208 protein-coding genes, 1 tRNA gene and 1 pseudogene (2 of these 210 running past the window's edge) are annotated in these 228,132 nt (G+C 66.4%); 108 read left to right on the top strand and 102 right to left on the bottom strand.

The genetic code is table 11. From position 1 onward, the window contains the following. The 3 genes from ETR14_RS01240 to ETR14_RS01230 all read left to right on the top strand — a co-directional run. Positions 1-3,319 carry the 3' portion of an alpha-2-macroglobulin gene (locus tag ETR14_RS01240; protein ID WP_129382991.1) on the top strand. The gene continues 2,477 nt to the left of window position 1, outside the view, so the window shows 3,319 of its 5,796 coding nt (coding positions 2,478-5,796); its start codon lies beyond the left edge, outside the window; the stop codon is at positions 3,317-3,319. A 134-nt stretch (positions 3,320-3,453) separates the two neighbouring features. Further along, positions 3,454-5,586 (top strand): penicillin-binding protein 1C, encoded by a 2,133-nt coding sequence (gene pbpC, locus ETR14_RS01235; RefSeq protein ID WP_243455710.1) that lies wholly within the window; start codon positions 3,454-3,456, stop codon positions 5,584-5,586. A 47-nt stretch (positions 5,587-5,633) separates the two neighbouring features. Further along, entirely contained in the window at positions 5,634-5,837 is a 204-nt protein-coding gene (locus ETR14_RS01230) for a hypothetical protein (RefSeq protein WP_129382990.1), read from the top strand. Positions 5,838-5,932: 95 nt separating this feature from the next. On the opposite strand, the gene ahpF is transcribed toward ETR14_RS01230, so the two are convergent. The 5 genes from ahpF to ETR14_RS01205 all read right to left on the bottom strand — a co-directional run bounded on the left by ahpF (position 5,933) and on the right by ETR14_RS01205 (position 10,349). Next, positions 5,933-7,513 carry an alkyl hydroperoxide reductase subunit F gene (gene ahpF, locus ETR14_RS01225; protein ID WP_129391136.1) on the bottom strand — a complete coding sequence of 527 codons (1,581 nt, stop codon included), beginning with the start codon at positions 7,511-7,513 and terminating at the stop codon, positions 5,933-5,935. An 82-nt stretch (positions 7,514-7,595) separates the two neighbouring features. Continuing rightward, a complete protein-coding gene (gene ahpC, locus ETR14_RS01220; RefSeq protein WP_129382989.1) occupies positions 7,596-8,159 on the bottom strand; it encodes an alkyl hydroperoxide reductase subunit C in 564 nt (187 codons plus the stop codon). A gap of 257 nt (positions 8,160-8,416) precedes the next feature. Then, entirely contained in the window at positions 8,417-8,899 is a 483-nt protein-coding gene (locus tag ETR14_RS01215) for a GFA family protein (RefSeq protein ID WP_129382988.1), read from the bottom strand. 64 nt (positions 8,900-8,963) lie between these two features. Further along, positions 8,964-9,950, bottom strand: coding sequence for an NAD(P)-dependent oxidoreductase (locus tag ETR14_RS01210; protein WP_129382987.1), 987 nt, complete (start codon positions 9,948-9,950; stop codon positions 8,964-8,966). An 81-nt stretch (positions 9,951-10,031) separates the two neighbouring features. Beyond that, complete coding sequence (locus ETR14_RS01205; RefSeq protein WP_129382986.1) at positions 10,032-10,349, bottom strand: putative quinol monooxygenase; 318 nt, start codon at positions 10,347-10,349, stop codon at positions 10,032-10,034. A 182-nt stretch (positions 10,350-10,531) separates the two neighbouring features. On the opposite strand from ETR14_RS01205, the gene ETR14_RS29705 reads away from it, so the two are divergent. Beyond that, complete coding sequence (locus tag ETR14_RS29705; protein ID WP_371416734.1) at positions 10,532-11,104, top strand: GFA family protein; 573 nt, start codon at positions 10,532-10,534, stop codon at positions 11,102-11,104. On the opposite strand, the gene ETR14_RS01195 is transcribed toward ETR14_RS29705, so the two are convergent. After that, a complete protein-coding gene (locus ETR14_RS01195; RefSeq protein WP_129382984.1) occupies positions 11,092-11,880 on the bottom strand; it encodes an isocitrate lyase/phosphoenolpyruvate mutase family protein in 789 nt (262 codons plus the stop codon). The genes ETR14_RS29705 and ETR14_RS01195 overlap by 13 nt on opposite strands. Positions 11,881-12,011: 131 nt before the next feature. Between ETR14_RS01195 and ETR14_RS01190 the strand changes: the two genes are divergently transcribed. Next, on the top strand, positions 12,012-12,818 hold the full coding sequence (locus tag ETR14_RS01190) for a helix-turn-helix domain-containing protein (protein WP_129382983.1): 807 nt from the start codon (positions 12,012-12,014) through the stop codon (positions 12,816-12,818). 9 nt (positions 12,819-12,827) lie between these two features. Here the strand turns inward: ETR14_RS01190 and ETR14_RS01185 are convergent, their stop codons facing one another. The 5 genes from ETR14_RS01185 to ETR14_RS01165 form a co-directional block, all read right to left on the bottom strand. Next, positions 12,828-14,327: an amidohydrolase family protein gene (locus ETR14_RS01185; protein WP_243455708.1), complete on the bottom strand. Its 1,500-nt coding sequence runs from the start codon at positions 14,325-14,327 to the stop codon at positions 12,828-12,830. Positions 14,328-14,386: 59 nt separating this feature from the next. Beyond that, the gene (locus ETR14_RS01180; RefSeq protein WP_129382981.1) at positions 14,387-15,019 is read right to left on the bottom strand and encodes a TIGR02281 family clan AA aspartic protease; all 633 of its coding nucleotides are present in this window, start codon (positions 15,017-15,019) and stop codon (positions 14,387-14,389) included. A gap of 59 nt (positions 15,020-15,078) precedes the next feature. Then, positions 15,079-15,966 carry a PhzF family phenazine biosynthesis protein gene (locus tag ETR14_RS01175; RefSeq protein ID WP_129382980.1) on the bottom strand — a complete coding sequence of 296 codons (888 nt, stop codon included), beginning with the start codon at positions 15,964-15,966 and terminating at the stop codon, positions 15,079-15,081. Positions 15,967-16,028: 62 nt separating this feature from the next. Beyond that, on the bottom strand, positions 16,029-17,270 hold the full coding sequence (locus ETR14_RS01170; protein ID WP_129382979.1) for an RNA polymerase sigma factor: 1,242 nt from the start codon (positions 17,268-17,270) through the stop codon (positions 16,029-16,031). Between the two features lie 59 nt (positions 17,271-17,329). After that, positions 17,330-17,761 carry a YciI family protein gene (locus ETR14_RS01165; protein WP_129382978.1) on the bottom strand — a complete coding sequence of 144 codons (432 nt, stop codon included), beginning with the start codon at positions 17,759-17,761 and terminating at the stop codon, positions 17,330-17,332. Positions 17,762-17,951: 190 nt separating this feature from the next. On the opposite strand from ETR14_RS01165, the gene ETR14_RS01160 reads away from it, so the two are divergent. Beyond that, positions 17,952-19,805 carry a DUF885 family protein gene (locus ETR14_RS01160; RefSeq protein ID WP_129382977.1) on the top strand — a complete coding sequence of 618 codons (1,854 nt, stop codon included), beginning with the start codon at positions 17,952-17,954 and terminating at the stop codon, positions 19,803-19,805. A 6-nt stretch (positions 19,806-19,811) separates the two neighbouring features. On the opposite strand, the gene ETR14_RS01155 is transcribed toward ETR14_RS01160, so the two are convergent. The 8 genes from ETR14_RS01155 to ETR14_RS01120 are packed head-to-tail and all read right to left on the bottom strand — an operon-like array spanning position 19,812 to position 29,814. Then, positions 19,812-20,921, bottom strand: a complete 1,110-nt coding sequence (locus ETR14_RS01155) for a CapA family protein (protein ID WP_206185936.1) — start codon at positions 20,919-20,921, stop codon at positions 19,812-19,814. Between the two features lie 2 nt (positions 20,922-20,923). After that, positions 20,924-22,108, bottom strand: coding sequence for a CaiB/BaiF CoA-transferase family protein (locus tag ETR14_RS01150; RefSeq protein ID WP_129382975.1), 1,185 nt, complete (start codon positions 22,106-22,108; stop codon positions 20,924-20,926). Continuing rightward, complete coding sequence (locus ETR14_RS01145) at positions 22,105-23,301, bottom strand: CaiB/BaiF CoA-transferase family protein (RefSeq protein WP_165356258.1); 1,197 nt, start codon at positions 23,299-23,301, stop codon at positions 22,105-22,107. The genes ETR14_RS01150 and ETR14_RS01145 overlap by 4 nt, the downstream gene beginning before the upstream one ends. Beyond that, entirely contained in the window at positions 23,288-25,708 is a 2,421-nt protein-coding gene (locus tag ETR14_RS01140) for a 2-hydroxyacyl-CoA dehydratase family protein (protein ID WP_129382973.1), read from the bottom strand. The genes ETR14_RS01145 and ETR14_RS01140 overlap by 14 nt, the downstream gene beginning before the upstream one ends. Continuing rightward, on the bottom strand, positions 25,708-26,952 hold the full coding sequence (locus ETR14_RS01135; protein WP_129382972.1) for a CaiB/BaiF CoA-transferase family protein: 1,245 nt from the start codon (positions 26,950-26,952) through the stop codon (positions 25,708-25,710). Before ETR14_RS01135 ends, ETR14_RS01140 begins: the two co-directional genes overlap by 1 nt. Next, entirely contained in the window at positions 26,949-28,022 is a 1,074-nt protein-coding gene (locus ETR14_RS01130; protein WP_129382971.1) for a TRAP transporter substrate-binding protein, read from the bottom strand. The genes ETR14_RS01135 and ETR14_RS01130 overlap by 4 nt, the downstream gene beginning before the upstream one ends. Next, positions 28,019-29,323, bottom strand: a complete 1,305-nt coding sequence (locus ETR14_RS01125) for a TRAP transporter large permease (RefSeq protein WP_129382970.1) — start codon at positions 29,321-29,323, stop codon at positions 28,019-28,021. Before ETR14_RS01125 ends, ETR14_RS01130 begins: the two co-directional genes overlap by 4 nt. Next, on the bottom strand, positions 29,320-29,814 hold the full coding sequence (locus tag ETR14_RS01120; protein WP_165356257.1) for a TRAP transporter small permease subunit: 495 nt from the start codon (positions 29,812-29,814) through the stop codon (positions 29,320-29,322). Before ETR14_RS01120 ends, ETR14_RS01125 begins: the two co-directional genes overlap by 4 nt. 174 nt (positions 29,815-29,988) lie before the next feature. On the opposite strand from ETR14_RS01120, the gene ETR14_RS01115 reads away from it, so the two are divergent. From ETR14_RS01115 to ETR14_RS01095, 5 genes are all read left to right on the top strand, one after another. Further along, positions 29,989-30,471, top strand: coding sequence for a MarR family winged helix-turn-helix transcriptional regulator (locus ETR14_RS01115; protein ID WP_165356256.1), 483 nt, complete (start codon positions 29,989-29,991; stop codon positions 30,469-30,471). Positions 30,472-30,695: 224 nt separating this feature from the next. After that, positions 30,696-33,425, top strand: coding sequence for a TonB-dependent receptor (locus ETR14_RS01110; RefSeq protein WP_165356255.1), 2,730 nt, complete (start codon positions 30,696-30,698; stop codon positions 33,423-33,425). Then, the gene (locus ETR14_RS01105) at positions 33,425-35,179 is read left to right on the top strand and encodes a CocE/NonD family hydrolase (protein WP_243455707.1); all 1,755 of its coding nucleotides are present in this window, start codon (positions 33,425-33,427) and stop codon (positions 35,177-35,179) included. The genes ETR14_RS01110 and ETR14_RS01105 overlap by 1 nt, the downstream gene beginning before the upstream one ends. Continuing rightward, positions 35,176-36,705 (top strand): tannase/feruloyl esterase family alpha/beta hydrolase, encoded by a 1,530-nt coding sequence (locus ETR14_RS01100; protein WP_129382966.1) that lies wholly within the window; start codon positions 35,176-35,178, stop codon positions 36,703-36,705. Before ETR14_RS01105 ends, ETR14_RS01100 begins: the two co-directional genes overlap by 4 nt. A 1-nt stretch (position 36,706) precedes the next feature. Beyond that, positions 36,707-37,675, top strand: coding sequence for a hypothetical protein (locus ETR14_RS01095; protein WP_206185935.1), 969 nt, complete (start codon positions 36,707-36,709; stop codon positions 37,673-37,675). Positions 37,676-37,681: 6 nt separating this feature from the next. On the opposite strand, the gene ETR14_RS01090 is transcribed toward ETR14_RS01095, so the two are convergent. Together ETR14_RS01090 and ETR14_RS01085 are read right to left on the bottom strand one after the other, a co-directional pair. Then, positions 37,682-38,116, bottom strand: coding sequence for a Rap1a/Tai family immunity protein (locus ETR14_RS01090; RefSeq protein WP_129382965.1), 435 nt, complete (start codon positions 38,114-38,116; stop codon positions 37,682-37,684). 55 nt (positions 38,117-38,171) lie between these two features. Continuing rightward, positions 38,172-39,065, bottom strand: coding sequence for a LysR substrate-binding domain-containing protein (locus ETR14_RS01085; protein ID WP_129382964.1), 894 nt, complete (start codon positions 39,063-39,065; stop codon positions 38,172-38,174). Positions 39,066-39,132: 67 nt separating this feature from the next. Between ETR14_RS01085 and ETR14_RS01080 the strand changes: the two genes are divergently transcribed. Then, the gene (locus tag ETR14_RS01080) at positions 39,133-41,052 is read left to right on the top strand and encodes a TonB-dependent receptor domain-containing protein (RefSeq protein WP_129382963.1); all 1,920 of its coding nucleotides are present in this window, start codon (positions 39,133-39,135) and stop codon (positions 41,050-41,052) included. After that, on the top strand, positions 41,049-41,915 hold the full coding sequence (locus ETR14_RS01075; RefSeq protein WP_129382962.1) for a DMT family transporter: 867 nt from the start codon (positions 41,049-41,051) through the stop codon (positions 41,913-41,915). The genes ETR14_RS01080 and ETR14_RS01075 overlap by 4 nt, the downstream gene beginning before the upstream one ends. Before the next feature lie 37 nt (positions 41,916-41,952). Here the strand turns inward: ETR14_RS01075 and ETR14_RS01070 are convergent, their stop codons facing one another. The 8 genes from ETR14_RS01070 to ETR14_RS01035 all read right to left on the bottom strand — a co-directional run bounded on the left by ETR14_RS01070 (position 41,953) and on the right by ETR14_RS01035 (position 53,439). Next, the gene (locus tag ETR14_RS01070; RefSeq protein ID WP_129382961.1) at positions 41,953-42,183 is read right to left on the bottom strand and encodes a hypothetical protein; all 231 of its coding nucleotides are present in this window, start codon (positions 42,181-42,183) and stop codon (positions 41,953-41,955) included. Between the two features lie 66 nt (positions 42,184-42,249). Then, positions 42,250-43,323, bottom strand: a complete 1,074-nt coding sequence (locus ETR14_RS01065) for a LacI family DNA-binding transcriptional regulator (protein WP_129391127.1) — start codon at positions 43,321-43,323, stop codon at positions 42,250-42,252. A 62-nt stretch (positions 43,324-43,385) separates the two neighbouring features. Further along, positions 43,386-44,900 (bottom strand): tryptophan halogenase family protein, encoded by a 1,515-nt coding sequence (locus tag ETR14_RS01060; protein WP_129382960.1) that lies wholly within the window; start codon positions 44,898-44,900, stop codon positions 43,386-43,388. Beyond that, positions 44,897-45,928: a cupin-like domain-containing protein gene (locus ETR14_RS01055; RefSeq protein ID WP_129382959.1), complete on the bottom strand. Its 1,032-nt coding sequence runs from the start codon at positions 45,926-45,928 to the stop codon at positions 44,897-44,899. Before ETR14_RS01055 ends, ETR14_RS01060 begins: the two co-directional genes overlap by 4 nt. Beyond that, positions 45,921-46,637, bottom strand: a complete 717-nt coding sequence (locus ETR14_RS01050; protein WP_129382958.1) for a SapC family protein — start codon at positions 46,635-46,637, stop codon at positions 45,921-45,923. The genes ETR14_RS01055 and ETR14_RS01050 overlap by 8 nt, the downstream gene beginning before the upstream one ends. Next, a complete protein-coding gene (locus ETR14_RS01045) occupies positions 46,638-48,209 on the bottom strand; it encodes a tryptophan halogenase family protein (protein ID WP_243455706.1) in 1,572 nt (523 codons plus the stop codon). Between the two features lie 139 nt (positions 48,210-48,348). Then, the gene (locus tag ETR14_RS01040; protein WP_129382957.1) at positions 48,349-51,387 is read right to left on the bottom strand and encodes a TonB-dependent receptor; all 3,039 of its coding nucleotides are present in this window, start codon (positions 51,385-51,387) and stop codon (positions 48,349-48,351) included. A gap of 453 nt (positions 51,388-51,840) precedes the next feature. Further along, a complete protein-coding gene (locus tag ETR14_RS01035; RefSeq protein ID WP_206185934.1) occupies positions 51,841-53,439 on the bottom strand; it encodes a sulfatase in 1,599 nt (532 codons plus the stop codon). A gap of 219 nt (positions 53,440-53,658) precedes the next feature. Here ETR14_RS01035 and ETR14_RS29610 point away from each other — a divergent pair, with 219 nt between their 5' ends. The 9 genes from ETR14_RS29610 (at position 53,659) to ETR14_RS00995 (ending at position 61,364) form a co-directional block, all read left to right on the top strand. Continuing rightward, positions 53,659-55,272: a calcium-binding protein gene (locus tag ETR14_RS29610; protein ID WP_129382956.1), complete on the top strand. Its 1,614-nt coding sequence runs from the start codon at positions 53,659-53,661 to the stop codon at positions 55,270-55,272. A gap of 153 nt (positions 55,273-55,425) precedes the next feature. Next, entirely contained in the window at positions 55,426-56,454 is a 1,029-nt protein-coding gene (locus ETR14_RS01025; protein ID WP_206185933.1) for a PAS domain-containing protein, read from the top strand. Between the two features lie 189 nt (positions 56,455-56,643). After that, a complete protein-coding gene (locus ETR14_RS01020; RefSeq protein ID WP_129382955.1) occupies positions 56,644-57,066 on the top strand; it encodes a hypothetical protein in 423 nt (140 codons plus the stop codon). Positions 57,067-57,280: 214 nt separating this feature from the next. Beyond that, complete coding sequence (locus tag ETR14_RS01015; RefSeq protein ID WP_129382954.1) at positions 57,281-58,576, top strand: hypothetical protein; 1,296 nt, start codon at positions 57,281-57,283, stop codon at positions 58,574-58,576. Beyond that, positions 58,573-59,322 (top strand): peptidoglycan-binding protein, encoded by a 750-nt coding sequence (locus ETR14_RS01010; protein ID WP_206185932.1) that lies wholly within the window; start codon positions 58,573-58,575, stop codon positions 59,320-59,322. Before ETR14_RS01015 ends, ETR14_RS01010 begins: the two co-directional genes overlap by 4 nt. A gap of 197 nt (positions 59,323-59,519) precedes the next feature. Further along, complete coding sequence (locus ETR14_RS28070) at positions 59,520-59,693, top strand: hypothetical protein (RefSeq protein ID WP_165356254.1); 174 nt, start codon at positions 59,520-59,522, stop codon at positions 59,691-59,693. After that, positions 59,690-59,929, top strand: a complete 240-nt coding sequence (locus ETR14_RS01005; RefSeq protein WP_129382953.1) for an acyl carrier protein — start codon at positions 59,690-59,692, stop codon at positions 59,927-59,929. The genes ETR14_RS28070 and ETR14_RS01005 overlap by 4 nt, the downstream gene beginning before the upstream one ends. A gap of 75 nt (positions 59,930-60,004) precedes the next feature. Next, complete coding sequence (locus ETR14_RS01000) at positions 60,005-60,199, top strand: hypothetical protein (RefSeq protein WP_129382952.1); 195 nt, start codon at positions 60,005-60,007, stop codon at positions 60,197-60,199. 436 nt (positions 60,200-60,635) lie between these two features. Next, positions 60,636-61,364: a YafY family protein gene (locus ETR14_RS00995; RefSeq protein ID WP_129382951.1), complete on the top strand. Its 729-nt coding sequence runs from the start codon at positions 60,636-60,638 to the stop codon at positions 61,362-61,364. Here the strand turns inward: ETR14_RS00995 and ETR14_RS00990 are convergent. Beyond that, positions 61,333-62,088: a DUF1080 domain-containing protein gene (locus ETR14_RS00990; protein WP_206185931.1), complete on the bottom strand. Its 756-nt coding sequence runs from the start codon at positions 62,086-62,088 to the stop codon at positions 61,333-61,335. The two genes, ETR14_RS00995 and ETR14_RS00990, sit on opposite strands and share 32 nt — an antisense overlap. Before the next feature lie 20 nt (positions 62,089-62,108). Continuing rightward, positions 62,109-62,882 (bottom strand): DUF1080 domain-containing protein, encoded by a 774-nt coding sequence (locus tag ETR14_RS00985; protein WP_129382950.1) that lies wholly within the window; start codon positions 62,880-62,882, stop codon positions 62,109-62,111. A gap of 97 nt (positions 62,883-62,979) precedes the next feature. Between ETR14_RS00985 and ETR14_RS00980 the strand changes: the two genes are divergently transcribed. The 3 genes from ETR14_RS00980 (at position 62,980) to ETR14_RS00970 (ending at position 69,420) form a co-directional block, all read left to right on the top strand. Next, a complete protein-coding gene (locus ETR14_RS00980; protein ID WP_129382949.1) occupies positions 62,980-64,416 on the top strand; it encodes a Gfo/Idh/MocA family protein in 1,437 nt (478 codons plus the stop codon). A 79-nt stretch (positions 64,417-64,495) separates the two neighbouring features. Then, positions 64,496-66,163, top strand: coding sequence for a hypothetical protein (locus ETR14_RS00975; protein ID WP_129382948.1), 1,668 nt, complete (start codon positions 64,496-64,498; stop codon positions 66,161-66,163). Between the two features lie 68 nt (positions 66,164-66,231). Continuing rightward, positions 66,232-69,420 carry a DEAD/DEAH box helicase gene (locus tag ETR14_RS00970; RefSeq protein ID WP_129382947.1) on the top strand — a complete coding sequence of 1,063 codons (3,189 nt, stop codon included), beginning with the start codon at positions 66,232-66,234 and terminating at the stop codon, positions 69,418-69,420. Between the two features lie 4 nt (positions 69,421-69,424). On the opposite strand, the gene ETR14_RS00965 is transcribed toward ETR14_RS00970, so the two are convergent. Both ETR14_RS00965 and ETR14_RS00960 read right to left on the bottom strand, forming a co-directional pair. Beyond that, positions 69,425-70,963: a DEAD/DEAH box helicase gene (locus ETR14_RS00965; RefSeq protein WP_129382946.1), complete on the bottom strand. Its 1,539-nt coding sequence runs from the start codon at positions 70,961-70,963 to the stop codon at positions 69,425-69,427. A gap of 87 nt (positions 70,964-71,050) precedes the next feature. After that, the gene (locus ETR14_RS00960) at positions 71,051-71,500 is read right to left on the bottom strand and encodes a hypothetical protein (RefSeq protein WP_129382945.1); all 450 of its coding nucleotides are present in this window, start codon (positions 71,498-71,500) and stop codon (positions 71,051-71,053) included. 217 nt (positions 71,501-71,717) lie between these two features. Here ETR14_RS00960 and ETR14_RS00955 point away from each other — a divergent pair, with 217 nt between their 5' ends. Both ETR14_RS00955 and ETR14_RS00950 read left to right on the top strand, forming a co-directional pair. Further along, on the top strand, positions 71,718-72,509 hold the full coding sequence (locus tag ETR14_RS00955) for a SapC family protein (RefSeq protein WP_129382944.1): 792 nt from the start codon (positions 71,718-71,720) through the stop codon (positions 72,507-72,509). Further along, entirely contained in the window at positions 72,509-73,078 is a 570-nt protein-coding gene (locus ETR14_RS00950) for a cytochrome b (RefSeq protein WP_243455705.1), read from the top strand. Before ETR14_RS00955 ends, ETR14_RS00950 begins: the two co-directional genes overlap by 1 nt. A gap of 211 nt (positions 73,079-73,289) precedes the next feature. Here ETR14_RS00950 and ETR14_RS00945 read toward each other — a convergent pair whose 3' ends face one another. Then, a complete protein-coding gene (locus ETR14_RS00945) occupies positions 73,290-74,153 on the bottom strand; it encodes an N-formylglutamate amidohydrolase (RefSeq protein ID WP_129382943.1) in 864 nt (287 codons plus the stop codon). Between the two features lie 155 nt (positions 74,154-74,308). Here ETR14_RS00945 and cpdR point away from each other — a divergent pair, with 155 nt between their 5' ends. Together cpdR and ETR14_RS00935 are read left to right on the top strand one after the other, a co-directional pair. Further along, complete coding sequence (cpdR, locus tag ETR14_RS00940; protein ID WP_129382942.1) at positions 74,309-74,686, top strand: cell cycle two-component system response regulator CpdR; 378 nt, start codon at positions 74,309-74,311, stop codon at positions 74,684-74,686. 84 nt (positions 74,687-74,770) lie between these two features. Then, a tRNA-Val gene (locus ETR14_RS00935) sits at positions 74,771-74,845 on the top strand. 125 nt (positions 74,846-74,970) lie between these two features. On the opposite strand, the gene ETR14_RS00930 is transcribed toward ETR14_RS00935, so the two are convergent. From ETR14_RS00930 to ETR14_RS00920, 3 genes are all read right to left on the bottom strand, one after another. Then, entirely contained in the window at positions 74,971-75,177 is a 207-nt protein-coding gene (locus ETR14_RS00930) for a hypothetical protein (RefSeq protein WP_129382941.1), read from the bottom strand. Between the two features lie 44 nt (positions 75,178-75,221). Continuing rightward, the gene (locus tag ETR14_RS00925; protein WP_165356253.1) at positions 75,222-76,256 is read right to left on the bottom strand and encodes a helix-turn-helix domain-containing protein; all 1,035 of its coding nucleotides are present in this window, start codon (positions 76,254-76,256) and stop codon (positions 75,222-75,224) included. A 278-nt stretch (positions 76,257-76,534) separates the two neighbouring features. Further along, positions 76,535-77,866, bottom strand: a complete 1,332-nt coding sequence (locus tag ETR14_RS00920; protein WP_129382939.1) for an MFS transporter — start codon at positions 77,864-77,866, stop codon at positions 76,535-76,537. A gap of 112 nt (positions 77,867-77,978) precedes the next feature. On the opposite strand from ETR14_RS00920, the gene cyoA reads away from it, so the two are divergent. The 8 genes from cyoA to ETR14_RS00880 all read left to right on the top strand — a co-directional run bounded on the left by cyoA (position 77,979) and on the right by ETR14_RS00880 (position 85,047). Continuing rightward, the gene (gene cyoA, locus ETR14_RS00915) at positions 77,979-79,049 is read left to right on the top strand and encodes a ubiquinol oxidase subunit II (RefSeq protein ID WP_129382938.1); all 1,071 of its coding nucleotides are present in this window, start codon (positions 77,979-77,981) and stop codon (positions 79,047-79,049) included. An 8-nt stretch (positions 79,050-79,057) separates the two neighbouring features. Beyond that, entirely contained in the window at positions 79,058-81,130 is a 2,073-nt protein-coding gene (gene cyoB / locus ETR14_RS00910) for a cytochrome o ubiquinol oxidase subunit I (protein WP_129382937.1), read from the top strand. Between the two features lie 2 nt (positions 81,131-81,132). Beyond that, the gene (cyoC, locus tag ETR14_RS00905) at positions 81,133-81,759 is read left to right on the top strand and encodes a cytochrome o ubiquinol oxidase subunit III (RefSeq protein ID WP_129382936.1); all 627 of its coding nucleotides are present in this window, start codon (positions 81,133-81,135) and stop codon (positions 81,757-81,759) included. Beyond that, on the top strand, positions 81,759-82,130 hold the full coding sequence (cyoD, locus tag ETR14_RS00900; RefSeq protein WP_129382935.1) for a cytochrome o ubiquinol oxidase subunit IV: 372 nt from the start codon (positions 81,759-81,761) through the stop codon (positions 82,128-82,130). Before cyoC ends, cyoD begins: the two co-directional genes overlap by 1 nt. Further along, entirely contained in the window at positions 82,127-82,861 is a 735-nt protein-coding gene (locus tag ETR14_RS00895) for an SURF1 family protein (protein WP_165356252.1), read from the top strand. The genes cyoD and ETR14_RS00895 overlap by 4 nt, the downstream gene beginning before the upstream one ends. Then, entirely contained in the window at positions 82,858-84,183 is a 1,326-nt protein-coding gene (locus ETR14_RS00890; RefSeq protein ID WP_243455704.1) for an ATP-binding protein, read from the top strand. Before ETR14_RS00895 ends, ETR14_RS00890 begins: the two co-directional genes overlap by 4 nt. Beyond that, positions 84,153-84,686, top strand: coding sequence for a response regulator transcription factor (locus ETR14_RS00885; protein ID WP_129382934.1), 534 nt, complete (start codon positions 84,153-84,155; stop codon positions 84,684-84,686). The genes ETR14_RS00890 and ETR14_RS00885 overlap by 31 nt, the downstream gene beginning before the upstream one ends. 82 nt (positions 84,687-84,768) lie before the next feature. Then, positions 84,769-85,047, top strand: coding sequence for a hypothetical protein (locus tag ETR14_RS00880; protein ID WP_129382933.1), 279 nt, complete (start codon positions 84,769-84,771; stop codon positions 85,045-85,047). 3 nt (positions 85,048-85,050) lie between these two features. Here the strand turns inward: ETR14_RS00880 and ETR14_RS00875 are convergent, their stop codons facing one another. From ETR14_RS00875 to ETR14_RS00865, 3 genes and pseudogenes are all read right to left on the bottom strand, one after another. Further along, the gene (locus ETR14_RS00875; RefSeq protein ID WP_243455964.1) at positions 85,051-85,551 is read right to left on the bottom strand and encodes a GGDEF domain-containing protein; all 501 of its coding nucleotides are present in this window, start codon (positions 85,549-85,551) and stop codon (positions 85,051-85,053) included. Between the two features lie 57 nt (positions 85,552-85,608). Continuing rightward, positions 85,609-86,793 (bottom strand): annotated as a pseudogene (locus ETR14_RS00870) (MASE1 domain-containing protein); the annotation flags it as partial. Positions 86,794-86,898: 105 nt separating this feature from the next. Then, the gene (locus tag ETR14_RS00865; protein WP_129382931.1) at positions 86,899-89,010 is read right to left on the bottom strand and encodes a M13 family metallopeptidase; all 2,112 of its coding nucleotides are present in this window, start codon (positions 89,008-89,010) and stop codon (positions 86,899-86,901) included. Between the two features lie 157 nt (positions 89,011-89,167). Here ETR14_RS00865 and ETR14_RS00860 point away from each other — a divergent pair, with 157 nt between their 5' ends. Together ETR14_RS00860 and ETR14_RS00855 are read left to right on the top strand one after the other, a co-directional pair. Further along, positions 89,168-89,587 carry a hypothetical protein gene (locus ETR14_RS00860; protein WP_129382930.1) on the top strand — a complete coding sequence of 140 codons (420 nt, stop codon included), beginning with the start codon at positions 89,168-89,170 and terminating at the stop codon, positions 89,585-89,587. A gap of 55 nt (positions 89,588-89,642) precedes the next feature. Next, positions 89,643-90,485: a hypothetical protein gene (locus ETR14_RS00855; protein ID WP_129382929.1), complete on the top strand. Its 843-nt coding sequence runs from the start codon at positions 89,643-89,645 to the stop codon at positions 90,483-90,485. Positions 90,486-90,490: 5 nt separating this feature from the next. Here ETR14_RS00855 and purT read toward each other — a convergent pair whose 3' ends face one another. Both purT and ETR14_RS00845 read right to left on the bottom strand, forming a co-directional pair. Then, entirely contained in the window at positions 90,491-91,666 is a 1,176-nt protein-coding gene (purT, locus tag ETR14_RS00850; RefSeq protein ID WP_129382928.1) for a formate-dependent phosphoribosylglycinamide formyltransferase, read from the bottom strand. After that, entirely contained in the window at positions 91,663-93,357 is a 1,695-nt protein-coding gene (locus ETR14_RS00845; protein WP_165356250.1) for a hypothetical protein, read from the bottom strand. Before ETR14_RS00845 ends, purT begins: the two co-directional genes overlap by 4 nt. A 158-nt stretch (positions 93,358-93,515) precedes the next feature. Between ETR14_RS00845 and ETR14_RS00840 the strand changes: the two genes are divergently transcribed. Beyond that, complete coding sequence (locus tag ETR14_RS00840; protein ID WP_129382926.1) at positions 93,516-94,571, top strand: SDR family oxidoreductase; 1,056 nt, start codon at positions 93,516-93,518, stop codon at positions 94,569-94,571. Positions 94,572-94,573: 2 nt separating this feature from the next. Here ETR14_RS00840 and ETR14_RS00835 read toward each other — a convergent pair whose 3' ends face one another. Beyond that, positions 94,574-95,062: a hypothetical protein gene (locus ETR14_RS00835; protein WP_129382925.1), complete on the bottom strand. Its 489-nt coding sequence runs from the start codon at positions 95,060-95,062 to the stop codon at positions 94,574-94,576. Further along, complete coding sequence (locus ETR14_RS00830; protein ID WP_129382924.1) at positions 95,059-95,475, bottom strand: hypothetical protein; 417 nt, start codon at positions 95,473-95,475, stop codon at positions 95,059-95,061. Before ETR14_RS00830 ends, ETR14_RS00835 begins: the two co-directional genes overlap by 4 nt. 70 nt (positions 95,476-95,545) lie before the next feature. On the opposite strand from ETR14_RS00830, the gene ETR14_RS29480 reads away from it, so the two are divergent. After that, positions 95,546-95,671, top strand: coding sequence for a hypothetical protein (locus ETR14_RS29480; protein WP_256370192.1), 126 nt, complete (start codon positions 95,546-95,548; stop codon positions 95,669-95,671). A 3-nt stretch (positions 95,672-95,674) separates the two neighbouring features. Here the strand turns inward: ETR14_RS29480 and glpD are convergent, their stop codons facing one another. Beyond that, complete coding sequence (glpD, locus tag ETR14_RS00825) at positions 95,675-97,120, bottom strand: glycerol-3-phosphate dehydrogenase (protein WP_129382923.1); 1,446 nt, start codon at positions 97,118-97,120, stop codon at positions 95,675-95,677. 55 nt (positions 97,121-97,175) lie between these two features. Here glpD and ETR14_RS00820 point away from each other — a divergent pair, with 55 nt between their 5' ends. Both ETR14_RS00820 and wecB read left to right on the top strand, forming a co-directional pair. Next, positions 97,176-98,636, top strand: coding sequence for a glycerol kinase GlpK (locus ETR14_RS00820; protein WP_129382922.1), 1,461 nt, complete (start codon positions 97,176-97,178; stop codon positions 98,634-98,636). 47 nt (positions 98,637-98,683) lie between these two features. Further along, a complete protein-coding gene (wecB, locus tag ETR14_RS00815) occupies positions 98,684-99,895 on the top strand; it encodes a non-hydrolyzing UDP-N-acetylglucosamine 2-epimerase (RefSeq protein ID WP_129382921.1) in 1,212 nt (403 codons plus the stop codon). Here the strand turns inward: wecB and mmsB are convergent. The 6 genes from mmsB to ETR14_RS00785 form a co-directional block, all read right to left on the bottom strand. Beyond that, a complete protein-coding gene (mmsB, locus tag ETR14_RS00810) occupies positions 99,861-100,757 on the bottom strand; it encodes a 3-hydroxyisobutyrate dehydrogenase (protein WP_129382920.1) in 897 nt (298 codons plus the stop codon). The genes wecB and mmsB overlap by 35 nt on opposite strands. Positions 100,758-100,900: 143 nt before the next feature. Continuing rightward, positions 100,901-101,674, bottom strand: coding sequence for an enoyl-CoA hydratase (locus ETR14_RS00805; RefSeq protein WP_129382919.1), 774 nt, complete (start codon positions 101,672-101,674; stop codon positions 100,901-100,903). A 211-nt stretch (positions 101,675-101,885) separates the two neighbouring features. Next, positions 101,886-102,935 (bottom strand): enoyl-CoA hydratase/isomerase family protein, encoded by a 1,050-nt coding sequence (locus ETR14_RS00800; RefSeq protein ID WP_129382918.1) that lies wholly within the window; start codon positions 102,933-102,935, stop codon positions 101,886-101,888. A 205-nt stretch (positions 102,936-103,140) separates the two neighbouring features. Continuing rightward, positions 103,141-104,286, bottom strand: a complete 1,146-nt coding sequence (locus tag ETR14_RS00795; protein WP_129382917.1) for an acyl-CoA dehydrogenase family protein — start codon at positions 104,284-104,286, stop codon at positions 103,141-103,143. Beyond that, positions 104,283-105,215, bottom strand: coding sequence for a polysaccharide deacetylase family protein (locus ETR14_RS00790; protein ID WP_129382916.1), 933 nt, complete (start codon positions 105,213-105,215; stop codon positions 104,283-104,285). The genes ETR14_RS00795 and ETR14_RS00790 overlap by 4 nt, the downstream gene beginning before the upstream one ends. Before the next feature lie 221 nt (positions 105,216-105,436). Beyond that, on the bottom strand, positions 105,437-106,933 hold the full coding sequence (locus ETR14_RS00785) for a CoA-acylating methylmalonate-semialdehyde dehydrogenase (RefSeq protein ID WP_129382915.1): 1,497 nt from the start codon (positions 106,931-106,933) through the stop codon (positions 105,437-105,439). Between the two features lie 492 nt (positions 106,934-107,425). Here ETR14_RS00785 and ETR14_RS00780 point away from each other — a divergent pair, with 492 nt between their 5' ends. After that, complete coding sequence (locus tag ETR14_RS00780; protein ID WP_129382914.1) at positions 107,426-108,433, top strand: fumarylacetoacetate hydrolase family protein; 1,008 nt, start codon at positions 107,426-107,428, stop codon at positions 108,431-108,433. A gap of 127 nt (positions 108,434-108,560) precedes the next feature. Here ETR14_RS00780 and ETR14_RS00775 read toward each other — a convergent pair whose 3' ends face one another. Next, positions 108,561-109,541 carry a DUF5681 domain-containing protein gene (locus ETR14_RS00775; RefSeq protein ID WP_129382913.1) on the bottom strand — a complete coding sequence of 327 codons (981 nt, stop codon included), beginning with the start codon at positions 109,539-109,541 and terminating at the stop codon, positions 108,561-108,563. 301 nt (positions 109,542-109,842) lie between these two features. Then, positions 109,843-110,175, bottom strand: coding sequence for a hypothetical protein (locus ETR14_RS00770; protein ID WP_129382912.1), 333 nt, complete (start codon positions 110,173-110,175; stop codon positions 109,843-109,845). Between the two features lie 339 nt (positions 110,176-110,514). On the opposite strand from ETR14_RS00770, the gene ETR14_RS28065 reads away from it, so the two are divergent. Together ETR14_RS28065 and ETR14_RS00765 are read left to right on the top strand one after the other, a co-directional pair. Further along, complete coding sequence (locus ETR14_RS28065; RefSeq protein WP_165356249.1) at positions 110,515-110,673, top strand: hypothetical protein; 159 nt, start codon at positions 110,515-110,517, stop codon at positions 110,671-110,673. 305 nt (positions 110,674-110,978) lie between these two features. Next, positions 110,979-111,434 (top strand): hypothetical protein, encoded by a 456-nt coding sequence (locus ETR14_RS00765; RefSeq protein ID WP_129382911.1) that lies wholly within the window; start codon positions 110,979-110,981, stop codon positions 111,432-111,434. 288 nt (positions 111,435-111,722) lie between these two features. Here ETR14_RS00765 and ETR14_RS00760 read toward each other — a convergent pair whose 3' ends face one another. Continuing rightward, positions 111,723-113,597 carry a M48 family metalloprotease gene (locus ETR14_RS00760; protein WP_129382910.1) on the bottom strand — a complete coding sequence of 625 codons (1,875 nt, stop codon included), beginning with the start codon at positions 113,595-113,597 and terminating at the stop codon, positions 111,723-111,725. Positions 113,598-113,986: 389 nt separating this feature from the next. Between ETR14_RS00760 and ETR14_RS00755 the strand changes: the two genes are divergently transcribed. Further along, positions 113,987-114,499 carry a M10 family metallopeptidase C-terminal domain-containing protein gene (locus ETR14_RS00755; RefSeq protein ID WP_129382909.1) on the top strand — a complete coding sequence of 171 codons (513 nt, stop codon included), beginning with the start codon at positions 113,987-113,989 and terminating at the stop codon, positions 114,497-114,499. A 94-nt stretch (positions 114,500-114,593) separates the two neighbouring features. Here the strand turns inward: ETR14_RS00755 and ETR14_RS00750 are convergent, their stop codons facing one another. After that, positions 114,594-115,118, bottom strand: coding sequence for a hypothetical protein (locus ETR14_RS00750; RefSeq protein ID WP_129382908.1), 525 nt, complete (start codon positions 115,116-115,118; stop codon positions 114,594-114,596). Positions 115,119-115,428: 310 nt separating this feature from the next. After that, entirely contained in the window at positions 115,429-116,169 is a 741-nt protein-coding gene (locus tag ETR14_RS00745) for a winged helix-turn-helix transcriptional regulator (RefSeq protein ID WP_371416733.1), read from the bottom strand. A gap of 125 nt (positions 116,170-116,294) precedes the next feature. Between ETR14_RS00745 and ETR14_RS00740 the strand changes: the two genes are divergently transcribed. The 7 genes from ETR14_RS00740 (at position 116,295) to ETR14_RS00705 (ending at position 126,966) form a co-directional block, all read left to right on the top strand. Next, positions 116,295-117,089: a VOC family protein gene (locus tag ETR14_RS00740; protein ID WP_129382907.1), complete on the top strand. Its 795-nt coding sequence runs from the start codon at positions 116,295-116,297 to the stop codon at positions 117,087-117,089. Further along, a complete protein-coding gene (locus ETR14_RS00735; RefSeq protein WP_129382906.1) occupies positions 117,086-117,565 on the top strand; it encodes a VOC family protein in 480 nt (159 codons plus the stop codon). The genes ETR14_RS00740 and ETR14_RS00735 overlap by 4 nt, the downstream gene beginning before the upstream one ends. A 151-nt stretch (positions 117,566-117,716) precedes the next feature. Continuing rightward, on the top strand, positions 117,717-118,160 hold the full coding sequence (locus ETR14_RS00730; RefSeq protein WP_129382905.1) for a hypothetical protein: 444 nt from the start codon (positions 117,717-117,719) through the stop codon (positions 118,158-118,160). 931 nt (positions 118,161-119,091) lie between these two features. After that, positions 119,092-121,458 (top strand): SIR2 family protein, encoded by a 2,367-nt coding sequence (locus ETR14_RS00725; protein ID WP_129382904.1) that lies wholly within the window; start codon positions 119,092-119,094, stop codon positions 121,456-121,458. Between the two features lie 788 nt (positions 121,459-122,246). Continuing rightward, positions 122,247-123,662, top strand: coding sequence for a M28 family peptidase (locus ETR14_RS00720; protein WP_129382903.1), 1,416 nt, complete (start codon positions 122,247-122,249; stop codon positions 123,660-123,662). Positions 123,663-123,686: 24 nt separating this feature from the next. Continuing rightward, complete coding sequence (locus ETR14_RS29000) at positions 123,687-126,302, top strand: ribonuclease R family protein (RefSeq protein WP_243455703.1); 2,616 nt, start codon at positions 123,687-123,689, stop codon at positions 126,300-126,302. 418 nt (positions 126,303-126,720) lie between these two features. Further along, entirely contained in the window at positions 126,721-126,966 is a 246-nt protein-coding gene (locus tag ETR14_RS00705) for a hypothetical protein (RefSeq protein ID WP_129382902.1), read from the top strand. 264 nt (positions 126,967-127,230) lie between these two features. Here ETR14_RS00705 and dcd read toward each other — a convergent pair whose 3' ends face one another. Genes dcd through ETR14_RS00685 form a run of 4 tightly spaced genes read right to left on the bottom strand, consistent with a single transcriptional unit; the run spans position 127,231 to position 129,387 of the window. Continuing rightward, positions 127,231-127,785 carry a dCTP deaminase gene (gene dcd / locus ETR14_RS00700; RefSeq protein ID WP_129382901.1) on the bottom strand — a complete coding sequence of 185 codons (555 nt, stop codon included), beginning with the start codon at positions 127,783-127,785 and terminating at the stop codon, positions 127,231-127,233. Beyond that, complete coding sequence (locus tag ETR14_RS00695; RefSeq protein ID WP_129382900.1) at positions 127,785-128,189, bottom strand: hypothetical protein; 405 nt, start codon at positions 128,187-128,189, stop codon at positions 127,785-127,787. The genes dcd and ETR14_RS00695 overlap by 1 nt, the downstream gene beginning before the upstream one ends. Beyond that, complete coding sequence (locus tag ETR14_RS00690; RefSeq protein WP_243455702.1) at positions 128,186-128,926, bottom strand: GH25 family lysozyme; 741 nt, start codon at positions 128,924-128,926, stop codon at positions 128,186-128,188. Before ETR14_RS00690 ends, ETR14_RS00695 begins: the two co-directional genes overlap by 4 nt. Further along, a complete protein-coding gene (locus ETR14_RS00685; protein WP_129382899.1) occupies positions 128,923-129,387 on the bottom strand; it encodes a UPF0262 family protein in 465 nt (154 codons plus the stop codon). Before ETR14_RS00685 ends, ETR14_RS00690 begins: the two co-directional genes overlap by 4 nt. A gap of 92 nt (positions 129,388-129,479) precedes the next feature. On the opposite strand from ETR14_RS00685, the gene ETR14_RS00680 reads away from it, so the two are divergent. Next, entirely contained in the window at positions 129,480-131,006 is a 1,527-nt protein-coding gene (locus ETR14_RS00680) for a replicative DNA helicase (protein WP_129382898.1), read from the top strand. 233 nt (positions 131,007-131,239) lie between these two features. On the opposite strand, the gene astD is transcribed toward ETR14_RS00680, so the two are convergent. Together astD and ETR14_RS00670 are read right to left on the bottom strand one after the other, a co-directional pair. Further along, positions 131,240-132,673: a succinylglutamate-semialdehyde dehydrogenase gene (gene astD / locus ETR14_RS00675; RefSeq protein ID WP_129382897.1), complete on the bottom strand. Its 1,434-nt coding sequence runs from the start codon at positions 132,671-132,673 to the stop codon at positions 131,240-131,242. Between the two features lie 32 nt (positions 132,674-132,705). After that, a complete protein-coding gene (locus ETR14_RS00670; RefSeq protein WP_129382896.1) occupies positions 132,706-134,115 on the bottom strand; it encodes a protein adenylyltransferase SelO family protein in 1,410 nt (469 codons plus the stop codon). Between the two features lie 36 nt (positions 134,116-134,151). On the opposite strand from ETR14_RS00670, the gene ETR14_RS00665 reads away from it, so the two are divergent. After that, positions 134,152-135,012: an alpha/beta fold hydrolase gene (locus ETR14_RS00665; RefSeq protein ID WP_129382895.1), complete on the top strand. Its 861-nt coding sequence runs from the start codon at positions 134,152-134,154 to the stop codon at positions 135,010-135,012. A 43-nt stretch (positions 135,013-135,055) separates the two neighbouring features. Here the strand turns inward: ETR14_RS00665 and ETR14_RS00660 are convergent, their stop codons facing one another. After that, positions 135,056-138,298: an EAL domain-containing protein gene (locus tag ETR14_RS00660; protein WP_165356248.1), complete on the bottom strand. Its 3,243-nt coding sequence runs from the start codon at positions 138,296-138,298 to the stop codon at positions 135,056-135,058. 199 nt (positions 138,299-138,497) lie between these two features. Between ETR14_RS00660 and ETR14_RS00655 the strand changes: the two genes are divergently transcribed. Both ETR14_RS00655 and ETR14_RS00650 read left to right on the top strand, forming a co-directional pair. Further along, entirely contained in the window at positions 138,498-139,637 is a 1,140-nt protein-coding gene (locus ETR14_RS00655; RefSeq protein ID WP_129382893.1) for a glycosyltransferase, read from the top strand. A gap of 81 nt (positions 139,638-139,718) precedes the next feature. Beyond that, positions 139,719-141,125 (top strand): nitronate monooxygenase family protein, encoded by a 1,407-nt coding sequence (locus ETR14_RS00650; protein ID WP_129382892.1) that lies wholly within the window; start codon positions 139,719-139,721, stop codon positions 141,123-141,125. A 196-nt stretch (positions 141,126-141,321) separates the two neighbouring features. Here the strand turns inward: ETR14_RS00650 and ETR14_RS00645 are convergent, their stop codons facing one another. Next, on the bottom strand, positions 141,322-142,284 hold the full coding sequence (locus ETR14_RS00645; protein WP_129382891.1) for a D-glycerate dehydrogenase: 963 nt from the start codon (positions 142,282-142,284) through the stop codon (positions 141,322-141,324). Between the two features lie 161 nt (positions 142,285-142,445). Between ETR14_RS00645 and ETR14_RS00640 the strand changes: the two genes are divergently transcribed. Both ETR14_RS00640 and ETR14_RS00635 read left to right on the top strand, forming a co-directional pair. Then, positions 142,446-142,931, top strand: a complete 486-nt coding sequence (locus ETR14_RS00640) for an SH3 domain-containing protein (protein WP_243455701.1) — start codon at positions 142,446-142,448, stop codon at positions 142,929-142,931. Between the two features lie 48 nt (positions 142,932-142,979). Beyond that, on the top strand, positions 142,980-143,255 hold the full coding sequence (locus ETR14_RS00635) for a hypothetical protein (protein WP_129382889.1): 276 nt from the start codon (positions 142,980-142,982) through the stop codon (positions 143,253-143,255). Here ETR14_RS00635 and ETR14_RS00630 read toward each other — a convergent pair. Further along, positions 143,248-143,778: a GNAT family N-acetyltransferase gene (locus tag ETR14_RS00630; RefSeq protein WP_129382888.1), complete on the bottom strand. Its 531-nt coding sequence runs from the start codon at positions 143,776-143,778 to the stop codon at positions 143,248-143,250. The genes ETR14_RS00635 and ETR14_RS00630 overlap by 8 nt on opposite strands. Positions 143,779-143,927: 149 nt before the next feature. Between ETR14_RS00630 and otsB the strand changes: the two genes are divergently transcribed. From otsB to otsA, 3 genes are read left to right on the top strand one after another with little or no spacing between them, the layout of a single operon-like run. Beyond that, positions 143,928-144,677 carry a trehalose-phosphatase gene (gene otsB, locus ETR14_RS00625; RefSeq protein ID WP_129382887.1) on the top strand — a complete coding sequence of 250 codons (750 nt, stop codon included), beginning with the start codon at positions 143,928-143,930 and terminating at the stop codon, positions 144,675-144,677. Further along, the gene (locus ETR14_RS00620; RefSeq protein WP_129382886.1) at positions 144,670-146,460 is read left to right on the top strand and encodes a glycoside hydrolase family 15 protein; all 1,791 of its coding nucleotides are present in this window, start codon (positions 144,670-144,672) and stop codon (positions 146,458-146,460) included. Before otsB ends, ETR14_RS00620 begins: the two co-directional genes overlap by 8 nt. Then, entirely contained in the window at positions 146,457-147,869 is a 1,413-nt protein-coding gene (otsA, locus tag ETR14_RS00615; protein WP_129382885.1) for an alpha,alpha-trehalose-phosphate synthase (UDP-forming), read from the top strand. The genes ETR14_RS00620 and otsA overlap by 4 nt, the downstream gene beginning before the upstream one ends. A gap of 447 nt (positions 147,870-148,316) precedes the next feature. Here the strand turns inward: otsA and ETR14_RS28060 are convergent, their stop codons facing one another. After that, a complete protein-coding gene (locus tag ETR14_RS28060; protein WP_165356247.1) occupies positions 148,317-148,472 on the bottom strand; it encodes a hypothetical protein in 156 nt (51 codons plus the stop codon). 260 nt (positions 148,473-148,732) lie between these two features. Here ETR14_RS28060 and ETR14_RS00610 point away from each other — a divergent pair, with 260 nt between their 5' ends. Beyond that, a complete protein-coding gene (locus tag ETR14_RS00610; RefSeq protein ID WP_129382884.1) occupies positions 148,733-149,131 on the top strand; it encodes a hypothetical protein in 399 nt (132 codons plus the stop codon). 198 nt (positions 149,132-149,329) lie between these two features. Here ETR14_RS00610 and ETR14_RS00605 read toward each other — a convergent pair whose 3' ends face one another. After that, on the bottom strand, positions 149,330-150,766 hold the full coding sequence (locus ETR14_RS00605) for an IS1182 family transposase (protein ID WP_129382883.1): 1,437 nt from the start codon (positions 150,764-150,766) through the stop codon (positions 149,330-149,332). A 107-nt stretch (positions 150,767-150,873) separates the two neighbouring features. On the opposite strand from ETR14_RS00605, the gene ETR14_RS00600 reads away from it, so the two are divergent. After that, entirely contained in the window at positions 150,874-151,296 is a 423-nt protein-coding gene (locus ETR14_RS00600) for a hypothetical protein (protein ID WP_129382882.1), read from the top strand. Positions 151,297-151,447: 151 nt separating this feature from the next. Here ETR14_RS00600 and ETR14_RS00595 read toward each other — a convergent pair whose 3' ends face one another. After that, complete coding sequence (locus ETR14_RS00595) at positions 151,448-151,933, bottom strand: hypothetical protein (protein ID WP_129382881.1); 486 nt, start codon at positions 151,931-151,933, stop codon at positions 151,448-151,450. Positions 151,934-152,149: 216 nt separating this feature from the next. Between ETR14_RS00595 and ETR14_RS00590 the strand changes: the two genes are divergently transcribed. The 4 genes from ETR14_RS00590 (at position 152,150) to ETR14_RS28055 (ending at position 153,773) form a co-directional block, all read left to right on the top strand. After that, positions 152,150-152,473, top strand: coding sequence for a helix-turn-helix transcriptional regulator (locus ETR14_RS00590; RefSeq protein WP_129382880.1), 324 nt, complete (start codon positions 152,150-152,152; stop codon positions 152,471-152,473). Beyond that, positions 152,470-152,877: a VOC family protein gene (locus ETR14_RS00585; protein WP_129382879.1), complete on the top strand. Its 408-nt coding sequence runs from the start codon at positions 152,470-152,472 to the stop codon at positions 152,875-152,877. Before ETR14_RS00590 ends, ETR14_RS00585 begins: the two co-directional genes overlap by 4 nt. After that, positions 152,870-153,391, top strand: a complete 522-nt coding sequence (locus ETR14_RS00580) for an SRPBCC family protein (RefSeq protein WP_129382878.1) — start codon at positions 152,870-152,872, stop codon at positions 153,389-153,391. Before ETR14_RS00585 ends, ETR14_RS00580 begins: the two co-directional genes overlap by 8 nt. Positions 153,392-153,602: 211 nt before the next feature. Further along, the gene (locus tag ETR14_RS28055) at positions 153,603-153,773 is read left to right on the top strand and encodes a hypothetical protein (protein WP_165356246.1); all 171 of its coding nucleotides are present in this window, start codon (positions 153,603-153,605) and stop codon (positions 153,771-153,773) included. Between the two features lie 20 nt (positions 153,774-153,793). Here ETR14_RS28055 and ETR14_RS00575 read toward each other — a convergent pair whose 3' ends face one another. Together ETR14_RS00575 and ETR14_RS00570 are read right to left on the bottom strand one after the other, a co-directional pair. Continuing rightward, entirely contained in the window at positions 153,794-154,105 is a 312-nt protein-coding gene (locus ETR14_RS00575; protein WP_129382877.1) for a hypothetical protein, read from the bottom strand. 296 nt (positions 154,106-154,401) lie between these two features. Further along, positions 154,402-154,965, bottom strand: a complete 564-nt coding sequence (locus tag ETR14_RS00570; protein WP_243455700.1) for a DUF4269 domain-containing protein — start codon at positions 154,963-154,965, stop codon at positions 154,402-154,404. Positions 154,966-155,328: 363 nt separating this feature from the next. On the opposite strand from ETR14_RS00570, the gene ETR14_RS00565 reads away from it, so the two are divergent. The 7 genes from ETR14_RS00565 (at position 155,329) to ETR14_RS00540 (ending at position 159,672) form a co-directional block, all read left to right on the top strand. Continuing rightward, entirely contained in the window at positions 155,329-155,913 is a 585-nt protein-coding gene (locus ETR14_RS00565) for a hypothetical protein (protein ID WP_129382876.1), read from the top strand. 175 nt (positions 155,914-156,088) lie between these two features. Next, positions 156,089-156,409 carry a hypothetical protein gene (locus tag ETR14_RS00560; protein WP_129382875.1) on the top strand — a complete coding sequence of 107 codons (321 nt, stop codon included), beginning with the start codon at positions 156,089-156,091 and terminating at the stop codon, positions 156,407-156,409. A 212-nt stretch (positions 156,410-156,621) separates the two neighbouring features. Further along, entirely contained in the window at positions 156,622-156,996 is a 375-nt protein-coding gene (locus ETR14_RS28050; RefSeq protein ID WP_165356245.1) for a hypothetical protein, read from the top strand. 245 nt (positions 156,997-157,241) lie between these two features. Beyond that, the gene (locus ETR14_RS00555; RefSeq protein ID WP_165356244.1) at positions 157,242-157,553 is read left to right on the top strand and encodes a hypothetical protein; all 312 of its coding nucleotides are present in this window, start codon (positions 157,242-157,244) and stop codon (positions 157,551-157,553) included. A 197-nt stretch (positions 157,554-157,750) separates the two neighbouring features. Continuing rightward, on the top strand, positions 157,751-158,131 hold the full coding sequence (locus ETR14_RS00550; RefSeq protein ID WP_129382873.1) for a hypothetical protein: 381 nt from the start codon (positions 157,751-157,753) through the stop codon (positions 158,129-158,131). A 119-nt stretch (positions 158,132-158,250) separates the two neighbouring features. Then, on the top strand, positions 158,251-158,562 hold the full coding sequence (locus tag ETR14_RS00545; protein ID WP_129382872.1) for a hypothetical protein: 312 nt from the start codon (positions 158,251-158,253) through the stop codon (positions 158,560-158,562). 54 nt (positions 158,563-158,616) lie between these two features. Beyond that, a complete protein-coding gene (locus ETR14_RS00540; RefSeq protein WP_129382871.1) occupies positions 158,617-159,672 on the top strand; it encodes a class I SAM-dependent methyltransferase in 1,056 nt (351 codons plus the stop codon). A 152-nt stretch (positions 159,673-159,824) separates the two neighbouring features. On the opposite strand, the gene ETR14_RS00535 is transcribed toward ETR14_RS00540, so the two are convergent. Then, entirely contained in the window at positions 159,825-160,439 is a 615-nt protein-coding gene (locus ETR14_RS00535) for a helix-turn-helix domain-containing protein (protein ID WP_129382870.1), read from the bottom strand. Between the two features lie 22 nt (positions 160,440-160,461). On the opposite strand from ETR14_RS00535, the gene ETR14_RS00530 reads away from it, so the two are divergent. The 4 genes from ETR14_RS00530 (at position 160,462) to ETR14_RS00515 (ending at position 164,109) form a co-directional block, all read left to right on the top strand. After that, the gene (locus tag ETR14_RS00530; RefSeq protein WP_129382869.1) at positions 160,462-161,862 is read left to right on the top strand and encodes a S41 family peptidase; all 1,401 of its coding nucleotides are present in this window, start codon (positions 160,462-160,464) and stop codon (positions 161,860-161,862) included. Between the two features lie 43 nt (positions 161,863-161,905). Continuing rightward, positions 161,906-162,334 (top strand): hypothetical protein, encoded by a 429-nt coding sequence (locus ETR14_RS00525; protein WP_129382868.1) that lies wholly within the window; start codon positions 161,906-161,908, stop codon positions 162,332-162,334. A 629-nt stretch (positions 162,335-162,963) separates the two neighbouring features. After that, positions 162,964-163,317, top strand: coding sequence for a hypothetical protein (locus ETR14_RS00520; protein ID WP_129382867.1), 354 nt, complete (start codon positions 162,964-162,966; stop codon positions 163,315-163,317). A gap of 225 nt (positions 163,318-163,542) precedes the next feature. Next, positions 163,543-164,109 carry an outer membrane beta-barrel protein gene (locus tag ETR14_RS00515; protein ID WP_165356243.1) on the top strand — a complete coding sequence of 189 codons (567 nt, stop codon included), beginning with the start codon at positions 163,543-163,545 and terminating at the stop codon, positions 164,107-164,109. 264 nt (positions 164,110-164,373) lie between these two features. Here ETR14_RS00515 and ETR14_RS00510 read toward each other — a convergent pair whose 3' ends face one another. Then, positions 164,374-165,579 (bottom strand): LPXTG cell wall anchor domain-containing protein, encoded by a 1,206-nt coding sequence (locus ETR14_RS00510; protein ID WP_129382865.1) that lies wholly within the window; start codon positions 165,577-165,579, stop codon positions 164,374-164,376. Between the two features lie 191 nt (positions 165,580-165,770). Here ETR14_RS00510 and ETR14_RS28995 point away from each other — a divergent pair, with 191 nt between their 5' ends. Beyond that, positions 165,771-166,796 carry a M28 family peptidase gene (locus ETR14_RS28995; RefSeq protein WP_206185929.1) on the top strand — a complete coding sequence of 342 codons (1,026 nt, stop codon included), beginning with the start codon at positions 165,771-165,773 and terminating at the stop codon, positions 166,794-166,796. 28 nt (positions 166,797-166,824) lie between these two features. After that, positions 166,825-167,286 carry an NUDIX domain-containing protein gene (locus ETR14_RS00500; protein WP_129382864.1) on the top strand — a complete coding sequence of 154 codons (462 nt, stop codon included), beginning with the start codon at positions 166,825-166,827 and terminating at the stop codon, positions 167,284-167,286. Between the two features lie 64 nt (positions 167,287-167,350). Here the strand turns inward: ETR14_RS00500 and ETR14_RS00495 are convergent, their stop codons facing one another. Continuing rightward, on the bottom strand, positions 167,351-168,538 hold the full coding sequence (locus ETR14_RS00495; protein ID WP_129382863.1) for an acetyl-CoA C-acyltransferase: 1,188 nt from the start codon (positions 168,536-168,538) through the stop codon (positions 167,351-167,353). Between the two features lie 213 nt (positions 168,539-168,751). Between ETR14_RS00495 and ETR14_RS00490 the strand changes: the two genes are divergently transcribed. The 6 genes from ETR14_RS00490 to ETR14_RS00465 all read left to right on the top strand — a co-directional run bounded on the left by ETR14_RS00490 (position 168,752) and on the right by ETR14_RS00465 (position 175,418). Then, positions 168,752-169,906: an isovaleryl-CoA dehydrogenase gene (locus ETR14_RS00490; RefSeq protein WP_129382862.1), complete on the top strand. Its 1,155-nt coding sequence runs from the start codon at positions 168,752-168,754 to the stop codon at positions 169,904-169,906. Further along, complete coding sequence (locus ETR14_RS00485) at positions 169,903-171,498, top strand: carboxyl transferase domain-containing protein (protein ID WP_129382861.1); 1,596 nt, start codon at positions 169,903-169,905, stop codon at positions 171,496-171,498. Before ETR14_RS00490 ends, ETR14_RS00485 begins: the two co-directional genes overlap by 4 nt. A 79-nt stretch (positions 171,499-171,577) precedes the next feature. Next, the gene (locus ETR14_RS00480; RefSeq protein WP_243455699.1) at positions 171,578-171,988 is read left to right on the top strand and encodes an endonuclease domain-containing protein; all 411 of its coding nucleotides are present in this window, start codon (positions 171,578-171,580) and stop codon (positions 171,986-171,988) included. Next, on the top strand, positions 171,988-173,877 hold the full coding sequence (locus ETR14_RS00475; protein ID WP_129382860.1) for an acetyl/propionyl/methylcrotonyl-CoA carboxylase subunit alpha: 1,890 nt from the start codon (positions 171,988-171,990) through the stop codon (positions 173,875-173,877). Before ETR14_RS00480 ends, ETR14_RS00475 begins: the two co-directional genes overlap by 1 nt. A 103-nt stretch (positions 173,878-173,980) precedes the next feature. Beyond that, a complete protein-coding gene (locus ETR14_RS00470) occupies positions 173,981-174,430 on the top strand; it encodes a MaoC family dehydratase (protein WP_129382859.1) in 450 nt (149 codons plus the stop codon). A gap of 145 nt (positions 174,431-174,575) precedes the next feature. Beyond that, positions 174,576-175,418 (top strand): CoA ester lyase, encoded by an 843-nt coding sequence (locus ETR14_RS00465; RefSeq protein ID WP_129382858.1) that lies wholly within the window; start codon positions 174,576-174,578, stop codon positions 175,416-175,418. A 3-nt stretch (positions 175,419-175,421) separates the two neighbouring features. On the opposite strand, the gene ETR14_RS00460 is transcribed toward ETR14_RS00465, so the two are convergent. From ETR14_RS00460 to ETR14_RS00420, 9 genes are all read right to left on the bottom strand, one after another. Continuing rightward, positions 175,422-176,372, bottom strand: a complete 951-nt coding sequence (locus tag ETR14_RS00460) for a bile acid:sodium symporter family protein (protein ID WP_243455698.1) — start codon at positions 176,370-176,372, stop codon at positions 175,422-175,424. A 4-nt stretch (positions 176,373-176,376) separates the two neighbouring features. Beyond that, positions 176,377-177,078 carry a hypothetical protein gene (locus tag ETR14_RS00455; protein ID WP_129382857.1) on the bottom strand — a complete coding sequence of 234 codons (702 nt, stop codon included), beginning with the start codon at positions 177,076-177,078 and terminating at the stop codon, positions 176,377-176,379. Then, positions 177,075-177,812: a hypothetical protein gene (locus ETR14_RS00450; RefSeq protein ID WP_129382856.1), complete on the bottom strand. Its 738-nt coding sequence runs from the start codon at positions 177,810-177,812 to the stop codon at positions 177,075-177,077. The genes ETR14_RS00455 and ETR14_RS00450 overlap by 4 nt, the downstream gene beginning before the upstream one ends. Then, positions 177,813-179,006, bottom strand: a complete 1,194-nt coding sequence (locus tag ETR14_RS00445; RefSeq protein ID WP_129382855.1) for a toxic anion resistance protein — start codon at positions 179,004-179,006, stop codon at positions 177,813-177,815. It lies immediately after the preceding gene. Between the two features lie 103 nt (positions 179,007-179,109). Then, a complete protein-coding gene (locus tag ETR14_RS00440) occupies positions 179,110-180,822 on the bottom strand; it encodes a response regulator (protein WP_129382854.1) in 1,713 nt (570 codons plus the stop codon). Further along, positions 180,806-182,314, bottom strand: a complete 1,509-nt coding sequence (locus ETR14_RS00435) for an ATPase domain-containing protein (protein WP_129382853.1) — start codon at positions 182,312-182,314, stop codon at positions 180,806-180,808. Before ETR14_RS00435 ends, ETR14_RS00440 begins: the two co-directional genes overlap by 17 nt. A gap of 87 nt (positions 182,315-182,401) precedes the next feature. After that, the gene (locus ETR14_RS00430) at positions 182,402-182,590 is read right to left on the bottom strand and encodes a helix-hairpin-helix domain-containing protein (protein WP_129382852.1); all 189 of its coding nucleotides are present in this window, start codon (positions 182,588-182,590) and stop codon (positions 182,402-182,404) included. A gap of 3 nt (positions 182,591-182,593) precedes the next feature. Beyond that, positions 182,594-185,293: a DNA ligase D gene (gene ligD, locus ETR14_RS00425; RefSeq protein ID WP_129382851.1), complete on the bottom strand. Its 2,700-nt coding sequence runs from the start codon at positions 185,291-185,293 to the stop codon at positions 182,594-182,596. Positions 185,294-185,505: 212 nt separating this feature from the next. Further along, complete coding sequence (locus tag ETR14_RS00420; protein ID WP_129382850.1) at positions 185,506-186,429, bottom strand: Ku protein; 924 nt, start codon at positions 186,427-186,429, stop codon at positions 185,506-185,508. Between the two features lie 142 nt (positions 186,430-186,571). Between ETR14_RS00420 and ETR14_RS00415 the strand changes: the two genes are divergently transcribed. After that, entirely contained in the window at positions 186,572-186,769 is a 198-nt protein-coding gene (locus tag ETR14_RS00415; RefSeq protein WP_129382849.1) for a hypothetical protein, read from the top strand. 64 nt (positions 186,770-186,833) lie between these two features. Here ETR14_RS00415 and ETR14_RS28045 read toward each other — a convergent pair whose 3' ends face one another. Next, positions 186,834-187,286, bottom strand: a complete 453-nt coding sequence (locus tag ETR14_RS28045; protein WP_165356227.1) for a hypothetical protein — start codon at positions 187,284-187,286, stop codon at positions 186,834-186,836. Here ETR14_RS28045 and ETR14_RS00410 point away from each other — a divergent pair. After that, complete coding sequence (locus tag ETR14_RS00410; protein ID WP_206185928.1) at positions 187,285-187,605, top strand: response regulator; 321 nt, start codon at positions 187,285-187,287, stop codon at positions 187,603-187,605. The genes ETR14_RS28045 and ETR14_RS00410 overlap by 2 nt on opposite strands. A gap of 553 nt (positions 187,606-188,158) precedes the next feature. On the opposite strand, the gene ETR14_RS00405 is transcribed toward ETR14_RS00410, so the two are convergent. The 7 genes from ETR14_RS00405 to ETR14_RS00375 all read right to left on the bottom strand — a co-directional run bounded on the left by ETR14_RS00405 (position 188,159) and on the right by ETR14_RS00375 (position 194,976). Next, complete coding sequence (locus tag ETR14_RS00405; RefSeq protein ID WP_165356242.1) at positions 188,159-189,301, bottom strand: VWA domain-containing protein; 1,143 nt, start codon at positions 189,299-189,301, stop codon at positions 188,159-188,161. Positions 189,302-189,503: 202 nt separating this feature from the next. Further along, the gene (locus ETR14_RS00400; RefSeq protein WP_129382847.1) at positions 189,504-190,019 is read right to left on the bottom strand and encodes a hypothetical protein; all 516 of its coding nucleotides are present in this window, start codon (positions 190,017-190,019) and stop codon (positions 189,504-189,506) included. A gap of 247 nt (positions 190,020-190,266) precedes the next feature. Continuing rightward, on the bottom strand, positions 190,267-191,259 hold the full coding sequence (locus ETR14_RS00395; protein WP_129382846.1) for a zinc-dependent alcohol dehydrogenase family protein: 993 nt from the start codon (positions 191,257-191,259) through the stop codon (positions 190,267-190,269). A gap of 120 nt (positions 191,260-191,379) precedes the next feature. Continuing rightward, complete coding sequence (locus ETR14_RS00390; protein ID WP_129382845.1) at positions 191,380-192,120, bottom strand: SDR family NAD(P)-dependent oxidoreductase; 741 nt, start codon at positions 192,118-192,120, stop codon at positions 191,380-191,382. A 136-nt stretch (positions 192,121-192,256) separates the two neighbouring features. Beyond that, a complete protein-coding gene (locus ETR14_RS00385) occupies positions 192,257-193,150 on the bottom strand; it encodes a pirin family protein (protein WP_129382844.1) in 894 nt (297 codons plus the stop codon). Then, positions 193,147-194,199, bottom strand: a complete 1,053-nt coding sequence (locus ETR14_RS00380) for an Atu2307/SP_0267 family LLM class monooxygenase (RefSeq protein ID WP_129382843.1) — start codon at positions 194,197-194,199, stop codon at positions 193,147-193,149. Before ETR14_RS00380 ends, ETR14_RS00385 begins: the two co-directional genes overlap by 4 nt. A 114-nt stretch (positions 194,200-194,313) precedes the next feature. Next, a complete protein-coding gene (locus tag ETR14_RS00375) occupies positions 194,314-194,976 on the bottom strand; it encodes a hydrolase (RefSeq protein WP_129382842.1) in 663 nt (220 codons plus the stop codon). A 140-nt stretch (positions 194,977-195,116) separates the two neighbouring features. Between ETR14_RS00375 and ETR14_RS00370 the strand changes: the two genes are divergently transcribed. Continuing rightward, positions 195,117-195,986, top strand: a complete 870-nt coding sequence (locus tag ETR14_RS00370; RefSeq protein WP_129382841.1) for a LysR family transcriptional regulator — start codon at positions 195,117-195,119, stop codon at positions 195,984-195,986. A gap of 893 nt (positions 195,987-196,879) precedes the next feature. Further along, positions 196,880-198,154, top strand: a complete 1,275-nt coding sequence (locus ETR14_RS00365; protein ID WP_129382840.1) for a lytic transglycosylase domain-containing protein — start codon at positions 196,880-196,882, stop codon at positions 198,152-198,154. 115 nt (positions 198,155-198,269) lie between these two features. Here ETR14_RS00365 and ETR14_RS00360 read toward each other — a convergent pair whose 3' ends face one another. After that, positions 198,270-198,596: a nuclear transport factor 2 family protein gene (locus ETR14_RS00360; protein WP_165356241.1), complete on the bottom strand. Its 327-nt coding sequence runs from the start codon at positions 198,594-198,596 to the stop codon at positions 198,270-198,272. Between the two features lie 231 nt (positions 198,597-198,827). Further along, on the bottom strand, positions 198,828-199,670 hold the full coding sequence (locus ETR14_RS00355) for a hypothetical protein (RefSeq protein ID WP_129382838.1): 843 nt from the start codon (positions 199,668-199,670) through the stop codon (positions 198,828-198,830). Between the two features lie 495 nt (positions 199,671-200,165). On the opposite strand from ETR14_RS00355, the gene ETR14_RS00350 reads away from it, so the two are divergent. Further along, positions 200,166-201,197, top strand: a complete 1,032-nt coding sequence (locus ETR14_RS00350) for an SDR family oxidoreductase (RefSeq protein WP_129382837.1) — start codon at positions 200,166-200,168, stop codon at positions 201,195-201,197. A gap of 189 nt (positions 201,198-201,386) precedes the next feature. On the opposite strand, the gene ETR14_RS00345 is transcribed toward ETR14_RS00350, so the two are convergent. The 3 genes from ETR14_RS00345 to ETR14_RS00335 form a co-directional block, all read right to left on the bottom strand. Further along, positions 201,387-201,584 carry a hypothetical protein gene (locus tag ETR14_RS00345; RefSeq protein ID WP_129382836.1) on the bottom strand — a complete coding sequence of 66 codons (198 nt, stop codon included), beginning with the start codon at positions 201,582-201,584 and terminating at the stop codon, positions 201,387-201,389. Beyond that, positions 201,584-202,891, bottom strand: a complete 1,308-nt coding sequence (locus ETR14_RS00340; protein ID WP_243455697.1) for an Nramp family divalent metal transporter — start codon at positions 202,889-202,891, stop codon at positions 201,584-201,586. The genes ETR14_RS00345 and ETR14_RS00340 overlap by 1 nt, the downstream gene beginning before the upstream one ends. Before the next feature lie 365 nt (positions 202,892-203,256). Beyond that, complete coding sequence (locus ETR14_RS00335; protein ID WP_129382835.1) at positions 203,257-203,865, bottom strand: hypothetical protein; 609 nt, start codon at positions 203,863-203,865, stop codon at positions 203,257-203,259. A 100-nt stretch (positions 203,866-203,965) separates the two neighbouring features. On the opposite strand from ETR14_RS00335, the gene ETR14_RS00330 reads away from it, so the two are divergent. The 3 genes from ETR14_RS00330 to ETR14_RS00320 all read left to right on the top strand — a co-directional run bounded on the left by ETR14_RS00330 (position 203,966) and on the right by ETR14_RS00320 (position 206,052). Beyond that, entirely contained in the window at positions 203,966-204,847 is an 882-nt protein-coding gene (locus tag ETR14_RS00330) for a hypothetical protein (RefSeq protein WP_129382834.1), read from the top strand. Positions 204,848-205,300: 453 nt separating this feature from the next. Beyond that, positions 205,301-205,576, top strand: coding sequence for a hypothetical protein (locus ETR14_RS00325; RefSeq protein ID WP_129382833.1), 276 nt, complete (start codon positions 205,301-205,303; stop codon positions 205,574-205,576). Next, on the top strand, positions 205,576-206,052 hold the full coding sequence (locus ETR14_RS00320; protein WP_129382832.1) for a hypothetical protein: 477 nt from the start codon (positions 205,576-205,578) through the stop codon (positions 206,050-206,052). The genes ETR14_RS00325 and ETR14_RS00320 overlap by 1 nt, the downstream gene beginning before the upstream one ends. 326 nt (positions 206,053-206,378) lie before the next feature. On the opposite strand, the gene ETR14_RS00315 is transcribed toward ETR14_RS00320, so the two are convergent. Then, the gene (locus tag ETR14_RS00315) at positions 206,379-207,125 is read right to left on the bottom strand and encodes a hypothetical protein (protein ID WP_129382831.1); all 747 of its coding nucleotides are present in this window, start codon (positions 207,123-207,125) and stop codon (positions 206,379-206,381) included. Between the two features lie 132 nt (positions 207,126-207,257). Then, entirely contained in the window at positions 207,258-207,728 is a 471-nt protein-coding gene (locus ETR14_RS00310; protein WP_129382830.1) for an Lrp/AsnC family transcriptional regulator, read from the bottom strand. Between the two features lie 136 nt (positions 207,729-207,864). Between ETR14_RS00310 and ETR14_RS00305 the strand changes: the two genes are divergently transcribed. The 6 genes from ETR14_RS00305 (at position 207,865) to ETR14_RS00280 (ending at position 216,331) form a co-directional block, all read left to right on the top strand. Next, positions 207,865-209,070 carry an amino acid aminotransferase gene (locus tag ETR14_RS00305; protein ID WP_305851959.1) on the top strand — a complete coding sequence of 402 codons (1,206 nt, stop codon included), beginning with the start codon at positions 207,865-207,867 and terminating at the stop codon, positions 209,068-209,070. Next, positions 209,063-211,147: a transketolase C-terminal domain-containing protein gene (locus tag ETR14_RS00300; RefSeq protein ID WP_129382829.1), complete on the top strand. Its 2,085-nt coding sequence runs from the start codon at positions 209,063-209,065 to the stop codon at positions 211,145-211,147. The genes ETR14_RS00305 and ETR14_RS00300 overlap by 8 nt, the downstream gene beginning before the upstream one ends. 364 nt (positions 211,148-211,511) lie before the next feature. Next, positions 211,512-212,747 (top strand): dihydrolipoamide acetyltransferase family protein, encoded by a 1,236-nt coding sequence (locus ETR14_RS00295; RefSeq protein ID WP_165356240.1) that lies wholly within the window; start codon positions 211,512-211,514, stop codon positions 212,745-212,747. A gap of 209 nt (positions 212,748-212,956) precedes the next feature. Beyond that, a complete protein-coding gene (locus ETR14_RS00290; RefSeq protein ID WP_243455696.1) occupies positions 212,957-214,114 on the top strand; it encodes a 2OG-Fe(II) oxygenase in 1,158 nt (385 codons plus the stop codon). A gap of 237 nt (positions 214,115-214,351) precedes the next feature. Next, positions 214,352-215,320 (top strand): glucokinase, encoded by a 969-nt coding sequence (locus tag ETR14_RS00285; protein WP_165356239.1) that lies wholly within the window; start codon positions 214,352-214,354, stop codon positions 215,318-215,320. 588 nt (positions 215,321-215,908) lie between these two features. Next, entirely contained in the window at positions 215,909-216,331 is a 423-nt protein-coding gene (locus tag ETR14_RS00280) for a GxxExxY protein (RefSeq protein ID WP_129382826.1), read from the top strand. 50 nt (positions 216,332-216,381) lie between these two features. On the opposite strand, the gene ETR14_RS00275 is transcribed toward ETR14_RS00280, so the two are convergent. From ETR14_RS00275 to paaG, 3 genes are read right to left on the bottom strand one after another with little or no spacing between them, the layout of a single operon-like run. Next, positions 216,382-217,146, bottom strand: coding sequence for a glutaminyl-peptide cyclotransferase (locus ETR14_RS00275; protein WP_129382825.1), 765 nt, complete (start codon positions 217,144-217,146; stop codon positions 216,382-216,384). Beyond that, positions 217,146-219,164, bottom strand: a complete 2,019-nt coding sequence (paaZ, locus tag ETR14_RS00270; protein WP_129382824.1) for a phenylacetic acid degradation bifunctional protein PaaZ — start codon at positions 219,162-219,164, stop codon at positions 217,146-217,148. The genes ETR14_RS00275 and paaZ overlap by 1 nt, the downstream gene beginning before the upstream one ends. Positions 219,165-219,195: 31 nt before the next feature. Next, positions 219,196-219,978, bottom strand: a complete 783-nt coding sequence (gene paaG, locus ETR14_RS00265; RefSeq protein WP_129382823.1) for a 2-(1,2-epoxy-1,2-dihydrophenyl)acetyl-CoA isomerase PaaG — start codon at positions 219,976-219,978, stop codon at positions 219,196-219,198. Between the two features lie 92 nt (positions 219,979-220,070). Here paaG and pcaF point away from each other — a divergent pair, with 92 nt between their 5' ends. The 6 genes from pcaF to paaE all read left to right on the top strand — a co-directional run bounded on the left by pcaF (position 220,071) and on the right by paaE (position 225,535). Next, positions 220,071-221,273 (top strand): 3-oxoadipyl-CoA thiolase, encoded by a 1,203-nt coding sequence (pcaF, locus tag ETR14_RS00260; protein WP_129382822.1) that lies wholly within the window; start codon positions 220,071-220,073, stop codon positions 221,271-221,273. A gap of 400 nt (positions 221,274-221,673) precedes the next feature. Continuing rightward, on the top strand, positions 221,674-222,657 hold the full coding sequence (gene paaA, locus ETR14_RS00255; RefSeq protein ID WP_129382821.1) for a 1,2-phenylacetyl-CoA epoxidase subunit PaaA: 984 nt from the start codon (positions 221,674-221,676) through the stop codon (positions 222,655-222,657). Continuing rightward, positions 222,657-222,941, top strand: a complete 285-nt coding sequence (gene paaB / locus ETR14_RS00250) for a 1,2-phenylacetyl-CoA epoxidase subunit PaaB (protein WP_129382820.1) — start codon at positions 222,657-222,659, stop codon at positions 222,939-222,941. The genes paaA and paaB overlap by 1 nt, the downstream gene beginning before the upstream one ends. Continuing rightward, positions 222,941-223,771 (top strand): 1,2-phenylacetyl-CoA epoxidase subunit PaaC, encoded by an 831-nt coding sequence (gene paaC, locus ETR14_RS00245; protein ID WP_129382819.1) that lies wholly within the window; start codon positions 222,941-222,943, stop codon positions 223,769-223,771. The genes paaB and paaC overlap by 1 nt, the downstream gene beginning before the upstream one ends. A 221-nt stretch (positions 223,772-223,992) precedes the next feature. After that, a complete protein-coding gene (gene paaD / locus ETR14_RS00240; protein WP_243455695.1) occupies positions 223,993-224,451 on the top strand; it encodes a 1,2-phenylacetyl-CoA epoxidase subunit PaaD in 459 nt (152 codons plus the stop codon). Between the two features lie 7 nt (positions 224,452-224,458). Beyond that, the gene (gene paaE, locus ETR14_RS00235; RefSeq protein ID WP_129382817.1) at positions 224,459-225,535 is read left to right on the top strand and encodes a 1,2-phenylacetyl-CoA epoxidase subunit PaaE; all 1,077 of its coding nucleotides are present in this window, start codon (positions 224,459-224,461) and stop codon (positions 225,533-225,535) included. A gap of 278 nt (positions 225,536-225,813) precedes the next feature. Here paaE and bla read toward each other — a convergent pair whose 3' ends face one another. Next, positions 225,814-226,944 (bottom strand): class A beta-lactamase, encoded by a 1,131-nt coding sequence (bla, locus tag ETR14_RS00230; RefSeq protein WP_129382816.1) that lies wholly within the window; start codon positions 226,942-226,944, stop codon positions 225,814-225,816. Positions 226,945-227,075: 131 nt separating this feature from the next. Beyond that, positions 227,076-228,132: the final stretch of a TonB-dependent receptor gene (locus tag ETR14_RS00225; RefSeq protein WP_243455963.1), read on the bottom strand. Its footprint extends 1,079 nt past the window's final position; the window shows 1,057 of its 2,136 coding nt (coding positions 1,080-2,136); its start codon lies off the right edge, out of view — the gene reads right to left on this strand; the stop codon is at positions 227,076-227,078.

Here is a 228,132-nt window from a genome sequence, read left to right as displayed (position 1 = left end):
GCTCGACGAGGATGGCAGCGACGGCGGCGAGTCCCGCCTGCCGGACGCGGCAACCTTGCCGCTCGCCCTCGACAATGCCGGCGCGCTGCGCACGCCGCTCGAGATGCCGGTTCTCGACGACGATGCGCAGCTTACCGTCGAGATGGACTATCAGGACGCCAATGGCGAAACCCTGACCGCCTCCACGCGAGTGCCGGTCTACGCCTCGGCCGTACGGCTCGGCATTGAATCCGACGGCTGGGTGCAGCGCGCCGGCGACATGCGGCTGAAGGTTGCCGCCCTCACCATCGACGGGCGGCCGATCCGCGGCCAGAAGGTTGCGATCGCGCTGTACACGCGCGAGATCCTGTCGGCACGGCGGCGGTTGATCGGCGGCTTCTACGCCTATGACAATGTCGTCGAGACCAAGCGGATCGCGGCGGATTGCTCCGGCGTCAGCGACGATCACGGGCTGATCCGCTGTCGCCTCGATCCCGGAGTCTCGGGCGAGGTGATTGCGGTTGCCACGACCACGGACACTCTCGGCAACGAAGCCCGGGCGGTCACCTCCCTGTATCTCGCCGGCGAGGACGATTGGTGGTTCGGCGGCGACAATGGCGATCGCATGGACATCATCGCCGACGCCAAGAGCTATCGCAGCAACGACACCGCTCGGATCCAGGTGCGGATGCCGTTCCGCAAGGCCACGGCATTGGTCACGGTCGAGCGGGAAGGGGTGCTGTCCTCGTTCGTGACCGAGATTTCGGGCAAGGATCCGACCATCTCGGTACCGCTCGCGGGATCCTATGCGCCCGACGTCTACGTCTCGGTCATGGCGGTGCGCGGCCGTGTGTCGAGCTGGAAGGTCTGGCTCGCCGAGCTCGCCCAAGAGTGGAACATCCCGTTCCTGAAGCAGGTCGCCAACCCGACCGCCCTGGTCGACCTTGCCAAGCCGAGTTACCGGATCGGCATGACCAGGCTCAAGGTCGGCTGGGAGGGGCATCGGCTCGATGTCGCGGTGCGTGCCGACAAGGAGCGCTACCATGTGCGCGACACCGCCCATGCGATGGTGCAGGTGCGGGGCCCCGGCGGCAAGCCGCCGGCCGACGCCGAGATCGCGTTCGCCGCAGTCGACGAAGCTCTGATGGTGCTCTCTCCCAACGACAGCTGGAAGCTGCTCGATGCGATGATGGGAGAACGGCCGTTGTCGGTGCTGACCTCGACCGCGCAGATGCAGGTGGTCGGCAAGCGGCATTACGGTCGCAAGGCGGTGGCCGCCGGCGGCGGCGGCGGCGGCGGCGGCGATCTGACGGATTTCACCCGCACCGAGTTCAAGCCGGTTCTGCTCTGGAAGGGACGGGTCAGGCTGGACGAGAAAGGCCGGGCCGCGGTCGATGTACCGCTCGCGGATTCGCTGTCCGCTTACCGGCTGGTCGCGATCGCCACCTCGGGCGGCGATCTGTTCGGCACCGGATCGACCCAGATCCGTACCGTCCAGGATCTTACCCTCTACTCCGGATTGCCGCCGCTGGTCCGCTCGGGCGACGAATATGGCGCCACGTTCACCCTGCGCAACGGCAGCGACAGGGCAATGGAGGTCACCGCCAGTGCCGCAGTCGACGGCAAGATCTCGGTCGGCGGGCCCCAGACGGTGATCATTCCGGCCGGCGGCGCCGCGCCGGTCACCTGGCGGCTGACCGCGCCCGACAATGTCGAGACCCTGCGCTGGACGGTGTCGGCGCGCTCGGCCGATGGACGGTCCGCGGACCGGATTCAGGTCGATGAGCAGGTCATCCCCGCCGTTCCGGTGGAAACCTGGGCCGCCACCTATATGCGGGTCGGCGGCGCTCCGTTCAGCCTGATGCCGCCGGCGGGCGCCTTGCCCGGGCGGGGCGGCGTCGAGGTTGCGCTGAGCGATTCTCCGACCCCATCTCTCTCCGGAGTGCGCGCCTATATGAGCGCCTATCCGTTCACCTGCTTCGAGCAGCGCCTGTCGAAGGCGGTTGCGCTCGACGACAAGGCGGCGTGGGCGCGGCAGATGGATGAGCTTCCAGGCTACATGACCCAGGACGGCTTGCTCCGCTACTGGCCGAGCCAGCAGCTGTCCGGCTCGATCGCGCTCACCGCTTATGCCCTGTCGATCACCGCCGACGCCGGCTATCCATGGCCGGACGAGCGGCGCGAGCGGCTGCTCGAGGCGATGAAGGCGGTGGTCAACGGCCGCCTGACCGACGACAATGAGGGGCCCTCCGACATGCGGCTGCTGCGAATGCAGGCGCTCGCCGCGCTCGCCCGCAACGGTCAGGCGACGGCGGAGATGATCGGCCAGGTGGCGATACCGGTGGCGGACATGCCGACGGCCATGCTCGCCGACTGGCTGATCACGCTCGATCATGTGAAGGGCGCGCCGCCGCAGCGCCGTGCCGCCGCCGAGGCGGCGCTCCGCGGCCGCATCGTCTACGAGGGCACCCGGCTCGACATCGTCGACAAGGCGCGGTCGCCCTGGTGGATGATGGTCAGCGACGACGAAATGGCGATGAAGGCGTTGCTCGCGGCGATCGGTCGCCGGGGCTGGGAGGCCGATGCGCCGCGGATGATGATCGGCGTCGCACTTCGCCAGCAGCGCGGACATTGGGATACGACGCCCGCCAACGCCTGGGGGAGCGTGGCGGCACGGCGCTTCGACGCGGCCTATCCGCGCGCCGCCGCCGGCACTACGACCGGCCGCCTGTTGACGCAGACCTTCACCCGTGCCTGGCTGCCGAGCCTGCCGGGGAAAGCGCCCGCACGGCCCGAGCCGATGCTGTTCGCTCTGCCCGCTCGGCCCTCGCCGCTGCTGCTGTCGCACAGCGCCGCGCCCAATCCCTGGGCGACGATCACGATCAAGGCGGCGGTGCCGCTGACCGCGCCGGCTTTCGAGGGCTATCGGATCGCGCGCACGGTGAGCTTCCTCGAGCGCAAGCAGATGGACAGGCTGAGTGCCGGCGACGTGCTCAAGGTCCGCATCGAAGTCGACGCCCCGGTCGATCGCACCTGGGTGGTGGTAGAGGACCCGATCCCGTCGGGCGCTTCGGTGATCAGCGGCAGCGGCGGCCAATCCTCGCTGCTCGCCGCGCAGGGCCGCGGCGGCGAAGGCTGGTGGCCGAGCTACATCGAGCGCAGCAACGAGGCCTGGCGCGCATATTACGGCTGGCTGCCGAAGGGCCGGACCAGCGTCGAATATGTCCTGCGTGTCAACAATAGCGGCCGCTTCCAGCTGCCGCCGACCCGGGTCGAAGCGATGTACTCGCCGGAGATCCATGCCGCCCTGCCGAACCGCACCCTGGTGGTGGCGCCGTGAGGCACGAACAACCTCCCTCCATCCTCCCTGTCGCCGAAGGCGATGGGGAGGGGGACCGCCCGAAGGGTGGTGGAGGGGCCTCGCAGCGCCGCTGGCCCCTCCACCGCCTGCGGCGGTCCCCCTCCCCATGGGCGTTGCCCACAGGGAGGATCGGAAGCTGGCTCCGCCGCCGTCCGTTCGCCTGCGCGGCTGTCGCCCTGCTCGCGGCCGGCGGCCTCGAGGCGTGGACACGGCCGCCGGAGCTGCCGGCTTATGCCAAGGTGAAGGGAGATTGGCGGGCGAGCGAGGCGTGGCTGCGTGGGCGCGACGGGCGGCTGCTGCAGACGGTGCGGATCGATTTCGCGGTGCGGCGGCTGGCGTGGGTGCCGATCGATCGGATCGCGACGCCGCTGCGGGAGGCCGTGATCGCCTCCGAGGATCATGATTTTCCTCGCCATGGCGGGGTCGACTGGAGCGCGTTCGGCGGCTCGGCCTGGGCAGCGCTGCACGGCCGCTCGGCACGCGGCGCCAGCACCATCTCCATGCAGGTCGCCGGCTTCCTTGCGCCCGAGCTCGGCGGCCCGGGCGCGCGCTCGCTGCGAGGCAAGCTGCGCCAGGCGCGCGCCGCGCGGGCGCTCGAGACGGCCTGGAGCAAGGACCAGATCCTCGAGGCCTATCTCAACCTCGCCAGCTTCCGTGGCGAGACCCAGGGCATCGGCGCCGCGGCCCGAGCCCTGCTCGGCCGCGCTCCGGACTCGCTGGGGCGCGAGGATGCTTTGCTGCTCGCCGCACTGCTGCCGGCGCCGCAGGCGAGCTCGGCGACGGTCGGCCGCCGCGCCTGCCGGGCCGGCGGCTTCGCCGACTGCAGCGCGATGATCGCGCGCGCCGAAGCGATGACCGGGCCTAGCCGGCGTCTCGCCGACGATCCCGGCCTCGCGCCGCATCTTGCCTATCGTTTGCTCAAGACGCCGGGGCAGACGATCGCCACGACGATCGATCCGCAGGTCCAGGCTCTGGCGGCAGGCGCGCTGCGGCGCCAGCTGATCGGCCTCGGCAGCGAACGCGCACGCGACGGCGCCGTGATCGTCGTCGACAATGCCACCGCCGAGGTGCTGGCCTATGTCGGCGGGATCGGAGCGGGCTCGACCGCGCCTGCGGTCGACAATGCCGATGCGCTCCGCCAGGCCGGTTCGACCTTGAAGCCGTTCCTCTACGGTCAGGCGATCGAGCGCGGCTTCCTTACCGCCGCCTCGATCCTCGACGATAGCCCTGTCCAGCTCGACACTGCCTCCGGCCTCTACGTTCCGCGCGATTACGACCGCAACTTCAAGGGGGCCGTCAGCGTTCGCACTGCCCTTGCCGCCTCCCTCAACGTTCCCGCGGTCCGCACCTTGCTGCTCACCGGGGTGGAGGAGTTCCGCGATCGTTTGTGGGACATCGGCTATCGCGGCCTTACCCAGGACGGCGAATATTATGGCTACAGCCTGGCGCTCGGTTCCGCGGAAGTGACCCTGCTCCAGCAGGCAGCCGCCTATCGCGCGCTCGCCGATGGCGGCCGCTACCAGCCTCTGCGGCTGAGGGGCGATGAGCCCGGAGGCGCCGCCAGATCGATCGCCGACCCGCTCGCCGCCTGGATCGTCGCCGACATGCTCGCCGACGCCGATGCCCGAGCGGTCACTTTCGGCCTCGATTCCGCCCTGCGTCTCCCATTCTGGGCCGCGGCGAAGACCGGGACGTCGAAGGCGATGCGCGACAATTGGTGCGTCGGCTTCTCCGACCGCTTCACCGTGGCCGTGTGGATCGGCAATTCGGAGGGAGATTCGATGACTCGCGTGTCGGGTACGAGCGGCGCAGCTCCGGTCTGGCGCGACGTCATGCTGGCGCTGCATCGCGGCCAACCGGGTCGTCCGCTGCCTCGCCCCGCCGGCATCGAGCGCCGGGACATCACCTATGCCGAGGCGACCGAGGCGGCACGACCGGAATATTTCCTGCCCGGCACCGCTCAGGCGCGCTTCGGTGCAGCGCCCACCGCCGCGCGGCGGCCGCGGATCACCAATCCGGCCGCCGGCGCCGTCTACGCGCTCGATCCCGACATCCCGCTGCCACGCCAACGCATCCGCTTCCTCGCGTCAGGAACGACCGGCGGCGAGCGGCTGACCCTCGACAATCGCGATATCGGCGCTGCGACCGATGCGCCGATGATCTTGCCCGCTCCCGGCTATCACCGGCTGGCACTGGTCGATGCCGCCGGCAAGGTGCTCGATCGCAGCGTGTTCACGGTGCGTTGAGCGGAACCTCGGCCAGCGGCCGGCGCTTTCCGAGTCAGGAGGAATCGATGATGAACGAGACGGATCGCGGCCCCTTCGAGACCGGCAGCAGCGCGGCGCATGCCGACGATGCCGCAGCCGCGGCGCCCGGTGAGCGCAAACCCGGCGAGGACATCGAACGCCGGCAAGACAAACTGCTCGACGAGGCGGTGGAGGAGACCTTTCCTGCGTCCGATCCGATCTCGCCGGCATCGGCGCGCCCCGCCGACTGAGATCGCGCGGGGCAAGGCGCTCCAAAACAAAGCCGCCGGCGTGGGGGGGCATCCACGCCGGCGGCCGGTTCGCGGCTCGTCAGGACATGCTGCCGTCAGGCGGCGAGGCTGTCCTGGGCCGCGGGCAGGCGAATGAGGTAATCGAAGGCGGAGAGAGCGGCCTTCGAACCTTCGCCCATCGCGATGACGATCTGCTTGTAGGGCACGGTGGTGCAGTCGCCCGCCGCGAAGATGCCGCGCTGCGAAGTCTCGCCGCGATGATCGACTTCGATTTCGCCGCGATTGCTCAGCGCGATCGTATCGCGCAGCCACTCGGTGTTCGGAACAAGCCCGATCTGGACGAAAATGCCCTCCAGGGCGATTTCGTGGATGCTGCCGTGATTGCGATCCTTGTAGACCAGCCCCGTCAATTTCTCGCCGTCGCCGACCACTTCGGTGGTCAGGGCCGATGTGAGCACCTTGACGTTGGGCAGGCTGGCTAGCTTGCGCTGCAGCACCGCGTCGGCACGAAGATCGGAGTCGAACTCGATCAGGGTGACGTGCGCGACGATTCCGGCAAGGTCGATCGCCGCCTCGACCCCGCTGTTGCCGCCGCCGATCACCGCCACGCGCTTGCCCTTGAACAGTGGGCCGTCGCAATGCGGGCAATAGGTCACGCCCTTGTTGCGATACGCGTCCTCGCCCGGGACGTTCATCTGCCGCCAGCGGGCGCCGGTGGAGAGAATCACGGTCCGCGCCTTGAGCGATGCGCCGCCGGCGAGCTTGACCTCGTGCAGGCCGCCTTCGCTGCGCGCGGGGATCAGCTTCTCGGCCTTCTGCAGGTTCATGATGTCGACGTCGTAATCCTTGACGTGCTGCTCGAGCTGGGCGGCGAGCCGCGGACCCTCGGTGTGCGACACCGAGATGAAATTCTCGATCGCCATCGTGTCGAGCACCTGGCCGCCAAAGCGTTCGGCGGCGATGCCGGTGCGGATGCCCTTACGCGCGGCGTAGATGGCCGAGGCCGCGCCGGCCGGGCCGCCGCCGATGACGAGCACGTCGAACGGATCCTTGGCCGCGATCTTCTCGGCCGTCCGCGCTTCCGCGGCGGTGTCGATCTTGGCGACGATCTGCTCGAGCTCCATCCGGCCCTGGCCGAACGTCTCGCCGTTCAGGAACACCGTCGGGACCGCCATCACCTTACGGGCATTGACTTCGTCCTGGAACAAGGCGCCGTCGATCGCGATGTGGCTGATCCGCGGATTGAGCACCGCCATCAGGTTCAATGCCTGCACGACGTCGGGGCAGTTCTGGCAGGAAAGAGAGAAATAGGTCTCGAACGCGTAATCGCCGTCGAGATCGCGGATTTGCTCGATCAGCTCCTGCGCGGCCTTGGACGGGTGACCGCCGACCTGCAGCAGGGCGAGAACGAGCGATGTGAATTCATGCCCCATCGGGATGCCGGCGAAGCGAACCCCGATGTCGGTGCCCTGGCGCCGGATCAGGAAGCTGGGCTTGCGCTCGTCGTCATCGGCCCGGACCAGGCTGACCTTGTCCGAGAGCGACGCGATCTCTTCGAGCAAGCCGTTGAGCTCGACCGATTTCGGGCTGCCGTCGATCGACATGACCAGCTCGATCGGCTGCCGGATATTGGCCATGTAGCCCTGAAGCTGCTGCCTGAGATTGGCGTCCAGCATGGTGATGTGCTCCGATATTAGGTTACTGACGCTGTGTTCGGGGGCGGCAACAGGCCGCCCCCGAAGCTCAAGCCGCGAAGGCTTAGATCTTGCCGACGAGGTCGAGAGAAGGCGCGAGGGTCTCTTCGCCTTCTTCCCACTTGGCCGGGCAGACTTCGCCCGGGTGCGAGCGCACATATTGTGCGGCCTTGACCTTGCGGAGCAGCTCGGACGCATTGCGGCCGATGCCTTCGGCGGTGATTTCCATGAACTGGATCACGCCATCCGGATCGATCAGGAAGGTGCCGCGATCGGCGAGGCCCTGGCCTTCGCGCATCACGCCGAAATTGTTGGTGATCACGCCGCTCGGGTCGCCGAGCATGGTGTAGGTGATCTTCCCGATCGCCGGCGAGGTGTCGTGCCACGCCTTGTGCGAGAAGTGCGTGTCGGTCGAAACGCTGTAGACTTCAACGCCAAGGCGCTGGAATTCGGCATAATTGTCGGCGAGATCCTCGAGCTCCGTCGGGCAGACGAAGGTGAAGTCGGCCGGGTAGAAGACGAACACGGCCCACTTGCCGAGAACGTCCTGGTCGCTGACCTCGACGAACTTGCCTTCCTTGTAAGCCTGCGTCGTGAACGGCTTCAACGTGCTGCCGATAATGCCCATGCGTGTTCCTCCTTGGGGTTGTGGTGCACACGCCATGTGGCGATTTTTCCGCAAAGCACAAATGGGGAGTCCCGATGTCGCTGATCGGAAAACTCGATCGTAGCTAAACGGAGTGACCGATTTCAGCACTCACAGCAGAGAGGCGGAGTGTGGCGCCGAGCGTGGCGCCACGGGCGTGCCAATGAGACCGACCGCGCTGAAGGCGCGGCGGGATGCTGCGGGGCAGCAGGATATTGCTGCTGAGCAGCGGAGCCGGTTCAGGCCGGCAGCAAGGCCTTGAGCCGCGCCAGCCGCAACGGCGGCAGCAATTCGGCCGGATTGTAGCCGGTCTGGAAGGTTGGAACACCCTCTGGAAGCGGCGCCCAGGCCGGCCTCTCGTCGACGAAGATCGCAGCGTCCGGACGCACGGCCGAGGGATCGTCGAGCGTGCCGACGCGAACCGCGGCGCCGATCGGCCCAAGCCGCGGATAATGGCTCCACATCGGGGTGCCGCACTCGGCGCAGCGGAGGATGATCTGAACCCCGTCGCTCCCGGTGCGCAGAGCATGCTCGGTCAGGTTGCCCGAGAGCAGGTCGATCCGATCGCTTTCGATGAATGCGTTCACCGCCGAGCCGGTGCCGGTCTGTCTTTGGCAAAGCCGGCAGTGACAATTGTTGACGAAGATCGGGCAGTCGATCAGCCGGTAACGAACCGCGCCGCAGCCGCAGCCGCCTTCCAGGGCAGGTTTCGTTTCGTCCATGAAACGGGCTCATAGCAGCCGCTGCGCCAATATCCAGCCATCGCCACCGGCAGTCCGCCGCGGCTCACGCCCAGCCGCCGCGAAGCGCGGGCGACGACGGTGGCGGAGGAGACGGTGCCGCATAAGCCGGATCATGGGTGAAAGGCAGATCCTCCCCCGACTTCAGCGCCGCGAGAATGGAGGCAAAATCAGTGGCGCAGCGCAGACCCAGAATGCGTTCCAGCTTGCCGGCATCGTAGACTCGGCCGATCATCTCGGGGAGCTGCCAGCCGCGTTCGGCATAGAGCGCCGGCGCCTCCGGAAAAAGGCGCGCGATCACGCCGGCGGCGTCGCGCTTCAGGACCGCGGCGTCGCAGCGCGAGAAGGGCGTCGGCGCCGAAACTAGAAACGTATCAAAGCCGATTTCCGGTGCCCGCTCCAGCGCCACCAGATGGGCCTGCGCGGCATCCTGCGGCGTAAGGCGGCGATGGAGGAACTCGTTGGCCTTGAGGTTGTCGCCGGAGATTCCGCGTTCGCTGTCATCGTCTTCGGGGAAGAAGCGGCTGGTGCGCAGGATGACGCAGTTCAGACCATGTTCGAGATGATGAAGCCGGCAGAGATTCTCGGCGGCCAATTTGGTGGCGCCGTAGATGTTGCGCGGCTCGAGCGGGCCGGACGTCTCGTCGAGCCAGGCGGCTTCTGCGCCTTCCTCGTCGCGGATCGCCCGATTGATCATCAGCGACGTGGTCGACGTCAGCACGAAGCGGTCGGCGCCCGCAGCGACGGCGGCTTCGAGCAGGTTCAGGGTTCCAGTGACGTTGACATCGACGAAGGCCTGGGCCGGGCGGCGGCCGACGTCGGGCTTGTGCAGCGCAGCCGTGTGGATCACGGCATCGATGCCGTTTTCCGCGAAGATGCGATGGACGAGCCATTCGTCGCACACGCTGCCGACGAGCGCCGTGTCCGGTCCGGGCGCAACGTCCAGCCCGAGCACATCATGCCCCGCGTCCCGCAGCACCGGGGCCAGATGGCGACCGAGCCATCCGGACGCGCCGGTGAGAAGGATCCGCATGGGAACGGAAGTAGCCTGAACGTCGAACATAGCCGGTCTATACATAGAGCCTGTTGCCACTGCGTGTCAGCATCGAAACGCTCACGGGTTCATGATTTGTCCGTCCGCCCGAATCGGAACCCACATCGAAATGTCGCGCGGCTGCTCGAGCAGTTCGGGGAGAGCGGCGTGCCACTCCGCACGATAGGGCCGCTTCAACTGCACTTCGAGAACCTCTTCGTGATCGGCCCAGCTTTCGTGAAGCAGATAGGAAAACGGATCGTCCGGGTGCCGGTGCAGGGTCGCGTTCCGGAAGCTCTCTTCCTCGCGCATCGCATCGAGAACCGCGTCCAGCAGGCGGCGGAAGCGGTCATGCTGTTCCGCCTTCACCTTGAAGCCGACGAGGTAGGTGACGCTCATGATCATTCTCCTGATTGCGGCCTGAACGGCGCCGGGCGCCGCGTCGACAGCGATGAGCGTTCGATAGCGCCCGGTCCGAGCGGCCGCGATTACGCCCGAGGTAATCGTTTCGCCGTCCCGATTCCGGCAGCCTCCCGCTCTCGAACAAGGAGAAGTCATCCCGAATGACGAGGTGATCGTCTATGAGGGGTCGCGCACGGTGTGATGGTGCGCAAGGGCGGCGCGCATCGGAAGGTTCGCCGGTGCGGATCGCGTTCGTAAGAGAGATGGAGGATTGCATGGCTGAGCGGTCTCAGGGCGAGGGGCGAGAAGGGGGCTGCCGCTGCGGCGGCGTGCGCTTTCGGGCGGATTCGGATCCACTGGTTACGATGGCTTGTCATTGCACCGGCTGCCAACGCATGACCGCAAGTGCCTTTTCGCTCAGCACATTGTATCCCAGTGCGACGTTCGAGGTCACGTTCGGGACGCCGGTTCTCGGTGGCTTGCGCGAGGGCACGCGCCACTTCTTTTGCCCGGAGTGTATGAGCTGGATGTTCACGCGTCCCGAGGGCATGGATGCATTCGTCAACGTTCGCTCCACCCTGTTCGACGATGCGCAGGATTACCGGCCGTTCATCGAGACCTGGACTCGGGAGAAGCTTGCCTGGGCAACGACGCCGGCGGCACACAGCTTCGAGGGATTTCCGCCGGAAGATGCCTTTCCGGCTCTTCTCGCAGAATTCGCCGCGACCCGGAGCAGCCCTCAAATGCCGTGAGCGCGATGTCCTTGGCGGCCGATCACCGCTCCCGCCGCCTCACGCAACGCCTGCATGGCCGCGAGGAACGGTGCCGGGCCGAAGCTGATCCGGGCGACTCCCAGAGCGGCGAGCGGCGCAAGATCGGCAGCGAGGTCGAGCACCATGATGTTGACCGGCAGCGGACTGGCGCGGCAGATCCTTTCGATCAGGGCTGGATTGGTGAGGCCTGGCACGAACAGCCCCGCAGCGCCTGCTTCGGCATAGGCTTCGGCTCGCGCCAGCGCTTCATCGACATGGCCGCCATGCTGCTCGGGAGCGCTCGAGAGGAACACGTCCGTGCGGGCGTTCACGAATACCGGCCGGTCGAGCGCCGCCGCTGCATCCACGACCGCCCGGATCCGGGCCGCCTGGTGGTGGATCGCGTAGAGGCCGTCGCCAGTGACGATACGATCCTCGAAGTTGCAGCCCACCGCTCCGGTCTCGAGCAGCGCGCGGGCGTTGGCAGCGACATCGTCCGCGGCCTCGGCATAGCCCGCTTCAAAGTCGACGCTGACCGGCAGGTCGACTGCGGCCACGATCGCGCGAGCGACTTCGAGCGAGGCCGGGAGCGGGAGGATCTCTCCGTCGTCGATGCCGGCGGCCGCCGCGACCGCCCAGCTGCTCGTCGCCAACGCCGGAGCGCCCGCCTGGGCCACGGCCCGGGCACTGGCCGCGTCCCAGACGTTGACCAGCGTCATAGGCGTGCCTGGCTGGTGGGCGGCCGCGAAGCTCGATACCTTTTCCGCGATGGTCATTCCCGAACTCCCCGAAGGTGAATGAGGGCCGTGTCATGGCCGGCGCGGAGGGCTTACGACCCGCTGCAACATCGAAGCTACTACCTGCGAGGTCATGGCGGCTGCGCAGGCCTGCTGCTAACTCGAGGGGCATGAACGGTCTTCCGTCCCTGCTTCCGTCGACTCCGCTCGGAGATCTGCTTCGCGACCTGCGTGCCGCCCATGGCGTCAGTCAGCTCGATCTTGCGCTGCGTTGCGAGATATCGCCGCGCCATCTCAGCTATGTCGAGACCGGCAAGGCACAGCCGAGCCGCGATGTCGTCGAGCGGATCGGCGAGGAACTGGATCTGCCGCTGCGCGACCGCAACGCGCTCTATCTCGCGGCCGGTTATGCACCGCGCTACCGGCAAACCCCGCTCGAGGCACCGGAACTCGCCGTCGTCCGTGAGGCGATCGAGGCGACTCTCGGCCAGCAGGAGCCTTACCCCGCCTTCGTCTTCGATCGCCATTGGACCGTCATGATGGCCAATCGCGGCATGACCGCGCTGATGGAAGGCCTTATTGCGGGTGGCCCGCGCCACGCCAACATCCTCCATCAGATCTTCGATCCGGACGACCTGCGTTCGTTCATAGTCAATTGGGACGAGGTCGCCGGCGATCTCCTCCGCCACCTCCGCCACGAGGTCCAGCGCTCCCCTTATGATCTGGAGGGGCGCGCGTTGCTCGACGCGCTGCTCGCCTATCCGGACATCCCTGCCGCCTGGCACCGCACCAACTTCGCCAACGCGCCGCTGCCGATGGTGCGCACCGTCTTCAAAGGTCCGGAAGGGCCGTTATCATTCCTCTCCACGATGACCCAGTTCGGCACCGCCTGGGATCTCACCATCGAGGAGATTCGGGTGGAAGCGATGCACCCGACCGACGAGGCGACCCGCGCCTGGTGCCGTGCCCAGGCCTGATCGCCAGCGTCAATATTGGCCGTAGCGGCCCTTCACCGACGCGCGCAGCTTCTCGCTGTCATAGCCGATCCCGTCCTTGAAGACGATCTCGACCGCTTCGATGTCGCCGATACGCTGCGACGGATCGCCGCGCACCACGACGAGATCGGCGATCTTGCCCGGCTCGATCGATCCGATCCGGTCTGCGAGGCCCAGATAGGTGGCGCCGTTGAGCGTGCCGATCCTGATCGCCTCGAGCGGGGTGAAGCCGGCCTCGACCAGCAGCATGATCGCGCGCTGATCTCCATATCCGGGAAGGACGTTACCGGCGCCCGTCGGATCGGGGCCGGCGACCAGCAATCCGCCCGCGGCGACAAAGGCCCGTTCGAGCTTTAATTCATTCGCCCAGAGCTTCGCCCGCGCCGCAGCACGGTCCGCCGGTGCCTTGGCGGCAAGCGACCGCAGAGTGAGGTAATCGGAGCGCGCCTGCGGGCTCAGTGCGGCGAGCGCATCCGTGCCGAGCGGCCGGTAGGCGGGCGAACTCGGCTCGAACACCGGCAGGGTGGAAGTGATCGCCACCTTCGCGTCGACGAGCGTCCTGATCAGCGCCTTCGCCTCCGGGCCGTCGGCATCCATGCCCGTCAGGGTGGGAGCGCCGACCGTCGGCGGGCAGAGATCGGGCACCTTGCCTGGATCGTTCTGGGTATTGACCCAGAAGCCGTGCTCGAGATCGTCGATGCCCATCGTCGCGGCTTCGGGATAGGTGACCGAGCAGAGGTGCCCGGTGAGCTTCAGCCCGCGCCGGTGCGCCTCGTCGATCGCGGCCTTCAGCTGCGCGCGGGTGATGTTCATATAGGCCTTGAAGGAGGTCACCCCCTGGTCGGCCCAGAACGCAACCGTCCGTCGTGCATCCTCGGCATCCTTGAGCTGGTGCATCTGGATGAACGGGCTGTTCGGACCTTCGAGATAGGGGCCGGTGACATCCATGTGCGGCCCGGCCAGCGCCCCTGCATCGATTTGCGCCTTGACGTTGAGATCGGTGTACGGCTCGACACTGCCGGTGGTGCGCATCGTCGTGACACCGGCGGCGAGATAGAGACGCGGCGCGCTGAACGTCATCTGCGGGACGAGCGGGCTCGGCACGTCGGCATGGCCGTCGTCGTGAAGATCCGGCCGCGCGATATAGTACATGTGGTCGTGCATGCCGACGATGCCCGGCAGCACCGTGCGTCCAGTCATGTCGATCACGGTGGCGCCGGCGGGAAGGCGCGCGTCGCTCGCCTGGATGCGGGCGATGCGCCCGTCCGCGATTATCAGGGTGCGGTTCTCCAGCGGTTTGGCGCCCGTGCCATCGATGATGCGGACGTGGGTAAGCGCGATCGTGGTGCCGGACACTTTGATGAACGGCGTGACCGCTTTGCCGGGCGCGACCGGCGGCGGCAGGATGCGCGCGCCGACATCGACCCGCTCGGACGGCGCAGCCGCGATCAGGGCGGTAGCCCCAGCGAGCAGGGCGACAAGCTTACGCATCCGCATTCCTCTTATATGCGCTTCTAACGACGGCACCTTAGAAAGCCGGCGTGCGCAAGTCACTTGTCGGCGGGGGATTGCGCCTGCGGATGGTGTGGGACGAGGATCAGAGTGCGGCCCTCGACCCGCCAGGAGACCAGTTTCGATAGAAAGTTCATGCCGATCACGTCGAGATTGCCAAGGCCGGGGGACACGACCACCTTCAGGTCGCGGGCGACGACGTTGCCGAGGCGCAGCTCGTCGATCGTGCCGGTGCGCGCCGGGACAACGCCGTTGGCGGTGCGCATCATCACCGGCACCAGGCCGGCATCCTCATCGATCCCCGCGGCATCGGCGGTGGCTTCCGAGATCGCGGTGACCGTCGCACCGCTGTCCACCAGCATCCGACGCTTGACCCCGTTCAGGGTGACGTTGGCCCAGAAATGCCCGTCCGACGACATGCGCAGCCGAACTTCGCGGCCGACTACCTCCTGACGATCGAGCCCGATCTTGTCGGCAATGCCGGACAGGAAGGGCTGGTAGGGCGCCTGCTGGATCAGCAGGAACAGGCAGAAAGCAAGCAGGGCGAAGGACAAGGCGAAGCGGATCAACCGGCCGATCACCGGAATCCTCTGGATCAGGATGAGCGCGACGGCGGCGATGACCGCGTAGAGCGCAATCTGCTGCCATTCGGCGGTGATCGTGGTCGGCATGATGTCCTTGCAATCGTCCGTTCGCTCAACCGAGAGGCGACGTTTTCGATCCTGCGCTGTTAGAGCTGCGCCTCGCCGCTCAGCACCGGCACGCAGCTGCCGCCGACACTGGCGCGAATGCCGGTGTCCGTGCGGCGGGCGGTGACGTGCAACAGGCTGGGGCGGCCCATCTCGAGACCCTGGCTGATTTCGAACTGCGCCTGATCGTCATCGCTGAGCGAGAGGAGGAGTGCGCCGAGGGTCGCGTTGGCGCTGCCGGTCGCCGGATCCTCCCAGGTGCCGGAGAGGGGTGCGAACATCCGCGCACGGATGCGGTTGCCGTCACGGTGGTAAAGCAGGATCGACAGCCGCTCGGCGGCAGTCAGATCGGTCCCGGCGAGGCGCCGAAAGGCGGTGAGATCCGGGGCAGCCCGCGCCAGCGCGTCTTCGACGATCTCGACGAGCACGAAATCGACGCCGACGCTCGCCCGGACCGGCGCGTGATGGTCGGTCACGATCTGTGCCGGCGAAAGGCCGAGACACGCGGCGATGCCGGCGACCGGAAGGCTCTCCTCGATCTGCAGTGGCTGTGGCGCGTCGATCTCGGCGCCGATCGGCTTGCCGGCGGCATCGCGCGCGATCCGGACCTGGACGAGCCCGGCCAGTTCCTCGAAGCGGAGCACGTCGCTCACATCGGCCGCGAGCGTCGCCAGCACGTATCCGGTGCCGACATTGGGATGACCTGCAAAGGGCATCTCCGCTGTGCGGTGAAAGATGCGCACCCGGGCATTGTTGCCCGGGTCGCTCGGCGGCAGCACGAAGGTGGTTTCGCTATAATTCATCTCTGCGGCCAGCGACTGCATCTCCGTATCGCTGAGGCCCCGCGCGTCGGGAAAGACCGCAAGCTGATTGCCGCCGAAGCGGGTGGCGGTGAACACGTCGACGGTGACGAAAGGAAAGCGGCGCATGAGCAACTCCGGAGACGACGGAGTGGAGATAGGAGATCGTCACGCCTGTGCAACGGACGAGATCAACAGGGCTTGCTCAGTGCATCCAGATAGAGACGGATCTGCGCCGCCTCGGCGGCGGTGTTGGCGAGGCCGATCGCACGGTCGAAGGCTTGCCGAGCCTCCGCGTCGCGGCCGAGGCGCTGGAGGAGGTGGCCCCTCAGTCCATGAAAGTAGAAATAGCCGGTGAGTGCAGGTTCGAGGGGCTCGACCAGCGCCAGCGCGGGTGCCGGTCCCTCCGCCATAGACAGGGCCGCTGCGCGATTGAGCTGCACGACAGGCGACGGGGCGAAAAGCTCCAGCTTCTCGTACAGGGCGGCGATCTGCGGCCAATCAGTATCCTCGAAACGCCGCGCCCGGCTGTGCAGCGCGGCGATGGCGGCTTCGATCTGGTAGCGGCCTGGCCGCGCCGTTCGGAAGGCCTGGGCGAGCAGGACGAGACCTTCGTCGATCATCGGCCGGTCCCATCGGCTGCGGTCCTGATGCTCGAGCAGAATGGGCGCGCCGTCGGCGTCGAAGCGTGCGGCCCGACGGCCATGCTGGAGCAGCATCAAGGCGGTGAGGGCGCCAAGCTCCGGTTCGTTGGGAAACATCGCCGTCAGCAGGCGGCTTAGCCGGATCGCCTCGTCGCAGAGGGGTTCGCGTGCCGAGACATTCTCGCTCGCGGTATAGCCCTCGTTGAACAGCAGATAGAGCATCGCCGCGACGCTGCCGATCCGTTCGGCACGGGCGATCGGCGAGGGCGGCTCGAACGCGACGCCGGCGCGGCTGACCACGCGTTTGGCGCGGGTGATGCGCTGTTCCATTGCGGCATCGCCGATCAGGAACGCGCGGGCGATGCGGGGCAGGCTGATGCCGGAGACGACGCGTAGCGCCAGCGCGATTTGCTGCGCCGGCGCGAGATCGGGATGGCAGCAGATGAACAGCAGCCGCAGCAGGTCGTCGGGATAATGTCCGCGATCGAGTTGCTCCGCAATCTCCGTCTCGGCATCCTCATCGGATGGTGCGATCTCGTCGGGCAGTGCCTGGTAACGGGATGCGGCTCGGATCGCATCGATGCCGCTATTGCGCCCGACGAGGATCAGCCAGGCGAGCGGATTGCGGGGCAGCCCCTTGTCCGGCCAGGCCCGAAGCGCGCGCAAGCAGGCATTCTGAAACGCCTCCTCGGCCTGCTCGAGATCCCGGAAGGTGCGCAGCAAGGCGGCGATCGCCTGCGGACGTGCGCCCGAGAGGATCGTGTCGAGCGAACGTGGGTCGAGCGTCATGGCAGGGTCTCGAAGGGAGGCGGTCCGGCGCGGGCCGGACCGCTGGGCGGCAATTCGGATCAGGCGCCGCCGGCACCCTCCGCCTGCTGACGCAGCGCGGCTTCCCGCTGCTGCAGCTCGGGTGTGAACTCGGCGCCGAAATCCTCGGCTTCGAAGATCGGCCGGATCTCGAGATCGGACGGGCCGGGCATCGGGTTAGGGCATTTCTTCGCCCATTCGATCGCCTCGTCGAGCGACGCAACGTTCCAGATCCAGAAGCCGGCGACCAGTTCCTTGGTTTCGGCGAACGGGCCGTCGATCACCGTGCGCGAAGTGCCGTCGAAATGAATGCGTGCCGCGCGCGAGGAGGGGTGCAGACCTTCCCCGGCGACCATCACGCCTGCCTTCACCAGTTCCTCATTGTAGCTCATCATCGCCGACAGCAATTCCTCCGACGGCATTTCGCCGGCTTCGCTCCATTGAGTCGCCTTGACCAGAACCATCACGCGCATCTGCTTTCTCCTTCATGTTGGCGCCCTAAGGACGTTGCCCGATGCGGCGCCCCGACATTGCCGCCGAAATTTTTTGAGAATTCCACCTTTCCCGGCGCGCGCGCGGCTGTCCAGACGAGATCGGGCGATTGCGGGCCTGGGGCAAACCCGCCTAGGCTTCGCCCAATTTTCATGACTGGATAGGATGTCCATGCTCCGCCCGCTTCTGCTTGCCTCCACGATTCTGCTCTGCGCCTGCGCCACCTCCACTCCGGTCGAAACGATGGCCACGCCGCCGGCCGCCGCGGCACCGGCAACGGAAGCCGTGGCTGCAGCGCAGCCGAGCGCCGAACTGGCCGCCTTCTTCGAAGCTTATGACAAGGCGCAGCTCGCACAATCGCCGCTCGCCAAGGCGTACCGTGGCATCCGCGACGCGGATTACGGGAAATGGGACGAGGTCAGCGATGCTGCGGCTGAAGCGGACCGTGCGCTCGAGCTCAGGACGCTGGCCGAACTGCGAAGCCGCTTCGACCGCGCGGCGCTCTCGCCCGAGGACCAGCTGAGCTACGACATTTTCGTCAATCGGGTGGAGCGTGGCGAGCTCCTCTATCCCTACCGCAAGCAATCCTATGTGTTCGACCAGATGAACGGCGCGCAAAGCGAGGGGCCGGCCTTCCTGATCAACATCCACCGGGTCGACAGCCTTGCCGATGCCGAGGCCTATCTTTCACGGCTGCAGACGCTCGGCACTTATCTCGACCAGTCGATCACGGAAGCCAAAGCGCGCCAGGCGCTCGGCATCTTGCCGCCCAAATGGGTCTTCCCATACGTGATCGACGATGCCCGCAACATCATCTCCGGTGCCCCTTACGATCCCGGCGCCGATAACGCCTTGTTCGCCGACTACAAGGCGAAGGTGGGCAAGCTCGACATTGCTCCGGCGGAGAAGAGCCGGCTGATCGAAGCGGGCCGCAGGGCGCTGGTCGAGGAGGTGAAGCCTGCCTATCAACGCGTGATCGCGCTGATGGAGGCGCAGCAGAAGGTCGCCGGAAGCGACGACGGCATCTGGCGCTTCCCCAACGGCGCTGCCCAATATGCGGCTTTGCTGCGTTTCTACACGACGACCGACATGAACCCGGAGCAGATTCACGCTTTGGGGCTGCAGCAGGTGGAGCGCATCCACGGCGAGATGCGGGCGATCATGGCCCGGGTCGGCTTCACGGGCAGCCTGCAGCAGTTCTTCGAGAAGATGCGCAACGACAAGCAGTTCACGCTGTCGAACGACGAAGCCGGGCGGCAGACTTATCTCGCCGAGACCCAGAAGGCCAATGCGGAGATGGAGCAGCTGCTGCCCCGATATTTCGGGACGACGCCGAAATCGCCTTTGGTCGTGAAGCCGGTCGAGCCATTCCGCGAAAAATCCGCGGGCAAAGCCTTCTACCAGAGCCCGGCGCCGGACGGGTCCCGCCCGGGCACCTATTACGTCAATCTCTACGACATGAAGGACATGCCGACGACGGAGATCGAGGCGCTCTTCTATCATGAGGGGATTCCGGGCCATCACCTCCAGCGCTCGGTTCAGACCGAGCTCGGCTCGAAGGTGCCGCCCTTCCGTCAGTTCGGCGGCTTCACCGCTTATAGCGAGGGTTGGGGGCTGTATTCGGAGCGGCTCGCCAAGGACATGGGCCAGTATAAGGATCCCTATCGCGATTTCGGCCGCCTGCAGCTGGAGCTGCACCGCGCGATCCGGCTGGTCGTCGACAGCGGCCTTCACCACAAGAGGTGGACCCGCGCGCAAGCGATCAAATATGTCGAGGACAATTCCGCCGACGCGAAGGGCGGCATCGTCAAGGCGATCGAACGCTACATCGTCTACCCCGGGCAGGCGACCGCATACATGGTCGGCAAGCTCAAGATCGAGGAACTGCGCGAACGCGCCCGTGCTGCGCTCGGCGACAGGTTCGACATCAAGGGCTTCCACGACGCGGTCCTGCTGTCCGGACCGGTGCCGCTCGACATCCTCGAGCGCAATGTCGACGATTGGATCCGGCGCCAGCAGGGCTGACCGCAGTCAGCGTGCCGTCAAGCCGAACCAGCCGCCGCGATCTTCCCGGGCAAGCGGCGGCAGGCCGGCGGCCCGGCCGATCGCCTCGACATAGTCGGCGATGCCGCTGGCGCGGTCCCCGGCAGGCACGGGCCGGCCCGGGGGCTCGCTCCAGATCGGGATGAACCCGGCCTCGATCCTCCCGTCCTCGTGCCACCGGACGCGGCCGATCATCCCGTTTACCGCCTCCGGGTGGAATGGCGCGAGACTGTAGGCAGGGTCGGGCTCGAACCCGAACAGGCGCTTGCGCCGTTCGGCCCACTCGGCGCGCGCCGGATGGTCCTGGGCGGGGCTCAGCGCGTGCGTGACGACGACACCGTTGCCAAGGCCATGAAAGATCGGCTTGCCGAAGTGGAATTCGATCCCGCGGGCGATGTGGGCATGGTGGCCGACGACGATGTCGGCGCCGGCGTCGATCGCGGCGAAGGCGAGCGGCCGCTCATAGGGTGCAAGGGCGGCGGGACGGTGCGTGATGCCCTTGTGCAGGGCGACGACGAGCAGGTCGGCCTCGGCACGGGCGCGCGTAATCTCGTCCGCCATCTGCGCGAGCGATTGCGGATCGGCTTCGACGAGATCGGCCTGGGGGCGGCTCGGCCCTCCGTCGGCGGCCCGAACCTTCACGTAGGCGCTGCCTGCTCTGTCCGGGGCCGCCCAGCTGAGCTCCGGCCCGACCGCATTGTAGCTGAGCAGCGCGATCCGGCGGCCGCCGCGCTCGACGAAGGCAGGTGCACGTGCCGCCGCAAGATCCGCGCCGGCGCCGGCATGAGCAATGCCGAGCCGATCGAGTTCGGCGATCGTGTCGGCGATCCCGATTGCGCCGCAATCGGCGATATGGTTGCCGGCCATGCTCACCGCGGCGATGCCGGCGCGCGTAAGGGCAGCGAGATGATCCGGATCGGCGCCGGGCGCGGGCACGTCGCCGGCACGTTCCTCGCCGCGCCGCGTGTGCGGCACTTCGAGGTGGCCGATGACGAGATCGGCCGGGTGCAGCAACGGCGCGATCCCGGACAGCCAGTGATCGGGATCGGGAACGTCGAGGATGATGTCGCCAAGGAAGCGGAGGTCCAGCGCGGCCACCTTCAGACGATCCCGGCTCCGCGGAGACGTGCGATCGCCGCTTCGTCGTAGCCGAGCCCCGCGAGGACTGCGTCGGTATCGTCGCCGAGACGAGGCACGGTCGGCATCTCGGCGGGAGGCTCCACCTTGAACCCCGGACCGACCACCGCCAGGGACTGCTGCGTGCCGGACAGCGCCGCCTGGTGCAGCAAGCCGCGCTGGGCGAGGTGGGGATCGGCGGCGATCTGCCCGACGTCACGGATCCGCGCCGCCGGCACGCCTGCGGCGGTGAGGTCGCGCTCCAGATCGGCGGCGCTGCGGGCGGACAGGTAGTCGGTCAGCCACGCCTTCAATGCTGCATAATTTTCGACCCGCGCCTGGTGGTCGCGAAAGCGCGGATCGTCGATCATTTCGCCATGGCCGAACACGCGGAACATGGCGGCGATCTGGTGCTGATGATTGGCGCCGAGCGCGATCCAGTCATCCGCGGTGGGATAGAATTCCGCGGTGGCGACGAGGCGATAGCCGCGGTTGCCGGTGCCTTTCGGCGCCTCGCCGGTATAGGACCAGACCGAGACTCCGGTCGCGATCAGCTTCAATGCCGCGTCGAGCATGGCGACGTCGCAATATTCGCCGACGCCGGTGGCGTCGCGCTTCCGCAGCGCGGCGAGCAGGGCGATCACGCCCAGGTAGCCGGAGAAGGAGTCGACGATCGGCATGCCGACCTTCTGCGGCCCGTCCGCATTGGCGTTCATGACAGCCATGCCCGACACCGCCTGGGCGATGTGATCATAGGCGCCCCAATCCTTCATTGGCCCGGTCTGGCCGAAGCCGCTCAGCGAGAGCAGGATCACGCCGGGATTGTCGGCGCGGAGGGTCTCGTAGCCCAGCCCCAGGCGCGCGAGCACGCCGGGACGGAAGTTCTCGACGACGATGTCGGCTTCCGAGGCCAGCCGGCGCGCGATCGCGAGACCTTCCGGGCTCTTGAGGTTGAGCGTCACCGATTTCTTGCCGGCATTCACCGCGGCGAACGGAATGCTCATCTTCGGCAAACCCGCATGTTCGGTGTAATGGCGAAAGGCGTCACCGACCTCCGGCGGCTCGATCTTGATCACCTCGGCGCCGAGCTGGCGCAGCATCTGGGTGCAGGTCGGGCCGGAGATTGCGTGGGTAAGATCGACCACCTTGATGCCGTCGAGCGCATTCATCGGCCTGCTCCCTGTTCGGAGGCGAACGCCCCGCTGTCTTCCAGCGCAAACCGCGCCGCTTCGTCGAAGCCGAGTGCTTCCAGGATCGCCGCGGACTCGGCGCCCGGCATTCCGGCCGCGATCGGCGCGCGCGGCGGGCTGGCGGACAGGTGGAAGGGAAGGCCGAGCTGGACCACCGGCCGGTCGTCGCCTGCGACCGGAACGTCACGAACCATCTCGCGTGCCCGATTGTGCGGATCGGCGAGCGCCTCGGCGATCGACAGCACCGGCATGGCCTGCGTTCCGGCCGCGGAGAGCAAGGCGAACCAGTCGTCGCGGCTGCGGGTGCGGAACAGCGCCTTGAGCTCCGCTTCGACCGCGGGATGCTGCGCAACATCGTGCTGGAGCGCCACGAGGTCGGGTCGGCCGATCGCAGCGCAGAATCGTGCCCAATAAGCGGGCTCCATGTCGGTGGTGCAAAGCCAGCCGCCGTCGGCGCATTCCCAGACGCCGCCCTTCGGGTGCCAGGCGCCGCCGGGTGGCGGAAGGGCGTCGAGATCGTCGTGCCGGCCCATCGTCACCATCAGCAGCGGCATGCTCGCATCCGACATCGCGATGTCGGCATGCTGGCCGCGCCCACTCTTCTCCCGCGCCTGCAGTGCGGCGAGCATGGCGATGGTCGCGTGACAGCCGGCGAGCACGTCGGCGACCTGAAGGCCGGGAAGGGTGGGGGTCGGCAGCCCGTTCAGCCGCGACAGCGCGCCGGCGAGCGCAAGCGCGGCAGGATCGTGGCCGGGCCTGCTCGCGTAGGGGCCGGTCTGCCCCGCGAACGAAACCGAGCAATAGATCAGCCGCGGGTTGAGTTCCGCCATCTCGGCATAACCATAGCCCATCTTCGCGAGCACGCCCGGACGGTAATCCTCGATCAGGATGTCGGCTTCGGCGATCAGCCTGTGCAGCACCGCTCGCGCCTGGTCGTGCCCGGGATTGATCAGCAGGCTGCGCTTGTTGCGGGTATAGGTCGGGCGCGCCCGCCGCCTTGTCGCCGCGTTCGGATCCTCGTCGGAGCCGAACATCGCCTTGTGCTTGGCAAGCTCGCGCGGATGCTCGATGCGGATCACGTCGGCGCCGAGATCGGCCGCAATCCAACTGGCATAGGCGCCGGGAAGGAAGCGCGAGAAGTCTACGATGCGAAGGTCTTCAAGCGCGGACATCGGCGCCTCCGATCCGGCTGCGGGCGCGGCGTCCTGCCTCGCCCTCGATGAAGGCGGTGACATCGGCTTCGATGCCTTCCATGTCCGCACCCTCACGGCTGAAATTGTCGACGCTGAGCTGCAGCACCGGGAAACCGGCGTCGCGCAGCGCGCGGATCACGAACGGATCGGCATCGCGCAGCGCGACGACGCCGTCGACCTGGTGGCTCTGCGCCTCGCGAACGTTCCACGGCCCCGCCCAGGTGGGCATCCGCAATTCGTCGCCCATGGTCATGAACCGCGCCGCAAGCGCGCGCATCGGATCGCGGCCGCCTTCAAGCGTGCGGATATAGCCGTCCGCCGCGAGGGCGAGATACATCGACCAGACGAAGACGGCGCCGTGGCTTTCTTCCCATTTCTGGTAGAAGCCCATCTCGCTCCAGAGGCCACGGCCGACCCACATCAGCCGCACCCGCTCGTGCGGCACGGCGGCGAGGCCGTTTTCCACCCGCGCGGCCACCTCCTCGTAGAAGGCCTTGGCCGCGTCGCGCGCCCAGATCGTGCCGCGATGCCATTGCGGCACCATCGTCGCCGGCATCGAGTCCACGATCGAGATCGGTGCGGGAATGGTGGTCGCGATCAGGTCACGCGTCCGGCGGTAATATTCCTCCTGCTCGTTGACGAGGGTCATCACTTCGGCGAATCGCGCGCCCGAGAAACGGCGCCCGGTGCCGCTCTCGACAGCCGCGATCACGGTTTCGAGCTCGGCGACCATGAGATCGATCCGCTCGGGCTCGAGCACGTCGGCCCACCGCTCCGGCAGGTCCTCCCACCAGCGGATCGTGATGTCGGATCGGGGATCGATCGTGCGCTCGTACAGGAACGGCGTCGCGCCCGTCGCGTCCGCCCATTCACGGAAGATTTTGCCGGCAGGGTCGCTTGACAGAATGGCGTGAACGAAGTCGGGCTTGGGAAGACCGCCCCATGGCGCGGCGTCCGGATCCTCGTCGAAGGCCGCAGCCAGGCCCTGGGCGCTGTAGGCCTCGACATCGGTCGGAAAGTCACGCGCGGCGAGCAGCGCGCTGTAGCGGCTCGACTGCTGCTTGGCAGCGACGATCGAGGCCCACCATTGATTGATTACGAACGGCATGTCGAACGCGCGCAAGATCTCCTGCGGCGCATTGGCATTGACGATCGCGAACGGCGCGCCCTCGGCAACCTGGGCGCGAACCGACGCGAACCAGTCGCGCTGGTAGCGGCCGAACGTCGCGACCGATTCCAGCGACTTGCGACTGCGCGCTCCTGCGGCAGCCTTGGGCGCTGGTTCGGCGGCCGTCGGCGCCGCCCCGTGCAGCGGCGCGCCGGCGAGCACCCGTCCGATCTGCCGGGCGAAATCGGGGCTTCCATCCGATGGGGTGCGTAGGGCGACGAACGGGGCGTCGGGCATCGCGCGGCGGATCGCGGCAATATCCCACGGCGCGGCTTCGTCTTCGTCGATGGTGATATGGAGAAGCAATTCCGCGCCGCTTTCCGCCAGCCGCTCGGCGAGCGCGCGGGCGCGACTTGCCGGTGGTGTCGCGCGCGCGACGACGCGCAGGCGCGGATCCGTCAGGCCGTCGAGCGTGGGCGCAGGGGCGATCGGATCCAGCAGCGGCGCGCCCCAGCCATGATCTTCCCCGACGATGATCGCGCCGGAAGCCTCGATCAGCGCATAGAGGGCGGCATGTTCGTGCGGGCTGCCGGTGACGAATACCGGCTTTCCCACGAGAGGCGGCAGAGCGTCCGTGGCGCCGAGCAGATCCGACAGCGCAGCCTCATATTGCGCAGGCGGCAGGATCGAGGCTGCGCCCGCGATCCGCAGCATGTCGGTTCCGGCGATGCGACGTTCGCGGCGCAGTCCGGCGAGCCTCGCGAACAGGCTCCGCTGCCGCGCGGCGTCTTCGAGCGCCCTTTCGATCGATTCGGGAGAGACGGAGCCTCCGCCGATCATCTCGAGCCACGCGACGCATTGATCGAGGCGCCGGCGGTTGTAGCGGCGCGACGAGTCCCGATCGAGGTGGAGCAGATCGAGGAAGTGGATGTGGCGGGGCACGCTCTCGCCGAGCCTTGCGAGTTCGCGCAGGGCCGCGAAGATCTGCGGCTGTTCGGAATCCGCGTGGGTGATCAGCAGCGGAACATCGCGATGCGCAGGATCGAGAATCTGCTCGAGCAGCCGCTTGCCGCGCGGGCCCATGGCGGTGTCGCCCATCCAGGCATCGGCGCGCGGCGTCGCCAGCCCGGCCGGCGCAACCAGCCGCACCGGCAACACCCCCGCGGCGAGCAGCAGCTCACGCGGTGCATCGACTCCGAGCGTGCGCACCACCGGCCGATCCGCTGCGGCGATGACCGTGGCGGGATCGTCATAGGCGCAGGTGAAGCGCTCGAACATCAGACCACGCCTGCCGCCGCCAATGCCGCGCGCCGTTCGGCCGTGTAGCCGAGCAGGGTGCCGTACACCGCGTCGTTATGCTCTCCGATCCGTACCGGCAGCGCGTCGTCGAAGCCGGTTCTCGCGGCCGAGAACTGGATCGGGACACCGGCGGTGCGCAAGTCGATCTCCGGATGGTAATCGGGATGGGCGATCGGCATCGTCTCGTTGCGCGCGACGACGCGCGGATCGACCAGAGCATCCTCGGGATGGCGAACCGGCGCCACCGGCACCCCTTCGGCTTCCAGGCGGGCGACGACATCCGCCAGGGGCAAAAGGCGCGCCCAGGCGTTGATCCGGTCTTCCAGATCATGCGCGTTGGCAACCCGCGCGTCCCGGGTCGCGAAGCGCGGATCGTCGCCGAGTTCCGGCTGCTCCATCGCCCGGAACAGGCCGCCGGCCAGTTTCTCGTGAACCGCCACCAGGGCGACATAGCCGTCGGCGCACTCGAACACCCCGAAGGGCGAAAGGCGGCGGACGGTGAGGCCGGTGCGCGACGCCATGCCGGCGGCAGCCATTGCCGACCAATTCTCGATCGCGACGAACGAGGTGAGCGCGCCGAGCATCGACACGTCGACATGCTGACCGATGCCGGTACGGTGCCGCTGCTCGATCGCGGCGAGGATCCCGATCACGGAGAAGACCGGCGCCAGCATGTCCGCGATTGGAATGCCGAAGCGCACCGGCGGCTCGCCCGGCTCGCCGCTGCTGAACATCGCGCCGCTCAGCGCCTGGATGATCACGTCCATCGCCTTGCCGCCGTCCAGATCGTCGGCGCCGAAGCCGCTCAGCGAGCAATAGACGATGCGCGGGTTGGCGGCGCGGGCGGCTTCGTAGCCGACGCCGAGACGATCGGCGGTGCCGGCGGTGAAATTCTCGACGACGATGTCGGCCGTGCGCACCAGATCGGCGAAGATCTCCTTCGCCTCGGGCTTCTTGAGATCGAGCGCGACGCCATATTTGCCGCGGGCGCGGGTAAGGTGGGAGATCGAGATGTCGTCGTCGTGCCGCCGCTCGACGACGATGCCGTCGCGGCCGACATAAGGGCTGTTCTCGCGTGCGAGGTCGCCGCCTTGCGGCTGCTCAACCTTGATCACCTCGGCGCCGAGCCCGGCGAGCAGCAGGGTGGCATAAGGGCCGGCGAGCGCACGGGTGAGGTCGATCACCCGCAGCCCCTCGAGCGGGCGCGGTGGCGTTTGGGTCATCCTCTGGTCTCCGAAATTTTGGGTGCGGCCGCGCCGCAGCTGGTGTCGTTGCGCGTCTTGCGCGCAGATATCAGGGCTTGCGCCGCGTCGAGCACCGGCCCGCCATCGATGCCGAAGGCAGAGAGCTGATCGGCCTGCAGACGCGCATAGTCGCCATAGAGCTGGTCGAAACGCGACTGCTCGGCTGCCGGCAGCGGCTGGAATCGGATGCCGTGCGCGCGGCCGAATGCGATGCCGGCCTGCTCCGCCTTCAGGATCTCGCGGCCGAGCGCGGCTTCCCAGACCGGCTTCGAGGCTGCGAGGAGCGCCTGCAGGTCGGGCGGCAGCCGCCGCCACGCGCGATCCGACATGGCCCGCGCCGGATAGGCGCCGCGGCTGAAGTGGACGCTGGTGAAATAGCGCGCCACTTCGGAGAAATGGAGGCTGCGGATCGTGTCCGCAGGCGCGACGACCCCGTCGATCACGCCCTTGGCGAGCGCCGAATAGACTTCGCCCATCGGCATGTTGACCGGATCCGCGCCGAGCCGCTTCAAAACGTCGATCGCGTCGCTCTGCGCCCGCAGACGCAGGCTCTTGAGATCGGCGAGGGAGCGAACGGGCCGGTTGCGGGTGAGCACGCCTGGAAAATTGCCGCCCTGGACCGCAAGAACGTGCAGGCCCTGGAGCTCGTCTCCGAAGGCCGGGAAACGCGCCGCCAGGCAATCATAGACCCGCACCTGATCGGCGAGATCCTGGACGCCGCCGTAAAATCCCGATTGCGCCCGCAGCATGTGGGCGCCGCCGCGCGCGTAGATCGGCGTGATCAGGCCGATATCGGCAATGCCGTGGCGGATCTCGACCATGCTCATGTCGGACGAGATCAGCGAACCCGACCAGAAGGGCTTGAAGGCAATGCGGCCGCCGCTCGCCTTCTCGACCTGCCGCATCCACTCGATGTCGGCACGGCTGAAGGGATGGGTCGGTGGATAGGGGCTGGCATAGGTCAGCACATGCTCCGCGGTCGGCGGCGGCGCCGAGCAGGCGGATGCCCAGGCGGCAAGGATCAGCAGCAGCACGTTGCGCAAGGTCATGCTCCCGCCACCTCGGGCAGCCAGAGGGTAAGAGCCGGAACGGCGATGATCAGGCCGAGATGAAGGAAGTCGGCGATCAGGAAGGGAATGATGCCGCGGAAGATGGTGCCGAGCGGGATGTCCTTGGCCATCGCCTGGATGACGTAGACGTTGAGCCCCAATGGCGGATGGACGAAGCCGATCTCCATCGTCCGAACCAGGAAGATTCCGAACCAGATCGGGCTGAAGCCGAGATCGACGGCGATCGGCAGGAAGATCGGGGTCGTCAGCAGCATCAGCGCCAGACCGTCGAGGAAGGATCCGAGCAGCAGCAGCACGAGCGCCATGACGATGATCGCGATCACGGGGCTGGCATGGAAATCGGTCACGGCGCCGGAGAGGACGTCGGTGATCCCGGTCACGCTGATGAAGGTCGCGAACAGGATCGCGCCGATGATCACCACGTAGATCATGCCGGTGGTGCGCAGGGTCGCGCGCAGCGCCTCGGCGAAGGCCGCCCGGCTGAAGCCGCCGCGCAAGGTCCAGAGCAATAGGGCGGAAACGACTCCGACCGACGCCGCCTCGGTCGGCGTGAACCAGCCGACCATCAGGCCGCCGATGACGAAGACGATCAGCAGCAGGATGTCGATAATCTTGCGCAACGCCGGCAGCCGCTCGCGCCACGGCACGCGCGCTGCGCTCGGCCCCAGCGCCGGCTTCAGCGTGCACAAGATGGCGATCGCGATCATGTAGAACACCGCCTGGCTGAGCCCGGGGATGATCGCGGCCGCGAACAATCTGCCGATCGACTGCTCGGCGATGATCCCGAACACGATCAGCGCGCCCGATGGCGGGATCAGCGACCCGAGCGTGCCTCCGGCCGCGAGCGCGCCGGCCGCGAAGCCGGGATGGTAGCCGGCCTTGCGCATCTCCGGGAGGGCGACGGAGCTGATCGTCGCCACCGTGGCGAGGCTGGATCCGCTGATCGCGCCGAAGCCGGCGCAGCCGCCGATCGATGCCAGGGCGAGGCCCCCGCGGCGATGGCCGACGAATTTGGCGGCGACATCGAAGAAGTCACGGCTGGCCCCTGCGGCGAAGCAGATGTGCGCCATCAGCAGGAACAGGGGCAGCACCCCCAATTCGTATTTCGATATGGTTTCGAACGAGACGACGCCGCTCTTGATCAAGGCCGCCTCGGGCGAAATCAGCAACGCCAGGCCGCCGATGCCGACGAGAGCGAGACTCACACCGATCGGCACGCCGAAGGTGAGCAGGATCAGGAGCAGCGCGATCCCGGCGAGACCGACCAGTTCGGGAATCATGCGGCGCGCCTCGTTGCGGTGCGGAGAAACAGCATGGCGATCAGCAGCGCCGCGGCGATCCACAGCAGTCGCAGCCACCGCAACGGAATGCCGAGCAATTCGGTCTGCTCGAAGCCGGACCAGAGATCCGACGCCACCCAGGCCGAGCCGGCAGCGATCAGGAGAAAGAGCAGGGTGCCGAGCAAGGCGGCACCCCTGGCGAGGCGACGGGCGGTTCCGGGCCGCAGCCGCTCGGTAAGGATGTGGACCGAAGCGTGCGCGCCGACGATGGTTGCCGCAACCATCGCGGAGGACGCGATCAGGACCACGGAGGCCTGGACGACCTCGATCGAGCCGAGCAGGTGAAAGCCGGTGTGGCGGCCGGCGACGGCGATCGCATCGGCTGCGGTCGCGATCAGCAGGCCGGCGGAGCCGATCCAGTAGGCGGTTCGGCCGAGCGGGCCGGCCGCAGCCTCCGAATGCGCGCCGGGCGGATCCGATTCGGCGGTCACGCGAGACCCTCGCAGGATCTGGGGATGCTCATCTTTTCCCTCTCCGGGCGCCTTTTGCCGGCGCCGTCGGTTGCAGTCTCTTGAGCGGACCGTATGATTTGCAGAATAGCCAATTCGTATTATAGTTCAACCGTCTGTTTGGACAACTATTTGCGCAGCGGCGCCAATGAGAGGATGAACGTGAGGAACGCAGCGCGGGCAGCCGCGCCCCGACCGGGGGCGCTCAATCTCGGCCGACTGGGCGAATTCGTCGGCTTCCGATTGCGCCGGGTGCAGAATCAATTGTCCAAGGATTTTGCGGCCGCGACCGCCGATCGCGGCCTGCGCGCCGGCCTGTTTTCCTCCTTGTCCCTGATCGCGGCCAATCCGGGCATCTCGCAAAACGAACTCTCTCGTGAAATCGGCCTCGACAAGTCGGTAACGGTGGCGATCGTGGATGAAATGGAGCGGTCCGGATGGGCGGTCCGGGAGCGCTCCAAGACGGATCGTAGACGTCATGCGCTGCGCGCGACGCCGGCGGGCGAGGCCTATCTCGACGAGTTGTTCGAAATCCTCGAGCAGACGGAGAATGCCGTTCTCCACCAGCTGTCGCCGGCGGAGCTGCTGTTGCTCAGCGAGCTGCTCGATCGCATGTATGCAGCGGCCCTGCACGATTGAACGGCCGGCTGGTGGCAAAACGTTACCGAAAATAACAGTTGACCTAATCCACCATATTGGACGAGACTTCGTTCACCTGATGGGGCTGACAGCTCCGACGGGACGGCGAATACGCCGCCCGGCAGGCGAAGGGTGAGAGGATGCCCAGGTCGGTCCGCGATGCGCGGGCGCGCTCCCCTTCGGCAATGCGAAGCGCGCCGGCTCGACCGGCCGGGAGGATTTCAATGGCCGTTTCCGCACTTCTTCGTACGGGTGGATCGCTTCTCGCTCTGGTGGTCTCACTTGGGTCGACCCAGGCGCTTGCGCAGGAGGTCGCCGGTCCGGCCGATCCGGCAACGGCCGAACAGACCGAGCCGCAGGACGATGCTGGCCCCGCACCGGCAGGTGCCGAGGTCGTTACCGATCAGCCCGGGATCGTCATCACGGGCAGCCGCGTCCGCGGCGCCGCTCCGGTCGGCTCCACCGTTACTTTGCTGGGCCGTGAAGACATCGTCCAATCCGGACAGGTGACGATCGACCGCGCGATCAAGGAACTGCCCCAGGTCTTCGATCTCGGCGTCAGCGAGAATTCGCGCGGGCAATCCGGCGGCTCCGGCAACATCGTCTACGGCAACTCGATCAACCTCAGAGGCATCGGGCCAAACGCCACTCTGATCATTGTCGACGGCCACCGCGTGGTGAACAACGGCCGCTCGACCGACCCCTCGATCCTGCCGACGCTCGGCGTCGAGCGGGTCGAGATCGTCGCCGACGGCGCATCGGCCATCTACGGCTCGGACGCGGTTGCAGGCGTCGTCAATCTGATCCCGCGGCGCAATTTGGACGGAGTAGAAGCCTTCGCCCGTGCCGGCGTGTCCGACGACGGCGTCTATCACGAATATTCGTTCGGCGCGGCGGCGGGCATCAAATTCGCCCGGGGTCAGGCGATGATCGCCTACGAGCATGTCGAGCGTACCAACCTCAACGGCGACGATCGCAGCTTCTTCCGCTCGAACCAGACTGCGTCAGGCGGGCGCGATTACAGCGTCACGCGCTGCGCACCGGGCACGATCCGCGCCGGCGGGACGAGCTATGCGGTCCCCGCAGGCGGGGTGACCCAGGCAAGCGCCTCCAGCCTCGTCGCCGGCACCAGCAATCGCTGCGACGATCTGCAGGGCCAGGATCTGGTCCCTGCGCAAAGCTATGATAGCGTCAACGGCACCTTCACCTTCGAAGTCACCGACTGGCTGACCCTGTTTGCCGACGGTTTCTACAGCCGCCGCGAATTCGAACGCAATCCGGCCTATGCGAACGCGACGCTCAACGTGCCACAGACCAACGCCTTCTTCGTGCGGCCGCCGGGCTTCACCGGAACGAGCTATTCGCTCGACTACAATTTCCGCAACGATGCGGCGCGCAATTTCAACTATGGCCATGGCGAGAGCTGGCAGATTACGCCCGGCGTGCGGATCAAGCTTCCCCACGAATGGCAGTTCGAAGCGCTGATCGGACATGGCAAGACCGACGACGATGCGGTCCAGCTGACCGGCGTCGGCAACGCTGCCCTGAACGCGGCCCTGGCGAGCAGCGACCCCGCCACCGCGTTCGACCCTTACGGCCTCGGGCGAACCCGACCGGAGACGCTGGCGCGCATCTTCAATCAGGTCTCGTACAGCCCGACCGTTGGGCATTTCATCGGCTACGAGGCGCGGTTCAACGGCAGCCTGTTCCACCTGCCCGGCGGAGACGTGAAGGCGGCGCTCGGTTATGAAGGCCAGGAATTCACCATCGACCTCGGCCGTGCCGTCGGCAATCCGGGCACGCCCGTCGTGTTCCGGACCTTCGATCGCCGGGTCGATTCCGGCTATGCGGAACTTCTGATCCCCATCTTCGGCGCGGAGAACCAGACCGCCGGGTTCCGGCGCCTCGAGATCGACGCTGCCATCCGCTACGACCGTTATTCCGACGTCGGCGACACCACCAACCCCAAGATCGGGGTGAGCTGGTCGCCGTTCGAGGGGCTGACCGTGCGCGGCAGCTACGGCACCTCGTTCCGTGCGCCGACGCTTCCCCAGATCTACGGGAACAGCAATCAGCTGTTCGTGCAGAATTATCAGAACCCTGCCGGCGGCACCCCGATCGTCGGTGTCGCGCAATCGGGCGGCAATCTCGATCTGCGCCCCGAAACGGCGGAGACCTGGTCGATCGGCGCCGACTTCGAGCCGGTCGATCGGCTGCGGCTGTCGATCACGTATTTCAACGTCGACTATCGTAATCAGGTGATCGCGTTGCTGTCGGATCTCGCCGTGCTGACCCGTTTGAGCCAGTTCGACGGTACCGGCCTGATCCTCCAGGGCAGCGCCGCCGGACAGAGGGTGGCCGAGCTGATCGCGGAGGGGCTTCCCGTGGCCGGTGCGCTGCCCGGCGGCAGTGCCTCCAATGTCGGGGTCTTCGTCGATGGCCGAAGCCAGAATCTGGGCAGCTCGGTCACCCGCGGCATCGACTTCCAGGCCAATTATTCGCTGCCGACCGCCTCGGCCGGCACCTTCCGGGTGAATGTCAGCGGCACCTATCTGACCGAATTCGAGACGGCACAGACGCCGACCGCACCGATCGTCGATCAGCTCAACCAGATCTTCCAGCCGTTGCGCTTCAAGGCACGTGCGTCGCTTGGATGGGAAAAGGGCCCTTTCACCGCAATGGTCCGGGCGACTCATCTCAACGGCTACAAGAACACTGCGATCACGCCGAACGAGCATGTCAAGAGCTACACGCCCGTCGATCTCAATCTCTCGTGGCAGGTCGGCGACGATTCCAGGCCGATGACCTTCGGCATCGAGGTCCGCAACCTGTTCGATACCAGGCCGCCCTACGTCAATCTGGCGCCGAGCGTGAACGGCAGCGGCGGCTATGATGCGACGACCACGGACCCGATCGGCCGGTTGTTCGCGGCAAGCGTTCGGAAGACCTTCTGATGCCGATGCTGCTGCGGGTCGCGGGCGCCGCCCTGTTGGCGACTCTGTGCCCGCTGCCCTTCCTTTCAGGTGCGATTGCCCAGAATGCGGTCGCACCCGGCGCAGCCTTTGGCGCCTATCAGCCGTCTCGGACCTACACCGAGCAGGTCTCCTCCACTTTCTATCTGCCGATGCGCGACGGGGTGCGGCTGGCGATGACCGTGTCGCGGCCGGCGCGTGGCGGCAAGGCGGTGGACGGCCGCTTCCCGGTCATCTGGCATCACAGCCTCAGCGCGACACAGGAGCCCAATGACGGCACCGGGCCGTTCGCCGGCGGCTTTCGATCGATGCCGCAGCTCACCGACTACGGCTATGTGGTCGTTCAGGTCGCCCGCCGCGGCAACGGCCAGTCGTTCGGCGAACGCCGCGGCTATCACGATCGCAACGAGGCGCAGGACGCCTATGACGTGACCCAGTGGCTTGCCGCGCAGCCCTGGTCGGACGGCAAGGTCGGCATCTACGGCTGCTCCAACACGGGCGATGCGGCCCTTCATGCGGTGTCGATGCGCCCGCCTGCGCTCAAAGCCGCTTTTGCCGGATGCTTCTCCTGGCACAAATATGATGCCTTCCGCCGCGGCGGCATCTTCGCGCAATGGGGTACCGGGCCCGCGCGCAGCGTCGAGGAGGACATGAAGCAGCAGCCGGTCGATGCCGATCCGGACAAGACGCTGCTGCGCCAGGCCGCCGAAGAGCATCAGCGCTCGACGCCGTTGTTCGAGATGTGGAAGGGCATGCCCTTCCGCGACAGCTTCTCGCCGATCGTCGCGAGCCGCTTCTGGGCCGAAGGGAGTTCGGCCAATTATGCCGATCAGATCCGCCGCTCCGGCGTGGCGCTCTACGTCGTCGGGGGTTGGCTCGACGAGCTGCGCGATCAGGGCCTCATCGCGTTCATGAACGTGCCCGGGTCACGGATCATCATCGGCCCGTGGAAACATTGTTCCAATGACGATTTCCCGCTGGTGGAGGAAGCGCATCGTTTCTTCGACGAGCATCTGAAGGGTATCGATACTGGGCTCCGCCGGGAGCCGCCGATCCACTATTTCACGCAGAATGCCGGCGGCGAGGGGGTGTGGCGAAGCGCGGCGAACTGGCCTTCTGCGGCCGGCAGTCTGCAGGCGCTCGCTCTGGGGAAGGATGGCCGCCTGGGCGGCAAGGCGCACGGCGAACGCCGCTTTGAGGTCCGCTACGATGTCGCCTGCAAGGATGCCGGCAGCGGACCGTTCGCGCAGCCCTGCCATGTCCCTGGCGCCGGGCTCAGCTATGCCGGCGATCCGCTTGCCGCCGATAGCGAGGTCACCGGCAGCGGCGTCGTCGATCTGTGGATCTCCGCCGACGCGGCCGACGCGAACCTGTTCGCCTATCTGGAAGACGTCGCGCCTGACGGCAGCATCCGGATGGTCACCGAAGGGCGGCTCAAGGCCTCGCTTCGCGCCCTCGGGAAGGCGCCCTGGACCTTGCCGGCGGGCGTGCCCTGGCATCGCGCCGATGCGGAGGATTCCGAGCCGCTGGTGCCGGGCAAGCCGGCGCGTCTGGTCTTCGAACTGATGCCCGCTTCCTATGTGTTCAAGGCGGGGCACCGGCTTCAGATCACCATCACCGGCGCGGATTACCGCGAGCGTGCCCGTGAGCCCTCGGGCCTCGCCCGAACGGTCCGCATCCTCAGCGATCCTGGCCATGCCTCGGTGGTGAAGCTTCCGGTCGTCACCCGCCGATGAAGCTCACTGCTGCCGCGCTGACTGCGACCTTCGCCGCAATCGCGGCGCCGGCGGTGGCGGCGCCATGCGACGGAGTGGAGGCCCTCAGGGTCCCGGACGTCCGCATCGAACGGACCACCGAGGTCGGCCCTGGGCGGCCGCTGACGCCGCCCTTCGCGGGCGCGTCGCCGATCGCCATCGCCTTCTGCCGGATAGAGGGCGTGATCGAGAAGGAGATCGGCTTCGAGCTGTGGCTGCCGGCGGCGGATGCCTGGAACCGGCGGCTGCTCGTCGGCGGGGTCGGCGGGCAGGCGGGCGCATTCAATTACCGGGAACTCGCCCGCGGAGTCCGGCGCGGATATGCATCGGCGAGCACCGACACCGGTCACAAGGCGGACGACCGCCACTGGCTGCTGGGCCGCCCCGATCGTGCCGCCAATTACGCGCACCGGGCCAATCATCTGCTCGCGGTCAAGACCAAGGCGATCATCGCCGCTGTTTACGGCGCGGCGGTTCGAAACGCCTTCTTCGTCGGCTGCTCGGGCGGCGGCCGGCAAGCGCTGACCGAGGTCCAGCGCTACCCTGAGGATTTCGACGGCGTCATTGCCGGCGCGCCCGGTGTCGACACGCCGGGGATGAGCGCGCGCCGGATGTGGGAGATGCAGCAGCACAGCCGCTGGGGACCGTTGATGGACGCCGCCGACTGGAAATCGGTCGCGGACGCGGCGGTGATCGAATGCGACGGTCTCGACGGCGTCCGGGATTCGGTGATCGACGATCCGACTCTGTGTCGCTTCGATCCGGAACGGCTCGCCTGTGCGAAGAGCGGCTGGGAGACATGCCTCAGCCCGGAACAGATCGCCGCCGTACGCCGGCTTTATGCCCCGTTGCACGACGAGAATGGACGCCGCATCGACGACGGCCTGCTGCCGGGCATCCTCGTCTCGCCGACGCCGCTGCCGGAGCCGTTCACGCCCGGCCCGTCTTACCTCGCGGTCGCCCTGTTCGGCGACGGAGTCCATGGCGATCCGCACTGGGATCCTCGCGGCTTCAGCATCGCCCGCGATCTGCCGGCCATCGACGAGGTGATGAACCTCCATGCCGATGATCCGGACCTTCGGCCGTTCCTGCGTCGGGGTGGCAGGCTGATCCTCTATCATGGCTGGTCGGATCCTCTGGTGGCGCCGCAATCGACGATTGGCTACTACCGCGCCGTGCGCGCCCGTTCCGGCAAGGCGGCGGCCGATCGCGTGCGGCTGTTCATGGCGCCGGGCGTCGATCATTGCATCGGCGGCGCCGGGCCGGATCGCTTCGGTGGGGCAGGCGGCGATGCACCGATCGCCGATGCCGATCATGATCTGCTCTCGGCGCTGGAGCGTTGGGTGGATAAGGGGCAAGCGCCCGAACGAATCGTCGCCACCCGGCAGGAGAGTGATCGGATGGTGCGCACCCGTCCGCTCTGCGCCTGGCCCCTGCGTGCCCGCTATCGCGGCCAGGGCAGCACTGACGATGCGGCCAATTTCCTCTGCGAGACGGGAGAAACCTGACGTGAAACGCTTTGCCTGGGTCCTGGGCGCCGCAGCGCTGGCGCTTGTCTCGTCCGCTGCGGTGGCCGACGACGCCGCTCCGCCCCCGCTGCCGCCCGGCATCATCGGTGCCGCGGCGGGAAGCGGGCCCTATCCGGCCATCGCCGAAGTGGATCCCGGCCTGTCGAACCACACTCTCTACCGCCCGCAGAGAATGCCGGCCAAGCCGCTACCCGTCGTGCTGTGGGGCAACGGTGCCTGCCGCGACAACGGTCTTGGTTATGCCCGCTTCCTGCGCCAGATCGCCTCGCACGGCTATTTCGTCGTCGCGGTGGGCCATGCCCGTCGCGAGGAGCCGATGCGGCCGCGGCCCGCCCCGACGACGGTACCTGCACCGGCAGTCGGAACGCCTGGGGCGCCCGGTCCGGGCCGCGGTGCGGACGAAACGCAGGCGGCGCAGCTGCTCGAAGGGCTGGACTGGGCGGTGGCGGAGAATGGCCGCCGCGGCAGCCCGCTCCGCCGCAAGCTCGACACCGGCAAGGTCGCCGTGATGGGTCACAGTTGCGGCGGCCTGCAGGCGATCGCGGTGGCGGCTGATCCGCGCATCCGCACCGCGATGATCTGGAACAGCGGCGTCTACAATCGTGGCCCGGCCACCGGGCGGAGCGGGATCGCGATCACCAAGGAGGCGCTCCGCGCGCTCCATGGCCCCATCGCCTACGTGAACGGCGGCCCCGCCGACATCGCTTATGCCAACGCGCTCGACGATTTCGAGAAGATCGACCACGTCCCCGCGCTGTTCGCCTGGTTGCCGGTCGGCCATGGCGGCACCTTCTTTACCGATCCCGATGGCGGCCCCTATGCCGATGTCGCGATTGGCTGGCTCGACTGGCAGCTCAAAGGCAGCGGCAAGGGGCGCAGCATGTTCACCGGGCCGGCCTGCGGCCTGTGCAAGGATGTCGCCTGGACGATCCGGCGCAAGCGTCTCTGACCGCGCTCAGCGCCACTTCGCAGGCTTCTTCTTGGGCGGCACGACGCAGGCGAAACTCTGCGCCAGAGCCTTGTGGGTCAGGCTGTCCGTGCGAAGATGCCGCAGACCGGGGTTGTCGCGCAGATAGTCGACGACGAGATCGTAGACCTGCGACGTTGTTACGCCGGCCGGCGGACAGATGAGGTTGGTCTTCAGGGCCATTCCGGCGACGATCAGCCCGTCGACGATCCCGCTGATATAGGCGCGGCACGGCTCGGGCCGGTCCTTTCCGCATCGGTCCAGAAAGGCGTTGCCGCTGTCGCCGATCGCCGCCTGCTCGCGTGCCTGCGCCGGCAGAGGAGCGAGAAGGGCGCACGCGGCGAGCAGGACAAGAAGGCGCGAGACGGAGCCGCGCTGCCTGGCAGCCGGCGATACGAACGTGAGCGTTTCTGTGCTGGTCATCGCCGCTCCAGACCACAGCCGGCGCAGCGGCGCAACCGGTCGGACGGCGCATTCGTCATGACGAATCGAGCAGAGCGGCGGCCGCCCGCAGGCGCCGCGCGACCTCGATCACCGCCGGGCGGTCCTCGGACCTGCGGGTGACGATATGGTGGGCGGCCGGGTTCGGCACATGCCGTTCGCTGACGATCGCCACGGCGCCGCGTTCGATCCAGGCGTTCGCAGTCGGAAACCGCAGGAGAGCGATGCCGAGGCCGGCGGCGGCTGCTTCCAGCACCAGATCATAATCCTCGAAGCGGCGGTCGCGTGCCCGAGGTCGGTAGGCAAGCCCTTCGCCGGCAAGCCAGGATTGCCATGGCGCGATGTTGGAATCGTGCAGCAGCGGATGCGCGATCAGAGCGTTCGCCGTGGCGGCCGTCCCGAGCGAGGCGGCAAGAGCGGGGCTCGCGCACGGCACGAACCGCTCCCCGAATAGCAGGCGCGACTCGACGTCGGCATAGGGACCGGTGCCGTAGCGAATGGCGATATCCGCCTCCCGCGCGTCCAGGTCGCTGGTGCGATGCTCGATGGTCAATTCGATCGCGAGATCGTCACCCTGCAATTCTGCCAATCTGGGGATCAGCCATAATCGGGCAAAAGACGGCACGACGCTCAACCGGACCAGGGATCGTCCGGTGCGCGGCCGCCATTGATCGGCGCTGTCAGCGAGGAGGCCGAGCGCCCGCCGGGCGGTCGCGGCGAAGCGCTGCCCCGCCGGAGTCAGGCGCACACCGCGCGCCTGCCGCTCGAACAGCGAAGTTCCCAGCCAATGCTCGAGATGGCCGATCCTGCGGCTGACCGATCCGTGGGTAAGGCCGAGCGCATCTGCGGCCGCGGTGAAGGATCCACCGTCCGCGGCGGCAAGCATGGCAACGACGCCATCGAACGGTGGAAGCGCGGAATAGTCGTGCATTTGGCGCACAGAAGTCGCTCGAACGGTGTGCTATGTCAACATGGCAGCGGTCGCTTAGCAATGCGTCATGCGATACCGATCAAGCATCCTCGCCGCCGCTGCTGTCGGCTTCATCGTCAGCCCAGCACCGGCCCAGCCGGTCTCCGACAATGCGACGACCGAGGCGAAAGACGCGTTCGGCTCGACCGTCGGCGCGGAGAGCCTGGGCATCTACAGCCCGGCCGATGTTCGCGGCTTCTCCCCCACGGTCGCCGGAAATATCCGGATCGAGGGCCTCTATTTCGATCGCCAGGCCGAGTTCACTGGGCGTCTCGTCGCCGGCAACCGCATCCATGTCGGGCCTTCCGCGCTCGGCTATCTGTTTCCGGCCCCGAGCGGAATTGCCGACTACCGGCTGCGCGAACCAGGTGCGCAGCCGGCGCTCACGCTCATGCCGGTGCTCGATACGTTCGGGGGTGCTCGGCTCGAGGCCGATGCATCCCTGCCGCTGGTCGGCGAACGGCTCGGCATCGCCGCCGGTATCGGCCTCTATGCCAATCGCAGTGCGGATGGCCGTACCGGCAAGGTGGTGTCGCTCGCGGCCGTAGGGCAGGGTCGCCCGCTGCCCGGGCTCATTCTGCGGCCCTTTTGGAGCCGCATCCGCATCGACGACGATCAGGTCGCTCCGATCCTGCTCGGCGACGGTCTGTCCTTGCCGCCGCGCCTGCGCCGCGACCGCGGCATCGGTCAATCCTGGGCAGCCGCCGACCGCGAAAGGTTGACTTACGGCCTGATCGCCGACGCTGACGCCGGTGCCTTTCTCCTCCGCGGCGGTCTGTTCCGCTCTGCGGATCGGTCGGAGCGCAGCTTCAGCCTGTTCCAGCAGGCCGCTCCGCTCGGAACCTGGAGCGCCCGTGCCGTCACGGCGGATCCGCCGCGGATGAGTGCATCGACCAGCGGCGAGCTGCGCCTGTCGCGCCGTTTCGACGCCGCGGGCGCGCAGCACCTTCTAACCATCGCCGCACGCGGGCGCCGGCAGCAGCGTGTTTACGGCGGGGGCGACCGGCGGGCGCTGCCGGACGTACCCTTCGGCAGCACTGAGGCGGTCGCGAAGCCGGACTTCGCGTTCACCACCCGGACGCGGGACGAGGTCGAGCAACGGACGTACGGCGTCCGCTATCGCGCGATGCTGCCGGGGCGCGGCGAACTCGATCTCGGCCTGCAGCATACCGATTATCGCAAGCGCGTTTCGCCGCCGGGAGCGGCACCGATCGTCGCGCACGACCGATTGTGGTTGTTCAACGCTGCGGCCACGGTTGAAATCGCCTCGGGCCTCGCCGTCTATGCCGGCACCAGCCGCGGTCTCGAGGAGGCCCAGATCGCGCCCGAGACGGCCGTCAATCGCGATGAGGCGCCGCCCGCGATCCGCACGCGCCAGGTGGATGGCGGATTTCGCTGGCACGCGGCTCCGGGCTTCGACCTCGTTGCCGGCCTGTTCTCGATTGCGAAACCCTATGACGGCCTGGATGCGTCCAATCGCTTCCGCCGCCTCGGCAGCGTGCGCCATCGCGGTGTCGAGGCATCGCTGACCGCATCGCCGGGGAAAGGCCTGACGCTGGTCGCCGGAGCCGTGCTGCTGGACGCCAGCCTCTCGGGCGACGAACGCCTTTCCGGACAGATCGGCGCGCGTCCGATCGGAACCCCGTCGCACCTGCTGCAGGCGAGCCTCGACTGGCGGCCAGCCAGCGCCTCGCCCTGGTCGTTCGACATCGTCGCGACACACTCCGGCCCGGAGTTTGCCGATCGCTTGAACCGGGTCCGCTTGGCTCCGGTCACCACTGTCGATCTGGGGCTGCGCTATCGTTTCGCGCTTGGCGCGATGCCGGCAACGCTGCGGCTGCATCTGCTGAACGCGACCAACGGCTATGGTTGGGATGTGGTGGGCAGCAATGCGTTCCGTCCGGCCGCGCCGCGTCAGCTGTTCGCACGCCTGATCGTCGATCTGTGACCCCGCGCGCGCCGACACTTGGTGCCTATGGCGCCGGCGTCATGACCCTGCTGCTGTGGGCGGGCGCGTTCCTGGCGATCCGCGCGGGCGTGCGGCACACCGAACCGGCCGCCCTCGCCGCGGCGCGATTTCTGTTCGCCGGCCTGGTTTCGGTCGGCTGGATCCTGTTCGGCGCGCGTGAGCGCCCGAAATGGAGGGACGTGCCGCGGATCGCCGTGTGCGGGCTGCTCGGCATCGCCATTTACAATGGTCTGCTCGGTGCCGGCGAGCAGGGGGTCGGCGCTGGGCTCGCGAGCTTCGTGATCTCGACCCAAGCTGTCTTTGCAGCGCTCGGTGCCTGGTGGCTGGAGGGCGCGCGTCTGCACAGACGCTTGCTCCTCGGCGGCGTCGTAGCCGCGTCCGGCATAGCAATCATGGGCGCGGCGGGCGAGGGGGGCGGATCCACCGCCGGCATCCTGCTGATCCTCGCTGCCGCCGCCTGCTCGGGTTTCTTCTTCGTCCTGCAGCGGCCGCTGATTGCGCGCCTTGGGCCGATGACGAGCGCGGCCGCGGTCATGGCCGCCGGCGGGCTTTGGCTGCTGCCGTGGGCTCCGGCCGGTATCACAGCCATGGCTGCCGATCGCACGGCGCGCACCGCAATACTCTACCTGGCGCTGGGTTCGAGTGTCTGTGGCTATGCCTTCTGGATGGTGGCGCTCGACCGGCTCGGTGCCACCCGCGCGGCGCTCTTGTTGTACCTGATGGCGCCGCTTACCGCGCTCCTGGAGATCGCGATCGGAGAGGCCGAATTTGCCTTGCCAACGCTGGCCGGCGCAATCCTCGCTTTGGTCGGGATCGGAGTGGCCGCGCGCCCTCATCGCTGAGCCACCACGCCGGCATGGCGGCGCGCCGCGGCGCAGGTCAGCGGCCAGTGACGATCGGGTGGGTGAGCCGCACGTCGTCGAGCAGCCGCTCGACGGCGGAGATCTCGGCGCTGCTTCCCGACGGTGCGACCGACCAGTTGCAATGGGGGTGGGTGGCGGCATCGAGAATGCGCACCGGTCCGATCGCGATGCGCCATTGCCGGCGGCTCCCGCCCGCCTTTCTGACGAGAGTGGTGATCAGGAGATCCTGGAGTTCGCTGGCGGTCATGGCGCCGCTCTGCCGGTGATCGCGCGGGTCTGGCAACCGCAAAGCGGCCGCCTGGTACCGGGCGCGTCAGGTGCGGGGCGGTGCCGTCGAGCCGCGGACGATCAGCTCGAACGGGAGCACGTTCGCCTCCTCCGACGCGGGCTCGCCATTGGCGGTCTGGATCAGCAGGGCGGCGGCGCGGGCCGCCATCGGGGCGATGGGCTGGCGGATGGCGGTCAGCGGCGGCACGCTGAACTTGACGATCGGAGTATCGTCGAAGCTCACGATCGAAACGTCACCCGGCACATCCAGGCCGAGCGCGCGCGCGACTTCGAGCGCGGCGAGCGACATCTGGTCGCTGCTGGCGATGATCGCGGTCGGCGGATCGGCGAGTGCGAGCAGGCTGCGGGTCGCCTCGGCACCCGAGCTGAACGTGAAGTCGCCGCGCGCGACCAGCGCCGGATCCTCGGCGAGCCCTGCGGCCTGCATCGCGCCGCGATAGCCGAGCAGGCGGGCGCCGCTCAGCGCATATTCGTCGCTGCCGGTGATGAAGCCGATGCGGACATGGCCGAGCGAGACGAGATGCTCGGTCGCCGCGCCGGCCGCGCGGGCGTCGTCCATCGAAATTGCGAAGCCCGCGCCGAGGCCGGTCGAGCCGATCCGCGCGAACGGGATGTGCCGACCGGCGAGCATTCCGGTGATGATCGGATTGTCGCCGTGCGGCGGCGTCAGGATCACGCCGTCCGGGTGGAGCGCGGCAAGCGCGGCACCGAGCTCGCGCTCGACATGGGCGCTGTGCGTATCGACCAGTTCGACGATCATGCGATAGCCGTGCCTGGCGCATTCGAGCATGCCGCCGAGCATCATCTGATCGACCCAATCGGTGCCGTCGCCGGAGCGCCAGCCCTCGATCGTGCGGTCGCGATCGTTGAGCGCGAGCAGGACGTAGGAGCGGGTGCCCCCCATGCGGCGCGCGGCGAGGCTCGGCACATATCCCAATTTGTCGATCGCAGCCCGAACTCGCTCCTTGATCGCGTCGCGGACGTTGGGGCCGCCGTTGATGACGCGCGACACCGTCTGCAGCGAAACGCCGGCCTCTGCGGCGACGTGCTTGATGGTGACGGCACGGGGACGGCGCGGCCCCGATTCTTCCTGCGTCATGTCGTTCAAATCGCCCCCATGGGAAGTAAGCCGTTGCCGCCCCCGCGACGCCGGAGTGAAGATCAGGCCGCGGCCGCGCGCGCCGCGCCGCAGTAACGTTCGACATAGGCGGCATGCGCGGGCAGGCCGGCGACCGTTTTCGAGACCTGCTCGCGGAGCGTCTCGAGCAGCCGCGCAAGCTCGTCGTCGTTCAGTTTCTCGGCTATCGGATGGTAGGCATGGGGCATGATGCCTTGGCCCATCATCACCTGCACCCAGCTGTTCTCGGCGAACAATTCCTCGTTCTTGCGGAACACGCGGCCGGTCTCGCGGAACAGCTCGATCTTCTGCACCAGTGTGTCCGGTATCTCCATGTCGCCGCAATAGCGCCAGAAGGCGCTGTCGCGGCGCTCCGTCGCCTTGTAGTGCAAAATCAGGAAATCCCGGATCTGCAGCATGTCGGCATGCTGCTGCTCGTTGAACTCGGCAATATCGCGATCGCTGATCTCGCGCAGCGGCATCATCCGGATCAGCCGCAGCACCGCGCGTTGAATAAGGTGGATGCTGGTCGATTCCAGCGGCTCCATGAACCCGCCCGACAGCCCGATCGCGACGACGTTGCGATGCCATTGCCGGCGCCGTGCACCGGCGCCGAATTTGAGGAAATTGGGTTTGGTCAGCGTCTGGCCTTCGACGGTCCCGAGCAGCCGCTCCAGCGCTGCATCGCGATCGAGGTAGCGGCTGCAATAAACGAGGCCGTTACCGGTCCGATGCTGCAGCGGAATGCGCCACCGCCAGCCGGCATCGTGGGCGATCGCCTTGGTGTAGGGAAAGGCCGGCCCAACGCTTTCCGTCTGGATCGCGATGGCGGAGTCGCACGGCAGATAATGGGTCCAGTCGTCGTGGCCGGCATGCAGAGCGTCTTCGATCAGCAGGGCCCTGAAGCCGGTGCAATCGAGGAACAGGTCGCCTTCGATCCGGCTGCCATTCTCCAGCACGAGTGCGGCGACGTGGCCGCTCTCGCCATTGAGCTCCACCCGCGCGATCTTGCCTTCGATCCGCTTCGCGCCGTCGGCTTCGGCCATGGCGCGCAGGAACCTGGCGTAGAGCGTGGAATCGAGTTGGTAGGCATAGTTCATCGCATTGTCGGGCAGGTGCGCGAACTTGCCCTGCATCGCGGCCTTCAGCTCCAGGCAATATTCGTCATAGGGCGCGTCGTGACCCCGTTCGCGTCCAGCCAGCCAGAAATGCTGGAAGCCGGCCGACCAATGATCCTTTCCGGTGATCCCGAAGGAGTGAAAGTAGCTGTGCCCGACTTCCTTCCAGCCTTCGAAGGCGATGCCGAGCTTGAAGGTCGCCTGGGTGGCCCGCATGAACTCGGCTTCGTTGATGCCGAGCAACCGGTTGTAATTGACGAGCGGCGGGATGGTCGACTCGCCGACCCCGATCGTGCCGATCGCATCGGATTCGACGAGGGTGAGCTCGACGGCGCGGCCCATGGTTCGCGCGATCGCGGCAGCGGCCATCCAGCCGGCGGTGCCGCCGCCGGCGACGACGATCCGGCGAAGTCGGGGTTCGGCGGAGCTGGCAATGGTCATCGGTTGAGGGCTCGCAACAGGAAGGCGCGGATACGGCCGGCGCTTTCGGGCGTGAGAGGCGCGAGAACCGAGCGCGCCGCCGGCGGGATGTGCGCGACGACCGCCTCGTCATTGTCGAAGACGTAGTGGTCGAACAGGTCGCGCCAATGCTTCTTTTCGTGGGCTGGAAGCTCGCGGATCGCCATCATCGCGTGATTGAGCGCCTCCTGCGGCTGGCCCAGCCAGCGGGGCGTGTCCCGCCACCAATAATTGACCAGCACGTTGAACGGATCGAGCCCTTCGACATGGTGCCACCACATCGAGGGAATGTAGAGCGCGTCGCCGGCTTCGAGCTCGGCCACTTGCGCCTGTTCGAGGGCCTGTCGAAAGCGCGGATGCGCCGTGTAATCGGGGGCATGGAAATCGACCATGCTGACGGCGCGTCCGGCGGGCGTATTGTCGACCGGGCCAAGATAGAGGTTGCGGAACTGATCCGGCGGGAACAGCGTGAAGCGCCGGCGTCCGACGGCGACACAGGCGAGATTGTCCGGGAAGTCGTTGTGCGCGGCAATCCGCGTCGGCGTGCCCATCCAGATGGAGGCGAGACAGGAGCGGTCGCCGAGATCGACGTGGTTCGCTTCGTGCAGCCCATCGAAGAACTGGCCGATGTCGATCGAGGCAAGGTAGAGTGACGGCGTGTCGCTGCTGCGCTCGCCCCGGTCGATGCGGTCGAACACATCCGGCAGCCGTGCACTGACGCTGCGAAAGTTCATCGCCATGGCATCGTCGTAGAACATCCGCCCGCCAGCGTCGGGAGCGCCGATCGAGACGACGAACGGCAGGTCTCGATGCCGCTCCACCAGATAGTTGCGCGCCTCCTTTGCGGAATTGCGGCCAGCCTGGACGAGCGGCCAGTCGGACACTAGGCCGCGCACTACGAACGGCGCCCTGGCGCTGCGGAGGGCGGCGTCGAGCTCCCCCGCATCGGTGACCGTGATCTCCGGGATGGGGGGCAGCATCGCCAACGGAACGCCTTCGCCGTCAGCCATAGGCCAGGCGCCGGTTCTTGCGTGCGACCAGCGCACCCAGATTGGCAAGCGACGCGACTGCCATGAAGATCGGCATCAGATGGCCGTCGGCGTGAAGCCTGGACAGGGACTGCGCATCGAGCGCCCGCAGGCGGTCCTCGTCGATGACGTGGAAACCAACCAGCCGGTTCGTGCTTCCGTTGTCGAGAGTGACCTCCAGAGACATCGGCTCGAGCAGGTCGTGGCGCTTCAGCGCATCGAGGAACGCGGCGGATCCCTGATAGCCTTCATCCAGCGCCCCCAATTTCTCGGTGATGCCGTCAAGATAGGGGGTGGGCTGCCCGAATTCGTCGAACAGGCGCATGCCTTCCTCGCCGGCGATGCGCGGGCTTGCCATATCGATATGCACCTGTCGGGGACCGGTCCCGTCGATCGCCCCACCGATCAGGAACGGCTGGATGTCGGCTGCGAGAGGAATGTAGCGCGCGTCCCAGCGTCCATTTTCGAGATAGAGGTTTTCGCCCGCCTCGAAGCCGAACATGGCCAGAGCGGTGAAAGCATCCCGCTCCAGGTTTAGCCGGAACAGGATCGCATATTCGTTCTGAACCTGCCGGAACTCGGCCGGAACGGTGATGCAGCACATCATGGCATCCCCCAGTTCCGGGCTCCGATCGGTGCGGATTCTAAGATCGCGGTGCGCCGCGGTGTCGAGGATAGCGTGTTCGGACATTCAGCAGGTCGTCACCAAAGGAGGGGAGGAAGTCGCCTGAGCGCGCAAGGCATCGAGATAGGCACGATTGGTCGGCAGGCTGGCGAAGAGCGCCCGGCCACGCTGTTCCGCCTGGCGCAGCAGCGGCTCCACGGTGCCGGCCGCGTCCGCCTTCACCGGTGCATGCGCGGGTGCCGGAAATCCCATGCCGTAGAGCACATATTGGTAGCTGGCCGCCGGAAAGATCTCGTCGGCCATCGGCAGATCGGCACGCGACGGCGCCTGGTGCCGCCAGATCTGCAACAGCTCCGACAGGCGGGCTGGGATCGAGGCCGGATCCCGGTGGGCACGCCAATAAGGCTCCGAACGCCGGCTCAGCACATAGTGGAGCTTCAGGAACTCGACGATGCGATCCCAGCGGTACAGGAACAGGGCGTTGAACCGGCGCGCGTGGATATCCATGACGTCCCGCGTCACCGGGAAGTTGTCGAGCAAGGCGTCGAGCGAGAGTTCGATGAGCACGATCGCCGAAGCCTCGAGCGGCTCGAGAAATCCGGCGGAGAGGCCGATCGCAAGACAATTCCGTTCCCAGAAGCGCTGGCGGTGGCCGGAGCGGAAGCTCAGCCGGCGGAACGCTCCGGGATCGACCGAGACATCGGGCGCAGTCTTGCGCAGATAGGCTTCGAGGGCTGCTGCCGCCGCATCGTCGCTGGCATGCGCCGACGCATAGACGCATCCGACGCCGCGGCGGGTGGGCAGGCCGATGTCCCAGATCCATCCGGCGGCATGGGCCGTCGCGCATGTCTGGGATGCGATCGGGCTCTCCGGCGCGACCGGCACCTGCACGGCAAGCGCGCGATCGTTGAACAGCACGTCGCTGCGATCGACGAACGGAACACCATAATGTTCGCCCAGCAGCAGGGCCGAATGTCCGCTGCAATCAAGGAAGAGGTCGCCTTCCACAATGCCCGTCGATCGCGTGCGAACCCCCGCAATGTCGCCGTTCGAAGCGGCATCGACGGAGACGACATGGTCGCGCAGATGGCGAACGCCCAGGCGCTGCGTCGCGTGGCTTCTGAGCAGGTCGACGAGCTTCCCGGCGTCGAGGTGATAAGCGTAATTCAGGGCACCGGCGAAGTCGGCCATGGTCCGTTGCCGGGGTGCAAGATTGAGACCGCAAGCGCGCGCCTGCGGGCTCACTGTCTCGGCGAAGCTGCGCGCGTCCAGCGCCTGCCAAGCCTGTACCACAGCATCGGGATCGGCCTCGACCGGCGGCGTGAAGGGATGAAAATACTGGTCGTCGGGTTCGCCCGAGACCCAGCCGTCGAAGCGAGAGCCCTGCTTGAACGCCGCGTCGCAGCACAGCAGGAATTCGGCCTCGGCGATGCCGATGCGCTGAAGCGTTCGACGCATCGTCGGCCAGGTGCCTTCGCCGACCCCGATCGTCGGCACATCGGGGGATTCGATCAGGGTGACCTGGAGCCGACCGGCTGGGGCCCGTTCCGCCCGCGCCGCGACCAGGCATGCCGCGAGCCAGCCTGCCGTCCCGCCGCCCACGACCACGACGCGCGTGACGGCCGCTTCGTTCGGCAAAGGCTGGTCTTGTGTGTCTCGCTTGTGCACCGAAGGCGTCCGAAGTTTCCTTGTGCCGGCAATCTGCCCGCGCCAGGCAGGAAAAGCCACCCTGGGGACGGAAGGCGTTCGATCAGGAACGCCTCCCGTGCATGGACGATCAGAAGGTGAAGCGCAGTCCCGCCGAGTAGCGGGCGTAGCCGGGCTGCGAGAAGGTGACGAAATTGTCCGAACGGCGGTGACCGCGGCGCCGCTCGCCCGTCAGGTTGATCGCTTCGACGAAGGCGGTCAGCCCCGGGATGAACTCGTAGCTGGCGCTTGCGTCGACCTGGCCATAGGCCTCGACATAGGTCGGGTCGAACGTCCCGCCGGCGTAGAATTCATCGCGCCAATTGTACGCGACACGCGCCTGCAGACCTCCCTTGTCATAGAACAGGACGGCGTTGGCACTGTCGCTCAGGCCGGTGATCGCGAACTGGCCGATGTCCGGATGCACTTCGTTGTCATAGTTCGCATCGCCCTTGACGATGGTGTAGTTCAGGATCGCGCCGAACCCGGTATCCCAGAACTGGTGCTGAACCGCGAACTCCCAGCCGTGAATCTTCGCAGTCTGATCGCTGTTGAAGGGTTGGCTGATCTGGAAGTTGAACGGATCGTCCCCGGCGATGCCGAAGATGTCGCCGGTGAGATAGGTGACCCCGTTGATCACGGTCGAGCCGGTCACATCCGAGGAGTCCGGATAGTTGCGTAGGATATAGTCGCGGATCTGGACTGCGTCGGTGGTGCCCAGGGCCGCGGTGGCAGCGCGGTAGCGGGGGCCGTCGGCAGGGTTGAGCAGGCCGAAAGCAGGCGTGTCGATCTGCGTCTGGCCGATGAAGTTCTTCACCTTCTTGTTGAAGAACCCGACGGAGACGTAGCTCTCCCGCCCGTAATACCATTCCGCCGAGAAATCGATATTCTTCGACTTGTACGGGATCAGGCCGGGATTGCCCTGGCTTCCGGTGCCACCACCGATGCGCGGGTTCGAGTCGATGGTACGGCCGCCTTGCAGGCTGGCATAATCCGCGCGGGTGATCGTGTGGCTGTAGGACGCGCGCAGCTTCACGTTCTGAAGCGGCTCGATGTCGAAGTCGATCGCCGGCAGCCAATTCTTGTAATGGCCCTTGAAGCGGGTGAAATCGCTCTCACCCGAATAGATGATGCCGAACTCGTTCGCGGAAACCCAGCGCGTTCCGATCGGAATCGGCACCAGCGCGCGGGAATCCACCGTGGTCTGATCGTAGCGAAGGCCGGCGATGATGTGCGACCGGCGGCTGAACGCATCGAAGCCTGCGTTGAACTGGATGTAGGGAGAAATCGTCTTCTCGCGGATGCGCCGATCGACGGTGAAGTCGGCAAGGCAGGTGCCGTCCTGCGCGGAGCCGGTCTGCGGATCGCTGCACACCTGATACTTGCTCTCGAGAAGATCGGCCATCTGCTCGAAGTTGAACACGTAGAAGGACGGGATCATCCCGGACGTGCCTGCGCCCGGGACGCCGTCGAACTTGTCGGGCAGCGTCACGAGTTCGAACAGATCATCGGGAATGTCCGACGCCGGGCCGATGCCGCCCCAGGTGTCGTTCTGGATAAAGCCGTAGGCGGAGCGCACCTTGTTGTCGACGTAGGAGAAGCCGACGTCGATGCTGTCGAGGAAGTCGCCGTCATGTTCGTAGCGACCCTTCAGCTGAACCTGGTCGATCTCGTCCTTGAAATAGGCGTTCCGGAACGAGTTGCCGGTCGGCGTGATCAGGGCAGCGTTCAGCGGATCGATGCCCGGATACATGGTCACCGAAAGAACCGGCAGGTCCTTCTCGAAATTGATCGTCTGGCTCTGCACGCCGAAGATCGCGTTACCGACCGAAGTGCTGGTCCCGTACTTGTTCGTCGGCTTCGATTCGGCAGTCGAATGGTGCGCATCGAGCGACACCGTGACGTTGCCGGGCGCTTCCCAGGTCAGGTTACCGCCGAGCGACTTGTTCTCGGTACGGTTCGCGGTGAGCGCGCCGCTGTACGACAGGTCCTTACCCGGTCCGAAGCGCTCGGTGTAGAAGATCGGCCCGGCGTTGGGGCCGTCGGTCCATGCGCTCGACGTATCGCCGAAGTTGAACCAGATGCCGACGCTGCTGTCGCGCACTTCGACGGTGTTGCGCGAGTAGGTGTAGTCTACCGTTGCCGTGATCGACTGGATCGGCCGGAATTGCAGCGCGACCTGCCCGTTGATCCGCTCGCGCTTGATGTCGATGAGATCGTAAGCGGCGCTCTGCGGGATTTCGTAGACGTCGTTCGCGCCGGGACGGTTGGTGATGTTCTGCGAGCCGGGCTGTCCGGGCTGGGGCAGGGTGCCCCAATCATTCTCGCTGCCGACGAAGCCGTCGCGGAAGCCGGCGCTGGCCGAGTTCACGCTCGCCTTGCGCTTCTGGTAGGCGCCCGAGAAGACGATGCCGAAGCGATCGTCGGCGAAGGTGTCGGAGAACACGCCCGATATTTCGGGGGTGATCGGATTGCCCTCGTTGCGCGAGGTGTCCATCACGCCCTTGACGGCGATGCTTCCGCGCATGCCGGGACGATCGAGAGCCCGCGGCGTGCGGATGTTGATGCTGGAGCCGATCCCGCCCGAGGGTACGGCGGCGCGCCCGGTCTTGTAGACTTCGACGGCGGCGATGCCTTCCGAGGCGAGGTTGGCGAAGTCGAACGAGCGCGAGGCCGGCGCGCTGGCGCCGTCGCCAAGCGACGCGGTCGGCATCTGACGGCCGTTGAGCAGCACGAGATTATATTCCGGGCCGAAGCCGCGGACGGTGACGAACGACCCTTCGCCGTTCGAGCGGTCGATCGAAACGCCGGTGATACGCTGCAGGGACTCTGCAAGATTGGTGTCGGGGAACTTGCCGATGTCTTCCGCCGAGATCGCGTCGACCACGCCTTGCGCGTTGCGCTTGATGTCGACCGCTTCGCGCAAACTGGCGCGAATGCCGGTGACGACGATCTCGTCCTCGCCGGCCGTTGCGGCATCAGCGGCCTGATCGGGGATTTCGGAGTCGCCCGGCGCGCCCATCGTGGCGTTGGTGTCCTGGGCGGCGGCGATGCCCGGCATCGCGGCGATGGCGAGCGCCGAGGCACTGATGACGAATTTCGAAAGCGAGCGAGCCCTGAAGCTGCGCATAGATCCTCCCCTGTTTGTCTGACAGCGCTGTCTTGCGCAGCCGTTGTGAACGTTCACTCCTAAACTCGCGGGTTGCTGTCAAGCCGAGGGGAGCGCTGGAGAGCGAGAAAGTGAGAACGTTAACAGGAAACGGTTTCAGTCGGCGCACGATTGTTCGCGGGCTGTGACCTTGCTGCAACGGTCTCTTCCCAACCTGGCCGCGCCAATGTGTTGCGTGGGTTCTGTTAACCGCGCGAATCGAAACTCCGACGCATTTGAGAACAGCTGCGGCACGGCCTCGTCGACCGTGATGATGGGCGGCGACAAAGTCCAACGGCTTCCGGTCGGGGATCCGGGGGGTTTCTACGCCTAGAGCCGTTCGGCCTGAGCCTGTTCAGGCTTTTCAACGTTCAGAAGGAGCAGAACGGGCTCGACAAGCTCAGCCCGACCGGATTTCCGGATCCACTGCTATGCTCAAGCGCTCCTCCCCTCGCGTAACCTCCGCACCAGCGCACTCAATTGCTCCGTCGGTGCGCGGAAGAAGCGGGGCGGGTAGGGCGCTGCCGCCGGGCCCTTGGGATCGCGCAGGTCGTTGCGGATGCCCGCGTCGGCGCTGAGCGGAATTGCCATGCCGCCGGTCTGCTCCAGGATGCCGAACAATTTCTTGCTCATCTGTTCGGCGAGCGCTTCGTGGCCCGGGCGCGCGAGGAGGTTGTTGGCCTCGTGCGGATCGGCCTCGAGGTCGTACAGCTCGTCTATGTCCCAGATGCCGTGGAAGTGCATATATTTGTACCTGTCCTCGCGCAGCGCGTGGACGGTCGGCGTCTGCGGGAAATTGCGCTCCCAATAATATTCGTAGAGCAATTCGCTGCGCCACGGCACGCTCTTGCCCTGGGCGAGCGGCAGCGCGTTGGCCCCGGCCATCTGCTTCGGCGCGGCGAGGCCGGCGGCGGCGAGCAGGGTTGGGGCGACGTCGATGTTGGCGACCACCTGCTCCACCGCCCGGCTGCCTGCCCCGAAGAGCGACGGGCAGCGTGCCAGCATTGGGATCCGCATCGATTCCTCATAGGCGGTGCGCTTGTCGATCAGTCCATGCTCGCCGAACATGAAGCCGTTGTCGCCCATGTAGAGGATCAAGGTGTCGTCGAGCTCGCCGCGTTGCTCCAGCAGATCCATGATCCGGGCCAAGCCTTCGTCGACGGCGAGCAGGGTTTCCATATAGCGCTTGTAATATTCGCCGACGTCGAGCGTACCGTGATAGGGGAAACCGACCCCGTGCCAGCTGTTGCGCTGGTTCTCGACCCAGGCCGGCCGGCCTTCGGCGCCCGCCGCCATCGTCGGTGGGTGGCGGTAGGTCTCCTTGTCGTAGCGCCCCTTGTGCCGCTCGGCAGGGATGAATTCCGAATGGACCGCCTTGTGGGCGAGGTGCAGGAACCAGGGCTTGCTGCGCTCGCGCTTGCCGAGCCAGTCGATCGCATAATCGGTGAGCTCGTCGGTGATATAGCCCTTTTGCGGCACTCTCTTGCCGTCGACGTTGAGGCCGTCCTCGCTCGGCAGATAAGTGCCCTGGCCCTTGAAGCTGACCCAATGGGCGAAGCCGGGCTGCGGCTGATCGCCTTCGTCGCCCATATGCCATTTGCCGATGAAGGCGGTGTCGTAGCCTGCGGCCTGAAGATGCTGCGGGAAGAAGACGAGGCCCGGCGGGATCGGATGATTGTTGTCCACCACCTTGTGCTGGTGCGCGTAGAGTCCGGTGAAGATCGAGGCCCGCGAGGGCGAACACAAAGCGGTGGTCACGAACGCGTTTCGGAAGTGAACGCCTTCGCGCGCGAGACGATCGAGCGTGGGCGTCTCGCCGAAGCTCTGCGCACGCATGAAGCCCATGGCGTCGTAGCGGTGATCGTCGGTCAGCACGACCAGGATGTTGCGCGGCCGCGCGCCGGGAAGGCGATCGAGTTTGAGTTCCGTCTTCTTGCGCGGCGCGGCACCGGCCATTGCGGCCCAGGAGAACAGCCCGAAGGCGCCGCCGCTGCCGGCGAGCAGGACGCCCCGGCGATTCACACCCTTGGTCATCGAACCTTGCACTCCTCCGCCCGGCAGGGCCGCGGCGTGCGCATACCTATTTGCTGTTGATACCGGCGGCAATCCGGTGCCGTTCGATCCGCATTTCAACGCTCGCCCGGGCGCAAAACCACGCCCAATTCCACGTTTCCTCACACGCATGCAGGCTAGCGCGGCCTCCCGCCGGCACCTCGCATTCGCCGGCTCAGCGAGATCAGGGAAGGCAAGGCCATGAAGAACGACATCGTGCACAACCAGGCGAAGCTGCAGCTCAGGAAGGATGACGACCCGCAAGACTTCACCATCGCATCCGTCGCCGCCACGTTCATCCCGGCGACCGGGGTGCTGAGCACCACCGCGGACGGGCTCGACAACAATGTCGTGGTCGGCCGCAACGCGGGCGGCGCGGTGATCATCAACGGCGGTGCGATCCCGGTCGTCGGCGGCGTGCCCACGGTCGCCAATACGCGGCTGATCCAGATGTTCGGGCTCGGCGGCAACGACGTCCTCAGCCTCGACGAGCGCAACGGCGCGCTGCCCGCCGCAAATCTCTTCGGCGGCGCCGGCAACGACGTCCTGACCTCGGGCTCGGGCACCGATCTGCTGTTCGGCCAGGCCGGCAACGACACCCTACTGGGCAAGGGCGGCAACGACCTGCTGTTCGGCGGCGCCGACAACGACACCTTGATCGGCGGCACCGGCGACGATCAGATGTTCGGCGAAGCCGGCAACGACCGCATGATCTGGAATCCGGGCGAGGGCACCGATCTGATGGAGGGGGGCGCCGGCATCGACACCGCGGAAATGAACGGCAACAACGGCGCCGAGGTCTTCACGGCCACCGCCAACGGCAACCGGGTGCGCTTCGACCGGCTCGATCCGGCGCCGTTCTCGCTCGACATCGGCACGACCGAGAATCTGGTGGTCAACATGAACGGTGGCAATGACAGCTTCTCCGCAACCGGCAATCTTGCCGTGCTGACCAAGCTCACGGTAGACGGCGGCACCGGCAACGACACCATCCTGGGCTCGAATGGCGCCGACATCCTGCTCGGCGGCGAAGGCGACGATTTCCTCGACGGCCAGCAAGGCAGCGACGTGATGTTCCTCGGCGCGGGCGACGACGGCGCGCGCTGGGATCCGGGCGACGGCAACGACGTGATCGAGGGGCAGGACGGCTTCGATACCTTCCTGATGAACGGCGCCAACATCGCCGAGCTGATGGATGTCTCGGCCAATGGCGGGCGCGTGCGCTTCACCCGTAATGTCGCCAACATCGTCATGGACCTCGACGGCGTCGAAGCGATCGACGTCGCCGCGCTGGGCGGTGCCGACACGGTCACGATCAACGACATGAGTGGAACCGATCTGGCCGAAATCAACGTCAACCTGGCCGGTTCCGGCGGCCTCGGCGGCGACGGCGCTGCGGATACCGTGGTGATCAACGCCACCGTCGGCGACGATGTCGTGCTGGTGTTCGGTGATGCCGGCGGCGTCAACGTGCTCGGCCTGTCGACACAGGTGAACATCACCGGCTTCGAAGCGGGATTGGATCGGCTGATCGTCAACGGTCTCGGCGGGGACGATGTCGTCGATGCCTCCGGCCTCGCCGCCAATGGCATTCTGCTCACGCTCGACGGCGGCACCGGCAGCGATGTCCTGATCGGTGGTGCCGGCAACGACCTTCTGTTCGGCGGTGCGGGCGAGGATGTCCTTCTGGGCGGGCCAGGGTTCGACCTCCTCGATGGCGGTACGGAGGATGATGTCGAGATCCAGGGGCTCGTCGATTTCGGCGCATCGGCGTTGCAGCCGATCCTGCCCAATGCGGAGTTGATGATCGGCTGACCTGCCAGGTCACGCCGGGCGCTCGCCCGTACCCCCTGCGGGCGGGCGCCATCCTCTTGAGCGCGCAGCCGAAAAGACTGTGTCCAGCAGATGGGATACGCTCCGCCTTCGCTGCGTTCAGCCCCCACATAAGTTAAGGTGCTGGAGCTGAATTTGTCGACCAGAGTGGAAAAGCAGACCAGATTTCCAGCCGAATTTCCGGACGCAGCCTCCCCGCAGGGCCTTGTCGACGGCAAGGAACTGGCCTTCGTTGCGTTCAAGCGCACCCGCATGCCGATGGTGGTGACCGACCCCGAGCAGCCCGACAATCCGATCGTTCTGGCAAACCAGTCTTTTCTGGATCTGACCGGCTATTCGCCGGAAGAGGTCGTTGGCCGCAATTGTCGTTTCCTGCAGGGCCCCGCGACCAATGCGGATGCCGTACGCACGATCCGGGAGGCACTCGCGGCGGAGCGCGAACTTACCGTCGAACTGCTCAACTACCGGAAGGACGGCAGCACTTTCTGGAACGAGCTGTTCATCAGCCCCGTCCACGACGATGATGGCCGGCTGCTCTACCTCTTCGGCTCATGCAAGGACGTTACCCAGCGCAAGGAAGCAAACCACCTCAAGGCCGAGGAGCACCGCCTGCTCAAGGAGGTCGATCACCGCGCCAAGAATGCGCTCGCCTTGGTTCAGGGGATCGTCCGGCTCACCTCCGCCGAGGATCCACGAACCTACGCGGAATCGGTTCAGGGGCGGGTCGAAGCGCTGGCGCGCGCGCATTCGATCCTCGCCGCCGGCAATTGGCGCGAGGTGCCGCTGCAGCGCGTGATCACCAGCGGCGCCGAGCCGTTCGGACGGTCGCGAATATCGCTCGACGGGCCGGACGTTGCGCTAGCTGCCGAGCAGGTGCAGCCGCTGATGCTGGTGCTGCACGAGATGTTCTCCAATGCGCTCAAGCATGGCGCGCTCTCCGCGGAGTCCGGCAGTGTCTCGGTACGGTGGCAGACCCACGACGATGGCCGGTTGGTTGTCGATTGGCAGGAAGTCGGTGGGCCCGCGCCGGCGCCGGATCCGGTGCCGAGTTTTGGATCCATGCTGATCGAGACCACGATCAAGCGTCAGCTCGATGGCCGCGCCGGCTTCGTCTGGCAGCATACCGGCCTCGAAGGGCGCCTGGAATTCCCGCTCGGCTCGTGACCGCGCGTCCGTTCCGTCCTATAGGGAAGAACAGCCCCCTCAAAGCGGGGGCCGCCGTCGCGGCCGCGACCGGTACGCGCGAACCCTTACGTAACCTCCCGGATCTGTGATTCCGACCGAAGATCATGCATTCCGTGCAGGCCGGTCCGAAGACGGGACCACGACGAATTGCAGATCGGGAGAGACACGATGGCCGCCAGCGCACCCAAGATCATTATTGCCTTGGACGGCCGGCTGACGAGCGATGATCGTGGCGCGCATCTCCGTGCGCTCGGCCTTGGTCGAGGAAAGACCCGCGAGCTTGCCAAACGTGCGATCGCCGCCCAGCCCGGCAAGATCAGCGACCAGATCCCGCACCGCCGCACGCCCTCGCCGGAGGTGGCCGCCCTGGCCCGGCCCAGCGCGGCCGCGGGCTTGCGCCCCGCCACCGGCCGCACGGTCAAGATGGTCGGCGCGCTCGGCGCGAACAGCTCCAAGGCGCAGATGATCGCCGCCTATAAGGCCGCGGCCGCCGCTGCCTCGACCACGCGGACCCTCACCGGCAATGTCGTTTCCTTCGAAGCCGCGACGAGCCTCGCCCTCCGCAGCAGCGCAGCGCGCCGCGCCGCCTGACCGCGCCGCACTCCTGGCCTCATCGCGCGGCCACCATCTTTCGCGTATCCGACTCTCGCTCGTTCTCGTTTCCATCGCTCCCGTGCGAAGCGGCCGGAGCCGCACGGCTGCCTGCCAAAATGGATCAAGTCGCCGGTGAGCGGCTCTTTCGACCACGGGCGAATGCGGTTAACCTCCTGAGGGTCGTTGGGGCGGCGCATGAGGGGGGACGGCAATGTTCGGTTCGGAGCTGCTCGAGGTCGCGCTCGGGCTCGTCTTTCTCTTCTTCATCCTCAGCGTGTTGCTCTCCGCGGCGCGGGAGGCGATCGAAGGCTTGCTGCAGACCCGCGCCATTCACCTGGAGCGGGGCATCCGAGAACTTCTGAAGGACGAAGGTGGCGAAGGCCTGGTCAAGGCGCTCTACGAGCATCCGCTGATCAGTTCGCTCTACCGCGGCAGCTACGATTCGGCTCGGCTCACACGGCGCTATTCGCAGCACAAGGACAGCTGGAAGCGGATGCCGTTCCGCAACAATCTTCCCGCTTATGTGCCCGCGCGCAATTTCGCGCTGGCCATCATGGATCTCGCCGGGCGCGGCGATCCCGCCCATGATCTCCCCGATCATCAGCTTTCCCTGGATGCGGTTCGCAGCGGTGCGCTCGTGCGCATCCCCGATCCGCACGTTCGCAGGGCGGTGCTGATCGCACTCGACAACGCCAAGGGCGATCTCGATCAGGCGCGGCTGAACCTGCAGGCCTGGTTCGACAGCGGCATGGATCGAGTTTCCGGCTGGTACCGCAAGGAAACGCAGTGGGTGCTGCTCGCGCTCGGTCTCGCCACCGCGATCCTGCTCAACATCGACACGCTCCATGTCGCCAAGTCACTCTATCGCGACGATGCGTTGCGATCGATCATCGTCGCGGATGCCGAAGCCGTCGTCGCGCAGGCGCGCCAGAACGAAGGCGCGGCCGGCAACGAGGCGATGCTCGCCATGCTCGGCTGTCCCTCGACGACGCCGAGCGGGGCCGCGGCCGCGCTGCCGGAGGGCGCCGCGAGCGGCATTGCCCAGACGAGCTGTGCGGAGCGCCGGGTGCGCAATCTCGGCCTGCCGATCGGCTGGGACACGCGGCGGCTGGTCTGGCCGTGGCAGATGCAGTGGAATTGGGGCGCCTGGCTCGCGTCGCCCGACGCGCCCTGGCGTCCGATACCTGGCTGGCTGCTGACCGCGCTGGCGGTGTCGATGGGCGCCCCCTTCTGGTTCGATCTGCTCAACAAGATCATGGTGATCCGCTCGACCGTGAAGCCGCACGAGAAGAGCCCCGAGGAGGCCTCGGAGGATCGGCAACCGACGGCACCCGCCTTCGTCGCTCCTGCGCCGCCGCCGGTGCGCCCGGCCTCGGCGCCGGCGCCGAGCGCCGCCGAGGCCGCACCGGCTCAGTCCGTCGGCCCGCGTGCGCCGTATCGTCGAGAGGCGGACGATCCGGAGGTCGGCTGGACGGACAAGATCGATCCGATGGAGGGCGAAGCGTGAGCGGAGAGACGATCCTCCCAGCGCTCAAGCGCGGCGACAACGGGGCGGCCGTGGTCGAACTGCAGATGCGGCTCGCCGGCTTTCGCGGCACCATCCCCGACGGCGATTACGGACCCGGCACGGAGATGCAGGTGACCGCGTTCCAGCGGCTGTTCATGCGCATGGCGGCGCCGCACGGTCGTGCCGACGCCGAGACGATGGCGGCGATCGCCGATTTCGCCAAGGCGAATCCGGTCGATTTCAAGCTGCTGCGCTGTCCATGCGGCGTTTGCCCGGGCTTTGGGCGAGGCAAGTTCAAGGATGAATATCGCCGTCCGGAACGGCTCGAAGTCTACCACCTTTACGAATATCCCGGCATCCACCGGATGCTGCTCTGGACCTATCGCGCCGCGCAACTCCATGCCCGCGCCCGCGGCTGGACGCTGACGATCAACTCCGCCTATCGATGCGCGATCGACAATGCCAATCACCAGCGCACCAGCACCAACCACCACGGCAAGGCGATCGACATCGACATCATCGGCAGCGGCGGAACCGACCGGACCCGCTGCAACAGCCTGCGCGGCATCCTCGTCGAGCAGGCGCACGCCCAGATCGGCTGGAGCGCCCCCGATCGAAAGTCGCTCGAGCCGGCCGATATCGCGCCGACCTGGGTTCACCTGGACGTGCGCAGCTACCAGCGCAAATATCTCGCCGACCGATATTTCGTGAAAGATCTTGCCGCCCTAGACGCCGTCCCGGCCTGAACGGGACGCTTGCGCCGGGCCACGCGCTGCCTTGTGACGTTCAAGCACCCGCGGGCAGGGGCGCGAACAGGCGCGAAGATTTCACCACCTCCGGCAATTGACCTGCGGCGGCATTCCGGCGCAGTTTTGTTGCGCTGCAGCAGAGTCGCCGCGGGTCCTGCGCCCGCCGGGAATGTGCTGACGGCAGGGAGCGTCTCATGGCCGACGAGGATCGCGATTATTTTTATCGGCGGGCGGAGCAGGAAATTGCCTGCGCCCAGGCCGCCGCGGGCGAGCGGCAGGTCCGGCTCCATTATCAGCTCGCCGATCTCTACCTCGATCGCGTGTTCGGTGCCGAGGGCGATCCGCGCGGCGTCAGCCTGCCGGCATGACCCTGGACGAGGAGGCCGTTCGGACATTGATCGCCGCCCATTTCGGCGTTGCGCCGGAGCGCGCCGGAGACACGGCCCGATTCGGTGACGATCTCGGCGCCGATTCGCTCGACGTGATCGAGCTCACCATGCTGATCGAGAACGATCTTGGCGTTCCGATCGGCGAGGAGGAAGGGGAGCGCTGCGCCTGCGTCGGCGACGCGCTCCGCCTGATCCGCAGCAAGTTGGCAGGATAGGCTCGAATCGGAGATCCCGCGCCGCGCTTCCGCATCCGGCTTGCCCCTGCCGTGCCGGAGCGGCATGGCCGGACGATGCGCACCGTCTCGGACCAAGCTGGCGTCCGCCTCTATTATCTGGATGAAGGCGATCCCATCGCCCAGACCCTGTTCTACGGTCCGTTGAGCGAGGCACTGGCGGTTGCGCGCCAACAGCCCGAGGCAGTCCAGGCAGGGCTGTGGCTCGCCACGGACAATGACGTGGTCGCCTTCCTCGATCTGGAAGACTGACGGCGCGCTGGAAAGCGGGAAGGGCGGCCGGGATGCTCAAAGATGGGCTTGCCGAGAAACACTGCCGTCACGCTGCGCCTCTAATCCCGCAGTGGGACGAACATCCGCGAGACCACGCTCGACTTACATCCGAAACGGATTAATGTTCGGGGTGGCGGCCGTTCTGCAGCGTCAACGAGCCTGCTCGCCTCAACCACGGGGGGCGAGCCGGTGCCCCTTCACTTGCTGAAGACACGGTCGCCACCCACCCGTCCTTCCTCCGCCCTGACGGCGGGAGCTGCTCCGGGCAGAGCCAGGACGTTGGCCAGAGCTCAAGCTTCCGACTTCCAGGCCAAGCACGTGAACCCGCGCGCTCACCGCTGGGCAAGGTTCGCCCGGATTGAAAGAACGGCAGCTTGCTGTCACCCTGCTGACTCGAGGGCAGGGGGAATCGGGGATGCGTCGGGCCGACAGGCTGTTCCAGATCGTGCAGATCCTGCGGCGGAGCCGCCAGCCGGTGACCGCCGAAGCGATCGCCGTCGAGCTCGAGGTCTCGCGCCGGAGCGTCTACCGCGACATCGCCGCCTTGATCGGGCAGCGCACGCCCATCCGCGGTGAGGCGGGAGTCGGATACGTTCTCGACGGCGCTTTCGACATGCCGCCGCTGATGCTGACGCCCGACGAGATCGAGGCGGCGGTGCTCGGCGCGCAATGGGTGGCGCGGCACGGCGATCCTTTGCTCGCGCGCGCCGCCGACGATCTTGTCGCCAAGATCGCCGCCACGGTTCCCGCCCACCTCCGTTCGTTCGTGCTGGAGCCGGTCTCGGCGACGCCGCCGGGCTTCGGTATGCCGGAGGATTGCATCGACATGGCGGCGACCCGCGGCGCCATCCGGGACCAGCGCAAGATCGCGCTCGACTATCGCGATGCGGAAGGGGCGGTCACCCGGCGGACCATTCGCCCGATCGCGATCGGCTATCTTCACCATGCCCGGGTGGTGGTGGGCTGGTGCGAAACGCGCGAGGATTTCCGTACCTTTCGAAGCGATCGCATCGTCGCGGCGGCGTTTCTGGAGGAACGTTATCCCGGCCGCGCCGCGGTCCTGCGCCGGCAGTGGCGGCGCAAGATGGCGGAAGAGACGGCGGCCGAGCGCGTCAGTTCAGAGGAAGCAGTTCGATCTTCCTGAACGCGACGGGATGACCTTCGCTTTGCAGGTAGAGATAGCCGCCCGAGATCGCGAGCGTGCCGCCGGCACGATCGATCAAGGGTCGTGCCTCGGCATCGGCGGGGTCGAGCTGCGCGGCGGAGTAAGTGAGCACCGGAACGCCCTCGATCCGGTGGGTGATCCGGCCGTCCGGAGTGACCTCCAGTTCCGCCTTGATCCAGCGCCCGTTCGGAAAGGTCCTTGCGCGCGAGCGAATGCAATGCTCGGTCTCGAGCTTGCCGCCGATCACGACATTGGTGCCCGGGGTGCACAGATTGCCGGTCGGGCGGGGTTCCCGGCCATCGGCCCCATTCAGCTGGAACTCCAGGCTGACCGGAAATTGCTGGTCGCGGGTGATCGTTTCCGGCGCCTGGCCGTGAAACATGATGCCGCTGTTGCTGTGCTGCCAGGCCTCGACGTCGGGCAGGTAGGTGCCGTCGAAACGATATTCGAAGCGCAGCCGGTAGGCGGATTGCGGCAGGCGGTAGGCGAGATGGCCGAAACGCCCGGCGAACTTGCCATAATGTGCGTAGGAAACCCGGATTGTGCCGCGGTCGACGATGAACGTGCCGAGCGGGTCGGCACCCAGCGCCTGGCCGGTGATCTTGGGCGTCCAGCCGTCAAGCGACTTGCCATCGAAGAGCGGCCGCCATCCGCCCGCCGGGCGGTCGGCGGCCGGTGCGGCGGCCGCAAGAGCCGCCGCCACTACGGGAAGGACGATCCGCTTCAGAGCTCGCGGATCCAGATGTTGCGGAAGCTGATCGGCTGGCTCGGATCGCCATGGTCCTGCAGCTTGATCGGAGACGGGCCGTGCGCCTTGTACTGCGGCTGGCCCACATAGGTCGTCTCGCCGCGCAGGGCGGTATTGTCCTGGATCAGCACGCCGTTGTGGAACACGGTGATGCGGGCCGGGCTCTTCAGGGCGCCGTCGCTGCTGAAGGTCGGCGCGGTCCAGACGACGTCGTAGCTCTGCCACTCGCCGGGCTTGCGCATCGCGTTGGCGAGCGGCGGGAACTGCTTGTAGATGCTGCCGGCCTGGCCGTTGACGTAGGTCTCGTTCTGATAGCTGTCGAGGATCTGGAGTTCGTAGCCGGCGTCGCCGCCGCCCGTGGACGCAACGAACAGGCCGCTATTGCCGCGCGCCTGGCCGGACCCGCTGATCCCGGCGGGGATCCGCCATTCGAGGTGAAGCTGGTAATTGTTGAAGCTGCGCTTGGTCTGGATGTTGCCGGTGCCTTTCTTGACCGTCATCACGCCCTTGTCGAACTGCCACTGGGCCGGTGCGCCGTCCTTGACCGACACCCATTCGCCAAGGCCGGCATTGCCGAGCAGCACGATCGCATCCGACGGCGGTGCGATTTCGACGGCCGGGCCGGGCTGGACCAGCTTCGGCACCGGCTTCCACTGCTCGGTATCCTCCGGGCGGGGCTTGGCGGGATCGGCGGCGGGCGCCGAGGCGGGGGCCTGCGCGAGCAGGGCGAGTGCAGCTGCAATCATCATGGGGGGCTCGTAACATTGTCCGACGCTGTCAGTACAGACTTGCTCTCAAGGGTGTCGCTCGGCCACATGAGCGCAAACCGATAAAGGGAGTGGCTTTATGGACGGCAACGATCATCGCGGAGCGCAGGCGACGACAAGGCGCAGCTTCATCGCCGGCTCCGCGGCGGCGGCTGGGCTTGCCGCCCTACCGGGCGGCGCATTCGCCGCGACTCGCAAGATCGCGCCGAGCGACAAGGTGAATGTGGCGGTGATCGGCGCCGGCGGCATGGGCGCGAGCAACATGTCGAAGCTCACCAGCCAGAATATCGTCGCGCTCGCCGATGTCGATTTCGAACATGTCGCCGAATCGTTCCGGCCCGGCAGCAACGGTGTCGTCGCGCCGGAGCGGGTCGCGCTCAAGGCCGCCTACGACAAGGCCGCGAAGTTTGCCGACTATCGCCGCATGCTCGATCGCCGCAAGGACATCGATGCGGTGCTGATCGCCACCCCAGATCACCATCACGCGCTCGCCGCCAGAGCGGCGATGGAGCGGGGCCTCCACGTCTATGTTCAGAAGCCGCTGACCTACAGCGTTCGCGAAGGCCGCATGCTGCTCGATCTGGCCGCCAAGAATCCCAAGCTCGTCACTCAGATGGGCAATCAGGGCCATTCGGGTGACGACGGCCGCCGGGTGGTCGAACTCGTCCGCGGCGGCCTGCTCGGCGCCGTGCGCGAAGTGCACGTCTGGACCAATCGTCCGGTCTGGCCGCAGGGCGAGGCACGTCCCGCCGCGGTCGAGCCCCCGGCCAGCCTCGACTGGGATCTCTGGGTCGGCCCGGCCAACGTCGATTGGGGCTACCACCCCGATTACGCGCATTTCAATTGGCGGGGATGGCAGCCGTTCGGCGTCGGCGCGCTCGGCGACATGGGTGCCCACCTGCTCGATTTCCCGGTCTGGGCGCTGGAGACCGGGCTGCCGACCCGAATCGAGACCCGCCACAGCCGTTGGGGCGGAGACACCAACGCCTGGGACGGCAAGCCGCCGGCGGAAATCACCTCCTATCCGCTCGCCAGCGTAACCCATTACGAATTCGGCAAGGCCAAGGCGGGTCCGGTGCACATCACCTGGTATGACGGCGGCCTGATGCCGCCGACGCCGCTCGGCCTCCCGGCCGGCAAGAGCATGGATCCGGGCGGCGGCGTCCTGTTCGTCGGCGAGCGCGGCATGCTGATGCACGAAACCTACGGCTCCAATCCGACCTTGATCGGCGAGGGGCTCGAAGAGCGCGCCGCCGCCATTCCGCAGTCGCTGCCCCGTATCCGCGAAGGCATGGGTGGCCACGAGATGAACTGGATCCGCGCGATCCGCGGCGAGGAGAAGATCTCCAATCCGTTCGCGGAAGCGGGCCTGCTCAACGAGACGATGCTGCTCGGCGTCGTTGCGCTGCGCGCCGAACAGCCGATCGAATATGACGGCGCGGCCGGCCGGGTGACCAATTCGGCCGAGGCCAATGCCTTCCTCGATCGGCAATATCGCGCCGGCTGGGAACTCTGAGCGCGGCCCCGGCCCGGATGGATCGGTTGACCCGAGAGCGGGCTGCGTGACCCAGCGCGCAGATACGATCGGCTGAGCCATGTGGGTTTACGGGGATCAGGAGCGGGAGGTCACCCTCCTGGCTCTGCTGGCCGACGTGGACGCGGCGCAGGCGGCGCTTGCCGCGGCCGCGCCCGGTCTCGACTGGCACGGCCGCTGCGTCGGCTTGTTCCTGTTGTTGTCGGATCTGCTGCAGGGCGTCGCCGACGCTGAGTTCGCCGCTCTTGGCGTCGATCAGCCTTCGGCCGCGCAGGATTCGATCCTGGCGGCGCTGATCGCCACGTCGGAGTCGATCGCGCGCTCGTGGAACAGCCGGCTTGCCGATCAGGAGGCGCCCGACACAGGCGCCCTCGCGCCGCTTCGCGCGGCCGACGAGCGGCTGCTGAACATCCGCCGCTGCGAAGGTTACGCCTTCTACGCCGTTTACCCGGAGCTCTATGTCACGGCCGCCGCGTCTCTTCCCCCCGACGCGTTCCTGATCGGTCTCAGGAGCATCGGCGGCGGCCTCGCTGCGCTTGTCGCAGGCACGGCAAAGGCGCGGCAGGTGGTCACCGTGCGGCCCGGTGGCGGCCATTTCGACCGCCGCATCGCGGCCGGCGACAGGCTGAACCAACGCATTGCCGGAAGCCTCGACTCGTCCTTCGTCATCGTCGACGAGGGCCCCGGTCTTTCGGGCAGTTCGTTCGGCGGCACCGCCGATTGGCTTGAAGAACAGGGGGTTGCGCCCGATCGGATCCTGTTCATGCCGAGCCACGGCGGCGATCTCGGCCCGCAAGCGCGAGAGGATCATCGCGGCCGCTGGAATGCGCGTCCGCGGCTGGTCGCGACGTTCGACGACGTCGTGCGCGACGGCCCGGTCCCGCTCGCCGGCTGGTTCGAGGATCTGACCGGTCCCGTCTCGGCACCGCTCCAGGACCTCTCCGGCGGCCGATGGCGCGCCAGATCGCCCTGGCCGGATGCGCCCGCCGATCCCGGACGGGAGGCTCGCAAATATCTGCTGGAGGCGGAAGGCGGGTCTTTTCGGCTCAAATTCGTCGGCCTGGACGCGATCGCGGCGGAGAAGCTCGGCCGTGCTCAAAGCCTTTTCCGGGCCGGGTTGGTGCCGGTGCCGCTGGCTTTGCGGCACGGTTTTCTGCTCGAACGCTGGGTCGATGGGCGGCAGCCCGCGAAGCCGCCGCTCGCCTTCCTTGCGCCCTATCTCGCCTTCCGTGCCAAGGCGCTGCCGGCCGGCGCCGCCGGCGCCCCGCTCGCACAGCTGGTCGACATGGCGCGCTACAATCTCTCGCAAGGGATCGGCGGGCAGGGCGCGCGCCTGCTCGATCCCTGGAACGGCGATCGGATCGCCGCCCTGCAACAGGCAGTCCGCCCCATTCATACCGATTCCCGCCTGCACCGTTGGGAGTGGCTCGACGCCGGCGGCACGATCCTCAAGACCGATGCGATTGATCATGCCCAGGCCCACGATCTGGTCGGCTGTCAGGACATCGCCTGGGACATTGCCGGGGCCGCAGTGGAATTCGATCTCAGCGCGAATCAAGTCGCGTCTCTCGCCGAGGCGGTCATGCCCGGCCGGCCGCGCGATCTGATCGAGTGTCTGATCCCCTGCTATCTCGCTTTTCAGCTCGGCTGGTGGAGCTACGCCGGCGAACCCGGATCGGCACAAATGGAAAGCTACGCCGCCAAGACGCGCAAGTTGCTGGAGCACTGATCTTCTTCAAGGAACGCCCGCTCCTCGCCGGCGTTGGCAGGCAACGGGTTTCTTGAGGTAGTTTCTGCATGTTCCAGGCTACGCCCACGGTGGCGTCGGAAGACGTCGTCGCCACCGAAGACGAGCGCGTGGCCGCAACGCATGCCGCCTTGGGGCCGACGGTGGCGCGGCTCTGCGACGCGGTCGAGAATGGCGACGTGATCGCCATTCTGTCCCACGAACAGCGTGCGGAGGCGGTCGCCCGCGCTTGCGCTTCGCTCCTCGATGCGTTGGTGATCTGGCTGCCGGCCCCGGACGGGCTGCCGGGGGAGGGCTCGTCGCCAAGCGTTGCCGGTCGCCGGGTGGCGGCGCTTGCAGCGCTCAGGACGCGGGGCGATGCGCGCACTCTGCTCGTCACCGACGCGGCGGCGGCCGCACATCGCCTGCCGCCGCCGGAAGCGTTCGATACCGAAGCTCTGACGATCGGCGTCGGCGACCGGCTGGATGGAGAGGCGCTCGCCGAGCGTCTTGAGGCCCTCGGCTATTTCAGCGACGACCGGGTCGACGAGCCGGGCGAATATGCGGTGCGCGGCGGTACGGTCGACATCTTTCCTGCGAATTGCGAGGAGCCGATCCGGGTCCATCTCAGCGAGTCCGAAGTCGACGAGATCGATTGCTACGATCCGGTGAGCCAGCTCGGGCGGGATGCGCCGGTGGAGCAACTCGTGCTCCGTCCAGCCGTAGAGCCGATGCCGGGCGAGGACGCGGTGACTATCTTCGATCACCTCTCCGGCGCAGCCGCCGCGGTCGATCCCGACGCGCGGGAACGTCGCGACCTGATGCTCGATCTGGCCCGCGAGGGCGGAGCGGCGGCACGATTGTCGTTGATCGAACGCGGCGATTGGCAGAAGGCGCTGGTCGGACGGAAGCGGATCGATCTCACGGCCGGCAGCGAGCAGCCCGGAACCCGCTTTGTCGAGCAGAAGCGGCCGGAGCGCGGCTTTCTGTCCGCGGTTCGACGCGCCCGTGCCGATGCAGCAACGATGTTGCTGGTCGGTTCGGACCGCGACATCCGCTTTCTGTCCCGCCGGATCGCCCGCGACATGGATGAGGCGCCGACGCCGATTGCCTCGTGGCGCGATCTGCGCGCGGCGCCGCCGGGATCCTTGCTCGCCGCGGTCGGCAGCCTCGACCGGGGGTGGACCGAGCCGGGGCTGACGGTGATCGCCGCGTCCGATCTTCTCGGCAGCCGTGCCGCGACCGCGAGCGGCAGCGCCGCGGCCAACCCCCTGCTTCAGGAAAGTGCCGAATTCCACGTCGGCGACGCCGTCATTCACGAGGATCACGGCCTCGGCATCCTGCGGGGGATCGAGACGATCACTACTTCCGACCTGCCGAGCGACGCCTTCCGCCTCGAATATGCCGGAGGGTCGATCCGGCTGGTCGCGGTCGAGGACGGCGCCAAGATGTGGCGCTACGGGGCCGACGCCGACGCGGTCACGCCGGATCGTCTGGACGGGACGAGCTGGGAAAAGCGCCGCGGCGACATCGAGGCGACGATTGCCGCCACCGCAAGGCAGTTGATCGCGATCGCCGCCGAACGTCAGTCCAAATCCGCCGTGACGCTCGACCCTCCGACCGCGGATTATGAGCGCTTCTCGGCCGGTTTTCCGTTCAGCGAGACCGCCGACCAGCTTGCCGCGATCGAGGCCGTCAAGGCGGATCTCGCGTCGGGCAAGCCGATGGATCGGCTGGTGGTCGGGGACGTCGGCTACGGCAAGACCGAAGTGGCATTGCGGGCTGCTGCGATTGCCGCTCTGGCCGGCAAGCAGGTCGCGATCGTCGCGCCGACCACCGTCCTCGTCCGTCAGCATGTCGAGAGTTTCCGCCGCCGTTTCGCCGCCGTCGGCATCGAGGTCGCGGGTCTCTCCCGCCTGTCGTCGGCCGCCGAGGCCAGAGCGGTGAAGAAGGGCCTCGCCGATGGCTCGATCAGGATCGTCGTCGGAACGAAGATGGTTGCCGGCAAGACCGTCACGTTCAAGGATCTCGGTCTGGTCGTCATCGACGAGGAGCAGCGCTTCGGGGCCGCCGACAAGGCCAAGCTTCGCGCGCTCGCCGATCAGGGGCACGTGCTGACCCTGACGGCCACACCGATCCCCAGAACGCTGCAGTCGGCGCTCGTCGGCCTTCAGGATCTATCCCTGATCACCACGCCTCCGGCGCGGCGGCTGGCGACGCGAACCGAAGTCGCCGCCTTCACGGCCGACGCCTTCCGCGGCGCGCTGATGCGGGAGAAGAGGCGCGGCGGCCAGAGCTTCGTCGTCGTTCCGCGGATCGAAGATATGGAGGCGATGGCCACCAGGCTGACGGAGCTCGCCCCAAGCCTGTCCGTGCGCCGTGCGCACGGCAAGATGCCGGCCGCCGAGATCGACGAGGAGATGGTGCGCTTCGCCGCGGGCGACGGCGACGTCCTGCTCGCCACCAACATCATCGAAGCCGGGCTCGACATACCCCGTGCCAACACCATGCTGGTGTGGCGGGCCGACATGTTCGGTCTCGCCCAACTCCATCAATTGCGCGGCCGGGTCGGCCGTGGCCGCGCCCGCGGCCATTTCGTGCTGATCACCGATGCCGAGGCGGAAATCCAGCCCGCCACTCTCAAGCGCCTGCGGACGATGGAAGCGCTCGACCAGCTCGGTGCCGGCTTCGCGATCAGCGCACGGGATCTCGATCTGCGCGGCGCCGGCGAATTGCTCGGCGAGGAGCAGGCCGGACATATGAAGCTGATCGGCACCGGTCTCTACCAGCATTTGCTGGAACAGGCGGTGCGCAGCGCCCGGGGCGAGGCGGTCGATGCCTATTTGCCGGAGCTCAGCGTCGGCCTGTCGGGGCGGCTGCCCGAGGCGTGGATCCCGGAAGAGGACGTCCGCATCAACCTCTACATGCGGATCGCACGGCTTGGCTCGGCCGACGAAGTCCGCGCGCTCGCGGAGGAACTCGAAGATCGCTTTGGAACCTTACCCGAAGACGCCGCGCGCTTGCTGTCGATCGTCGAACTTCGGCGCCTCGCCCGGGACGCAAGCATAGAGCGTGTCGACGCCGGGCCGGCCGCGATCGCGCTCACTCCGCGGCGCGGCTTCGCCGGCGACGCCAAGGCCGCCGGCCTCGAGAAAAAGGAAGGCCGTCTTCTGCTCCGCACACCGACCGAAGCCGACGAGTCGCGTCTCACGGCGGTGGCGGCGCTGCTGAACGCTTTGGCCCCAGCAGAAGACGGCTAGAGCTCTAGTAGCCGAAGCCGTGCGCGAGGAAGTCGGGGATCGGCCCGTTCCAGCCTTCGTCCGGGCCTTCGTCGGCGTCGCGCCGATTGTCCTCCCGGCGCGGCCTGCGGTCCGAGCGCTCGTCGCGGCGTGGCCGCTCTGCTTCGCGTTCGGGCCGGCGGGCGCGCGGCTGGACCGGTTCTTCGGACTGAGGCGGGCGCGCCTCGGCTTCCTCGGGCTCGGCAGCCGGGGCTGAGCGCGCGCGCGGCGTTTCCGCCGACTCCGTCGCCTCGGCACGGGCGCCGCGACCGCGGCGCCGCGGCTTTTCGGCCTCCGCCGCGTCCGCCTCTTCGGCTTTGGCGCGTCCGCGACCGCGGCCGCGACGTGGCCGTTCTTCGTTCTCGCTCTCGCCGTCGGCGGCTTCCGGAGGGCTCGCCGGCTGGTGGCCGGGCAGGGCTTCCATCTCGGCAAGCTTGCCGCCGATCATCTTCTCGATCGCCTGAATGGCCTCGCCGTCGGCGGAGGTGGCGAGGGTGATCGCGACTCCGGTGCGGCCGGCGCGGCCGGTGCGTCCGATGCGGTGGATGTAGTCGTCGGGCTGCCAGGGCACATCATAGTTGAAGACGTGGCTGACATCCTTGACGTCGATACCGCGCGCGGCAACGTCCGAGGCGACGAGGATGTTGATCTCGCCTTCCTTGAAGCGGTCGAGCTCGCGGATCCGCTCGGCCTGCTCCATGTCGCCATGGATCTCACCGGCGCGGAGGCCCGCGCGTTTCAGACTTTGCGCCAGCTCGCGCACGGTCGTCTTGCGGTTGCAGAAGACGATGGCAGTGCGGACATCGTTCGCGGCGATGCGATCGGTCAGAACCTGGCGCTTCTTGCGCGAATCGACCTTGAGCACGCGCTGGTCGATAGAAGCATTGGCCGTGGCGGGCCTGGCGACTTCGATCGTCTTCGGATTGGACAGGAACTTGTCGGCGAGCTTCTTGATCGGCCCGGGCATCGTCGCCGAGAACAGCAAAGTCTGCCGCGTCGACGGCAGCTTCGAGCAGATCTGCTCGATGTCCGGGATGAAGCCCATGTCGAGCATGCGGTCCGCCTCGTCGATGACGAGTAGGCTGCAGCCGGTCAGCAGGATGTTGCCACGGCCGAACAGGTCCATCAGGCGGCCGGGGGTCGCGATCAGCACGTCCACGCCCTTCTCGAGCGCTTTCACCTGGTCGCCCATCGAAACGCCGCCGATCAGCAGCGCCATCGAAAGCTTGTGGTGCTTGCCGTATTTCTCGAAATTCTCGGCAACCTGGGCGGCAAGCTCGCGGGTCGGCTCCAGAATCAGCGAGCGCGGCATCCGCGCGCGGCTGCGGCCGTGGGCGAGGATGTCGATCATCGGCAGCACGAAGCTCGCGGTCTTGCCGGTGCCCGTCTGGGCGATGCCGATCAGGTCCCGGTTCATCAGTACCGAGGGGATTGCCTGGCGCTGAATCGGGGTCGGCTCATCATAGCCCGCCTCGGTGACGGCGCGGAGGAGTTCGTCGGAAAGGCCGAGATCGGCAAATGTCATCGTTGTTCCGGAAAATTTGGCCCTCACGAGGAGGAGCGTCAGCGTGCCGCTTGAGCGAAGCACCGGCCAATTGTCAAGGCGCTGAGCTCAGTCCTTCTTCCTCGCGATCACCGGCTGGAGGGTACGGAAGCGGTCGATCCCGCAGCGTCCGCCGATCCGGGAGCGGATCGAATCGCGCCCGGCGCAGATCATGCCGTCGGGGTTGGGAGTGACGTAGAAGCCGGGATAATAGCCAAGCGCGGGGCAGTCGCCGTCCAGCTTGACCCGGATCCTGCGATTGTCGCGCAGGATGAGATCGATGCTGTCCTCCGAGATGACGGCAGCGCCGCCGATGGCCCGTGCCGGTATGCATTTGGGGCCCTTGCTCTCTTTCCAGCGGATCTGCTGGGGCGGTTGGGCGCGGGTGCGCATCTTCACGACGATCTGCTCGCGGATCACCACCTGGGCATAGTGACTCGGCTGCTGGGCAGGCGCGGAGGCGCCCGCCGCGAGCAGCAGCAGCGCGGCTGCGGACCATTTTGCGGGGGAAAGCGTCATTCGTTCGGTACAATCACCCATCGGCCTTGAACGGACGATTAATTCCGCGCGCCAGGGGAAGATGGCGTCGCGCCCACCCTCCGGCACGGCCCGCACCTTGTCAAATAATCCGCTGCCTCAGCGGCTTCGGCTTGCCTAACGCGCGGCGCGGCCATAGACGATGCGGCGAATGGGTGGTCGCGGGGGCGGCTGCTTTCACATCCTTGGGAGAGATCGAATGGCGACTCAGCCGCCGGCCAATTCATTGCCGATTTTCTATGGTGGCCTGGAGCCGCTTTCCAGCAACCAGCATGGCAATTTCCGCAGCCGTCCGGCGCAGAAGGCCCCGTTCCTGGTCAACACCCATGCGGTGCCGATCACGATCGACGAGTTCGTGGCATGCCAGCGCTTCTTCCCGATCGCTTTCTCCTCCGGCGAGACGCCGGTGCCGCTGGCGCTGATGGGCCTCAACGAAGGCGTCAACGTGTTCGTCGAGGACGATGGTGCGCTCCGCGGCGAAATCTACGTTCCCGCCTATATCCGCCGCTATCCGTTCATGCTGGCGCGCCTGCGCCCGGATGCCGACGAGCTTTCGCTCTGCTTCGATCCGACCAGCGATCTGGTCGGCCCGTTCGACGAGGGGCATGCGCTGTTCGACGACGGCAAGCCCAGCGAAGCCACCAACGCCATCCTCAAATTCTGCGAAGAATTCGAAATGTCGGCGCAGCGGACTTCGGCCTTCGTGTCCGAGCTGAAGGAAATGGATCTGCTGATGGAGGGCGAAGTCTCGATCCAGCCTGCGGGCGTCGAGCAGCCGTTCATCTATCGCGGCTTCCAGATGGTCAACGAGGAGAAGCTGCGCGAGCTTCGCGGTGACGAACTGCGCAAGATGAACCAGAACGGTATCCTGCCGCTGGTGATGGCGCATCTGTTCTCGATGACCTTGATGCGCGAAATATTCGGCCGCCAGGTGCAGCAGGGCAAGGGCCCGGCGATCCCCGTCGAAACGAACGGCGCCGCCGCCTTCTGATGGCGAGCTCGGCGGCGATGGCCGGGCAGGAGACGGCGCGCTACACGCGCGTTGCGATCCTCCTGCACTGGACCATCGCCGCCCTGATCCTTGCCAACCTCTTCCTAGGCTTCTTTCACGAAAGCTTCGGGCGCGGCGCCACATCTTGGATGATGTGGTTCCACAAGTCGCTCGGAATGACCGTCCTCGGCCTCACCGTACTGCGCCTGATCTGGCGCCTGTCCCACCGGCCGCCCGCCTACGATGCGGTGATGAAAAGGTGGGAAGCGGGCCTTGCCGCGGTGATTCACTGGCTCTTCTACGTCGCCCTGATCGCGATACCGCTCAGCGGATGGCTGCTGTCCTCGAGTGGGGGACGAGTTACCAGTTTCTTCGGCCTGTTCGACATCGCGCCGCTGCCGATTGCACGAAGGGACGACATTCGCGACATGTTCGAAGAAGCCCACGAGCTTCTTGCCTGGAGCATGATCGTGTTGCTGACGCTGCACGTGGCGGGTGCTCTCAAGCATCATCTGGATGGTCACCGGCACCTGATCGGCCGGATGGTGCCTTTCCTCTACCGGCGCTGACGCCCGTCTTCCCCCGACCCGACGACAAAAGTTGCAGGGTCTTGAAACCAATTGCCCCCATTCTACATTAGACCTGCACGCCCGTCGTATCCCCCCTTTGCGGCGGCGTGTTACGCCCCTTCGGGGCGTTCCTCCCTGAACCTTGGCCACCTCGCTTTTGCGAGGTGGCTTTTTTTTTGTTCGAAGGTGGGAGGCTGCAATCGCCTCTGCTTCACTCGGCGGCGAGGCCGTGCGCCGGAGCGAATGCCTGGCCCTCGAGCGCGATGACGATCGCGGCGATCAACTTGGCGATGCGGTCGAAGCCGGGGCCGGGGCTGCGCAGGTCGGGACCGAGATACAGGCTGCGGTCGACCTCCAGCTGCAGGGCGTGGATGCCCTCGCGGGGGCGCCCGTGCAGCGCGGTGATGTGCCCTCCGGCATATGGCGCGTTGCGGGCAACGGAAAACCCGGCCTCGCGCACCGCGCCCTCGGCGGCCGCGACCAGTTCGAGCGCGATGCTGGTGCCGTGCCGGTCGCCAAGGACGATCTCCGCCTGATCCCGGCCGATCCGAGGCGGCATCGAGTGACAATCGAGCAGGATCGCGATGCCGAAGCGGTGATGAAGCGCGGCAAGCTCGTCCGCCAGCGCCTGGTGATACGGGCGATGGATGGTCTCGATCCGGCGAGAGATTTCCGGGGCGGGGATGCGGTCGCGCCAGATGGCGCCGGCGCCGGCCATGCGCGCGGGCACCAGCCCCAGCCCGCCGCGCATCCGCGGCGAATCGAGAATCGTCGCCGGATCCGGGCGCGGTACGATCATGCCGGGATCGAGCTCGCGTTCGTCGCGGTTGAGGTCGATCTCGGCCCGCGGCACGTCGGCGACGAGTGCTGCGTTACCATTCTCGACCGCCCGCCAGACCAGGCGGTCGACGAGCCGGTCTTCCAGCGTCTCGAGGCGCGCACGCGGGATGCGGGCGAATTGCAGCAGCGACTCGGAATAAGCGCGTCCGGCATGCGGCACGGACAGCAGCACCGGAGAAGCCGGGCTGCCGGGGCCGAGGCGCCGAAAGGGTGTGGCGATGGGAGACTCGGCCATTTGCTTCTCGACGATAAGTAGTGCGCTTTTGGCACGCAATTGCAATCACGCGTCTGAACGGCCGCAAAACGCGCCGCGCTGCTGGAAAATCGTAACCCGTTCCGGCATATAGTGTGACGACCGACGGCATCGTGCCGGCGTCGAGCGGAGCTCAAATGATCAGAATCCTGTTGGCCGAAGACGATGATTCGATGCGCACCTATCTCGCCCGGGCGCTGGAGCGATCGGGATATGAAGTGGTCGCCGTCGATCGCGGCACGGCGGCGCTCCCGCTGGTCGGTCCCGGTGCGTTCGACCTGCTGCTGACCGACATCGTGATGCCGGAGATGGACGGGATCGAACTGGCGCAGAAAGCGTCTGCCATCGCTCCCGAGATGCGGGTCATGTTCATCACCGGGTTCGCCGCGGTCGCACTCAAGGCGGGGCGCGCCGCGCCGTCCGCCAAGGTGCTCTCCAAGCCCTTCCATCTGCGCGATCTCGTCGCCGAGGTGGATCGCCTTTTCCAGACCGAGGATCAGCACGGAAGATTGTGAGGAAAGGCTGTTGCGCTGCGCAAAACGGCCCGCTAAGGGGCTGCGCAGCGGTTCCCGACGGAAGCTTTCGACGGGGTCCCGAGTGGGCGTGTAGCTCAGTGGTAGAGCACTGTGTTGACATCGCAGGGGTCGCAAGTTCAATCCTTGCCACGCCCACCATTTTCCTACCGGTCTGGTAAGCGCCTGGCGCAGCGGGGTTCGTCCTCGCTGCGCCGCGTGCGTTGCTGCCAGCGGAGCGCGAAGGTCGCGCTGTTCAAGATCCTCGAACGAAAGCGTCGATCTTATCAGTCTACCCCGAAGAGCCGGATCGACGGATAGTCTTCTCGAACAGGGAGACACGCCATGAAGACCGCCATTGCCCGCCGCTTCTCCGCCAATGCGCCGCTGCTGATCGCCGTCGGTTCGGCCGCGATTACGTCGGCCCTCATTTTGTCGAACGGACCGGCCCGCGCGCTTACCGACGCTGCGATCGGTTCGATGCTGCTCGCCATGCTGGTACTTGCCGCCGTCGCCGCGACGGCGCCGTTCCTGTGGCTCAGGCCCGCAGCGTCCGCATCCAGCGCGCGAATTCGGGCGGATCGGCCGGCGCGCCGCCGGCCGCTTGCGGCAGCGTCCACAAGGCTGCACTCCTCTCCCGTGCAGCGCGCGGGCTGAGACCGAACGTGGCGCGGAAGATGCGGGCGAAGGTCGCTTCGCTGGCAAAGCCGTTCTCGTAGGAGATTTCTGCGATCTTGCGCCGGGCGTTTTCCGGTGCGGCCAGCGCGAGGGCGGCGCGGCTCAGCCGCCGCCGGCGGATGTAGCCGGCGACCCCGCCGACCGGCTCGAACACCCGGTACAAGGTGGCGCGCGACATGCCGAGCCGCGCAGCCACCTGCTCGGCGTCGAGCTCGGGATCGTGCAGCCCGGCCTCCAGCGTCTGGGCGATGGCCCGGAAGGGTGAGAGGATCGGCTGCGAGGTGCGGCGATCGGCCTGCGCGTAGGTGCAGAGGACGGTGGTCGCCAGCGCCGCAGTCGCCTTGGCGGCCGCGATCGCCTCGTCCGCCTGCAGGGCAGGTACCCGCTCGACGAGGGCCCGGAAATAGCTTGCGAGAATCCCGGCGAGCGGCATGTCCGGCCGGAGTACGATACCATGCAGCGCCCCGGGATCGTCGAGGTGGCTCTCGAAGAAGGCGCGCGGGATCAGGAACGAGAGGTTGCGAAAGTCGCTTGCCTGGGTGTGCAGGGTCGATGCCAGGTCGAACACGACGATGTCGCCGGGCGCCACTTCGATCGGGTATTCGCCGGCGGTGCCTTGGAACCCGCCCGCCTCGTAGAGCTGCACCAGCAGGTGATCGAGCCCGCTCCTGGCGACGAGGGCAGGGGCGCGCTCGAAGCTGAGCGACGACGAGTCGAAGCTTCCGAGCATCAGCGTGCCGAGGTGCCAGGCACGCAGCTCCAGCCGATAATCGTCGGTACCGGTCCGAGCGATGGCGAAGACGTCCTCGACCGACTGCGCGAACGCGGCGAAGGCGGCATCGCTTCCGGCCGAGCCGCTCGAAACCTCGAAATGCGGGACCGCTCCCGCTGCCACCTGCTCCATCGTTTGCTGCTGCGCCCCTTGTCCTGGGCACTGCTTCGCGCAGATTATCTCAAATTTCCAGCAGTCTGTTCGGTTGTGCTTGCATGCGGTTGACGAACGCGATGCGCCTGTGCGCAGGCACCGGCGGACGATGTCCGGTGCGTCGTGGCCGATCCGGGGGGGAGCGCCGATTCTAGGATCGGTTGGCCACGCGACATTGCCGGAGGACGCCGCTGCAGGGGTGACGGCGTCCTCCGGTCCGCGCCGGCGTGGATCGTGCCGCGCAATGCTCAGTCGACGTGGCGGCGGGCGAATTCCGCGTTCATGGCCAGCGCCAGCAAGGTGCACAGGGCGCCGGAGAGCAAATAGGCGCCTGCCGCGATCAACCCGAACTGGCTGGCGAGCAGCAAGGCGACAAGCGGCGCGAAACCGGCGCCGATCAGCCAGCCGAGATCCGACGTCAGCGCGGAGCCGGTGTAGCGATATTGCGCCGAGAAGCTCGACGCCATCACTCCGGAGGACTGGCCGAAGGCGAGGCCGAGCAGGATGAAGCCGAGGACGGTATAGGCCGTCTGTCCGACTTCGCCGCTGTCGAGCAGTTGCGGCGCGAAGCCGCTATAAGCGGCGATCAGCGCGGCCGAGACGGCCAGCAATGCGCGCCGGCCGAGCCGGTCCGCGATCACGCCGGAGGCCAGGATCGCGAACACGCCGACCACTGCCGCGATCATCTCGATCACCAGGAAGCGCACTGGCGCCTCACGGGTGAACAGCACGATCCAGCTCAGCGGGAACACGGTGACGAGATGGAACAGAGCATAGCTTGCCAGCGGCGCGAAGGCGCCGAGCGCGACCGTCTTGCCGTGCGCACGCAGCGTGTCGCGGATGCGGGTCGGCTGCAGATCCCGGCTCTCGAACAATTTCTGGAATTCCGGCGTGGCGACGATCCGGAGCCGTGCGAAGAGCGCGACGACGTTGATCGCGAACGCGACGAAGAAGGGGTAGCGCCATCCCCAGGCAAGGAAATCGGCCGCGGACAGCGTGCTGATGAAAAAGGCGAAAAGACCGCTGGCGACGAGCAGGCCGAGCGGGGCGCCGAGCTGCGGCACCATGGCGTACCAGCCGCGCCGCCCCTTGGGGGCGTGAAGCGACAGCAGCGACGGCAGCCCGTCCCATGCGCCGGCAAGTGCAAGGCCCTGACCGATCCGGAACAAGGCGAGCAACACCGCCGAGGCCGCGCCGATCTCCGCATGGCCGGGCAGGAAGGCCAGGGCCATCGTCGATCCGCCGAGCAGGAACAAAGCGGTGGTCAGCTTGACGACGCGGCCCTGCTCACGATCGATCCACATGAAGATCAGGGTGCCGAGCGGGCGTGCGGTGAAGGCGAGCGCGAAGATCGCGAACGAATAGATCGTTCCGGTCAGCGCATCGACATAGGGGAAGACCAGCGACGGGAAGACCAGCACCGACGCGATCGCATAGACGAAGAAGTCGAAGAATTCGGATGTCCGGCCGATGATCACGCCGACCGCGATTTCCGCGGGTGCCGGCGCATGCGACGGTGCGTTGACGGCGGCTGCGTCCTGCTGGATCGCTTCGGATGGGAGCGTGGCGGTGGCGGTCATGGGCGGGATATCCTGATCATGACGGCGCGCATAACGCCCAATCGGGGGCCGGGGGGATAGGACAAACTGTCCAATGCTGCAGCGCGGCAACGCGCCCTAGATGACGCGCGCCATGCTTCGATCGATCACACACCGAATCCTTCCCGTTCTCGCGCTGCCGTTGCTCGGCGGCTGCGACTGGGTCGTCATGAACCCCGCAGGAGACGTCGCCGCCCAGCAGCGCGATCTCGTCCTCATCTCGACCGCCCTGATGCTGCTCATCATCGTTCCGGTGATGGCGCTCACCGTTATCTTCGCGATCCGCTACCGCGCGACGCGCAAGACTCCGGCGACCTACGATCCGGATTTCGATCACTCGACGATGCTGGAGCTCGCGATCTGGGGCGCCCCCTTGCTGATCATCATCGCGCTCGGCGCACTGACATGGACGAGCACCCACCTGCTCGATCCCTATCGGCCGATCGGGCGAATCGCGGAAGGGCGGCCGGTTCCGGCCGATGCCAAGCCGCTCGAAGTGCAGGTCGTTGCGCTCGATTGGAAGTGGCTGTTCATCTATCCCGAACAGGGGATCGCGACTGTTAACGAACTCGTCGTTCCGGTCGACCGGCCGCTCCGCTTCCGGCTCACCGCGTCCAGCGTGATGAACAGCTTCTACGCGCCGGCGCTCGCCGGAATGATCTACGCAATGCCGGGAATGGAGACGAAGCTCCACGCCGTGCTCAACAAGCCCGGCCAGTTCGAGGGCATCTCGTCAAACTACAGCGGCGCCGGCTTCTCCGACATGAAGTTCCGGATGACCGGAGTCGACGAAGCCGGCTTCGCCACGTGGGTGCAGGGGGTCAGGCAAGGCGGCGGCAAGGCCGACGCGCCGACCTATCTCGAACTCGCCAAACCGTCCGAGCGCGAGCCGGTGCGGCGCTTCTCGATCGTCCAGCCCGGCCTCTTCGATCGCATTGTCGGCCAGTGCGTCGAGCCAGGCCGGCCCTGCGGCGGCCACGGCCATGGCGGGCACAAGGCCGAGGGTGCGCTCGAAAAGGAACCGCATGAAAAGGGCAGCGGCCCACACATGACGGCGCCGCCGCGCCAGGACCACGCGCCCGGAGTCCGTCAGCCCGGGCACCCGGCCAATCGCGATCTCACCTTCCTCAAGCCCGTCGGCCCGGCCGCCGCGGCGCACGCCTGAGAGCCAGTATGTCCAGCTCCGATTTCCTCAAGACCATCTTCGGTCGCCTGACGCTCGAATCCTTCCCGTTGCACGAGCCGATCATCGTCGCGACCTTTGCCGGCGTGGTGCTCGGCGGCGTCGCGCTGTTCGCGGCGATCACCTACTTCAAGCTTTGGACCTATCTCTGGAAGGAATGGTTCACCAGCGTCGACCACAAGAAGGTCGGCATCATGTACATGGTCCTCGGCATCGTGATGTTGCTGCGCGGCTTCGCCGATGCACTGATGATGCGCGGCCAGCAGGCGATCGCGTTCGGCGAGAATCAGGGCTATCTGAACGCGCACCATTATGATCAGGTCTTCACCGCGCACGGGGTGATCATGATCTTCTTCGTTGCGATGCCGCTGATCACCGGGATCATGAACTATCTGATCCCGCTGCAGATCGGCGCCCGCGACGTCGCCTTTCCGTTCCTCAACAATTTCAGCTTCTGGATGACCACCGGCGGCGCCATCGTGATCATGATGTCGCTGTTCGTCGGCGAGTTCGCCCGCACCGGCTGGCTCGCTTATCCGCCGCTCTCCGGGCTCGATTTCAGCCCCGATACCGGCGTCGATTACTATATATGGGCACTGCAGGTGGCCGGCGTCGGAACGACTTTGTCGGGCATCAACCTGATCGCGACGATCGTGAAGATGCGCGCGCCCGGCATGACGATGATGAAGATGCCGGTCTTCTGCTGGACGTCACTGTGCAGCAACATCCTGATCGTCGCCAGCTTCCCGGTGCTGACGGCGACGCTCGTCTTGCTGTCGCTCGATCGCTACATGGGCTTCAACTTCTTCACCAACGTCAACGGGGGCAACCCGATGATGTACATCAACCTCATTTGGATCTGGGGTCACCCGGAGGTGTACATCCTCATTCTGCCCGCCTTCGGCATCTTCTCCGAAGTCGTCTCGACCTTCTGCGGCAAGCGCCTGTTCGGCTATACGTCGATGGTCTACGCGACGGTGGTCATCACCATCCTGTCCTACCTGGTCTGGCTCCATCACTTCTTCACGATGGGTTCGGGCGCCTCGGTGAACAGTTTCTTCGGCATCACCACGATGGTGATCTCGATCCCGACCGGCGCCAAGATCTTCAACTGGCTTTTCACCATGTACCGCGGCCGGATACGGTTCGAGCTGCCGATGATGTGGACCGTCGCGTTCATGCTCACCTTCGTCATCGGCGGCATGACAGGCGTGCTGCTCGCCGTGCCGCCGGCCGATTTCGTGCTCCACAACTCGCTGTTCCTGATCGCCCACTTCCACAACGTGATCATCGGGGGCGTGCTGTTCGGCCTGTTCGCTGGGATCAATTACTGGTGGCCGAAGGCGTTCGGCTTCCGTCTCCACGAGGGCTGGGGGCGCGCCAGCTTCTGGTTCTGGGTGGTCGGCTTCTGGGTCGCCTTCACGCCGCTCTACGTGCTTGGGCTGATGGGCATCACCCGCCGCCTGCGCCACTTCGACGATCCCTCGCTCCAGATCTGGTTCGTGATCGCGGCGATCGGCGCGCTGCTGATCTTCTGCGGTATCCTGTGCATGCTCGTCCAGTTCGCCTGGTCGATTTGGAAGCGCGAGGAATTGCGCGACTTCACCGGCGATCCGTGGGACGGTCGCACGCTGGAATGGTCAACCTCGTCGCCGCCGCCGCAGTACAACTTCGCTTTCACGCCGGTGACGCATGATCTCGACGCCTGGTACGACATGAAGCGTCGCGGCCATGAGCGCCCGGTCGGCGGCTACCGCGCCATCCACATGCCCAAGGATACGGGCACGGGCGTCATCCTCGCCGGCCTCAGCGTCGTCTTCGCCGTGGCCATGGTGTGGTACATGTGGTGGCTTGCGGTGCTGAGCTTCGCCGCGATCGTCGGCGTCGCGATCTGGCACACGTTCAATTATGATCGCGATTACTACATCCCGGCGGACGAGGTGACCCGGACAGAGGAGGCGCGCACGCGCCTGCTGGAGACCGCCGCCCTTCGCAATCCCGACAGTCCGCGCGACCAGGATCGCCCCAGCTTCGGCTCGGGTCCGGCGCCGGCGGAGGCTTGACCATGACTGCCAATGCTCCGGCGCACGCGCCGGCTACCCCCGCCTCCTTCTACATGATCGAGGAGGATCACCATCCGGAAGGGAGCACCGCCTTCGGCTTCTGGATGTACCTGATGAGCGACTGCCTGATCTTCGCGGTTCTGTTCGCGACCTTCGGCGTGCTCAGCACGGCCTATGCGGGCGGGCCGACGCCCCGTGAGTTGTTCGATCTGCCGCTGGTTGCGCTCAACACGGCGATGCTGCTGCTGTCCTCGATCACCTACGGCTTCGCGATGCTGGCGATGGAAAAGGATCGCATTCGCGAGACCCAGATCTGGCTGGCGATCACCGGCTTGTTCGGCGCGGCCTTCATCGGCATCGAACTGTTCGAATTCTCGCACATGATCCACGAAGGGGCGACGCCGCAGACCAGCGCCTTCCTGTCGAGCTTCTTCACGCTCGTCGGTACGCACGGCCTCCACGTCACCTTCGGCCTGATCTGGCTGGTCGTGCTGATGATCCAGGTCGGCAAGCGCGGCCTGATCGAGGCCAATCGTCGCCGTCTGATGTGCCTCAGCATGTTCTGGCACTTCCTCGACGTTGTCTGGATCGGCGTCTTCACCTTCGTTTACCTGCTCGGAGTTCTGTGATGAGCGCTCACGATACGCACGCCCACGGCACCCACGGCAGCGGCGAAGCGCACGGCACCCGCGGATCCTATCTGATCGGCTTCGCCCTGTCGGTCGTGCTGACCGCGATCCCGTTCGCGCTGGTGATGACCGGAAGCCTCGATCGGCAGACGACGGCTCTGCTGGTGCTCGGCGCCGCCCTGGTGCAGATCGTGGTCCACATGATCTACTTCCTGCACATGAATACGCGCTCCGAGGGTGGCTGGACGATGATGGCGCTGGTGTTCACCATCGTCGTCGTGCTGATCACGCTGGGCGGATCATTGTGGGTGATGCATCATTTGAACGTCAACATGATGCCGACGCCCGAACAGATGAGCGCAATGCCGTGACGGAAACGGGCGGACGGCGGTCTCGGCTGACGTTCGCCCTTCTGCTCGCCCTCGGGCTGGCGCTGCTCGCCGGGTTCGTCGCACTCGGCAGCTGGCAGATCGAGCGCCGCGCCTGGAAGCTCGATCTCATCGCCCGGGTGGACGCCCGGGTTCATGCGCGGCCGGTACCGGCCCCGGGGCCTCTGACCTGGCCGCATCTCGATGCCCGCACGGCCGAATATCTGAAAATCCACGCGCGCGGCCGCTTCCGGCACGACCGCGAGACTCTGGTGCAGGCGGTGACGGAGCTCGGACCAGGCTTCTGGGTGCTGACTCCGCTTGAAACCGATCGCGGCTTCACTCTCCTCGTCAATCGCGGGTTCGTCCCGCAGGATCGTCGCGATGCCGCGACTCGCCGTCAGGGTCAGTCAGCGGGCGCAGTGACCGTCAGCGGCCTGTTGCGCCTGAGCGAACCCGGCGGCGCGTTCCTGCGCAGCAACGATGCCCCGAACAATCGCTGGTATTCGCGCGACGTTGCCGCGATCGCGCGCGCACGCGGGCTCACGGGCGCTGCGCCCTATTTTCTCGATGCCGGTGGCGCCTCCAACCCGGGCGGGTGGCCGCGGGGCGGGATGACCCAGATCCGGTTCCGCAACACGCATCTTTCCTATGCGCTCACCTGGTATGGGCTGGCGGTGCTGACTCTGGTCGGCATCGTCCTGCTGATCCGGCATTGGCGAAACGGCGGATGAGGGCGAACAGCATCCTGCCCTTCGGCCGGCCCAGCGACACGGCCGCGGCCGAGAACATGCGTCAGCTGGTGCAGCTGCGGTGGCTCGCGGCGGCGGGGCAGCTTCTCACCATCCTGATCGTCCGCTACCGCCTCGGCGTCCCGTTGCCGCTCGAGCCGATGCTGATAGTGGTGGCGGCGCTGGGTGCCGTCAACCTGCTCAGCCTGTTTCTGATCCGCCGTCAGAGGGTGACCAATTGGGGCCTGTTCCTCTCGCTCGGTTTCGACGTCTGTGCGCTGACGGTGCAATTCTATTTGAGCGGCGGCGCCGACAATCCCTTCGTCAGTCTCTATCTCCTGCAGGTCGTGCTCGGCGCGGTGCTGCTCGATATCTGGTCCGCTTCCGCTCTCGTCGCGCTCACCGCGGCGGGCTTCGCTCTGCTCACGCGCGTTCATCAGCCGCTGCTGCTCCCGCCCGACCTCGCCAGCGCGCGCCGCTCGCTGTTCCTGTTCGCCGATTGGCTGTGCTTCGCCCTGGTCGCGGTCTTGCTGGTGATGTTCATTGGCCGGATCGGAGGGATTCTGCGGCACCGGGATGCCAGCATCGCCGAGCTGCGGCGCCGCGCAGCGGAGGAAGACGGTATCGTGCGGATGGGCCTGCTCGCGTCGGGCGCGGCGCACGAGCTCGGCACGCCGCTGGCGTCGCTGTCGGTGATCCTGTCCGATTGGCGGCGCGATCCCAGGATCATGAAGCATCCGGGCCTTGCCGAAGAGATTGCCGACATGGTCGGCGAGGTCGATCGCTGCAAGGCGATCGTCACCGGCGTGCTCCAGCAGGCCGGCGAGCCGCGCGGCATCGCGCCGGAGCCGGTCGGGGCCGCCGCTTTTCTCACCGGCATCGCCGAGGATTGGCGCGCGCTCTACCACAACGAACCGCTGTTCGTGGACATCAAGCTCGACGAGGACGAAGCCATCATCGCCGACCCCGCGCTCCGCCAGGCGATCTGGAACGTGCTCGAAAATGCCCGTGACGCCTCGCCTGGGCAGGTTGTGCTGGTTGCGGATCGCCAGGGGGATGCGCTCAAGGTAACGGTATCGGACCGTGGCGACGGCTTCCCGCCCGAACTGCTTGCCAGTCTCGGCCAGCCCGTGCAGTCGAGCAAGGGGGCGGGGCATGGCGTCGGTCTGTTCCTGACGTCGAACGTCGTGCGCAAGCTCGGCGGTCAGCTCATGGTCGAGAATCGTGAACGCGGCGCCGCGGTGACGATGACCTTCCCGCTTGCCACGATCGGCGCCAACGAGGTTGCGAGGAAATGGAAACGGAACGCGCGCTCGTCATCGTAGAGGATGACGCGACCTTCGCCCGCACGCTCGCCCGATCGTTCGAGCGGCGTGGCTATGTCGTGCGGGTTGCCGGCGATCCCGCGGCACTCGACGAATTGCTGACCGGCTTCTCGCCCCATTATGCCGTGGTCGATCTGAAACTCGGCACCGAGTCAGGCCTCGGCTGCGTCCGCAAACTGAGCACATCCGATCCCGACATGCTGATCGTGGTGCTGACCGGCTTCGCCAGCATCGCAACGGCCGTGGAGGCGATCAAGCTCGGCGCCTGCCATTATCTTGCCAAGCCCTCCAACACCGACGACATCGAAGCGGCCTTACACAAGGCCGAAGGCGATCCGGAGGTGGCGATCGCGAACCGCCCGACCTCGATCAAGACGCTCGAATGGGAACGGATCAACGAAACGCTCGCCGACACCGGCTTCAACATTTCGGAAACGGCGCGCCGGCTCGGCATGCACCGGCGCACGTTGGCGCGGAAGCTGCTGAAGCGGCAGGTAAGCTGATTGGGCGCCAATTTGATCCGATCCGGGCGGGTCGGCGGAGATCGGCGCAGCGATCCGGCGCTCCGGTGCGTTGGAGCGCTCGATGGACGAAACCGATGCCGCCATAGTCCGCGCCGAACTGGTGGCGCTTCAGGCCGTGCTCATCGCGATGATGCGCCGAATGGCGCGACACGCGCCGGAGCTGGCGCCCCTGGTGTGCGGCGCCTTCGAAGATGCGGAGGCGATCGTCACCGGTGTCGCCATGAAGATGGACATGACGGATCCGAGCCTTTCCGCGATGAATGCGCTTCGCGTCATCGAAGAGATGCGCGCCGGCGTGATCAAGGATGAAGCGATCTGCGGCGGAACAGCCGACAGCTGATCCTCAGGCGGCGAGGCGCAGCCTGTCGCGCCCGTCCGCCTTGGCGCGATAGAGGGCGGCATCGGCGGCGCGAAAGGCGGTGCTCGCGTCGACGGCGTCCCGCAGATCGACCAGCCCGGCGCTGACGGTGATCCTGACCTCGCCGGACGATGTCGGCACCTTCGTCTCGGACAGGGTCTGGCGGAGGTGGTCGCACAACGCCCGTGCTTCCGCCCCCGTCATGTCCGCCAGCAATATTCCGAATTCCTCGCCGCCGAGGCGCGCGACGAGATCTCCGGGACGAGTTATGCTCTGCGCCAATTCGGCGAAGGCGACGATCACTGCGTCGCCGGCATCGTGCCCGAAGCGATCGTTGACGGACTTGAAATGGTCGATGTCGAACACGGCCAGGCAGCCGGCCCGGCTTCGGTCATGCTCCAGCATCGCGTGCAGGCGCCCTTCGAAGCCGCGGCGATTGGCGAGCCCGGTGAGCGGATCGGTGCTTGCCGCCTGGGTCAGTCGCACCTCATTGGCCTTGCGATCGGTGATGTCGCGGATTGAGCTGACGATGCCGTTCGGCTGCCCGGCCTCGTCCAGCACGGCGCGGCTGCGGGTTTCAAACCAGCGCATTTCGCCGGCGGCGGTGAGGCCGCGATGGTCCGTCGTGATGGTGCGGCCGGGCGCGCGCAGGGCGGCCTGGTGCGCTGCCCAGACGATGCTTCAATCCTCCTCGCAGACCAGTCTGCGGGCCAGCGTACCGACCAGCCTTTCGGGAGCGTAGCCGCCGACGGTGGCGATCGCCGGCGAGACGTAGCGGATGGTGCCGTCCGCATCGATGTTGAGGATGATGTCGGTCGAATTCTCGGTCACCAGTCTGAAGCGCGCCTCGCTGTCGCGGAGCGTCTCGTAAAGCCGCTTGCGCTGCTTGAGGTCCGCGGCGACCGGCAGGACCGTCAGCACCGCTGCTGCCATGTAGAGCTGGAAATAATGCACCCGGTCCGCCGCGGCGGACTGGATGTAGGTGGTGGGGCCCATCCCCCGCAGCGTGAACCAGCCGCCGATCAGGGCGACGATGATGACGGATACTGCGGCGCCGAGCCGCCCGAGCCGAAAGGTCGCAAGCGTCAGCGCGAGGATCGGCAGGAATCCTAGTGGCCAGATACTCTGGGCGAAGGCTGCCACGCACGACAATGTGACGACGGTCAACAACACCGCGCCTTCGAGCCGCTGTGCCGGGGTGGAGGCACGCGACCATTGCAGGAATTCGCCGCGCAGCAGCAACATGAACAATGGCGCGAAGGTGAGCATGCCGAGGCCATGGCCGAGCACCCAATTGACCAGATTGCCCTTGAACGGCGTTCCGGTGACGATGGCCACGCACAGCGCGCCGGCCAGGCCCGTCAGCGCCGGCGCCACCAGGCAGGCCCCGGCAAAGCAGGCGATGCCGTGACCGGATTCGAAATAGGTGCCCCGCGGATGCCACCGCCGAAGCAGCAAGGCGGCGATCAGCGGCTCGGCGATGTTGATCAACGCCATCGGCAACGCTCCTGCGATGCCGACGCCGAACCAGGCCGTGGCGGCGAAGCTGCCGATCGCGAAGGCGCCGAGCGCCTGTGCCCATTGGCGGCGCGAACGGGTGAGCAGGCAGGCGAGCGCATACGCCCCCGCCACCCACATCAGCGCAACGCCGCCGCCGACACGGCTCGAACTGACCGTCGCCGCTGCCAGCGCCAGGAAAAACAGGACCTGTAAGCCAAAGTGGCGCAACGAAAATTCTCCCGCCTGGCGCATGTATCGCGGCCAAGGTTAACAAGCGGGAAATCGCGCGCCGACTGGAGCGCCGCCAGGCCCGAAGCCGGCGGCGCCCACCGGCTACCAGATACGCACCCGGTCCGCCGGAGCGATGTACAATTTGTCGCCGGGCTGAACGTTGAACGCCTCGTACCAGGCATCGACGTTGCGCAGCGGGGCGAAGGCGCGGATCATTCCCGGCGAGTGCGGATCGCTGACCAATTGCTGGCGCAGCGCCTCGTCGCGGAACAGGGTGCGCCAGACTTGGCCCCAGCCGAGGAAAACGCGCTGATCGCCAGTGAAGCCGTCCAGCACTGGTGCCGGCTGGCCGCCGAGCGAGGCGCGATAGGCTTCGAGACCAAGGGTGATGCCGCCGAGATCGCCGATATTCTCACCCATCGAGGCGCGTCCGTTGATGTGGACGCCGGGCAGGTTCGGGAACGTATAGGCTTCATATTGGGCGCCGAACTTCGCCGCTTGCGCTTCGAATTTTGCAGCATCCTCGGCCGTCCACCAGTCGCGCAGCACGCCGTTCCCGTCGGATTTGCGGCCCTGATCGTCGAACCCGTGGATGATCTCGTGGCCGATCACGCCGCCGATGCCGCCATAATTGATCGCCGGATCGGCATCGGGATCGAAGAAGGGCGGCTGCAGGATCGCGGCCGGGAACACGATCTCGTTCTTCACCGAATTGTAATAAGCGTTCACCGTCTGCGGGGTCATGCCCCACTCGGCCTCGTCGACCCTCTGCGCGATCCTGTTGCGGCGATAATCCCATTCGAAGCGGCTCGCGCGCTCGACGTTGCCGACCAGATCGCCGGGAACCACGGTGAGCGCCGAATAGTCGCGCCACGTGTCGGGATAGCCGATCTTGACGTTGAAGCTCTCCAGCTTCTTCTGCGCTTCCTGCTTGGTCGCCGCGCTCATCCAGTCGAGCCCAGCGAGCCGGCCGCGCAGCGCCGTGCGCAGGTTCACGACCAGGGCGTCCATCTTCGCCTTGGACTCGGGCGGGAAATAGCGCGCGACATAGTCGCGGCCGATCGCCTCACCCATCGCATTTTCGGCGATGGCGACGCCGCGCTTCCAGCGATCGCGTTGCTGCGGCTGGCCGTTCAGGAACTTGCTGCGGAACTCGAAATTGGCGTCGACGAAGCGCTTCGACAGCAAAGGCGCCGCATCGTCGGCGGTGTGGAAGACCTCCCATGCTTTCAACGTCTGGAGATCGGCATCCGCGAAGATCTTCGCCAATTTGGGGAAGGCGCTGTTCTGGGCAACGATCGCCCGCTCGGCGACGCCGACGCCGGCCGCGTCGAGAAAGGTCGCCCAGGGGAAGCCGGGTGCCTGCGTCTGCAGATCGGCGAGCGTCATCAGATTGTAGGTCTTGTCCCGGTTGCGGCTCTCGGCACGGGTCCAATGCGCCTCTGCGATCCTGGTCTCGAGCGCCATGATCTCCCGCGCGGACGCGGCCGGCGCCGGCCAACCGGCCATCTCCAGCATCTGCTCGACATATACGACGTAGCGGTCGCGTTGCGGTTTGAACTTGGCATCGAGGTAGAGGTCGCGATCGCCGAGGCCAAGGCCGGACTGGCGAAGATAGAGCGAATAGATGTCGGGCTGCTTGGCGTCGTCGGAGACGCCGGGTCCGAAGAAGCTGCCGCCGAACCCGCCGATCGACCGGCCCATCAGCCGGGCAATGTCGTCCTTCGTTTTCGCCTGGTAGACGGGCGCCAGACGGGTGAGCAGGGGAATGGCGTCCTGCCGCTCGACCGCCGCTTCGTCCATGAAGCCCTGGTAGAGCAGCGCCACCTTCGCCGCGTCGCCGCCGGCCTCCGCGCGATATCCCTCGACCAGGCCGCACAGCCGCGCTTCCGAGAGATCGCGCAGCACCGCGAACGCGCCGAAAGAAGAGCGGTCGGCAGGGATCGTGTTGGTCTTCGTCCAGTTGCCGTTGACATAGGCATTGAAGTCCTCGCCCGGCTTTACGCTCCGGTCCATGCCGGCGATGTCGAGCCCCCATGCGCCGTAGCGCACCGCTTGAACCCCGCTACCGGGTCCGCCCGCCTCGTTCTGCGTGCCGAACAGCAGCTCGGTGCTGCAGCTTTCGTCGGCGCAGTCGTGCCGGACGTGGGCGATCGCCGGGGCGGCGACGCCGAGCGCAAGCAGCGACGCAGCGAGAACGAGGCTCTTCTTCATCAACACGTCTCCGAAATCCTGTGAAATCAGTCGCTTCGGGTTCGAAACGGATGAGCCGGAATGTAGGACGCTCCGTTGCAGCGTGCAATCGAAACTGCTCGGCGCGGCATGTCGAACAGGCGGCGACAAGAAGAAGCGGAGGCGTTAGGGAGGCGCGATGAGCAAATCGGCAACCGACCTGATGCAGGAAATCATCTTCTCCGCCTTCCTCGATGGAATCGCGGCTCTGAAGGCGTCGTCCAAAGGACTCCCCAACACGCTGCTGCGTGATCTGAACGCCATCCATCAGAACACCACCTTCGCCGATTTGCCCAAGGAATTGCAGACCGCCATTTCGGCCAGCGTGTCCTCGTCTTTCACCCGCCTCTTGAAGGAGGGCTATGCGGTGGCGCCGCGCGACGCCGCCCCGCCGCGGTCCGCCGCGCCGCGTGGCGATGGTCCGCCACGTGGACCCCGCGGCGACGGACCGCCGCGCGGTGCGCGTGGCGATCGTCCGGGCGGACCAAGGCGCGATCGTCCGGAAGGGCGCGGCGATCGCACCGGCCCGCGACCGCCGCGCAAGCCGCCGGCACGCTGAACCGATTTCGCTTTCGCTCCGAAAGGCGTAAGCTCCCTTGCAACAGGGGGGAGCCATGGTTCGATTTGCGACCTGTTTTCTCGTGTGCCTCGCCATTGGCGGGGCAGCACCACTCGCAGCGCAAGGTGCGGAGGCGCAGGCCAAGCTCGAAAGGGCGGGGCGGCTCGCCTCGATGGCGAGCGACGCCGGCGATCGCGGCGATCGCATTGCCCAGATCGGCTTCTATCAGAAGTCGCTCAAGCTGCTGAACGACGTCGTGGCGACGAGTCCCGCGCCAAGCGCGGAGGTCGTCTTCGGCCGCCGCGAGATCCAGCTTTCGCTGGGCGACGCCTTCCTTGCCGACAAGAAGCCGAAAGCTGCGGCAGACGTGTTCGGCCCGATGGCGGAGGAGATATCGGGCCCCGCGGGTGCGATCCCGGCCGATCGGTCGGCCCGGCTCCACCTTGCCCGCGCGCTGCGCGGCCTGTGGCATTCCGCCTTCCTCGCCGGCGATTATGGCCGTGCCCGCGCCACGCTGCCGCGCCTGATCGCCGTCGGCCGCGCGATGCAGGTGGAGGAACCGACCAACAGCTATTTGACCCGCCGCCTTGCCGAAGACCTGCAGGGAGAGACCTTCTTTCGCTGGTTGCTGCAGGACGGCGCCGGCAGCCGGGACACCGCCCGCGAGACCCTTGCCCTGTTCCGCAGCCTTGCCGAGGCCAACCCCGGCAGCGAGGAGGCGATGCGCAGTCACTTCCTCTGGGCCTATGGCGCCGCCGAACTCCAGCACGATGACATCGTCCTCTGGCGAGAAGCGCTCGCTGTTGGAGAGCAATTGGAAGCGCGCAAGGCGATGAAGGCCGAACACCAGACCTATCTCGGCATCGCGCGCGCGCATGTCGCTCGCGCCGGCGGCTGAATCGCTCAATCGTAGCGGATGCGGACCTTGCCGGCAGCATCGGCGGCGAGCGCGCGGGCTTCTTCCGCGCTCGCGCCGCTGGCGAGTGCGACCGCCATCCGGCGATAGGGCCGGGTGACGGGTTTTCCGAATATCCGCACTTCGACCTCGGCACCCGCGCGGCCGAGCGCCAGTGCGTCGGCCACGCCCTCGAACGCGAAGCGATCCGCCTCGCGATCGGCGAGTACGACCGCGGAGGCGGCGGCGGGGTGGCGCATCGTCAGCACCGGAATGGGCAGCCCGAGCACGGCCCGGGCATGGAGATCGAATTCGGACAGGTTCTGCGAGATCAGGGTGACCATGCCGGTATCGTGCGGCCGCGGCGACAGTTCGGAGAAGATGACCTCGTCGCCCCTGACGAAGAATTCGACTCCGAACAGGCCATAGCCGCCGAGATCGTCGACCACCTTGCGCGCCATCTCCTCGGCGGCGGCAAGCGCGGCGGCGGACATCGGCGTCGGCTGCCAGCTTTCCTGATAGTCGCCGCGCTCCTGCCGATGGCCGATCGGCGGACAGAACAGCACGCCCTCGCGAGTCCGGATGGTCAGCAGGGTAATTTCATAGTCGAAGCGGATGAATTCTTCGACGATCACCCGGACGCGGTCGCCGCGCATCCCCGCCACCGCATAATCCCAGGCGCCGCGCAGGTCTTGTGGGCCCTCGACGGTGCTCTGCCCCTTGCCGGAGGAGGACATCACCGGCTTGATCACACAGGGATAGCCGGCATGTTCGGCCGCCGCTTGCGCTTCCTCGAAGCTGCCGGCGAAGCGGTAGCGCGACGTCCTGAGTCCGAGCGCGCCGGCGGCGAGCTCGCGGATGCTGTCGCGGTTCATCGTCATCTGCGTCGCCCGTGCCGACGGCACCACGACATTGCCGGCGGCCTCGACCTCGGCGAGGATCTCGGTGCGGATCGCCTCGACCTCGGGAACGATGTAATCGGGCCGGTGCCGCGCGATCGTGTCGCGCAAGCGGTCGGCGTCGAGCATCGAGAAGATCTCCGCCTCGTCCGACACCTGCATCGCCGGCGCGCCGGCATAGGAATCGCAGGCGACGACATAAGCACCGAGGCGCTTGGCCGAAATGGCGAATTCCTTGCCCAGTTCGCCCGATCCGAGCAGCAGGATGCGCGCCGTGAAGCTCACCGCGTGCTCTCCACGCCGGCGTTGCACCCGATGTCCTTCTCTCGGCCGTCAAGCTCCAGACGCTGCACTTCGAATTCCTTCTTTCCCTCCGGCAAGAAGCGCAGCACGCGCTCGCCGCTCTCGTCGGCCACCCGATAGGCGATCTCGACGCGGGAGTCTCCGATCTTGCCGGCTTCGCGCCCCACCAGGCGCATCCCGTCGCGCATTCCGGCCGCATGCGCGGGTCCGTCGATCGCGACTCCGCGGATCACTCCGTCGGCGAGGCGCGTCGCCTCCGCATCATAGCCGCGGTCGAATTCCTTGCGGCGCTCGGTCACAACCCGGGCACAGCCGCCGAACAGGCTGTCGGTGAGCCGCAGCGGCGCCCCGGCCAGTGCCTGGACGATCAACGGCGCGAGCGAGAGCGGGGTTCGGGTTCGGAGCGTCTCCTGGAAGAGCTCGGTCGCGCGCAAGTCACTGGTCCGCGCCGTCTCCCGCTGCGCCCGGAGCAGGGTGTCGAGGCTCTGCGACCCCGCCGACGCGACGGCGATCTGGGCATCGAGGATCGTCGCGAGCAGATGCCCCCGGTCATAGCTCACCTGCTGGACGGCCGGATCCTCCCAGAAGCGGTCGACGATCTCCGCCGCGGTCGCCTTGCGCGCCGGCGAGGTGCCGTAGCGAAGCAGCGTCTCGTTCTTGTCGGCGACATAATCGTCCGCGCTCCAGAGGCCCGAGCGCAGCAGCACCTTGGACGCGAGATAGTCGGTGAAGCCTTCGCTGAACCAGTAATCGGTCGCTTCCTTGTCCTCCGGCAGCCCGCCGAGGGCATTGGGCATCCAGCCGTGCATATATTCATGGGCAAGGAAACGAGTCGCCTGCTTGAGCTCGAACCCGCTCGTCGCGGCGATCGAGAAAGCGTCGGTGCGCCCGGTGCCCCTCACGCTCAGGCCGGACTGCGGCGCGCCGATCGGCGCGAGCGCCACGAGGTAAGGCGAGCTCGCATCGCCCCAGAAGGCGTCCTCGGCCCGGATGATCGGCACGATCGTGTCGGCAAGCTGGTCGGGCGTGAAGCTCCAGCGGCCGAGCGTCGCCAGGCGGAAAGGCGCGCCATTGATCTCCCGCCGTACGATCTGCAGCCGGGTGCCGCCGATGCCGACGCTGTCGATCAGATTGGCGACCGTGGTGCGCTTTTTCTTCCAGTGATCGAGGTCCGAGGCGACCGACCAGCCCTTGGGGAGCTTGCCCCAGCGAAACCTGGCCGGCGCCGCGGTGCGTCCCTGCGGCGCGGCGAAGGCTCCGTTGCCGTGCCAGAAGAACCAGTCCGATCGAACCAGCGGCCGCGCCTTTTCGTAGTCGAAGCCCGGATCGTCCTGCCACGCCGACTGGACGAAATAGGCGACTCGGATCCTGGCCCCAGGGCGATGCCGGATCAGCGGCCGGTCGTAGGTGCCGCCGAGGCTGGTGGCGCCGCGTATCTCGAGCCCCATGATGTGTCGCCACAGGCCCGCCGATCCTGCCCAGTCGCTCGGCAATTCGAGCAGAGTCTCGCCGTCGGCATCGCCGCGAAAGCGCATCTTCACCTGGAAAGCCGGGATGCCGTCGAACCAGTAACCGGGCGTGACCTTGTAGCGGACCGTCTTTTCTTCGGGCGGCTTGAAGGCACAGAGCAACAGGGCGGCGGCGGCGAACGCGATACGGGCGGAACGGATCACACAGGAGTCTCCAGATTCGCGTGATACTCTATAACATCGCGCAGGCGCGGCAAGGCGCAGACGGTGCGACAAATGCGACATGGCGACGAACGGCACGGTGCTTCGGGCGTTGTCGACGCGAATGCGCCCGGATTGGGTGCCAGCGAATCGGAGAAATCATGTCGCTCAGCCTCAAGCCTCTCGACCAGCAGGTCATCCTCATCACCGGCGCCTCCAGCGGCATCGGGCTTGCCACCGCAAAGGCGGCTGCCGCGGCCGGAGCCAAGGTGGTCCTCGCCGCCAGAACGCGCGAAGCGCTCGCGGCGGCGATCGACCAGATCAAATATGCGGGTGGCGAGGGGATCTTCGTCGTCGCCGACGTCTCGCGCCGGGAGGATCTCGAGGCGCTCGCCCGGCGTGCGATCGACGAATATGGCCGGATCGACACCTGGGTGAACAATGCCGGCGTCGGCATCTGGGGCCGGCTCGACGAAGTCAGCGATGTCGACAAGCGCCAGCTGTTCGAGACCAATTTCTGGGGCACGGTCTACGGGTCTGAGATCGCCGTCTCGCATCTGCGCCGCACCGGCGGCGCGCTGATCAACGTCGGCAGCGTCGCCTCCGACGCCGCCTTGCCGCTCCAGGGCATCTATTCGGCGAGCAAGCATGCCGTCCAGGGCTACACCAATGCGCTCCGGATGGAACTTGCCGCGGACAAGGCGCCCGTGTCCGTGACCCTGATCAAGCCGGCTTCGATCGGCACGCCGATGCCTCAGCACGTCAAGAACTATACCGATCGCGAGGCTCGTTTCCCGCCGCCCATCTACAAGCCCGAGGAGGTCGCCGCGGCAATCCTGCGCGCCGCCACGCATCCGACCCGCCAGCTGTTCGTCGGCAGCGCGGGCCGGACCTTGAGCGCGCTCAGCCGCCAGACGCCGCGGTTGATGGACTGGGTCGGCGCCAACCTGCTGCTGCCGGGGCAGGTCGGCAAGGCACCGGCGACTCCGACCGACAATCTCGCCCAGGGCCGCGCCGAGGCCCAGCTCTATGGCGACCATCAGGGCAGCATGATCCGGCCCAGTGCCTACACGCGGGCGGCGACCAACCCGGCGATCAGTCTCGGCGCTGCCGGCGCGGTCGCGGCGGTCGGGGCCGGACTGTTCCTGTGGGGACGACGGGATCGTGCCCGCATCGAGACCAGCAGCGAGGAGGAGGTCCAGGCCCATCCGAGCTGAGCTCAGGCCCTGGCGCTCTCCCGCAGGTCGAAATGGTCGGCAAGGCGGGAGAGCGTGGTCGGCACGTCGACATGGTGGATGAAGATGCCGCCCATCTCCTCCCAGCGCGCGGCATGGCGGAGCTGGTCGTCGACCAGCACGTCGCCCGCTTTGCCGTGGTCGCGCTTGTCCCGCGCCATGGTGGTGATGATCCCGGTGCCCGGGAAGTAATGGGCTGCCCACCGGACCTTCTGCTCGGCCGCCCAGTTTCCGCGCGGAAGGCCGGTGAGGATGATCGGATCGAGGTGCCGAACCGCCTCGAACAGCTCCGTGGCGCCGTCGAGCAGCGGCAGGCCGAAATAGAAATCGGGGGCGGAGGCGAGTTTCGCCCAAAATCGGCCGAGCCCATGGCGCTGCTCGAACGCCTTCGGCTTCATGCCCAGCACCGCCGTCGCGCCCTTGTCGAAGTCGGCGAGCACGCCGTCGCAGTCGAGGAAGAGCTGGCGCGTCATCGGCCGAGATAGGCCGGCAGCAATTGCACCGGCATCGGCAGCTCGAACCTTTCCCAGGTGCCGGCGCGCAGCACGTCGTTCGACTCGACGGCGCGGCGCCCGTCCGCAAGTGACCAGGTGATGTGATAGGTGCTTCCGTCCGGGCGGTCGGTGGTGCCGGCGATGCTGACCACCAAAGCTTCGACGCCCTTGCCGTCGTCGATCCGCCCGACGATCTCGCCCACCGTCTCGTCGGGCAGCGGCGCGTGCGCCGAGACCTTCGCGCTCAGGGTGACGTGATCGGCGACGACGTTCTTGAACCGGGGCGGGAATTGCTGGAGCAATTCCTTGCGCTGGGCGCGGTCGAGCCGCCATCCGGTGATCGTTTGTCCGTGCCCCGCCTGGGCATGGGCCTGCTGTGCGGTCGGTGCCATGTCGCTCGAACGGGGACCATGGGAGCAGGTTCCCGCCTGACGCGTTGGCTGGGGAGAAGGAGCATTCGACATGAACCGCGAGCGCGAGGAGTCTTCGTCCGACGAGAGGAAGGTCGCCGAAGAGGCCGAGAAGAACCGGAGGCAGATGGACGAGATACCCGAACCCGGAACCGATCCCCTGCACGAAGGCCCGTAGGAACTAGCGACGGGCGGCCCGCATCCAGACGTCGACTGCGCGCTGCTCGGCTTCGCTGAGGTCGAGGCCGAGCTTGGTGCGCCGCCACAGCACGTCCTCTCCGGTCCGGGCGAATTCGTGGGTGCTGAGGTAGCGCAGTTCCGTCTCGTACAGACCGCCGCCGAAGTCACGGCCAAGGTCCGACAGGCGCGCGGCATTGCCGATCATGTCGCGGAGCCGGGTTCCGTAGGCGCGCGAAAGCCGCGCGATCAGCGGTTGGGGCATCCACGCCGAGAGGGCGTTCAGCCAGTCGAGAAAGGCCGGGGTGAGATCGCCTCCGGGCAGGGACAGCCAGTCTGTCGCGCGCCGACCGTCGAGGCCGAGCCGGTCGAGCGCTTCCTCGGCCAGCGCGCGTGCGGTAGTGATCTTGCCGCCGAACACCGAAAGCAGTTTCGGCCCGCGCGCATCGTCCAGTTCCAGATGATAGTCGCGGGTGACCGCGGACGGATCGGAGGCGCCGTCATCGAACAGAGCGCGCACCCCGGAATAGCTCCAGACGATGTCGCACGGCGCGTCCTGCCGCGCGAAATAGCGGTCGGTCGCCTCGCAGAGATAGCGTTTCTCCTCGGCCGTGATGGCCGCATCTTCCGGGCGGGCGACCGGGGTGTCGGTGGTGCCGATCAGGGTGAAGCGGCCATGGAAGGGAAGCGCGAAGACGATGCGGCGATCGGGCTGCTGGAGTATGTAGCCATGCTCGCCCTGCCAGAGCGCCGGCACGACCACGTGGCTGCCCTTGACCAAGCGGACCTTGCTCTGGCTGTCACTGCCGAGGCGCGGCAGCGTCTCCGCAACCCATGGGCCCGCCGCGTTGACGATCGCCTTGGCGGCGATGGTGCGACCGTCCGAAAGGCGGACCGTCCAGACCCGATCGTCCCGGGTGGCGGACAGGAACTCGGTCCGGGTGGCGATCTCGGCGCCGAGCTCCGCTGCCGCGACCGCGTTCAGCACCACCAGCCGCGCGTCGTCGACCCAGGCATCCCAGTAGGAGAGGAGGGGGACGGGACGGGCGAGCGGCGCGCGCACCTCGGCATCGCGCGGCGAGACTCCGCGGGAGCGGGGCAGGCTGCCGCGCAGGGAGAAGAGATCATAGAGCAGCAGGCCGGCACGCAGCATCCACCGCGGGCGCAGGCCCTTCAGCTGGGGCAGCACGAAGCGCAGCGGCCGGACGATGTGCGGCGCAATCCGCAGCAGGATCTCGCGCTCCTTCAGTCCTTCGCGGACCAGCCGGAATTCGCCCCGCTCGAGATAGCGAAGGCCGCCATGCACCAGCTTCGACGAGGCCGAGGAGGTATGGCCGGCAAGGTCATCCTTTTCGACCAGCAGCACTGTCGCCCTGCGGATGGCGGCGTCGCGCGCGATCGCGGTGCCGTTGATGCCGCCGCCGATGATGAGAAGATCGAAACTATCCATCGCCGCCTTGCAGAGTAGAGCGTCCGCCGGCCATAGTCGATGAAAAGGAGAGGCCATGGACCTGCTCGTCATCGACGAAGGCACAACCAGCACCCGCGCGATGCTGTTCGCGGCCGACGGTCTGTGCCACGGCAGCGAGCAGCGGGATCTCGTCCAGCACCATCCGGGGCCCGGCCTCGTCGAGCATGATGCCGAGGAGATCTGGGCCAAAAGCCTGGCCTGCGCCCGCACCCTGATCGAAGACAAAGGCGCGGCGGGCCGGATCCGCGCGCTCGGGATCACCAACCAGCGCGAGACGATCGTCTTCTGGAGCCGGCGCACCGGCCGGCCGCTTGCCCCCGCCATCGTCTGGCAGGATCGCCGCACCGCCGATGCCTGCGCGCGGCTGAAGACGGAGGGACGCGAGCCGTTCATCCAGGCGAAGACGGGATTGCTGCTCGATCCCTATTTCAGCGCCTCCAAGATCGCCTGGGCGCTGGCGCATTGGCCGCAGCTGCGCGAAGCCGGCGACGACCTCTGCATCGGCACGGTCGAGAGCTATTTGGTCTTTCGACTGACCGGCGGCCTCCACGTCTCCGACGCGACCAACGCCTCGCGCACCGCGCTGATGGACATCGCCGCAGGCAGCTGGGACGAGGAATTGCTTGACCTGTGGGGCGTGCCGCGCGGCGCCCTGCCGGAGATCGTCGACTGCGCCGGCCCGATCGGCGAGACGCTGCCGGAGCTGTTCGGCGGGCCGCTCCCGATTGCGGGCCTTGCCGGCGACCAGCAGGCGGCGGCGATCGGCCAGGCCTGCTTCGCGCCCGGCGACACCAAGGGCACCTACGGCACCGGCGCCTTCATCCTCACCCACACCGGCACCGAGCTCCGGCGGAGCCGGCACCGTTTGCTGTCGACGATCGCCTGGCAGCTCGGCGGCGCCCGGCGCTACGCGCTCGAAGGCTCGGTGTTCGTCGCCGGAAGCCTTGTCAAATGGCTCCGCGACGGCCTCGGACTGCTTGGCCACGCCGGCGAGAGCGAAAGCCTGGCCCGGTCGGTGCCCGACAATGGCGGCGTCTATCTGGTTCCCGCGCTGTCGGGGCTCGGCGCGCCGCATTGGCAACCCGACGCGCGGGCGGCACTCTCCGGCCTGTCTTTCGCCAGCGGCCGCGCCCATGTCGCCCGCGCCGCGCTCGAGGCGATGGCGCACCAGACCCACGATCTGATGACCGCCTTCGCCGGCGACGGCGCCCGCTGGCACTGCCTCAAGGTCGACGGCGGCATGATCGGCAACGACTGGATCGCCCAGGATCTCGCCGACATGCTCGATCTCGACGTGGAGCGGCCGCGCTTCGTGGAGACCACGGCGCTCGGTGCGGCGATGCTCGCGGGTGTCGGCTCCGGGCTGTTCGCCTCGCTGGAAGAGGCCGCAGGCATGCGCGGCGCGGTCGAGCGGTTCGCGCCGGCAATGACTTCTGCCGCGCGCGACGCCCGCCTCGCCGGCTGGGGGCAGGCGGTGGCGCGGGTGCTGGGCTGAGGCGCGGCTCCAACCCTATCTTTACCCTTTGCGCCTACGGCTCGCTCATGGCCCAGCGCATCCACCTCGTCGCCGCCGCGCGTCCCAACTTCATGAAGGTGGCGCCGCTCTGGCACGCCCTCGCTGCCGCGCCCGATTTCGATCCGGTACTGATCCACACCGGCCAGCATTACGACGTCAACATGTCGGACGCCTTCTTCACCGACTTGAGGCTGCCGGAGCCCGACCATCATCTCGGCGTCGGTTCGGGCAGCCATGCCGAGCAGACCGGCGGCGTGATGATCGCCTACGAGAGAGTCGCGCTTGGCGACCGCCCGGACTGGCTGGTGGTGGTCGGCGACGTCAATTCGACCGCCGCCTGCACCCTGGTCGCGGCCAAGCTCTGCTTTCCGGTGGTCCACCTGGAAGCGGGCCTGCGCAGCGGCGACCGGGCGATGCCGGAGGAGATCAACCGGCTGATGACCGACGTGCTCGCCGACGTGCTGTGGACTCCGTCGCTCGATGCCGACGACAATCTCCGCGCAGAAGGCATCGCGGTCGAACGTGTGACCCGGGTCGGCAACATCATGCTCGACAGCTTCGAGCTGGTCCGCCCGGCGATCGAGGGCGCCGACGTTCCCGGGGAACTCGGCCTCACGCGCGGGCGCTATGGTGTCGTCACGCTGCATCGCCCGTCCAACGTCGACGAACCGGCGCAGCTGATCCGTCTCGCCGATGCGCTGATCGAGCTCCAGCGCGATCTGCCCCTCGTCTTCCCGGTCCACCCGCGCACCGCCGCCAGGCTCCGCCAGAACGGGCTCGACGGCCGTCTCGAGCGGTCAGGGGTCAGGCTGATCGCGCCGCAATCCTATGTCCGTTTCATGAGCCTCGTCGGCGGCGCCGCGGCGGCGATCACCGACAGCGGCGGCCTCCAGGAGGAGACCACCTACCTCGGCATTCCCTGCCTCACCCTGCGCGAGAATACCGAACGCCCGATCACCATCAGCGAAGGCACCAACCGGCTGGTCACGCCGGAGACGCTCGGCCTCGAGCTCAGCCGCGCGCTATCGACGCCGCGGGCGGTGCGCGCCCGGCCGGAGCTGTGGGACGGCGCTACCGCCGGGCGCTGCCTCGCCGATCTTCGCCGGCGCAGCGGGCCGGCACGGCTGCCGAGCGCCGTGGAGGATCCGCAGGCGCGCGTCGCCGCGCTCGCCCGCACCTATTCCGGCGAGGAGCGGCGGGCGTCTACGGCCGGGTCCAGCTATCGTCGATCATCCTGATGATCGCGGAAAAATCCTTGGCGCCGCCGCCGAGATGCTCCGCGAACCGCGCGTACAATTCCTCGGCATGGGCGCCCATCGGCGTATAGGCATCGACGCTCTGCGCCGCTTCCATCGCGAGGCGCAGGTCCTTGAGCATCAGCGCCGAAGCGAAGCCGCCCTCATAGTCGCGGTCGGCGGGGGTCGTCGGCCCGACGCCGGGCACGGGGCAATAAGTCGTCATCGACCAGTTCTGGCCCGAAGCCTTGGACGAGATGTCGAAGAAGGTCTGCAAGTCGAGCCCGAGCTTCTGCGCCATCGCGAAGGTCTCGCAGGTCGCGATCATCGAGGCGCCGAGCAGCATGTTGTTGCAGATCTTGGCGGCCTGTCCGGCACCCGGCCCGCCCGCGTGGATCACCGCCTTGCCCATCTGCTCGAGATAGGAGCGGGCGCGTTCGAACGCCGCGTCGCTGCCGCCGACCATGAAGGTGAGGGTGCCGCCCTCGGCCGCGGCGATCCCGCCCGACACCGGTGCGTCGACCATCTGGTAGCCGGCGGCCTCCGCCTTGCCGATCTCCTCTCGGGCGGTGGCGACGTCGATCGTCGAGCAGTCGATCAGGATGGCGGCCGTCGGGGCGCGGCCGATCACGCTCGCCTCGTAGACGTCGCGGACATGCTTGCCGGCCGGCAGCATGGTGATCACCGCTTCAGCGTCGGCGATCGCCTCGGCTGCCGATCCGGCGCGTTGACACCCGTTGGCCTCGGCCTTGGCCAGCGCCGCCTCGGAGAGGTCGAACGCGCTGACGTCATGCCCGGCCCTGACCAGGTTCGAGGCCATGCCGCCGCCCATATTTCCGAGCCCGATAAAGGCTATACGTGCCATTGTTTAGTTCCTCTTTTCCTCCCTCTCCCCTTCAGGGGAGAGGGTCGGGGAGAGGGGGCGATCGATGCCCGCTCTCCGGTGTCAGTGCGTACGAACGACTCTGCCCCTCTCCCTACCCTCTCCCCTGAAGGGGAGAGGAAAGATTAACGCCCCGTCCACTCCGCTTTCCGCTTGTCGACGAACGCCGCCATGCCTTCCTTCTGGTCTTCGCTGCCGAACAGGCCGTGGAACAGCCGGCGCTCGAACAGGATGCCCTGGGCGAGGCCGGTCTCGAAGGCGGCGTTGACCATCTCCTTGTTGGCGATGGCGGCGAGCGGGGCCATGCCGGCGATGGTCTCGGCGGTCTTCAGCGCCTCGCCGAGCAGGTCGGCGGCGGGCACGACGCGGGCGACGAGGCCGGCCCGCTCCGCTTCTTCGGCGCCCATCATCCGTCCGGTGAGGCACATCTCCATCGCCTTGGCCTTGCCGATCGCGTGGGTCAGGCGCTGCGAGCCGCCCATGCCGGGGGTGACGCCGAGCTTGATCTCGGGCTGGCCGAACTGGGCCGTGTCCGCGGCGATGATGAAATCGGCCATCATCGCCACCTCGCAGCCGCCGCCGAGCGCATAGCCGGAGACGGCGGCGATCCAGGGCTTGCGGGTCGCGGTCACGCGCTCCCAGCCGGCGAAGAAGTTCGACGCATACATGCGCGCGAAGCCCTGCTCCTGCATTTCCTTGATGTCTGCGCCGGCCGCGAACGCCTTCTCGCTGCCGGTCAGCACCGCGCAGCGCTGGCTGTCGTCGGCATCATACGCAGCGAAGGCGGCGATCAGCTCGCGCAGCACGCCGCTGTTGAGCGCATTGAGCGCCTTCGGGCGGTTGAGCGTGATCAGGGTCACCGCGCCGCGTTGCTCGACCAGGATGTTTTCATAAGTCATGACGTTAGGCCTTTATCTTCGAAGCTGGTGGCAGTGCTGCGGATGGTCCTTCGTGGCGACCATATGCCGGTGCCTTTCACCCGACGAGATCCCAGCTTTCGCTGGGATGACGGGAAGGGGCGGTGCCCGAGGTCATTTCGGCGGTGCGTTTCACCCGGCGAGATCCCAGCTTTCGCTGGGATGACGTGAGGGGTGCGGGGCGCCGGGCGGGTCATAGTGCGAGCGGGGTCCATTCTTCGCCTTCGGGCATCGGGGCGAAGATCTGGTCGATCATGTGGTCGGAGACGCCGTCCGGTGTGGCCGGGCTCCAGCGCGGGGCATTGTCCTTGTCGATCAGCAAGGCGCGGACTCCTTCGACGAAGTCGTTGCGCTGCACGACGCGGGCGGCGACCGCATATTCCTGGCGCATCTCATGGGCGAAATCCTGCACCCGGGCGCCGTCATAGAGGAGGCGCAGCGACACCTTGCAGGCCTGGGGGCTCTTGGCGCGAAGGGTGTCGAGTTCCGTCTGCGCCCAGTCCGAACCGTCGGCCTCCAGCGCAGCGAGGATCTCCTCATAATCGTCGGAGGCGAACAGCTGGTCGATGGACGGCAGATTGGCCTCGATCCGGGCGTCGGGCGGCGCGACGCTCGCCTCGCGGAGGATCTCCTCGATCCGCTGCGGATCGGCCGCGATCGCCGCCTTGGCGCCGTCGAGGGCGGCGGCGGGAAGATAGTGGGTGGCGAGGCCGAGGCGGAGGCATTCGGCACCATCGAGGCGGGCGCCGGTCAGCGCGAGGAATTGGCCGACCCGGCCGGGCAGGCGGGACAGGTACCAGCCGCCGCCGACGTCGGGGAACAGGCCGATGGTGGTTTCCGGCATGGCGAAACGGCTATTCTCGGTCGCCACCCGATATTTGGCCGGCTGCGAGATGCCGACCCCGCCGCCCATGGTGATCCCGTCCATGAAGGCCACCACCGGCTTCATGAAGGTGAAGAGCAGGTGGTTGAGACGATATTCCTCGTGGAAGAAGTCGCGGGCCTGCGCGCCGTCGGTCTCGCCGCTCTTCGCCAGCATGACGACGTCGCCGCCGGCGCAGAAACCGCGGCCCTCGGCATGATCGATCAGCACCGCCTCGATCGCCGGATTCTCCCGCCATTCGAGCAGGGCCGCGATCATCGCGCTGCACATGTCGCGGGTCAGCGCGTGGATCGCCTTGGGGCGGTTGAGCCGGATCCGGGCGACCCGGCCCTCGATCATGGTAAGAACGTCAGCACTCATTCCGGAACAACCTCGTATCTCTTGAATCCTCCCCCAGCTTGCTGGGGGAGGGGGACCGCGCGCAGCGTGGTGGAGGGGGCGGCGCGACGAGCGGTGGAGGGGCTTGCGTAAGCGACGCGACGAACTGCCCCTCCACCACCGCCTTCGGCGGCGGTCCCCCTCCCCGAGCAAAGCTCGGGGAGGAATTGGGTGTGCCTTGATCGGATCACTGGCGCAGCATGTCGCGGCCGACGATCATCCGCATCACCTGGTTGGTGCCCTCCAGGATCGAGTGCACGCGCAGATCGCGCCAGAAGCGCTCGATCGGGTAATCCATCAGATAGCCGTAGCCGCCATGAAGCTGCAGCGCACGATCGACGACGGAGGATCCGGTGTCGGTGGCGAGGCGCTTCGCCATCGCGGCGAAGCGTGTCTTGTCCGGGGCGTTCTCCGTCACCTTGACCGCCGCGGCGTAGAGCAGCATCCGTGCCGCCTGCAGCTCGGTCTCCATGTCGGCGAGGGTGAATTGGGTGGCCTGGAAGTCGGCGATCGCCTGGCCGAACTGCTTGCGCTCCTTGGTGTAGCCCACCGCCTCGTCGAGGCAGCGCTGGGCGCCGCCGAGCGAACAGGCGCCGATGTTGAGCCGGCCGCCGTCGAGGCCCATCATCGCGATCCGGAAGCCTTCGCCCTCGGCCCCGACCAGATTTTCGGCGGGCACGCGGACCTCGTCGAAATTGACCTGCGCGGTCGGCTGCGAATGCCAGCCGAGCTTGCGCTCCTGGGCGCCGAAGCTGACGCCCGGCATGTCCTTCTCGACCACCAGGCAGGAGATGCCCTTGGGTCCCTCGGCGCCGGTGCGCGCCATCACGACATAGATCTCGTTCTCGCCGCCGCCCGAGATGAACGCCTTGGAGCCCGAGACGACATAGAAGCCGCCGTCCTTGACCGCCTTGGTCTTGAGCGCGGCGGCGTCGGAGCCGGAGCTCGGCTCGGTCAGGCAATAAGAGCCCATCCGCTCCATCGTCACCATCGACGGCAGATACTTGGCCTTGACCGCGTCGGCGCCGAAGCGGTCGATCATCCAGCTTGCCATATTGTGGATCGAGATGAAGGCGGACGTCGAGGGATCGCCATAGGCCATCGCCTCCATGATCAACGCCGCCTCGAGCCGGCCGAGCCCAATGCCGCCGGCTTCTTCGGAGACGTAGATCGAGCCGAAGCCGAGCTCGGCCGCGGCCCGGATCGTGTCGCGCGGGAAGATGTGCTTCTCGTCCCATTCGGCGGCGTGCGGCGTGATCGCGTCCGCGGTGAATTGCCGCGCCATCTCCTGGATCTGACGCTGCTCGTCGGTAAGGTCGAACTGATTGGTCATGGTTTTTCCTTGAGAACGCGTTCGCGAAAGAGGGCGTTGGCGACGGCGACAGTGTCGCGTTCGTACCAGCGCGGCGCGGGGAGGCCCTTCTGCCAGGCGAGCGCTTCGGTGAGCGTGCCCTGGGCGCTGGGCACGTCGGGCATCGCCGCGCCGATCGGATCGGCATAGGCCTCGTCGGCGGTGACGATCTGCCAGCCCTGCTCGCGTAGAGCGGCGGCGACGTCTGCGATCCACAAGGCGGCGAGATCGGTTTCGTGCATCAGGAAGATGTGCACCGGCGAGCGGCCCAAGGTCTTGCGGGCGAGCGCCTCGTTATATTCGGCGCCGCCGACCATCGTCTCGACGTAGAGGTCGCGCAGCGCGTCCATGTCGATCGTCTTGCCGGCGCGGACGGCGGCGATGGCGTTCGCCTCCATGTTCCAGTCGGAGCCGTCGGTGGTGACGTAGCCGTTGCGCAGGCCGCGTGCCTTGAGGCCGGCGCGGAGCGCGTCGCGCTTGGCCTTGTCGCTGCCGCCCTCGTCGAGAAACGGGAAGCGGAACCAGGGGCGAACGCCCTCGCGGCCCTTCAGCCAGGCGGAGGCCTTGTCGATGTCGGCGAGATAGGCCTCGACGCTGGTCGCATTGAGATGCGGGTGGCTGAAGCTGTGATTGGCGAGAACATGGCCGGCGGCGACATAGGCCAGCAGCCGGTCCTCGCCGCCCTTGCCATAGGGATGGTCGAGATTGCCCGGATTGACGAAGAAGGCGGCCTGCTTGACGCCGCCGCGCTTCAGGCCCGCGATCAGCTTCACCGTGCGCTCGTCGGGGCTGAGGAAGGCGCCGGGCGCCCGCGGCGCATCGTCGAAGCTGAACGCGATCCTTTTCTGCGCCGCGGCGGGGGCGGCCAGGGCGAAGAGCAGGGACAGCAAGAGCAGACGGATCAGGTTCAAGTCGTTTCTCCTGATCCTCCCCGGCACGGGGAGGGGGACCAGCCGCAGGCTGGTGGAGGGGCTGCTCCGACGTCAGTGCCAACCCCTCCACCACCGCCTGTCGGCGGCGGTCCCCCTCCCCGTGCCGGGGAGGATCCTGTTAGTCCGGCGTCCCGTAAGGGGCCGCCCCTTCACCGCCGCCTCCGGCGGCGGTGATCCTCCGCGAGCAAGCTCGCGGAGGATCACCCCATCGTCGGTATGACGAACGCATTTTCGCCGGTCACCGAGCCGTCCGGCCAGCGCTGGGTGACGGTCTTGGTCTTGGTGTAGAAGCGGACGCCTTCCATGCCGTGCTGGTTGATGTCGCCGAAGGCGGAGCGCTTCCAGCCGCCGAACGTGTGATAGGCGACGGGGACCGGGATCGGCACGTTGATGCCGACCATGCCGACATTGACCCGGGCGGCGAATTCTCGGGCGGCGTGGCCGTTGCGGGTGAAGATGGCGACGCCGTTGCCGTATTGGTGGTCGGAAGGGAGGCGCACCGCTTCCTCGAAGCTGTCGGCGCGGACGATCTGCAGGACGGGCCCGAAAATCTCTTCCTGATAGCTTTGGAAGTGCGGCTGCACCCGGTCGAACAAAGTCGGGCCGATGAAGAAGCCCTCCTCGTGGCCCTGCAGCGCGAAGCCGCGGCCGTCGACGACCAGCTCGCCGCCTTCGTCGGCGCACATCTGGATGTAATTCTCGATCCGCTGCCTGTGGGCGGCGTTGACCACCGGGCCGTAATGGGCCTCGGCATCGGTCGACACGCCGACGCGAAGCTTGCCGATCGCCGGGATCAGCTTCTCGCGCAGCGCCTCGGCGGTCTTCTCGCCGACCGGGACGACGACGGGCAGGGCCATGCAGCGCTCGCCGGCCGAGCCGAAGGCGGCGCCGGTCAGATCGTTCACCACCTGATCGAGATCGGCGTCGGGCATGACGATGCCGTGATTCTTGGCGCCGCCCATCGCCTGGACACGCTTGCCGGCGGCGACGCCGCGGCGGTAGACATAATGGGCGATGTCGGACGAGCCGACGAAGCTCACCGCCTTGATATCGGGATGGTCGAGGATCGCGTCGACCATCTCCTTGTCGCCGTTCACGACCTGGAGGATGCCGTCGGGCAGCCCCGCTTCGGTCATCAATTCGGCGAGGCGCACCGGCACCGACGGATCGCGCTCCGACGGCTTCAGGATGAAGGCGTTGCCGCAAGCGATCGCGACTCCGAACATCCACATCGGGATCATCGCCGGGAAGTTGAACGGAGTGATCCCGGAGACGATTCCGAGCGGCTGGCGCATCGAGAAGACGTCGATGCCGGGGCCGGCGCCCTGGGTATATTCGCCCTTCAGCGCGTGGGGGATGCCGCAGGCGAACTCGATCACCTCGAGGCCGCGCTGGATGTCGCCTCTCGAGTCGGCGATCACCTTGCCATGTTCGGACGAGAGCAGGTGGGCGAGCGAATCCATCTCGCGCTCGACCAGCTCCTTGAACTTGAACATGACTCGGGCGCGCCGCTGCGGGTTGGTCGCCGACCAGCCGGGGAGGGCGGCATTGGCGGCGTCCACCGCGCGCTGGAGGTCGGCCTCGCTGCCGAGCCCGACCCGCGCCTGCACCCCGCCATTGTTGGGATCGAAGACGTCGCTGTGCCGCACGCCGGCGGCATGGGCGCCGCCGCCGATATAATGGTCTATGGTTCGCATGGCATCCTCTGCTGCCTGTTCTCGTTGTTGCGGCCGCCCGTAGACCTTCCGCGCGTCCGGCTCAATGTGCGCGATGGGGGTAATGGGTGTCACTTCGGCCGAGAGCGATCACTTTTACCCTCATCCTCCCTGTCCGCGTAGCGGATGGGGAGGGGGACCATGCGAAGCATGGTGGAGGGGCTTCCGGCGTTGATTGCCCCTCCACCACTCTTCGAGTGGTCATGAGCAAGTGCAGGCTGCCCCGCAGCCTGCAATCGTGCCGGGGGCACGATGGGCTTGCTCATCCCCATCGCCTTTGGCGACAGGCAGGATAGGAAAATCGCACAGCAACGTGCCGAATTCGCTGGCCGATAAACTGGGTTGCACGGTTCTAGTGTTGCCGATGGACCCATGTACGTCATCTTCTCTTCGACCCATCCCCGCCGCGCGATTGCCCGCTGGACCGCGCGCGGCGGAAATGCCAGTTGCGGGGCAAACAAGGAGAGGCTGCGTATGAAGCTCGGAACGCTCAAGGGGGGCCGTGACGGCCGCCTCGTCGTGGTGAGTCACGATCTCGCCTGGTGCGCGGAGGCGACTCACATCGCCCCGACGCTGCAGGCGGTGCTCGACAATTGGGCCGAGGCTCGGCCGCAGCTCGAGCTGCTCGCGACCGATCTCGCCCACGAGGCGATCCCGATGATGCGCTTTCACGAGCGCAATGCGCTGGCGCCGCTGCCGCGCGCTTATCAATGGGCGGACGGTTCGGCCTATGTGAACCATGTCGAACTGGTGCGAAAGGCGCGCGGCGCCGAGATGCCGGAGAGCTTCTGGACCGATCCCCTGATGTACCAGGGTGCGTCCGACGAGATGCTGCCGCCGCGGGCCGACATCCCGCTCGCCGACGAAAGCTGGGGCTGCGATCTCGAGGCCGAAGTGGTGGTCGTCACGGGCGACGTGCCGCGCGGCGTCTCGCCCGAGCAGGCGCGGGAGCACATCCTGCTCGTCGGCCTGGTCAACGACGTTTCCCTGCGCAACCTCATCCCCGGCGAGCTCGCCAAGGGCTTCGGCTTCCTCCAGTCCAAGCCGGCGTCGGCGCTGTCGCCGGTCTTCGTCACCCCCGACGAGCTCGGTGATCGCTGGCAGGACGGCAAGCTCCACGGTCCGCTCAAGGTCGACGTCAACGGCAAGCCATTCGGCCGCGCCGATGCCGGCGTGGACATGACGTTCGACTTCGGCACCCTGATCGCCCACCTCGCGAAAACGCGGAACGTCGGCGCAGGCACGATCGTCGGCTCCGGCACCGTCTCCAACCGCGACAAGGACGGCGGCCCGGGCAAGCCGATCGGCGACGGCGGCCACGGCTATAGCTGCATCGCCGAGGTCCGCACCGTCGAGACGATCCTGGCCGGGGAGGCAACGACCCCGTTCCTGCGGCACGGCGACACCGTCCGGATCTGGATGGACGACGATCACGGCCACCCGATCTTCGGCGTCATCGAGCAGAGCGTGGCCGCCGCCTGAGAGGCGGGCGGCGCGCTTTGCGGGAGGGCACCGGCCGATAGGCAAGGCCGTCAACGGCGCGATCTTCACCGGACTGGCGGTGGCGCGAGGCTGTGCCACGAAAGCTGCCGTCGGTTCGGGTTCCGGCTCACTTCAGTGCAGCCGCGGCATGAGCGGCTTTAGCAACCGCAAAAACAGGTGAAATACAGGCTTGCGCGTCTCGCGCTCCAGGAAAGAGCGAGGCGAAGGCGTGCGCTTCGGTGCCGCGCTGGTTGCCGGAGCTTCGAGGCTGCATTTCTCCGCGAAGCCTGTCCTGAGCCTCGCCGCAGGGACACGAAGGGTCACAAAGCCGCGGAGTGCGGCCATGATCGTTGGCGAGAGCGCCAGATGCTGCCGATGCGAGGGATCGGATCGTCGCTTCCGCAACGGGTGGCGTCATGATTGGCGGGAGCTTCGCCGTGAACGACGTGTGGGTCGCAAAGGACTGCGTGGCCGCCGTAAGAACAGGTGAAATACAGGTGTTCGCGCCGGTGATCGTGTCTACTGGCGCTGAGTGAGGCGGGGCGCGTTCTTCGGGACGCGCGGGAGGGTGCTTCGCCGCGGAGGATGGTTCGTGGCGCGCTTCCGAATGCTCCGGTGCGGCCGTAAAAACAGGTGAAATACAGGCGCGCTTCTCCACCGGGCGAGCGCCGGCGTCGACATCGATCTCGTCCTGCGCTCCGCGCGTCGGCGCAGCGGCGAGCAGTTTGAGCTGGCGGGTGAGGATGCTCATCACCTTCTGCGCATCGCCGGGCGTGATATCGCCGGCCGCGACGGCGGCGATCAGGGCAGCGCCAGCGTCGGCCACGTCGGCCATGGTCGCGATCGGCGGCAGGTCGATCTCGACCGGCTCGGCCCGGGCGGGCGGCACCAGGCGGGTGAAGCAGGCGCGCAAAGCGGGCCAGTCGCCGGCCAGCGCGCGGTCGACGACGGCGCGCACGACCGCCTCGCTCTCCGCGGCGTCGAGCATTTCGCGCAGCGTGCTCGCCTTGTTGCGAGCCCCGAGCGGCCGTCCCGCGGGGTTGCCGCTGGTGCCGGGCAGGAAGCGGCCGGTCGCGGCGCGGGTGGGCGTGTTGGAGAGATCGCACATGATGGTCTCCTCGTCTTAGGCGGCGGGTTCGCCAGCCGCCGGGACGGCAGCAGGGGTTGCCGCTCCCCGTAGCAGCTCAGTGTTCCACTTATGTTCTAGCTCGATTTCGTGATCCCCGCAATGAGGAAGTGCGATTGTCGCAAGTGGTCGCGAGGCGTGGCACCGCGCCGGCCGAGCGCACGCTTGCGACAGGGACGTTCGCCGCACCCACCGGGGAGAGCATCGTCTCCCTTGCACAGCGCATCATCTAGCCTTGGTGTGCATGGGTCGGAGACGCCGCCGCGACCATGCCGGTACGCCATCAGTTCCGCGCCTTCTTGGAAATAGCGGCCAGAAGAGATTCGCAGCGCCGGGGCGCCACCAGCGCCCGAGCGCCGCGCGCGTCCGCCAGGAAGTCGATGCGGGCGGATGCCTCTTCGATCTGAGACTTGGGCAGCATGTCGCGGAAGTGCGCCGCCTGCAGCCGGAGGCGGTCGCTGTCGGCCGCCGAAACGCCCGCCTGCCGGGCTTTGAACAGCGCTTCGGCCGCGCACAGGACCTGGTCGGGATTTGCGCGGTCGGCCTGGCTCGAGCAGGCGGAGGCCAAGGCCGCACCCGACATGAGCAGAATGCGGCCATGGCCCGCATCAACCATCCGACTCCTCCCGAGACCATAGCGCCTGTTACCGAGTTCTGGCCGGCTTCGAACTTCGAGCGACTCCGTGGCTGATCGAGCGGCTCACGAAAAGCCTCTCCGAGCAGCCTAGGGCTGGATCCTGCATCCTGAGAGGTAAGCGGCTTCGCCGCCGCACGGAGGTCGCTATCCGCAATGATATCGTTGGCGTGCGCAGCAGATGCGCTGGATCAGGGCTGCGTGGAGAGGATCGATAGGGTTCGATGCGCGGTACTCGGCGCGTTCTATGGACATCTGCCGATGGGCACTCGAAACTGGAAGGCGTCACCATGTACCTCCTCCTCGCCATCGCTGCTCAGCTTGCCGAGCCTCAACCGGAAAACCGTCACGCTCGGCTACGAAGATCTGGTCGCGCTGCACATGCATGCGGACGAGGTTTGTCCCGCCTTTTTCGATGACACGGCCGCTCGCGATGAAAGTCAGCGACGGATCTGGAACATCATGCGTGAGCATGGCTAGTTCGGCCCGAAGCAGGTCTTGCTCGACATCGTCTGTGCGCAGTGGCGGGAGGGCTTTGGGGCCGGCTTGCGCAAAGGTGCTGCGAAGCCGTAGCGCGGCGCTCTGCCACGGTGCAGCCGAACACCTTTCTTGGCAGCCAGGGGGTTCCGGCGCCGCAGCGGGGTTCCGGTGGCGCTGAGGCACGGCAAACATTGGCACGTCCAAGGGTAAAGTAAGATATGCGATTCATTGCTCTCGGGTTTCTGTGCATGCCGGCACTGCTCTCCGCATGCGGTCCGTCGGGGGCACCGGAGGCGGAGAATAGAGTGGATCGCCCGTCAGCTGCGGCGGCTGGGCCGTCGGCTGCCGCTCCGTCGATCGCGCCAGCAAAGCCGAAAGAGACACAAGGCGCGAGCGATGCCGGGCGCGACGGCGGCGTCGACCCCGCCAAGCTTGCGAACGCGAATGACGGGCAGAGCCGACCCGAAATCCCCGAGCGCTTCGCGGGCGAGTGGAATGTGAACCTTGCCCACTGCGGAACCGATCTGAACGACTCCCGAGTCCGTATCGAGCCGCGCCGGATCCGTTTCTACGAGAGTGTCGGCGAGGTCACGAAGGTGACGGCGCGAAGCGCCGACGATGTGACGGTCAGTGCGCGCTTTGCCGGCGAAGGCGAGACCTGGACGGCGTCGCACAGGATGATCCTGTCTCCCTCCGGCGCGGATCTGACGATCGACGACGTCACCCGGCACCGGTGCCCGGTCATGCCGGCTGCGAAGTGAACCCGGCGACGGGAAGGATCAAAGCCGCAGCGAACGCACACAGCCCCGGGAGAGCTGCCGAGAAAGTGGGTGAGGCAGGAAGGATCGAAGGTATTCGGTGAGCGGCCCGATCGTCTCGCGCGAGCGGTGGCCTGGCTCCAAGGTTTGATTAGGCAAGTGGCACCGCAATCCAGAGTGGCATCGCAGTTGGATTAGTGGAGTGGCACGGCAGATCGCGGCACCGCAATTCGCACCTCAATCTCGTGCCGAAACTTCCGTGAGGATGGCCGGCGTGAGCGCTGGGCGAGTCTACGCGCGAATGACGTTGTTCGGCAGCTGCTGCAGCCGGCTGGTCAGCCATCTCCGGGACCGGCTATGTTCTATCCCGAGCACGTCGCCGCTCGGCAGAATGGCCTCGATCAGCGCGTCGAGGACTTCGTTGGCTGTATGATGAGGGGCAGCCTTGAAAACGAAGATGATCTGCGGCCCCGCCGCGAGGTTGCGCTGGCCTGCCCGCAACCAGGCGATTCCGGAAACCTCCGATACGTGCGCGACGAGTTCATCGCGTCTCTGCTCGTCGAGAGGATGAAGTTCGACGCTCTCGTCGATCACGGACGATTCACGGCGCGTCTTTTCATCCGCTTCCACCGCAGCCTCGAAACGCGGCGCGAACGCCTCAATCAGGTCGGCGCGCCCCTGCGCATGCGCGTAGCGCACGATCCGACCGAGTGCGAGCCCATGGAGCGCCGGCTCCGCCGCGGCCGCTTGGAGCAGCGGCTCGATACCCGCTTCGTCGCCCGCGTCGAGCAGGGCGTCACCGTAACGGAACCTGGCGCCCTGTGCATCGGGAAAGCGCGCCAGGAGCGCTGCAAAGGCCTCGGCGCCGGATCGCGGCCCGTCGATTGCCTCGATCAGGTCGGCGAGACGGTGGTGCGAGTTCTCGTCGAGAGCCTCCTCGGCTGCCCGCGCCTCGAGAGCGGCGCGTTCGGCACGCATGTCTACGTGCGCCTGGTAGTCCTCCGCCCACGCCGGCGCCGCGACGGCGTGCCACGCCGCATCCAGCCGATCGACAATGTCGGGAAGCGCCGAGCCGAGCAGGGCATCGGCGGCCGGGAACACGATCGGCGGCGGCAGCCGCGGCGTTTCGCCAAGAGCGGCGAGACGCTGGGCAAGGGAAGGATGCGTATCGTCCAGATCCGGGTTCTCGGCGAGTGCCCGTGCCAGCGTATTCGCCGCGGATTCATCTTCTTCGCCGAGTGCCGTCGTTGCCAGGAGGCGATAGGGTGAGGCTGGCGGATCGGGCCGTTCGACGGCCTGGCTCCAGATCAGCGACCACCCGCTGTGCCAGCGTGCCGTCTGGCATTCCAGTCGGACAAGCGCATTGGACATCGTCTCGGGTCCGACGATCGCCGCCGCCCGTGCATCGGCCTCGTACTCCTGCCGGCGAGCGAGAACGAAACTGTAGGCTGCGAACCAGGGGCCGTACCAGGCGAAGAACCGCCGCAAGCCGGCTGCGACGATGCCGGTCGGCAGTCGCTCGGCAAGTTGCATCCAGCGGGTGCGGACGTGGTAGATGAAGGCCGCGGTGCGGCCATGGCGTCCGGCAAAATGTCCCATTTCGTGCGCGATCACCGCATCGACCTCGCGCGCCTCCAGCGCCTGAAGCAGGGGCAAACCGAGCAGCAGCACGTTTCGGGACGGCAGGAACAGGAAGCGGGCATATTGGGTGATCGCCGCGTTCATGGCCTCGGTGATCCGAACGTCGTGGATGCGTGGTCCCTTAACGGCGTCGCGCACGCGGTCGATCCGCCGGTACAGCTCAGGGGCTTCGGACTGCGTCACCGCGAATCCCTCCGGCCCTGGCCAGTCGACGCGCAAGGCGAGGATCACGCTTAGGCCGACGGCGCCGGTGGGGACGAGCAGCTTGATCCCGATCACCGTCGCCCCCGGATGTGCGACGAGGAAGATGATGATGCCGGCGCACAGGGCCAGCGGCAGCAGCAGGGTCGCCCCCAGCACCCCGTAGCCGAGCAGTCCGGCCGTAAGGACGCGTCGGGCGTGACTGCGCGGATCCCTCGTCGCAAGTCGCTCGAGCCTCTCCACCATCGGTGCGAACCGGGGCTCCAGCGCGAATGTCGCGCCCCAGCCATGCTGCGGACGCTGCTCGACCCGGATCGCCTTCATTCCATTCTCCCCGACACGCCGCCCCCGGCGTGCATCGCAGCTTATGCTGAGGCGCTACCTATCCGTCCAGTCTTAGGGTGGGTCCCTTCGAGGTGAGGCAGGGACGGCCACGGTCCCGATGCAGGCCCACCGCCCTGCCAAGCCGAAGGTGAGGCGCTGTGCTGTAGCACTCGCCAGACAGGGCTGACTTGCCGCCGAAGAAGAGAGCGACCAACCGACGGTCGTACCCGCCTGCCGCCGCCCGGCCGGCGTTTGGGGGATAGACGTGGATGCCCGATCGGGCTCGCATGTTCCTGCGGGGCGACAAGCTGAGTTGAACCTGATCCAGGTCAGGAACGCCTCCAGCCGCGGGTCGTTGGCGACGCAGTCGAGGCTACAGGAGAGAGACTTTGCCTATCATCGTCGGAACTGCGCGCGCCGATCGTCTGGAGGGATCGGACACCAGCGACCTCATCACCGGAAATGGCGGCGATGACCTGATCTTCGGTGGCCGCGGCAACGATCAGCTGGTCGGCGGTGCCGGTGACGACACGCTTCGCGGCGGTAACGGCAACGACTATCTGAAGGGCGGAACCGGCAACGACATCCTGTACGGCGGCAACGGCTACGACAGGTTCATCTTCGAACAGGGTGCCAAGGCGCAGGACTGGGTCAAGGACTTCCAGCACGACGTCGACAAGATCGATCTGTCGGACATCGACGCCAACAGCAATCGCGCCGGAAACCAGGCGTTCAACTGGATCGGCTACCAGGCCTTTACCGGCCATGCCGGCGAAGCACGCGTCTACCAAGGTGGCGACAATAGCTACATCGCCATGGACTTCAACGGCGACGCGAGAGCCGACATGACGATCGCCTTCGACAACCATCCGGTGATCGGCCTCTACGACATGATCCTGTGAGAAGGCGCCCGAGAGGCGGCGTGCGGCGCGGAAGGGCCGCGCCCACCGCAGCCGTTGCGGGTGCGATCAGGCGCCTCCGCGCAAAGTCATCGAGTCAGGGGATCGGCTGCGCGGCCGGCGCAACGTCGAGCCGGCGCTCTTCTTCGCTGTAAGCGCGATCGATCAGCTGCCAGCCTTCGCTGACGACGGCGGAGTTCCGGCTGATCTGATCGAGCATGTTCAGGATCGCCCGGCAACTTCGCTCGTCGTCCTGCGGCGGCGCAAAGCCGGCCTCGAGCGTCTCCATCAACGAGGTGGAGAATTGCTGCGTCTTCGCGACGTGGGCGGCGAAGGCCGGATCGGACAGCAGTCGCTCGCCGAAGCGCTTGCGATCGGCGTCGGTCCACTTGCCGAGCGCGATCAGCCGCGCGCCGCGCGCATCCATCCGTGCCTCGATCTGGTTCGTTGCCTGCATCAAAGGCTCGAGACCGGCGAGCGCTGCGTCGCCCTGCTGGAGCAGCTGTGTGCGCGCCTCGGGGTTTCCGCAATCGGTCGCTTGAAGCTCCGGCGCGATGACGATGTTCGGCAGCGGCTGCGCCTGCAGCGCCAGCGCGGTGCCGGCGACGAAGCCGATGATCATCTCTGCAATACCCCCTCGCTCGGCCGGAGCGCTCGCAAAGGCTCTGCTTGGCGATATCCGGCGGGGCGGGGGCTAGAGGGGGCCGGACCAGGACGCAAGCAGGTACCATCCGGAATGCAATCGCACCCCCCGAGATCCGCAGGTCTCGCGCCGTGCGGTTCCGGGAGCAGGACCTGCAACGCCTCGCGACCCCCCTCTGAGCCCCTCGGCGGAGGGTCGAGCGGAAGCGTTCCGGCTGCCGGTCCCCGCAAGAACCCGCAGGCGAGAGAAGAAGGTATTCCGGGCCTCGGTTCGGCCAGGCTGCGCCGGTTCAGGCGAGCTTCGGCGGCAGCGCGAACAGGGCGATGAAACGTTCGGCGAGGGCGCGGTCGCCGTGGATGCGGACGCCGCCGGCGCGTTCGGCTTCGGCGAGCGGCTGCTTGCCGTAGAACAGGCGCAGCAGCGGCAAGGCAACGTCGGCCTCGAAGCGGACGTCGCCCTCCGGCCGATCGGTGCGGCGGACCGGCATGGCGCCGTTCTTCAGCGCGGCGAGGAAGCTCTCGCCGGCGAGGGTGAAGCCCGCGTCGACATCGAGCGCTGCCGCCGCGACCGGATCGATCATCGTGCGCAGGCTGAGCATGAAGCTGACCGGGGACAGCGGCAGCTGCGGATTGTGCGCCGACGAGCGCGCGGCCCAGCGGCCGAGCTCCTGGATCGCCGGCTCTGCCGCATAGCCCCAGTCGGTGAGCTCGTAGACCTGGCTGGCGGCCGGCGGCGGCAGCTTGCGGCGGCCCAGCGCGCCGACCGCCTCGAGGCTCGCGAGACGCTCGGTCAGCACCTTGGCGGAGAGGCCGGGCAGCGCGGCGCGCAGGTCCGAGAAGCGCCGGCCGCCGAGCATCAGCTCGCGCAGGATCAGCAGCGACCAGCGCTCGCCGACCAGCTCCATCGCGAAGGCGGTGCCGCAGGCATCGCCATACCATTTGCCGTGCGCGATGCCGGCGGGCGCGATCCCGGTCTCGCTGGTCCCGGCTTGCTCGATCTGGTCCTTCTCGATCCTGGCGGGTTCGTCCACCGAGTCGTTTCCTTTAGTAACTTCGCTGTTGCTTTATGTAAGCACTTGCGTCACGAGTCACAAGCACCGAGTCGCGCCGCCTGCGGGGTTGCGGCTCAAACCTTTGCTCGAAACGGAGGGTGACGATGGCAGGCATGCCGATCTGGTACGAACTGATGACCTCCGATCCGGCCGCCGTGGCCGGCTTCTACCGCGCAACGCTCGGCTGGACGGTGCCGCCGCAGGGCGAGGCAATGCCGAACGGCGTGCATTATGGCCAGATCGCCCGGGCCGACGGCAGTTCCGCGGGCGGGGTGCTGACCCTGTCGGCGGAGATGCAGGCCTGCGGCGCGCGGACGCGCTGGATCCCCTATTTCGATGTCGAGGATGTCGACGCGGCGGCGGCCGAGGTCGAGCGGCTGGGCGGCAGCGTGCAGATGCCGCCCGTCAGCCTGGAGGGGGTCGGCCGGATGGCGATGCTGGGCGACCCGCAGGGCGCGCCTTTCTACCTGATGGCGCCGACGCCGCCGCCCGGGCAGCCGGACGCGAAGAGCGACGCGTTCGATCCGGTGAAGGCGGGCCATTGCCGCTGGAACGAGCTCAACACCACCGACGCCGCCGGCGCGCTTGCCTTCTACGAGGCCTTGCTCGGCTGGACCCGGGGCATGGCCATGCCGATGGGCGAGGCGGGCGACTATCAGTTCGTCGAGCATGACGGCATCGCGCTCGGCGCGGTCAATCCGGTACGGGAGGGCCCATCTTACTGGCTGCCGATCTTCGGCGTCGCCGACATCGAGGCGGCGCGCGCCGCCGCCGCCGAGACCGGGGGCCGGATCACCGTCGATCTGCAGGAGATTCCGGGCGGCGAGTTCGCCCTCAACGTGGACGATCCGGGCGGCGCCGCGCTCGGCTTCGTCGGGCCCAAAGGAGGATCGCAATGACGACGGAAGCCCTGATCTGTCTGTGGTACGAGAAGGATGCCGAGCAGGCGGCGCGTTTCTACGCCGAGACCTTTCCCAACTCGTCGGTCGGCAAGGTCCATCTCTCGCCCGCCGACAATCCGTCGGCCAAGGCGGGCGAGCCGCTGACCGTCGACTTCACCGTGCTCGGCATACGCTGCCTCGGCCTCAACGGCGGACCGCACTTCCAGCAGAGCGAAGCCTTTTCCTTCCAGGTGATCACCGAGGACCAGGCGGAGACCGACCGCTACTGGGATGCGATCGTCGGCAATGGCGGCAAGGAGAGCATGTGCGGCTGGTGCAAGGACCACTGGGGCGTCTCCTGGCAGATCACCCCCCGCCTGCTCGCCGAGGCGATGAACGGCGAGCCGGAGCGTGCCCGGCGCATCTTCGAGGCGATGATGATGATGAAGAAGATCGACATCGCGGCGCTGGAGCGGGCGGCGGCGGGGGATTGATTACAATCCTCCCGCTCGGGGCGCGGGAGGAGGGCTCAACAACAAGAGCGCCGATGCAAATTGGCCAGGATCGGAACTGTCGCCCACCGCTAGCGGAACATTGTTAAGAGGAACGTGCTCGCCGCGTTGGCGTATGCGTGGAGGCAGTCAATTGAAAGCAACCCTGTTGCCGGCGCTTGCCGCCGCAGCCTGCGCCAGTCCGATGGAAGTTCCGCGTGACTTGGAAACGTCGCTCTGTGCGTTGGTGCGAGCGGGTCCCGCGATGGATGGGCGCCGCGTGCGCGTTTCGGCAGTCTACTCGACCGACATGCTGGAACATAGCTCGCTCATCGATCCGAGCTGTCCGAGAGAAGTGGCCGATCTGGACTGGGTGACGACGGATGCGCGCGGGCCGAAAGATCCAGAAACGGCGCGTTTCGACCGAGAGATTTTCAGTCTGTACGACTCTCACTCCGAGTCCTTCCATATGGACGTGTCGGGAACATTCACGTGGCGCGTGGGACGGCGCCCCAAGGGGCAGGTGTTTATCGAAAAGACCTGGAGCTATCATCGCCTCCGAGGCGCGAACGTGTATCAGCCGCGACGATCGGAATAGCCGCTGAATGCTGCTCCAGCAGAGTTGATTCACGCCGGAGATGCGCTGCCGCGCAATGATAATCGCTCGTCTCGATGGACTGGCACTGGGCCTTGCAACCTCCTCGCCCGCGGCGGCGAGCGGCGCGTCGGCAGGAGATCCGCATTGTTTCTCGAAGGCGCGAAACGCCGCCTACAGCCAGGAATTTGCGACAGCCGCCCCCGATTACGAACGGGCCGCCACCGCATTTCGTGCCTTGGCGATCGATATGTTCGGCCGACTGCGGCGCTGCACCGGGACGCGCATGCCTCGAGATGCCGGCCCGGATACGAGCGAGATCTGTGCGCGGTGGGAGGAACCGAAACCGTAACAGGGATCGGCGGCCACGGTGGCGAATGATCCTTTGCCCATGGGGCGCGGCGCAGGCTTTGGCGGCGAACAGCTGCTCATGGAGTGCCAACGGGATTTTCAACACTCTCGCCATCGTCGGCGAGCGGCAGGTTGGCAGCAGATTGGACGCTAAGGCGCGAAGGACGCGATGGCGCGAAGAGGATAGCCGCTGGCGTGGATCGTGGAGCCTACGCGATCTTCGCGCCTTCGCGTCGGAACGGGGTGTAACCGCTTTCTCGGGGATTCCGGGCGTTCGCGCCAATCGAAGTGAGAGGCATTGATCACGGTTAAGAGGATCGACATCGCCGCAGTGGAGCGAGCGGCGGCGGGGGAATGATCCTTCAGGGTGGCGAGCGATAGGAGGGGGGGGATGGCGGCGAAAGGCGTCTAATTAGTGGAGTGGCACCGTAATTCATTGCCTTCTGGCTCATCGGGCGCTTCGCGGCAATGGGTGGTGACGCTGAAATGCCGCCACTAAGGTGACCCGTTGCGACTTTTTTGCTTGCTTGCAAAACGCAGGAGAGCAAGGTTAAGCTCGGGGCTGACTGTCTGGAGGGGTGGTATGATTAAAATACCTGAAGCGGGATTATTTAATGCTGATGTTCGTAAGGGGATTAACCTCTTCCTGGGGGCGGGATTCTCCACGTTAGCCAAGAATAGCCAAGGGGACACATTGCCAGTTGGGGACAGTCTAAAAGGGAAGCTGATTGCTGAATTCAAATTAGATACATATTCTGCTCTTGATCTGCCAAGTCTATATGCCATACTATTGGCCGATAGGCGAGACGCTCTTCGGGACTTTCTTGTAAAGACTTATACCGTGTCCGAGTACGACACGAAGTATGATTCATTGCGTAGGCTAAACGTCGAGTACTTGTACACCACAAACATAGACGATCTGCCGTTCTACATATTTGACGGCCGCGGTAATTTGGAGTCGCGAGTTTTGCACGATGTATACCTGTATGGAGCCCCGCGTAAACCAGCTTCGGTGGTGCAGTATATACCGTTGCACGGCAGCATAAAACATGAAGACTCAGACTTCCTTTTTACCGGCGGCCAGATGTCGTCTGCTTTTGCGTCAGATCGTGAGACTTGGTACGTCTTCCAGCGGGAGCTTCAGGCAAGGCCGACCGTTTTCCTCGGGTATGGCATGCGAGATGCGGGTGTGCTTCAAGCGTTGCACGGCTCCTCCGGCCGTGCTCAGGTTAATAGGTGGATCTTGCTCAGGCGCGAAGACGAGGCAACATCGGCTTTGTACGCAAGCTTAGGTTTTCATGTCTTTTTTGGCGAAATTGAGCAGTTCCTCGATTTCATCGGAGGTCAGGATATATCGCGCGTCGCAATTTCGGGCGGGCGTGCGGTGCATTTCACGGGTGAGGTTCCTCTGGTCGCGCAAGTGGCTCAACGTCCTATAAGGAACTTTTTTCTCGGGGCTGAGCCGGAGTGGTCAGATGCCTTTTCCAGCCAAGTCGTTCATCGACGCACGAATTCTGCTGTGAAGAATTCAATTTTCTCAGGTCGTCATGTGGCTGTCGTTGGGCTACCCCTTTCTGGGAAGACGACTATATTAAAACAGGTAGCAGCAGAGCTGGCTAGTGACAGAACAGTGCTATACTTTGACAGACTTACTGAGCCGACGGCAAACCAGATTATATCTGAACATGCTCCAGTTGGTGACAGAGTGCTTGTGTTTGTGGATAACCTTCTAGACTCACGTGAGTCTGTAGAAAGGCTAGTGGAAGAGATAAATGCTCAGATAGTTTGTGCGGAAGACAGCCTGTACTTCGACTCTGTGTCTTTAAGGCTAATGGCAGGGAAGATCGACGTCATATCGAGTTCAGAAATCGCGGCTCAGGATCTGCAGAGCATCATTGATTCGATTCCGGCTGAGGTTAGGAGATGGCATGTCGATGATGTCTCGGAGGTTGAAGCGGATGCAGGCGAGATAGGCTTGTTCGAGTCTTTTCGTCGTCACGTCTTTGATGAGGGGCTTACAACTAGATTTCGGGCGAAGCTTGCTGAGTTTGAATCGAGGGACCCTGAGGCTTTCTCCGTCTATATCATGGCATGCTACGTGGCAAGATGTCGTAGCATTGTTTCATTTGATATGATCTACATGTTCATTGACAACGCAAAAAAGGTTTACGGAGATGTTTATGAGATAACCGAGCGGATAGGAAGCTTCCTTGCTGAAGTTGACCTCGTTGACGACCCTCATCAGGACTACTTCTCGGTGCGATCTGGTGCTTTGGCAAGGATTGCTCTCAAGGAGTGCCCCGGGCGAGCGTTCGCCAGGGTCTATGAGCGGTTTCATGCGGCGGTCCCGCCACGAGTCATCGTGGACTATCCGACCTTTAGGCGCTACGCATATGATAATGACTTCGCCCGGCGTGCCTATCCGCGAGTTGGCGATGGTTTGAAATTTTATGAGCGCTTGGTTAAGTCGACTGACAACGCATACGACTACCAACATGGTGCGATTTATCTGTCTAAAATGAAAAGCTTTACCGATGCATTCTCTTGGATCGATACTGCGATGTCAAAGACGAGGGGCCGCGTGTACTCGATTCGCAACACCCACGCCAGGATACTTTTTGAAGCGAACATAGACGTGGTGAAGCGTGATCCCGACGATGGGACGGCGCTCGACGGCATTCGAGAGAGTATGGAAGTCCTTCAGACGTGTATCGAAAAAGATAAACGAAGATCGTATCACCTATTGAGGTACAGCGATCAGGCTATACAGTTTGCTAAGGTGATTGAGGATCGTCAATCCTATCAATGGCTTGTTCATGCTGGCGAGCGGCTTGAGGAAATGGTGCAGCAGGCTGCGGTCCTTCGTAGCCGGGAAAGCTACAATCTGAGGAAGTACCGGAATCTTCTCAATGATGTCCGTAGCATGCTTGCCGGACGTGGTAGTCCGTGATGAGCGATGTTTATCCCAATTTTATCAGACACTTCTTAAGGAAGTTGTTTCTGTGCTCGGAGTGTGCGCTGTTTTCCGAGGTCAGATGTTGATCCAGGCCTCTAATCCGTTCCTGACGATAACGCCGCCCGCCGTAAGGCGAGCGGCGTCACAGGTCGCCTCGATGAGGCTTGGCAATTGTGCTCGATCGAACTGCTAAGTCAGATCCGGCGCAGAACTGGCAAACTCTTTTTCATGCGAGCGTGCCGTCGACCGGTTTAGGGGAGGCCTGGTCCGGTGGGTGGAGCCGTGTTCGGGGGAAGCTCATGAAGTTTCTCCTCTGCTGCGACGATCATTCGTCGTCTTGCAAGTACATCGCGATATCACCGCCTGCGCGTGACGAGCGTCACGGCGGCCATAAGCGACATAGAAGTCAGCCGAACTCGATAGACCCCGCACACAAGTCTCAGGTTTTGGTGACGGTGTATCGATGTATGCTATCTTGCGTGACGCCACTCACCCTCGCCGAAGTCGCCGTGTTCCCTTACCGGTACGCCCAAGCGCTGCCGCGCGTCGTCGAGAAACCCGGCGTCGTGCCGCAGCGCCGAACACCCGCGGCGCGGATGTCGTATCCCGGGTGGTAATAGCTCAATTAGGCGGCACGATGGCGCTGATCGTACTTCTGCCGCGCGTTGCGCGGTTCCTCTAACCATCCCCTACGGCGACAGTGAGGAAGCGAACCCGCAGAAACCGCGAAGCACGACGCCTTCGCCCTTGCACGTCGCGCACTCACGGCGCACAGCACCCTGATGAAGCTGCCCGCCCTGCTCCTTGCCGCCGCTGCCTTCCTCCCCACCGCTGCAGTCGCTGCCCCAACGCCGCCGCCGCGGGCGATTGCGGACCAGGTCGACGAGGCGCGGCTGCGGGCGATTGTCGAGACACTGGTGAGCTTCGGCACGCGCCACACCTTGTCGTCGCAGACCGATCCGAAGCGCGGGATCGGCGCCGCGCAGAGATGGGTGATCGACGAGTTCAAGCGCTACGCGAGAGCGTGCGGTGGCTGCCTCGTCACCGAGATGCCGTCGCAGGTGTTCACCGGGCGGCGGGTGCCGAACCCGACGAAGATCGCCGATGCGATCGCGATCCAGCGCGGGACCGTGGATCCCAACCGGGTCGTGATCATCACCGGCCATATCGACAGCCGGGTCAGCGACGTGATGGACGTGACCAAGGACGCACCGGGCGCGAATGACGACGGCTCCGGCACCGCCGCGGTGATCGAGGCGGCGCGGGTGCTGTCGCGCCACAAATTTCCCTACACGATCGTCTATGCGGCGCTCGCCGGCGAGGAGCAGGGGCTGTACGGCGGCAAGGTCCTCGCCGACTATGCCAAGGCGCAGGGCTGGGAAGTCATCGCCAATCTGAACAACGACATCATCGGCAACAGCTGCAGCTCGGATGGCGTGTGCGACGCCGCCCATGTCCGGGTGTTCTCGGAAGGGCCGCGCTGGCAGGGCGGGGAGGCGCTGCGGGCGCCGATGCGGAGCCTTGGCGGCGAGAATGACGCGCCGTCGCGCAACATCTCGCGCTGGCTGGACGGGCTCGCCGACGATCTCAGCCTCGGCCTCGACGTCCGCCAGGTGTGGCGCAACGACCGCTTCGGCCGCGGCGGCGACCATACCGAATTCCTCAATCTCGGCTTCCCGGCGGTGCGGATCACGGTCGCGATCGAGAATTACAATTGGCAGCACCAGGATCTGCGCGTCGAGAACGGCGTCGAGTATGGCGACACGATCGACAAGATGGACTTTCCGTACCTGCGCAAGGTCGTGCAGCTGAACGTCGCCGCGCTGGCCGCGCTGGCGAGCGCGCCGCCGCCGCCGGCGCCGGTCGCCGAGGGCGGGGTGTCGACCAACACCACCCTGACCTGGGAGCCGGTGAAAGGCGCGGACGCCTATGTGATCCGCTGGCGCGCGACCGACGAGGCCAATTGGAGCAGGAGCTTGCGGGTCGACCCGAAAAACGGGCTCGATCTCGTCGTCGGAACCAACGAAGACAAGGGCCCGGCCGTGCCGGCGCGGCTGCGGGCGGTGCTGAAGGGGGTGCGCGTCGACGATTTCGTGTTCGGCGTGTCGTCCCTGACCGCCGACGGCCATGAATCGCCGGTTGCATCCGCGGTGCCGGGTGGTGCGTTCCGCCCCTATGAGCCCCCGGCGCAGCCCTGAGTGCGCCCAAGAAGACGGAAGTGAATGGCTAAGAACCGGCAGCACGGCCTCCCCAGCCGGGAGCAGATCCTCGATTTCATCGCCACCAGCGACCAGCCCGCCGGCAAGCGCGAACTGGCACGCGCGTTCGGGCTTTCCGGCGCCGACAAGCAGGCGCTGAAGATCCTGCTGCGCGACATGGCCGACGAAGGGCTGATCGAAGGCTCGCCCGGCCGCGCCTTCCACCAGGCCGGCGGCATCCCCAAGGTCACCGTGCTGCGGGTCAGGGACGTCGACGACAGCGGGCAGGTCTGGGCGGTGCCGGAGCGCTGGGAGTCCGAGGCGCCGATGCCGGCGATCCGGGTGCTCGAGCGCAAGGGCAAAGGCGGATCGGGTGCGCTCGGCATCGGCGACCGCATCCTGGCCCGCACGGAAGCGCGCGGCAACGGCTATGCCGCCCACCCGATGAAGAAGCTCGCCAAGGGCGAGGACCTCATCCTCGGCGTCGTCCACCTGGAAGGCGACCGCCACTGGCTGCGGCCGGTGGAGAAGAAGGAGCGGCGCGAACTGCCCATCTCCGAATTGGGTGAGGCGCAGCCGGGCGACCTGGTGCTGGCCGAGCGCACCGGCCGGCCGCCGCGGATCAGCGCGCGCGTGTCCGACATCCTGGGCGATCCGTTCGCGCCGCGCAGCTTCAGCCTGATCGCCATCCACAAGCACGGCATCCCGCACGAATTCTCCGACCGGGTGGTGGAGGAAGCGGAACGGATGGCGGGGCTGCCTCTAAGTCCTCCCCGGAACGGGGAGGGGGACCGCTCGGCGAAGCCGAGGGGTGGAGGGGCTGGCAGTGAGTCGGGAGATGAATCGCCAGCGAAGACCGACGAGTCGGGCGCAGCCCCTCCACCGTCCGCCGGCGGCGCGACGGCTGCTGCGCAGCCGGTTCCGGCTCTCGGCGAGCCCCCGGCTCGCCGACCCGCCTCCACCCCCCTCCCCGAGCGAGCTCGGGGAGGATTGCGAGAAGACCTCACCCACATCCCGATCGTCGCGATCGATCCGGCGGATGCGCGGGACCATGACGATGCGGTGTGGGCGACGGCGGACGACGAGCCCGGCAACGAGGGCGGCTGGAAGGCGATCGTCGCGATCGCCGACGTCAGCTTCTACGTGCGGCCGGGATCGGCGCTCGACAAGGAAGCGCGCAAGCGCGGCAACAGCGTCTATTTCCCGGACCGGGTGGTGCCGATGCTGCCCGAGACATTGTCCGCGCACGTCTGCTCGCTGAAGGAAGGCGAGGACCGGGCGAGCCTGGTCTGCCACCTGCGGATTTCGAAGGCGGGCGAGATCAAGTCGTGGCGCTTCGCGCGGGCACGGGTGCGGATCGCGGCCAACATCGCTTACGAAGATGCGCAGGCGGCGATCGATTTGGCGGAGGGGCGATCGTCCGCGTCCGCGGACGACGCCGAGACGGTCGAAGTCGCGTCCTCGCCCTGTTCGATGCCGGAGATCGTCGACGAGCCCCCGGTCGCGCCGGCGCTGGTCGAGTCGACCTTGAAGCCGCTCTGGGCGTGCTGGCGGGCGATGTACAAGGCGCGGGAGAAGAGGGCGCCGCTCGATCTCGATCTGCCGGAGCGGCGGGTGGTGCTCGACGAGAAGGGGCGGATCCTGTCGGTGGCGCCGCGCGAGCGGCTCGACGCGCACAAGCTCATCGAGGACTACATGATCGCGGCCAATGTCGCCGCGGCCAAGGCGCTGGAGGCGAAGAAGGCGCCGGTCATGTACCGCGATCACGAGCCGCCGAGCCGCGAGAAGCTGGTCGCGCTCAAGGATTATCTGAAGACGTTCGAGATCGAGTTCGCATTGGGGCAGGTGATCAAGCCGTCGACCTTCAATCACATCCTCTCTCGGGTCGGCGAGTCCGATTTCAAGCCGCAGGTGATGGAGCAGATCCTGCGCACTCAGACCCAGGCCTATTACGGGCCGGAGAATCACGGCCATTTCGGCCTCGCGCTCGGCTCCTATGCGCATTTCACCAGCCCGATCCGGCGCTATGCCGATCTCATTGTCCACCGCTCGCTGGTGCGCGCCTACGGGCTCGGGCCGGACGTGCGCGAGACCGGGCTGACCGATGCCGATCTGGAGGCGATGGACGTCACCGGCGAATTGATCTCGCAATTGGAACGCCGCGCGATGGAGGCGGAGCGCGAGACGCTCGACCGCTACGTCGCCGCCTATCTGTCGGAGCGGGTCGGCGATCTCGTCGACTGCCGGATCACCGGGGTGCAGCCGTTCGGCTTCTTCGCGACGGTGGAAGGGCTCGGCGGCGACGGGCTGGTGCCGGTGTCGACGCTCGGCACCGAATATTATCGCTACGAGGAAGCGAGCCAGACCCTGGTCGGCGAGGAGAGCGGACATGCGTTCGCGTCGGGGCAGAGGCTGAAGCTGCGGCTGGTCGAGGCGAACCCCGTGTCGGGCGGGCTGCGCTTCGAGCTGCCCGGCGGCAGCGCCGGCCTTGTGGACCGCGGCGACCGCGGCCGGCGGACGATCCGACGCGACGGCAAGCGCTCGGCCAAGCCCGGCAAGAGCGGCAAGGACGGCAAGGGACCGCCCCGGCCGCAAGGCAAGCGCGGCCGACCCGGCAACATCCGCCACCAGGGGCGATAGGCGCATCTACCCGAGCAAGCTCGGGAAGGAGGGAAAGCTGGGAGCGTTCCGAGAGCCCGAACCCGCTGTGGACCGGCGATCAGCCGCAGGCTGGGGGGATCGGAGGGCCACAACTCGCTAACCCTCTAATGCCCCGTGGGTCTCGGAACCCCCTCCACCACCGCCTCCGGCGGCGACGGCTGCTGCGCAGCCGGTTCCGGCTCTCGGCGAGCCCCCGGCTCGCCGACCCGCCTCCACCCCCCTCCCGAGCAGAGCTCGGGGAGGATCTGGGCGACTCCTCACTTTCCGGCGAAATGCAGATTTCGTCGACGAACGGCAGGGCGTTCGACCAACGCGGGGGCCGGGTCTGCCGGCGGGCGGGTGCTCGCGGCGGTGGGGGCGTAGAAAGACATGGCCACTTACCGAGGAGTTGAAGGCCATGAAACGGGATGTCCTGATTGCCGCATTTGCGAGCCTGTCGATGATCGCCGCCGCCGCGCCGGCCGCCGCAAAGGCCGCCCAGGACGGCGATCAGAGCGCGCAGAGCTCGATGACCACGGGTGCTTCGGCCAAGGCCGAGAAGAAGACCTGCAAGACCTTCAACGACACTACCAGTCGGATGAAGTCGACGCGGCTCTGCCTCACCAAGGCCGAATGGAAGAAGTTCGAAGACACGCAGAAGTGAGCGCGCGGCGCCGGACAGGGGCGCGTGGGCGAGCAGGGTTCGGCCTGGAAGGGCTGGGCCCTGTCGGCGTTTGGGAGGGGGGCAATCTCATCCTCCCTGTCGCCGCAGGCGATGGGGAGGGGGACCATGCGCAGCATGGTGGAGGGGCCGACTACGATGACCGCCCTCACACGTTAGTGCGCCAGACGCAGGCAGTGGCCCCTCCACCAGCCTTCGGCTGGTTCCCCTCCCCATCCGCTTCGCGGACAGGGAGGACAGGAATACTTACAGCTTGGGCAGTGTCACGCCGCGCTGGCCCATATATTTGCCGGCGCGGTCGGCGTAGCTGACTTCGCAGGGTTCGTTGCCCTGCAGGAACAGGAACTGGCACGCGCCTTCGTTGGCGTAAATTTTGGCGGGCAGCGGCGTGGTGTTCGAGAATTCGAGGGTGACGTGGCCTTCCCAGCCGGGCTCGAGCGGGGTGACGTTGACGATGATCCCGCAGCGGGCGTAGGTCGATTTGCCGAGGCAGATGACGAGCACGTCGCGCGGCACCCGGAAATATTCGACGGTACGGGCGAGGGCGAAGCTGTTCGGCGGGATGATGCAGACGTCGGTCTTGCGGTCGACGAAGCTGTTCGAGGCGAAATCCTTGGGGTCGACGAGGGCGTTGTCGACATTGGTGAAGATCTTGAACTCGTCGGCGACGCGGGCGTCATAGCCGTAGGAGGAGAGGCCGAAGCTGATCGTGCCCTCGCGCTTCTGGCCGTCGACGAACGGCTCGATCATGCCGTTGCCGAGCGCCTGGCTGCGGATCCACTTGTCCGACATGATCGACATCAGCGGCGCCCTCCGGCGAGCAGGCGCCCGCCGCAGCCCTGGAGCATGCGGCCGCTCAAGGTGACCCGGACCTGGTCCTCGAACCGGCGGCCGCCCGCCTCACAACTCTCTTTACGCGCTTCGATGCTGATCACGTCGGTCCCTTCGCCGGATTGCCAGAATGTCGTCGTCTCGGTTTCCCGCGGCAGCACGCGGGGATAGTCATGGCTGACCAGGCCCTTGCCGCCTTCGGCCGGGCCGAGGGTTAGCACGATGCGGTGGTCGCCGATCGTCACCATCCAGAACGGATCGGCGCCGACTGCGGAATAGGCGACGTTCGCGACCGGCGCGAAGGGCGGCGGATCGGCGGCGCAGCCGCCGGCGCACGTCGCGGCGGCGAGAAGGAAGGGGAGTTGCGTCTTCATGTCGGCGACCTTTGCCCGTCCCGCGGCGGCGGGCAAGCCTCGCGGCGCGCCAGGAAGTCGCAGCCGGGCGCGACGACGTTCCAGTCGACCCGTCCGCCGATCCCGCGAAGCCGCCGGACGTTGGACGCCTGCCACAATGCCCACGGCCGCGCGCCGTAATCGGGACGGCGGGCGAGACGGCGCAGCCAGAGCGGACGATCGATGGCTTCGCTGACGCGGTAGGCGGCGTCGAACTCGCGGGTGATGTAGAGAATCGCTTGCTTGCCGGCATGGGCCTCGACCCGCTTCAGGAAGATGTCGAGCTCGCGCAGCAGCGCCACCCGATCGGGACGGGCGCCGCAATTGCCGCCGAACTCGAGATCGACGGCCGGCGGCAGCAGGCGGCGGTTGCGGGGCACGGCCGCGATGAAGTTCGCCGCCTGATCGGCACCCGAGCGGCACAGGGTAAAGAAATGATAGGCGCCGCGCGGGATGCCGGCGGCGGCGCTGGCCTTCAGATTGGCGGTGAACATCGTGTCGCGATGGTCGGCGCCCTCGGTCGCCTTCAGATAGGCGAAATCGACGCCCTGGCGCTTGATCCGCTTCCAGTCGATCCGGCCCTGGTGGTGCGACACGTCGACGCCCTGGATCGGGAAGGCGCGGTTCGACGGATGCCAGCTCGAGGCATAGAGAAAGAGGCCGAGGGCGAGGAGCAGGCCGATGCCGGCCGCCAGCCCGATCAGCCGCGACGCGCTCACTTGATATGGAGGACGCAGATCAGGGTGAACAGGCGCCGGGCGGTGTCGAAATCCATCTCGATCTTGTCCTTGAGGCACTCCTGGAGGAGCTCGGCGGCCTCGTTGTGGATGCTTCGCCGAGCCATGTCGATGGTTTCGATGCCCTTGGCCGAATCGGAGCGCACCGCTTTGAAATAGCTCTCGCAGATCGCGAAATAGTCGCGCACCGGGCGCTTGAACCGGGCGAGGCCGAGCCGGATCGTGTCCAGCGCCGCGCCGCCCGCATCCTTGACGTCGATGGCGAGGCGGCCTTCCTCGATGCGGAGGAGAATGCGGAATGGGCCGTCGAGGCCCGCGGGCTGGAAGCGATTGCCTTCGAGCAGGTCGAAGATCGCGATCTGGCGCTCGCGCTCGATATCGTCGCTGCGCCGGATGATCGTGCGCTCGTCCAGTTCGATGTCGATGATCCGCGGGTCGGCCATGCGCCCTGTTAGCGAGGGCGGCGGCGCTTATCCACATGCGTTCCACAGACTTGCTGGCTTGAGCCCGGGCCCGGAAAGGAGGAGAGGGGGGCATGGCTGACAACATCATCAGGCTTGCGGATGCGCCCGCACCGGAAGCAACGACTCTCCCGCACAATATCGAGGCCGAGGCGGCTCTGCTCGGCGCGCTCATGATCGACAACCGGCTCGCCGAAGACATCCAGATGAAGCTTCGTCCGGATCATTTCTACGAGCCGCTGCACGCCCGCATCTACGAGCAGATATTGAAGCTGATCGACCGCAACATGATCGCATCGCCGGTCACGCTGCGCCCCTTGTTCGAGGCGGACGAGGAGATGAAGGAGCTCGGCGGCCCGTCCTATCTCGCCCAGCTCACCGGCAGCGGCGCGGCGATCATCGGCGCGCGCGATTTCGCCGAGCAGATTTACGAACTCGCTCTTTTGCGCGCGCTGATCGGGGTCGGCCGCGAGATGGTCGAGAATGCGCTCGACACCAGCGAGGACGTCGACCCCAAGGGCCAGATCGAGCAGGCCGAATCGGCGCTCTACCGGGTCGCCGAGGAGGGCGGCAACGAAGGCCAGGTGAAGAGCTTCGCCGAAGCGACCCGAATGGCGGTGCAGCTTGCGGAAAAGGCGCTCAACACCGGCGGCGGCCTGTCCGGCGTCACCACCGGCCTCGACAGCTTCAACGCCCGCACCGGCGGCATGCATCACAGCGATCTCATCATCCTCGCTGGACGTCCCGGCATGGGCAAGACCTCGCTCGCCACCAACATCGCGTTCAACGCCGCTCGCCGCTACGTCCAGGACATGGAGGACGGGATCGAGCCGGCCAAGTCGGTGGGCGCGCCGGTCGCCTTTTTCAGCCTCGAAATGTCGGCCGACCAGCTGGCGACGCGTATCCTTGCGGAGAATTCGGGCATCAGCGGCGAGAGCCTGCGCATGGGCAAGATCAGCCAGCAGGATTTCCGCCAGCTCGCCCGCGCCGCCGCCGAGCTGGAGAGCCTGCCGCTCTATATCGACGACACGCCCGGCCTCACCATCGCCGCTTTGCGCACCCGCGCGCGCCGGCTGAAGCGCCAGCGCAACATCGGCTTCATCGTCGTCGACTATCTCCAGCTGCTGACCGGCTCCGGCAAATCGTCGGACGGCAACCGAGTGCAGGAGATTTCGGAAATCTCGCGCGGCCTCAAGACCCTGGCCAAGGAACTGAACGTTCCGGTGATGGCGCTGTCGCAGCTCAGCCGCCAGGTCGAAAGCCGCGAGAACAAGCGCCCGCAGCTGTCCGATCTTCGTGAATCCGGATCGATCGAACAGGACGCCGACATCGTGCTGTTCGTCTATCGCGAGGAATATTACGTCAACTTCACCAAGCCCAAGGAAGCATCGGCGGCGGCCGGCGACGACGCCAATTCGGTCGCCGCGTTCGAGGAATGGCAGCGGGCGATGGAGGAAGTCCATGGCCGCGCCGAAGTGATCATCGCCAAGCAGCGCCACGGCGCCACCGGCACCGTCACCCTGAAGTTCGAAGCCAAGATCACGCGCTTCTCGGATCTCGTCGACGAGCGCTACATGCCCGAGATGCGCGGCGGCGAATGAGTTCGGCGGGGGGCGCCCCTCGGCTCCGCGCAGGCGTGAGCCGGGGGGCGTTCAGGCGATCTCCCCGCGCGTGAAGATCCTTCCCGGGGCGGGGAGGGGGACCGGCCGAAGGCTGGTGGAGGGGGTTCGGAGGCCCGCTCAGCCCCCGGGATTTCTGAATCAGCGTGGGTCTCGGAACCCCCTCCACCATGCTGCGCATGGTCCCCCTCCCCGCGAAGCGGGGAGGATCTGGATTAGCCTTCCAGTTCGTTCGCGGCGAAGGGGTCGCGGAGGCCGACGCCGAAGGCGGCGCGGGCCTGTTCGGCTTCGGAGCTGGTCACCGGATAGGCGCAATAATCGGCGGCGTAATAAGCGCTCGGGCGGTGGTTGCCGGAGAGGCCGATGCCGCCGAACGGGGCGTTGGACGGGGCACCGTTGGTCGGCTTGTTCCAGTTGATCACGCCGGCGCGGCTGTTCGCCCAGAAGCGGTCGTAAAGCTCGGGGCTGCCGCCGACCAGGGCGGCGGCGAGGCCGTAGCGGGTGGCATTGGCCTCGGCGAGAGCCGCGTCGAAATCGGGCACGCGGATCACCTGCAGCACCGGACCGAACAATTCGGCATCGGGGCGCTCGCGCACGTCGGTGACGTCGATGATCGCCGGGGTGAGGAAGGGGCGGTCGTCGGCCGAGCGCTCGAGATGCTTGATCGGCCGGCCGCCGCGGGTCAGCAGGGACAGGAAGCCTTCCTGGAGATGATCGGCGGCGGCGGCATCGATCACCGGCCCCATGAACGGCGAGGGGTTGGCGTGCGGATGGTCGACGATCAGCCGGTCGGCGAGCTTGACGATGGTCTCGAGCAGTTCCTCATGGGCGCCGTCGCGGACGATCAGCCGCCGGGCGGCGGTGCAGCGCTGTCCGGCGCTGAGGAAGGCCGACTGGACGGCGATGATCGCCGCCGCCTGAACGTCGGGCGCGTCCCAGATCACCAGCGGATTGTTGCCGCCCATTTCGAGCGCCAGGATCTTCGCGGGCGTTTCCGCGAACTGGCGGTGGAGGGCGAGGCCGGCGCGGGCCGAGCCGGTGAACAGGAGGCCGTCGAGCCCGGGATGGGCGGCGAGCGCCTTGCCGACCTCCGGCCCGCCCTGGACGCAGCGCAGCACGTCCTCCGGAACGCCGGCTTCGTGGAACAGGGCGGCGAGGCGTTCGCCGACCGCGGGCGTCTTCTCGGACGGCTTGAACACGACGGCGTTGCCGGCGAGCAGAGCGGGGACGATGTGGCCGTTGGGCAGGTGGGCCGGAAAATTGTAGGGGCCGAGCACGGCGAGGACGCCGTGCGGCTTGTGGCGGACCGCGACGCGGGCGCCGAGCGCGCCTTCGAGGCGGCGCTGCGAGGTGCGCTCCGAATAGGCGCTGACCGAGATGTCGACCTTGTTAACGACCGCATCGATCTCGGTCGCGCTTTCCCACAAGGGCTTGCCAGTTTCGCGCGCGATCAGATCGGCGAACGAATCCTTCTGGCCGCGGACGACATTGGCGAAGCGGCGCATCGTTTCGATCCGAACCGCCAGCGGCCGCGCCGCCCAGGCTGCCCAGGCGGCACGCGCGCGGCCGACCTCCGCATCGGGATCGCCGCTGTCCCCGGTCCAGAGAAGGTCGCCGGTTGCGGGTTCGTACGATTGCAGGATTGCCATGGCGGCTGAAGCACCACTTTTGAATGACTTGGTCAAGCGCCGCCGCTGCGCATCGCTTCGCCCATTCGTCTCACTTTGGCGATCTTCGTTTCGAACCCGGACCAATCGTCGGCATCGTCGATCCGCCGCCAGATCGCCTCGACCTCGTTGATCAGCATCGAACAGGGTTCGTCCTCCTCCCAATAGGAATGGCGGGCGGCGCCGGGGACGGCGTCATAGGCGCGCATGTCCCGGATCAGATCCTGCATGGCTTCGCTGCGATAGAAAGGATCGGCCGGCGAGCGCCCGCGCCGGCGGCCGCCGCGCCAGTCGAAGAAGAAGCGGTCGATCGCGACCTCCTTCCTGCCGAGGATGTTCTCCAGCTTGACGAGGAAGATCGTGTCGCGCTCGGGCTCGGTCTGGCGGATGCCGAGGCGGGCGAACACCGCCGCGACCAAAGCGCTCTGGAACAGCGCCGGAAAGCGTTCGATCGCTTGCGTCAGATCTTCGGCAGGCGCGATCAGGGTCAGTGCCTTGGCCAGCTGGACGAGATTCCAGTGGATCGCCTCGGGCTGGCGGCCGAACGCGTAAAGGCCGGCCTGGTCGAAATAGGCGGCGGTGAAGTCGCCGTCCCAATAAGGCGTGAACCGCCACGGGCCATAGTCGAAGCTCTCGCCGGTGACCGTGACATTGTCGCTGTTGAGCACGCCGTGGACGAAGCCTGCGGCGACATAGGCTGCGGCGAGCCGGGCGGCGGCGTCCGCCACCAGCGCCAGCAGGCGCGGTGCGCCGTCTTCGCCGGATTGCTCCCGATAATATTCGCGGAGGCAGTAATCGACGAGCGTCCGCATCTCCTCCGCCTGCTGGAGGAAAGCGAGGCGCTGGAAGGTACCGATGCGAATGTGGCTGTGCTGCAGCCGCACCAGCAAAGCCGAGCGGGCGGGGGAGGGCTCGTCGTTGCGCTCCAGCGCTTCTCCGGTCTCGACCAGCGAGAAGCTCTTCGAAGTTTCGACCCCGAGCGCTTCGAGCATCTCGCTGGCGAGCACTTCGCGCACCCCGCCCTTGAGGGTCAATCGGCCGTCGCCGAAGCGGCTGTAAGGGGTGCGGCCGGAGCCCTTGGTGCCGAGATCAAGCAGCCGCCCGTCGCCGTCGCGCAGCTGCGCGAACAGGAAGCCGCGGCCGTCGCCGAGCTCGGGGTTGTACACCCGGAATTGGTGGCCGTGATAGCGCAGCGCCAAAGGTTGCGGCAGAGTGCCGGGCAGGGGCGCGAAGCGGACGAAATGCTGGATCCAGCCGGCGGCGTCGAGCCCGCCGAGGCCGACCGCCTCGGCCCAGGCCTGGTTGCGGAAACGCAGGATCGCCTGGCGGAAACGCGCCGGCTGGACCGGATCGTAAAAGGCGTCACCAAGCGCGAGGATGGCGGTGGCGGGCGCGTAAGAGCTGGGTTGCGGGCGGCGGGGCATCAGTGAATATGAGGGCCGAGAAGGGAAAGGGAGAGCATGGCTGCGTGGTCCGATGGGTTCTGGTCGTCAAGCGACGGCCTTCGACTCCACTATAGGGACTATGCCGGCGATTCCTCGCGCGCGCCGATCCTGTGCATTCCCGGCCTCACCCGCAACGCGCGCGACTTCGAAGGCGTTGCCGAGCGCCTTGCCGGTTCGCGGCGGGTGCTCTGCCTCGATCTGCGCGGCCGCGGCCAGAGCGAGCCTTGCAAGGACAGCGCGCGCTACGTGCCCGCCACCTATGCCGAGGATATCGAGCGGCTGCTGGCGGAACTCGCGCTCGACCGCTTCGTCGCTTTCGGCACCTCGCTCGGCGGCCTGCTCACCATGGTGCTGGCGCTGGCCAACCGCGAGCGGCTCGCCGGTGCCTTGCTCAACGACATCGGCCCGGTGCTCGAATCGCGCGGGCTGGAGACGATCCGATCCTATGTCGGCAAGTCGCAGACCTGGCCGACCTGGCTCCACGCCGCCCGCGCGCTGTGCGAGGCGCAGCAGGATCGCTATCCAGACTGGCAGCTGGAGGATTGGCTCATCTACGCGAAAAGGGTGTGCAAGCTCACCCCCAATGGCCGGATCGTGTTCGACTACGACATGCGCATCGCCGAGCCGTTCAAGGTGCCCGGATCGGAGACCGGCTTCGATCTCTGGCCCGCCTTTCACGCGCTCGCCGGCCGTCCCTCCTTGGTGCTGCGCGGCGAATTTTCCGATCTGCTCAGTGCAGCGACGGTCGACCGCATGGTCGCGGAGAATCCGGACATGGAAGCGGTGACGATCCCGCGGGTCGGCCATGTCCCGACCCTCGACGAGCCGGAGGCGCAGGCCGCGATCGATCGGCTGCTGGCGCGGGTCGACGGCTGACGGGATCCGGCGGGCCTCGAGAAGGTACCGGCGACGGCTGCGTTCAGGCGGCGCGAGCGTCGCCGTTGAAGCGGGCGAGCAGAGCCTGAACCTCGGCGGCGGGAATGGCGGGGGCGAACAGATGGCCCTGGCCAACATGACAGCCCTTGCGCTTCAGCCATGACGACTGGGCGACCGTCTCCACCCCTTCGGCGACCACTTCCATGTCGAGGCTGCGGCCGAGATTGATCACCGCGCGGATGATCGCTTCGGCATCGTCGCTGCGGCCGACGTCCGCGACGAACGAGCGGTCGATCTTGAGCACGTCTACCGGAAATTGCTTGAGGTGCGACAAGGAGGCGTAGCCGGTGCCGAAATCGTCGAGCGCGATCCGGATGCCGGCTTCGCACAGGGTCTTGAGCGCCCGCTCGACGCATTCGGCGCCGCGGCCGAGGAACACGGTTTCGGTGACTTCGACCTGGATGCGGTCGGTCGGCACCTCCGCTCTGGCGAGCCGCTCGATGAGGTTTTCGGCGAAGCCGCCCTTGCGGAATTCGGCGGCGGCGGCGTTGACCGCGACATGGCCGAAATCGACGCCGCGATCGAGCCAGCGGCGCATGTCTGCGATCACCTTGTCGATCATCCGGTCGCTGATCTCGGCGGCGGTGTTGATGTCTTCGAACGCGGCGGCGATCGTCTCGGGCAACTGGATTCCGAGCTTGCGATCCTTCCAGCGCAGCAAAGCCTCGAAGCCCGAGACATGGCCGGTGCCGAAGTCGATCTTCGGCTGGTAGTGCGGCCGGATCAGGTCCTTCTTCAGCGCGTTACGGGCCAGCGCGACCATCGACACCCGATTCTGCATGTCCGAGCGCATGCTCGGGTGGAAGATCCTGAGATTGCCGCGCCAGGAGCTTTTGGCGACATAGAGCGCGATGTCGGCATGCTTCAGCAATTCGGCGCGGTTGCTGCCCTGGCTCGGGAATAGGCTGGCGCCGATGCTGGCATTGCAGTCGAGGATGCGGCCGGCAAAGACGTGGGGCCGACGCAGTTCGGAGAGGATCGTTCCTACGGCCGCGGTGACCTCCTCCTCGCTGGCGGTGCCCGACAGGATCACCGCGAACTCGTCGCCGCCGAGACGCGCGACGAAATCGTCGGAGCGGGTCGCAGCGCGCAGCCGCTCGCCGAACGCGCAGAGCAGCGAATCGCCGGCGTCGTGACCGAGCGTGTCGTTGACCCGCTTGAAATCGTCGACGTCGAGCAGCAGCAAGGCGAAGCGGCCGGATCCTTCGGCGTCGGCCGCGATCGCGTCGAGCCTCTCCTGGAAGAGCAGGCGGTTGGGCAGGCCGGTCAGCGGATCGTGGTTCGCCGCCCAGCGGACCTGCTCTTCCGACTTCTTCTGATGGGTGATGTCGCGGGCGATGACGACGAGGCGCAGGCCGTCGACGCCGTTCACCGGCGTGGCGACGATGTCCCACCATTTCGGCCGGCCCTTTGCGGTCGGATGCTGAAGGGTGAAGGTGACGGTCTCGCCGGCCCTGGCGCGGTCCAGCGCGTCGGCGGCAATTACGGCGGCGTCGGGCTTGAGGAAATCGACCCAGCGGGTGCCGATCAAGGGCGACGCATCGTCGAGATCGACCGCCTTGGGGCCGAGCCGATTGACGAACAGCACGCGGCCGTCCGCATCGAGCAGCTTGATGCAATCAGGGCTGGCATCGAGGATGGAGCGGACCAAAGCCTCGCTCTCCTGCAGCGCCGCTTCGGCAACGACCCGCTCGTGGACGTCGGTGCAGGTGCCGTACCAGCGAACCACCCGGCCGTCGGCGTCACGTTCGGGCAGAGCGCGCGTGAGGATCGAGCGATAGGCACCGGAGCGGTGGCGCAGCCGCATCTCGGTTTCGAACGGCTTGCCGGTGGCGACGCTGTCCAGCCACTTGCCCCTGATGTCCTGGGCATCATCGGGATGCACGGTCGTCACCCATGCATCGCCGAGATCGGTGAGGTGATCGCGGCCCGAAAATTCGTCCCATTGCGGCGAGAGGTAGTCGCATTCGCCGGCGGCATTGGCCGACCAGATGATTTGGGGCACCGAATCGAGAATCGAATGGGCGCGTTCGGTGCGTTCGCGCAGTTGCTCCTCGGCCTTCCGGCGGGCGCTGATGTCGCGATAATAGACCGTGATGCCGCCGTCGGTCGGCGTGACATGCGCCTCGAACCAGCGGTCGGACGGCGGGAAATAAGCCTCGATCGTCTCCGCAATGCCGCTCTCCAGCACCCGCTTATAGCAGCGGCCGAATTCGGAACGCTCGATCCCGGGCAGCACGGCCAGGATCGACCGGCCGATCAGGGTGCGGCCGGCATGGCGTTCCATTGCGCGCTGGTTGACGTAGGTGAAGCGCAGTTCGGCATCGAGCGAATAGACGCGGTCGAGGGTGTTCTCGAGCACGTCGGCGAGCTTGCTGGCGGTCTTCTGCGCTTCCTCCTTCGCCTTGCGCAGCGACACCTCGAGAAGCTTCTGCTCGGTGACGTCGCCGACGAAGCCTTCGAGATAGAGCGGCGTGCCGTCGGCGGCGTACACCGCCTGGCCACGCTCCTGCAGCCAGCGCCAGTCCCCGTCCCAGCGATGCTGGAAGCGATAGGTGGCGCAGAAACCGTTTCGCCCGGCGATCGCAGCGTTTATCGCATCGGCCAGGCCGGCGCGATCGTCTGGGTGGATGAAGTCGGCCCAACGCAGCCGCCCCGACGTCCAGTCTTTGGCGGTGTAGCCGGAAATTTCCTCAGCGCCGTCGCTGACGTAAACGAGTTCGCCGCCGCTGCCGAGTCGGGCGCGGTAGGCAAGGCCGGGCAGATTGTCGATCAGGGTCGCGAGGCGGCGCCGGCTCTCCGCCAGAGCGAGTTCGGATTGCTTGCGCGACTGGATGTCGACGACGACGCCGTAAAGCCAGCGTCTGTGTCCGTCGGCATCGCAGCGGGGCCGGGCGATGCCGCGCAGCCAATGCTGGCTGCCGTCCTTCAGCACGACGCGGAATTCCATGTCGTGCGGCGCACCGGTTGCGAAGCTGCGGTCGAGGCTGGCGGCGACCGCCTCCTGATCGTCCGAATGGATGCGCGCGAGCACGTCCTCCTCGCGGGCGGTCGCGGGCAGGCCGAGCAATCGGCTGGTGGCGGCGTCCCAGGTGCACAGGCCCGTGGCCATGTCCAGCCGCCAGGTGCCGACCCCGGCCGCATCGAGCGCGTCGCGGTAGAAGACGTCGTCCGGGCTGCCGAGCGGCGCCGCGCCTTCGAAGCTGGTCTCGTCGAAATGGATCATGAGCGACTGCTGGCCTTCCCCCGGCGCGGCGTGCCGTCCTCGTTGCCCACCGTGCCGGCCGCTCGCGAGGGAGAGGATGCAGCAGAAATGGTTAACAATGCTTTGCGATGGCCGGAGCAGCCGCCGGAATCCGCCGTCTCGCAGGTGCTGCCCGCATCTTTTCGTTTCCCGCGGTGCCCGCGTCGGCCATAAGATCGGCATGCCGCCGGTCCGCATCCTGCACGCCCATTCGACCTTTTCGCTCGGCGGCAAGGAAGCGCGGGCGGTGCGTCTGATGAACGCATTCGGCGCCGCCGCCCGCCACATCGTGCTGACTGCAATGCCGGGAGAAACGGGCGCGCGCGCCGAGATCGCCGCGGGGATCGATGCCGGTTTTCCGGAGGATGCGCCGCCGCTGTCCGGCCCGCCAAGCCCGCTCAGGCTGTGGCGGCTCGCCCGCTACATCAAGCGCTTCGACCTGGTGCTGAGCTACAATTGGGGTGCGATGGACCTGGTGATGGCGCATCGCCTGTTCGGCGGCCCGCCGCTCGTCCACCACGAGGACGGCTTCAACCAGGACGAGGCTCACCGCCTTCATCCGCGGCGCAATGCGTGGCGGCGGTTCGCCTTGCGCAACGCCTGTCGCGTCGTCGTTCCGTCGCGGCGCCTGGAGGACATCGCCCGAATCCATTGGGCGCGACAGGACGGGCAGGTCGTGCGCATCGCGAACGGCATCGACACGCCTCTCTATGCCGGCGCACCCGACCGGTCGGCGATCGGGTTGGACGACACGGACGGGCGGCTGGTGATCGGAACCGTCGCCGGTCTCCGCCCCGTCAAGAATCTGCCGCGGCTGGTGCGTGCCTTCGCGGCGATGCGCCGGCGGGACGTGATCCTGGTCGTGGTCGGGGAGGGGCCCGAGCGCGACCGGATCCTCGCCGAGGCGCGCCGGCTCGGCGTCGCCGACCGGGTGAGGCTGGCGGGCTTCCGTAACCATCCGGCGCGCTGGATCGGCGCCTTCGACATCTTCGCTCTGTCGTCCGACAGCGAGCAATTCCCGATCTCGCTGATCGAGGCGATGGCAGCCGGCCTGCCGGCGGTCGCCACCGCGGTCGGCGACGTCGCGACCATGGTCGCCGACGCCAATGCGCCGCTGATCGTCGACCCTGGCGACGAGACCGCATTCGCGGCCGCGCTCGACACGCTCGCCGCGCGCGCCGACCTCCGCCGGGCGATCGGGGAGGCCAATCGTGACAAGGCCGCGGCGCACTATGATGCCGCCGTGATGATCGCCGCTTACGCCGCCCTCTATGGTGAGGCGATCGGTCGTCCGCAGGCGTTTTCGACCGATCGGGCGTGAGCCGCCGACACGACAGGGTGCTTTTTTGACGCAATTTCCGCGGAGTGCGCGTATAGCGCGCCGATCAATTTCGGAGGGACAATGTTCAAGGGTGTGAAGCCGATCTCATATGGCGGCCGCGAGGTGCTACCGCTGGTGGAGGGCGGCAAAGGGGTCTCGGCCAGCAACCATGCGAGCTCCGGCGCCTGGGCGGCGGCGGACGGCATCGGCACGGTGTCGGCGGTCAATGCCGACAGCTACGACCCCGAAGGACGCATCGTTCCCCAGGTCTATCACGCGCTGACCCGTCGCGAGCGCCACGAAGAGCTCGTTCAATATGCGATCGACGGCGCCGTCGCGCAGGTTCAGCGGGCGCACGAGATTGCCGGCGGTCGCGGCGCGATCAACATCAACGTGCTCTGGGAAATGGGCGGCGCCCAGCGCGTGCTCGAAGGCACGCTCGAGCGCACCCGCGGTCTCGTCGCCGGCGTGACCTGCGGTGCCGGCATGCCTTACCGCCTGTCTGAAATCGCCGCGACCTACGGCGTCTACTATCTCCCGATCATCAGCTCCGCGCGGGCCTTCCGTGCGCTGTGGAAGCGCGCTTATTCCAAGGTTCCGGAATGGCTCGGCGCGGTCGTCTACGAGGATCCATGGCTCGCCGGCGGCCATAACGGCCTGTCCAACGCCGAGGATCCGCTGCAGCCCCAGGATCCGTATCCGCGCGTCCGGGAGCTTCGCGCGACGATGCGCGAGGGCGGCATTTCGGACGACGTGCCGATCGTGATGGCCGGCGGCGTCTGGAACCTGCAGGAATGGGAGCATTGGATCGACAATCCCGAGCTCGGCCAAATTGCCTTCCAATTCGGCACCCGCCCCTTGCTCACCCGCGAAAGCCCGATCCCCGAGGAATGGAAGCAGCGGCTGATGACGCTCGAAGAGGGCGATGTCCTCCTTCACCGCTTCTCGCCGACCGGCTTCTACAGTTCGGCGGTGCGCAACCCGTTCCTGCGCGCACTGGAGGCGCGCTCGAAGCGCCAGATCGCCTTCACCAAGGAGCCGATCGGCGACCATGAATTCCAGCTCGACGTCGGCGTCGGCGGCAAGAAGAATTTCTGGGTGACCCGCGGCGATCTGCTCCACGCGCGCGAATGGTTCGCGCAGGGCTATACGGAGTCGCTCAAAACCCCGGACGAGACGCTGATCTTCGTCGAGCCGGACGATAAGATGCAGATCCGCAAGGATCAGGCCGATTGCATGGGCTGCCTCTCCCAATGCTCCTTCTCGGCCTGGGCGGACAATGAGAAGAACTCGACCGGCCGCCTCGCCGACCCGCGGTCCTTCTGCATCCAGAAGACGCTGCAGGACATCGCCCATGGCGGCCCCGTCGAGAACAACCTCATGTTCGCCGGCCACGCCGCCTTCCGCTTCAAGAACGACCCCTTCTACTCGAACGGCTTCGTGCCGACCGTGAAGCAGCTGGTGGAGCGCATTCAGACGGGGGCGTAATTGCCCTCACCCGTCGGCCCTCACCCTCCCAAGCCTGGCGGCTTGGGCCCCTCCCTCTCCCCAAATGGGAGAGGGAAAGTGAAGCGCCTCTCTACCCTCTCCCACTTGGGGAGAGGGAGGGGCCCGCCGCGAAGCGGTGGGAGGGTGAGGGCCGTGCGGTGAGGGCAGGGCAGTGAGGGCCGTGCCGTGAGGGCAGTCACACCCTGTCCGGCATTTCCTCGCCTTTCGCCCAGGCGCTTATGTTGGCGACGACCTTCTCGCCCATCGCAATCCTGGTCTCGACCGTCGCCGAGCCGAGGTGCGGCAGGAGCATGACGTTGGGCAGAGCGATCAGCCGCGGATCGACATGGGGCTCGTTCGGGTAGACGTCGAGGCCGGCGCCGGCGATCTCGCCGCGTTCGAGGGCAGCGATCAGCGCCTCCTGATCGACGATCGCGCCGCGCGCGGCGTTGATCAGGAAGGCGTCCGCCGGCATCCGCCGCAGCCGGGCACCGTCGATCAGATGGTGGGTTTCCGCCGTATAGGGACAGCTGAGGCTGAGCACGTCCGCCTGTTCGATCATCGAGTCGAGATCGGGCCAGTAGGTTGCGCCGAACGCTTGGTCACCTTCGACCCGGCGGCGATTGTGATAGTGGATGCGCATGCCGCAGGCGCGCGCTCGCGCTGCGACGGCGAGGCCGATCCGGCCCATGCCGACGATTGCGAGGTGCTTGCCCGTCAGGCTTCGGCCCATCTGCCGGCGCGGCCCCCAGCCGGCCCATTGCCCGGCGCGGACCACGCGCTCGCCCTCGCCGAGCCCGCGCAGAGTGCCGAGGATCAGCGCCAGGGTGACGTCGGCGGTGTCGTCGGTCAGCACGTCGGGCGTGTTGCTGACCAGAATGCCGCGTGCGGCGGCGGCGGCGAGATCGATATGATCGACGCCGACCCCGAAATTGGCGAGCAGCTTCAGGTCCGCACCGGCCTGACCGATCATCTCGGCATCGAGCCGATCAGTGACGGTGCAGGCGAGCGCGTCGCAGCGCTGGACCGCGTCGGCGAGTTGCGCGCGATCGAACGGAGGACCGTGGTTCACCTCGGCGTCGAATTCGGCGATCAGCCGTTCTTCGACGGGCTCCGGCAGGCGGCGGGTAACGATGATGCGGGGGCGGGAGGTCGGCATCGCTCGGCCGTAGCGTCATCGCCGCCGCGCCGCAGCCGGAAAGTGATCCGGTCGCGCGTCGCCGGCGGGCGCCGATGTCCCGCGATAGTGCAGCGCGGGCCACATCCATGTTGAACCTGGGGGTCCCTCCTGCGTAAGGGCAGGACGGAGGAGATATGAAAATGCGCAAGCTGTTCGCGCTCGGGCTTCTGGCCGTGCTCGGCCTCAGCGTTACGTCCGCCGAAGCCCAGAAGGATCGTCAGACGCCCTATTGGGCGTCGATTTCCGCGACCAAGGCGATGATGCGCAGCGGCCCCGGCCGCAACTATCCCGCGACCTGGCTGTATCTGCGCGCCGATCTGCCGATCAAGGTGGTCGAGACCTATCCTAATTGGCGCAAGGTCCAGGATCCGGCCGGCGAGACCGGCTGGATGTTGCAGAACCTGCTCAGCGACACCCGCACGGCGCTGGTCGGCGGCAGCGAGGCGCGGCCGATGCACGAAGCGCCCGACGAGAGCTCGCCGGTGCGGTTTCGAGCCGAGCCCGGCGTGGTCGGCCGGCTTTCGAAATGCGCGGCCGGCTGGTGCCAGCTCGACGTCGGCGGCCGCAAGGGCTTCATCCGCACCGATCATTTCTGGGGCGTCGATCCCGGCGAGAATATCGACTAACGATGCGTGCCGGGCGCCTGAAGCGCCCGCGCCAGGGAGGAGTGGGGCATGGCCGATCTTACCGCATCGGATTTCGCCGAGGGTCAGCATTATGACGTCGCGGTGGGCGAAACCGTGCTGAAGCTGGTCGTTCAGCGGGTCCAGCCGCTGGAGCAGGCGATCCGCGCCGCCGGCGGTTTCCGGCTCGAGTTCCTCGGCCCTGCCGATCCGATCCTGCCGCAGGCCATCTATCCCTTTGCAGGCCAGGGCGAGACGAAGGAGATCTTCATCGTTCCGATCGGCCGCTCGGACGCGGGAACGCAGTACGAGGCGATCTTCAACTGATCGGCAAGGCGCTCCGTTGGCCGGCATCATCCGCCGGCCGTTCGAGCAGATCGTAGACGCCCTTGTCCGCGACCGCGACGAAGCCGAGCGTCCGGTAGAGCGCCATCGCCGGATTGTTCTTCTCGACGTGGATCGAGACCTTCTTGCCCGCGGCGGACGCCATCGCGCAGACGTCGTTCAATATCGCGGTGCCGAAGCCCTGGCGGCGCGCGGCCGGCAACAGGGCGATGTCGATGATGCGCAGCTGATCGGCCCATTCCTCCAGATAGAGGCGGCCGACATCCTCCCCGCCGGCTTCGATCACCAGCCATTCGGCGGCGGGGTAATGGAGATCGTAATGGGCGCGCTGCGCCTCGAACTGCTGACGCAGGAAATGCAGGCGCATTTCGATCGGCCAGCCGGTCTGGGCGAGTTCCTCCTCGCGCGTCGCCGCATAGACGGAGAAGAGGAACGGCAGATCGTCGGGGGTCCGCGGCCGATAGGAGAGGCCGAGCGCGGCGGCCTGGACGAGCCTGGGCGGCATGTCAGCGCCGCTCCCGCAACCGCGCAAAGCAGAAATCACCTTTGTCTCGCATCTTCACCCCCGGCTTCGCGATCCTCCCTTCCTATCCTGCCGGCCAGGCGCGTCAAAGCCGCTTGAGAATCGCGCCCGTCCCCGCCAACGGGAGGCGCATGGCCGATCCTCTCTTGCCGCCTCCGCTCGATCTGCTCGACGGCGCGGCCCTGTTTCTCGATTTCGACGGCACCCTGGTCGAGCTTGCCGAGACTCCGGACGCGATCAGCGTCCCCGATCATCTTCATCCGTTGCTCGATCGTCTGGCGGCGCGGCTCGGCGGTGCCCTGGCCATCGTCAGCGGCCGCGCGATCGGCGATCTCGAGCAGCATCTCGGCCCCCTGCCGATCGCCGTCTCGGGCTCGCACGGGCTCGAGCTTCGCACCGCCGATGGGCGAGTGGGACCGGTGCCGGCGCCGGCATCGCTCGACATCGCGCGCGACGCCATCCGCCGCTTCGCCGCAGGCGATGCGGGCCTGATCGTCGAGGACAAGCCGGCGAGCGTCGCGCTTCATTATCGGGGCGCGCCGGCGCAGGCGGCGGACGCGGTTGCGCTCGCCGGTGCGCTCGCCGAACGCACCGGACTCACCGTGCAGGCCGGCAAGATGGTGGTCGAGCTGCGGCCGGCCGGCGCCGACAAGGGCGATGCGCTGCGGCGCCTGATGGCGGAACCAGCCTTTGCGAATAAGCGTCCTGTGTTCGTGGGAGACGATCTGACGGACGAGCATGCCTTTGCGGCAGCGGCGGAGATGGACGGTGCAGGTATCCTCGCCGGCCCTCCGAGAAAGACGGCGGCCGCCTGGCGGCTCGACGATGTAGCGGCCGTGGCCGCCTGGCTGATGGCGGTAACGGGAGACGTACGTGGCTGATCTCAATCTGTGGCCGATCGGCAATTGCCAGGTGTCGGCGCTGATCGACAGCCAGGCCGGCTTCGTCTGGGCGTGCGCGCCGCGGGTGGACGGCGATCCCCTGTTCTGCTCGCTGCTCAGCCCCAAGGGCGAGAGCGCGCTGCCACGCGGCGAGTGGCGGCTGTCGCTCGAAAATCAGGTGTCGGTCGAGCAGAGCTACCTTCGCAACACGCCGGTGCTCGTCACCCGGCTCACCGATGCCGACGGCGGCGTCGCCGAGATCTTCGATTTCTGCCCGCGCTTCCAGCGCAGCGGCCGCATGTACCGGCCGGTGGCGTTCGCGCGGATCGTGCGCCCGATTTCCGGTGCGCCGCGGCTCAAGGTCGCGCTCAACCCGTCGACCAATTGGGGCGCGAGGGATGCCGAGACGACCACCGGCACCAACCACATACGCTATCTCCTGAAGCCGCAGCCGCTGCGGCTGACCACCGATGCCCCGGTCGGCCAGATCATGGAGGGCCGTGCCTTCCGGCTCGAGCGCGCGCAGCATTTCTTCCTTGGGCCGGACGAGCCGTTCGTCGGCAATGTCGGCCATACGCTCGCCACCTGGCTGCACCAGACCACCGAGGATTGGCGCGACTGGGTGCGCGGCCTCGCCATCCCGCTCGAATGGCAAAGGGTGGTGATCCGCGCCGCGATCACGCTCAAATTGTGCCAGCACGAGGAAACCGGCGCGATCGTCGCGGCGCTCACCACCTCCGTTCCCGAAGCGGCGGACAGCGGCCGCAATTGGGATTATCGCTACTGCTGGATCCGCGACGCTTATTACACGGTGCAGGCGCTAAACCGCCTCGGCGCTCTCGACGTGCTCGAAACCTATCTCGGCTATCTCCGCAACATCGTCGACGAGGCCAAGGGCGGGCACATCCAGCCGCTTTATGCCGTGTCCGGCGAGGCCAAGATCGAGGAATGGGAAGCAGACGGCCTGGCCGGCTATCGCGGCATGGGGCCGGTGCGGGTCGGCAACGCCGCTTATTACCAGATCCAGCACGATGCCTACGGCCAGATCATCCTCTCCAACGTCCAGGCCTTTTTCGACGAACGCCTGTTCCGCCCGGCGACCGTCGCAGATTTCCAGGCGCTGGAGAAGGTCGGCGAGCGCGCCTGGGCGATGCACGATCAGCCCGATGCCGGCCTTTGGGAATATCGCACGCGCAGCGCCGTCCACACCTACAGCTCGGTGATGAGCTGGGCGGGCTGCGACCGGCTCGCCAATGCGGCGGCGGTTCTCGGTCTCGACGATCGCGCCGCTGTGTGGCGCGAACGCGAACAGGCGATCCGCGCCCGCATCGAAAAGGAGGCCTGGTTCGCGAAGGAGGAACGGTTCGGCGCCAGCTTCGGCGGCGGCGAGACCGATGCCAGCCTGCTCCAGCTCGTCGACATGCGCTTCCTGGCGCCCGAGGATCCGCGTTTCGTGCGCACCTTCGAAGCGGTCGAGCGCGAACTCCGCCGCGGCGAGCACATGCTGCGCTACGCCGCCGAGGACGATTTCGGTCTGCCGGAGACCGCGTTCAACTTCTGCACCTTCTGGCTGATCGAGGCGCTGCATCTCGCCGGCCGGAGCGACGAGGCGCGGGCGCTGTTCGAACATACGCTGGAGCGGCTTACCCCGGCCGGCCTGCTGTCGGAGGATACCGATTTCGAGACGGGCGAACTCTGGGGCAATTATCCGCAGACCTATTCGCTGGTCGGCCTGATCAATTGCGCGATGATGCTGTCCAAGCCTTGGACCGCGATCCGATGAGCCGGCTGATCGTCATCTCCAACCGGGTGGCCGCACCCAAGCCGGATGGGGAGGGCGGTGCCCAGGGCGGGCTTGCGGTCGCACTCTCGGCGGCGCTGCGCGAATATCGCGGCCTGTGGTTCGGCTGGTCCGGCAATCGCATCGAGGAATTTACCGGCAAGATCGACTTTCAGCGCCATGACGGCGTCACCTCGGCGACGGTCGACCTCGAGGAGCAGGACGTCGAGGAATATTATAACGGCTATGCCAATCGCACCCTGTGGCCGCTCTTCCACTACCGCATCGATCTCGCCGAATATGATCGCAGCTTCGGCGCCGGTTACGAGCGGGTCAACGAGCGCTTCGCCGAGACCGTGACGCCGCTGATCGAGCCGGACGATCTCGTCTGGGTCCACGATTACCACCTGATCCCGCTCGGCGCGCAGCTGCGCCAGCGTGGCCTCAGGAACCGGATCGGCTTCTTCCTCCACATCCCCTGGCCACCGGCACGCCTGCTGACCTCCTTGCCCGCGCACGAGCATCTCGTCCTTTCGCTCCTCGCATACGACGTGATCGGCTTCCACACCCAGGAATGGCTGGAAAGCTTCCAGAATTACGTCGAGCGCGAGCTTGGCGGCCATTGCGAGCCGGACGGGACCATCCATGTCGGCGAGCGCTCGGTCCACGCCGCCGCCTACCCGATCGGCATCGACTACAAGGAATTCCGCGAGGCTGCGGAGAGCGATGCGGCGTGGGAGGCCTTCGAGCGCCTGCGCAAGAGCGCCGACGGCCGCGGCACGATCATCGGCGTCGACCGGCTCGATTATTCCAAGGGGCTGGAGGAGCGCTTCCTCGGCTATCGCCGCTTCCTCGAAGAGCATCGGGATTGGCAGGGCGAAGTCTTCCTGCTCCAGATCGCGCCGCCCTCGCGCGGCGAGGTCCATACCTACGAGAAGATCCGCGAAACGCTCGACGAATTGTCGGGCCGGATCAACGGCGAGTTCGCCGCCGTCGACTGGGTGCCGATCCGCTACGTCAACCAGGGCTATGGCCGCGAGGATCTCGCCGGCTTCTACCGCGCCTCGCAGATCGCCCTGGTGACGCCGCTGCGCGACGGCATGAACCTCGTCGCCAAGGAATATGTCGCCGCCCAGGATCCGGAGGATCCCGGCGTGCTGATCCTCTCCCGCTTCGCCGGCGCCGCGCTGCAGCTGAAGGATGCCCTGCTGGTCAATCCGTACAGCAAGGAAGAGATAAGCGACGCGATCAAGCAGGCGCTCGACATGCCGCGCGACGAGCGCATCCGCCGCTGGCGCAGCATGAACGAGATCGTGAAGCAGGAGGATGTGGTGTGGTGGCGGCGCAACTTCGTCGCGGCGCTGGAAGGGAAGGGCGACGGGGCGCAGCAGGAGGCGCAGGCGGCGGGCTGAGGGTGGCGGCGCGCGGACGGACCGGGGGCTGAGGCTGGTGAGGTCAACTTCCGGCGAGTGCCGTTCCTGTGGCGGGGCCGGTGCTTCGGGACGCCGGAGCGCGATCGAACCCTTCACTAACGCGTGACGCGCAGCGCCCGAAAGGTCAACGGCGCGCCGGCCGCGAGAGTGTCTCTTTACGCGCCCAGAACGGACCTTCGCGCATCGGGCTTGGCTTGGTCGGCTTTGTGGAGCCAAAGCAGACATCGGTGCCCGGCGCAGCGAATGTCCGCTTCGGAGCGACGAACCCGACGCGAGGCGGGGCACCAAGGCCTTTCCGCGAATGACTTTGCAGGGTGGATTCCGGGCCTAGAATGTCGAAGATCATCTTGGCCGGGACTGCCTTAGTCACCGATGCTCACTGCCCTACAGCTCTGAGTCCAGGGTCGCGCCTCTTCGTGCTGGCCTTCAAGCAGCTGGATTCTCGCTGCTGTCTACCATCCTCTGCAGGGCGGCCAGAACGGCATCCACGGCGATCGCCTCGAGCACGCCCATTCCCGGCGGCGGTAGGACGTGCCGATAATCCTCAAGAACCTCATCAGGGATGTGTATCGTAAGATCCATCGGCGGCCTCCTTGGCGCCACCACTACGGACGCGGCGGCAGGAGAGCAAATCGGGCGTTGGGTCTGGATCGAACTCCGTCGTGAAGCCGCTACGTCAGCTTAGGGTCGATCTGCGCTGTAGCGGGCGGAGCTTGGACGAAGCGGCGAGATCGTCAGCCTGCCTCGCGGAAGCGGACATAGCCCTCGCCCGCGCCGCTCCCCCTGGGGAACAGCTGAATCGGGTGGTTTGCGGACCTTCCAGAACCATCCCGGAGTCGCTTATGAGGCTGATTATGGACCGTAGCGCCGACTGGATGTGGAACACCTATGCGCGAGCGCTGGACATCCTCGAGGGTCGCGCGTGCGGCCATGCGCTGCCGATCATCCGCAAACTCGTACGCAGGGGTTTCGCGCCGGCCTGCAACCTGCTCAGCGACTACGTGACCGAGGGAGAAGCGGTTCGGCTTCTCAGAAGCGCGGCGCGGCGAGGGGACGCAACCTCGGCGTACAACCTGGCGATCACATATCGGAACTGTGGCGACATGCGCAGATACCGGACAGCCTTGGCGTACGCTGCCAGACTTGATCCTGACGCTCACGCGGAGCTGCGCAGCTTCAAGACACGCTTCCCCCACGAGGTGATGCGCCCCTTTCACAGGCTCGCCCCTGATCGAAGCTGATGTCGCCTTTGGGTTGATCCGCCCTGGAGCGCAGTGCTCCTGCCGGTAGCGAGGCCATCGGCAGCCTGCCTGGCGAAAGCGGACGTAGCCGTCGCCGGCGCCTCTTCCCGATGGAACAGCCGGAAGGGGTGGAGGCTGTGTGAAAACGCCGCCGGGCTGATTTCACGGAGATGATGTGAGCGCGCGCGGTGACGCTTGTCAGCGTCCGACCGCCGCCAACGCTGCCGGCATGCCCAGGATCGCGATCACGCGCTTGATGTTGTAGGCGAGGACGCACAGGCTCATCTCGGTTCCTACGTTTTTTAGCCCTTTGGTTCGGAAGTGGGTGGCCCCCATCCACTGCTTCAAGGTGCCGAACGTGTGTTCAACGGTTTGCCGCCTGATCCGCATGGCATCGGGCATTTTGTCGATGCGCTGCTGCATCGCATCGAGCACGTGCTCGTGCTCCCATCTCCTGATCCGGCGCTCTTTGCCGGTGGTACACTTGGCTTTCATCGGACAGGCGGCGCACGAGCTTGCCCAATAGACGTGCAGCGTCTTGCCGGCTTCGACGCTGTCGAAGCGGTAGGTCAGCGTCTCGCCGGCCGGGCAGCGATAGGTGTCGGTGTCGACGTCGTAGATGAAGTCCTGCTTCCCGTAGCGACCTTGCGCCTTGGCCCCTGAGGTGAGCGGTTTGGGTATGATCGGCGTTGCGCCCAAGGCCTCGCAGGCGCGCACCTCCTCGCCGCCATAATAGCCGCGGTCTGCGAGCACGGTCAGGCGTTCGCCGTCCATCTCTGCCTTGGCCTTACGGCCCATGTTGGCGAGCTGAGAGCGGTCGTGGCCAAGGTTGGTTACATCGTGGGCGACGATCAGGTGATGCTGCGTGTCGACCGCGGCTTGCACATTGTAGCCGACCATGCCGGTGCCCTTGCCATTGGTGGCCATTGCACGTGCATCCGGATCGGTCAGCGAGATCTGCCCGTCAGGCACGTCGGCGAGCGCCGCCTCCATGTCGCGCAGAGCCTGCATCTGTTCGCGTAGCCGGGCTAGGCGTTCGTTCAGCCGTACCGAGCGCAACGCCGAAGTCTCGTCGTCCTGACGATCGGCCGTGTCGAGCTGAGCGAGATAGCGCGCGACGCTCGCGTCGACCTGTTCGATCCGGCGCCGAACCGCGTTGGGCGTGAAGTTCTTGTCGCGCGTGTTCACCGCCTTGAACCGCGATCCATCCACGGCAACGACGCCGCCGGCGAGGAGGCCCATCTGTCGGCACAGCAGCACGAACCGGCGGCACGTCGCCTTGATCGCATCACCATTGTCGCGCCGGAAATCCGCAATCGTCTTGAAATCGGGAGCCAGCTTGCCGATCAGCCACATCGCCTCGACATTGCGTCCGGCTTCACGCTCGAGCCGGCGGCTCGACAGAACCTGGTTGAGATAGCCGTACAGATACAGCTTCAGCATGGTCGCCGGATGATAAGCGGGTCTGCCCGTTGCCGCAGGGCGGGCACCGGTGAAGCCTAAAGCAAGTAGATCGAGTTCGTCGATGAAGGCATCGACCAGCCTGACCGGATTATCCGCACCGACATAGTCGTCCAAGCATTCCGGCAGAAATGCCGCTTGGCGCCGGTCCTGTCCCTCGACGAAACGCCCCATCCGGCCCTCCCTCGCATCGACCGGATCCTATCACATCAGCACGTTTTCACACAGCCTCGGTGGAAAGGCGACCTCTGAATGGTATCGGAGCGGCTTGGAGGGGCACCATGTTCAGGCTGATCGTATCGTTAGGTGCAGTGGCTCTCGCTTCTTGCGGCAGCGGTTTCGTGCACGAAGAGAAGCTCTCCGGGCCCTACCGTCTCGTCGCTGTCGACGTGATGCAGGATATGCTGCTGTGCCGCTCGCTCGAAGGGGGTGACTGCGCCGGTGACGGGCTTGGCGGCGACACCGTGTTTGCCGCAGGCGCGAATGATCGCTTCATCACACTGGCGATCCACCCGAGGACTTGGCCCCAGCCAAGCGGTTCCAGCCGAACCGACTTTTACTACCTCATCAGAAGCCCTGACGAGGCCGCAGATGGCGGCCGCGGCGCAACCCTGAAGGGGCCTTTTGATGAACGCACATTCGCGAACGAGAAGCGCCGCCTACGGCTGCCAGAATTCACAAGGGTTTTTGAGGAGCTGAAGTGAACGTCGGCTAAGGGTCGACCCGCGCTGTAGCGCGGTGATAGCGCCCTCGGCCGCGCGAACGTCGGGCTGGCGCACGTAACCGGACCTTGGCCGCAGCGCCGACCAATCGCACCGGCAACAGCCGGATCGGCTGGAAAGCAGCAATTGGGTGTTATAATCGTTTCGGATGAGCGACAGGCCACAGCTCCCGCCGCCCGGAAAGATCGCCGATTTCCCTCCGCGCGAGACGGTCATCGAGGGGCTTCGACGAACGCGGCGCAATACGAGAAGCGCGTATGGTCGTTGGTTGCTGTTGATCAAGGAACTCCGCATGGTCCACGACCTGAGCATCCTTGATGCCGAGCGCCTCGCACTGGCAAACAGGCATCGGCGGCGTTGGGTTGAGTGCCAGATCAACACGCACCAGCGTTGCCGCAAACATGCCCTCGCGCACATCCGATATAATGGCAAAGCATCGCTCATCGAGCGCGAGCCTGAAACTTTCAAGTTCAAGGTCCGCAACGGGTCGCAGGCGGCTGTAGCAGCTCGCGCTACCTAGGCGACGCGCGAAGGTCGGCCTGTCGCGCGGAACCGGACGTTGGCAGCCGCGGTCTGCGATCGCGCCGGGAACAGCCGGGGAGGGGTGGAAGTCGGTCATTCTCGAGTCGCCGCCACCCAACGTTCTCGGCATGTGCGTTTTGCGCCATTCTCGGCTGCAGTGACGCAATGCGCTTGCGAACGCGGTAGCTCACTCTCAGCGAGATGCCTGCAAGGGTACGCTGCGGGGGGCGGCATGCGCCCGATCTGGCATGATGATTTCGTAACGTTCAACTGAAAGGTTGATTATGTTGCGCGGAACTCATAGTTCAACCACATGGTTGAACGACTCGACGCGACATTTCACGCGCTTTCCGACCCCACGCGCCGCGGCATGCTGGCCACGCTTGCCTTAGGCGAGAAGTCGGTCGGCGAACTGGCCGAACCCTATGCGATGAGCTTCGCCGGCGCCTCCAAGCATGTGAAAGTGCTGGAAAGCGCCGGGCTAGTGGCGCGTCGACGGGTCGGACGCACGCAACTTTGCAGTCTCCTCCCGGCGCCGCTGGCCGAGGCCGACCGATGGCTGAAGCAGTGGGAGCAATTCTGGACCACGCGCCTGGACCGTCTCGAAACCCTCATCGCGCAGGAGCATCGCGAATGACCCAGGCGACACCCTTTCTGATGTTCCAGGGCGGCACGGCGGAGGCGGCGCTCAGCTTCTACGCCGAAACGGTACCGGACAGCCGGATCGAAAGCATCGAGCGGTTCGGCGCCGACGGTCCTGGGCCGGAGGGCACGATCCTGCGCGCAGTCGCGGTGATCGCCGGACAGCGGGTAATGGCGCATGACAGCTTCATCACTCACGGGTTCGACTTCACGCCGTCCTGGTCCATCTTCCTCGATTGTCGCGATCGCGCCGAGTTCGACCGGCTGTTCGATTTACTCTCGAGCGGCGGCGCTGTCCTCATGCCCGCCGATGATTACGGCTGGAGTGCGCGCTTTGCTTGGGTGAGCGACCGCTTCGGTATATCCTGGCAACTCAATCTGGAGCGCGGCCATGGCTGACCTGATCACCGCGCGCACGCTGCGCTTCCAACGCGAGCTTGCCGCCCCGATCGATACCGTATGGCGCTACCTGATCGACCCGGAGCTTCGTGCGCGCTGGTTCATGGGCGGGCCGACCGAGGCCCGCGTTGGCGGCCCGATCGGCATGACGATGGCGCACGACAACCTCTCCGACGAGCCGGTGCCGTTCCCGGAGCGCTACGCCCCCTACAACGGCAGAAGCTGGTCGGAGACGATCACGCGGATGGAGCCGCCGCACCTGCTCGCCTTCACCTGGGATAATGGCGACAATGGCGAAGTCGTGATCGAGCTGAGCGCTGCCGGCGATGGCCGCACGCGCCTGACGCTCACCCACAGCGGTATTCGCAGCCCGGCGGAAGCGAGGAACTTCGGCGGCGGCTGGGGCGCGCATCTGGCCGTGCTGGAAAAGCGGCTCGCGGGCGAGCACGTCGCCAGCTTCTGGACGCTCCATGCCGACGCGGAAGCGAGGGCGGCCAGGGCGATCGGTGACTGAAGGTCTGTCGATGAAGTGTGGCGGGCGCCTGCCATGTTCGTGATCACCGCTTCGATCTGATTGGACGGACGGAGCGGCGCCGCCTGTTCAGTGCTTTCCGCGCTAAGGATCGTCGCAGCGTCGCCTCCCAGATTGGCGAGGCGCTTGGCGGCGCGAATCGCCTGGGGATTGCGCGCGGAGGTGCCCTTCGAACGGGTTGTATGCAGTCCTGATGGAAAATCCGCCCTCCGAGATGCCTCCGCTCTTTCACGAAGTGTTCCTCGCGTTTGATGCCGGTGAATATCCTCATCGAGCGGATCCGCTCTCGGTCGATCCCGTCGCGAAATACACCGATCCTTGGATCAGCGAGATCGTCACGCGGCACGGTTCGCGCCAGCTATAGCCGAACCGGGTCGTTACCCTTCATTTCTGGGCGAGCAGGCGAGCTAGTAGCCCTCTTTTGCGGATGATTTCGGCAGAGCCCCACACCGGATGCTGGCGCTCTTCGTCGAGATAGCCCGTCACCACGATTAAGATCGGGCCGCCCTTCCGGCTTTTCCAGTCCGCCTCCCATGTGACTGCCATATACGGCCCTTCCTCTTCGGGCCTCACATAGGTGCGTCCGATCGGCACCCGCTCGGCTAGGTCCGGCCACGCAAACTCAGCAACCTCATACAAAACATCGCTCACGCGAGCCTCAAGTTCATCTCGCTCTGTGTCTGCCGGCGTGTTCATCGCGCTTTGTTTCGACCAATGCGCGAACGTCGGAAATGGGTCGATCCGCGTCGTAGCGCTCAGACAGGGGCGCGCCGGCGGCCACGGCAGGCGATCGCGCGGAACCCGACATTCGTGGGACCGCCTGGCCGTCGCGGGAACGACAGGGAATGGTGGAGAAGCGACGGTGCCCGTTGCCCTCGCCGGCCCTGTCTCCCGACGGGAACAGCCCGTAGGGTGGAATGGCGACTTGCCGGTATGGCGGCTGGTGGTGGTTTCCCGGTGGCCTGTCTTCTCGGCAAAGCCTTCGAACGCGGTCATGCGATGGCGCGACCGATCGACGCCGATAAGGACTCGTCAGTCCAGTCACCCATGTCCAGCAAGACCTGGTATGGGTCGCCGCCCAGCTTCAACGCAGCCGCGAAAGCTGGTTCGGTTTTCAGGCCATTGCGCCTGAATGCCATCACGGCAGAGGCAAGGCGCTCACCACCGAGAGCGAGCAAGCGCCGTTCGATGACGAGGTGCCGCCAACCCGCCTGTTCGGCGACGGGCGTTGCCTGTCCGAAGATCTCGAACTGCCACTCATGCGCCTCGAAAGTCGCCAGGACGGGTCGATCGGCTCCAATCCATTGCCACATTCTGAAATCCGGACGCGATCCGAACGCCTTCCAAACTGCTGCCGCAAAGCGGCAGGGATCGGGGGCATGGCAGAGGATGTCTATGTCACTTGTCGGTACATCGAGGTCCAGCGGCGGTGTGCCAGCGATATGTGGGTCGAACTCCGACAGAACGGAAAGGATAGCCGCGCGATCGACAGCGTCGCGATAGCTGGCTCTGCCCATTATCTCCCCGCTCCGATCCTGTTCCAGACGCGCCGCCATATCGATCCGTCCGAGCTGCCGCAAAGAGCGCGACACCGCTCGCGAGCCATGTTCGCTTCGAGTCGCAGCATGTCACGTCACCGGATCTGGCGTGAGCCGGTGCCGAACGTCAGGCTGCCGCAGAGACGCCGACATTCGTCCTGGCGCCGGGTGACGCCGCAGGAACGGCAGGCAGGGTGAAACGCGACGTTCGCAAGCCAGTGCAGGCTGTTCCGGCAGTGGGATCTCGAGACGCTGGCGACCCGGTGATCCAGAGGATTCTGGAGGAAGGTGAATGTCACTTGCGCCGAGGTGCCCTCGCCAGGGCATGAGGCGGGTGTCGGAGCCTTGCGGCCGCCCCGGGGCTAAGCGATGGCAGCTCCCATGCAGATTTCCAACGTTACCGCCATGCCCGTTCCAACGAACACCGCGCCGTGCGCTGCGGATGATCTCTACGATCGGCTCCTCCGGCTCAAGCCGGAAGGGTTGAGCGAAAGAGCCTGGACGATCAACGCCGGCGTAAGCTCCAGCTTCTTCGAGAAAATCAAGGCGGGTGAGCAGCCGAGCGAAGCCGACGTGCCGAAGATTCTCGGCGTGATAGGTGTCACTCAAGCCGAGTTCGAAGCGGAGGGCCGCCCAGTTTTGCGACAGCCCGACAAAGCCCCCGCCGAGCGCAAAAACGATGCGAAGCCGCAAGGTTCTTCGGAAGCCGGACGGATCGCGCCTACGGTGGAAGGGCACCCAGTCGATGCAGCAAAGGCGCCAGAGCGGAGTGCGCCGAAGGAGCATGCTCCGGATGAACTTTCCAGGGCGACCGCTGAGGCGATAAGCCGCTGGCGCGAAGCTGAGCGCCAGGTTGCAGCGGCCGGTCTCGCCGGTGCCGGTGAACATCGCGCACGATTGGTAACGGACATCGCGCGTCTTGCGTTGGAGATCGAATGCCGTCAGCAGGCGACCCGCGGGCGATAGTTTTCGCGCCGCCGGCTCGTTCCGGCGGGAGCGCCGCGCTCCCCGGTCGCCCGCGCGTAAGCGGAGCTTCGTCGTTAAAGCTCCGGTCTGCTCCGGAACCGGGTGGCGCCGGCTTCAGCGGCCCGATCTGCAAGCGGAGGCGCCGCCGCTTAACCTTGCCGCGCAACTGGTCGCAGTGGACGTGAGGGAGGATGTGCTGCTGTGCCGTTCGCTCGAAGAGGGTGGCTGTGCGGGTGACGGACTTGGCGGCGACACCCTGTTCGCCGCCGGTGCGAGCGACCGGTTCATCACCCTGGCGGTCCACCAAAGGACCTGGCCCCGGCCAAAAGATCTCGCCCGCACCGACGATCACTACCTGATCAGAAGCCCTGACGAGGCCGCGGATGGCGGCCGCTGCGCAACCCTTGAATGCCCATTTGATGAACGCACGTTCGCGAACGAAAAGCGCCGCCTAGGCATGCCAGAGTTCGCAAGGGTTTTTCAGGAGCTTAAGTGAATGTCGGCCAGGAGTCGGAGCCGGTCTACCCTCACGATCTGATTGCGACGGCGGCGACGTCGGACTGCGGCGTGGGAACCGGACATTGGCTACCCCGCCGGCCAACCCGGCCGCTGAGGCGGGGGAAGGTGGAGAGCGGTCGTAGCCGTTGGCGCGCCGGTTTGCCGGCAGCCGACCTTGCTTGTCACCTTTATCTCGCCCACACTTCCCGGGTGAACCCGCGCCCAAATCATAACGTCGGTCTTGGCGGCGATGGCGACGAGATCGCTGCCATAAGTGAGGTGGAGGACGCGTTCGGAGTCAGGCTCGACTACGCCGACGCCCATGATTGGACCACGGCAGGGGATGTGTATGCAGCACTTCGCAGAGCACTTCCTCCCGCAGAGGCAGACAGGTCGGATCTCTGGGATCGCTTCGCGAATGCGCTCTGCAGGGAAACTGGAGTTCGCGCATCTTCGCTTACGCCTGAGAGCGAACTGCTTTGCGAAGACGGCATCTGGGTCCATGTCGCGAACGGCTCCGCCACCCTCTGGTCGATCATTGCTATTACTGTCCTCGTCGCCGTTGGATGGTTGTTGCTAGGATAAGCATCCGCCTGTTGTTTCTTCCTGCCGTTCCCGGTTCGCTAACAAAGTAGCCACTGAATGGATTAGAGCTGGAGACCGCGCTCCAGGAGTGAGGTCACATCGGCGTTCGTTTCGAGCCTTCGCTATACGGCGGACTTAGGTCCAGCATGAGGAAGAATGCTCGAGCAAAAGGTGTCTTCAGACGTCTTCCCCCATCTCTTCAACGATGATAAAAAATCGACTCGAAGAAGTGGGGAGGATCGAGCATGCGTATTTTCATGTTGGCCGCGCTGGCGCTCGGGGTGGCTGTGGGAGCCGGTACCTCGGGACTGGCAATCGTCGGGGCGCAAGCAGCACCGAAGATCGATAAGCTGACGATGCCGAAGCGCTACAACAAGGCGAGCATCGATTTCATGTGCGGCAACACCAAATACAGCCTGTCGACCGGAACCGGCGGCGGTATATGCGGATCGGGAAAGAGCGTTGCCGAATGCACCGACGGTAAGGGGAACAGTGCAAAAGTCTATTGCAGCTCGGGCTGTTCGGCGATGGGCAAGGGAAGCTGCAAGATTCCGTGATCGGCTGCGCGGCGCCGAGCCTGATCGCGGGGGACCGTTGCACGCACCTGGATGCGTATCCGAGGACAAGATTGACGTGCAGGCATTGCTCGCAAAGTGCCCGATGCTGTTTTCTGCGTGAGACGGTTCGCTGAGCTGTGAACGATTTAGCGCGCTGGGTTGGAAGGATCGGCACGATATTCGGGTGCTTGTCGCTCTTGATCATCGTGTCGGCCGCGGCGGCGCTGTGGTGGTTCGCCGGCGAGATGTGTGAAAACACGATTGTGCAGACTATCGAATCTCCGGACCGGCAGCACATCGTGACGATGTTCGAACGCAACTGCGGTGCGACATCAGGCTTCACCACCCAGGCTTCCGTCCTGGATCATGGTGCTGTGCCGACCGGGAGCGGCAATGCGTTCGTGGCCGACGCGGATCACGGAAAAGCGCGTACCGGCGAGTGGGGCGGACCCTGGGCCGAGATGCGGTGGCTCAGCAACCAGCATGTGCTGATCCGCTATGCACGAGGCTCTCGCATTTTCGAACAAGACGAACAGGTATCCGGTGTGGAAATCACCTATCAGCCGGTTCAGCGCTGACCTTCGCCAAGATCGTGTTCCGCGACGGGGTGTAGCTTCGCGGCGCGATTTGGCAAGACCAACTCGCCAGGAAGAGACGCGACATTGCCGAGGCGAATTCCCCGGTACATAATGACGTCGTGAAAAAGACAATCATGCCGGGGTTCCTTTTCGGGAGCGCTGCTCTGCTCACCTCCTGTCTCAGGGAGGGTCAGGACGCCGCTCAACTGGTGTTGAATGTGAAGCGCGACGGCGGCGGCTGCAGAGTAATGCTTCAAGGTGAGCGTGTTACAAGCGAGCGGCTCATGGAAATCGGCCGTCAGGCAAAGACGCGCCGTGCGATCGTGCTGCATGACAAAGAGACGCCGTACAAATGCATCGGCGGCGCCGTCTTCACCCTTCAACGCGCCGGCATCAATCGCGTCGATGTGGCGGTGTGGGATGAGAGTTAAGCCTCCAACTGTCCTCTTTGTCATCGCGCCATGGAGTGAAAGGCCGCTGTTCGGATGACGATCCAGATCTCCCGCCTCGCCACCGCGCCCGCCGATCACCTTGCCGCTCTCGGCATCCCGGATCACCGCGACTACGGTGACAGCACTGCCGGGGAAACGATCGCCGAAGACATCCGCCTGGCAGAGCTCGTAGCCTACGCCTTCGACCGCACCAGCACCTATCGTCAGCTCGTCGGCGTCTACGAGGCACTGCGGGTTCGAAGGATGGCAGGTGAGGCCTGTGGCGCTGCAGAGGTCGACGAGATCGTGGCGAGCAGCCGACACAAGGCGGAGCCGTTGCAGCCGGAGGATACGGTTCACGGACACGCTATTCTCGACAAGGCTGAACTTTACCTGGCGGACGGCGGGTTCGAATTGCATCGCGGTGGAACGATCCTGGAGAACGGCGCCAGTCACGGAAAATATCTCCACGGTTTCTCGGCGAATTTCGATCGGGTGATCGCAATAGACTTCTGCCTGCGCTTCCTCGTGCTCGCCAAGAAGCTGTGCCAGGAGGCGGGCCTTGAGAATGTGGACTTGATCTGCGCAAGCGTCGAGCGGCTCCCGATCGCGTCGGCCTCGATCGATTTCGTCCACTCGAACAACGTCATCGAGCATGTGACCAATAAGGCTGCGATGATCAGCGAGGCGCATCGGGTCCTCGCCGAAGAGGGAACGCTCTTCCTACTCTCGCCGAACCACTTCTCGGCCTATCGGGAGCCGCACTTCGGGTTACCCTTCTGGGGCTTCATTCCCGAAAGACTGCGGAGGGCCTATGCCGACGGAGCCATCAAGGCCGTGACCGGATTCGGAGCAGAGGACGTTACGCTGGTCTCCCTTGGACAGCTCAAGCGTCTGGTGGCCCCTGCGTTCGGCGCCGTGCCGATCCGCTTCATTCCGCGAGGACTGCGATCCACGGTGGTTAGCGGCAGGATCCGCGGTTCGATCGTGCGCGCGCTCAACTCACCGCTCGGCGGCTTGACTGACCTCCTCATCAATCGGCTCTTGCTCGGGATCATGCCTTACCATGTGGCCGTGTGCCGAAAGCCACGTGCGCGACCTGAAGCGTAATCACGGTCGTGGGTAGCAGGGTGACACCAGCGCATTCAGCAGAGCGGGAAAAGGGATGGTATTCGAAGAGCCGCAGCTTCATGAAAGCTGACGTTCCTGCTCCCCGGGGACGCCGTTTCCGTTATTCGACCCGTCCAGAGATGAGGCGATCCCTAGCGGGTTTGCTTTGCCTTGGATGTTCGCGGCTTGCGCCTCTTCGGGCGTGCGTCGGTCGGCGCGAGTACGAAGGCGAGACTCACGAGGTGGTCGCGCCCGTTCACCCTCGGCTGGCTTGTCAGTTCACCGAGGCGAGCAAGAAGAGCGTTGACCTCAACGACATCCGCCGCATCGAGCCAGCCCTTGTTGCGTGAGGCCCAGAGCCGTCGCGCCGGGCCGGCGACAATTGTGTCGCTCCTGCCAAGCGCGGTCTCGAAGTCGCGATTGGCAATCTGCAACAGTCCGTGGACGAACGCGCGCAACTCCGCCGCATTTCCTTCGGGGCCGAGATCGTAGGAAAGCCGAAGCGGGCCAGCACCGTCACCCGCTAGCCGGAAGCGACGCTCGCCATTTTCGCTCGGCACTTCCTCCACCAGACCGCCCGCTACGAGGGCGCGCAGATGATAATAGAGGCCGTCTGCAGGCCGTCCAAGCTGTTCCGCCAGGCTCGCCACACCCGCCTCGCCACCAAGGGCGGCAAGTGTATCAACCACTTCCTGTCGCACGGGCGAGGCGAGGAGTCGGACCTGCGCCCGGTTTCGGACCACGCGCCGATCATGACGATCATCCATTCGTCTGGACTCCTGTTGAATTATGGCCCATAATTTTCAACAAACTTCCTCGGAGAAGAGCGTCCGAGGGCTGCTTGGAAGGCGAAACTTGGTGACAACGCATCTCGGAAAACTCCTATCAGCCGCGCTGTTGCTGCTTGCCAATACCGAAATGGCCGCAGCGCAGACGAACGGTTCGGCCGCCTTGCAGGCGGACCTGCGGCTGGCGCTAGACACGATCAAACGCGAGCATCCCGATCTTGCCCACTCACTCGCCCCGGCGACGCTCGAACGAGAAGCCGCCAAGGTGCGCGCGCAGCTTGATCATCCAATGGACCAGGCGGAGGCCTGGGCAACGATGGCACAGATCAACCCGATCCTCGCGGACGGTCATCTGTTCATCGGTCTGCCCGACTGGCGGGGGCAAGCCGCAGAGGCGATCCGGCATGGAACAGGCTTCTTTCCTTTCGAGGTCCGGATCGATGCCGGAGGTTACCCCGTCGTCGTCTCGAAGCTCGGCGGTGCGGCGACGCCGCTCGCGGGTCGTCGCATCTTGCGCATCGACGGCCGTGACGCCCGTGTGGTCGCGGCAGCGCTCCTCGCGAGAGCGCACGGGGATACGACGTCTTTTCGCCAGGCTCTGCTTGGCCAACGGTGGTGGCTCTTCCACGCGAAGCTTTATGGAACGCCGGCCAACTACGATCTGGTGCTTGGCGGATTTCCCAGGCACCGGGTTTTCGCGGCCGGGCACGCGCGTCCGCAGATTCTCCAGCGGGATGCCAGCTTTGAACGGCTGTTCGCGTGCCGTATCGACGCGGGGCGAACGGCGCACCTGACGGTCGGCTCGTTCTTCTGGGACGACAAGGCGCGCTTCTTTCAATTTACCCGCAATTGCTTTGCGTGGATGAAGAGCGCTTCAGTCGATCGCCTCGTGATCGATGTCAGAACCAACGGTGGAGGTGATGATGACATGTGGAAGGATGGGATCCTCCGCTACATCGCCACCCGGCCCTACAAGCAGGGCTCCAGATACCTGAAGCGAGAGGCGACCGGCGCAGTGGGCGCGGGCACGATTGAGAGCGCGACCCTGCCGGTCGATGACGAACCACTCCGCTTTTCCGGCGAGGTGAAGGTCCTGATCGGACCACTCACCTACTCGTCCGCCGTGCTCTTCGCCAACGTGGTGCGGGATTATGGCTTCGGGACACTCTCAGGGACCGGAGGGGCTGCGCGTACCCGGCAGTCGGGTGGAGTGCGGACCATGACGCTTCCCAACACCGGACTGATCCTCTCCTATCCTCGCTTCGTGCTCGACCCTCCTGCCGGCGGAAGCGCACCGAAGCTCCTTCAGCCAACTGCTGCCAATGATTTGATGACTGTAAGACGCGAACGCGGCTGCCGGAACCGTGCCTGTTTCGGATCGGGAAGCTTGCGCGGGAGATGAGGTCATGGTGGAATGACGACGCCGGTTGCTCTACTATCATCTGATGCAAGACTGGCGAGACTGGCTCGATCGCTACGCGCTCCGGCGGCCTTACAGGCGCGCCAGCGTGCTTCTCGCCTTCGCTTCGGTCTCGATTCCACTGAGCACTGCGCTCCTGCCGGCCGACGCTCTCTACGTGACCTTGTGGGCCGCGATCGCCGCGTTCCTCGGCATGTGGGCCTATCTGGCGCTCGTCGCTCTTACCTATTGTCGTCTCAAGCGTGGTGTCGTCAGCAGCGCGTGGCTCATCCTCATGTTGCTGCCCCTTTCCTCGATCGGACCGGCATTGCCGGTGGCTGGGCCTATCAGCCTGTACCCTGTCGGCGCGCTCATCGCCTTGCTGCCAGTCGTGATTGCATGGACGGCGCAGGACCGGGGCGAGACTGGTCGCTCGATCGCGGCGCAGGGCTCCGCGCGAGCCCATAACGAATAGGAACGTGCTTGGCGAACCGCCCATTCACGGAATTGGGCGATCCAGCTTCTCGCAGGGCTTCCTCGATCGCGATCTGTAGTCCGACGTAATCGGCGCAATCGGTCAGAGCTCCGTCGACCTCCGTTGCCGTGCAGAAATTATCCTCGATGTCGTCGAAATAAACGACGCGCAATGTCGCGGTGCGGGCAACAACGTAGACCTGATCGATCTGCCCCAACCGCTCGATAGAGGCCGGATACGGCTCGACCAGGCGGGATGCGTACATCGCCCTGGTGGCGGGAGGTGTCTCCGCCACGGCCCTCCGGACCCATGACTCGACCTCCTGCTTTGTCGCGGGCTGCCATGTGTCCATTGCCGGGTCGTGACCTGTTTCGAAGATGGGTGCAAGGCGCTGGAGCTCGTCGTTCACCCGAAGCGGCATCGAGCCGGGGGGCGACGTCAGGCTGCGTGCCAACGGGACATTTGCCTCCGCGCCCATCGTTGAGGATGCGAGAGGTCGATCCCGCTGGTTCAAGCTATCGGCACGGATAGCTCTCCGACATGCAGGCGGGGGGCGGGGGGCGGGAGGCGGGGGGGACGGGAAGCTGAACCGGGTGGAACCTTGGCGAAGGAGAAACTAAGCTCGACTAATGACGATCGTCAGCCACAGGAGATATGTCGGCGCCATCATGGGCGGGTTCGGACTGGGCCTCGTTGTCGGGTTGGCGGCGATTATCATCGCAATTGCATCGGCCGGTGCGGGTCACGGCCATTATGGCGCCGCCCGAGCCTTGTTCCCGGTCCCGATGCTGTCGACGCTCGTGAACGGCGATCGGATCGGACCGATCTCGCTGACCCTCGGTTTGCTCCAGTTCCCGGTCTACGGAGCCATTCTGCTCTGGTGCGTTGCTCGACGAAAATACGTTCCCGCATCAGCGGTCCTCGTGGCGCATCTCGTCGCGGCAATGGCCTGTTTCTCAGGCGCGATATCCAATTTCTCCTGACGTTCGCAGTCTCCGACGGATTGGCTTCCGTCGGCCGCACCGATCTGGTGAGGCTGGCCTTGGACTGCCGCCCCGAGCCTGACGCTCGCGGCGGCGGATGTTCAACATCTGTTGCTTTTCGAACACGGTGGCTCCAATTTTCGATGCAGTCTTGCAACAATGGCCGATCTCGCCCATCAGCCCGCCTCCGGTCGCCAATTGGCGGCGATCACAAGGGGGCATTCCATGAAGAAAATCGCGTTTATCGTTGGCGCGGCAGTATTGCCGTTCGCCATTCCCGCCGTGGCCCATGCGCAGGAGACTGCGAAAGCTCATCCCTATGTCGGCGTGCAGGTTGGTCTTCACGACCTCGGCATCGACACCGATGAGGTCGACACGGGCGGGTTCGACATCGATGATTCGGGTGTGATCTACGGCGCCTATGCCGGCGTCGACTTCGATCTGGGCACCTCGACGGTGATCGGCGTCGAAGGCAACTTCAATCTCGGCAACGGCCCGATCGATTCCGATTATGGCATTGCCGGCCGCGTCGGCTTCCGCGCGGGAAGCGGCACGGTCATCTTCGCTCGTGCCGGCTATCAGTGGGTGAACATCAGCGGAGCGGGCCTGCTCGGCGTCGACGAGGATCTGATCGACGACGATGATCTGGATGTCGACGACACGATCGGCGATTATCTCGTCGGAGTCGGCGCCGACGTTGCGGTCGGCCCGAAGGTCGGCATTCGCGTGGCCGTCGATACGATTTCGTTCGACACCCTCCGCCCGACGATCGGAGCGCACGTCCGCTTCTGATCAGCCGCGGGCAGGATCGAAACGGAGCGGCCGGTCGTCTGACCGGCCGCTTCTGTTTTGGGGGCACGGCGACAGGGAAGTCGCCATGGCGGGTGCATCCTCTCGCGATCGCGGGTGACGTTCGCCATGCCGAGTTCCGCGCTTGTCACGGCCGTACCGCGGGTCTCGTGTCGTACATGAGCCGATGAACCAAGGCGCCCGCTTCGTCGCGTGGACGGTTTGAAGGCGGTGCCGTGAGCGAAGTCTCCGGCGGCTCCCGCACGATTACGCCCTCTCGGCCTCCCCGAGACGCCGCGCCTCGACGCTCTCGTGGAGGCCCGAGGGATGCTCGAGATCGAAATGCGCCAGTTCCTCGCCGTCGGGGACGCCGACCGCAAAGGTCGCGGCGGTGCGGCCTTCGCTGCCGTCGGGGAGGCGGTAGCGGGCTTCGGCGACGACCACCGGCAGCACCGCGTCGCTGTCGATGTCGCCGGTGGCGAGCGCGACGGTGGCTTCGATGCGGGCGCCGGCACCCGCATCGATCGTCGTCGGCGGCAGATCTCCGCCTTCGGTCTCGTGCGCCCGCGCGATCAGCAGCCGTTCCATTTCGCTCTCCTGGTTGGCGCCGGCCGGAAACATCCAGGTCGAGACACGGACGTCGCGCGCGGGCGCATCGCCCTGGTTGGCGACGTCGAGCGCGAACTCGACCTTGGCTTCACGGCCTTCGACCCCGGCGCGGACCGGGCGGACCTGCAGATCGAGCCACGGGCGCCGCGTCGCTTCCACCCCGATCGGCGCGGCGGCGGTAGCAGCGCTCGGCGCGATTACGATCGTGTCGGCCACCGGCATTGGCGCCGCGGGGGCGGCGTGAACCTCCTCATAGACGTCTTCGTAGACCGTGTCCTCGGCGCGGCGCCGACGGCGCAGCAGCAGGAAGGCGAGGCCGGCAACGGCAAGCAGGCCGACGATCACCAGCGGCAGGACCGATCCCTCCGCCTGCTGCGGCGTCGGGGGCGGCGCCACCCTGTCGGTGGCGACGGGCGCCGGCTCGGGAAGGATTTCGGGTGTTCCTGAAGCAGCTGTGGTGGCGAGCGGATCCGAAGTCGCGGCGGGCGAGGGCGCCGTCACCGGTGCGGCGATCGTTGCGGCGGCCGACGTTGGCTCGGCTGCCATCGGCTCGACCGTGATGGGCTCTGCCGGCTGGGCCCGCGCTGCGGTTCGCGCAGGCGCGCGGGTGGCCGGGCGCGGCGGGGAAGGGCTCGCCGCGTCGACTTCGGAGTCGGCCGCCGGCGCGGCGGTCGTCGCCCCGCGGCTGACCGGCGCCGCCGGCGCGACGTCGACCGGCGCGCTGGTGACCGGCGGCGCAAGCTCGACCGTCGGCGCGTCTCCTGTGCTTTGCGCCTCCTGCGCGAAGGCGATGGCGGACGGGAGCGCGGCGGCTGCGAGGAGCAGCGGGATGGCGCGGCGAAGCGGTCTCGGATCGTGTTTCATGTCAGGAGCAGAACGATCGACGGTGCCGCGGAGCCCTGGTTTCCCGTTGTGCGGCGTTGAACCGTTCAGATATTGGGACGGATCGGCGACGCACGCCCTTGCGCGATCATCTCGGGTCGCTGCCTTCCGACTTGCGTCTCTCGCCTCCTTGAAGCAGCTTCGTCCGCGGGTTGGCGGGAAGAGGGGGCGGCATGAGCAAGACGGCGAGACTGCTGGTGCTCCTTTGCGTCCTGACGACGCTGATCGGCATCCCCGTGGCATTGACGTGGTGGATGACGGCGGTCCCGGGACGTTCCTTCGCCGGCGCGTTGCCGCCGCTCACGGCCCCGGAGCGGGAGGTGGCTGCACGCCTCGCCAGTCACGTTCGCGCGGTCGCGAGCGAGCCGCACAATGTCGCACATCCGCAAGCCCTGGAACGTGCCGCGCGCCACATCGAACGGGCACTCGAGGCGGCGGGCTATCGCGTTGGGCGGCAATTCTTTGACGTGGACGGGACGGCGGTGCGCAACATCGAGGCGGTCATAGCGCCAAGAAGCGCGTCGGCGCCGACACTGGTCGTCGGGGCCCATTACGATTCCTGGGGCGACGTCGCCGGGGCCAACGACAATGGCAGCGGCACGGCGGCGGTGCTCGAACTCGCACGGCTGCTGGCGGATCGGCGCGGCACCTCGGCGATGCGCATCCGTTTCGTCCTGTTCGTCAACGAGGAGCCGCCCTTCTTCAGGACCCCGGACATGGGCAGCCTGGTCTATGCGGAACGACTGGCCCGAAGTGGAGAGCGCGTCGTTGCCATGCTGTCGCTCGAGACGATGGGCTATTATTCGGATCGGCAGGGCAGCCAGCATTATCCGTCGCCTCTCGACCTGCTCTATCCGTCGACCGGGAACTTCATCGCCTTCGTCGGACCCACCGGTGCGCGCGCGTTGGTGCGGGCGAGTGTTGCGGATTTTCGCGCCGCGGCATCCTTTCCGAGCATCGGCGGCACCGCCCCGGCCGCGATGCAGGGCATTGGCTGGTCCGATCATTGGGCCTTCGCGCAGGTGGGCATCCCCGCCGCCATGGTCACCGACACCGCCGCGTTCCGCTACCCTTATTATCACCATGAAGCGGATACGCCGGACAAGGTGGATTATGCGCGGCTTGCCCGCGTCGTTGCCGGCCTCGAGCGGGTGCTCCGCCGCTGGTCGTCGGCGCCGCCGGCCGCCTTGGCTGGATAGGCGAGAGCAGTCGCTCTAGAAGGGAGAGATGCGGCGGTTGCTCGACCTTCTCTATCGCGTGCAGAAACGGATGTGGCGGATCTTCCGGCCGCGGACGCGGGGCGTGAAGGTGATGCTGATCGATCGGGATGGCGCGATCCTGCTGATCCGCAACAATTACGGCAGGTCGGATCTGTGGGTGCTGCCCGGCGGCGGCATACGGCCGTTCGAGGCGCCGGAGGCGGCGGCGGGGCGGGAGGTGCGGGAGGAGCTCGGCTGCGGGCTGCGCGGCCTCAGCCTCCGCGCCACTTTGTTCAGCGGCGCGGAAGGGAAAAGGGACACGGTGTTTCTGTTCGCGGCGGAAGCGGTGGGCGATCCGGCGCCGGCGAGTCTCGAAGTCGCCGAAGCCGGATGGTTCGCGCTGGACACGCTTCCGCAAGCGACCTCGCCGGCCACGCGCCGCCGCATCGACGAACATTTCGGCCGCCGCGCCGCAGACGGGCGCTGGTAGCGGAGGTCCAGAACCTCGGTTCAGAGCCTGTTTCGACCTCAGATCGGAGCTGAGCGCTCCAGCTCTAGTCGAGCAGCTCGACGGCGACCGCGGTCGCTTCGCCGCCGCCGATGCAGAGGCTGGCGAGACCGTGTCTTTGGCCGTGGGTCTCGAGCGCGGAGAGCAAGGTCGCCATCACCCGGGCGCCGCTGGCGCCGATCGGGTGGCCGAGCGCGGTGGCGCCGCCATGGACGTTGATGATTTCGTGGCCGATGCCGAGATCGCGCATCGCGATCATCGCGACGCAGGCGAAGGCTTCGTTGACCTCGAACAGATCGACGTCGCCGATGCTCCAGCCGGCACGCTCCAGCGCCTTGGTCATCGCGCCGACCGGGGCAGTGGTGAAGCGGGAGGGCTGGTGGGCATGCGCGGCGTGGGCGACGATCCGCGCGACCGGGGCGATGCCGAGCCGGTCGGCGACCGACTGGCGCGTGATCACCATAGCTGCGGCGCCGTCCGAGATGGACGAGGCGTTGGCGGCGGTGATCGTACCGTCTTTCGAGAAAGCCGGCTTGAGGCTCGGGATCTTGGAGAGATCGCCCTTGGCCGGCTGCTCGTCGTCGGCGACGATGGTCGCGCCCTTGCGGCCGGCAATCTCGACCGCGACGATCTCGCGGGCGAACCAGCCTTCCGCCTGCGCCTTCTGGGCGCGGCTCAGGGAGGCGATCGCATAATCGTCCTGGGCGGCGCGGGTGAACTGATATTCGGTCGCCGCTTCCTCGGCGAAACTGCCCATCAGCCGGCCCTGTTCGTAGGCGTCCTCGAGCCCGTCAAAGAACATGTGGTCGAGGATCTTGTCGTGACCGATGCGGGCGCCGCCGCGATGCTTGGTCATCAGATAGGGCGCGTTGGTCATGCTCTCCATGCCGCCGGCGACGATCAGGTCGGCCGAGCCCGCGGCAAGCGTGTCCGCCGCCATGATCGCCGCCTGCATGCCCGAGCCGCACATCTTGTTGACCGTGGTCGCCTCGATGTGGGTCGGCAGCCCGGCCTTCAGCGCCGCCTGCCGCGCCGGCGCCTGGCCGAGGCCGGCGGGCAGCACGCAGCCCATGTAGATCTTCTCGATCGCCTCGTGCGCAACGCCGGCGCGATTCACCGCGGCGCCGACGGCGGCGGCGCCGAGCTCGGTGGCCGAGGCGCCGGCGAGCGCGCCCTGGAAGCTCCCCATCGGGGTGCGGGCGTAGGACAGGATGACGATCGGATCGGCGCTCATGAATTCTCCATTCATCCTCCCCGGTACGGGGAGGTGGCAGCGCGAAGCGCTGACGGAGGGGCTGTGTCAGCCTCGGTGCCGGCCCCTCCACCAAGCTTCGCTTGGTTCCCCTCCCCGTTCCGGGGAGGATCTAACGAGGCCCATCTAGGCCTTCCGCACCGCTTGTTCAAATATCGCGGGCTCTGCTAGGGCGGCTTCAACAGGAGAGACAAAATGGCCGATTTCGGGCTCGATTTCGCGCTCGGCGAGATGGCGGACGCCATCCGCGAGACCACCGCCCGGTTCGCCGCCGATCGCATTGCGCCGCTGGCCGCGCGCATCGACGCGGAGGACTGGTTTCCGACGGAACTCTGGCCCGAAATGGGTGCGCTCGGGCTGCACGGCATCACCGTGGAAGAGGAGTATGGCGGGCTCGGCCTGGGCTATCTCGAACATGTCGTCGCCCAGGAGGAAGTGGCCCGTGCCTCGGCCTCGGTCGGCCTGTCCTACGGCGCCCATTCGAACCTCTGCGTCAATCAGATCCGGCGCTGGGGCAATGCCGCGCAGAAGCAGAAATATCTGCCGAAGCTGATCAGCGGCGAGCATGTCGGCTCGCTCGCCATGTCGGAGGCGGGCGCGGGATCGGACGTCGTCTCGATGAAGCTGCGCGCCGAGAAACGCGGCGATCGCTACGTGCTGAATGGCACCAAATTCTGGATCACCAACGCCCATTACGCCGACACGCTCGTCGTCTACGCCAAGACCGGCGAAGGGTCGCGCGGAATCACCACCTTCCTCATTGAAAAGGACATGAAGGGCTTCTCGCTCGGCCAGAAGCTCGACAAGATGGGCATGCGCGGATCGCCGACCGGCGAGCTCGTCTTCGACGATTGCGAAGTGCCCGAAGAGCAGGTGATGGGGCCGGAAAATGGCGGCGTCGGCGTGCTGATGTCGGGCCTTGATTACGAGCGCACCGTGCTCGCCGGAATCCAGCTCGGCATCATGCAGGCGTGTCTCGACGTCGTCCTGCCCTACATCCGCGAGCGCAAGCAGTTCGGCCAGCCGATCGGATCCTTTCAGCTGATGCAGGCCAAGGTCGCCGACATGTATGTCGCGCTCAATTCGGCACGCGCCTATGTCTATGCGGTGGCGCGGGCCTGCGACGCCGGCAAGACGACGCGCTTCGACGCCGCCGGCGCGATCCTGTACGCGTCCGAAAATGCGGTGCGGGTGTCGCTGGAGGCGATCCAGGCGCTGGGCGGCGCCGGCTACACCAAGGACTGGCCGGTCGAGCGCTACATGCGCGATGCCAAATTGCTCGACATCGGCGCCGGCACCAACGAGATCCGGCGCATGCTGATCGGCCGCGAACTGATCGGCGCTGCATGAGCGTTCTCGCAAGCAAGTTCGACGACGGCTCCGACAGCGTCCGGCGCTTTGCTGCGCACAATCGCGGGCTGGTCGACCAGCTGCGGGCGCAGGTCGCCGCGGCGGCACGCGGCGGCTCCGACAAGCATCGCGACCGCCATGTCGCGCGCGGCAAATTGCTGCCGCGCGACCGGGTGACGCGGCTGCTCGATCCCGGCGCGCCGTTCCTCGAGATCGGCCAGCTTGCCGCCAACGGCATGTATGGCGACGAGGCGCCGGGCGCGGGCATGATCGCCGGCATCGGCCGCGTGTCGGGGCGGGAATGCATGATCGTCGCCAACGATCCGACGGTGAAGGGCGGCGCCTATTTTCCGCTGACGGTGAAGAAGCATCTGCGCGCGCAGGAGATAGCCCGCGAGAACCGGCTGCCCTGCCTGTATCTGGTCGACAGCGGCGGCGCCAATCTGCCGCACCAGGCGGAGGTGTTTCCCGACCGGGAGCATTTCGGCCGCATCTTCTACAACCAGGCGCAGATGTCGTCGGAGGGGATCGCCCAGATCGCCTGCGTGATGGGCAGCTGCACCGCCGGCGGCGCTTACGTGCCGGCGATGTCGGACGAGACGGTGATCGTGCGTAACCAGGGCACGATCTTCCTCGGCGGCCCGCCTCTGGTCAAGGCAGCGACGGGCGAGGTGATCTCGGCCGAGGATCTCGGCGGCGCCGACGTGCACGGGCGCCGCTCGGGCGTGGTCGACCATGTCGCGGAGGATGACGCGCATGCGCTGGCGATCGTGCGCAGCATCGTCGCCCGCCTGAACACCGTGAAATCGGTCGATCTCGACATAAGCGAGCCGGTCGCGCCTAAGCTCGATCCGGAGGATCTCTACGGCATCATTCCCGATGACGTCCGCACGCCCTACGACGTACGCGAAGTGATCGCGCGGATCGTCGACGGCTCCGAGCTGCACGAGTTCAAGCCGCTTTACGGCACCACCTTGGTCTGCGGTTTCGCCCGGATCTGGGGCATGCCGGTGGCGATCCTGGCGAATAACGGCATCCTGTTCTCGGAAAGTGCGCTCAAGGGCGCCCATTTCATCGAGCTTGCCTGCCAGCGCCGCACGCCTCTGCTGTTCCTGCAGAACATTTCGGGCTTCATGGTCGGCGGCAAATATGAAGCGGGTGGCATCGCCAAGGACGGCGCCAAGCTCGTCACCGCGGTTGCCACCGCTCAGGTGCCGAAGGTCACCGTCCTGATCGGCGGCAGCTTCGGCGCCGGCAATTACGGCATGAACGGCCGCGCCTACGGCCCGCGCTTCCTGTTCACCTGGCCGAACAGCCGGATCAGCGTGATGGGCGGCGAGCAGGCGGCAAGCGTGCTCGCCACGGTGCACAAGGATGCCGACAGCTGGACTCCGGAGCAGGCCGAAGCGTTCAAGGCACCGATCCGCCAGCGCTACGAGGACGAGGGCAATCCTTATTACGCGACCGCGCGGCTGTGGGACGACGGCATCATCGATCCGGCGCAAACGCGCGACGTGCTCGGCCTCGCGTTCAGCGCGTGCCTCAACGCACCGATTGCGGAGAGGGCACGCTTCGGCGTGTTCCGGATGTGAGGGGCACGCACGCAAGAATCCTCCCCGGAACGGGGAGGGGGACCGCCCGGCTTAGCCGGGTGGTGGAGGGGCTGGCACGGTGCTGACCGGACCCGCCCCAATCATCGGCAGAGCACGCACGCTCAGAAAGGAAATGTCGCTGCCGGAGGTCCTGCTCTGGCGCGAACTTCGCAAGCGGCCGGCCGGGCTGAAGTTTCGTCGCCAACATCCTGCGGGACCGTTCGTGCTCGACTTCGCCTGTCTGAGTTCCCGCGTCGCCATCGAGATTGACGGCGCGGCGCATGATCCAATGAGCGCTCAATTCAGGGATGAAGGCCGCGACGAATGGCTTGCCAATCAGGGCTTCTCCACCTTGCGCATCGCTGCCCGTGATGTTCTGTCGAACCTCGAAGGAGTGTTGCAACTCGTGATTTCTCAATGTGCCGCGGGGCAGCCCCTCCACCACGCCGCTCCACGGCGCGGTCCCCCTCCCCGTACCGGGGAGGTATAATGATCCGATCTCTCCTCATCGCCAATCGCGGCGAGATCGCGTGTCGGGTGATCCGCACCGCGCGGCGGCTCGGCATCCGCACGATCGCCGTCTTTTCCGACGCGGACCGCCATGCGCTGCATGTGCGGGAGGCGGACACCGCAGTGCATATCGGCCCGTCACCGGCGCGGGAAAGCTATCTTGTCGGCGACCGCATCCTTGCGGCGGCGCGGGAGACTGGCGCCGAGGCAATCCACCCAGGTTACGGCTTCCTGTCCGAAAATGCCGACTTCGCGCAGAAGGTGATCGATGCCGGCCTGGTCTGGGTCGGGCCGAAGCCGGCCTCGATCCGGGCGATGGGGCTGAAGGATGCGGCCAAGCGGCTGATGGACGCGGCGGGCGTGCCGACCACGCCCGGTTATCTCGGCGACGACCAGTCTCCCGATCGGCTGAAGAGCGAAGCCGATGCGATCAACTATCCGGTGCTGATCAAGGCGGTCGCCGGCGGCGGCGGCAAGGGCATGCGCCGGGTCAACCAGTCGCAAGAATTCGCCGACATGCTCGCCTCGTGCAAGCGCGAGGCGGCGGCGTCGTTCGGTGACGACCGGGTACTGATCGAGAAATATATCGAGCGTCCGCGCCACATCGAGGTGCAGGTGTTCGGCGACAGCCACGGCAACGTCGTCCACCTGTTCGAGCGCGACTGCTCGCTGCAGCGCCGCCATCAGAAGGTGATCGAAGAAGCGCCGGCCCCGGGCATGGACGCGGCGACCCGGGAGGCGGTCTGCGGCGCCGCGGTCAAGGCGGCGAAGGCGGTCGACTATGTCGGCGCGGGGACGATCGAGTTCATCGCCGATGCGTCCGAAGGGCTTCGGCCCGACCGCATCTGGTTCATGGAGATGAACACGCGCCTCCAGGTCGAGCATCCGGTGACCGAGGAGATTACGGGCCAGGATCTGGTCGAGTGGCAGCTCCGCGTCGCCAGTGGCGAGCGGCTGCCGCTGCGTCAGGAGGAATTGCGGATACGCGGGCATGCGATGGAGGCGCGGCTCTACGCCGAGGACCCCGCCCACGAATTCCTGCCCTCGACCGGGCGGCTCGACCATTTCGTGCTCGGCCGCGGCCTTCGCGTCGACACCGGGGTCGAGGAGGGGGACCGGATCAGCCCTTATTACGATCCGATGATCGCCAAGCTGATCGCTCACGCCTCCACCCGCGACGAGGCGATCGATCGGCTGGTCGACACCCTCGAGCAGCTTGAGATCTGGCCGGTGAAGACCAACGCCGCCTTTCTCGCCAGGGCCGCCGACCATACCGATTTCCGGAACGGCGACGTCGACACCGCCTTCATCCCGTCGCGCATCGATCGGCTGGTGCCCGACAGCAATCCGGGCGAGCCGGTGTGGAACCTCGCCGCGACGGCCCTGCTCGCGTCCGATTTCGGCAGCGGCGGGGAGGGGGAGCCCTGGGATGCGTTGCAGGGCTTCCGGCTCAACGCCGCGCCCGATCTCAGCGTCGCGATCGCGCATGGCGGCGAGACGCGCCTGGTCGACGCCGGCGGCGATCCGCCGATCGAGGGCATCGCCACCGCGCAGGGCGAGAACGTCCTCGTCTTCGCCTCCGGCCAGGCCTTCGCCTTCACCCTGCCCGGGGTGGGCGGCGCTGCCGGTGGCGGCGCGGCCGGGGACGGCAGCCTGGTGTCGCCGATGCCGGGACGGGTGCTGTCGGTCGACACCAGGCAGGGGGACAGAGTCGCCAAGGGGCAGAAGCTGGTCACGCTGGAAGCGATGAAGATGGAGCACAGCCTGGTCGCGCCGTTCGACGGCATCGTGGCGGAACTGCAGGTCGCCGAAGGCGAACAGGTGACCGAGGGCGCCTTGCTGGTGCGGGTGGAGAAGGACGAGGCATGAGCAAATCCCGTCATCCCCGCGACGGCCGGGATCTCAGGGCGCGGATGCACCTGCGCTTGAATCTCGCTGAGATCCCGGCCCGCGCCGGGATGACGGAGGTGTGATGTCGGGGCGCTATTTCGACGATTGGACGCTGGGCGATCGCCTCAGCCATCAGCCGCACCGTACGGTAACCGAGACCGACAATCTGCTGATCTCGACCCTCACCCACAATCCGCAGCCGCTGCACCTCGATGCCGAATATGCGGCGACTACCGAGTTCGGCCGGATCGTCGTCAACGGCACCTTCACCTTCGCGTTGATGGTCGGCCTGTCGGTCGGCGACACCACGCTCGGCACGCTGGTCGCCAATCTCGGCTACGACAAGGTGCGGATGCCCAAGCCGGTGTTCGTCGGCGACACGCTGCGCGCCGAGACCGAGGTGATCGCGCTGAAGGACAGCCGCTCGCGTCCTGATGCCGGCATCGTCACGTTCGAGCATCGCATGCTCAACCAGCGCGACGAGCTGGTCTGCGTGTGCGAGCGGACGGCGTTGATGCGGAGGCGGGGGTGAAGCCCTGGTTTCTTGATCCTTCCCGGCACGGGGAGGGGGACCGCCGCCGCAGGCGGGGGTGGAGAGGTTGCTCCGCCGCCGTGCAAGCCCCTCCGTCAGCCCTGCGGGCTGCCACCTCCCCGAGGCAAGCTCGGGGAGAATTCAGATGAAGCTGCGCTCGCTGCTGTTCGTCCCCGGCGATCGGCCGGATCGCATGGCGAAGGCGCTGGCCTCGGGCGCCGATGCGTTGATCCTCGACCTCGAAGATGCGGTTGCCGCGTCGGCCAAGCCGGAGGCGCGGCGCCAGGTTGCCGCTTTTGTTGCCGCGAACCCCGTGGAGAGGCTCTGGGTACGAATCAATCCGCTCGACACGCCGGACGTCGAGCAGGATCTCGACGCGCTGAGCACGGTCCAGCCGGCCGGGATCGTGCTGCCCAAGGCGGAGGGCGGGGCCTCGGTCGACGATCTCGCGCGGCGGCTCACTGCACGGGGCAATGCGACCGCGCGGATCCTCGCCATTGCGACCGAGACGCCGGCGGCGATGTTCCAACTCGGCAGCTATGGCGGCGCCGCGCGGCTGGAGGGGCTGACCTGGGGGGCGGAGGATCTGCCGGCGGCGATCGGCGCCTCGACCTCGCGCGAAGAGGACGGCAGCTACACGGCGCCTTACCAGCTGGCGCGCTCGCTCTGCCTGTTCGGCGCGGCGGCGGCGGGGGTGCGGCCGATCGAGACCGTCTATCCCGCCTTTCGTGATCTCGATGGTCTCGCCGCGTATGCAGCGCGGGCGCGGCGCGACGGCTTCACCGGCATGATGGCGATCCATCCAGCGCAGGTGCCGGTGATCAACGATGCGTTCACGCCGAGCGACGCCGAGATCGACCATGCCCGCGCGGTGGTCGCGGCATTCGCAGCCGCGCCCGATGCGGGTGCGCTGTCGCTGGAAGGACGCATGATCGACCGGCCCCATCTCGTCCAGGCCCGACGCATCCTCGCCGCCGCGAGCGACTGACCCTCAGAGCCGCCGCGCCATGCGGGCGGCGATCCAGGCGCAGACGATCAGCTGCATCGCGTGGAACAGCATGATCGGCAGCAGGACGATGCCCGCGGCGGCGCCGGGAAAGAGGATGCGTGCCATCGGCGCGCCGCTCGCCAGCGACTTGACCGATCCGCAGAACAGGATCGCGGCCCGGCTCTCCCGCGGAAAGGCGCGGCCGACGGACCAGGCGGCGGCGAGCACCGCCGCCAGCAGCAGGCCGCAGAACAGGAAGACGATGCCGATCTGCCCCGGCGGGATCCGGGTCCACAGGCGCTCGACCGCGGCGGCGGAGAAGGCGCCGTAGACGGCGAGCAGGATGGTGCCCTTGTCGACGATGGTCGTCAGGGTCGGGCGATCCTTGATCACGGGAAAGATCCAGCGGCGCAGGCCATGGCCGAGCACGAAGGGGAGGAACAGCAAAAGGACGATCTTGCCGATCCCCGAGAAGGAGATCTGCGCACCCTGCGTCTCCAGCATCAGGCCGACCAGGGCGGGCGTCAGGAACACGCCGATCAGATTGGAGAAGGCCGCCGCCGCGACTGCGCCGGCGACGTTGCCGCCGGCAAGCGAGGTGTAGGCGATCGACGATTGCACGGTCGACGGCAAGGCACAGAGAAAGAGCAGGCCGGTCCACAGCATCGGCGACAGCAGGCTCGGAAAGAGGTGGGACAAAGCCACTCCGCACAGCGGAAAGATGAGGAAGGTCATGCCGAGGATGGCGAGGTGGAGACGCCAGTCGGTCAGGCCGCCGAGCAGCGCCTCGCGCGGCAGGCGCGCGCCGTGGAGGAAGAAGAGGGTGAAGATGGCGGCGAGCGTCAGCCAGTCCACCGCCTCCGCGGCGAGGCCGTGGACCGGCAGCAGGGTTCCGACGGCAACGGTCGCCAGCAGCCACAGGATGAAGCGATCGGGAAGGGTCCTGGACAGCAACCGCTTAGGGATCGGACAATCCATCACGATAGCGGGCGTCGAGGAAACGGCCGTGGGTTTCGACCCGCATGCGCTCGTCCCGGCTCGCTTCCTCGGTCAGGCGGGCGATCTCCTCGGCGATGGTGCCGAGACCATCCTCGAACCGGCGTCTTGTCTCCGGATCGCGTTCGCGCGTCACGGCGGGCAGCTTGCACCAGGCTTCGACCAGATTGGGCAGATGCTCGCCGATCAGCTTGCGCGCATCCCAGGCGAGGGTGGAGCGCGGATCGGCTTCGGCAAGATGGCCGGGCAGATCGCCGAGATTGACCAGGATGGCATCGAGCGTCGGCGAGACGCTGTCCGGCAGCAGCAGTCTCTGTTCGAGCAGCCATTCCTCGGCCTGGCAGGGCAGAGCGGCGAGCTCCTCGCGCGAGAAGGTGGCGGGCTTGCGGCCCTGCCAAAGGCCGGACGCGGCCATGCCGACCACTGCGGCGGCGCCGGCGGCAACCGCGGCCATCGCCATCGGCGTCACCGTCATCGCATAGCCGAATGCACCGACCGCGGAGGCGCCGCCAAGCATGCTCGCCCTTTTCGCTTTCTGCCAGGCGAGCTGCTTCCGACGATCCTGGCGGCGCTTCTCGGCCTCGCGGACCGCCTTCGATTTGAGGTGGCGGCGCAGGAAGTCCCCGGCCGCGCCGACCATGTCACCGAGAGCGTTCTTGATCACGTGTTGGACAGGCCGCTCGGATCCTTGTAGCGGCTCTCGATGAAACGGCCCTGCGTCTCGAACTTCTGCCGTTCGCTCTCGGCAAGCCTGGCGGCGATGTCGTCGAGCGTGCCACGGGCGGCGTCGAGGCTCGTCACCAGCCGCTCGTCGACCGTCAGCCCCTCGCCGTCGCGCTCCTGGCGATATTGGGCAGGCACGCGCTCGTAGCGCTCGAGCAGATCGGGGAGGTGCTTGCCCATCAGCCGACGTGCGTCCTGAGCGAGCGGATCGAGCGCGTCGATCTCGGCGAGCCGGGATTCGAGCAGGGGAAGGGTGGCGCTGATCTCGTCTACCCGTCGCGCGGCCGGCGCCGGCAAGGCGGCGCGCTCCCGCACCAGCAGGCTGTCGAGCTGCCGGACCACCGCCTTGGTCGGCAATTGCTCGTTATACTCCACCCGCTTCGGCTCGCTCGGCCAGAAGGAGAAGAGCAGGAGGATGACGAGCGTCAGGAAGGCGACGACGAACAGGCCGTTGATGCCGATCGGCCCGACGATCAGGCCGAAGGCGATCGTCGCGACGATCAGGGCGACGATGGCGGCGCCCATGCCGGCGATGCGCTTGCCGAGCGAGCGCGCCGCGCGCTGATAGTGCCGGCGCCGCGCAACCGCCGCCTCGCGGCTGGTCCCGTCATAGCGGGCCACCGCCTCGTCGAACCGGGCGATGGCTTCGTCGACGCTGCGCGGAGGACCTGCCATTTAGCGCTCGACCGGCGCCAGCAGCGACGGTGCGCTGCTGCCCGACAGGCGGTTCTGCTCGACGCCCTCGGCGCGCGCGATATAGCCGCGGCTCTTCTCGACCTCGGTCGACAGGGTGTTGACCGTCTGCTTCATGCTGGACAGCGCCTGCAGCTTGAACTGATCGATGCTGTCCATCGTGTCGTAGATGTTCTGGAAGGCGCGCTGCAACGTCTCGAGCGGGATCGTCGCCGAGGCCGCCTGCTGGTGGATCTGGGCGGTCTGGTTGCGCAGCATATTGCCGGTCGAATCGATCACGTTTGCGGTGGTGGTGTTGAGTGCGGTGATCTGATCGAGCACCAGCTTCTGATTGGTCAGTGCCTGCGCGACCGTCACCGCCGTGCGCAGCGCGGAGACGGTGGTGGTCGAGGCGCGGTCGACGCCCTTGATCAGCTCGACATTGTTCTTCTTGACGAGATCGAGGGCGAGATAGCCCTGCACCGTCACCGCCATCTGCGTCAGCAGATCGGTGGTGCGCTGGCGGGTGTAGAACAGGGCGGTCTCGCGCAGCGCCTTGGCCTTGGCCGGCTCGGTGGCGTCGAGCTCGTTGGCCTTGTCCTCGAGCTTGGCATCGAGCAGCTTGGAGATGTGGATCATCTGCTCGAGCTGGCCCATCGTCTTCCACAAGGACGCGCGCTCGGTGTCGATCGCGGCATTGTCCATCAGCAGCTCGTCCTTGCCCGAGGCGAGGCTGGAAAGGATGGTCGAGATGTGGCTCTGCGCGCTCTTGTAGCCGTCGAAATAATTGCGCATCTTGTTGCCGAACGGGATGATCCCGAACAATTTCTTCGGCGCGAGCAGATTGCCCTGCTTGCCGGGATCGAGATCCTCGACGGTGCGGCGCAGCTCGCTCAAATTGGCGCCGATGCCGTTGTCGGCGTCGATCGCCTTGACCGGACGATCGAGGAAGCGATTGGACGCCCCTGCCGCATCGGCGATCTGCTTGCGGCCCATGTTGGTGAGCTCGTCGACCTTGCGGCCGAATTCGGGGCTGTTGGCATCCGCCGCGACGAGCTCGCTCACGAACTTGTCGGCGACCGTCTCCAGCTTGGATTTCACCCCGTCCTCGATCGGCACCAGGCCCGCGGCCTGCTCCGGCTCGACGGTGGTCAGCGCCTCGGGCGCTTCCAGCTTGAGCTTGGTTTCGGTGGCCATCGTTGCTCCCTCATCATGTGTCGCTGGTTAAATGGGGCAGGGCCAATGGTGAGTGCAAGGGGAAAAGCGCCCTAGCCGGCTAATACACCACGGCGGTTCGGGTTCATGGCCGGCGCAGCGGAACCACTTTTCCGGTGCTCTGCTGGGGCGTCAGGATGGCGCTGATCCGCGCCGCGACATCGGCGATCCGGTAGGGCTTCTTGAGCAAACGGTCGTCGCTCAGTTCCTCGCCGAAGGTCTGGATGTCGGCATAGCCGCTTGCGAACAGGATCGGCAGATCGGGGCGGATCTGGGCGGCGCGGGCGGCGAGATCGACCCCGTTCATGCCGGGCATGGCAACATCGGTCAGCAGCAGCGCGAACTCCTGCTGATCGAGCCGTTTCAGCGCGGCATCGCCACAGGCTTCGGCGACCACCTCGTAGCCCAGTTCCTCGACCATGGCGGCAGCGACGAGCCGGACGTCGTCGTCATCGTCCACCACCAGAATGCGCGCGCGGGTGGCGGGACGGGCGGCGAGCGGGCGTGGCGCCTCGGCCTCCGTCTGTTCGCGGGTGCGCGGCAAATAGATGGTGACAACGGTGCCGTGGCCTTCGCGGCTCTCGATCCTCGCGGTGCCGCCCGATTGCTTTGCGAAGCCGTAGAGCTGGGCAAGGCCGAGGCCGGTGCCCTTGCCGACCTCCTTGGTGGTGAAGAAGGGCTCGAACGCGCGGGCGAGGACGGCCGGGCTCATGCCGGTGCCGGTGTCGGCGACCGAGATCGCCACATATTCCCCGTCCGGAAGCTCCGCTTGCAGGGACGCGGGCACATGCTCGAGATTGGCGGTCGCAATGGTCAGGCGGCCGCCCGACGGCATCGCGTCGCGGGCGTTGATCGCGAGGTTGAGGATCATCACCTCGAGCTGGGTCGGATCTGCAAGCGCCTGCCAAAGATTGGCATCGAGCCGGGTCTCGACGCGAACGTGCGGGCCGATCGAGCGGGCGAGCAGATCACCCATTCCGGAGATGATATCGTTGGGCTGGACCGGGGTGGGGGAGAGGCGCTGGCGGCGCGAGAAAGCGAGCAACTGGCCGGTGAGACGGGCGCCGCGCTCGCCGGCCTCGAGCGCATTGCGGGCGAGCCGGCGCAATTTCTCGTCGTCGGTGCGGCGGAGCAGCAGATCGAGCGAGCCGACGATCGCGGTCAGCAGATTGTTGAAATCGTGGGCGATGCCGCCGGTCAGCTGTCCGACCGCTTCCATCTTCTGGGCCTGGAGCAGGCGTGCCTCGGCACGCTCGCGCTCCGCAATCTCGGCGGTCAGGCGATCGTTGGCGGCGGCGAGATCGCGGGTGCGCTCGATCACCTTCGCTTCGAGCGATCCGGCGAGCTCGCGCAACTGCGCCTGGGCGATTTCGAGATCGGAAAGATGACGCGCAGCCAGGCGCTGACGCTTGCGGCCGCGCAACGCCGCCCGCGCCGCGCTGATCAAAGAGGCCGGATGCAGGGGGCGTTCGAGGATGGTGACGTTGACCAGATCCTCGATCGACCGCGATCCCTGCCGTGTATCGCCACGGCGGCTGAGCAGGACGAACGGGAAGTCCGACCAGGGCGGCTGTCGTTCGATCGCGTCGCGCAGGCGCTCGGAATCGATCCGCGACAGCGCATCGTCGGTGACGACGGCGCCTGCGCATTTTCCCTCTGCCAGCGCGTCGAGCAGGGCTTCGCCGTCATTGTCGGCCTGCCAGAGCAGGCCAGCGCTGCCGAGCAGATCGCCGACCACCTTCGCGTCGCGCCCCGAAGGTGCGATGACGAGGAAAATATCGTCAGCCGCGCTGGTCACGGCGCTCCTCGATCAGCTTGGCGTCGCCCTCGAACACCGGCACGCCGGTCAACACGCCGCGGAAGCCATCCAGCTTCTCGCCCACGCGAATGCCGCCGCCGTCGATCTTCAGCTCGCGGATGGTCGATTCATGCGCGCCGGTGCGCTTCTTGAGCATCGACAGAGCCCGTCGGATCTCACCCCGGGCTTCGAAGAAGCGCAGCAGGATGACCGCATCCGAAAGATAGGTGAGGTCCACCGGCGACTGCATCTGGCCGACCATTCCGCTCTGCGCGAGGATCAGGAAAGTAAGCACGCCCTGCTGGTTCAAATAGGTCACGATCTCGTGCATCTGGAGGAGCATGTATTTCTCCTCCGTCATCGCATGCTGATAACCGGTAAGGGAATCGAGGCAGACGATCGATGTGCCGCCTTCGACCTGCTCGCGGACCAAAGCGGTCAGTTCGCCCGGCGAGAGTTCGGCCGGATCGACCTGCCGGAAGGTGAACAGCCCGTCGCGGATCGCGTCGGAGAGATCCATGCCGAGCCCGATGGCGCGCCGCATGAAGACTCGTTCGGTCTCGTCGAAGCTGACCACCAGCACCTTTTCGCCGCGCTTCAGCGCGGCGTAGAGATATTGGAGAATCAGCGTCGACTTGCCCGAGCCCGACGGACCGACGATGAGATTGGCAGTGCCGTAGTCGAGGCCGCCGCCGACGAGATCGTCCAGTTCCGCGATGCCGCTTTGCGCCCGCAGGTCGGGCCGGCCGGCCTCCGGATGCGAGGCCGCTACGAGCCGTGGGAAGATGGTCATGCCGCCGGTGCGGATCGCGATGTCGTGATAGCCGCCCTTGAAGGCGCGCCCGCGCATCTTCCAGATCCGCAGGCGGCGGCGCTCCGCGCCGTAGCCGATCGCGATCTGGTCGAGCCGAAGCACGCCGTGGGCGAGGCTGTGGAGGCTGAGATCCTCGTGAGTCTGGGTGAGATCGTCGAGGAACAGAACGGTGCAATTGCGCTGCGCGAAATAATGTTTGAGCGCGAGCACCTGACGGCGGAAGCGCAGCGGTCCCTGCGCCAGCAGACGGATTTCGGACAGGCTGTCGAACACGATCCGCGCGGGGGCGACCCGCTGCACCTCGTCCATGACCATCTGGACGGTTTCGCCGAGTTCGAGATCCGAGGCGTAGACGATCGACTGCTCGCGCTCGGAATCGAGGCTCAATTCGGGCGGCACCAGCTCGAAGATCTCGATCCCGTCGAGGTCCCAACCGTGGGTGCTCGCGGTATGCTTGAGTTCTGCCCTGCTCTCCGAAAGGGTGATATAGAGGCAGCGCTCGTTCTTGCGTTTGCCTTCGAGCAGGAATTGAAGACCGAGGGTGGTCTTGCCGGCGCCCGGCTCGCCTTCGACCAGATGGACGCGGTTGGCGGCATATCCGCCGGCAAGGATGTAGTCGAGTTCGGGAAGGCCCGAGGAGACCGGGCCGCCTTCGTTGACCAATTCCGGATCGCTCATCTCATCTCCAAATCCGTGCGCGGCACCGAGACCGTCGGACCATTGCCCGTGGCGTAAAGACGTGCGCCTGACAAGAAGCCCCCCGCCTCAAACGCAGATCCGCTTCAGAGTGTCCGCATCCACCTTTCCGCTAAGCCCCGGCACTTCGTCCAGCTGGCGCAATTCGGTGAAGCCGCCGCGTTCCTCCCTAAAGCGGACAATTTCGTGGCCGTGGCCTTGAAGGCCTTCGACGGCATCGATTTCTTCCTTGGTTGCGGTGTTGATGTCGATCGTCATGGCTTAAAGATCCGGTAGAGTCTGGCTGGCTTCGCCCCAGCCCTGGAGGGCGCGGCTCGACGCGCGTTCGAGCAGGAGTGCGGAATCGCGGACGCTGAAACGGGCGCCGCTTTGCATGTCGTCCAGTTCGTCCCAGCTGATCGGCGCCGACACCGGCGCGCCTTCGCGGGCGCGCGCCGAATAAGGCATGATCGCGGTCGCGCCGCGCTGGTTGCGGAGGTAATCGAGGAACATCCGGCCCTTGCGCTTCGCCTTGGCGAGATTGGCGGTGAAGCGTTCGGGCTCGGCCGTCGCCAGGGCGATGCAGAAACGCTGGGCGAAATCCTTGACCTCGGGCCATTCCGCGTCGGGCGTGAGCGGCACGACCACGTGGACGCCCTTGCCGCCGGTCAGCAGGGGGAAGCTCTGCAGACCCATGTCGGCGAGATAGCGGTGGAGATCGCGGGCGGCGCGCTTGGTCTCGGCGAAATCGAGGCCTTCGTCGGGATCGATGTCGAAGATCAGCCGGTCGGGCTTCTCGATATCGGCCACCGGCGAGCCCCAGCCGTGGAATTCGATCGTGCCCATCTGCACGCAGGCGATCAGGCCGGCAGTATCGTCGACATAGACATAATCCTCGGTCTGGCCCTTCTTCTCCTCGATCTCGATCTGGTGGACGTGGCGGCCGAAGCTTCCGGTATTGTGCTTCTGGAAAAAGCATTTCTTGTCGCGGCCCTGCGGGCAGCGGACGAGGCTGAGCGGCCGCTGCGCCGCCCAGGCCATCATCACCGGGCCTATTGCGCGGTAATAATCGACCAGTTCCTGCTTGGTGACGCCGGCGTCGGGAAAGATCACGCGCTCCGGATTGGTGATCTTGATGTCGTCGCTGCTGGGCTCGGCGATCGGCTGCGGCAGTTCCCTGACGACTTCGCCGGCCTTCTTGTCGCCGCGCAGGCCGAGGAAGCTGCCGTGGCGGATCACCCCTTCCGAGGTGAATTCGGCGAAAGCGATCTCGCAGACCAGTTCGGACTTGACCCAATGCGCGCCGAGCGCCTCCGCGCGGGGGACGGCGGTCGGCGCGGTCTTGACCTCGATCCGCTTCAGCCTGGCGAGCAGTTCCTGGATCAAGGCCATCGAGAAGCCGGTGCCGACCTTGCCGACATAGCGTAACGCCCCGTCTTCGTTGACCGCGAGCAGCAGCGAGCGGAAGCCGCGCGCCTTGGCCTCGCTCGGAGTCCAGCCGATGATGACGAATTCCTGGCGCTGGATGCACTTGATCTTGAGCCAGGTCTTGGTCCGCGCCGAACGATAGGAGGCGTCGGCACGCTTGGAGATGATCCCTTCCTGGCCGGCGTCGCACATCGCCCGGAACAGCTCTTCGCCATGGCCGACGATATGCTCGGCATAGAGCAGGATCGGCGGCTTGCCTTCGCCGACCAGGGTGGCGAGGCGGCCCTTGCGTTCGATATTGGGAAGGCGCGACACGTCCTCGCCGTCGATCTCGAGCGCATCGAACAGGAACAGGGTGAGACCGCGGCCGCCTTCGCCGATCGCCTGCTGGAGCGCCGAGAAGCTCGACGAGCCCTTGTCGTCGAGGCTGACGATCTCGCCATCGAGCAAGGCGGAGCCGACCTCCAGCGATGCCGCGGCGTCGACGATCTCCGGGAACTTGTCCGACCAGTCGAGCCCGGAGCGGGTGTAGACTTTCGCTTTGCCGCCGGCGATCGCCAGCAGGCAGCGATAGCCGTCATATTTCATCTCGTGGATCCAGCCGGATCCGGAGGGGACGTGATCGGCGAGCGTCGCCTTTCGCGGCTCGCGGAAGGCGGGGAGGGGAAGGGCGCCTTGCCCGCCTCCTCCTCGAGCTTTGCTCGGGGAGGGGGACCGTGCCGCGGAGCGGCGGGGTGGAGGGGCAGACTGGGCGCTAGTGGCCCCTTCTGCACCCTGCGGTGGGGCGCCGGCGCCGTTTGCCCCTCCACCAGTCTTCGACTGACGGCTGCTTTGCAGCCGGTTCCGGCTCTCGGCAGGCCCCCGGCCTGCCGACCCGCCTACACCCCCCTTCCCGAGCAGAGCTCGGGGAGGATTTTTCTTCGGCTCAAGCCCCTTGAGCCAGCTCTTCAGCTCCTTCGCCTTTGCCTCCGCCGCGATTTCCTGCATCGTGCGGCCGGTCTTGATGCTGGTGAGAAAGCGTTCGGTGAGGGCCATCGAGCCGCCGGCATGTTCGTCGGTGACCTTCTTCAGGATCCAGTTCTCGCCGCGGTCGCGCGGGCGGCCCTTCATGCGGATCATGATCCACTCGCCCTGCATCCGCTCGCCGTCGAGGGTGAAATGGAGATGGCCTTCCTCCAGGGTCTTGCGCGGATCCTTGCCGGGATGGGGGATCCAGATGCCGCGATCCCACAGCATCACCGTGCCGCCGCCATATTCGCCCTTGGGGATGATCCCCTCGAAGGTGGCGTAGGAGAGGGGATGGTCTTCGGTGCGGACGGCCAGGCGCTTGTCGGCCGGATCGAGGCTGGGACCGTTGGGCACCGCCCAGCTCTTCAGCACGCCGTCGAGCTCGAGCCGGAAATCGTAATGGAGGCGGGTGGCGTCGTGCTTCTGGACCATGAAGCCATGGCCCTCGCCCCAGGAGAGTTTGTCGAAAGTGCCCTTCGGTTCCGCAGTCTTCGCGAAGTCGCGCTTCTGGTTGTAAGTTTCGAGGGGGTTGGCGGGTTTTGCCACGTCTCAGATCCTCCCCGGAACGGGGAGGGGAGTGAAGGCGGGTCGGAACGCCGGGGGCGTTCCGAGAGCCGGAACCGGCTGCGCAGCAGCCGTTGCGCGCAGCGGCGTGGTGGAGGGGGGGCGGTGCAGTGCGCTGCATAAGCCCCCCTCCACCCCCCGGCTGCGCCGGGCGGTCCCCCTCCCCGAGCACAGCTCGGGGAGGATCTTATCCCTCACGCTCTTTTCCTCGCCGGTGCCGCCTTTGCGGGCGCCGCCTTGGCAGGGGCCTTCTTGGCCGGGGCCTTGGCCGTGCTCTTGGCGGGGGCCTTCTTCGCCGGCGCTTTCTTGGTTCCGCTCTCCTCGCCGCCGCTCGCCCCCGGCTTCTCGATCGAGCGTTTCAGCGCCGCCATCAGGTCGATGACGTTGGTACCCTTGGCGGGCGCCTCGTCTTCCTCGGGGTGGATGGTCGCGCCCTTGCGCTTGCGTTCGATCAGATCCTGGACCGCCTCGATATAGCGATCATGGAATTTGGAGGCGTCGAAATCGGCGGTCTTGCGCTCGATCAGGGTCTCGGCGAGGTCGAGCAGATCCTCGTCGGGCTTGGCATCGGAGATGTCGCGGAAATAGTCGCGCGCCTTGTTGACCTCGTCGGCGTAGCGCAGGGTCTCGAGCACCAGGCCGCGGCCGCAGGGCTTGAGGCTCACCAGATATTCGCGGCCGCGCAGCGCGAGCTGGCCGACGCCGACCTTGCGTGTCCGGCGAAGGGCTTCGCGCAGGACGATGAACGCCTCCTCGGCGAGATCGTCGGCGGGGACGACGTAATAGGGCTTCTCGTAATAGAGGACGTCGACCTCGTCGTAATCGACGAACTGGGTGAGCTCCAACGTCTTCTTCGATTCGAGTTTCACCGCCTCCAGTTCCTCGTCGTTGACGAGGACGTAGGAGCCTTTCTCATATTGGAAGCCCTTGACGATGTCCTCCGGATCGACCGGGCCGACGCCGGGCACGACCTTTTCGTACTTGATACGCTTGCCGGTCGGCTCGTGGATCTGGTTGAACGCGATCGCGGCGCCGCTCTTGGTCGCGCTGAAGATCTCGACCGGGATCGAGACCAAGGCCAGCCTGATCTGCCCCTTCCAATATGCGCGTGCGGCCATCGAACATGCTCCGGATCGATTCGTTTCCGATTCAATCGACGGAGCGCGCGCGGGTTCCTTCGCCGCTGCCGCCCGCAGGCGGGCAGGGGGCATCGGGGCGTCGTCGTTGCAGACGTAAACGGTGTGATGTTAGACACTGCCGATGTTCCCCGACTGGATGAAGCCGTGGCTCTGGATCGCAATCGCGATCGGCGTCCTTGTACCGCTCATCGTCAGCAGGCCGAGCGCATGGTGGGGCACACCGGTGCGTCGCAAGGCGCAGCCGGTACGATTCTGGTGGAGCCTGTCCGGAGGATGCCTCCTTCTGCTGATCAGCCTCTACGCTCTGACCGTCGCCTAAGAGCCGCCGAGCGCCTCGGCCACGGCGGCTTGGTCGTCCGATCTGATCGGAACAGCTGTTACCGTCACCCAGAGCTTCGGAGCATCGTCGCCTTGTCCATCAGGGTGGCCTGGCGGGTGAGACGCGGATGCTGGTGGGCATGCTGGCCGTTGGTTCGCCCGCCCGAAAGAACAGGTGAAATACAGGCGGCGGCTGGCGGCGCGCGCGGCACAGGTGACGGGCGTCCCAAGTATTGTCGCCCCGCGTCTCCAGGCTGCCTCCGCCGGGCAAGAAAGCAGATGCCGGTTGGATTTTCCGTCGCCGTTTCAGTGGCGAGGGCGTCGGAGTGCTGATCCAGATCCTTGTGGAAGGTTTCGCCACCAAGCATCAGAAAAAGCTGCAAAAAAGGAAGCGCGCAGGAACATCGCCGTGCGAGCGCCGTTCTGAATTCCTGATCTATGTTGGGTCGGACCGAACGCGAGAGGGTCTTAAGGTCAGAGGTCTTTATGAAGGTGTTGATCGTCGAAGATGAAGCCATGGTGCGGCTGATCGGTGCCGATGCGGTGGCCGAGGCCGGCTACGATGTCGTGGAGGCCTCGAGCGCCGATGAAGCCCTGACGATTCTGCAGGGCGCCGAGGAGGTTCACATCCTCTTCTCCGACATCAGGATGCCCGGAACGATGGACGGATTGCAGCTGGCCCGGATCGTCCACGATCGGTGGCCGTCGATCAGGATCGTGCTGACCTCGGGCGACACCTTCCTGCAGGACCGGGATGTGCCCGACGACGGCCGTTTTCTGGCGAAGCCTTACAGGGTGGATGTCCTGCAGCGCACGATCACCGAACTTGCATCCTAAAGCGCATTGCGTTCCGCTGGGCCGTAAGAACAGGTGAAATACAGGTGATGACTGAACGGCGCAGAGGGCGTTTGGTGCGGACGAGGGCGTCCGAGCCGGGCGGACATGCGGATGGCCTGTACGCCTCCCGGTCGTCGGAGCGTCGCCAGTAATAACAGGTGAAATACAGGTGACGGACGGCGGCGCAGGGCGGTGCGGGTGTCTGAGCCGGATGAAGACGCGGCTGTCCGGTATGTCTTCCGTTCGTCCGACCACCTCCCACGACCGTAAGAACAGGTGAAATACAGGTGACGGGCGGCGGCGCAGGGCGCGTGCGGTGCACGCGACGGCACCCTGTGCGAGCAGCCGAACTTCCTTGTTCACGCTGTCAAAGACTGCAGATCCCGTAACGTGGGTTGCGCTCGTACGATCTTAACTGGCCGCGGAAATTCGCGAGTGACGCGCGGCTGCAGACACCGCTACGTTCCCATCCTGTTCCTTACCGCCGAGCGGCACCGAAAGCAAGCAAAAGTTGCGAATAGCGCAATCCTTAGTCTGGCTGAGTGCCAGCTCGCTAGCGGGCCGCGTCTGCCGCCGCATCGATCGTCGCACGCGTGGCGGCATCGTCGCCCTGCAGGCGCGCCTCGAAGCGCTTCAGCCGCGCCTGCAGGGCATCATGCCGTTGCTTCAGCAGCTTCCGGGCCGTGGGCGCGAAGGGCAGGGCCTCGTCCCGGAGGCTGCGGGAGGTGAGGTCGTTGCTCATCCGAAGGCTTTCGCCGGTGATCAGATTGCTGATGCACAAAGCGGCGCCGGTGATCGCGTTCGACGTGCGCAAAGCGTTGCCGGTGACGGCGTTGCTTCGGCGCAGGGCGTTGCCGGTCTGGCGGTTGGATTCGCGCAACTGCGCGAACGTTCGGTCGTAGGCGGCGCGGCTGTCGACGTTCACGAAAGTACCGCCGCCGGCAGCGGAGACAGCCTTCAGCGCCGCCGCTTCGCCCGACGGCAGGCCGAAGCCGATGATGTTGACGATGGCGCGGGTCGTGCCGCCGTTGATCCGCCGCGCGGCCGCGACAGGATCGCCGCCGCACGTCTCCTCGCCGTCGGAGACGACGTAGATGACCTGCTCTCCCGGGGTGGATGCGCGGGCGAGCAGCGTCTCGGCGCGTGCCAGGCCGGCGGCGAGCGGCGTCCAGCCCACCGCCCGCACTCGCGACACGGCGGCGCCGAGCTGCGCGCGATCGTTCGACATCGGCGCGAGCAGGTCGACTCCCGCGCAGGACTTCGCCTTGCCGGCCTCACTGTTGTCGCCCTGCTGGCCGAAGACGAGCAACGAGGCCTCGACCGACGCCGGCAGCCCGTCGATGAATCGCGTCGCCGCCTCGCGGGCGAGATCGAGCTTGGTCTGCCCGCCGATCCGACCCGCCATCGATCCGGAGCCATCGATCGCGACGACGACCCGCACCGGCGTGACTCCCGATCCGAGCCCATCACCTGTCCGCGACTCCAGAGCGGGCTGGTTCAGTTCGACGTCGCTGAAGCAGCGATCCGGAGTGTCGGTGGTGAACTGGGCGACATAGGCCTGGGCCTGCGCGAGCTCGCCGCCGTCCGGGTTGGCCAGCGCTGTCGACGCATTATCCTCGGCTCCGCCTCTGGAGCCTCCGCATCCGCAGAGGGCCAGCAGCAGGAGAGCGGAAACGCAGGGGCGAGCGATATCCATCAGCAGGGCGTAGCATCGGGACGGGCAGTCCTCCACATCGAATGACGTGGCGAGGCATGCCCCCTCCTTACGATGCACTGCGGAGGTGAGCATCCCGCATTCCGAGACGGGCAGTCAGCTGGCAGGTGCAATCGGTATCCGACGCCGTGATGCTCCCGCAGGTGGCGCGTTCGATGTCATCGCACCGTGTTGCCACGACGGGTCAATTCTCGCGATTATAGACGAGCTTGTAGCTGATGGGCGTAGAGAGAAGTGGGCTGATGATGGTCGTCTCCTCCACCAACTGTTCCCCGACGCTGCGATAGACTGTGGTCCGCTCGCTGTCGTCGCCGCGGAATGTCAGCGAAACGGCGTCACCATTCGCTTTGGCCGACACATGGAAAACAAGCCCTTCGACGAGCTTCCACCTGACCGGCTCCCCACCTATCCAAAGGACGATCGGTGTCTTGGCATCGTACTTGATCGAGAAACGACTTCCTGCAAGCGAGATCCTGAATCGACTCGTAGCAATGGACTTGCGCATGCTCATGCGCGCGAGGGGCCGCTGGGCGCTGGGAAGGCCGGCAAGCGCGCTCTCGATCGCTTGGAAGGCCGCGTCGCTCCCTTCCTCGTCCCGGTTATAGCTGCCCGAAACCACAGGTTGCGCCGCGTGCGCCGAGCCTGCGCTGGAGATCATGACGGCAGCGCCGATCGCGGCCGACAGAGTCCAACGATGCATCCCGCTCTCCTCGATTTCCGCTGCTCGCCGAGACGGGTGTAGGGGCGATCCGGCCTGGCGCATAGGTGAGGCCCTGGTCTTCAAATCGAGGGACTTTCTGCGTTTCGTAGACGCAGGTACTGGGGGAGGGCTGGCTGTATCAAAAGGCCGAGCCTCGCGGCCGCCAACGCGATCCGCAAACTCGAAAGCGAACCAGCCGCTCTGTACCTCTATTTGGACGTTCGACCGTTCTATCGAAAGCGGTCGTTTATGGGTTCACGACCTGGCCTGCGACGTCGATCGCCACCTTGCCGCGAAGCCCGCGCGAGCCGCCCGCTTCGAGCAGTTCATGCGCTTCGCCGATTTGGGCCAAGGGCAGCACCGCACCTATCACCGGCTTGATCAGGCCGCGTTCGACGAGGTTGGTCAGCGCGTCTAGCTTGCCCCGATTCTGCCGGGTGAAGACGAAATGGTAGGCGGCGTTCTTGCCCCAGGCTTCGATCAAATTCTGCGGCTGGGCGATGTCGACGATGCTGACCACGCGTCCGGCATCGGCAAGGACGAGCGGGGACCGCGTCAGCGCGTCGCCGCCGATCGTGTCGAACACGACATCCACCCCTTGCCCCTGCGTCAGGTCCGCCACCGCCGCGACATAGTCATCGGCGCGGTGGTCGATCACGTCGTCCGCTCCGAGCGAACGGACGAAATCATGGTTGCTGCGGCGCGCCGTCGTGATGACACGCGCGCCCATTGCTTTGGCAAGCTGGATCGCCACCGAGCCAACGCCGCCGGCACCGCCGTGGATCAAGATGGTCTCGTGAACGGCAAGCCGGGCGCGGGTCACCAGAGATTCCCAGACCGTTCCCCCGACCAGCGTCAGGCTTGCGGCCTCCAGATGGCTGATGTTGCGCGGCTTGCGGGCGACCAGATCGACATCGGCGACATGCTGCTCCGCATAGGAGCCGGGGCCGCCGAAGATCCTGGGCGTGTAGTAGACCTCGTCGCCGACTGCGAACTCGCCGACGTCCGCGCCCGTCTCTTCCACCACGCCGGACACGTCGTGACCGATGATGGCGGGGAGCGGCACGTAATCGGCATAGTCGCCGCGGCGGATCTGATAATCCAGGGGATTGATTGCGGTGGCGTGAACCCGCACCCGGACCTGCCGAGATCCGACGGCGGGCACGGCAACATCGCGCATCTCGAACGCATCGAAGCCGCCGAATTTGGCGAGGACGATCGCCTTCATGGTTTCGCGCATGCTCTCACCCTTTGCTCGAGGCGATCGATGGGAAGGGACGATGGACGTCCAAGCGTCGCTCCACGGGACGTCGGGGCGGCAAAGCCGACGTGGCGGCCTGTCGTCCGAAAGGATGCGTCGTCACGCGAGCGCGCCGGCGTCGGCGTTGAGGATCGCGCCGGTGATCACGCTCGCGGCCGGGCTCGCCAGGAACACGACCGCATTGGCGATCTCCCGCGGCTCGGCATAGCGGCCGAGCGAGGTCATGCTCCGCTGGACCTCGGCAGCGTCGCCGCCGGCGGGGTTCGCATCGGTGTCGGTCGACCCGGGCTGCACGAGATTGACGGTGATGCCGGCGGGTCCGAGTTCGCGAGAGAGGCCGCGGGTGAACGCGGTCAGCGCCGCCTTCGAGACGGCGTAGGCAGTGACGCCCGGGAAGGGCACCCGCTCGCCGAGACCCGAACCGATGGTGACGATGCGGCCGCCGGCCGGCAGATGCGGAATCGCAGCCTTGGCGAACAGCATCGGTGCGCGCACGTTCACGTCCATCAGCGTCTGATATTCGCCGAGATCGAGGTCGGCGAGCGGGCCGTAAGAGCCGATGCCGGCACTGTTGATGAGGATGTCGAGCCCGCCAAGAGCAGCGACGGTCTCGTCGACGGCGCGCGCGATCGCCTGCGGATCGGCGCTGTCGGCGCGGATCGCCACGGCCCGGCGCCCGGCCGCCTCGATCGCTTGCGCAACCGCTCGGGCCTGCTCGGCCGAATTGCGGTAGGTGAAAGCAACGTCGGCGCCGTTCTCGGCCAGCGCCACTGCGATCGCGGCACCGATCCCGCGCGATCCTCCGGCCACCAGCGCGCGCTTGCCATTCAGGTCGATCATTTTCGTCCTTCCTTCCATTCCACGTGCTCGACAGTGCCGGCGTGACCGGGCCGCTGCCTCGGCCCTGTCGCGGGGTCCGGCGCCGGCGCGGCCGGGACCCGCCGGCTGCTCCGGCGTGTCGCCGAAGGCGGCCCGGTCACGACATTGCCGGCGCGGACGGGGCAGGGGCGTCCGGCAGCGGGATGAATTCGCGGTCGTCGGCGTCCGGCAGCTTCATGCGTCCCGCCCGCCAGTCCGACGCGGCCTGTTCCAGGCGGTCCTTGGACGAGGAGACGAAGTTCCAGAAGATGAAGCGCTCGCCGACCGGCTCGCCGCCAAGCACCATCACCGTGGCCGGCACGGTCGCCCGGACCCGCGAAGCGCCGGTTCCGACCACCAGCATCTTGCCGGCCCCAAAGGTTCGACCCTCCATCTCGACCTCGCCGGCGGCAACATAGAGCGCGCGCTCGCTGTGACCGGAGGGGATCTCGGCGGTGGCACCTGCAGCCATGTCGAGATGCGCGTAGAAGAGGGGCGAATGGGTGGCGGCGCCGGCGACCAGGCCATAGGCGCTGCCGGCGATGAGGTGCCCTTTCACCCCCGCCTCCTGCCATTGCGGCAGGTCGTCGCCCGCATGGTGCGAGAAAGCGGGGGCGGTCTCCTCTAATTCGGTCGGCAGTGCGACCCAGGCCTGGATGCCGTGGATGCGGTCGCCGACCGCCCGGGCACGCTCCAGCCGCTCGCTGTGGGTGATGCCGCGCCCGGCGACCATCCAGTTGACCTCCGCCGGGCGGATCGCCTGCGCGTACCCCAGGCTGTCGCGGTGCATGATCTCGCCGGAGAACAGATAGCTGACCGTCGACAGGCCGATATGCGGGTGCGGGCGGACGTCGAGATTTCGGTCCGCGCCGGCGGCGATGTCGACCGGGCCCATGTGATCGAAGAAGATGAACGGACCGACCATCCGCCGCCTGGCGTAGGGCAGCACCCGCCCGACCTCGAACCCGCCGCCGAGATCGCGGCGCCGCTGATCAATGACCATTTCGATCATGTTCGTACTCCTTCATCGTCGAGATTGGCGCGCACCATCGGCGCAACTTCGGTTCCGAGCAGTTCGATCGAGCGCTTCATCGCGGCCGTTTCGAGCGACGCGGTGCTCATCTGGAAGGTGATGCGCGAAAGGCCTCCGAGGACCTCGCTTGCGCGCCGGATCTTGGCGGCGACCGTCGCCGGCGCTCCAACCAGGAATGCGCCGTCCGGCCCGGCCATGGCGTCGAACTGCGCGCGCGTCGGCGGCGACCAGCCGCGCTCGCGGCCGACGGTTGCGGTCAGGTGCGCCCAGCCGGGGAAGAAGGCGTCGGCGGCCGCGGCATGGGTTTCGCCGACAAAGCCGAGCGCGTGGACACCCACCTTGAGCGCCGCCGGATCATGCCCGGCTCGCGCCCCAGCTTCGCGGTAGAGATCGACGAGCGGGCGAAAGCGATCGAACGTGCCGCCGATGATCGCGACCATCAGCGGCAGCCCGAGCACGCCTGCGCGGGCGAAGGATTGCGGCGTGCCGCCGACTCCGATCCACACCGGCAGCCGATCCTGGTGCGGACGCGGGAACACGCCCTGGCCGCTGAGTTCAGGGCGAAAGTGGCCCTGCCAGCGCGGATGGCTGGTCTCGCCGAGCTGCAGGAAGAGATCGAGCTTCTCGGCGAAGAGATCGTCATACGCCTGCGGATCGAGGCCGAAGAGCGGAAAGGCCTCGCCGAACGATCCGCGTCCGACGACCAGTTCGGCGCGGCCCTTCGAGATCAGATCCAGCGTTGCGAATTCCTGGAACAGGCGCACCGGATCGACAGCGCTCAGCACCGTTACCGCGCTCGTCAGCCGAATGCGGCTGGTGCGTGCGGCCGCGGCGGCCAGAATGATCGCCGGTGCGGAATCGAGAAATTCCGCGCGATGGTGCTCGCCGATGCCGAAGACGTCGAGGCCGACCCTGTCCGCGAGCACGACCTCCTCGAGAAGATCGGCCATGCGCTCGGTCGCGGACGGCAGCAGCCCCGTTCGCGGATCGGGAAGGATGGCTGCGAAGCTGTCGATGCCGATGTCCATTGCGGTCCTTCATGCTGGTGTGTTGCGGCGCGCATCCGCGGTGCCGCTGCCTTGGCAGCGAGGGCCGGATGCCGGGAACGGGGCCCGGAGCCGGCCTCTCGCCACCGGATCGGGTCAGACGCCCGGCGACGGAACGGCGGGTGCCGGGGTGTTGAGCAATTGCTGCTCCCACATGTAGGCGATGCCGCTGCCGCCGACATGGTCGATCATGACCTGGGTCAGCGGGCCTGCGCTGTCGACGCGCGCCCAGTCGCGCTGCCATTCGGCGGCCAGCGCGACCCAGGTCATCATGTTGATTCCGGCGGCGATCATGCGCTGAATGGCGACCTCGTGCGCCTCGACCGAGGTGCCGCCCGACGCGTCGGTGATCACCGTCACGTCCCAGCCCTCGCCGGCCGCCTGGATGGCGGGCATCGCGACGCAGATCTCGGTCCACAGGCCGGCGATGACCAGCTGCTTGCGCCCGGTCGCCTTGACCGCATCGACGACCTTCTGATCTTCCCACGTGTTGATGGAGGTGCGATCGATCACCTCCTGGCCGGGGAACACGTCGGTGACCTGCTTGAAGATCAGGCCGCCGCGATCCGCGATCACGCTGGTCAGGATTGTCGGAACGCCGAAGAGCTTGGCCGTCTTCGCCAAGCCGGTGGTGTTGTTGACGACGGCATGCGGATCATGGCTGTTGAGATTGGCCAGTTGGTAAGGCTGGTGATCGATCAGGACGAGGACGGAATCCTCGGGACGAAGAAGCGAGTCGAGGCCGTTGCGGAAGGTCATGACGGGTCCTTGGCTGCGGTTGCACGGGGTGGTTGCGGGCGGACGCTGAAGGGCGTCGCCGAACCCGCATTTGCCATCGCCGATATCGCTACGGTAGCGTCACGACGTGACGTGCTGTGTTGCGCATCGGGGAACACGAAATGGATATCGAAGAGTTGCGGACGTTCGTGGAGGTGGCGGATGCGGGCGGGGTGACGGCGGCTGCGCTGCGTCTCGGCGTATCGAAGTCGATCGTCAGCCGGCGGCTGGCACGGCTGGAGGCGGATCTCGGCATCCAGCTGCTGGCGCGCACCACGCGCGGTGCCGCGCTGACCGAGGCGGGGGTGACGTTCCGGGATCATGCCGCCAGGGTCTGCGCCGAAATCGACATCGCCAGGGAAACGATCCTGCCGGAGGGCGAACTGCGCGGCAGCTTCCGGGTCGCCGCACCCTTGACCTTCGGCCCGACCCATTTCGCACCCGTGCTCGCGGAGCTGGCGCGCCTCAACCCTCTGTTGCAGGTGCGATCCTGCTATACCGACCGCTTCGTCGATCTGATCGCGGAAGGTTTCGACTGCGCGATCAGGGTCGGTCATCTCGCCAACTCAAATCTGCTCGCGAGACGGGTGGGGCAAACGCCTGCCGTCTATGTCGCGGCGCCGGCCTACATCGCGCGGCACGGTGCCCCGGAGACGCCGGAAGAGTTCGGCACCCACGAAGTCGTCATGCAGGGGAATGAAACCTGGCTGGCGATGGACGGGGACGAGATCATCCCGTTGAAGCCGCATGGGCGGTTCAAGGCCGACAACGCGGTTGCGCTCGTCGCGGCCGCGCTCGCCGGCATCGGCGTGGCGGGCGTCCCGACCTTATTGGTCACCGAGCATCTGGCGTCCGGAGCGCTGGTTCCGGTGATGACGCGCTACCCTCCGCCGGTGCTGGGCGTCTACGTGGTGCGCCCGCCGGGGCAACATCCCGTCCGCAAGGTGCGGGTGCTGACCGAGATGATGGTCGAACATTGCCGCAGTCTTTGAAGGCAGTGCACCTGCCTTGGATGCGGATCCGCGCGATTTAAAATTCGCGGCGGCCGACGTCCTCATCTGTTCGCGACCCGTTGGAACCAGCGCTCGACTGGGCCGCTATGGCCGGGGCGAATTGAGCAACGCCCTCCCGCGCAAGAATATTGACGGGCCTGGAAGCAGAAGCATCGTCAGGAGTGCAGGCTAACAGAGCACCAAATCGTCATGTGACGCTCCATGCATAGCTTGGCGCTTGAGGCTTGCCGGGGGCATCAGGAAATCTTGATGACGCATCTGCGCCGGAATCCGCAACTACGCCGAACTGCCGCCTGCAAGGATCCGGCGGGAAATCGGCTTGTTGAACTCGCTTCTCAATGGATTGAAAGGACATGGCAGCAGACAGGGTTGGGTCCTTCATGGTTGGGCGGGGGAGTGCATGCCGCGCAAACTCCATGCTTAAGCTGCGGCAATTCAGTGCATTGCCACCGTGATTCTCAAATGAGTGGACGGTTATCCTGACGAGCCATGTCTACTCTCGCGATGACGTGGCTCTTAAACGTTAGCGGAAAGGCGCCTCAAGACGCGGGTGGGCGCATGCGTCAACCTGTTAATCCAGATTTCCCTTGAGACTCTAGGCTCACTAAACTATCATTTCAAGCTGTCAGAATTCTATGCGCGTCGACGGTCGACGCACTAGTATGTAGGATTCCATTTTCCAGAGGAGTTCGCGTCCATTAGCGCTTAGCAAAAGGGGGGGAGGCATGACAAAATGTGCGGCAACAATCGCTCTTATGCTCATTGCATCGGGTTGCACGAGCACCAACCTTAACCACGCACTTGGCACGCCGAAGAACCCGACGTCTCCGTTCGCATCGCCCTCCATTGATGCCGTGGCCACTAGCCCACAGGTGTACTTCATCGAAAAATGGTATTCCGTTCTTGCAGCAGCTTCAGAGAACCCGGCTGACTACAATGTTCCTGAATATAAAATGCGGTTGTATCTGTCTGCCGGCTTTCTTCTATCAGATTTCTATTGTCAGCAGTTCATAGCCAAGACTGACGAAGCTTACCGGCGCCGGAGCTTCGGGCGGGCAATCACAAATGACGCGGGGACGGTTGTTCAAAGCCTCCTCAATCTAGCAAACGCGGGCAAAGATGCCGTCACAGCCGTCGGGGTCGCCACTGGTCTGGCCGACTCTGCCTGGAGGCACTACGACTCGGCGTTCATGGTGTCGGCGGACCTCAGCAATGTTCAATCCTTGGTGCACGCGGCCAAAGACAGCTTTAGGGCGCGCACCCTTGGACCGGGCGCAACGCTTCCAGCCGACTATGCAACGGCTCAAAGCGCCATCCTTCGCTATGCCAACATCTGCTCCTTTCTAGGGATGCAGGACCTTCTCAATCGGTCCGCAGCAGAGCAACGGGAGCGCCTCAACAGGGAGACCGAAGATACGAACAAGCGAACAGGCCAAGGCCAAGGGGGAGCGCCGGGCACCCATCCTGTCGCGTCGGCCCAGCCTACTCTTCCAACCTCGCTCGGTACCACCGCCGCCCCTTCGGTCACTCCTGCACTCACACCGAATGCCCCGACGACATCGGATCCGAAAGTTAGCGCGGCACCACAGCCCGTGAGGTCGGTATCGTTCGTTGGCCGATGGGGGGACAGCGGCGAGCGGGCACAATGGTCAGCCTTTCTGATGACAGCCGTCTCAGAGTTGGGGCAAGCGCTTACCGCCGCGACTTTCGTGCCGTCAGACATCAGCACCTACTGTCCGGACTATCGTCGTTTAGATGAGGAGCAGCGAGAGATCTTCTGGGCCGCGCTATTGTCATCTCTTGCAAAACGTGAAAGTAATTATCGACCAACCGAGCGGTACCGGGAGAGCTTCAAAGATTCTACTGGGCAGTACGTTGTCAGTCGTGGCCTCCTACAGCTTTCCTACGAGAGCGCACGCGCTTACGGCTGCGACGTCGACTCCGCAGCGAAGCTTCATGAACCCAATGTCAATCTCAGATGTGGAGTTCGCATTTTGAACCGGCTTGTTCCGACCGCGCGAGCGATCGCAAAGAAGGAAGGTCAGAAATGGCGAGGCGCCGCGGCATATTGGGGGCCATTCAGGAAGGCCACATCACGGGAGGATATTGCCGCCTGGGTGAGAGAGCAACCCTATTGCTCAGGGTGAGGGTGACAGTGCAGCCGCTCGGTACCGTACGCCAAATGTATGACTCCAGCACTTGAATGTCGCAGCCGCCTTCATCCGGCGAATGGAATCGATGCCTCCAAAAGCCTGTCTCGCCTCAACGGCCGATGCGCTCGATATAAACGATGTTGGTGATCAGCCCGTTCTCGACCTGGTAGGCGGTAATCTCGTCTGCCGTCTTTCCGCCGGCCAGGCCGGTGACGCGATTGTAGGCGACGACCTTGTCGCCGAAGGTCATGACCGCGAGCTTCTCGACATGCAGATCGGGGTTGGCGGTAAAGGATTTGGCATAAGCCTGCCGATTGTGCGCGAGGCCTTCCGACGCCAGCTGGCCGGAGAAGCGATATTTGCGGACCGCGGGATGGTAGAGGCTGAGGAAGCGCTCCAGATCGCTTTTGTTGGCCGCGTCCGTATAGTCCTTCACGACGGCCTCGGCGGCGGAGGGCGCGGGCGGCGATTGCGCGGGCGCAGAGCCTGCCAAGACAAAAATGAGCATTGCACTCGCGGTCGAAAACCGCACCATCTGCTCTCTCCTTCGTCCGGGAATGGACGACGGCGGGATCGCGCAGGAACGCTCACCGGTCTTGAACGAAATTGCCGGGTGCGCTCCGGCGAATGCGTCACCGAGGCAAAAGGAAAGGCTCGGAGCCCAAGGCTATTTAAGGGTTTTCGCACCTGTCCCGGTAAGGCCCCGTAAGGTGCCTTTTGGAAATCCGGATCGCGTCACAATGATGCCTTCGGTAACCGGCCCAACGGTGACCCGCCTCGGCGAAAGACTCGGCTCGGGCACGTCGAAGCGAATCGCCACGACCTGGTTCGAGGCGATCAGGCAGGTGCCCGGTGGGGTGTCCGCGCATAGGTCGATCTTGATCAGATCCACGGGCGTGAGCGCAGCAATCGCCTGCAGGCACGAGGCGCGACTGTCGCTGACCTGGTCAACAGCAAAGGCGCCGCAGAGCAGGTTTTCAGGTGGCTTGGCGGCCCTCACGGCTTCAACGAGACGCGCAATTTCGCGTATCGAGCGCGCGGCAAGGGTCGCCGACGGCGCTGACAGCAGGTTGTGCCGGCGCGGATCGGTAGAATTGCAGATCGCCGCATCCGCTTCCGCCTCCCGGGACGTCAATCCTCGTCTCGGCTGCGCGATAAACCGCGGGAGCGAAGGCGCAAAGTAGACTGGAGAAGCGGACAGCTGCTTGACGCGGAGCCTGGCGGCGGTTGCCCGCGGCTGAAGGTCTACGAGAACGTGGTCGGCTTCGCACAGGCCCGGTTCTGCGCTCGGCCGGCCGTCGCTCACGAAGTGGAGCATTGGAATCTCAGCCGCGAGCGATCGCCGGTTGTCGCCCAGCGGGTGCAGGGTGCGTGCGATCTCATCGAACAGCCGCGCAGTCAGCGCATCGGCCGGGCCGGTCGCCGCCACGTCGCCGCGTTGGTGCGCCTCCCGAAGCTCAGCGACGGGAGCGCAGGCGGAGATGACCAGCAGAAGCAGGATCGCACGCATGCTTCATCGCTACCGGACGTTGGTTAAGCATTGGTGCTCCGGCGAACTGAGCAGCGGTCGTTGCAGGACGATCCCGTCTGCCTGGCTCCCGGCGATGAAGCTTGAAACGGGAGTGGCGCTCATCTTGGGCAGTGGGCCCCCTTACCCAAAGCTGTTTAGGGGTTTTCGTACGTGTCCGCGTAATCTCGACGGTAGGACGAACCGACCGGACATAGAGCGCTCCCCCCAAGGATGCCTCCGGTTGTGACGAAGGGGCGGGGCGCGCTCAAGACCTTATCATTCGGCAAGACCAACCGCCTGCTGCCGCGTTGGTTACCGGGGGAAGCGGTGCCGGGTCATCCGGGCCGATCGCGCGGCGTGCCACTGGGCGAGGCCAACGCCATTTCGCCGGGCGATGCCCGATACGGGCTTTGGTCCCGGTCGGGCACTCCGCGGCGCCGGCCCCGTTGAGGCTTGCAGCGCCACCGGGCGTGATCAACGCCAGGAGACAGTTTCGTGCGCATCAGGTTCAAGCCGATCGACCAACAGACGATCGTCATCACGGGAGCGAGCAGCGGCAACGGCCTCGCCGCCGCGCTGGAGGCGGCGCGCCGCGGCGCCGCCGTGGTGCTGGTGGCGCGGAACGGCGGGAGCCTGGCGCGGATCGAGCGCGACATCGTCGCCTCGGGCGGCCGGGCGACGAGCGTCGCGGTGGACGTCGCGGCGCGCGGCGCGGCGGAAGAGATCGTCGCCAGGGCGACCGAAATGTTCGGCGGATTCGACAGCTGGGTCAACAATGCCGCGGCGGGCGTCTACGGGACGCTCGAGCAGGTTCCAGTGGAGGACCATGAGCGGATCTTCGCCGTAAATTATTTCGGGACCCTCTACGCCTGCCTCGCGGCCGCACGGCATCTGAAGGCGCGGGGCGGCGGCGCGATCGTCAACGTCGGCTCGATCCTGGGCGACCGGGCGATCATCCAGCAGGGCCCCTATTCGGCCAGCAAGCACGCCATTCAGGGGCTCACCGACACCCTGCGGATGGAGCTCGAGCATCAGCGCGCCGGCATTTCGGTGACCCTGGTCAAGCCGGGCGGCTGCGGCACGCCCTATCCCGAGCATGCCCGCAACTACATGGACAACCCGCCGCGCATCCCGCAGCCGCTCTATCACCCGGACATAATCGCCGACGCGATCCTGTTCGCGTGCAGCCACCGCAAGCGGTCCATCTATGTCGGCGGGGGCGGGGTCGCGGCCGCCCTCATCGGCCAGCTCGCGCCGCGGATCACCGACCTGGTGATGGAGGCGATCGGCACGCGCATGCAGCAGGAACCGCGCGACCCCGGCGACCCGGCGATGCGCAACAACCTCTACCGGCCCAAGGCCGATGGCGAGGTGCAAGGCACGCAGAAGGATTGGGTTCGCAGGACGAGCGTCGCGGTGGCGCTGCAGAAGCCTTCGCGCGGAATGTGGCTGGGGGCTGCTGCGGCAATCGGGGCCGCCGCCTTTGTCGCCGCTCGGGTCGGGAAGGTGGGTGAGGCCGGCCGGTAGGAGCCGGCGACGAAGCGGCGGGCAAGCGCGCGAATGTGTGGTTTGATTTCTGATCGTTCCGGCGTTCTTCTACATCTCTGTTGGGGATCAGCGGGCAAACGGCCTCGCGGACCGTGCTGGCGTCTGCGGGCCTCGCCCTGTGCCGGGAACCCGGCTGTGGCATTCTATGGCTGGGGTGAGCGATGGCGCTCACCGCCTCGATCGCGCATGACGCGCAACTGCCAGGATTTCGACGAACGCACCGGCGACCATCAGCAGCGCTCCGGATCGCGTCCACCAGAGAGGTGCCTGGCCGCGAATTGCCCCGCCGAGCAGCATCGCGATGCCGATCAGCATCAGCAGGCCCGAGACGACGATGCTCCGCCTGAAGGCCGGGCCGGCCGGCATCACATGAACCAGGTCACGACGAGCGACGCGGTGCACAGGAAGGTGATCAAGGTTGTCGCCCAGCCCAAGATGTTGGTGACGCGCCCGTTGGTGCGGGCGCCGACCACCGTGCGGCTGTTGGTCAGCAGCATCATCAACAACAGCAGCGGCGGGACCGAGAAGCCCTGCACGATCCCCGACCAGACGAGGGCCTTCATCGGATTGAAGCCGAGGAAGTTCATGCCGACCGCCGCGGCGGTGACGAGGGCGATGATGGCGTAGAAGAGCCTGTTCTGGTCAGGCTGATCGTGAAGGCTGCCCTCTCGGCCAAGTCCCTGCACGACATCGTATGCGGCCCCCGTGGTCATCACCGGAACGGCGAGAAAGCCGACCCCGACGACGCCCGCGGCGAAGAGGTATTTGGCGGCCTCGCCGGCGAGCGGCTCGAGTGCCGCGGCAGCCTGGGCGGCGGTTTCGATCTCGGTCTGGCCGGCCGGATGCAAGGTGAGGCCGGTGGACATGATGATGAAATAGAGGATCAGGTTGGAGAAGATCATCCCGATCAGAACGTCACGGCTCGTCGCCTTCATCTCCTTGCGGCTCGCGCCCTTGCGCTGCCAGAGCTGGCGCCGTCCGATCGCGATCTGCTCCTCGACTTCCTGGTTGGACTGCCAGGTGTAGACATAAGCGGAGAGGGCCGTGCCGATGCAGGCGACGACCAGCGAGAGAAATTCGGCCGAGAATTCGATACGCGGGACGAACGTGGCCCGGAGCACTTCCAGCGGATCTGGGCGCGCCATGATCGCGGCGACCACATAGGCGAAGAGGATGAGCGCAAGCCACCGGAAGATCTGGCGGATGAGCGTGTACGATCCGAAATATTGGATGGTGAAGATGATCGCCGCCGTGCCGATCACGATCAACGGGATCGGGATGGGAATGAGCAAATTGAGCGCCGCGCCAATGCCGCCGAGATCCGCGGCGGCCTCGATGATGTTTCCGGTGAAGGCGAGGACGACCATCGGCATCAGGACCCACCTCGGAAACTGATCCCGGATGCAGGCGAACAGGCCCTTGCCATAGACTTGGCCGATCTTGGCGGACAGGTAGACGACGACGTACATCATCGGCAGCAGAACGGGGGCGATCCACAGGAAGCCGAGGCCGTAGCGGGCACCGGCACTGGCATAGGTCCCGATCGCGGACGGATCGTCGTCGGCGGCGCCGGTGATCACGCTGGAGCCGATCACCTTGACCAGGCCTGCCCTGGGCGGCGGCGCTTCGACCTGCGTGTCGGCTTCCAGAGGTTCCCGAATATTGTCCGTCACGTGCCCTCGCTCGCTGGCGTTCGATCGACCACAACCGCCAAGCGACGAGGTTGTTCACCCCCTCGGAAGTGTGGAGGCGCCGGAAACCATATTTCGGGCGCTCGATCCCACTTCGGGCGATCGCGGGCTTCGGCCTGCCGCGGGGCAACGGCAGGTGGCCGGTGCCCTGCATCGGAAGTTCGTCTTATGTCTCGCCTGCCGCAGCGCGCACTTGCTCGCTGCGTGGGCGGCGCTGGGGAGCGCGAAGGTGAGCGAAGGTGAGCTGCCACCCTGATTACCCTGGGTGGACTTCGACCCGGCCCCCCCAGAGCCACTGCCGGTGATTAGCGCCGCGTCGGCCACAGCGGCCGTAGGCACGTCTCGCCTCAACGCGCGACGCGCTCGAGATAGACGATGTTGGTGATCAGGCCGTTCTCGACCTGATAGGCGGTAATCTCTTCGGCCGTCTTTCCGCCCGCCAGGCCGGTCACGCGATCGTGGACGACGACCTTGTCGCCGAGGGTCATGCGCGCGAGCGTCTCGACATGCAGATGGGGGTTCGCGGCAAAGGACTTGGCATAGGTCTGCCGGTCGTGGGCGAGGCCTTCCGACGCCAGCTCGCCGGGGAGCGATATTTGCGAACGTCCGGATGGTAGAGGCTGAGGAACCGCTCCAGATCGCCCGTGTTGGCCGCGTCCGTATAGGCCCTTACGACGGCTTCGGGGGCGGTCGCCTCGGGCGTAAGTGGCGATTGCGCGGGCGCCGAGCTTGCGCAGACAAACATGAACATCGCAGCCACCGTCGAAAATCGCAGCATTTGCTCTCTCCTTCGTCCGGGAACGGACAAGCGGGAGATCGCGCAGGAAGGCGTTACCGGTCTTGAACGAAATTGCAGGATGCGCTCTGGCGGATGCGTCGCTTACGCAGAAGGCAAGGCCCAGAACCAAATGCTGTTTAGGGGTTGTCGCACCTGTCACCGTCGAAGCACCCAGCATTGCCTGGCGCGACGCTCAGGGGAAAGCAAGCTTTCCGGCCATCACCTTGCGAACCTACAGGTGAGGCTATAGCCTCGACCGGCAGGGTGCAGGGGGCTCAATGATCGAAATCACACTTCGCTATGACGGCGCTTTGGCAGCACAGAACGCTATCGACTTCTATGATGCGGCTCGCGCGCTCGCAGGCTTCGAGCGATCTTTGGCACTCGTGACGCACCTTGCCCTCCACGGCGAAGTGATCACGCAAGCCACGGCCCTGCGCGATGCGCAGATTCTCATTCACGCACCGGAAGAGGGTAGTTGGAAGGTGGTTGCCGCAATCGTTGGCGCGGCCTTTGCCGTGGGATCTGTCGGCAAGGATTCGCCCGTTGGTCACGTGGTCACTTCGATTTACGACTACGTGCTTTACGAAACTATGGGCTTCCATGCTGATTACGATAAGACGCTTCAGCAGTTGCATGCGGAAAAGCTTGCGGCGAAAGGCATTACCAAGCAAAAGATCAACAGCGCGATGGAGAAGACGGAGACCAGCATAGCTGACATGCACCGTCCCATCGTTGCCTCAAAGACCGCTACAAGCGCTGCGCTTTTTGATCATAGCCCATCCGGAGCGCCTCGCAAGCTTGGCCCGGACATGAGCGTTCTCACCTACGAGTACCTAATGCAATCTATCAGGAGCGAGGAGGAAGACGGAATTGTAGGCGTCGTGTCGAGTTACAACATGAACACGTTCAAGGGTCGATTGTTCGTCATTGAGGAGCAGCGTCCCATTCCTTTCGAGCTTGATGAGCGGGCTCGCACTTCCGCAATTATTGGTTTGATCACACGAAGTTTGCAGATGAACGCCGCTCAGCAAAACGATCCTCGCGCCGTGGTGGTTGTCTACGGTTTCCGCATTGAGAGCCGCTCGGGCCGCTTGAAGATGGTTAGGGTCAATCGAGTGATCGACAACAGCGATGACTTCGCGGCACTAATGGAATGATCTCTTTATTGCGCGACGAAAGATACCGAATTTCCAGCGGTTACCGCACCAATTTATCAAATGCAGTGATCTTGGCCTTCGGCCCAAGCTTCTGCGGCACTAGGGCGCGGCCGGTCAGGGCTTCGCCGGCAGTGTGCCTTGATCCGACACGATCCTCCTTCCAGGACGTGTCACTCAATTAGACTGTCTCACTCAAGGGGTGCAGTCCAGTCCAGCATCCTTATCGGGGTTCCGGTGACAGATCAGCAACTCGGTCTTCGCCGCCAGATGCAAAAGCTGAGCACTTGAAGGTGGCGGCCACCTTCATCCGAAGAACCCAATGGATGCACGGTCATCGGAACCCAGCCGTTTCGGAAGTGGAGAATTTCGACATCACCTATTATGCCGTCTGACCAAGCCCACCCAGGCGAGGCACTGCCACTCTGGCAGAACCGCGAGAAAAGCGGAGGTCACATGGATAGCGAGAAGTATAGTCGCTCAATCAAACTTCTGTGCCCCACCTGTGGGCATGGCACCTTCGAATATGACAAGGAGGTCGAGGACGGCCCGATCTGCTGCAATTCATGCGAGCGGGTGTTCACGCGCGCCGAGCTGATTCAAGAAAACGGCGAGATCATCGATTCGGAAGTGTCGGAGGTGAAAGCGGAGATCGTAGCTGATATCACGAAGGATTTTCGCAACTCGATGCGCAAGGCGTTTTCGGGTTCGAAGAACATCAAGTTTCGCTGATGCCAGCGGTTCAGATCGACGCGGGCGATATCGTCGCGGGCCTCGCGCTCATCATCGCGATCTACTCCGCATGGACCACGGCACGCTTCAACAAACGGCAAGCAGCGTTCCAAGAAACGGCCGACCGCCTGAACCAACTGCTCGTGGAGAAAGAGTCGGCTGAGACCGTCGCGCAGAAGCAGGCCGATGTGTCGGCCAACTTCTACAAGGCAGGTAAAAACAGTTATCGGCTGAAGGTTTTCAACCGTGGCAAGGGGGCTGCGACCAATGTGCGGTTCGAGGTGCTCGACGACGCCGACCTGCTCATCGACAGCGACATCGAGCGGAAATTCCCGGTGCCTGTCATGGAGCAACACGCCGTCGTCGAGCTGATCGCCGCCGTTCACATGGGATCGCCGAGCCGGGTCCACATCCGCCTGACATGGGATGACGCCACCGGACAGGAGCATTCGAAAGAGCTTCATCCGACTTGGTAGCGTCGTGGCATCGATTACCTCGGCGACGCCCAATGCTCTCGATTGATCGACCTCTTCGGGGACTCTGATCTCCTTCTCTATCTCGATCTGCTGCGATGGTGGTGTGAAGGTAGTTCCAGGGACATGATACTCAACTTGTAGGCGGTTACCGGACATCGATCGGATGCACAGAGCGGCTCAGGTGTTCTAGGCCGTGTTCTCCTTCCGTCCGGAGTTCGCCGTAGGTGCGAATGAATCGCATATCATGTCCCCGGAACTTCCGAAACTCTAGATCATGTCGACAGTCGCCGCGGTACTGCATCGGCGGCTTCATTTTCGGATCTCGCCTACTGCCGGTACTCGCCGACCGCGGATTGCATCTTCTCGACAAGGTTCGCAATTTCGTCGCGCCCCATCAACATGATTGTGGTAGACTCGGCGCTCGCAATCAGATGCCGAAGATGCGGGCCAGGATCGGATTTTTCGGAGCTAAGCATGTCGCGGAGGAACGCGTAGCTCTCATAGGCGACAGTATCCGCCGCCTGAAGCCCGGTGTACGCGTTGACGGGACAAAAGCTGGTTCCGAATAGATGATTGGCGTCAGGGTAGAGCAGTCTCGCACCCTCGATGACGTTGAGAACGTAGCCCTCACGCGCTCTGTCGAAGTGGGCGTTCAGCTGTTCATTCTCCGAACCCGCCATTTCGACCGAGAGCTTGACGCACAGGCCGAAGGCGCAGCGCTCCGCGCCTCCAACGAGTTCGCGCAAGTGTCCGGTCACTTGGTGATCCCACTCCCGGATATCGACCCCACAGGCGACCGCGGCAACGCCGCTTTCGATGATGGCGGTGCGGAAGCGACTGCGAACAAGATCGCTCGCCCCTTGGGTATAGCCTTCGAACTCGCCGGTCCTATGAACGCACGAGTAAAGGTGGAACGCCTTCAAAGGCTTCAACTGCGGATCCGGACATGCCAGTAAGCGCTGCCATTCCGCATCTAGATGAGCGAAACTCTGTGCGTGGCCAACCAGGCCTCCCCAAACGACGACACGTGAGCCGTTATGCGTTCCACTGTCATCAAAATAGGCTTCAAGCATAAGTAACTTTCGACGGTCAGGCGGTCTCGTGGCGCGACCTAACGAGGGAAGAATACCTTCTTCTACATCAGGTGGAGGTATATTCACACGTCTCACGGAAGAATGGGGTCGCGCGCTGTTCGACTCCGCCCCTCACACCGGTATCTCAGTCGTATACTTCACCTGCCGCAGTGCAAAATTACTCGCCGCATGGGCGACGCTGGGATGCGCCAGCACGCCGCGCATCACGAAGCGATCGTAATCCGCCACGTCCTGCACGGCGATGCGGAGCAGATAGTCCCATTCGCCGGACATGGCGTAGCATTCCACGATCTCGGCGCGGGACTGGATGAAGTCCTCAAATTCGGCGCGGGCCTCGATCGTCTGGCGGGTCATGCGGATCTGGCAGAGGACGTTGACGGCGCGTCCCAGCGCTTGCGGGCTGGCGAGGCGGACCGCGCGGCCGAGGACGCCGTCTTTTTCGAGCTGGCGGACGCGGCGCCAGACCGAGGCGGCGGAGGCGCCGACCTTTTCGGCGAGGGCGGCGTGGCTGAGGCCGGCGTCGCGCTGCAGCTCGCGGACGATTCGGCGGTCGCAGGCGTCGAGTTGATCAGTCTGTTTCATGATCCGGCAGAGTAGCGCAACGTGCGTTTCAGAACCAGCCCATGGCGCGCGACCTTAGATAAGCATTTTCACCTGCGCCGACTTACGCCTAAAGGCATGCCGGGCCTCCGCTTGGGAGGCATGGCAGGAGGGTAAAGTGGCGGACGCAGGCACCAACGTTGCGGCAGGTTTGTTCGACAGGCTGGAGGCGCAGAAATCGGATGCGCTGCTGCAGCTGATCGCGCTCTGCAACGCGGATCCGCGGGGCGAGAAGATCGACGTCGGCGTGGGCGTCTATCGCGACGCGGGGGGCGGCACCCCGATCCTGCGCGCGGTGAAGGCCGCCGAGAAGATTCTGCTCGAGAGCCAGGAGACCAAATCCTATCTCGGCTCGGCCGGTGATGCGCGCTTCGTCGACCTGATCAAGCCGATCGTGTTCGGCGACGCGGCGGCCTCGGACGAGCGCATCGTCGGCGTGCAGACGCCGGGCGGCTGCGGCGCGCTGCGGCTCGGCGCCGAGCTGATCGTCAAGGCCAATCCGGCCGCCCGCATCTTCGTCGGACAGCCGACATGGCCGAACCATGCGCCGTTGATCGAATGCGCCGGCGTCGAGATGGTCAGCCATCCTTATTACGACCGCGCCACCCACGAAATCGCATTCGATGCGATGATGAGCGCGCTCGAGGGCGCCAATGCCGGCGATCTCGTCCTGCTCCACGGTTCGTGCCACAATCCGACCGGCGCCGATCTGAGCCTCGACCAGTGGCGCGCGATCGCCGAGATCGTCGCCCGCAAGGGCCTCGTGCCGTTCGTCGACATCGCCTATCAGGGGCTCGGCAACGGTCTCGAGGAAGATGCGGCGGGCACGCGGCTGGTCGTCGAAGCGGCGGACCAGGCGCTGATCGCCCAGAGCTGCGACAAGAATTTCGGCGTCTATCGCGACCGGGTCGGCAGCCTGTTCATCAAGGCCTCCGACCGGCACGGCGCCGGCGTGGTGATGGGCAATCTCCTCAGCCTCGCCCGCACGATGTGGTCGATGCCGCCCGATCATGGCGGCGCCGTCGTGCGCATCATCCTCGACGACGAGCAGCTGCGCGCCGACTGGCGGGCCGAGCTCGACGAGATGTGCGGCCGCATTCGCGCGATCCGTGCGCGGCTCGCCGGCTATGACGAACGCCTGGCCTATATCGACGGGCAGAACGGCATGTTCTCGATGCTGCCGCTCGACAAGGACCAGGTGCTGGCGCTGCGCAAGGACAACGGCATCTACATGGCGGATTCCGCCCGCATCAACGTCGTCGGCCTCTCGGACGAGAGCGTCGATCGCTTTGCGCGGGCGGTGGTGGAGAAAATGGATGGCTGACGAGGCTCTGGTCGAGAGCGACTTTCGCGCAAATACGCCAGATCCCGCTTTCGACTGGGCTCGTATCGCCTATCTCGTCCAGGTCAGCCGGACCCTGGACAGGTTGGAGGAAGAACGGCTCGTTCCCGAGCGCAAGGTCCTCTACCAATTCTCGGCCCGCGGCCACGACATGGCGCAGATCCTGCTGGGATCGCGCCTCACCCACAAGAAGGATGCGGCCTGCGGCTATTACCGGTCGCGGCCGCTCCTGCTCGCGCTCGGCGTGCCGCTCGAGGATGCGCTCGGCTCCGGCATGGGGCGGGCAGGGGGCTATTCCGACGGCCGCGACATCGGCGTCGTGTTCAACTATCCCAACCCGGCGGGGGCGCCGGCGCTGCCGATGTCGGGTGGCGTCGGTGCGCAATATACGCCCACCGCCGGCTGGGCGCAGGCGATCGACTATCATCGCAAGGTGCTTGGCAACGAGGCGTATGAGGGCGCGATCGCCTTGGTGCTCGGCGGCGACGCCTCGGTCGCGACCGGCGGCTTCTGGGCGTCGCTGACCATCGCGACGACGCAGCAATTGCCGATGCTGTTCTACGTCGAGGACAATCAGTTCGGCATCTCGGTGCCGGCGACCTACCAGACTCCGGGCGCCGACATTTCGAAGAATTTGGCGAGCTTCGGCGGGCTCACCATCTTCTCCGGCGACGGCACCGATCCGGCCGAGGCGGCGCGGCTGGTCGCGGCGGCGACCGCGCACGTGCGGTCGCGCAAGGGGCCGGCCTTGCTCCATTTGCGGGTGCCGCGGCTGCAGGGGCACAGCTTCCAGGATACCCAGACCTACAAGACGGAAGAAGTGGTCCGCAGCGAATGGGCGCGCGATCCGCTGCCCAAGCTGAAGGATTTCCTGGTCGGCCCCGTCATGACCGCGCAGCGCTGGAACGGGATCGCGGCCGAGGCCGAGGCGGCGGTCGAGGCGGCGCGGGCCGCGGCGGAGGCACGCGGGGTCGCCGATCCGGCGACGGTGCTCGCCAACGTCTTCTACGAAGGGGAGATGCAGCAGCTCGGGGGACAATGGACCCACGGCTATCGCGCGCCCAAATGCCACGAGGATCCCAAGCCCGAGGGGCAAAGGATCAACATGGTGACGGCGATCCGCCGCACGCTCGATCACGAGCTCGCGATCAACGAACGGGTGCTGCTGTTCGGCGAGGATGTCGGGCCGAAGGGCGGAGTCCACGCGGTGACGCTCGGGCTGCAGGAGAAATATGGCGCCGACCGGGTGTTCGACACCAGCCTCAACGAGGAAGGGATCATCGGCCGCGCGGTCGGCATGGCGCTGGCCGGGCTGATGCCGGTGCCGGAGATCCAGTTCCGCAAATATGCCGAGCCGGCGACCGAGCAGATCAACGATTGCGGGACGATGCGCTGGCGGACCAACAACCGCTTCGCCGCGCCGATGGTGCTGCGCATCCCCGGCGGCTTCTTCAAGTGCGGCGATCCCTGGCACAGCCAGACCAACGAGGTGCAGTTCGTCCACAATCCCGGCTGGCTGGTGGCGGTGCCGTCCAATGCCGAGGATGCGGTCGGCCTGCTGCGCACGGCGCTGCGCGGCAACGATCCGGTGATCTTCTTCGAGCATCGCGCGATGCTCGACGACGTCTGGGCGCGGCGGCCTTATCCGGGCGACGGCTACGTGCTGCCGTTCGGCCGCGCCAAGAAGACGCGGGAAGGTGACGACATCACCATCGTCACCTGGGGCGCGATGGTGCCGCGCTGCGAAGCGGCGGCGAAGGAGGCCAGCGCCGACGTGATCGATCTGCGCACCCTGGTGCCGTGGGACAAGGAGATGGTGCTGGACTCGGTGCGGCGGACGCGGCGCTGTTTGATCGTGCACGAGGATCTCAGGAGCGGCGGCTTCGGGGCGGAGATCGCCGCGGTGGTCGCGGACGAGGCGTTCCTCGACTTGGATGCGCCGGTTGCGCGGGTGACGATGCCGGACATTCCGAGCCCCCACAATCCGGTGCTGCTCGACTGGGCGGTGCCGAATGTCGAGCGGATCCGGGCGAAGATCGACGAATTGGTGGGATTTTGATGATGGCTCGCACGCGGAGCGCGCGCGCCATCGTCATCCCAGCGAAAGCTGGGATCTCGTGGAGACCCGCCGTGACCTCTTGTCCTGAGATCCCAGCTTTCGCTGGGATGACGGAAAGGCGCAGGGCATGGTCGCCCCCCGCCGCGACTTCTGGTCCTGAGATCCCAGCTTTCGCTGGGATGACGGTAGGGCGCTGGGTCTCAGGGGAGGCGGCCGTGACCTCTTGTCCTGAGATCCCAGCTTTCGCTGGGATGACGGGAGGGGTCGGGACGACGGGAGGGGTCGGGACGACGGGAAGGGCCGGGATGACGGGAGGGGACGGGATGACGGGCTGGCCCCAGTGGACGGCCAGGGGAGCGGCCGCGTGATCGACGTCATCGTTCCGTTCGAGCAAGAAGGCACCAAGGCCGTCGTCCGCGCCTGGCTGAAGCAGGTCGGCGACCGCGTCGAGGTCGACGAGCCGCTGGTCGAGCTCGAGACCGACAAGGTGGCAATGGAAGTGCCGGCGTCCGCGGCGGGTATCCTCCGCGAAATCCTGCTCGACAAGGATGCGGATGCCATTCCCGGCGCGATCCTCGGCCGGATCGACCCGGTCCTGGAGCGTTCGGACGGGGCAGCGGACGCGGAAGGCGCGCCGCCGCCGCCAGCGCCCGAAGAGGCGGCTGCGCCGCCGCCGCCCGCCGCGGACGTGCGTAATCCCGAGCTTCGGCTGTCGCCGGCGGTCAAGCGCGCCTGCCTTCAGCATGGAGTCGACCCGACCAGCATTGCCGGCACCGGCCGCGGCGGGCGGGTGACCCGATCCGATGTCGACAAGGCGGTGGCGCAAGGCCGCGCCGCGCCTGCTGCCCCGGCGACCGCCGCGCCTGCTTCGGCAGCATTGTCGCGGGCGAATCCGGGCATCCGCTCGCACGACGTGCCGCACGACCGAATGCGGCTGAAGATCGCCGAGAACATGCTGGCCTCGGTCAGCCAGGCGCCGCACGTCACCGCCGTATTCGAGGCGGATTTCAGTGCGATCACCGCGCATCGCGAACGGCACAAGGCGGACTTCGCCAAACGGGGCGTCAAGCTCACCTACAGCGCCTATTTCATTGCCGCCGCCGCCGAGGCGATGAAGGTCGCGCCGGCGATCAACAGCCGCTGGCATGCCGACCGGCTGGAGCTGTTCGACGACGTCAATATCGGCATCGGCACCGCCTTGGGCGACAAGGGACTGATCGTGCCGGTGCTGCGCCAGGTGCAGACGCTGTCGCTGGAAGGCATCGCCGCCGGGCTCGACGCGCTGATCGAGAAAGCGCGGGCCGAAAAGCTCACAGCGGCGGACGTGTCGGGCGGGACCTTCACCATCTCCAACCACGGCGTCTCCGGCTCGCTGTTCGCCAGCCCGATCATCATCGCCCAGCCGCAGTCCGCGATCCTCGGCATCGGCAAGCTCGAGAAGAGGGTGGTGGTGCGCGAAGTGGGCGGGCAGGACGCGATCCTGATCCGGCCGATGGCCTATGTCTCGCTGACCATCGATCACCGGGTGGTCGACGGGCACCAGACCAATGGCTGGCTGAGCCGGTTCGTCGAGGTGCTGGAGACCTGGCCGGGCGATTGAGGCGAAGGCGCCGGCGGCTTCCGCTTCTCAGGTTCTCAGCTTGGCAGGGCCACGGCATTCGGCCATTCTCATCCTCCCTGTCCGCGAAGCGGATGGGGAGGGGGACCAGCTGAAAGCTGGTGGAGGGGCAACCGGCGCTGTTGGCCCCTCCACCGCACTTCGTGCGGTTCCCCTCCCCATCGCCTGCGGCGACAGGGAGGATATGAGAGTTGGCACGCCGTCGGTTCGGCGGGGCGCAGATGGCGGAGACGATGGACGTCCAGAAGAATCAAGCCGCGGACGGCCCGCAGCCGCCGATGATCGGCCTTGGCGAGCCGGCGCCCTATTTCCATGTGCCGGCGCTCGGCGGGTCGCCGCGTTATGCGTTCGACAGCGCTGCAGGACGCGCGATCCTGATCCTGTTCTTCGGCTCGGCGGGGCAGCCCCAGGCGGCGGCGGCGCTTGCGGCGGTTCAGGCGCGGCGGGACCTGTTCGACGACGAACATGCCTGCTTCTTCGGAGTAAGCGTCGATCCCGCCGATGCTGCGGAGGGCAGGATCGCCCAGCAACTGCCGGGCATTCGCTTCTTCCTCGATTACGAACGAAACGTCAGCCGCCTGTACGGCGCGGAGATGGGCGGCAGCCAGTACCGGCCGCACTGGCTGCTGCTCGATCCGATGCTGCGGGTGATGGGAATCTGGCCGATCGAGGCGGCGACGGCGGCGCTCGATGCGCTCGCGGCTTTTGCGCGGCCGCTGCCGCTGGTGGAGACCGCGCCGGTGCTGGTCGCGCCGGCGATCTTCGAGCCGACCCTCTGCCGGTACCTGATCTCGCTCTACGAAAAAGAGGGCGGCGAGGAATCGGGCTTCATGCGCGAGGTGGACGGCAAGACGGTGCTGGTCACCGATCCGCAGCACAAACGCCGCCGCGACTACACGATCGCCGATCAGCAGCTTCAGGGCCAGCTCGCCCTCCGCATCCGGCGGCGGCTGGTGCCGATGATCGCGCGCGCCTTTCAGTTCGAAGCGACGCGCATGGAGCGCTACATCGTCGCCTGCTACGATGCCGAAGCAGGCGGCCATTTCCGCGCCCACCGCGACAACACCACCAAGGGCACGGCGCACCGCCGCTTCGCGGTGACGATCAACCTCAATGCCGAGGAATACGAAGGGGGCGAGCTGCGCTTCCCGGAATATGGGCGCCGCACCTACCGCGCCCCGACCGGCGGCGCGGTCGTCTTTTCCTGCTCGCTGCTGCACGAGGCGACGCCGGTGACGCGCGGCACCCGCTACGCCTTCCTGCCCTTTCTATACGACGATGCGGCCGCGAAGCAGCGCGAGGCGAACAACGCCTTTCTCGACGAGGGCCTCGGCGCCTATCGGGCGTGAGGGGGCGAGCGGGGCGCGGCGGGGTCGCCGCGGGCGGACGACCTGCGGTCGCCGCGGGCGGACGACCTTCGGTCCCCGCGGGGCGCCGCGGGCCGACGACCTTCGGTCGCGGCGGGGCGCCGCGGGCCGACGACCTTCGGTAGCGGCGGGCGGACGAACAAGTTCGCCGCGGGGTCGCGGCGGGTTAACCGCTTTTTAGCCGTTACCGTATTAGTGCTGTGGCCAGGGAGAGGGCCTGTGGAACAACAGCTGGTCGGCGCGATCGACGGCGACAATGTCGCGTTCGCGCTCACACGTGGAAATGAGCGCGCGCGCATCGAAGAGGTGCGGCGCTTTCCGACGTCGGCCTTCCCGACCTTTACGGACGCCCTGCAGAGCTACACCAAGGGGCTCGGGCTGCGGCCCGACGGTGTCGGCTTCTGCCTGGCGGTGGCCGGCGTGTCGCGGGGCGACGTGATCACCCTGCCCAATTGCCGCTGGTTCGTCTCGGTGAGCGGCCTCAAGGCGTTCCTGCGCACCGATCCGCTGATCATCAACGATTTCGCGGCGACCGCCTGGGCGGTGCCGAGCGCCGACGTGACCCAGCTCGTCCGGATCGGCGCGGTGCCGGCGAAGCCTGCGCGCGCCGGCGGCACCTATCTGATCGTCGGCACCGGCAGCGGCCTCGGCATGGCGATATTGTCGGTGCGCGAGGACGGCCGGATCATCGTGATCGAGAGCGAAGGCGGCCATGCCAGCTTCGCGCCGCAAAATGGCGAGGAAGAGGCGATGCTGACGGCGCTCCGCCGCCGCTTCGGCCACGTCTCGTTCGAGCGCATGCTGTCGCGCCCGGGGCTCGAGAACATCTATGCCATTCTCGCGGAGCAGAGCGGGCGTCCGGTCGCGGAGTCGCCGGCGTCGAACCGGATCATCGCCTCGGCCGCATCCTGCACCGATCCGCTCGCCGCCCGCGCCGCCAAGCTGTTCGCGGCGATCCTCGGCAATTTCGTCGGCAATGCCGTGCTCACCTGCGGCGCCTGGGACGGCGTCTTCCTGGTCGAGCCGATGCTTGGGGAGATGCTGCCGATCCTCAACACCGGCGGCTTTCGCAGCCAGTTCGCGAGCAAGGGCCGGATGAGCCGGGCGCTGGAACGCGTGCCGACGGCGTGGCTGAGCAACGACACGGCAACGCTCGCCGGTGCCGCCGCGGCGCTGCAGGCGCGTTAAATTCAACGGCTCCATCGCGCCCTCCGCGTGCAGCGCTGCGCATGGTTCCGGGGCGGTCGCTGCCGGCGGCGTGGTGGTTCTGATGGGAGTGCCAGGTGCCTGGCGACATGATCAGGTGCTCCTCCGCCGGGACTAAGCCGCATCTGCCGGCCGATCCTTGACGCGAAGGACGCGAAGAGCGCGTTGATCGCGAAGAGAATTTGAATCTGCCTTCCGGAGCACGCGGGGAGGCTCCCCATCGTTGCAGCCAAAGCTTCGCGTCATCGCGTCCTTCGCGCCTTCGCGTGCAAAGCTGCGCACGCTTCTGAGCAGGGCGCCGCCGGGCGAGGATTTGCTCTGGTGAGGGTTATGCCATTCTGCCGACGGCCTGGCGACACGATCAGGTGCTCCTTCGCCGGAATCGAGCCGCGTCTTCCCGCCTATTTTGACGCGAAGGACGCGATGATCGCGATGATCGCGAAGGGCTCGGATATCCACGCCGAGCGTCTCTTGATGACGAGCGTCATCGTGATAGCGGTTTGTGTCGTCGCGCTCGGGGAGCTTTGGGTGTTAAGCTCGGCTCGGCTGGGAGAAACGGGAGGCAAGGAGATGATGGACGTCGAGTCCGTCGCGAGCGTCGCGATCGAGTCAGGGCTTCGCCTGCACCGGCACCTCGGTCCTGGCCTTCTGGAGAGCGTCTACGAGAGCTTGCTTGCGGCAACCCTCGCGCGTGGCGGCTTCTCGGTCGAGCGCCAGGTTCCGGTAACGATCACCTATGACGGCCTGACTTTGAAGGATGCATTTCGGGCCGATCTTCTGATCGAGAGCAACCTCATCATCGAGGTGAAATCGGTCGACAAGCTCGCGCCGATCCATTCGAAGCAGTTGCTGACCTATCTCAGGGTCAGCAATCGGCCGCTCGGCCTGCTGATGAACGTCGGCGGGATGACGTTCAAGGAAGGGCTCAAGCGGGTCGTCAATGCGCATCATGGTGCGAGTTCTCTCCTGCGGGTGAACGCTCAACCCGCGTGAAAGGCTTGCGCGTCCAACCCGCTGCCGGGCTTCGTCCGACTGCGGGACGCTCAGCGCGCCGGCACCAGGTCGATCTCGAACAATTTGCTCCAGTTCTTGCCGGTGACGAACAGGCGGTCCTTGGCGGCGTCGTAGGCAATGCCGTTCAGCACCGCGTCGGGATCGGCCGGCGCGTTGGCGGCGACGAGATCGGTGAGGTCGATCCAGCCTTTCACATTGCCGGTGGCCGGATCGATCCGGGCGATGCGCGGGGTCATCCAGACGTTGGCGAAGATCTCGCCATTCACCCATTCGAGCTCGTTCAGTCGCTCCACCGGCATGCCCTGATCGGTGACGGAGATCCTTCTCTTCTCCGCCATCGTCTTGGGATCGAGCACGCGCAGCTGGGCGGTGCCGTCGCTCATGTAGATGTTGGCCTTGTCGCGGGTCAGCGCCCAGCCTTCGCCGGGATATTGGAAGGTGCCGGTCTGGCGGAAATCGGCGCGGTTCCAGCGGAAGCCGATGCCGTTCTGCCAGGTGAGGCTGACGATCTCGTCGCCCCAGTCGACGATCCCCTCGCCGAAATAGGTCGACGGCACCGTCACCTTGCGCAGCACCTTGCCGTCGTCGAGGCGGACCTCGCGAATGTCGGACTGGCCGTTGAGGCCGGTGCTCTCGTAGAGCTTGCCGTCGCGCCACAGCAGTCCCTCGGTGAAGGCAGAGGGATCGTGCGGATAGGCGCGGACGACCTTGTAGCCGGCCGCCGCCGTGTCGCGCGCGTCCGAGGCCGAGCAGCCGGCGACGGCGAGCAGGAAGAGGAAGAGGGCCTGGCGCATCACGGCTGGTTCATCGTCAGCAGATCGTAGGCGGCGACGATCTCGTCTTTCTGGTTGAAGACGAACACCGCCCAGCGGACCTCGCCCATTTCCTCGTTGCGGACCGACTTCGACTTGACGGTAAGCTCAACGCGCATGGCATCTCCGGGGTATAAGGGCGTGAGAAAGCGCAAATTCTCGAGGCCGTAATTGGCGAGCACCGGTCCCGGCGCGGGATCGACGAACAGGCCGGCGGCGAAGCTGAGGATCAGGTAGCCGTGCGCGACCCGGCCTTCGAAGATCGGGTTCGCTCTCGCCGCCTCCTCGTCCATATGGGCATAGAAGGTATCGCCGGTGAAGGCGGCGAAATGCTCGATGTCGTCCAGCGTCACGGTGCGGCCGGCGGTCTCCAGCGTGTAGCCGATGTCGAGCTCGGAGATGCGTTTGCGGAACGGGTGAACGTCGCCGGTCGGCTTGGCCGCGCCGGGCAGCCATTGCTTGACGATGCTCGACAGCAAGGCGGGCGACCCCTGCAGCGCGGTGCGCTGCATGTAGTGGCTGACCCCGCGTATGCCGCCCATCTCCTCGCCGCCACCGGCGCGGCCCGGCCCGCCATGGACGAGGACGGGGAGGGGCGAGCCGTGGCCGGTCGATTCGCCGGCGCTGGTCCGATCCAGGATCACCATGCGGCCGTGATAGGCGCCGGCACCGAGCACGAAATCCTCGGCCACGGCGGCATCGAAGGTGAACAGCGAAAGTGCCAGGCTGCCCATGCCGCGATTGGCGAGCGCGATCGCATCGTCGAGATCCGTGTAGGGCATGATCGTCGACACCGGCCCGAACGCCTCGACGTCGTGAACGGCAGCGCTGCCCCAGGGATCGTCGGTGCGCAGCAGGATCGGCGACAGGAAGGCGCCGTTGCCGGGCACCGGCGACGAGTCCGGATCGCCCGACACGATCCGCGCCGAACGGGCGAGCTCGGCAACGGCGCTGCGGACGCTGTCGCGCTGCGCCCGGCTGGCGAGCGCGCCCATCGTTACGCCCTCGTCGCGGGGATCGCCGATCCGTACCTTGCCGAGCCGTTCCCGCAGCGCCTGCTCGACCGCATCGATATGCGCGGCCGGCGCCATCGCGCGGCGGATGGCGGTGCATTTCTGCCCCGCCTTGACCGTCATCTCGCGGGCGACCTCGCGAACGAACAGATCGAATTCGGGCGTGCCCGGCCCTGAATCGGGGCCGAGGATCGAAGCGTTGAGGCTGTCGCGCTCGGCGATGAAGCGGACGCTTTCGCGCGCCATCACCGGATGGGTCTGCAGCTTCATCGCGGTCTGCGCGGAGCCGGTGAACGAGACCACGTCCTGCAGGGTCAAGTGATCGAACAGATCACCGACCCCGCCCATGATCAGCTGCAGCGCGCCCGGCGGCAGGATGTTCGCCTCGATCATGATCCGGAAGGCGTGCTCCGCGACATAGCCGGTCGCCGAGGCCGGCTTGACGATCGCCGGCACGCCGGCAAGCAGGGTCGGCCCGAGCTTCTCGAGCATGCCCCAGACCGGGAAGTTGAACGCGTTGATGTGGACGGCGACACCCTGGAGCGGGGTGAAGACGTGCTGGCCGACGAAGGTCCCGCCCTTCGACAAAGGCTCCATCGCACCGTCGACGAGGATGCGGCTGTTGGGAAGCTCGCGCCGGCCCTTGGACGAGAAGGAGAAGAGGGTGCCGGCGCCGCCCTCGATGTCGATCCAGCCGTCGGCCCGGGTCGCGCCGGTTTCGTAGGAGAGTTGGTACAATTCCTCCTTGCGGGCCATGATCGCGAGGCCGAGCGCCTTCAGCATGTGCGCGCGTTCGTGGAAGGTCAGCCCCCGCAGCGCCGGGCCCCCGACCTTGCGCGCATGATCGAGCATCGCCCGGAAATCGAGCCCGCCGCTGCCGGTGACCGCGATCGTCTCGCCGCTGACCGCGCTCGCGACCTCGGCGAGGCCGCCCGAGCCCGAATGCCAGCCGTCCTGGGCGTAATTGAGAAGCGTCTGGGTTTTCATGGATGTGCCTTCATGCCTTGGTGCGCGCAGATCACTTGCCGGTGAATTTCGGTAGCCTCTTCTCCATGAACGCCGCCACACCTTCGCGATAATCGTCGCTGTAGCCGAGTTCGCGCATCGCGTCGCGCTGCAGGTCGAGCTCCTCGTCGAGGCTGTGGCGCCAGCTTTCCCGGATCATGCGCTTGATCGCCGCGAGGCCGCGGGTGGGCGCCGTCGCGAAACGCTGCGCGAGCGCATCGACTTCGGCATCCAGCACATCGTCGTCGACCGCCTTCCAGATCAGGCCCCATTGGGCGGCCGTCTCCGCAGGCAGGGGCTCGGCGGTGAGCGCCAGGCCGAGCGCCCGCGCCTGGCCGACGAGGCGCGGCAGCACCCAGGTGCCGCCGCTGTCGGGGATGAGGCCGATGTTCGCAAACGACTGGATGAACTTGGCCGATCTGGCGGCGACGACGATGTCGCAGGCGAGGGCTATGTTGGCGCCCGCGCCGGCGGCCACGCCGTTGACTCGTGCGATCACCGGAAAGGGCAGGTCGGTTATCCGCCGGATCAGCGGATTGTAGCGCTGCTCCACCGACTCGCCGAGATCCACCGCCTCGCCCGGCGCGACCGCGCGGTCGTTCAGATCCTGGCCGGCGCAGAAGCCGCGGCCGGCGCCGGTCAGCACCAGCACGCGTGCGCCCTCGAGGCGCGACAAAGCGTCGGCGACCTCCTTGTGCATCTCGGCGGTGAAGCTGTTCAGCCGCTCGGGACGGTCGAGGGTGAGGCGGGCGATGGCGTCTTCCTGCGCGAACGCGATGGTCCGATAGTCGGTCATGCCTGCTCCTTATCAGGCCGCTCCTTATCAGGCCGACTCCCGCGCGAGGAGAGGGCCTGTTATTGCGCGGCAACTTTCATTCGGAGCCCGCCATGATCGACGCCTTTCTCTGCGACGCCGTCCGCACGCCGATCGGCCGCTACGGCGGCAGCCTTGCGCATGTCCGCGCGGACGATCTTGCCGCAATCCCGATCCGCGCGTTGATCGAACGCAACCCGGGGGTCGACTGGAACGCGGTCGACGACGTCATCCTCGGCTGCGCCAACCAGGCCGGCGAGGACAATCGCAACCTGGCAAGGATGGCCGGCCTGCTCGCCGGCCTGCCCGATCGCTCGGGCGGGGTAACCCTCAACCGGCTGTGCGGCTCGGGCATGGACGCGGTGGCGATGGCGGCGCGGGTGATCCGCGGCAGCGAGGCGGACATGATCGTCGCCGGCGGTTCGGAGAGCATGAGCCGGGCGCCGTTCGTGATGGCCAAGGCGACGTCCGCATTCGATCGCAACGCCGAAATCTACGACACCACGATCGGGTGGCGCTTCGTCAATCCGAGGATGAAGGGTGCCTATGGCGACGACACGATGCCGTCGACGGCTGAGAACGTCGCCGAAGAATGGAAAGTAAGCCGCGAGGATCAGGATCTTTTTGCAGTCCGGAGCCAGGAAAAGGCAAGCATCGCGCAGGAGAATGGGCGGTTCGCGGCCGAGATCGTGCCGGTCTCGATCCCGCAGCGCAAAGGCGATCCGATCCTGGTCGACCGCGACGAGCATCCGCGTAAGACCAATGTCGAGGCGCTCGCCCGGTTGAAGCCGATCGTGCATGCAGGCGGCAGCGTGACCGCAGGCAATGCCTCGGGCGTCAACGATGGCGCCGCGGCGATGATCGTCGCCACCGAGGCGGCGGCACGGCGCCACGGCCTCACGCCGCGGGCACGCTTCGTCGGCGGCGCCATCGCCGGTGTGCCGCCGCGGATCATGGGCATCGGCCCGGCGCCGGCCTCGCAAAAACTGCTCGCCCGGCTCGGCCTCACCATCGCCGACATGGACGTGATCGAGATCAACGAAGCCTTTGCCGCCCAGGCGCTGCCGGTGTTGCGCGAGCTCGGCCTTCCCGATGATGCCGAGCACGTCAATCCAAACGGCGGCGCGATCGCGCTCGGCCACCCGCTCGGCATGTCGGGCGCTCGCCTGTTGCTTACGGCGGCGGAGGAACTCCACCGCCGCGGCGGCCGCTATGCTTTATGCGCGATGTGCATCGGCGTCGGCCAGGGCATCGCCACCGTGATCGAGCGGGTCTGAGCGCGGCGCAGCACGAGAGCGAATGCGACGCACGGCCAAGTGTTTGGGACGTCTCGCACATGGTGTGCGCCCCCTGCCCGGGCTAAACAGGCGGCACGCGAGCAGGGGGTGCCGCAAGGTAAACGGGTCGAGACGCCGGCGCAGCCAATCTGCGCCGGCGTCTTTGTGTGCGGCGGTGAAGATGCGCCGTCGCGCAGCGCCGAGGTGCGACCGTGCGGTCGCTCGCGCGTTGTTTGCGCGAAGGGCCCCTGCTAGACCAAGATCGTCTCAGGCTGAACCAGCCTGAGACGTGAATCTTGGTCTCAACCCTCTGATAGAGCATGATTCACGACATCGGCGGAAGCGCGAAGCGCTTCCACCTCAGACGATCATGCTCTAGGGCAGAGGGCAGGAGAGCGATATGTATACGACCGAGCTGCAGAAGACGACCAACGTCGCTTCGACCGAGGATCCCGCGAAGCTTGCCGCCTTCGAGGCGCGGGTCGCGGCCGACGAGTTCATCGAGCCCAAGGACTGGATGCCCGAGGCCTATCGGCGCACCCTGACCCGCCAGATCTCGCAGCATGCCCATAGCGAGATCGTCGGCATGCTGCCCGAGGGCAATTGGATCACGCGGGCGCCGTCGCTGCGCCGCAAGGCGATCCTGCTCGCCAAGGTGCAGGACGAAGCCGGCCACGGCCTCTATCTCTATTCGGCCGCCGAAACGCTCGGCACCAGCCGTGAGGAGATGATAGAGGCGCTTCATTCCGGCAAAGCCAAATATTCGACGATCTTCAACTATCCGACGCTGACCTGGGCCGACATCGGCGCGATCGGCTGGCTGGTCGACGGCGCCGCGATCATGAACCAGGTGCCGCTCCAGCGCACCTCCTACGGCCCCTACGCTCGGGCGATGGTCCGGGTCTGCAAGGAGGAGAGCTTCCACCAGCGCCAGGGCTACGAGATCATGATGGTGCTCTGCGCCGGTACGCCGGAGCAGAAGCGCATGGCGCAGGACGCACTCAATCGCTGGTGGTGGCCGTCGCTGATGATGTTCGGGCCGCCCGACGCCGACAGCCCCAACACCGCCCAGTCGATGCGCTGGCGGATCAAGCGCGAGACCAATGACGAGCTCCGCCAGAAGTTCGTCGACATCACCGTGCCGCAGGCAACCGCGCTCGGCCTCACCATTCCCGATCCGGCGCTCGTCTGGAACGAGGCCAAGAACGGCCACGATTTCGGCGCGGTCGACTGGGAGGAATTCTACGCCGTGGTTCGCGGCGAGGGGCCGGTCGCGCGCGAGCGGATGAAGGCGCGCCGCGATGCCTGGGAAGAGGGTGCGTGGGTGCGCGAGGCCGCGGCCGCTTATGCGGCGAAGCACAGCCGCAAGGCGGAGGCGGCCTGATGGCTGGCGATTGGCCGCTCTGGGAAGTGTTCGTGCGGTCGCGCGGCGGGCTCTCCCATCGTCACGTCGGCTCGGTTCACGCACCCGATCCGGAGATCGCCCTTCGCCATGCCCGCGACACCTATACGCGGCGGATGGAAGGGGTGAGCCTCTGGGTGGTGCCGTCCGCGCAGATCGTCGCGTCCGATCCAGCCGACGACGCCGCGATGTTCGATCCGGCCGCCGACAAGGTCTACCGCCATCCGACCTTCTATTCGATCCCGGACGACGTGACGCACATCTGATGGCCTCGCTTCCTCCCATCGATCTGCCGCCAGGCGCGACCGGCGCCGGATCGTTCGACGCGCCGACGACGGAAACGGACGGCGGCATCCTGTTCGACTATCTGCTGCGGCTCGGCGACGACAGCCTGATCCTGGGGCAGCGGCTCAGCGCGTGGACGGGGCACGCGCCCTCGGTCGAGGTCGATCTCAGCCTCGCCAACATCGCCCTCGACCTCGTCGGTCAGGCAACGCACTTCCTCAACCATGCGGGCGAGATCGAGGGCAGGGGCCGCGACGGCGACTCGCTCGCCTTCGGCCGCGACGTGCTCGATTTCCGCAATTGCTGGCTCGTCGAGCAGCCGAACGGGGACTTCGCGCAGACGATGGCGCGGCAATTGCTGTTCTCGACCTGGCAGAAGGCGCTTTTCGACGCGCTCACGCAATCCGCCGAACCGACCATCGCCGCAGTCGCGGAAAAAGCGGTGAAGGAAGTCTCCTATCATCAGGAGCTTGCCGCCGAATGGGTGATCCGCCTCGGTGACGGCACCGAGGAGAGCCGGCGTCGGATGCAGGACGGCATCGATTGGATGTGGCGCTTCGTCCCCGAATTGTTCGAGATGGACGACGCTGCGACCTTTCTCGCCGATCGCGGCATCGGTGCCGACCTCGGCGCGCTCCGCCTGGACTATGATCGCAGGATCGATGCGGTGCTCACCGAGGCGACGCTCACACGGCCGCGCGACCAGCGCCCGATCCTCGGCGGCCGGCGCGGCCACCATAGCGAGCATCTCGGCCATCTTCTCTGCACCATGCAGTTCCTGCCGCGCACCTATCCGGATGCGACATGGTGACCGTGGCGGAGAAGTCGCCGCGCTTGGAGCGCCGGGTGCTTGCACGCGATGATGAGAGATCCTCCCCGCGTGCGGGGAGGGGGACCGCCGCCGCAGGCGGTGGTGGTGGGGATTGCGAAACCCCGGCTGCCTCGGGATCTTCCGGCGCGGCGTGGGGCTCGGAACCTCCTCCACCGCCCTTCGGGCGGTCCCCCTCCCCGTGCCGGGGAGGATCTAATGGCTTGGCGGAAACGGATGGGAGTCGGATCGCGGCCATCAGCGCCGTGGTCGCCTCCGTCGCCGACCCGGAGATTCCCGTCCTTTCCATCCTCGATCTCGGCATCGTCCGCGCGGTCGAGGAGGATCGGGTGGTGCTGACGCCGACCTATACCGGCTGCCCCGCAACCCATGTGATCGAACGCGACGTCCGCGATGCGCTCGATGCGGCGGGCTACCGATCGGTGCGCATCGAGACGATCCTGTCGCCGGCCTGGACGACCGACTGGATCACCGCCGAAGGTCGGGCAAAGCTTCATGCCTACGGCATCGCACCGCCCGATCCAGGCGCGCGCACCGCCACATGCCCGCAATGCGGATCGCGCCACACAGAGGAGATCAGTCGCTTCGGGTCGACGCCGTGCAAGGCGCTCTGGCGCTGCCGCGACTGTGCCGAGCCGTTCGACCTCTTCAAATGCCATTGAGACACGCATGAGCGTCACCTTTCACAGCCTGGAAGTGGCGGAGGTGATCCCGGAGACCGCCGACGCCCGATCGATCCGGTTCGCGGTGCCGGAGGATCTGCGCGAAGCCTTCCGGTTCCGCCCGGGCCAGCATCTTACCTTGCGCGCCGACATCGGCGGCGAGGACGTGCGGCGAAATTATTCGCTGTGCGTGTCCCCCGGGGAGGGCGCGCTCAAGGTCACCGTCAAGCGCATCGCCGGCGGCCTCTTCTCCAACTGGCTCAACGATCATGTCCGCCCCGGCGATCGTCTCGACGTTATGGAGCCGCACGGATCCTTCACCTGGAATTTCAAGGGCGACGCCGCCAACCATTATGTCGGCTTCGCCGGCGGCTCCGGCATCACCCCAGTGCTCTCGCTGCTCAAGACGGCCCTGGGCGAGGAGCCGGCGAGCCGGTTCACGCTCCTCTACGGCAATCGCGACAGCCAGTCGGTGATCTTCCTCGAGGAACTGGCGGGGCTCAAGAACCGCTTCATGGGCCGCCTCGAGATCCACCATTTCCTCGCCGAGGAATCGGAGGACATCGAATTGTTCAACGGCATGCTCGATCGCGCCAAATGCGACGAGATCCTGACCCATCTCGTCGATCCCGACGCGGTCGCCGCCTTCTTCATCTGCGGCCCCGGCCCGATGATGGACGCCGCCGAGGCCGCCCTGCAGGCGCGGGGCGTTGCGGCGGAGAAGATCCATATCGAGCGGTTCACCGCCGGCCGCGCGTCGGCTGCGATCGAGGCGCAGATACAGGCGCTGCAGAAAGAGGCGCAGGGCCTGACGATGCTGGTGACGCTCGACGGGCGCAAGCGGCGGGTGCCGTTCAGCGCCGAGGCCGGCAACATCCTCGACAGCGCCCGCGCGGCCGGGCTGCTGGCGCCGTTCGCGTGCAAGGCGGGGGTCTGCGCGACCTGCCGGGCGCGGGTGGTCAGCGGCGAGGTGGAGATGGCGGCGCGCTACGGCCTCACCGACGAGGAGGTCGCCGCGGGCTATGTCCTGACCTGCCAGTCGGTGCCCGCCGGCGAAGATGTCGAACTGGATTACGACGCGTAGCGCGGCGACGTTTCTTCTGCGGCAGTAGGAAAAAGGGAGGGCTTCGACAGGCTCAGCCCGAACGAACCTTCGAGCCGGAAGAACGAACGTTTCGTCCTCCGTTCGGGCTGAGGATGTCGAACTGGATTACGGCGCGCGGGCGGTGACCTTTCTTCTACGCCGGTAGAAGAAGGGGAGGGCTTCGACAGGCTCAGCCCGAACGGTGGATGAAGCGCAAAAGGTCACCCATTCGGGCTGAGCCTGTCGAAGCCCCCCCCCTTTTTTCCTGAAGTACCCGATCAGCGCGTACCGTCGACCCCGCTCTGGCGGCTGCCGGCGAAGCGATAATCGTCGGCCTGGTCGTGGAAGGCGATGACGCTGCGGACAGTGCGCTGCATCGCCGCCATGCGTTCGGCCAGCGGCGCCGAGGTGCGGCGGATCATCACCGCGACGGCGTAGGAATGGCCATCGGGCGCGGTGAGGATGCCGATGTCGTTATAGCCCGCCTGGACGCTGCCGAGCACCTGACCGGTGCCGGTCTTGTGTGCCAGCCGCCAGCCCGCACCGAGGCCGCCCTTGAGGCGCTGCGGCCCGGTTTTGGTGTTGGACATGATCGACAGCAGCCGGTCGGTCGAGGCCGGCGACAGGAGTTCGCCGCGTTTCAGGCGGGCAAGCGCATCGACGATGCCGAGCGGGGTCGCGCCGTCCATCGGGCTGGCGATATATTTCTCGAACGCGGCACGGCGCTTGGCCAGCGGAAGGGCGTCGCGCGCGGCGTAGAAGCCGCGGTTCGACGCATAAGCCTGCTTCCACTCCAGCCCGGCGATCTCGCTCTGCAGTAGCCGCTCGCCGGGTCCGAAGCGGATACCGCTGATGCCCTTGTTGCGGAGGAAGGCGCGAACGGCCTCCGGCCCGCCGGCGCGCCACAGCACCGCATCGTTGCAGGTATTGTCGCTCTGCTGCAGGGCGCGAGTCATCAGCGAGGTGATGGTGGTGGTGTAGCCGCTCGGCCCAATCTGCGCGGCGACCGGCTGGTGGAACAAGGTGATGTCCGATTTGGTCAGGGTCACCGGCCTGGTGAGGCTGAGCTCGCCCCGATCCGCCTTGTCGAGCGCGGTGAGCGCGACCCAGAATTTGCTAACGCTTTGCTGCGGAAAATAGGTGTTGCCGTCGAACGCCGTTCTCCAGCCGGTCTGCACGTCTTTGACGGCGATACCGATGTCGCCGTTGAACGTGTTGCCGATCGCGCGGATCTGCGCGTCGAGCGCCCGCTGGGCACTCAGTTGCTCGGCGCTCCAAGGCTGAACCGGCGACGCGGGTTGATAGGTCGCTGCGGCGGCGAGGATGGCCACCAGCGGCAGCGCGGCAAGCAGGCCCTTGCGCCCGACCTTGAACGTCCGCCCGCCGGGACGGCGATGTGCCTTTGCCATTAGCCCCTCCTAAAACCTTCAACCCACTGGATTCATCGTACGAAGTGAAGGCTTTCGGCTAGCTTGCTCGAGTCGGATGCGCGGCAGGGCGTGCGCTAGCTGCGACGGACTCCCGGCGAGACGTGCCAAGCTCAGAAGCTGAGCCTGGCGCTGACCCGGAAATCACGGCCCGCGAGCGGCGCCACGTCCTTCAAAAAGCTCGCATGCCGGCGCGCATCGACGTCGAAGATGTTGTTGGCGGAGACCGTGACGCTGGTGTTCGGCAGGGTCTCGAACGGCTTCCACGACAAGGACGCATTGACCAGAGTGAAGCCGTCGGTGGGAGTCTCGTTCTCGGCCAAGCGGTCCTGCCCGTCGGTCCACTCGACCTCCAGCCGGCCCTGCAGCGTCTCCGATTGCGCCTCGATGCCGCCGAGCACGCGCAGCGGCGGGATGCGCGGGGCAGGGCCGACCGACTTGATCGTCGCCCGGACGTAATCGGCGACACCGTCGAGATTGATCGCGAATGCGCCGAGCTGCGCCACCCGGACCGAGCCTTCGAGCTCCACACCCGAATAGGTCGCGTCCGCCTGGCCGATCTGGAAAACGGGCAGGCCGTCCTCGATCTCGCCAGTGGGCTGTTCGAAGATGTAGTCGCTGAACCAGCTGCGGAACACCGACGCGGTGACGTTGAAGCCGTCGCCATCGACGTTCAGCGTGCCTTCCAGTCCCCAGCTCTTCTCCTTGGCAAGATCGGGATCGCCGACCTCGAAGCTCTGGGTGCCGGCATGCGGCCCGTTGGCGAACAATTCCTCCGCCGAAGGTGCGCGCTGGGTGTGCGAGCCGTTGACGCCGAGCCGAATGCCGTGGGCGACCTCGTAATTGGCGCCGGTCGACGCGGAAAAGGCATCGAAGCTGCGGCGGCGCTGCGGCGTGCCGAGATCGGCATCGGCCTCGGCGCTGGTCCGCTGATGTTCGTAGCGGGCGCCGATCTCGGCCCGGAGCGGACCGCTGCGGTAATTCTGCAGGGTGAACAGGCCGAATTGGCTGGTTCGGTTCGCCGGCAGGAACTTCTCCTCGCCGATCACGTCGAGATCGCGGCGGAAATATTGCGCGCCGAAGCCGCCGCCCCAGCCGCCGCGCTGCGACTGGACGAACTCGAGACGGCCCTCGGCGCCCTCGGTCAGGAAGGTGGTGCCGATCTCGCCC

Origin of the sequence: Sphingosinicella sp. BN140058, assembly GCF_004135585.1 — a bacterium.
Taxonomy (GTDB): domain Bacteria; phylum Pseudomonadota; class Alphaproteobacteria; order Sphingomonadales; family Sphingomonadaceae; genus Allosphingosinicella.
The sequence above is the reverse complement of the archived record's forward strand: the minus strand, read 5'-3'. Positions and strand labels throughout refer to the sequence as shown.

Excerpts from the sequence above, each read along its gene's own strand:
- ETR14_RS01230 (WP_129382990.1), top strand. The coding sequence starts at position 5,634 with ATGATGAACGAGACGGATCGCGGCCCCTTCGAGACCGGCAGCAGCGCG.
- ahpF (WP_129391136.1), bottom strand. The coding sequence starts at position 7,513 with ATGCTGGACGCCAATCTCAGGCAGCAGCTTCAGGGCTACATGGCCAAT.
- ahpC (WP_129382989.1), bottom strand. The coding sequence starts at position 8,159 with ATGGGCATTATCGGCAGCACGTTGAAGCCGTTCACGACGCAGGCTTAC.
- ETR14_RS01215 (WP_129382988.1), bottom strand. The coding sequence starts at position 8,899 with ATGGACGAAACGAAACCTGCCCTGGAAGGCGGCTGCGGCTGCGGCGCG.
- ETR14_RS01210 (WP_129382987.1), bottom strand. The coding sequence starts at position 9,950 with ATGCGGATCCTTCTCACCGGCGCGTCCGGATGGCTCGGTCGCCATCTG.
- ETR14_RS01205 (WP_129382986.1), bottom strand. The coding sequence starts at position 10,349 with ATGAGCGTCACCTACCTCGTCGGCTTCAAGGTGAAGGCGGAACAGCAT.
- ETR14_RS29705 (WP_371416734.1), top strand. The coding sequence starts at position 10,532 with ATGAGGGGTCGCGCACGGTGTGATGGTGCGCAAGGGCGGCGCGCATCG.
- ETR14_RS01195 (WP_129382984.1), bottom strand. The coding sequence starts at position 11,880 with ATGACCATCGCGGAAAAGGTATCGAGCTTCGCGGCCGCCCACCAGCCA.
- ETR14_RS01190 (WP_129382983.1), top strand. The coding sequence starts at position 12,012 with ATGAACGGTCTTCCGTCCCTGCTTCCGTCGACTCCGCTCGGAGATCTG.
- ETR14_RS01185 (WP_243455708.1), bottom strand. The coding sequence starts at position 14,327 with ATGCGTAAGCTTGTCGCCCTGCTCGCTGGGGCTACCGCCCTGATCGCG.
- ETR14_RS01180 (WP_129382981.1), bottom strand. The coding sequence starts at position 15,019 with ATGCCGACCACGATCACCGCCGAATGGCAGCAGATTGCGCTCTACGCG.
- ETR14_RS01175 (WP_129382980.1), bottom strand. The coding sequence starts at position 15,966 with ATGCGCCGCTTTCCTTTCGTCACCGTCGACGTGTTCACCGCCACCCGC.
- ETR14_RS01170 (WP_129382979.1), bottom strand. The coding sequence starts at position 17,270 with ATGACGCTCGACCCACGTTCGCTCGACACGATCCTCTCGGGCGCACGT.
- ETR14_RS01165 (WP_129382978.1), bottom strand. The coding sequence starts at position 17,761 with ATGCGCGTGATGGTTCTGGTCAAGGCGACTCAATGGAGCGAAGCCGGC.
- ETR14_RS01160 (WP_129382977.1), top strand. The coding sequence starts at position 17,952 with ATGCTCCGCCCGCTTCTGCTTGCCTCCACGATTCTGCTCTGCGCCTGC.
- ETR14_RS01150 (WP_129382975.1), bottom strand. The coding sequence starts at position 22,108 with ATGAATGCGCTCGACGGCATCAAGGTGGTCGATCTTACCCACGCAATC.
- ETR14_RS01145 (WP_165356258.1), bottom strand. The coding sequence starts at position 23,301 with ATGTCCGCGCTTGAAGACCTTCGCATCGTAGACTTCTCGCGCTTCCTT.
- ETR14_RS01140 (WP_129382973.1), bottom strand. The coding sequence starts at position 25,708 with ATGTTCGAGCGCTTCACCTGCGCCTATGACGATCCCGCCACGGTCATC.
- ETR14_RS01135 (WP_129382972.1), bottom strand. The coding sequence starts at position 26,952 with ATGACCCAAACGCCACCGCGCCCGCTCGAGGGGCTGCGGGTGATCGAC.
- ETR14_RS01130 (WP_129382971.1), bottom strand. The coding sequence starts at position 28,022 with ATGACCTTGCGCAACGTGCTGCTGCTGATCCTTGCCGCCTGGGCATCC.
- ETR14_RS01125 (WP_129382970.1), bottom strand. The coding sequence starts at position 29,323 with ATGATTCCCGAACTGGTCGGTCTCGCCGGGATCGCGCTGCTCCTGATC.
- ETR14_RS01115 (WP_165356256.1), top strand. The coding sequence starts at position 29,989 with ATGAACGTGAGGAACGCAGCGCGGGCAGCCGCGCCCCGACCGGGGGCG.
- ETR14_RS01110 (WP_165356255.1), top strand. The coding sequence starts at position 30,696 with ATGGCCGTTTCCGCACTTCTTCGTACGGGTGGATCGCTTCTCGCTCTG.
- ETR14_RS01105 (WP_243455707.1), top strand. The coding sequence starts at position 33,425 with ATGCCGATGCTGCTGCGGGTCGCGGGCGCCGCCCTGTTGGCGACTCTG.
- ETR14_RS01100 (WP_129382966.1), top strand. The coding sequence starts at position 35,176 with ATGAAGCTCACTGCTGCCGCGCTGACTGCGACCTTCGCCGCAATCGCG.
- ETR14_RS01090 (WP_129382965.1), bottom strand. The coding sequence starts at position 38,116 with ATGACCAGCACAGAAACGCTCACGTTCGTATCGCCGGCTGCCAGGCAG.
- ETR14_RS01085 (WP_129382964.1), bottom strand. The coding sequence starts at position 39,065 with ATGCACGACTATTCCGCGCTTCCACCGTTCGATGGCGTCGTTGCCATG.
- ETR14_RS01080 (WP_129382963.1), top strand. The coding sequence starts at position 39,133 with ATGCGATACCGATCAAGCATCCTCGCCGCCGCTGCTGTCGGCTTCATC.
- ETR14_RS01070 (WP_129382961.1), bottom strand. The coding sequence starts at position 42,183 with ATGACCGCCAGCGAACTCCAGGATCTCCTGATCACCACTCTCGTCAGA.
- ETR14_RS01065 (WP_129391127.1), bottom strand. The coding sequence starts at position 43,323 with ATGACGCAGGAAGAATCGGGGCCGCGCCGTCCCCGTGCCGTCACCATC.
- ETR14_RS01060 (WP_129382960.1), bottom strand. The coding sequence starts at position 44,900 with ATGACCATTGCCAGCTCCGCCGAACCCCGACTTCGCCGGATCGTCGTC.
- ETR14_RS01055 (WP_129382959.1), bottom strand. The coding sequence starts at position 45,928 with ATGGCTGACGGCGAAGGCGTTCCGTTGGCGATGCTGCCCCCCATCCCG.
- ETR14_RS01050 (WP_129382958.1), bottom strand. The coding sequence starts at position 46,637 with ATGTCCGAACACGCTATCCTCGACACCGCGGCGCACCGCGATCTTAGA.
- ETR14_RS01040 (WP_129382957.1), bottom strand. The coding sequence starts at position 51,387 with ATGCGCAGCTTCAGGGCTCGCTCGCTTTCGAAATTCGTCATCAGTGCC.
- ETR14_RS01035 (WP_206185934.1), bottom strand. The coding sequence starts at position 53,439 with ATGACCAAGGGTGTGAATCGCCGGGGCGTCCTGCTCGCCGGCAGCGGC.
- ETR14_RS29610 (WP_129382956.1), top strand. The coding sequence starts at position 53,659 with ATGAAGAACGACATCGTGCACAACCAGGCGAAGCTGCAGCTCAGGAAG.
- ETR14_RS01020 (WP_129382955.1), top strand. The coding sequence starts at position 56,644 with ATGGCCGCCAGCGCACCCAAGATCATTATTGCCTTGGACGGCCGGCTG.
- ETR14_RS01015 (WP_129382954.1), top strand. The coding sequence starts at position 57,281 with ATGTTCGGTTCGGAGCTGCTCGAGGTCGCGCTCGGGCTCGTCTTTCTC.
- ETR14_RS28070 (WP_165356254.1), top strand. The coding sequence starts at position 59,520 with ATGGCCGACGAGGATCGCGATTATTTTTATCGGCGGGCGGAGCAGGAA.
- ETR14_RS01005 (WP_129382953.1), top strand. The coding sequence starts at position 59,690 with ATGACCCTGGACGAGGAGGCCGTTCGGACATTGATCGCCGCCCATTTC.
- ETR14_RS01000 (WP_129382952.1), top strand. The coding sequence starts at position 60,005 with ATGCGCACCGTCTCGGACCAAGCTGGCGTCCGCCTCTATTATCTGGAT.
- ETR14_RS00995 (WP_129382951.1), top strand. The coding sequence starts at position 60,636 with ATGCGTCGGGCCGACAGGCTGTTCCAGATCGTGCAGATCCTGCGGCGG.
- ETR14_RS00985 (WP_129382950.1), bottom strand. The coding sequence starts at position 62,882 with ATGATGATTGCAGCTGCACTCGCCCTGCTCGCGCAGGCCCCCGCCTCG.
- ETR14_RS00980 (WP_129382949.1), top strand. The coding sequence starts at position 62,980 with ATGGACGGCAACGATCATCGCGGAGCGCAGGCGACGACAAGGCGCAGC.
- ETR14_RS00975 (WP_129382948.1), top strand. The coding sequence starts at position 64,496 with ATGTGGGTTTACGGGGATCAGGAGCGGGAGGTCACCCTCCTGGCTCTG.
- ETR14_RS00970 (WP_129382947.1), top strand. The coding sequence starts at position 66,232 with ATGTTCCAGGCTACGCCCACGGTGGCGTCGGAAGACGTCGTCGCCACC.
- ETR14_RS00965 (WP_129382946.1), bottom strand. The coding sequence starts at position 70,963 with ATGACATTTGCCGATCTCGGCCTTTCCGACGAACTCCTCCGCGCCGTC.
- ETR14_RS00960 (WP_129382945.1), bottom strand. The coding sequence starts at position 71,500 with ATGACGCTTTCCCCCGCAAAATGGTCCGCAGCCGCGCTGCTGCTGCTC.
- ETR14_RS00955 (WP_129382944.1), top strand. The coding sequence starts at position 71,718 with ATGGCGACTCAGCCGCCGGCCAATTCATTGCCGATTTTCTATGGTGGC.
- ETR14_RS00950 (WP_243455705.1), top strand. The coding sequence starts at position 72,509 with ATGGCGAGCTCGGCGGCGATGGCCGGGCAGGAGACGGCGCGCTACACG.
- ETR14_RS00945 (WP_129382943.1), bottom strand. The coding sequence starts at position 74,153 with ATGGCCGAGTCTCCCATCGCCACACCCTTTCGGCGCCTCGGCCCCGGC.
- cpdR (WP_129382942.1), top strand. The coding sequence starts at position 74,309 with ATGATCAGAATCCTGTTGGCCGAAGACGATGATTCGATGCGCACCTAT.
- ETR14_RS00930 (WP_129382941.1), bottom strand. The coding sequence starts at position 75,177 with ATGGCGAGCAGCATCGAACCGATCGCAGCGTCGGTAAGCGCGCGGGCC.
- ETR14_RS00920 (WP_129382939.1), bottom strand. The coding sequence starts at position 77,866 with ATGACCGCCACCGCCACGCTCCCATCCGAAGCGATCCAGCAGGACGCA.
- cyoA (WP_129382938.1), top strand. The coding sequence starts at position 77,979 with ATGCTTCGATCGATCACACACCGAATCCTTCCCGTTCTCGCGCTGCCG.
- cyoB (WP_129382937.1), top strand. The coding sequence starts at position 79,058 with ATGTCCAGCTCCGATTTCCTCAAGACCATCTTCGGTCGCCTGACGCTC.
- cyoC (WP_129382936.1), top strand. The coding sequence starts at position 81,133 with ATGACTGCCAATGCTCCGGCGCACGCGCCGGCTACCCCCGCCTCCTTC.
- cyoD (WP_129382935.1), top strand. The coding sequence starts at position 81,759 with ATGAGCGCTCACGATACGCACGCCCACGGCACCCACGGCAGCGGCGAA.
- ETR14_RS00890 (WP_243455704.1), top strand. The coding sequence starts at position 82,858 with ATGAGGGCGAACAGCATCCTGCCCTTCGGCCGGCCCAGCGACACGGCC.
- ETR14_RS00885 (WP_129382934.1), top strand. The coding sequence starts at position 84,153 with ATGGAAACGGAACGCGCGCTCGTCATCGTAGAGGATGACGCGACCTTC.
- ETR14_RS00880 (WP_129382933.1), top strand. The coding sequence starts at position 84,769 with ATGGACGAAACCGATGCCGCCATAGTCCGCGCCGAACTGGTGGCGCTT.
- ETR14_RS00865 (WP_129382931.1), bottom strand. The coding sequence starts at position 89,010 with ATGAAGAAGAGCCTCGTTCTCGCTGCGTCGCTGCTTGCGCTCGGCGTC.
- ETR14_RS00860 (WP_129382930.1), top strand. The coding sequence starts at position 89,168 with ATGAGCAAATCGGCAACCGACCTGATGCAGGAAATCATCTTCTCCGCC.
- ETR14_RS00855 (WP_129382929.1), top strand. The coding sequence starts at position 89,643 with ATGGTTCGATTTGCGACCTGTTTTCTCGTGTGCCTCGCCATTGGCGGG.
- ETR14_RS00840 (WP_129382926.1), top strand. The coding sequence starts at position 93,516 with ATGTCGCTCAGCCTCAAGCCTCTCGACCAGCAGGTCATCCTCATCACC.
- ETR14_RS00835 (WP_129382925.1), bottom strand. The coding sequence starts at position 95,062 with ATGACGCGCCAGCTCTTCCTCGACTGCGACGGCGTGCTCGCCGACTTC.
- ETR14_RS00830 (WP_129382924.1), bottom strand. The coding sequence starts at position 95,475 with ATGGCACCGACCGCACAGCAGGCCCATGCCCAGGCGGGGCACGGACAA.
- ETR14_RS29480 (WP_256370192.1), top strand. The coding sequence starts at position 95,546 with ATGAACCGCGAGCGCGAGGAGTCTTCGTCCGACGAGAGGAAGGTCGCC.
- glpD (WP_129382923.1), bottom strand. The coding sequence starts at position 97,120 with ATGGATAGTTTCGATCTTCTCATCATCGGCGGCGGCATCAACGGCACC.
- ETR14_RS00820 (WP_129382922.1), top strand. The coding sequence starts at position 97,176 with ATGGACCTGCTCGTCATCGACGAAGGCACAACCAGCACCCGCGCGATG.
- wecB (WP_129382921.1), top strand. The coding sequence starts at position 98,684 with ATGGCCCAGCGCATCCACCTCGTCGCCGCCGCGCGTCCCAACTTCATG.
- mmsB (WP_129382920.1), bottom strand. The coding sequence starts at position 100,757 with ATGGCACGTATAGCCTTTATCGGGCTCGGAAATATGGGCGGCGGCATG.
- ETR14_RS00805 (WP_129382919.1), bottom strand. The coding sequence starts at position 101,674 with ATGACTTATGAAAACATCCTGGTCGAGCAACGCGGCGCGGTGACCCTG.
- ETR14_RS00800 (WP_129382918.1), bottom strand. The coding sequence starts at position 102,935 with ATGAGTGCTGACGTTCTTACCATGATCGAGGGCCGGGTCGCCCGGATC.
- ETR14_RS00795 (WP_129382917.1), bottom strand. The coding sequence starts at position 104,286 with ATGACCAATCAGTTCGACCTTACCGACGAGCAGCGTCAGATCCAGGAG.
- ETR14_RS00785 (WP_129382915.1), bottom strand. The coding sequence starts at position 106,933 with ATGCGAACCATAGACCATTATATCGGCGGCGGCGCCCATGCCGCCGGC.
- ETR14_RS00780 (WP_129382914.1), top strand. The coding sequence starts at position 107,426 with ATGAAGCTCGGAACGCTCAAGGGGGGCCGTGACGGCCGCCTCGTCGTG.
- ETR14_RS00775 (WP_129382913.1), bottom strand. The coding sequence starts at position 109,541 with ATGTGCGATCTCTCCAACACGCCCACCCGCGCCGCGACCGGCCGCTTC.
- ETR14_RS00770 (WP_129382912.1), bottom strand. The coding sequence starts at position 110,175 with ATGGTTGATGCGGGCCATGGCCGCATTCTGCTCATGTCGGGTGCGGCC.
- ETR14_RS00760 (WP_129382910.1), bottom strand. The coding sequence starts at position 113,597 with ATGAAGGCGATCCGGGTCGAGCAGCGTCCGCAGCATGGCTGGGGCGCG.
- ETR14_RS00750 (WP_129382908.1), bottom strand. The coding sequence starts at position 115,118 with ATGATCATCGGCTTCGTCGCCGGCACCGCGCTGGCGCTGCAGGCGCAG.
- ETR14_RS00740 (WP_129382907.1), top strand. The coding sequence starts at position 116,295 with ATGGCAGGCATGCCGATCTGGTACGAACTGATGACCTCCGATCCGGCC.
- ETR14_RS00735 (WP_129382906.1), top strand. The coding sequence starts at position 117,086 with ATGACGACGGAAGCCCTGATCTGTCTGTGGTACGAGAAGGATGCCGAG.
- ETR14_RS00725 (WP_129382904.1), top strand. The coding sequence starts at position 119,092 with ATGATTAAAATACCTGAAGCGGGATTATTTAATGCTGATGTTCGTAAG.
- ETR14_RS00720 (WP_129382903.1), top strand. The coding sequence starts at position 122,247 with ATGAAGCTGCCCGCCCTGCTCCTTGCCGCCGCTGCCTTCCTCCCCACC.
- ETR14_RS29000 (WP_243455703.1), top strand. The coding sequence starts at position 123,687 with ATGGCTAAGAACCGGCAGCACGGCCTCCCCAGCCGGGAGCAGATCCTC.
- ETR14_RS00705 (WP_129382902.1), top strand. The coding sequence starts at position 126,721 with ATGAAACGGGATGTCCTGATTGCCGCATTTGCGAGCCTGTCGATGATC.
- dcd (WP_129382901.1), bottom strand. The coding sequence starts at position 127,785 with ATGTCGATCATGTCGGACAAGTGGATCCGCAGCCAGGCGCTCGGCAAC.
- ETR14_RS00695 (WP_129382900.1), bottom strand. The coding sequence starts at position 128,189 with ATGAAGACGCAACTCCCCTTCCTTCTCGCCGCCGCGACGTGCGCCGGC.
- ETR14_RS00685 (WP_129382899.1), bottom strand. The coding sequence starts at position 129,387 with ATGGCCGACCCGCGGATCATCGACATCGAACTGGACGAGCGCACGATC.
- ETR14_RS00680 (WP_129382898.1), top strand. The coding sequence starts at position 129,480 with ATGGCTGACAACATCATCAGGCTTGCGGATGCGCCCGCACCGGAAGCA.
- astD (WP_129382897.1), bottom strand. The coding sequence starts at position 132,673 with ATGGCAATCCTGCAATCGTACGAACCCGCAACCGGCGACCTTCTCTGG.
- ETR14_RS00670 (WP_129382896.1), bottom strand. The coding sequence starts at position 134,115 with ATGCCCCGCCGCCCGCAACCCAGCTCTTACGCGCCCGCCACCGCCATC.
- ETR14_RS00665 (WP_129382895.1), top strand. The coding sequence starts at position 134,152 with ATGGCTGCGTGGTCCGATGGGTTCTGGTCGTCAAGCGACGGCCTTCGA.
- ETR14_RS00660 (WP_165356248.1), bottom strand. The coding sequence starts at position 138,298 with ATGATCCATTTCGACGAGACCAGCTTCGAAGGCGCGGCGCCGCTCGGC.
- ETR14_RS00655 (WP_129382893.1), top strand. The coding sequence starts at position 138,498 with ATGCCGCCGGTCCGCATCCTGCACGCCCATTCGACCTTTTCGCTCGGC.
- ETR14_RS00650 (WP_129382892.1), top strand. The coding sequence starts at position 139,719 with ATGTTCAAGGGTGTGAAGCCGATCTCATATGGCGGCCGCGAGGTGCTA.
- ETR14_RS00645 (WP_129382891.1), bottom strand. The coding sequence starts at position 142,284 with ATGCCGACCTCCCGCCCCCGCATCATCGTTACCCGCCGCCTGCCGGAG.
- ETR14_RS00640 (WP_243455701.1), top strand. The coding sequence starts at position 142,446 with ATGCGCAAGCTGTTCGCGCTCGGGCTTCTGGCCGTGCTCGGCCTCAGC.
- ETR14_RS00635 (WP_129382889.1), top strand. The coding sequence starts at position 142,980 with ATGGCCGATCTTACCGCATCGGATTTCGCCGAGGGTCAGCATTATGAC.
- ETR14_RS00630 (WP_129382888.1), bottom strand. The coding sequence starts at position 143,778 with ATGCCGCCCAGGCTCGTCCAGGCCGCCGCGCTCGGCCTCTCCTATCGG.
- otsB (WP_129382887.1), top strand. The coding sequence starts at position 143,928 with ATGGCCGATCCTCTCTTGCCGCCTCCGCTCGATCTGCTCGACGGCGCG.
- otsA (WP_129382885.1), top strand. The coding sequence starts at position 146,457 with ATGAGCCGGCTGATCGTCATCTCCAACCGGGTGGCCGCACCCAAGCCG.
- ETR14_RS28060 (WP_165356247.1), bottom strand. The coding sequence starts at position 148,472 with ATGGATCTTACGATACACATCCCTGATGAGGTTCTTGAGGATTATCGG.
- ETR14_RS00610 (WP_129382884.1), top strand. The coding sequence starts at position 148,733 with ATGAGGCTGATTATGGACCGTAGCGCCGACTGGATGTGGAACACCTAT.
- ETR14_RS00605 (WP_129382883.1), bottom strand. The coding sequence starts at position 150,766 with ATGGGGCGTTTCGTCGAGGGACAGGACCGGCGCCAAGCGGCATTTCTG.
- ETR14_RS00600 (WP_129382882.1), top strand. The coding sequence starts at position 150,874 with ATGTTCAGGCTGATCGTATCGTTAGGTGCAGTGGCTCTCGCTTCTTGC.
- ETR14_RS00595 (WP_129382881.1), bottom strand. The coding sequence starts at position 151,933 with ATGACCGACTTCCACCCCTCCCCGGCTGTTCCCGGCGCGATCGCAGAC.
- ETR14_RS00590 (WP_129382880.1), top strand. The coding sequence starts at position 152,150 with ATGGTTGAACGACTCGACGCGACATTTCACGCGCTTTCCGACCCCACG.
- ETR14_RS00585 (WP_129382879.1), top strand. The coding sequence starts at position 152,470 with ATGACCCAGGCGACACCCTTTCTGATGTTCCAGGGCGGCACGGCGGAG.
- ETR14_RS00580 (WP_129382878.1), top strand. The coding sequence starts at position 152,870 with ATGGCTGACCTGATCACCGCGCGCACGCTGCGCTTCCAACGCGAGCTT.
- ETR14_RS28055 (WP_165356246.1), top strand. The coding sequence starts at position 153,603 with ATGGAAAATCCGCCCTCCGAGATGCCTCCGCTCTTTCACGAAGTGTTC.
- ETR14_RS00575 (WP_129382877.1), bottom strand. The coding sequence starts at position 154,105 with ATGAACACGCCGGCAGACACAGAGCGAGATGAACTTGAGGCTCGCGTG.
- ETR14_RS00570 (WP_243455700.1), bottom strand. The coding sequence starts at position 154,965 with ATGGCGGCGCGTCTGGAACAGGATCGGAGCGGGGAGATAATGGGCAGA.
- ETR14_RS00565 (WP_129382876.1), top strand. The coding sequence starts at position 155,329 with ATGCAGATTTCCAACGTTACCGCCATGCCCGTTCCAACGAACACCGCG.
- ETR14_RS00555 (WP_165356244.1), top strand. The coding sequence starts at position 157,242 with ATGCGTATTTTCATGTTGGCCGCGCTGGCGCTCGGGGTGGCTGTGGGA.
- ETR14_RS00540 (WP_129382871.1), top strand. The coding sequence starts at position 158,617 with ATGACGATCCAGATCTCCCGCCTCGCCACCGCGCCCGCCGATCACCTT.
- ETR14_RS00535 (WP_129382870.1), bottom strand. The coding sequence starts at position 160,439 with ATGGATGATCGTCATGATCGGCGCGTGGTCCGAAACCGGGCGCAGGTC.
- ETR14_RS00530 (WP_129382869.1), top strand. The coding sequence starts at position 160,462 with ATGGCCCATAATTTTCAACAAACTTCCTCGGAGAAGAGCGTCCGAGGG.
- ETR14_RS00525 (WP_129382868.1), top strand. The coding sequence starts at position 161,906 with ATGCAAGACTGGCGAGACTGGCTCGATCGCTACGCGCTCCGGCGGCCT.
- ETR14_RS00520 (WP_129382867.1), top strand. The coding sequence starts at position 162,964 with ATGACGATCGTCAGCCACAGGAGATATGTCGGCGCCATCATGGGCGGG.
- ETR14_RS00515 (WP_165356243.1), top strand. The coding sequence starts at position 163,543 with ATGAAGAAAATCGCGTTTATCGTTGGCGCGGCAGTATTGCCGTTCGCC.
- ETR14_RS00510 (WP_129382865.1), bottom strand. The coding sequence starts at position 165,579 with ATGAAACACGATCCGAGACCGCTTCGCCGCGCCATCCCGCTGCTCCTC.
- ETR14_RS28995 (WP_206185929.1), top strand. The coding sequence starts at position 165,771 with ATGAGCAAGACGGCGAGACTGCTGGTGCTCCTTTGCGTCCTGACGACG.
- ETR14_RS00500 (WP_129382864.1), top strand. The coding sequence starts at position 166,825 with ATGCGGCGGTTGCTCGACCTTCTCTATCGCGTGCAGAAACGGATGTGG.
- ETR14_RS00495 (WP_129382863.1), bottom strand. The coding sequence starts at position 168,538 with ATGAGCGCCGATCCGATCGTCATCCTGTCCTACGCCCGCACCCCGATG.
- ETR14_RS00490 (WP_129382862.1), top strand. The coding sequence starts at position 168,752 with ATGGCCGATTTCGGGCTCGATTTCGCGCTCGGCGAGATGGCGGACGCC.
- ETR14_RS00485 (WP_129382861.1), top strand. The coding sequence starts at position 169,903 with ATGAGCGTTCTCGCAAGCAAGTTCGACGACGGCTCCGACAGCGTCCGG.
- ETR14_RS00475 (WP_129382860.1), top strand. The coding sequence starts at position 171,988 with ATGATCCGATCTCTCCTCATCGCCAATCGCGGCGAGATCGCGTGTCGG.
- ETR14_RS00470 (WP_129382859.1), top strand. The coding sequence starts at position 173,981 with ATGTCGGGGCGCTATTTCGACGATTGGACGCTGGGCGATCGCCTCAGC.
- ETR14_RS00465 (WP_129382858.1), top strand. The coding sequence starts at position 174,576 with ATGAAGCTGCGCTCGCTGCTGTTCGTCCCCGGCGATCGGCCGGATCGC.
- ETR14_RS00450 (WP_129382856.1), bottom strand. The coding sequence starts at position 177,812 with ATGGCAGGTCCTCCGCGCAGCGTCGACGAAGCCATCGCCCGGTTCGAC.
- ETR14_RS00445 (WP_129382855.1), bottom strand. The coding sequence starts at position 179,006 with ATGGCCACCGAAACCAAGCTCAAGCTGGAAGCGCCCGAGGCGCTGACC.
- ETR14_RS00435 (WP_129382853.1), bottom strand. The coding sequence starts at position 182,314 with ATGAGCGATCCGGAATTGGTCAACGAAGGCGGCCCGGTCTCCTCGGGC.
- ETR14_RS00430 (WP_129382852.1), bottom strand. The coding sequence starts at position 182,590 with ATGACGATCGACATCAACACCGCAACCAAGGAAGAAATCGATGCCGTC.
- ETR14_RS00420 (WP_129382850.1), bottom strand. The coding sequence starts at position 186,429 with ATGGCCGCACGCGCATATTGGAAGGGGCAGATCAGGCTGGCCTTGGTC.
- ETR14_RS00415 (WP_129382849.1), top strand. The coding sequence starts at position 186,572 with ATGTTCCCCGACTGGATGAAGCCGTGGCTCTGGATCGCAATCGCGATC.
- ETR14_RS00410 (WP_206185928.1), top strand. The coding sequence starts at position 187,285 with ATGGTGCGGCTGATCGGTGCCGATGCGGTGGCCGAGGCCGGCTACGAT.
- ETR14_RS28045 (WP_165356227.1), bottom strand. The coding sequence starts at position 187,286 with ATGGCTTCATCTTCGACGATCAACACCTTCATAAAGACCTCTGACCTT.
- ETR14_RS00405 (WP_165356242.1), bottom strand. The coding sequence starts at position 189,301 with ATGGATATCGCTCGCCCCTGCGTTTCCGCTCTCCTGCTGCTGGCCCTC.
- ETR14_RS00400 (WP_129382847.1), bottom strand. The coding sequence starts at position 190,019 with ATGCATCGTTGGACTCTGTCGGCCGCGATCGGCGCTGCCGTCATGATC.
- ETR14_RS00395 (WP_129382846.1), bottom strand. The coding sequence starts at position 191,259 with ATGCGCGAAACCATGAAGGCGATCGTCCTCGCCAAATTCGGCGGCTTC.
- ETR14_RS00390 (WP_129382845.1), bottom strand. The coding sequence starts at position 192,120 with ATGATCGACCTGAATGGCAAGCGCGCGCTGGTGGCCGGAGGATCGCGC.
- ETR14_RS00385 (WP_129382844.1), bottom strand. The coding sequence starts at position 193,150 with ATGATCGAAATGGTCATTGATCAGCGGCGCCGCGATCTCGGCGGCGGG.
- ETR14_RS00380 (WP_129382843.1), bottom strand. The coding sequence starts at position 194,199 with ATGGACATCGGCATCGACAGCTTCGCAGCCATCCTTCCCGATCCGCGA.
- ETR14_RS00375 (WP_129382842.1), bottom strand. The coding sequence starts at position 194,976 with ATGACCTTCCGCAACGGCCTCGACTCGCTTCTTCGTCCCGAGGATTCC.
- ETR14_RS00370 (WP_129382841.1), top strand. The coding sequence starts at position 195,117 with ATGGATATCGAAGAGTTGCGGACGTTCGTGGAGGTGGCGGATGCGGGC.
- ETR14_RS00355 (WP_129382838.1), bottom strand. The coding sequence starts at position 199,670 with ATGCGTGCGATCCTGCTTCTGCTGGTCATCTCCGCCTGCGCTCCCGTC.
- ETR14_RS00345 (WP_129382836.1), bottom strand. The coding sequence starts at position 201,584 with ATGCCGGCCGGCCCGGCCTTCAGGCGGAGCATCGTCGTCTCGGGCCTG.
- ETR14_RS00335 (WP_129382835.1), bottom strand. The coding sequence starts at position 203,865 with ATGCTGGGTGCTTCGACGGTGACAGGTGCGACAACCCCTAAACAGCAT.
- ETR14_RS00330 (WP_129382834.1), top strand. The coding sequence starts at position 203,966 with ATGATCGAAATCACACTTCGCTATGACGGCGCTTTGGCAGCACAGAAC.
- ETR14_RS00325 (WP_129382833.1), top strand. The coding sequence starts at position 205,301 with ATGGATAGCGAGAAGTATAGTCGCTCAATCAAACTTCTGTGCCCCACC.
- ETR14_RS00320 (WP_129382832.1), top strand. The coding sequence starts at position 205,576 with ATGCCAGCGGTTCAGATCGACGCGGGCGATATCGTCGCGGGCCTCGCG.
- ETR14_RS00315 (WP_129382831.1), bottom strand. The coding sequence starts at position 207,125 with ATGCTTGAAGCCTATTTTGATGACAGTGGAACGCATAACGGCTCACGT.
- ETR14_RS00310 (WP_129382830.1), bottom strand. The coding sequence starts at position 207,728 with ATGAAACAGACTGATCAACTCGACGCCTGCGACCGCCGAATCGTCCGC.
- ETR14_RS00300 (WP_129382829.1), top strand. The coding sequence starts at position 209,063 with ATGGCTGACGAGGCTCTGGTCGAGAGCGACTTTCGCGCAAATACGCCA.
- ETR14_RS00280 (WP_129382826.1), top strand. The coding sequence starts at position 215,909 with ATGATGGACGTCGAGTCCGTCGCGAGCGTCGCGATCGAGTCAGGGCTT.
- ETR14_RS00275 (WP_129382825.1), bottom strand. The coding sequence starts at position 217,146 with ATGCGCCAGGCCCTCTTCCTCTTCCTGCTCGCCGTCGCCGGCTGCTCG.
- paaZ (WP_129382824.1), bottom strand. The coding sequence starts at position 219,164 with ATGAAAACCCAGACGCTTCTCAATTACGCCCAGGACGGCTGGCATTCG.
- paaG (WP_129382823.1), bottom strand. The coding sequence starts at position 219,978 with ATGACCGACTATCGGACCATCGCGTTCGCGCAGGAAGACGCCATCGCC.
- pcaF (WP_129382822.1), top strand. The coding sequence starts at position 220,071 with ATGATCGACGCCTTTCTCTGCGACGCCGTCCGCACGCCGATCGGCCGC.
- paaA (WP_129382821.1), top strand. The coding sequence starts at position 221,674 with ATGTATACGACCGAGCTGCAGAAGACGACCAACGTCGCTTCGACCGAG.
- paaB (WP_129382820.1), top strand. The coding sequence starts at position 222,657 with ATGGCTGGCGATTGGCCGCTCTGGGAAGTGTTCGTGCGGTCGCGCGGC.
- paaC (WP_129382819.1), top strand. The coding sequence starts at position 222,941 with ATGGCCTCGCTTCCTCCCATCGATCTGCCGCCAGGCGCGACCGGCGCC.
- paaE (WP_129382817.1), top strand. The coding sequence starts at position 224,459 with ATGAGCGTCACCTTTCACAGCCTGGAAGTGGCGGAGGTGATCCCGGAG.
- bla (WP_129382816.1), bottom strand. The coding sequence starts at position 226,944 with ATGGCAAAGGCACATCGCCGTCCCGGCGGGCGGACGTTCAAGGTCGGG.